180 protein-coding genes, 2 tRNA genes and 60 pseudogenes (2 of these 242 only partly in view) are annotated in these 230,686 nt (G+C 30.6%); 101 read left to right on the top strand and 141 right to left on the bottom strand.

The features are described from left to right. From DK405_RS09625 to DK405_RS09650, 6 genes and pseudogenes are all read right to left on the bottom strand, one after another. Window positions 1-336: pseudogene (locus DK405_RS09625) on the bottom strand (TrbI/VirB10 family protein); its annotated part reaches 60 nt to the left of the window's first position; the annotation flags it as partial. 14 nt (window positions 337-350) lie between these two features. Further along, a complete protein-coding gene (locus DK405_RS09630; protein ID WP_109510700.1) occupies window positions 351-839 on the bottom strand; it encodes a hypothetical protein in 489 nt (162 codons plus the stop codon). Further along, window positions 836-1,389, bottom strand: a pseudogene (locus DK405_RS09635) (TraE/TraK family type IV conjugative transfer system protein). Before DK405_RS09635 ends, DK405_RS09630 begins: the two are co-directional and overlap by 4 nt. Then, the gene (locus tag DK405_RS09640) at window positions 1,389-1,685 is read right to left on the bottom strand and encodes a hypothetical protein (RefSeq protein ID WP_045915450.1); all 297 of its coding nucleotides are present in this window, start codon (window positions 1,683-1,685) and stop codon (window positions 1,389-1,391) included. The pseudogene DK405_RS09635 and the gene DK405_RS09640 overlap by 1 nt, the downstream one beginning before the upstream one ends. A 91-nt stretch (window positions 1,686-1,776) precedes the next feature. Further along, complete coding sequence (locus DK405_RS09645) at window positions 1,777-2,445, bottom strand: tyrosine-type recombinase/integrase (RefSeq protein ID WP_081420617.1); 669 nt, start codon at window positions 2,443-2,445, stop codon at window positions 1,777-1,779. 303 nt (window positions 2,446-2,748) lie between these two features. Continuing rightward, complete coding sequence (locus DK405_RS09650; RefSeq protein WP_064612837.1) at window positions 2,749-3,117, bottom strand: Arm DNA-binding domain-containing protein; 369 nt, start codon at window positions 3,115-3,117, stop codon at window positions 2,749-2,751. A 439-nt stretch (window positions 3,118-3,556) separates the two neighbouring features. Between DK405_RS09650 and DK405_RS09655 the strand changes: the two are divergent. Both DK405_RS09655 and DK405_RS09660 read left to right on the top strand, forming a co-directional pair. Continuing rightward, window positions 3,557-3,768: pseudogene (locus tag DK405_RS09655) on the top strand (DnaB-like helicase C-terminal domain-containing protein); the annotation flags it as partial. A gap of 233 nt (window positions 3,769-4,001) precedes the next feature. Then, window positions 4,002-4,310 (top strand): annotated as a pseudogene (locus DK405_RS09660) (HD domain-containing protein); the annotation flags it as partial. Between the two features lie 888 nt (window positions 4,311-5,198). Here the strand turns inward: DK405_RS09660 and DK405_RS09665 are convergent. The 3 genes and pseudogenes from DK405_RS09665 to trpS all read right to left on the bottom strand — a co-directional run bounded on the left by DK405_RS09665 (window position 5,199) and on the right by trpS (window position 7,543). Next, window positions 5,199-6,022: pseudogene (locus DK405_RS09665) on the bottom strand (IS5 family transposase). A 64-nt stretch (window positions 6,023-6,086) separates the two neighbouring features. Beyond that, a pseudogene (locus tag DK405_RS14530) lies at window positions 6,087-6,533 on the bottom strand (ankyrin repeat domain-containing protein); the annotation flags it as partial. 2 nt (window positions 6,534-6,535) lie between these two features. Continuing rightward, entirely contained in the window at window positions 6,536-7,543 is a 1,008-nt protein-coding gene (gene trpS, locus DK405_RS09675) for a tryptophan--tRNA ligase (RefSeq protein WP_012460882.1), read from the bottom strand. Between the two features lie 533 nt (window positions 7,544-8,076). On the opposite strand from trpS, the gene DK405_RS09680 reads away from it, so the two are divergent. Together DK405_RS09680 and DK405_RS09685 are read left to right on the top strand one after the other, a co-directional pair. Next, window positions 8,077-8,337: a transposase gene (locus DK405_RS09680; protein ID WP_331828137.1), complete on the top strand. Its 261-nt coding sequence runs from the start codon at window positions 8,077-8,079 to the stop codon at window positions 8,335-8,337. A 243-nt stretch (window positions 8,338-8,580) separates the two neighbouring features. Beyond that, window positions 8,581-8,865: a hypothetical protein gene (locus DK405_RS09685; RefSeq protein WP_064612880.1), complete on the top strand. Its 285-nt coding sequence runs from the start codon at window positions 8,581-8,583 to the stop codon at window positions 8,863-8,865. Between the two features lie 374 nt (window positions 8,866-9,239). Here the strand turns inward: DK405_RS09685 and DK405_RS09690 are convergent. Then, a pseudogene (locus DK405_RS09690) lies at window positions 9,240-9,488 on the bottom strand (helix-turn-helix domain-containing protein); the annotation flags it as partial. A 196-nt stretch (window positions 9,489-9,684) separates the two neighbouring features. Next, complete coding sequence (locus DK405_RS09695) at window positions 9,685-12,912, bottom strand: hybrid sensor histidine kinase/response regulator (RefSeq protein WP_045912762.1); 3,228 nt, start codon at window positions 12,910-12,912, stop codon at window positions 9,685-9,687. An 809-nt stretch (window positions 12,913-13,721) separates the two neighbouring features. On the opposite strand from DK405_RS09695, the gene DK405_RS15880 reads away from it, so the two are divergent. After that, window positions 13,722-13,874: a hypothetical protein gene (locus tag DK405_RS15880; RefSeq protein WP_410522043.1), complete on the top strand. Its 153-nt coding sequence runs from the start codon at window positions 13,722-13,724 to the stop codon at window positions 13,872-13,874. Window positions 13,875-13,960: 86 nt separating this feature from the next. Here DK405_RS15880 and DK405_RS09705 read toward each other — a convergent pair whose 3' ends face one another. Both DK405_RS09705 and DK405_RS09710 read right to left on the bottom strand, forming a co-directional pair. Next, window positions 13,961-15,355, bottom strand: coding sequence for a hypothetical protein (locus DK405_RS09705; protein ID WP_045912761.1), 1,395 nt, complete (start codon window positions 15,353-15,355; stop codon window positions 13,961-13,963). 336 nt (window positions 15,356-15,691) lie between these two features. Continuing rightward, a pseudogene (locus DK405_RS09710) lies at window positions 15,692-16,514 on the bottom strand (IS5 family transposase). 212 nt (window positions 16,515-16,726) lie between these two features. On the opposite strand from DK405_RS09710, the gene DK405_RS09715 reads away from it, so the two are divergent. The 4 genes and pseudogenes from DK405_RS09715 to DK405_RS09720 all read left to right on the top strand — a co-directional run bounded on the left by DK405_RS09715 (window position 16,727) and on the right by DK405_RS09720 (window position 20,557). Continuing rightward, on the top strand, window positions 16,727-16,993 hold the full coding sequence (locus DK405_RS09715) for a transposase (protein WP_269459357.1): 267 nt from the start codon (window positions 16,727-16,729) through the stop codon (window positions 16,991-16,993). A 100-nt stretch (window positions 16,994-17,093) separates the two neighbouring features. After that, window positions 17,094-17,162: pseudogene (locus DK405_RS15885) on the top strand (hypothetical protein); the annotation flags it as partial. 84 nt (window positions 17,163-17,246) lie between these two features. Beyond that, window positions 17,247-17,446: pseudogene (locus DK405_RS15890) on the top strand (IS110 family transposase); the annotation flags it as partial. A gap of 279 nt (window positions 17,447-17,725) precedes the next feature. Continuing rightward, the gene (locus DK405_RS09720) at window positions 17,726-20,557 is read left to right on the top strand and encodes an ankyrin repeat domain-containing protein (RefSeq protein WP_045912937.1); all 2,832 of its coding nucleotides are present in this window, start codon (window positions 17,726-17,728) and stop codon (window positions 20,555-20,557) included. 271 nt (window positions 20,558-20,828) lie between these two features. Here DK405_RS09720 and DK405_RS15895 read toward each other — a convergent pair. Beyond that, window positions 20,829-20,969 (bottom strand): annotated as a pseudogene (locus DK405_RS15895) (IS110 family transposase); the annotation flags it as partial. Between the two features lie 239 nt (window positions 20,970-21,208). Here DK405_RS15895 and DK405_RS09725 point away from each other — a divergent pair. After that, window positions 21,209-21,337 (top strand): hypothetical protein, encoded by a 129-nt coding sequence (locus DK405_RS09725; protein WP_162563014.1) that lies wholly within the window; start codon window positions 21,209-21,211, stop codon window positions 21,335-21,337. Here the strand turns inward: DK405_RS09725 and DK405_RS15515 are convergent. Further along, window positions 21,321-21,527 (bottom strand): annotated as a pseudogene (locus DK405_RS15515) (transposase); the annotation flags it as partial. The gene DK405_RS09725 and the pseudogene DK405_RS15515 overlap by 17 nt on opposite strands. 53 nt (window positions 21,528-21,580) lie before the next feature. Here DK405_RS15515 and DK405_RS09735 point away from each other — a divergent pair. Further along, window positions 21,581-22,404 (top strand): IS5 family transposase gene (locus DK405_RS09735; RefSeq protein ID WP_109510701.1). Its coding sequence is split into 2 segments (ribosomal slippage): window positions 21,581-21,968 and window positions 21,968-22,404, totalling 825 coding nucleotides; the frame shifts between segments, so codons are not numbered across the junction. 18 nt (window positions 22,405-22,422) lie between these two features. Here DK405_RS09735 and DK405_RS09740 read toward each other — a convergent pair. The 6 genes and pseudogenes from DK405_RS09740 to DK405_RS09765 form a co-directional block, all read right to left on the bottom strand. Then, a pseudogene (locus DK405_RS09740) lies at window positions 22,423-22,662 on the bottom strand (transposase); the annotation flags it as partial. Beyond that, window positions 22,646-22,897: pseudogene (locus DK405_RS09745) on the bottom strand (transposase); the annotation flags it as partial. The pseudogenes DK405_RS09745 and DK405_RS09740, both read right to left, overlap by 17 nt. Window positions 22,898-22,967: 70 nt before the next feature. Further along, window positions 22,968-23,791, bottom strand: a protein-coding gene (locus DK405_RS09750; protein WP_109510702.1) for an IS5 family transposase whose coding sequence is annotated in 2 segments (ribosomal slippage) — window positions 22,968-23,404 and window positions 23,404-23,791 — 825 coding nt in all. Because the reading frame shifts where the segments join, the coding sequence is not laid out codon by codon here. A 95-nt stretch (window positions 23,792-23,886) separates the two neighbouring features. Continuing rightward, window positions 23,887-24,855 (bottom strand): L-threonylcarbamoyladenylate synthase, encoded by a 969-nt coding sequence (locus DK405_RS09755; protein WP_080946470.1) that lies wholly within the window; start codon window positions 24,853-24,855, stop codon window positions 23,887-23,889. Continuing rightward, window positions 24,833-26,884 carry a glycine--tRNA ligase subunit beta gene (gene glyS, locus DK405_RS09760; protein ID WP_045912666.1) on the bottom strand — a complete coding sequence of 684 codons (2,052 nt, stop codon included), beginning with the start codon at window positions 26,882-26,884 and terminating at the stop codon, window positions 24,833-24,835. The genes DK405_RS09755 and glyS overlap by 23 nt, the downstream gene beginning before the upstream one ends. Then, entirely contained in the window at window positions 26,877-27,755 is an 879-nt protein-coding gene (locus tag DK405_RS09765) for a glycine--tRNA ligase subunit alpha (RefSeq protein ID WP_045912667.1), read from the bottom strand. Before DK405_RS09765 ends, glyS begins: the two co-directional genes overlap by 8 nt. A 548-nt stretch (window positions 27,756-28,303) precedes the next feature. On the opposite strand from DK405_RS09765, the gene tsa56 reads away from it, so the two are divergent. The 7 genes from tsa56 (at window position 28,304) to recF (ending at window position 36,345) form a co-directional block, all read left to right on the top strand. After that, window positions 28,304-29,902 (top strand): type-specific antigen TSA56, encoded by a 1,599-nt coding sequence (tsa56, locus tag DK405_RS09770; protein ID WP_045912668.1) that lies wholly within the window; start codon window positions 28,304-28,306, stop codon window positions 29,900-29,902. Window positions 29,903-30,131: 229 nt separating this feature from the next. After that, a complete protein-coding gene (locus DK405_RS09775; protein ID WP_045912669.1) occupies window positions 30,132-30,860 on the top strand; it encodes an outer membrane protein in 729 nt (242 codons plus the stop codon). A gap of 203 nt (window positions 30,861-31,063) precedes the next feature. Then, the gene (gene murC, locus DK405_RS09780) at window positions 31,064-32,536 is read left to right on the top strand and encodes a UDP-N-acetylmuramate--L-alanine ligase (RefSeq protein ID WP_045912672.1); all 1,473 of its coding nucleotides are present in this window, start codon (window positions 31,064-31,066) and stop codon (window positions 32,534-32,536) included. Next, complete coding sequence (murB, locus tag DK405_RS09785) at window positions 32,505-33,416, top strand: UDP-N-acetylmuramate dehydrogenase (protein WP_045912670.1); 912 nt, start codon at window positions 32,505-32,507, stop codon at window positions 33,414-33,416. The genes murC and murB overlap by 32 nt, the downstream gene beginning before the upstream one ends. Beyond that, entirely contained in the window at window positions 33,394-34,368 is a 975-nt protein-coding gene (locus tag DK405_RS09790; RefSeq protein ID WP_080946471.1) for a D-alanine--D-alanine ligase, read from the top strand. Before murB ends, DK405_RS09790 begins: the two co-directional genes overlap by 23 nt. Further along, window positions 34,361-35,191: a cell division protein FtsQ/DivIB gene (locus tag DK405_RS09795; RefSeq protein WP_231967781.1), complete on the top strand. Its 831-nt coding sequence runs from the start codon at window positions 34,361-34,363 to the stop codon at window positions 35,189-35,191. The genes DK405_RS09790 and DK405_RS09795 overlap by 8 nt, the downstream gene beginning before the upstream one ends. Before the next feature lie 17 nt (window positions 35,192-35,208). Further along, the gene (gene recF / locus DK405_RS09800) at window positions 35,209-36,345 is read left to right on the top strand and encodes a DNA replication/repair protein RecF (protein WP_052691712.1); all 1,137 of its coding nucleotides are present in this window, start codon (window positions 35,209-35,211) and stop codon (window positions 36,343-36,345) included. Window positions 36,346-36,510: 165 nt separating this feature from the next. Here recF and DK405_RS16275 read toward each other — a convergent pair. After that, window positions 36,511-36,614, bottom strand: a pseudogene (locus tag DK405_RS16275) (IS982 family transposase); the annotation flags it as partial. 64 nt (window positions 36,615-36,678) lie between these two features. On the opposite strand from DK405_RS16275, the pseudogene DK405_RS09805 reads away from it, so the two are divergent. Beyond that, window positions 36,679-37,502 (top strand): annotated as a pseudogene (locus DK405_RS09805) (IS5 family transposase). Here DK405_RS09805 and DK405_RS09810 read toward each other — a convergent pair. Continuing rightward, a pseudogene (locus tag DK405_RS09810) lies at window positions 37,462-37,792 on the bottom strand (transposase); the annotation flags it as partial. The pseudogenes DK405_RS09805 and DK405_RS09810 overlap by 41 nt on opposite strands. Window positions 37,793-37,886: 94 nt before the next feature. Between DK405_RS09810 and DK405_RS09815 the strand changes: the two are divergent. The 3 pseudogenes from DK405_RS09815 to DK405_RS09825 form a co-directional block, all read left to right on the top strand. Further along, window positions 37,887-38,449: pseudogene (locus DK405_RS09815) on the top strand (conjugal transfer protein TraH); the annotation flags it as partial. A gap of 64 nt (window positions 38,450-38,513) precedes the next feature. Beyond that, window positions 38,514-39,267 (top strand): annotated as a pseudogene (locus tag DK405_RS09820) (transposase); the annotation flags it as partial. A 425-nt stretch (window positions 39,268-39,692) separates the two neighbouring features. Next, window positions 39,693-39,788, top strand: a pseudogene (locus DK405_RS09825) (IS5/IS1182 family transposase); the annotation flags it as partial. 136 nt (window positions 39,789-39,924) lie between these two features. On the opposite strand, the gene DK405_RS09830 reads toward DK405_RS09825, so the two are convergent. Continuing rightward, on the bottom strand, window positions 39,925-41,592 hold the full coding sequence (locus tag DK405_RS09830) for a hypothetical protein (RefSeq protein WP_064612875.1): 1,668 nt from the start codon (window positions 41,590-41,592) through the stop codon (window positions 39,925-39,927). A gap of 155 nt (window positions 41,593-41,747) precedes the next feature. On the opposite strand from DK405_RS09830, the pseudogene DK405_RS09835 reads away from it, so the two are divergent. From DK405_RS09835 to DK405_RS09865, 8 genes and pseudogenes are all read left to right on the top strand, one after another. After that, window positions 41,748-42,788: pseudogene (locus DK405_RS09835) on the top strand (conjugal transfer protein TraN); the annotation flags it as partial. A gap of 158 nt (window positions 42,789-42,946) precedes the next feature. After that, window positions 42,947-43,750: an ankyrin repeat domain-containing protein gene (locus tag DK405_RS09840; RefSeq protein ID WP_052691757.1), complete on the top strand. Its 804-nt coding sequence runs from the start codon at window positions 42,947-42,949 to the stop codon at window positions 43,748-43,750. A gap of 202 nt (window positions 43,751-43,952) precedes the next feature. Beyond that, window positions 43,953-44,653: pseudogene (locus DK405_RS09845) on the top strand (conjugal transfer protein TraF). After that, entirely contained in the window at window positions 44,650-45,543 is an 894-nt protein-coding gene (locus DK405_RS09850; RefSeq protein WP_331828128.1) for a conjugal transfer protein TraH, read from the top strand. The pseudogene DK405_RS09845 and the gene DK405_RS09850 overlap by 4 nt, the downstream one beginning before the upstream one ends. Continuing rightward, the gene (locus DK405_RS15520) at window positions 45,497-45,952 is read left to right on the top strand and encodes a conjugal transfer protein TraH (protein WP_331828129.1); all 456 of its coding nucleotides are present in this window, start codon (window positions 45,497-45,499) and stop codon (window positions 45,950-45,952) included. Before DK405_RS09850 ends, DK405_RS15520 begins: the two co-directional genes overlap by 47 nt. Beyond that, window positions 45,952-47,847: a conjugal transfer protein TraG N-terminal domain-containing protein gene (locus tag DK405_RS09855; RefSeq protein WP_231967782.1), complete on the top strand. Its 1,896-nt coding sequence runs from the start codon at window positions 45,952-45,954 to the stop codon at window positions 47,845-47,847. The genes DK405_RS15520 and DK405_RS09855 overlap by 1 nt, the downstream gene beginning before the upstream one ends. Further along, window positions 47,834-47,968, top strand: coding sequence for a hypothetical protein (locus DK405_RS15195; RefSeq protein WP_269459330.1), 135 nt, complete (start codon window positions 47,834-47,836; stop codon window positions 47,966-47,968). Before DK405_RS09855 ends, DK405_RS15195 begins: the two co-directional genes overlap by 14 nt. A gap of 5 nt (window positions 47,969-47,973) precedes the next feature. Further along, window positions 47,974-49,729 (top strand): annotated as a pseudogene (locus tag DK405_RS09865) (type IV secretion system DNA-binding domain-containing protein). 9 nt (window positions 49,730-49,738) lie between these two features. Here the strand turns inward: DK405_RS09865 and DK405_RS09870 are convergent. The 4 genes from DK405_RS09870 to DK405_RS09885 form a co-directional block, all read right to left on the bottom strand. Further along, on the bottom strand, window positions 49,739-50,734 hold the full coding sequence (locus DK405_RS09870) for an Rpn family recombination-promoting nuclease/putative transposase (RefSeq protein WP_109510704.1): 996 nt from the start codon (window positions 50,732-50,734) through the stop codon (window positions 49,739-49,741). A 51-nt stretch (window positions 50,735-50,785) separates the two neighbouring features. Then, window positions 50,786-52,168 (bottom strand): toprim domain-containing protein, encoded by a 1,383-nt coding sequence (locus DK405_RS09875; protein WP_458693007.1) that lies wholly within the window; start codon window positions 52,166-52,168, stop codon window positions 50,786-50,788. Continuing rightward, complete coding sequence (locus tag DK405_RS09880; RefSeq protein ID WP_064613365.1) at window positions 52,165-52,935, bottom strand: hypothetical protein; 771 nt, start codon at window positions 52,933-52,935, stop codon at window positions 52,165-52,167. The genes DK405_RS09875 and DK405_RS09880 overlap by 4 nt, the downstream gene beginning before the upstream one ends. Before the next feature lie 266 nt (window positions 52,936-53,201). Further along, window positions 53,202-55,628, bottom strand: a complete 2,427-nt coding sequence (locus tag DK405_RS09885) for an AAA family ATPase (protein WP_109510705.1) — start codon at window positions 55,626-55,628, stop codon at window positions 53,202-53,204. A gap of 296 nt (window positions 55,629-55,924) precedes the next feature. On the opposite strand from DK405_RS09885, the pseudogene DK405_RS09890 reads away from it, so the two are divergent. From DK405_RS09890 to DK405_RS09915, 6 genes and pseudogenes are all read left to right on the top strand, one after another. Then, a pseudogene (locus tag DK405_RS09890) lies at window positions 55,925-56,380 on the top strand (conjugal transfer protein TraD). 418 nt (window positions 56,381-56,798) lie between these two features. Then, entirely contained in the window at window positions 56,799-58,193 is a 1,395-nt protein-coding gene (locus DK405_RS09895; protein ID WP_045913028.1) for a DEAD/DEAH box helicase, read from the top strand. A gap of 49 nt (window positions 58,194-58,242) precedes the next feature. Then, window positions 58,243-58,935: a methyltransferase domain-containing protein gene (locus tag DK405_RS09900; protein WP_045913027.1), complete on the top strand. Its 693-nt coding sequence runs from the start codon at window positions 58,243-58,245 to the stop codon at window positions 58,933-58,935. Window positions 58,936-59,459: 524 nt separating this feature from the next. After that, window positions 59,460-60,755, top strand: coding sequence for an ankyrin repeat domain-containing protein (locus DK405_RS09905; protein ID WP_045913018.1), 1,296 nt, complete (start codon window positions 59,460-59,462; stop codon window positions 60,753-60,755). A gap of 550 nt (window positions 60,756-61,305) precedes the next feature. Next, window positions 61,306-61,929: an imm11 family protein gene (locus tag DK405_RS09910; protein ID WP_045913017.1), complete on the top strand. Its 624-nt coding sequence runs from the start codon at window positions 61,306-61,308 to the stop codon at window positions 61,927-61,929. A 151-nt stretch (window positions 61,930-62,080) separates the two neighbouring features. Next, a complete protein-coding gene (locus DK405_RS09915) occupies window positions 62,081-62,608 on the top strand; it encodes a hypothetical protein (protein WP_064612929.1) in 528 nt (175 codons plus the stop codon). A 5-nt stretch (window positions 62,609-62,613) separates the two neighbouring features. Here the strand turns inward: DK405_RS09915 and DK405_RS09920 are convergent, their stop codons facing one another. The 4 genes from DK405_RS09920 to DK405_RS09935 all read right to left on the bottom strand — a co-directional run bounded on the left by DK405_RS09920 (window position 62,614) and on the right by DK405_RS09935 (window position 65,964). After that, window positions 62,614-63,189 (bottom strand): HD domain-containing protein, encoded by a 576-nt coding sequence (locus DK405_RS09920; RefSeq protein ID WP_064612930.1) that lies wholly within the window; start codon window positions 63,187-63,189, stop codon window positions 62,614-62,616. Window positions 63,190-63,289: 100 nt separating this feature from the next. Then, window positions 63,290-64,147 (bottom strand): sensor histidine kinase, encoded by an 858-nt coding sequence (locus DK405_RS09925; protein ID WP_064612931.1) that lies wholly within the window; start codon window positions 64,145-64,147, stop codon window positions 63,290-63,292. 21 nt (window positions 64,148-64,168) lie between these two features. Next, window positions 64,169-64,897: an ATP-binding protein gene (locus DK405_RS09930; protein WP_109510706.1), complete on the bottom strand. Its 729-nt coding sequence runs from the start codon at window positions 64,895-64,897 to the stop codon at window positions 64,169-64,171. 350 nt (window positions 64,898-65,247) lie between these two features. After that, entirely contained in the window at window positions 65,248-65,964 is a 717-nt protein-coding gene (locus tag DK405_RS09935; protein WP_064612658.1) for a hypothetical protein, read from the bottom strand. 550 nt (window positions 65,965-66,514) lie between these two features. Between DK405_RS09935 and DK405_RS09940 the strand changes: the two are divergent. Continuing rightward, window positions 66,515-66,744, top strand: a pseudogene (locus DK405_RS09940) (DNA adenine methylase); the annotation flags it as partial. 113 nt (window positions 66,745-66,857) lie between these two features. Here DK405_RS09940 and DK405_RS09945 read toward each other — a convergent pair. The 14 genes and pseudogenes from DK405_RS09945 to DK405_RS10000 all read right to left on the bottom strand — a co-directional run bounded on the left by DK405_RS09945 (window position 66,858) and on the right by DK405_RS10000 (window position 76,313). Beyond that, window positions 66,858-67,361, bottom strand: coding sequence for a hypothetical protein (locus tag DK405_RS09945; protein ID WP_109510733.1), 504 nt, complete (start codon window positions 67,359-67,361; stop codon window positions 66,858-66,860). Window positions 67,362-67,407: 46 nt separating this feature from the next. Then, a complete protein-coding gene (locus DK405_RS09950) occupies window positions 67,408-68,037 on the bottom strand; it encodes an ankyrin repeat domain-containing protein (protein WP_109510530.1) in 630 nt (209 codons plus the stop codon). 239 nt (window positions 68,038-68,276) lie between these two features. Further along, the gene (locus tag DK405_RS09955) at window positions 68,277-69,713 is read right to left on the bottom strand and encodes a replicative DNA helicase (protein ID WP_109510659.1); all 1,437 of its coding nucleotides are present in this window, start codon (window positions 69,711-69,713) and stop codon (window positions 68,277-68,279) included. Window positions 69,714-69,721: 8 nt separating this feature from the next. After that, window positions 69,722-71,401 (bottom strand): DnaA N-terminal domain-containing protein, encoded by a 1,680-nt coding sequence (locus DK405_RS09960; RefSeq protein WP_064613105.1) that lies wholly within the window; start codon window positions 71,399-71,401, stop codon window positions 69,722-69,724. 208 nt (window positions 71,402-71,609) lie between these two features. Next, window positions 71,610-71,792 (bottom strand): conjugal transfer protein TraB, encoded by a 183-nt coding sequence (locus DK405_RS14535; protein ID WP_231967784.1) that lies wholly within the window; start codon window positions 71,790-71,792, stop codon window positions 71,610-71,612. 108 nt (window positions 71,793-71,900) lie between these two features. After that, window positions 71,901-72,944 (bottom strand): TraB/VirB10 family protein, encoded by a 1,044-nt coding sequence (locus DK405_RS09970; protein WP_231967786.1) that lies wholly within the window; start codon window positions 72,942-72,944, stop codon window positions 71,901-71,903. A gap of 38 nt (window positions 72,945-72,982) precedes the next feature. After that, window positions 72,983-73,313 (bottom strand): annotated as a pseudogene (locus tag DK405_RS09975) (hypothetical protein). A gap of 232 nt (window positions 73,314-73,545) precedes the next feature. Further along, entirely contained in the window at window positions 73,546-73,932 is a 387-nt protein-coding gene (locus tag DK405_RS09980) for a hypothetical protein (protein ID WP_064613177.1), read from the bottom strand. Next, a pseudogene (locus tag DK405_RS09985) lies at window positions 73,929-74,480 on the bottom strand (TraE/TraK family type IV conjugative transfer system protein). Before DK405_RS09985 ends, DK405_RS09980 begins: the two are co-directional and overlap by 4 nt. Next, on the bottom strand, window positions 74,480-74,815 hold the full coding sequence (locus DK405_RS09990; protein WP_045913081.1) for a hypothetical protein: 336 nt from the start codon (window positions 74,813-74,815) through the stop codon (window positions 74,480-74,482). Before DK405_RS09990 ends, DK405_RS09985 begins: the two are co-directional and overlap by 1 nt. Window positions 74,816-74,848: 33 nt before the next feature. Next, a pseudogene (locus DK405_RS09995) lies at window positions 74,849-74,944 on the bottom strand (IS5/IS1182 family transposase); the annotation flags it as partial. Window positions 74,945-75,086: 142 nt separating this feature from the next. After that, entirely contained in the window at window positions 75,087-75,332 is a 246-nt protein-coding gene (locus DK405_RS14540; protein WP_231967053.1) for a tyrosine-type recombinase/integrase, read from the bottom strand. Continuing rightward, a complete protein-coding gene (locus DK405_RS14545) occupies window positions 75,329-75,511 on the bottom strand; it encodes a hypothetical protein (RefSeq protein WP_231967663.1) in 183 nt (60 codons plus the stop codon). The genes DK405_RS14540 and DK405_RS14545 overlap by 4 nt, the downstream gene beginning before the upstream one ends. After that, window positions 75,477-76,313, bottom strand: coding sequence for a tyrosine-type recombinase/integrase (locus DK405_RS10000; RefSeq protein ID WP_231967788.1), 837 nt, complete (start codon window positions 76,311-76,313; stop codon window positions 75,477-75,479). Before DK405_RS10000 ends, DK405_RS14545 begins: the two co-directional genes overlap by 35 nt. 457 nt (window positions 76,314-76,770) lie before the next feature. On the opposite strand from DK405_RS10000, the gene DK405_RS10010 reads away from it, so the two are divergent. The 5 genes from DK405_RS10010 (at window position 76,771) to DK405_RS10030 (ending at window position 81,027) form a co-directional block, all read left to right on the top strand. Beyond that, entirely contained in the window at window positions 76,771-77,517 is a 747-nt protein-coding gene (locus DK405_RS10010) for a DnaA N-terminal domain-containing protein (RefSeq protein ID WP_231967790.1), read from the top strand. Window positions 77,518-77,525: 8 nt separating this feature from the next. Next, the gene (locus DK405_RS10015; protein ID WP_109510707.1) at window positions 77,526-78,962 is read left to right on the top strand and encodes a replicative DNA helicase; all 1,437 of its coding nucleotides are present in this window, start codon (window positions 77,526-77,528) and stop codon (window positions 78,960-78,962) included. Window positions 78,963-79,197: 235 nt separating this feature from the next. Further along, a complete protein-coding gene (locus DK405_RS10020; protein WP_109510533.1) occupies window positions 79,198-79,773 on the top strand; it encodes an HD domain-containing protein in 576 nt (191 codons plus the stop codon). An 11-nt stretch (window positions 79,774-79,784) separates the two neighbouring features. Then, window positions 79,785-80,429 (top strand): ankyrin repeat domain-containing protein, encoded by a 645-nt coding sequence (locus DK405_RS10025; RefSeq protein WP_109510708.1) that lies wholly within the window; start codon window positions 79,785-79,787, stop codon window positions 80,427-80,429. A gap of 46 nt (window positions 80,430-80,475) precedes the next feature. Further along, window positions 80,476-81,027, top strand: coding sequence for a hypothetical protein (locus DK405_RS10030; RefSeq protein WP_109510754.1), 552 nt, complete (start codon window positions 80,476-80,478; stop codon window positions 81,025-81,027). A 3-nt stretch (window positions 81,028-81,030) separates the two neighbouring features. Here DK405_RS10030 and DK405_RS10035 read toward each other — a convergent pair. Continuing rightward, window positions 81,031-81,845, bottom strand: a pseudogene (locus DK405_RS10035) (DNA adenine methylase). A gap of 629 nt (window positions 81,846-82,474) precedes the next feature. Between DK405_RS10035 and DK405_RS10040 the strand changes: the two are divergent. Further along, entirely contained in the window at window positions 82,475-83,017 is a 543-nt protein-coding gene (locus tag DK405_RS10040; protein ID WP_045912773.1) for a hypothetical protein, read from the top strand. 111 nt (window positions 83,018-83,128) lie between these two features. On the opposite strand, the pseudogene DK405_RS10045 reads toward DK405_RS10040, so the two are convergent. Both DK405_RS10045 and DK405_RS10055 read right to left on the bottom strand, forming a co-directional pair. Continuing rightward, window positions 83,129-83,323: pseudogene (locus tag DK405_RS10045) on the bottom strand (DNA adenine methylase); the annotation flags it as partial. 826 nt (window positions 83,324-84,149) lie between these two features. Next, a pseudogene (locus DK405_RS10055) lies at window positions 84,150-84,347 on the bottom strand (IS5/IS1182 family transposase); the annotation flags it as partial. A 427-nt stretch (window positions 84,348-84,774) separates the two neighbouring features. On the opposite strand from DK405_RS10055, the gene DK405_RS10060 reads away from it, so the two are divergent. After that, complete coding sequence (locus DK405_RS10060; RefSeq protein ID WP_064613001.1) at window positions 84,775-88,212, top strand: hybrid sensor histidine kinase/response regulator; 3,438 nt, start codon at window positions 84,775-84,777, stop codon at window positions 88,210-88,212. A 46-nt stretch (window positions 88,213-88,258) separates the two neighbouring features. On the opposite strand, the pseudogene DK405_RS15900 reads toward DK405_RS10060, so the two are convergent. Then, window positions 88,259-88,424: pseudogene (locus DK405_RS15900) on the bottom strand (IS982 family transposase); the annotation flags it as partial. Between the two features lie 19 nt (window positions 88,425-88,443). Further along, window positions 88,444-88,536 (bottom strand): annotated as a pseudogene (locus DK405_RS10070) (IS5/IS1182 family transposase); the annotation flags it as partial. Between the two features lie 621 nt (window positions 88,537-89,157). Between DK405_RS10070 and DK405_RS14550 the strand changes: the two are divergent. From DK405_RS14550 to DK405_RS10095, 5 genes and pseudogenes are all read left to right on the top strand, one after another. Further along, window positions 89,158-89,886, top strand: coding sequence for a sensor histidine kinase (locus DK405_RS14550; protein ID WP_109510537.1), 729 nt, complete (start codon window positions 89,158-89,160; stop codon window positions 89,884-89,886). Between the two features lie 21 nt (window positions 89,887-89,907). Then, a complete protein-coding gene (locus DK405_RS14555) occupies window positions 89,908-90,204 on the top strand; it encodes a hypothetical protein (protein WP_231967537.1) in 297 nt (98 codons plus the stop codon). Between the two features lie 180 nt (window positions 90,205-90,384). Next, on the top strand, window positions 90,385-90,765 hold the full coding sequence (locus DK405_RS14560; protein ID WP_231967538.1) for an ATP-binding protein: 381 nt from the start codon (window positions 90,385-90,387) through the stop codon (window positions 90,763-90,765). Window positions 90,766-90,865: 100 nt separating this feature from the next. Beyond that, window positions 90,866-91,442: pseudogene (locus DK405_RS10090) on the top strand (HD domain-containing protein). 121 nt (window positions 91,443-91,563) lie between these two features. Next, window positions 91,564-92,490, top strand: coding sequence for an Rpn family recombination-promoting nuclease/putative transposase (locus DK405_RS10095; protein ID WP_064613263.1), 927 nt, complete (start codon window positions 91,564-91,566; stop codon window positions 92,488-92,490). A gap of 67 nt (window positions 92,491-92,557) precedes the next feature. Here DK405_RS10095 and DK405_RS10100 read toward each other — a convergent pair. Continuing rightward, window positions 92,558-92,812 (bottom strand): annotated as a pseudogene (locus DK405_RS10100) (conjugal transfer protein TraD); the annotation flags it as partial. Between the two features lie 364 nt (window positions 92,813-93,176). Between DK405_RS10100 and DK405_RS14565 the strand changes: the two are divergent. Beyond that, window positions 93,177-94,070, top strand: a complete 894-nt coding sequence (locus DK405_RS14565; protein WP_231967637.1) for a hypothetical protein — start codon at window positions 93,177-93,179, stop codon at window positions 94,068-94,070. A gap of 57 nt (window positions 94,071-94,127) precedes the next feature. Here the strand turns inward: DK405_RS14565 and DK405_RS10110 are convergent. Then, window positions 94,128-94,584: pseudogene (locus tag DK405_RS10110) on the bottom strand (conjugal transfer protein TraD). Between the two features lie 297 nt (window positions 94,585-94,881). Here DK405_RS10110 and DK405_RS14570 point away from each other — a divergent pair. The 5 genes and pseudogenes from DK405_RS14570 to DK405_RS10140 all read left to right on the top strand — a co-directional run bounded on the left by DK405_RS14570 (window position 94,882) and on the right by DK405_RS10140 (window position 101,712). Beyond that, window positions 94,882-96,879 (top strand): annotated as a pseudogene (locus tag DK405_RS14570) (AAA family ATPase). A 14-nt stretch (window positions 96,880-96,893) separates the two neighbouring features. After that, the gene (locus tag DK405_RS10125) at window positions 96,894-97,703 is read left to right on the top strand and encodes a toprim domain-containing protein (RefSeq protein WP_081420636.1); all 810 of its coding nucleotides are present in this window, start codon (window positions 96,894-96,896) and stop codon (window positions 97,701-97,703) included. A gap of 268 nt (window positions 97,704-97,971) precedes the next feature. Next, window positions 97,972-100,077: a toprim domain-containing protein gene (locus DK405_RS14575; protein ID WP_064612924.1), complete on the top strand. Its 2,106-nt coding sequence runs from the start codon at window positions 97,972-97,974 to the stop codon at window positions 100,075-100,077. 306 nt (window positions 100,078-100,383) lie between these two features. After that, complete coding sequence (locus tag DK405_RS14580) at window positions 100,384-100,641, top strand: hypothetical protein (protein WP_064612923.1); 258 nt, start codon at window positions 100,384-100,386, stop codon at window positions 100,639-100,641. Window positions 100,642-100,692: 51 nt separating this feature from the next. Further along, a complete protein-coding gene (locus tag DK405_RS10140; RefSeq protein ID WP_109510710.1) occupies window positions 100,693-101,712 on the top strand; it encodes an Rpn family recombination-promoting nuclease/putative transposase in 1,020 nt (339 codons plus the stop codon). Window positions 101,713-101,721: 9 nt separating this feature from the next. On the opposite strand, the pseudogene DK405_RS10145 reads toward DK405_RS10140, so the two are convergent. The 24 genes and pseudogenes from DK405_RS10145 to DK405_RS10255 form a co-directional block, all read right to left on the bottom strand. Continuing rightward, window positions 101,722-103,477: pseudogene (locus DK405_RS10145) on the bottom strand (type IV secretion system DNA-binding domain-containing protein). Between the two features lie 5 nt (window positions 103,478-103,482). After that, entirely contained in the window at window positions 103,483-103,617 is a 135-nt protein-coding gene (locus tag DK405_RS15200; RefSeq protein ID WP_269459330.1) for a hypothetical protein, read from the bottom strand. Then, window positions 103,604-105,499, bottom strand: coding sequence for a conjugal transfer protein TraG N-terminal domain-containing protein (locus tag DK405_RS10155; RefSeq protein WP_231967775.1), 1,896 nt, complete (start codon window positions 105,497-105,499; stop codon window positions 103,604-103,606). Before DK405_RS10155 ends, DK405_RS15200 begins: the two co-directional genes overlap by 14 nt. Further along, entirely contained in the window at window positions 105,499-106,800 is a 1,302-nt protein-coding gene (locus DK405_RS10160) for a conjugal transfer protein TraH (RefSeq protein ID WP_109235003.1), read from the bottom strand. Before DK405_RS10160 ends, DK405_RS10155 begins: the two co-directional genes overlap by 1 nt. Further along, window positions 106,797-107,462: a conjugal transfer protein TraF gene (locus DK405_RS10165; RefSeq protein ID WP_410522050.1), complete on the bottom strand. Its 666-nt coding sequence runs from the start codon at window positions 107,460-107,462 to the stop codon at window positions 106,797-106,799. The genes DK405_RS10160 and DK405_RS10165 overlap by 4 nt, the downstream gene beginning before the upstream one ends. A gap of 62 nt (window positions 107,463-107,524) precedes the next feature. Then, on the bottom strand, window positions 107,525-107,656 hold the full coding sequence (locus DK405_RS15205) for a hypothetical protein (protein WP_269459339.1): 132 nt from the start codon (window positions 107,654-107,656) through the stop codon (window positions 107,525-107,527). Beyond that, window positions 107,640-108,086, bottom strand: coding sequence for a Panacea domain-containing protein (locus DK405_RS10170; RefSeq protein WP_064612739.1), 447 nt, complete (start codon window positions 108,084-108,086; stop codon window positions 107,640-107,642). The genes DK405_RS15205 and DK405_RS10170 overlap by 17 nt, the downstream gene beginning before the upstream one ends. Window positions 108,087-108,189: 103 nt before the next feature. Beyond that, window positions 108,190-109,416 carry a tetratricopeptide repeat protein gene (locus tag DK405_RS10175; protein ID WP_064612740.1) on the bottom strand — a complete coding sequence of 409 codons (1,227 nt, stop codon included), beginning with the start codon at window positions 109,414-109,416 and terminating at the stop codon, window positions 108,190-108,192. A 259-nt stretch (window positions 109,417-109,675) separates the two neighbouring features. Beyond that, window positions 109,676-109,807 (bottom strand): hypothetical protein, encoded by a 132-nt coding sequence (locus DK405_RS15210; protein WP_269459338.1) that lies wholly within the window; start codon window positions 109,805-109,807, stop codon window positions 109,676-109,678. 22 nt (window positions 109,808-109,829) lie between these two features. Further along, a complete protein-coding gene (gene traU / locus DK405_RS10185) occupies window positions 109,830-110,807 on the bottom strand; it encodes a conjugal transfer pilus assembly protein TraU (RefSeq protein WP_174197559.1) in 978 nt (325 codons plus the stop codon). Further along, window positions 110,808-110,981 (bottom strand): hypothetical protein, encoded by a 174-nt coding sequence (locus tag DK405_RS13200; protein WP_174190469.1) that lies wholly within the window; start codon window positions 110,979-110,981, stop codon window positions 110,808-110,810. It lies immediately after the preceding gene. Window positions 110,982-111,071: 90 nt separating this feature from the next. Continuing rightward, window positions 111,072-111,731 (bottom strand): type-F conjugative transfer system protein TraW, encoded by a 660-nt coding sequence (gene traW, locus DK405_RS10190; RefSeq protein WP_109510545.1) that lies wholly within the window; start codon window positions 111,729-111,731, stop codon window positions 111,072-111,074. Continuing rightward, window positions 111,728-114,221: pseudogene (locus tag DK405_RS10195) on the bottom strand (TraC family protein). The gene traW and the pseudogene DK405_RS10195 overlap by 4 nt, the downstream one beginning before the upstream one ends. Beyond that, window positions 114,202-114,531, bottom strand: coding sequence for a hypothetical protein (locus DK405_RS10200; RefSeq protein WP_064612672.1), 330 nt, complete (start codon window positions 114,529-114,531; stop codon window positions 114,202-114,204). The pseudogene DK405_RS10195 and the gene DK405_RS10200 overlap by 20 nt, the downstream one beginning before the upstream one ends. Then, window positions 114,531-115,870: pseudogene (locus DK405_RS16280) on the bottom strand (TraB/VirB10 family protein). The gene DK405_RS10200 and the pseudogene DK405_RS16280 overlap by 1 nt, the downstream one beginning before the upstream one ends. Before the next feature lie 38 nt (window positions 115,871-115,908). Further along, window positions 115,909-116,242 (bottom strand): annotated as a pseudogene (locus DK405_RS10220) (hypothetical protein). Between the two features lie 144 nt (window positions 116,243-116,386). Beyond that, window positions 116,387-116,863: a hypothetical protein gene (locus DK405_RS10225; protein WP_109510711.1), complete on the bottom strand. Its 477-nt coding sequence runs from the start codon at window positions 116,861-116,863 to the stop codon at window positions 116,387-116,389. After that, window positions 116,860-117,411: pseudogene (locus tag DK405_RS10230) on the bottom strand (TraE/TraK family type IV conjugative transfer system protein). The gene DK405_RS10225 and the pseudogene DK405_RS10230 overlap by 4 nt, the downstream one beginning before the upstream one ends. Continuing rightward, entirely contained in the window at window positions 117,411-117,746 is a 336-nt protein-coding gene (locus DK405_RS10235; RefSeq protein WP_045913081.1) for a hypothetical protein, read from the bottom strand. The pseudogene DK405_RS10230 and the gene DK405_RS10235 overlap by 1 nt, the downstream one beginning before the upstream one ends. Window positions 117,747-117,779: 33 nt before the next feature. Continuing rightward, window positions 117,780-117,875 (bottom strand): annotated as a pseudogene (locus tag DK405_RS10240) (IS5/IS1182 family transposase); the annotation flags it as partial. A 142-nt stretch (window positions 117,876-118,017) separates the two neighbouring features. Then, on the bottom strand, window positions 118,018-118,263 hold the full coding sequence (locus DK405_RS14590) for a tyrosine-type recombinase/integrase (protein WP_231967053.1): 246 nt from the start codon (window positions 118,261-118,263) through the stop codon (window positions 118,018-118,020). Further along, window positions 118,260-118,442: a hypothetical protein gene (locus DK405_RS14595; RefSeq protein WP_231967663.1), complete on the bottom strand. Its 183-nt coding sequence runs from the start codon at window positions 118,440-118,442 to the stop codon at window positions 118,260-118,262. The genes DK405_RS14590 and DK405_RS14595 overlap by 4 nt, the downstream gene beginning before the upstream one ends. Next, window positions 118,408-119,256 (bottom strand): tyrosine-type recombinase/integrase, encoded by an 849-nt coding sequence (locus DK405_RS10245; protein WP_231967794.1) that lies wholly within the window; start codon window positions 119,254-119,256, stop codon window positions 118,408-118,410. Before DK405_RS10245 ends, DK405_RS14595 begins: the two co-directional genes overlap by 35 nt. 418 nt (window positions 119,257-119,674) lie before the next feature. After that, window positions 119,675-119,965, bottom strand: a complete 291-nt coding sequence (locus DK405_RS10255) for a hypothetical protein (protein WP_045912390.1) — start codon at window positions 119,963-119,965, stop codon at window positions 119,675-119,677. A 369-nt stretch (window positions 119,966-120,334) separates the two neighbouring features. On the opposite strand from DK405_RS10255, the gene DK405_RS10260 reads away from it, so the two are divergent. Continuing rightward, window positions 120,335-120,820, top strand: coding sequence for an RNA pyrophosphohydrolase (locus DK405_RS10260; protein ID WP_011944565.1), 486 nt, complete (start codon window positions 120,335-120,337; stop codon window positions 120,818-120,820). Between the two features lie 243 nt (window positions 120,821-121,063). Here DK405_RS10260 and DK405_RS10265 read toward each other — a convergent pair. Then, window positions 121,064-121,210, bottom strand: a pseudogene (locus DK405_RS10265) (transposase); the annotation flags it as partial. Between the two features lie 1,007 nt (window positions 121,211-122,217). On the opposite strand from DK405_RS10265, the gene DK405_RS10270 reads away from it, so the two are divergent. Then, window positions 122,218-124,449: an ATP-dependent DNA helicase gene (locus DK405_RS10270; RefSeq protein ID WP_052691664.1), complete on the top strand. Its 2,232-nt coding sequence runs from the start codon at window positions 122,218-122,220 to the stop codon at window positions 124,447-124,449. 491 nt (window positions 124,450-124,940) lie between these two features. On the opposite strand, the gene secA is transcribed toward DK405_RS10270, so the two are convergent. Beyond that, complete coding sequence (gene secA, locus DK405_RS10275) at window positions 124,941-127,580, bottom strand: preprotein translocase subunit SecA (RefSeq protein WP_045912392.1); 2,640 nt, start codon at window positions 127,578-127,580, stop codon at window positions 124,941-124,943. A gap of 248 nt (window positions 127,581-127,828) precedes the next feature. Here secA and DK405_RS10280 point away from each other — a divergent pair, with 248 nt between their 5' ends. Beyond that, window positions 127,829-128,860: a peptidylprolyl isomerase gene (locus tag DK405_RS10280; protein ID WP_045912389.1), complete on the top strand. Its 1,032-nt coding sequence runs from the start codon at window positions 127,829-127,831 to the stop codon at window positions 128,858-128,860. Window positions 128,861-128,948: 88 nt separating this feature from the next. Here DK405_RS10280 and DK405_RS10285 read toward each other — a convergent pair whose 3' ends face one another. Continuing rightward, on the bottom strand, window positions 128,949-130,289 hold the full coding sequence (locus DK405_RS10285; protein ID WP_045912388.1) for a bifunctional folylpolyglutamate synthase/dihydrofolate synthase: 1,341 nt from the start codon (window positions 130,287-130,289) through the stop codon (window positions 128,949-128,951). A 250-nt stretch (window positions 130,290-130,539) separates the two neighbouring features. Between DK405_RS10285 and thrS the strand changes: the two genes are divergently transcribed. The 6 genes from thrS (at window position 130,540) to DK405_RS10315 (ending at window position 136,781) form a co-directional block, all read left to right on the top strand. Continuing rightward, on the top strand, window positions 130,540-132,486 hold the full coding sequence (gene thrS, locus DK405_RS10290; protein WP_045912387.1) for a threonine--tRNA ligase: 1,947 nt from the start codon (window positions 130,540-130,542) through the stop codon (window positions 132,484-132,486). A gap of 52 nt (window positions 132,487-132,538) precedes the next feature. Next, window positions 132,539-133,042 (top strand): translation initiation factor IF-3, encoded by a 504-nt coding sequence (infC, locus tag DK405_RS10295; protein ID WP_012461548.1) that lies wholly within the window; start codon window positions 132,539-132,541, stop codon window positions 133,040-133,042. A gap of 166 nt (window positions 133,043-133,208) precedes the next feature. Beyond that, complete coding sequence (dut, locus tag DK405_RS10300; RefSeq protein ID WP_045912386.1) at window positions 133,209-133,655, top strand: dUTP diphosphatase; 447 nt, start codon at window positions 133,209-133,211, stop codon at window positions 133,653-133,655. 94 nt (window positions 133,656-133,749) lie between these two features. Beyond that, complete coding sequence (gene atpH, locus DK405_RS10305) at window positions 133,750-134,295, top strand: ATP synthase F1 subunit delta (protein WP_045912385.1); 546 nt, start codon at window positions 133,750-133,752, stop codon at window positions 134,293-134,295. 42 nt (window positions 134,296-134,337) lie between these two features. Then, the gene (gene atpA / locus DK405_RS10310) at window positions 134,338-135,876 is read left to right on the top strand and encodes a F0F1 ATP synthase subunit alpha (RefSeq protein WP_045912384.1); all 1,539 of its coding nucleotides are present in this window, start codon (window positions 134,338-134,340) and stop codon (window positions 135,874-135,876) included. A gap of 14 nt (window positions 135,877-135,890) precedes the next feature. Further along, window positions 135,891-136,781 (top strand): F0F1 ATP synthase subunit gamma, encoded by an 891-nt coding sequence (locus DK405_RS10315; RefSeq protein WP_045912383.1) that lies wholly within the window; start codon window positions 135,891-135,893, stop codon window positions 136,779-136,781. 10 nt (window positions 136,782-136,791) lie between these two features. Here the strand turns inward: DK405_RS10315 and DK405_RS10320 are convergent, their stop codons facing one another. Both DK405_RS10320 and DK405_RS10325 read right to left on the bottom strand, forming a co-directional pair. Continuing rightward, the gene (locus tag DK405_RS10320) at window positions 136,792-137,424 is read right to left on the bottom strand and encodes a hypothetical protein (RefSeq protein WP_045912382.1); all 633 of its coding nucleotides are present in this window, start codon (window positions 137,422-137,424) and stop codon (window positions 136,792-136,794) included. Window position 137,425: 1 nt separating this feature from the next. After that, window positions 137,426-139,039 carry a hypothetical protein gene (locus tag DK405_RS10325; protein WP_045912381.1) on the bottom strand — a complete coding sequence of 538 codons (1,614 nt, stop codon included), beginning with the start codon at window positions 139,037-139,039 and terminating at the stop codon, window positions 137,426-137,428. A gap of 132 nt (window positions 139,040-139,171) precedes the next feature. On the opposite strand from DK405_RS10325, the gene alaS reads away from it, so the two are divergent. Both alaS and gltX read left to right on the top strand, forming a co-directional pair. Beyond that, the gene (gene alaS, locus DK405_RS10330) at window positions 139,172-141,838 is read left to right on the top strand and encodes an alanine--tRNA ligase (protein ID WP_045912380.1); all 2,667 of its coding nucleotides are present in this window, start codon (window positions 139,172-139,174) and stop codon (window positions 141,836-141,838) included. Window positions 141,839-142,026: 188 nt separating this feature from the next. After that, the gene (gene gltX, locus DK405_RS10335; protein WP_045912379.1) at window positions 142,027-143,460 is read left to right on the top strand and encodes a glutamate--tRNA ligase; all 1,434 of its coding nucleotides are present in this window, start codon (window positions 142,027-142,029) and stop codon (window positions 143,458-143,460) included. Here gltX and DK405_RS10340 read toward each other — a convergent pair whose 3' ends face one another. Further along, window positions 143,461-143,805 (bottom strand): HesB/IscA family protein, encoded by a 345-nt coding sequence (locus DK405_RS10340; RefSeq protein ID WP_045912378.1) that lies wholly within the window; start codon window positions 143,803-143,805, stop codon window positions 143,461-143,463. Window positions 143,806-143,970: 165 nt separating this feature from the next. Here DK405_RS10340 and argS point away from each other — a divergent pair, with 165 nt between their 5' ends. Together argS and DK405_RS10350 are read left to right on the top strand one after the other, a co-directional pair. Continuing rightward, entirely contained in the window at window positions 143,971-145,743 is a 1,773-nt protein-coding gene (gene argS, locus DK405_RS10345; protein WP_045912377.1) for an arginine--tRNA ligase, read from the top strand. An 11-nt stretch (window positions 145,744-145,754) separates the two neighbouring features. Then, entirely contained in the window at window positions 145,755-146,510 is a 756-nt protein-coding gene (locus DK405_RS10350; RefSeq protein WP_045912376.1) for an SPOR domain-containing protein, read from the top strand. A 169-nt stretch (window positions 146,511-146,679) separates the two neighbouring features. Here the strand turns inward: DK405_RS10350 and DK405_RS16285 are convergent. Next, window positions 146,680-147,496 (bottom strand): annotated as a pseudogene (locus tag DK405_RS16285) (IS982 family transposase). Between the two features lie 36 nt (window positions 147,497-147,532). Here DK405_RS16285 and DK405_RS12905 point away from each other — a divergent pair. After that, window positions 147,533-147,627 (top strand): annotated as a pseudogene (locus DK405_RS12905) (IS5/IS1182 family transposase); the annotation flags it as partial. A 383-nt stretch (window positions 147,628-148,010) separates the two neighbouring features. Here the strand turns inward: DK405_RS12905 and DK405_RS15530 are convergent. From DK405_RS15530 to DK405_RS10390, 8 genes and pseudogenes are all read right to left on the bottom strand, one after another. Next, window positions 148,011-148,370 (bottom strand): annotated as a pseudogene (locus tag DK405_RS15530) (phosphoribosylaminoimidazolesuccinocarboxamide synthase). Then, window positions 148,259-148,627: a phosphoribosylaminoimidazolesuccinocarboxamide synthase gene (locus tag DK405_RS14615; protein WP_231108463.1), complete on the bottom strand. Its 369-nt coding sequence runs from the start codon at window positions 148,625-148,627 to the stop codon at window positions 148,259-148,261. The pseudogene DK405_RS15530 and the gene DK405_RS14615 overlap by 112 nt, the downstream one beginning before the upstream one ends. Then, the gene (locus tag DK405_RS10365; protein WP_045912305.1) at window positions 148,611-149,057 is read right to left on the bottom strand and encodes a type II toxin-antitoxin system RatA family toxin; all 447 of its coding nucleotides are present in this window, start codon (window positions 149,055-149,057) and stop codon (window positions 148,611-148,613) included. The genes DK405_RS14615 and DK405_RS10365 overlap by 17 nt, the downstream gene beginning before the upstream one ends. A 20-nt stretch (window positions 149,058-149,077) precedes the next feature. Beyond that, window positions 149,078-149,986 carry a lipoyl synthase gene (gene lipA, locus DK405_RS10370; RefSeq protein WP_045912306.1) on the bottom strand — a complete coding sequence of 303 codons (909 nt, stop codon included), beginning with the start codon at window positions 149,984-149,986 and terminating at the stop codon, window positions 149,078-149,080. A 10-nt stretch (window positions 149,987-149,996) separates the two neighbouring features. Next, complete coding sequence (sppA, locus tag DK405_RS10375) at window positions 149,997-150,905, bottom strand: signal peptide peptidase SppA (RefSeq protein WP_045912307.1); 909 nt, start codon at window positions 150,903-150,905, stop codon at window positions 149,997-149,999. A gap of 20 nt (window positions 150,906-150,925) precedes the next feature. Continuing rightward, window positions 150,926-151,387: an SsrA-binding protein SmpB gene (smpB, locus tag DK405_RS10380; RefSeq protein WP_012460806.1), complete on the bottom strand. Its 462-nt coding sequence runs from the start codon at window positions 151,385-151,387 to the stop codon at window positions 150,926-150,928. A 2-nt stretch (window positions 151,388-151,389) separates the two neighbouring features. Beyond that, window positions 151,390-152,286: a 4-hydroxy-tetrahydrodipicolinate synthase gene (gene dapA, locus DK405_RS10385; protein WP_045912308.1), complete on the bottom strand. Its 897-nt coding sequence runs from the start codon at window positions 152,284-152,286 to the stop codon at window positions 151,390-151,392. Continuing rightward, entirely contained in the window at window positions 152,267-153,169 is a 903-nt protein-coding gene (locus tag DK405_RS10390) for an aminotransferase class IV (RefSeq protein ID WP_045912309.1), read from the bottom strand. Before DK405_RS10390 ends, dapA begins: the two co-directional genes overlap by 20 nt. A 231-nt stretch (window positions 153,170-153,400) precedes the next feature. Here DK405_RS10390 and DK405_RS10395 point away from each other — a divergent pair. Continuing rightward, a pseudogene (locus DK405_RS10395) lies at window positions 153,401-153,496 on the top strand (IS5/IS1182 family transposase); the annotation flags it as partial. Between the two features lie 294 nt (window positions 153,497-153,790). On the opposite strand, the gene recD2 reads toward DK405_RS10395, so the two are convergent. Genes recD2 through DK405_RS10425 form a run of 6 tightly spaced genes read right to left on the bottom strand, consistent with a single transcriptional unit; the run spans window position 153,791 to window position 161,034 of the window. Then, the gene (gene recD2, locus DK405_RS10400; protein ID WP_045912310.1) at window positions 153,791-155,986 is read right to left on the bottom strand and encodes an SF1B family DNA helicase RecD2; all 2,196 of its coding nucleotides are present in this window, start codon (window positions 155,984-155,986) and stop codon (window positions 153,791-153,793) included. A gap of 26 nt (window positions 155,987-156,012) precedes the next feature. Next, complete coding sequence (gene rplS / locus DK405_RS10405; RefSeq protein WP_012460802.1) at window positions 156,013-156,387, bottom strand: 50S ribosomal protein L19; 375 nt, start codon at window positions 156,385-156,387, stop codon at window positions 156,013-156,015. Continuing rightward, on the bottom strand, window positions 156,384-157,148 hold the full coding sequence (trmD, locus tag DK405_RS10410; protein WP_045912311.1) for a tRNA (guanosine(37)-N1)-methyltransferase TrmD: 765 nt from the start codon (window positions 157,146-157,148) through the stop codon (window positions 156,384-156,386). The genes rplS and trmD overlap by 4 nt, the downstream gene beginning before the upstream one ends. Before the next feature lie 46 nt (window positions 157,149-157,194). Further along, on the bottom strand, window positions 157,195-159,045 hold the full coding sequence (locus DK405_RS10415; RefSeq protein ID WP_045912312.1) for a hypothetical protein: 1,851 nt from the start codon (window positions 159,043-159,045) through the stop codon (window positions 157,195-157,197). Between the two features lies 1 nt (window position 159,046). Continuing rightward, on the bottom strand, window positions 159,047-159,610 hold the full coding sequence (locus tag DK405_RS10420) for a DUF2497 domain-containing protein (RefSeq protein WP_231967798.1): 564 nt from the start codon (window positions 159,608-159,610) through the stop codon (window positions 159,047-159,049). 50 nt (window positions 159,611-159,660) lie between these two features. Next, window positions 159,661-161,034 carry a TolC family protein gene (locus DK405_RS10425; RefSeq protein WP_045912314.1) on the bottom strand — a complete coding sequence of 458 codons (1,374 nt, stop codon included), beginning with the start codon at window positions 161,032-161,034 and terminating at the stop codon, window positions 159,661-159,663. 197 nt (window positions 161,035-161,231) lie between these two features. On the opposite strand from DK405_RS10425, the gene DK405_RS10430 reads away from it, so the two are divergent. From DK405_RS10430 to traF, 3 genes are all read left to right on the top strand, one after another. Further along, window positions 161,232-161,306: transfer RNA gene (locus DK405_RS10430), tRNA-Cys, on the top strand. A 71-nt stretch (window positions 161,307-161,377) separates the two neighbouring features. Beyond that, window positions 161,378-162,307: a site-specific tyrosine recombinase XerD gene (locus tag DK405_RS10435; RefSeq protein ID WP_045912315.1), complete on the top strand. Its 930-nt coding sequence runs from the start codon at window positions 161,378-161,380 to the stop codon at window positions 162,305-162,307. 334 nt (window positions 162,308-162,641) lie between these two features. Next, on the top strand, window positions 162,642-163,118 hold the full coding sequence (gene traF, locus DK405_RS10440; protein ID WP_045912316.1) for a conjugal transfer protein TraF: 477 nt from the start codon (window positions 162,642-162,644) through the stop codon (window positions 163,116-163,118). Here traF and DK405_RS10445 read toward each other — a convergent pair. Next, window positions 163,113-163,835 (bottom strand): SURF1 family protein, encoded by a 723-nt coding sequence (locus tag DK405_RS10445; protein ID WP_045912317.1) that lies wholly within the window; start codon window positions 163,833-163,835, stop codon window positions 163,113-163,115. The genes traF and DK405_RS10445 overlap by 6 nt on opposite strands. 239 nt (window positions 163,836-164,074) lie before the next feature. On the opposite strand from DK405_RS10445, the gene fabZ reads away from it, so the two are divergent. The 3 genes from fabZ to radA are packed head-to-tail and all read left to right on the top strand — an operon-like array spanning window position 164,075 to window position 166,506. Continuing rightward, window positions 164,075-164,560, top strand: coding sequence for a 3-hydroxyacyl-ACP dehydratase FabZ (fabZ, locus tag DK405_RS10450; RefSeq protein ID WP_045912318.1), 486 nt, complete (start codon window positions 164,075-164,077; stop codon window positions 164,558-164,560). A gap of 18 nt (window positions 164,561-164,578) precedes the next feature. Then, window positions 164,579-165,151, top strand: a complete 573-nt coding sequence (locus DK405_RS10455; RefSeq protein ID WP_045912319.1) for an RsmD family RNA methyltransferase — start codon at window positions 164,579-164,581, stop codon at window positions 165,149-165,151. Beyond that, entirely contained in the window at window positions 165,151-166,506 is a 1,356-nt protein-coding gene (gene radA, locus DK405_RS10460) for a DNA repair protein RadA (protein ID WP_045912320.1), read from the top strand. The genes DK405_RS10455 and radA overlap by 1 nt, the downstream gene beginning before the upstream one ends. A gap of 37 nt (window positions 166,507-166,543) precedes the next feature. Here radA and DK405_RS10465 read toward each other — a convergent pair whose 3' ends face one another. Beyond that, window positions 166,544-167,464, bottom strand: coding sequence for a DMT family transporter (locus DK405_RS10465; protein WP_045912321.1), 921 nt, complete (start codon window positions 167,462-167,464; stop codon window positions 166,544-166,546). Window positions 167,465-167,613: 149 nt separating this feature from the next. On the opposite strand from DK405_RS10465, the gene DK405_RS10470 reads away from it, so the two are divergent. Together DK405_RS10470 and DK405_RS10475 are read left to right on the top strand one after the other, a co-directional pair. Further along, the gene (locus tag DK405_RS10470; RefSeq protein WP_045912322.1) at window positions 167,614-169,512 is read left to right on the top strand and encodes a DUF3857 domain-containing protein; all 1,899 of its coding nucleotides are present in this window, start codon (window positions 167,614-167,616) and stop codon (window positions 169,510-169,512) included. A 45-nt stretch (window positions 169,513-169,557) separates the two neighbouring features. Then, entirely contained in the window at window positions 169,558-171,486 is a 1,929-nt protein-coding gene (locus DK405_RS10475; RefSeq protein ID WP_045912323.1) for a DUF3857 domain-containing protein, read from the top strand. 682 nt (window positions 171,487-172,168) lie between these two features. Here DK405_RS10475 and DK405_RS12910 read toward each other — a convergent pair. Both DK405_RS12910 and DK405_RS10480 read right to left on the bottom strand, forming a co-directional pair. Continuing rightward, window positions 172,169-172,324 (bottom strand): hypothetical protein, encoded by a 156-nt coding sequence (locus tag DK405_RS12910; protein ID WP_162563016.1) that lies wholly within the window; start codon window positions 172,322-172,324, stop codon window positions 172,169-172,171. Between the two features lie 184 nt (window positions 172,325-172,508). Beyond that, on the bottom strand, window positions 172,509-172,748 hold the full coding sequence (locus tag DK405_RS10480; protein WP_045912324.1) for a hypothetical protein: 240 nt from the start codon (window positions 172,746-172,748) through the stop codon (window positions 172,509-172,511). A 908-nt stretch (window positions 172,749-173,656) separates the two neighbouring features. Between DK405_RS10480 and DK405_RS14620 the strand changes: the two are divergent. The 4 genes and pseudogenes from DK405_RS14620 to DK405_RS16290 form a co-directional block, all read left to right on the top strand. Then, window positions 173,657-173,752 (top strand): annotated as a pseudogene (locus tag DK405_RS14620) (IS5/IS1182 family transposase); the annotation flags it as partial. 382 nt (window positions 173,753-174,134) lie between these two features. Further along, window positions 174,135-174,398 carry a hypothetical protein gene (locus tag DK405_RS10490; RefSeq protein ID WP_045912325.1) on the top strand — a complete coding sequence of 88 codons (264 nt, stop codon included), beginning with the start codon at window positions 174,135-174,137 and terminating at the stop codon, window positions 174,396-174,398. A 28-nt stretch (window positions 174,399-174,426) separates the two neighbouring features. Next, window positions 174,427-175,170, top strand: a pseudogene (locus DK405_RS10495) (IS5 family transposase); the annotation flags it as partial. A 16-nt stretch (window positions 175,171-175,186) separates the two neighbouring features. After that, window positions 175,187-175,416 (top strand): annotated as a pseudogene (locus DK405_RS16290) (hypothetical protein); the annotation flags it as partial. A gap of 405 nt (window positions 175,417-175,821) precedes the next feature. Here the strand turns inward: DK405_RS16290 and DK405_RS10500 are convergent. After that, complete coding sequence (locus DK405_RS10500; protein WP_231967800.1) at window positions 175,822-176,886, bottom strand: ankyrin repeat domain-containing protein; 1,065 nt, start codon at window positions 176,884-176,886, stop codon at window positions 175,822-175,824. Between the two features lie 729 nt (window positions 176,887-177,615). Further along, window positions 177,616-177,708: pseudogene (locus tag DK405_RS10505) on the bottom strand (IS630 family transposase); the annotation flags it as partial. 540 nt (window positions 177,709-178,248) lie between these two features. Between DK405_RS10505 and DK405_RS10515 the strand changes: the two are divergent. The 3 genes from DK405_RS10515 to DK405_RS10525 all read left to right on the top strand — a co-directional run bounded on the left by DK405_RS10515 (window position 178,249) and on the right by DK405_RS10525 (window position 180,785). After that, a complete protein-coding gene (locus tag DK405_RS10515; RefSeq protein ID WP_064612955.1) occupies window positions 178,249-179,073 on the top strand; it encodes a sensor histidine kinase in 825 nt (274 codons plus the stop codon). A gap of 100 nt (window positions 179,074-179,173) precedes the next feature. After that, on the top strand, window positions 179,174-179,752 hold the full coding sequence (locus DK405_RS10520) for an HD domain-containing protein (protein WP_109510712.1): 579 nt from the start codon (window positions 179,174-179,176) through the stop codon (window positions 179,750-179,752). Window positions 179,753-179,870: 118 nt separating this feature from the next. After that, on the top strand, window positions 179,871-180,785 hold the full coding sequence (locus tag DK405_RS10525) for an Rpn family recombination-promoting nuclease/putative transposase (protein WP_064612954.1): 915 nt from the start codon (window positions 179,871-179,873) through the stop codon (window positions 180,783-180,785). A gap of 78 nt (window positions 180,786-180,863) precedes the next feature. Here the strand turns inward: DK405_RS10525 and DK405_RS10530 are convergent. The 7 genes and pseudogenes from DK405_RS10530 to DK405_RS14635 all read right to left on the bottom strand — a co-directional run. Further along, window positions 180,864-181,118, bottom strand: a pseudogene (locus tag DK405_RS10530) (conjugal transfer protein TraD); the annotation flags it as partial. A 304-nt stretch (window positions 181,119-181,422) separates the two neighbouring features. After that, complete coding sequence (locus tag DK405_RS10535) at window positions 181,423-181,683, bottom strand: tetratricopeptide repeat protein (RefSeq protein ID WP_064612953.1); 261 nt, start codon at window positions 181,681-181,683, stop codon at window positions 181,423-181,425. Window positions 181,684-181,785: 102 nt separating this feature from the next. Continuing rightward, window positions 181,786-182,430 carry an ankyrin repeat domain-containing protein gene (locus tag DK405_RS10540; protein ID WP_064612952.1) on the bottom strand — a complete coding sequence of 215 codons (645 nt, stop codon included), beginning with the start codon at window positions 182,428-182,430 and terminating at the stop codon, window positions 181,786-181,788. A 34-nt stretch (window positions 182,431-182,464) separates the two neighbouring features. Continuing rightward, window positions 182,465-183,040: pseudogene (locus DK405_RS10545) on the bottom strand (HD domain-containing protein). 233 nt (window positions 183,041-183,273) lie between these two features. Then, window positions 183,274-184,722, bottom strand: coding sequence for a replicative DNA helicase (locus DK405_RS10550; RefSeq protein ID WP_064612950.1), 1,449 nt, complete (start codon window positions 184,720-184,722; stop codon window positions 183,274-183,276). Between the two features lie 8 nt (window positions 184,723-184,730). Next, a complete protein-coding gene (locus DK405_RS14630; RefSeq protein ID WP_231967801.1) occupies window positions 184,731-185,471 on the bottom strand; it encodes a DnaA N-terminal domain-containing protein in 741 nt (246 codons plus the stop codon). Between the two features lie 19 nt (window positions 185,472-185,490). After that, complete coding sequence (locus DK405_RS14635; protein ID WP_231967613.1) at window positions 185,491-185,826, bottom strand: hypothetical protein; 336 nt, start codon at window positions 185,824-185,826, stop codon at window positions 185,491-185,493. A gap of 639 nt (window positions 185,827-186,465) precedes the next feature. Between DK405_RS14635 and DK405_RS10560 the strand changes: the two genes are divergently transcribed. After that, a tRNA-Ser gene (locus DK405_RS10560) sits at window positions 186,466-186,558 on the top strand. 747 nt (window positions 186,559-187,305) lie between these two features. After that, entirely contained in the window at window positions 187,306-187,731 is a 426-nt protein-coding gene (gene ndk / locus DK405_RS10565) for a nucleoside-diphosphate kinase (RefSeq protein ID WP_045912914.1), read from the top strand. 269 nt (window positions 187,732-188,000) lie between these two features. On the opposite strand, the gene DK405_RS10570 is transcribed toward ndk, so the two are convergent. The 4 genes from DK405_RS10570 to DK405_RS10585 all read right to left on the bottom strand — a co-directional run bounded on the left by DK405_RS10570 (window position 188,001) and on the right by DK405_RS10585 (window position 194,056). Continuing rightward, the gene (locus DK405_RS10570; protein ID WP_064612949.1) at window positions 188,001-188,936 is read right to left on the bottom strand and encodes an Rpn family recombination-promoting nuclease/putative transposase; all 936 of its coding nucleotides are present in this window, start codon (window positions 188,934-188,936) and stop codon (window positions 188,001-188,003) included. A 152-nt stretch (window positions 188,937-189,088) separates the two neighbouring features. Continuing rightward, window positions 189,089-190,939, bottom strand: coding sequence for a toprim domain-containing protein (locus tag DK405_RS14640; RefSeq protein WP_231967802.1), 1,851 nt, complete (start codon window positions 190,937-190,939; stop codon window positions 189,089-189,091). Between the two features lie 265 nt (window positions 190,940-191,204). Then, window positions 191,205-192,029: a toprim domain-containing protein gene (locus DK405_RS14645; protein ID WP_231967804.1), complete on the bottom strand. Its 825-nt coding sequence runs from the start codon at window positions 192,027-192,029 to the stop codon at window positions 191,205-191,207. A 14-nt stretch (window positions 192,030-192,043) separates the two neighbouring features. Continuing rightward, window positions 192,044-194,056, bottom strand: a complete 2,013-nt coding sequence (locus DK405_RS10585) for an AAA family ATPase (RefSeq protein WP_231967807.1) — start codon at window positions 194,054-194,056, stop codon at window positions 192,044-192,046. 322 nt (window positions 194,057-194,378) lie between these two features. Between DK405_RS10585 and DK405_RS15215 the strand changes: the two genes are divergently transcribed. The 5 genes from DK405_RS15215 (at window position 194,379) to DK405_RS10600 (ending at window position 197,784) form a co-directional block, all read left to right on the top strand. Then, a complete protein-coding gene (locus DK405_RS15215) occupies window positions 194,379-194,504 on the top strand; it encodes a hypothetical protein (RefSeq protein WP_269459331.1) in 126 nt (41 codons plus the stop codon). A 235-nt stretch (window positions 194,505-194,739) separates the two neighbouring features. After that, window positions 194,740-195,975 (top strand): group II intron reverse transcriptase/maturase, encoded by a 1,236-nt coding sequence (ltrA, locus tag DK405_RS10590; RefSeq protein WP_197709764.1) that lies wholly within the window; start codon window positions 194,740-194,742, stop codon window positions 195,973-195,975. Between the two features lie 102 nt (window positions 195,976-196,077). Further along, a complete protein-coding gene (locus DK405_RS13405; RefSeq protein WP_052691740.1) occupies window positions 196,078-196,455 on the top strand; it encodes an HNH endonuclease in 378 nt (125 codons plus the stop codon). A 209-nt stretch (window positions 196,456-196,664) separates the two neighbouring features. Then, a complete protein-coding gene (locus DK405_RS10595; RefSeq protein ID WP_045913063.1) occupies window positions 196,665-197,120 on the top strand; it encodes a conjugal transfer protein TraD in 456 nt (151 codons plus the stop codon). Window positions 197,121-197,217: 97 nt separating this feature from the next. Next, window positions 197,218-197,784 carry a hypothetical protein gene (locus DK405_RS10600; RefSeq protein WP_045913062.1) on the top strand — a complete coding sequence of 189 codons (567 nt, stop codon included), beginning with the start codon at window positions 197,218-197,220 and terminating at the stop codon, window positions 197,782-197,784. 86 nt (window positions 197,785-197,870) lie between these two features. Here the strand turns inward: DK405_RS10600 and DK405_RS14650 are convergent. After that, window positions 197,871-197,960 (bottom strand): annotated as a pseudogene (locus tag DK405_RS14650) (HD domain-containing protein); the annotation flags it as partial. 87 nt (window positions 197,961-198,047) lie between these two features. Beyond that, the gene (locus DK405_RS10610; RefSeq protein WP_045913061.1) at window positions 198,048-198,581 is read right to left on the bottom strand and encodes a hypothetical protein; all 534 of its coding nucleotides are present in this window, start codon (window positions 198,579-198,581) and stop codon (window positions 198,048-198,050) included. Between the two features lie 183 nt (window positions 198,582-198,764). On the opposite strand from DK405_RS10610, the gene DK405_RS10615 reads away from it, so the two are divergent. Beyond that, window positions 198,765-199,588, top strand: a protein-coding gene (locus DK405_RS10615) for an IS5 family transposase (RefSeq protein ID WP_109510713.1) whose coding sequence is annotated in 2 segments (ribosomal slippage) — window positions 198,765-199,152 and window positions 199,152-199,588 — 825 coding nt in all. Because the reading frame shifts where the segments join, the coding sequence is not laid out codon by codon here. Between the two features lie 1,285 nt (window positions 199,589-200,873). Here DK405_RS10615 and rpoD read toward each other — a convergent pair. From rpoD to DK405_RS10655, 5 genes and pseudogenes are all read right to left on the bottom strand, one after another. Then, window positions 200,874-202,718, bottom strand: a complete 1,845-nt coding sequence (gene rpoD, locus DK405_RS10635; RefSeq protein ID WP_045912886.1) for an RNA polymerase sigma factor RpoD — start codon at window positions 202,716-202,718, stop codon at window positions 200,874-200,876. Then, entirely contained in the window at window positions 202,702-204,477 is a 1,776-nt protein-coding gene (dnaG, locus tag DK405_RS10640) for a DNA primase (protein ID WP_045912885.1), read from the bottom strand. The genes rpoD and dnaG overlap by 17 nt, the downstream gene beginning before the upstream one ends. Before the next feature lie 399 nt (window positions 204,478-204,876). Beyond that, window positions 204,877-205,561 (bottom strand): annotated as a pseudogene (locus tag DK405_RS10645) (transposase family protein); the annotation flags it as partial. A 343-nt stretch (window positions 205,562-205,904) separates the two neighbouring features. Further along, entirely contained in the window at window positions 205,905-207,065 is a 1,161-nt protein-coding gene (gene dprA, locus DK405_RS10650; RefSeq protein WP_045913011.1) for a DNA-processing protein DprA, read from the bottom strand. Window positions 207,066-207,105: 40 nt separating this feature from the next. Next, window positions 207,106-207,708, bottom strand: a complete 603-nt coding sequence (locus DK405_RS10655) for a peroxiredoxin (RefSeq protein ID WP_045913012.1) — start codon at window positions 207,706-207,708, stop codon at window positions 207,106-207,108. Between the two features lie 325 nt (window positions 207,709-208,033). Between DK405_RS10655 and DK405_RS10660 the strand changes: the two genes are divergently transcribed. Then, window positions 208,034-209,002, top strand: coding sequence for an IS110-like element ISOt5 family transposase (locus tag DK405_RS10660; RefSeq protein WP_080946488.1), 969 nt, complete (start codon window positions 208,034-208,036; stop codon window positions 209,000-209,002). 194 nt (window positions 209,003-209,196) lie between these two features. Here the strand turns inward: DK405_RS10660 and DK405_RS16295 are convergent. Together DK405_RS16295 and DK405_RS10665 are read right to left on the bottom strand one after the other, a co-directional pair. Continuing rightward, a pseudogene (locus DK405_RS16295) lies at window positions 209,197-209,439 on the bottom strand (hypothetical protein); the annotation flags it as partial. Between the two features lie 80 nt (window positions 209,440-209,519). Beyond that, window positions 209,520-209,615, bottom strand: a pseudogene (locus DK405_RS10665) (IS5/IS1182 family transposase); the annotation flags it as partial. Between the two features lie 727 nt (window positions 209,616-210,342). Between DK405_RS10665 and DK405_RS10675 the strand changes: the two are divergent. Next, window positions 210,343-210,732 (top strand): hypothetical protein, encoded by a 390-nt coding sequence (locus DK405_RS10675; protein ID WP_045912900.1) that lies wholly within the window; start codon window positions 210,343-210,345, stop codon window positions 210,730-210,732. A gap of 1,511 nt (window positions 210,733-212,243) precedes the next feature. Here DK405_RS10675 and DK405_RS10685 read toward each other — a convergent pair. After that, the gene (locus tag DK405_RS10685; protein ID WP_045912901.1) at window positions 212,244-212,429 is read right to left on the bottom strand and encodes a hypothetical protein; all 186 of its coding nucleotides are present in this window, start codon (window positions 212,427-212,429) and stop codon (window positions 212,244-212,246) included. A gap of 463 nt (window positions 212,430-212,892) precedes the next feature. On the opposite strand from DK405_RS10685, the gene DK405_RS10690 reads away from it, so the two are divergent. Then, window positions 212,893-213,351 carry a hypothetical protein gene (locus DK405_RS10690; RefSeq protein ID WP_045912902.1) on the top strand — a complete coding sequence of 153 codons (459 nt, stop codon included), beginning with the start codon at window positions 212,893-212,895 and terminating at the stop codon, window positions 213,349-213,351. Here the strand turns inward: DK405_RS10690 and DK405_RS10695 are convergent. From DK405_RS10695 to DK405_RS14660, 3 genes are read right to left on the bottom strand one after another with little or no spacing between them, the layout of a single operon-like run. Continuing rightward, window positions 213,322-214,695 (bottom strand): replicative DNA helicase, encoded by a 1,374-nt coding sequence (locus DK405_RS10695; protein WP_231967809.1) that lies wholly within the window; start codon window positions 214,693-214,695, stop codon window positions 213,322-213,324. The genes DK405_RS10690 and DK405_RS10695 overlap by 30 nt on opposite strands. A gap of 8 nt (window positions 214,696-214,703) precedes the next feature. After that, entirely contained in the window at window positions 214,704-215,444 is a 741-nt protein-coding gene (locus DK405_RS14655; protein WP_231967532.1) for a DnaA N-terminal domain-containing protein, read from the bottom strand. Between the two features lie 19 nt (window positions 215,445-215,463). After that, the gene (locus DK405_RS14660) at window positions 215,464-216,264 is read right to left on the bottom strand and encodes a hypothetical protein (protein ID WP_231967680.1); all 801 of its coding nucleotides are present in this window, start codon (window positions 216,262-216,264) and stop codon (window positions 215,464-215,466) included. 177 nt (window positions 216,265-216,441) lie between these two features. Here DK405_RS14660 and DK405_RS10705 point away from each other — a divergent pair. Continuing rightward, a pseudogene (locus DK405_RS10705) lies at window positions 216,442-216,865 on the top strand (transposase); the annotation flags it as partial. On the opposite strand, the pseudogene DK405_RS10710 reads toward DK405_RS10705, so the two are convergent. After that, window positions 216,831-217,282, bottom strand: a pseudogene (locus tag DK405_RS10710) (conjugal transfer protein TraD). The pseudogenes DK405_RS10705 and DK405_RS10710 overlap by 35 nt on opposite strands. Before the next feature lie 199 nt (window positions 217,283-217,481). On the opposite strand from DK405_RS10710, the gene DK405_RS16300 reads away from it, so the two are divergent. The 4 genes from DK405_RS16300 (at window position 217,482) to DK405_RS10725 (ending at window position 220,295) form a co-directional block, all read left to right on the top strand. Continuing rightward, complete coding sequence (locus tag DK405_RS16300; RefSeq protein ID WP_012461480.1) at window positions 217,482-217,778, top strand: AAA family ATPase; 297 nt, start codon at window positions 217,482-217,484, stop codon at window positions 217,776-217,778. Window positions 217,779-217,953: 175 nt separating this feature from the next. Further along, the gene (locus tag DK405_RS16305; RefSeq protein WP_045913035.1) at window positions 217,954-218,148 is read left to right on the top strand and encodes a hypothetical protein; all 195 of its coding nucleotides are present in this window, start codon (window positions 217,954-217,956) and stop codon (window positions 218,146-218,148) included. Window positions 218,149-218,213: 65 nt separating this feature from the next. Further along, the gene (locus tag DK405_RS16310; protein ID WP_308810119.1) at window positions 218,214-218,339 is read left to right on the top strand and encodes a hypothetical protein; all 126 of its coding nucleotides are present in this window, start codon (window positions 218,214-218,216) and stop codon (window positions 218,337-218,339) included. Between the two features lie 465 nt (window positions 218,340-218,804). Continuing rightward, window positions 218,805-220,295: a hypothetical protein gene (locus DK405_RS10725; RefSeq protein ID WP_045912303.1), complete on the top strand. Its 1,491-nt coding sequence runs from the start codon at window positions 218,805-218,807 to the stop codon at window positions 220,293-220,295. 439 nt (window positions 220,296-220,734) lie between these two features. Here DK405_RS10725 and DK405_RS10735 read toward each other — a convergent pair whose 3' ends face one another. From DK405_RS10735 to murA, 12 genes are all read right to left on the bottom strand, one after another. Continuing rightward, complete coding sequence (locus tag DK405_RS10735; protein WP_052691651.1) at window positions 220,735-221,118, bottom strand: glutaredoxin domain-containing protein; 384 nt, start codon at window positions 221,116-221,118, stop codon at window positions 220,735-220,737. A 208-nt stretch (window positions 221,119-221,326) separates the two neighbouring features. Continuing rightward, entirely contained in the window at window positions 221,327-221,755 is a 429-nt protein-coding gene (locus tag DK405_RS14670; RefSeq protein ID WP_045912301.1) for a DUF2207 domain-containing protein, read from the bottom strand. Window positions 221,756-221,853: 98 nt separating this feature from the next. Further along, window positions 221,854-222,657 (bottom strand): DUF2163 domain-containing protein, encoded by an 804-nt coding sequence (locus tag DK405_RS10745; RefSeq protein WP_045912300.1) that lies wholly within the window; start codon window positions 222,655-222,657, stop codon window positions 221,854-221,856. Window positions 222,658-222,669: 12 nt separating this feature from the next. Further along, a complete protein-coding gene (locus DK405_RS10750) occupies window positions 222,670-223,272 on the bottom strand; it encodes a DUF2460 domain-containing protein (protein ID WP_045912299.1) in 603 nt (200 codons plus the stop codon). Further along, on the bottom strand, window positions 223,265-223,690 hold the full coding sequence (locus tag DK405_RS10755; RefSeq protein ID WP_045912298.1) for a hypothetical protein: 426 nt from the start codon (window positions 223,688-223,690) through the stop codon (window positions 223,265-223,267). Before DK405_RS10755 ends, DK405_RS10750 begins: the two co-directional genes overlap by 8 nt. Beyond that, window positions 223,690-224,031 carry a phage head completion protein gene (locus DK405_RS10760; protein WP_045912297.1) on the bottom strand — a complete coding sequence of 114 codons (342 nt, stop codon included), beginning with the start codon at window positions 224,029-224,031 and terminating at the stop codon, window positions 223,690-223,692. The genes DK405_RS10755 and DK405_RS10760 overlap by 1 nt, the downstream gene beginning before the upstream one ends. Then, the gene (locus tag DK405_RS10765; RefSeq protein WP_045912296.1) at window positions 224,031-224,576 is read right to left on the bottom strand and encodes a hypothetical protein; all 546 of its coding nucleotides are present in this window, start codon (window positions 224,574-224,576) and stop codon (window positions 224,031-224,033) included. The genes DK405_RS10760 and DK405_RS10765 overlap by 1 nt, the downstream gene beginning before the upstream one ends. Window positions 224,577-224,609: 33 nt before the next feature. Further along, window positions 224,610-225,725 (bottom strand): phage major capsid protein, encoded by a 1,116-nt coding sequence (locus DK405_RS10770; RefSeq protein ID WP_045912295.1) that lies wholly within the window; start codon window positions 225,723-225,725, stop codon window positions 224,610-224,612. 11 nt (window positions 225,726-225,736) lie between these two features. Beyond that, window positions 225,737-226,291, bottom strand: coding sequence for an HK97 family phage prohead protease (locus tag DK405_RS10775; RefSeq protein WP_045912294.1), 555 nt, complete (start codon window positions 226,289-226,291; stop codon window positions 225,737-225,739). Between the two features lie 674 nt (window positions 226,292-226,965). Continuing rightward, entirely contained in the window at window positions 226,966-227,937 is a 972-nt protein-coding gene (locus DK405_RS10780; protein WP_045912293.1) for a hypothetical protein, read from the bottom strand. 83 nt (window positions 227,938-228,020) lie between these two features. Next, a complete protein-coding gene (gene ftsZ, locus DK405_RS10785; protein ID WP_045912292.1) occupies window positions 228,021-229,382 on the bottom strand; it encodes a cell division protein FtsZ in 1,362 nt (453 codons plus the stop codon). A 204-nt stretch (window positions 229,383-229,586) separates the two neighbouring features. After that, window positions 229,587-230,686, bottom strand: partial view of a UDP-N-acetylglucosamine 1-carboxyvinyltransferase gene (gene murA / locus DK405_RS10790; protein ID WP_045912291.1) — the 3' portion only. The gene runs 166 nt beyond the window's last position; only the last 1,100 of its 1,266 coding nucleotides appear in the window; its start codon lies off the right edge, out of view — the gene reads right to left on this strand; the stop codon is at window positions 229,587-229,589.

Raw genomic sequence — 230,686 nt, forward strand, 5'->3', positions numbered from 1 at the left:
TTCATTGTTAGTTGATTGTGAATAAGTTGAATTATGTGGCTTCTTCTTGTGCTCACGTAAGTCAAAACCTTTTTTAAATACAACATCGATGACTCTACCTGAGGCAACAACAATGACTGGGCTCATAGAATCAGCTCGTTTTATAGCAAAATCAGCTAGCTTATCAAAAGCATTGCTAGCTCCAGCGTAAGCTCCAGACTGAAGCGCATCTCCAATCTGAAACTCTTGTTGTTGGCCTCCAGCTACTAGGTTTAAAGTTGGTAGCATATCAGGTTTAATAGCCTTAGATTGCAGAAACTTAGCTATACTGCTAAATACTCCATTTAATGCAGCCATTCTTAACTAACACTTTAAGCCAGTTTTATTTTTTTCTTAGTATTTCTACTTTGTTTTTTAGAAAGTTTTGCTGTTAATTCTTTTGTATTAAGGTCATTACTGAACAAATTATTATTGTTTTGTTTTGAATTATCCTTTTCCTCCATTTTTGTAGCAGCATTAACAAGCATTACAGGGTTTGGAGTTTTTGGAGTAAAAGTTAACATTAAATCTTGAATTGTTTTGTATTCTCCTATTACAGTTAAATAAACTTTGTTTCCTTCTTCTCGTGGAGCAATAAACAAATATCCATACTCATGAACTACAACTTCAGCTGCATTTTGAAGGTACATAAAAATATCATTAATTTTTTCATCTTTAAGATTAATTCTTGTTGGCCCACTATCAGAAATCTCAAGCTTAAGCAGCTCATCAGCTTCTAACTCATATTCTACTGCATATATATTATTAACGTTTACCAAAGCAATAAACCATATGATAAATCTCAAAATTCTAATACTCATTTTTTTATTCCATTCTCTTTAACACCAGTCAATAACAAAAGGTAATTAGGAGTTCGCTTGTAAGTCAAAAGGTAAGTCTTATCGACAGCTATATGTTTACTATCGCTAAACCAATAACGAAGCGTTCCACTAATTAATACTCCATTCATTTATCACTTCAACCTTCTTTAGAAAAAAAGAGTGAAGACACATTTGAGCCTTTAACAAATTGCAAATGATTCTGAAAAAAATTTTTAAAGATTCAGTATTACTGAATACCACTTTCATGTCTGCTATTTGTCTTTCTACCTCATTTGGAGAAGTAGTAAATTAAGAGTTTCATCACATAAATTGCCCATTCCTTTAAATAGGTTTCATGGTAATTTTTTGATGAAAACGTCATTTTACGATCAGGCTCCATTGCTGGAATTAACAACCACTTTTCTTCTTTGGTAATTGCAGCCATTATCGCAATTATATTAGCTGCAGCTAGCAATATAGTTACTGAAAGTAAGCATTTATTATATTTAACCAGCTCTTGTATAGCATTTTGCTTAAAGAGATGATTCATTATTTGCCAACTTTTTTGCCCAGCAATCTTGAATATCCTAATGGAGCTGGCAATAAACCTTTAGCTACTAAAAAACTTTTTAGCAAAAAATTCTCCGATACCTTCTTAAATTTCTTAAAGCAATAACATAGAGCAATTCCTCCAACCATAAATGCTAGGCCTAATTTAGCATGCCTGCTGTTTAGTAGTACAATTCCTGGAGCTACTCCAGCTAATACTACTCCCCATTCATCAATGCTCAAACCCATATACTTCAATGGCCTCGATAATGCCCAACATAATTTTTGATTTTGCATAATTACCTTCAGCCGCAATTAAAGCATGAGATTTTTCATTCTACTACTGTGATTTTCAAAAATTTACAAAATCTATCTAATATATCAAGCCTTATTTCTCAGATAAGCTGTTTATTATCTGTCTTTCTTCTTTGCGACCTAATGATGCTAAGATTTCAGGTATTATCTTGTCTAGTTCAGTATTAGCATTATCACTTGTTAATATATTGTTTACAACTTTATTTGTAGCTGCTTTTACCTTATCTATACTAATTTTAGTATAAATTTTAGCTGTTGTTGAAATACGACTATGCCCTAATATTTCAGCTATTGTCTGTAGTTTTTCTCCATTATTTATCGACCAAGTTGCAAACGTTCTTCTAAGATCATGTATTGTTACATTCGGTATTCTAGCTTTTGTGCGAATTTTATCCCATGCACATTGTATTGCCTCGCTTGACCAGTGTTTGCTATTATCTCTTGGGCTTGGCAATACCCATTCACTATTTGTTTCTTGCTTTAGGTATTTCAATATTGTTATTAATGCATCAGCTAATCCTACATATAGTGTCTTTCCACTTTTACTCTTAGTTTTTGGTATATGCCATATTTTTTCGCTAAGGCTTATCTCGTCCCATCTCATTCCTAATACATTACTTTTACGTGCTGCAGTGAATAAACTTATAAATGTAAAAATTTTTCCTGATCGTTCTGCTCGCTTTTGCGATTCTGTTAATTGACTATTTTCCTTTTCTTTTAGCACGGCCATAAGTCTTCTCATTTCTTCATTTGTTACATATCTAGATCTTGATTCTTGCCTGTGCCTTTTTATTCCATGAACAGGATTTTTATCTATTAATCCCCATTCTATAGCTTTATTAAATATAGGGTTTAATTTCGTAAGAATATCGTTTGCTGTTACATAGTATTTCTTTTCTGTTTTTTCGTCAAAAAGCTTCTGAATATCTTCTACGGTAACTTTAGATATATCTTTATCGTAGAAAGGTACTGTATAACTCTTTACCGTTAAATAGGTTTTCTTCCAACTTTTTGGATGATAAATCCTACTATATTCAGCATATTTTCAATGCACCTGTCCGAATGTTAGTTCGGTTTGTAATCCAAGTCTCTTATTTCTTTTTTCTCTCCTTTCTTTATTTATCTCCCGTCTTTCATCCATTGGATTTATTCCGTTAGCAATATCCTTTTTCAACTTCATTATCTTCTTCCTAGCCTCTTTTACAGTCAGATCTGGTGAAGTTCCTATTTTTATCTTATAATATATGCCACCAATGTTTATTACTAAATAAAATCTTCTAAATCCAGTATATGATATTATCAAAAGTAGGTTTCTTTCTTTTGTATCTCTAAACTGGATTATTTTTTCTTCTTTGGTTGGTACTTGTATTTTATTTAATGCTGATTGTGTAAAGTTAAGTAATATTACTGGCATATTTATCACCCTTCATTAATTTAAAATTGAAGTAATTAAATAATAACTTATTAATTTTTAAAATTAGCTTAAACTTATAACTCGTAGTATGATTTTTATTTAATAGCAAATACTTTTGTAAAAATAAAAAATATTTTTAAGCAACGTTATCAATTGAAGGTTACTTTAAGCTTATCAACTACAAATTCAAGTTGCTTGATTAAAAATCAGCATTCCAATTAGCTAAATATCATACATATATTTTGTTATATTTGTGTAATTACCATCAAGATATTATTATCATATTGACAAGTAATATTAATACATCTACAGTTAAATCCATATATCAATTTAAACGAGAATAAACTACATAGCAGATTTTATAATGCGTATAAAGCTCATAATAACTCTTAATCTAACTTATTTCTTCTTGTTAGTTAAATCATCTTAAACTATACATCTATATAGAGAAGAGTATTATTTATCTAGATCAGAACCAGATCCAGGTACTCCAGAACACATGGAATGGCAAAAAAGCAAGATAGATGCTTTAATACTGCTGAAATAATTGTTGCTAAACACCGTAATGGGCCAGTTGGTACAGTAAACTTACACTATGATAATAGGTATTCTAAATTTGGCAATATTGTTAAAAACTCTCAGCAAGGTTAATAAACACTAGATTATGCATAAATGAAAAAATGCTGGTCCAAAAAAAATTACAGCAAAATTTTACTCATTAACACCAGAGATATACAACTCAAGATTGGTTTTTGGCATCGTGATAACTGAATTCAAAAAATTTATAATTTAATTTGCTTCTTTTCCAGTTTTTATCTGGGATTGGAGTATACAAAAAGTTTGAATTATGGTATAATTTATTAATAACCATTTAGAGGTGGCCAATGATAGATTTTTATAGTGAGAGCTTAATAAATAAGCTGTTTGAAACCAACATAAGATTTAACACCAAAATTGATCTTGATAAAGTTGAAAGAGCAATAAAATATGCTAAAAAATATCATGGTCAGCAAAAGAGAGATACTGGAGAACTCTACTACACACATCCATTAGAAGTAGCGTACATGGTATCAGACTACAGCTTTGAAACAGATACAATTATTACTGCAATACTATATGATACACTTGAAGACACAAAACTAACTAAAGAAAGAATAAGGTACGAATTTGGTGCTAATATTGCAGAACAGGTTTTAGCAGCATAATCTCTAAGAGTAATGCAGTTATCATCTTTGGCATCAATATCAGCACTATAATCAATCAAAAGCTATATTAACGTCTATGCTTTCATCACAACAGCAATATGTAGTAGTGTTTCTCCTTCATTAGACCTCTTTCGAAACTGGTTAACATATCAAAATTATAAATGCCAGAGATCAAATTAAATCTAAGACCGAATCTTTTACGTCTATTTCGATATTTATCAGCAATAATTTTGAACTACCTTAACCAGTTTCGAAAGAGGTCTAGTTTAAAATAGCGGATTAACATTGCAGTCAAAAATTGATACAGTTAGCAGAAATTTATCTACTAGTGCTGCTTAACATTAGTTCTCTTTGACTGATGAATCATAACATCAGTAACATCTCATGCCTTTTGCTACATATCTGTGAGTTCTAATTGTACTATGAACAAAACCTCTCTTATCCATCAAGAAAATAATTTTTTCTTTGTCTTTGTATCGTTTTATCTTATTCTGAAATTTTAATCTCTCTTCTTTTTTGACTTTAGATGTTTTAAAGTTTTTCTTATATGTAATATTTAATCTCTTTAAGCTTTTTGTATACCTAACTTACTTACTCATAGTCGTTCAGCTCTTTCATATTGATATGCGTTACTATCTTGTCTCACGTCTTCTTTTAGTTTATCAATAAAGATTTTTGTTAAAGCTCTGTTTCTGTTTTTTAACGCAATATGTTTTAATGCAATACAAACACTGTATTCTTTCCTATCACAAAACGTTTTGATACTGATTCAAAACTAATTTTCGCTCTTTCCTTATATGTTCAGCACATTTTTTCAGAAAACCTATAGAATATGTCATACTAATTACTTTTTCATTAGACCTATTTCGAAACTGGTTAAAGTAGTTCAAAATTATAAATGCCAGAGATCAAATTAAATCTAAGAGAGAATCTTTTACGTCTATTTCGATATTTGTCAGCAATAATTTTGAAGCGTTTTAGTATACCAATAACGTTTTCATTCACAACTCTTGCTACTGCTAACCTATGATTATTCTTTTTATCATTTTTAGTTAAAGGATTTTTCTTGCTTTTTTTCTTTGGTAATTCAGAATTATTGTGAATTTTTTGTATGCCTTGATATCCTGTATCAGTAATCACTTTTACCTTAGGATGGATAAGAATTTTGGATTTCTTAAATAATCTAAAGTCATGTTTTTTACCGTTAGAAAAATCTGTACATATTACTTGGCGCGTTTTCTTATCTACCACTATTTGAGTTTTTAGTGTATGCCTTTTCTTCTTTCCTGAATAATAGAATTTTTGTTTTTTTTAGGTCTTTCTATAGGACTCTCAGTATCATCAATCAAGACTACTTCATAATTCATATCACTCTTCATTAAAGCTTTACGGCCTGGAAGAGCAAAGTTTTGGTGTTTAACTAGGCTGTCTTCTACCCATTTTACAGCTTTATATGCTGAACTTTCACTAATTCGATAGTTCTGACCTATATGGAAATAAGTACGGTATTCTCTAAGGTATTCTAACACCATCAGCAACTGTTCCTCCAAATTGAGCTTATTTTTACGTCCACCTTTTGATTTCTTAAGACCATCAGCTTTCCTCAAAATATCCACCATCTTTGAAAATGTCCTCTTCCTTACTCCTGTTAATCAACGAAATTTTTCATCCTTTAACTCTTTAATCTGATCTAATTTCATTATTACTTCAAATTAGATTTTTATAACACCATTCTACATCATTCTCTAGTTTCGAAAGAAGTATATTATATTTCTTATTAATACTAATAGAATTATGTTTTAGCATAACTTCGAAAGGTTCTATACATTTTGATCTAACAACATCAAATAAAGTAGTATTACCTTGATTATCTTTAGATATTCATATCAGCATTATATTTTAGCAGTAATACTTTATGATCACTACAATAGGCAGGATATTTTTCGAAAAATTCATAATATACTTGAATTGTGTCAACAACAAAATGTAAAACAGTGTGCCAATCATTATTTTTTGCATTTACGTTAGCTTAATTGCTCAGCAAAATCTTAGCAATAGGTAGATTCTTATATTTCAAAGATACATGTAAAGCGGTGATACCATCTTTATATTTTGAATTTACAAAGTGTGCTATCCTTGCTGTACTTTTTCAATATCGCCATCTTTAATAGCTCGATGTAAAGCATATTTAGTTTTAGATTTAGATATCATATTTATGTTGACAAAATTTGTAGTCCAAATTTTTGTTTTACTTTTGTTATGGTTTTTTCAGCTATTATTTTAGCCTGATTAGCCCCTGTAATTAATACTTGATTAACATAATCTAAATTATTCATATAATTATTATATTCTTTCAAAATAGGGTTAAGACAATCAATAATTAACATTGCTAAGTCTTTTTTAAATTTAGTTAATTCTGCATATTCATATTCTTTTACTATATCATTAGTGGTTTTATTAGATAGTGCAGCAAATATATTAATTAGATTAGAAATCTCTGGTCTGCCTGTAGGATCATATGTGATTTGAGTATAGCAATCAGTTTTTGCTTTTTGCAACTTTCTGAAAATAATATCTTGTGAATCAGTTAGATTAATTCTACTAAAATCAGAGATATCAGACTTACTCATTTTTTTTCTGCCATCTTTTAGACTCATGATTTTTCCTGCTGTATGATCTATAAATAGTTCCGGTAACTTGAAAATGGTATCATCATTAAACTTATGATGGATTATTTTAACTATATCTCTTACTAGTTCTAAATGTTGCTTTTGATCAGCCCCGACTGGTACTAAATCTGCTTGATATAACAGAACATCTGCAGCCATCAGTACAGGATATGCTAACAATCCTAAGTTGATATTATTTGAGCTACATTTGGTAGCTTTGTCTTTAAATTGAGTCATTCGTTTTAATTGACCAAGTGGAGTAACGCAATTTAGTATCCATGCAAGCTCTGAGTGTTCTTTAACATCAGATTGAAGAAAAATTATTGATTGTTTAGGATTTATTCCGCATGCTAGAAGCATGCAAGCTGAACTAAATATCGACTCACTTAGTTTCAATGATTCTTGCGAAGTAGTAATTGAATGTAGATTAGCAAGAAAAAATATGGACTGAAATTTTGATTGCATTTGAACCCATTTCTGTATAGATCCTAAATAATTGCCAAGATGCTGCTTTCCTGTAACCTGTATACCAGATAATATACGTTTGGACATTAATATACCTGACTTTAAATGTTTTAAATGGTGTTTATTATAAACATATTTGAAGTTTTTAGCATTAATAATTTTTTAAATTCTAATTTTGAAGTATTAAAATAAAAAAGTAATTAGTATGACATATTCGATATATTGTGGAAAAAAGTACTGGACATAAAGGGAAGAGAGAAAATTATTTTTGAAAAAGTATCAAAATATTTTGTGATAGGAAAGAATACAGTATTTGTATTTAGTAAAAACATATTGTAGTTAAAAAACAGAAACATAGCTCCAATAAAAGCCTCTATTGATAAACTAAAAGAAGATGTGAGCCAATATAGTGACACATAGAGCTAAAGGACTATGAGTAAGTAAGTCTGGTGTACAAAAAGCATTAAAGAGATTAAATTATTACATATAAAAAAAGCTATAAAATATCAGAAGGCAAAAAAAGAAGAGAGATTAAAATGTTAGAATAGGATAAAAAGGTACAAAGACAAATGAAAAGTTATTGTTTTTACGGATGAGAAAGGTTTGTTCATAGTACAACTATAACTTACGGATATGCAGGCATGAAGTGTTACAGAGTTTATGATTGGCATCCATCAAAAAAAACTAATGTTATAGGAGCATTAGTAAACAAATGTCTGCTAACAGTATCAATTTTTGACTGCGATATTAATACTGCTATTTTTAACTGTTTGATAGAACAGGATTTAATTCAGAAATTACCTAATAATTCTGTAGTTATAGTAGGCAATGCAAGTTTTCATAAACATACTCATTTAAAAATTACAGCTAAATCACTATAAAACAGTTATATAATAGACCTCTTTCGAAACTGGTTGACGTAGTTCAAAATTATAAATGCCAGAGATCAAATTAAATCTAAGACCTAATCTTTAAAGTATTATCCTTTTAAACATGAAATTGCTTGTACGGTTCAATGTTCAAGACTACTTATTATTATAAGGCTTTCAGAGTGTTGAATTTTGAGTATAGCTACTAAATCGCTATATTTACGCAGTATAAAAACGTGTTTTTTTCAGCAAAAAGTGTCTGAACTACCTGCTATATTTGATATTTTTGAGGGCAAAAATGGCGCAAAAATTACTAATAACAACAGTAGCAATAATGCAACAATATTTTATAACTTTATTGGAAATATCATTCCGCCAGAATGGAAAAATCTAACTGAAGATAATGGAAAAGCATTAAGCAAAACATCTAAACAGCTTTTATCATTCATAGTATTTAGACTACAGATCTATTACAACAAAGATATAGATGAATTACAGGAAAGTTATCATCTTTTCGATGATAAGCTAGATGTTGGTTAACATATAGTTAGGAAATTCTTAATAGAATTAAGAGACGCAGTTTTTATTGGAGTTGAAAGTAGAGCAATAATTAAAGACAGTTTTAGGTTACATAATGTCCATTGCATAAAACCTTGTGTTGACAAACCTGCAACTCATTTTCAAAAGAGTAACAACTGTCTTGTAATTCATCTATATCTTTGTTGTAATAGATCTGTAGTCTAAATATTATGAATGACAAAAGCTGCTTAGAGGTTTTACTTAATGCTTTTCCATTATCTCAAGTTAGCTTTATAGTCATTTACAATGAAGTTTGCGTATAAAATATCATGTTGGTAAATCTTATGATGCCATTGTCGCTTTTTCTATGCTCAAACTTCATTGTAAATGACTATATATGCTGAACTTTCACTAATCTCATAGTTCTGGCCTATATGGAAATAAGTACGGTATTCTCTAAGGTATTCTAACACCATCAGCAACTGTTCATCCAAATCGAGCTTATTTTTACTCATGCCTTTTGATTTCTTAAGACCGTCAGCTTTCCTCAAAATATCCACCATCTTTGAAAATGTTCCCTTCCTTACTCTTGTTAATAGACGAAATTTTTCATCCTTTAACTCTTTAATCTGATCGAATTTCATTATTACCTCAAATCAGATCTTTATAACACTATTCTACATCATTCTCTAGTTTCGAAAGAAGTCTAATATGTAACTACATTCCTAAATTAAGTTATATGTAATATTTTTATGGTAACTCTTTTAATTGCTTTATCTTACCATTGACTGTCTTATGTATTATTGCTGTTACTACTTTCTTGAATTAGGGCAATAAGTTCTAGTTTGCGCTACTCTGACGTGTAACATCAGTGATAATGCTAAACAACGCATCTTGAGAATAAGGTTTAGTAATAAATGCAGTGGCTCCTAGACTAAGTAAATATTGCTTTGATTTATCATCGTGTAGATAACCTGACTGAATAACAACAGGAATATTATATTGTTTTAAGATTGGTTGTATTTCTTTTAGAACCATGTCAGCGTTTTTATCTGGTAAAGAAATATCAAGTAAAATAACTTGATACAGTGCTGGATTACTTTTGATTAAATTAATAGCATCTTCACCATTGTTTGCAGTAGTAATTTGATAATTTGTGGTATCGATAAGTAGATGCATAGAATCTAGGATTATTTGATCATCATCTATAATAAGAATTGTTATTTTTTTATTCAACATTGGTAAGCTGATTTTGGGTTTATTAGAATGACTATGCTGTTTATGATATCTGTAAAGTGGTAAAGAAAAACAAAATTCGCTACCACCACCATGACTTTGATTTTCAGCCCAAATATTACCATTATGTTTAGTAATTAATTCTTTACATACATTTAAACCAAGTCCTGTGCTACTAATTCTAAATTTATCGTAGCCGCATTGTTCAAAAGGTTGAAATATAGTATTAAGTTTGTGTTTAGGAATACCATCTCCATTATCTTTAACTGATACATAAATATTTTCGTTATCTTGCTTAACGCTAATTAAGATAAGTCCTGGTTTAGAATATTTAATTGCATTAGATATTAGATTAAGCATTACTTGCGTGATACGCCCTTTGTCACAATCTACTGCTTCAGTTACTTGCTGTGGATAGTTTATATCAATCTTATGTTGTTTGCTCAGTTGTAAAGTATTAAAATCAAATACTATTTCATTTAATAATGTTCGAAGATTACACTGTTGAATGTTAAACGCCATTTTATTAGCTTCTATTTTTGATAAATCTAATAAATTATCAATATGATTACATACCCTTTCAACACTGCTATTAACTCGATTTACTATTCTTAATAATTGTTCGCTGTTACTGTATTCATTACAGTGCTTTATTAGTAAATCAATACAAGATTTAACACCTTGCAATGGAGTTCTAACTTCATGACTTAAGTGATTTAATATTTCTTTTTTTATGTTAAGCCTAATATTCATACTTTTTATCTTGTTTTCAGCTTTGCTTCTCATGTTTTGTTCAAGAATATATTCATCTTGCTTAATTTTTATAAACATTAATAATACGCTGCCAACCATAAGCGTAGTTGGAATAAGTCCAGAATCTGCAGGAGGCATTAAACTAATTTGTGGTTCAAAAATGCTTAAGATTCCTATTGCTATTATAACTCCACTAATAATCATAATTAAAGCAACTTGCCACCTAATTAGAATAGCAACTACAATTAAGTTTACTATAAAACAAATTAACGATACTTTATGAAATTCACTTACAACTAATAGTGCAGTATTAGTTAAAATCAATGCAAAAAATATAAATATAAGCCAAATCAATCCTAAATATTTATTATTGTCTGGTGTTAGTGATAAAAATTGATAAACAGTAAATATTGTTGTAAGGCCAAATGATAAGAGTAATAGGATATTAATAATTTGAGAATTATCCAATGAATTTGAACTAATACTTAAAACTGACATTATTGACAGTGATAAAATGGTAAATATTGATGTGTAAAAACAATAATGCTGATGTCTTAACATATCTGAACTGTATGCTAATATTCTGTTCCATTCAAAGTATTGAGGTAATGCTCTAAGCCAGTTAATAGCATTATTCTCTCTCTTGCAATATGCTTCATGTAATTTTGAAACTATTTTATAGTTTTCCCATCTTCCTGGCTCTTGAAGTCCATAGTGCATTGTCATCATTACTGTAAAGTTGATAATGATAGCCAAAACTATGTGATAGATCTCAGTAACTGACTGGTTATACCAATCCAGTAATAGTAGAGATACTCCTCCTGATATCATACCAGATAATATTACTTTACTAGTACTTCTAAATCCTAGAACAGTAACTAATAATGGTGCTCCTATAATCGGGCTGTAAAAATGTTCTCCAAGAATATGTATATTCCATAATTCTTGATTGGTAAAAGATATCAGTACAGAAGCTATAGTAAATAGTATAACAAATATTCTAACAATTCTTAACTCATTTTTAGGAGAATACTGTTTCAATATCCCTAGTGGATTACATAAGTCATTGAAACAAATAACAGCAGCTATACTAATATGCGAGATAGCTGTTGAGATTGTGATAACTATCATAACAATTATCATTAACTGTGTAAATTCAGGATCTGAACAACGTTTTATTACTTCTGTTAATATGTCGCTAGGATTAGCATTTCTAATATCTATAGGTAGTAATATTGTTGCAAAGATGATCAATAATATAGTAGCTGCAAATATTACAACAGATAATGTATTAAGAACATTAACAACTTGCCGAGAGTTAGTTACTATTAGGTACTTATAAAACATTAATGGTCTAACTATTGGCAAGATATTAAAAGCTAGTACCCACCAATATTGCATAATTAGTGGATTAGTATAGTCAATGAATCCTTTGAAAACGAAAATTTGATTCGTTGTAAGCGTAGTAATTATTGTACTTAAATCAGCAACTTTATTAAAAAAAACAAACAATGCGGCATACAAGAAGATTATAGTAAAGCAATGAAACATGTCAGTAAATACTATTGCTCTAATTCCTATACAGGCTAGATAAATAATGATTGTAATAGCAATAATGAACAAACCATTGTAACTTATATACTGAATAATGTTGTATAATAACTTTATTTCCATTGCACTAATGGTTAAAGAAATAACAATAGATCCAATAGCAGTAATAACTTTAATATGATTACCATATAAGCTGCCCATAACATCTGCTACTGATAATTTTCCTAGAAATTTTTGTATACGCGGTGCTAATATTAAGCTTTGAATTATAAAACTTACAGCAGTTACTAGCATTAATAATTTCAATATTCCTGGCTGCAATGTATACAGCAAAGCATAATGAAAAATGTTGCCACTAAAGTATGTGCCTATAATACTAGTAGCAATAGCTACAGTAGCAAATTTTCTTCTGCCTAAAGCATATTTTTGAATGCTGTTAGTACTACCTCTATAGTAAATACTTACAATAATGTTGAGCATTAAAAATATAATTGCTATAACTGTAGTTGCATTGATATTTAAAAACATTGTGTTCTTTTATATATTATTGAACGAAATGAATAATCAAACTATGATGTGTATATTGGAATTATAGCAGACAATACCATATATTCTACAGACAAAATTTTTAATTTACTGAAAATACAACCTAGTAAAAATCTAGAAAATAATATGGCTGATTTTATTATACTGTAAAAGTATGTATTACTAAAATCAAATTATAGTTAGATTATAATGTACATGCAGCACCTTCAGGAAAACGATGAAAATATGTCAAAGAATGCTATTATTAAGAGATAATAGCTTTAGGTAAAAAATGATGACAAGAAAAAATATTCCTAGTAGAGCTATCTAGCAAAAAAAATTATGCAATTACAAATTTAGCAAGATATGTAGATGAGATAAGTAATGACATAATAAGAAGATATCTAATGAAAGCAAAATTAACTCTAAGATTTAGTGTGTAAGTGGAGTAAATGAGAAATAATTATCACTCTAGATGATAGTATATTGGACAAAGAATACTCAGATAATATATAGCAAAGTTGATGCAAATATAGTTGTATAGTCATCTACAATGAAGTTTGGCATAGAAAAAAAGCGATAAAATAGTTAATAGAATCTGTTGGTTGTAAAGTTATTTTTCTGCTACCTTATTCTCTAGATTTAAATCCGATAGAAAAGTTTTGGGCTAATATGAAAACGTAGATTAGAAATCAAATTACTCAATTTGCTAAATCTTATGAATCTATTATCACTTTTTTCTATGCTCAAACCTCATTGTAAATGGCTATAAATGTCCAAATTACAAGCAAATCATTATATTAGAGACAGATTTGGATACACATTATATTATTCTAAAGTCCAAAGGTGGTAATAATAGAAACTCAAATTTGATGTTGTTACACAGCAACTACAATAAGCAGATACATAATCTGATATTCAACGTTGAAGCTAGCTCTAAAAAACTTATCCTTAAAGAGGCTTGAGCTGTATGACGTGACTATCATGTACTGTTCTTTTGGAGGAAAAGTGCTCTCATACTTACCTAGCAGCTTATTGAACTCTAGCTTTATTAAAGTGTTATTGTAGTATATTGTATATCATTTCCTATTGAAATTGAATCAACATCAAATGTGGTATTGTCATCATAATGACGTTCTAAAGTAACTTCATGTAGTAGTTGTTTCTCAGAATAATAATTGTCTTTTTTCTCATGCGTGGGTACATATCCACTTTGTCTAACTATAACTTCTTGATGATTACTACGCTCACACTTTTGTAACTTATAAGAATTACTTCTAAAGAGAAGCTTTTTAAATAATTTCGCATAGTCATAACTTTCATTATTGATACTACTATCATCATCACAAATATTATCTAGTTTTATAGTTTGTAACTTCTGCAGATCAATTTGTTTACTTGCTTTAACAGAGTCTGCTGCAGCCTTAAGTTCATAAAATTCTTTATGTGGAAGCTTATGCTGCAAAAGGTTGATAGAACTCTCGAATGAAAACATTTCTTGCAAGATGCTACTGTTACAACATTGATAATTAACAAAATCATTTATCTTTAATAATAACATTATCTCAGTAGAGATAATGTTATTATTAAAGACTTTAAGCTTAGTATTATCTCCATTATAAATTTTTAACAATTCTAATGTTGGGACTACCTTGTTACTATTAATAACGATATTTAGTGCATTTACCAATGTCTTATCAGTGTCAAATCTTAACTTACAACGTGTAATAAATGGATCAAAATCAAAGTTAAGAGATGAAAAAACACTGAACATATCATCAAGCATTTTGACCGCATATACATTACTTAAACTATACGTATTTGTAGCTTCCACTATATGCTGTAATGTCCAGCAAACAATTATATTTTCTAATCTTATTATATCATTATGATGATTATTGAAATAAGTAATATACTTAATATGTTCATGACTATTTTGAATGAAAAACTTAAACAATTCAGGATCTTGATTTTTAATTGCATACTTAAGTCCTATATGCATAACTTGCATCTTACGTATAAAATCACTTAAATTATCATTTTTTGTTTGAAATGTAATCAAATGCTGTGCTTCAGCTATTTTATATTTTTTGACAAACTTTATTACTTCATTTCTAATATTTATTAGATCAGTTACATAATCTATAATTTTTATTACCAAATAATTACCATTATTACTCCCAACTATTTCATCAATTAAATCATTAATTTCTTTATCACTTAACTCAAATGTTTTATTTTGCTCATCAATACCAACATTAGTAATTAAATTATTAAGTAGCTTACTACTAGTATTGTACTCACTATCCAATTTTATTTTATTAATATTAAGTATATCAATGATCTGTTGAATATACTGATCTGTAGTTAGAATATTATCATCAAGTATATCAGTATATTTTTCTATGTCCTTTAATTCATCTATTAAAGTGCTTATAACAAGCATATATTTAACCTTCCTATTCACTAAAAAAAATTAACTTAATTATAAACTTAAATCTCCAAAAAGCAACTTTGAGTTGGTTTTGTATATTATGTTAGGAGTATAAAAATATATTTTCAGTTTTTTCAATCAGGTAATAGAAGAGATGTTAGCACTTCTTCCATTCTTAAATATAGAATCAGATGGTTTTGTTATCCAAGTCTCTATAGCGCAATTCATCAAAAGGTAACGTATAGATTTCACATATTATGCTTTCCTGATAACTTCATATTATTGTCTATAGCTTGTGTTTACTATTATTGCTTTCAAAGATCTATAATAGACCTCTTTCGAAACTGGTTAAGGTAGTTCAAAATTATAAATGCCAAAGATCAAATTAAATCTAAGACCGAATCTTTTACGTCTATTTCGATATTTGTCAGCAATAATTTTGAACTGTTTTAGCATACCGATAACGGTTTCATTCACAACTTTTTCTCGTGCTAACCTAAGATTATTCTTTTTATCATTTTTAGTTAAAGGATTTTTCTTGCTTTTTTTCTTTGGTAATTCAGAATTATTGTGAATTTTTTGTATACCTTGATATCCTGTATCAGTAATCGCTTTAACCTTAGGATGGATAAGGATTTTGGATTCCTTAAATAATCTAAAGTCATGTTTTTTACCGTTAGAAAAATCTGTACATATTACTTGGTATGTTTGCTTGTCTAACACTATTTGAGTTTTTAGTGTATGCCTTTTCTTCTTTCCTGAATAATAGAATTTTTGTTTTTTTGGGTCTTTCTATAGGAGTATCAGTAGCATCAATCAAGACCACTTCATAATTCATATCACTCTTCATTATAGCTTTACGACCTGTAAGAGCAAAGTTTAGGTGTTTAACTAGGGTATCTTCTACCCATTTTACAGCTTTATATGCTCAACTTTCACTAATCCCATAGTTCTGACCTATATGGAAATAAGTACGGTATTCTCTAAGGTATTCTAACACCATCAGCAACTGTTCCTCCAAATTGAGCTTATTTTTACGTCCACCTTTTGATTTCTTAAAACCATCAGCTTTCCTCAAAATATCCACCATCTTTGAAAATGTCCTCTTCCTTACTCCTGTTAATCGACGAAATTTTTCATCCTTTAACTCTTTTATCTGATCTAATTTCATTATTACTTCAAATTAGATTTTTATAACACCATTCTACATCATTCTCTAGTTTCGAAAGAAGTCTATTAAATATTACATATAAAAAAAGCTATAAAATATCCGAATGCAAAAAAAGAAGAGAAATTAAAATTTTAGAATAGGATAAAAAGGTACAAATACAAATGAAAAGTTATTGTTTTTACGGATGAGAGAGGTTTGTTCATAGTACAACTATAACTTACGGATATGCAGCAAAAGGCATGAGATGTTACAGAGTTTATAATTGGCATCCATCAAAGAGAACTAATGTTATAGGAGCATTAGTAGACAAATCTCTGCTAACAGTATCAATTTTTGACTGCGATGTTAATACTGCTATTTTTAACTGTTTGATAGAACAGGATTTAATTCAGAAATTACCTAATAATTCTGTAGTTGTAATGGACAATACAAGTTTTCATAAACATCCTCATTTAAAAATTACAGCTAAACCACTATAAAACAGTTATATATTATATACTTTTTGAAAAATATACTTAGGTCATAGTAATAGCCAAACTATTATAACTGTTTTATATAGGCTTGCTATAAAAAGATAGACATATATTAGAGTATTTACCTCCTTATTCTCATGATTTAAATCCTATTGAAAAAATTGTTTCAAGCTAAATCAAGCAGAATGAAATATCACTGTGGCTTAGAGATGCTTTTCAAAAAGTATATAACATAACTGTTTTATAGTGGTTTAGCTACAGTAGAATCTCTAAAATTGGTAATTCAGACCTACGTAAAGCTTTTTATATGCCTGAAATGTCTGCATTAAAACATAATTGTATTATATTAGGCAATTTGCTGATCGTTTATCATCTGATAGTGGCAAACAAACATGTTTATCATTTTTCTTGATTTTTAACATGCTATCTCTAATTTACTATATATTCAACTCATTCTAGCACATAGTGTTTAGCTTTTATTTGATGAAATCCATAGACAAATGGCCAAAAATATAATATACAGTTACTGTATAATCTTTGTTCATTTCATGAAAGTTATAACAGAGCTAATATGTTTAAGAATAATACAATAAATTTTAATAATTACAAGAAATCAGCATTAAAAAAGCAAAGAACTTTAAGATAAACCAATGTTGAATTTTAGCTTTGTCTTAACCTCCATTGCTTTTGAAAGCACTAATACTGAACAAGATTATTTATTTTATATAAAATTGTATCATGAAAATCAAACTTAAGAACGCTGTTGAGCAAGCTCTTGATCATCTATTAAAAAATCAAGGGCAGACAGCAGCCTGTATAATTTATTCAATTAGTAATAATGATTCTGTGGTATTCCAAATACTATTAAAGGAAATGAAAGTTCGGCAATATGATACATTAATGCTACCTCAAAATCAGTGGAAAGCTTTAATTGAGCATTTTGCAATGCAAGATAAGTATCATTGGTCTTTAAGAGCGCTAAGCCGACTTTTTCCATCGCTAATTACAAATCATGCATATGAAGCAGTACATTATGCCGCTTACTTCAAAGCAAACAGAAATCTTAAGCTCCTATTAAATCCTAAATTTAATCTTGATCTCAATGCATTAAGTCCTGGTAATGGCAATACTATCCTTGGTAATGCAATATTAGGTGATAACCTAGAAGGTGTAAAGCTATTATTAAAAATGAATAGTGTAGACTATACAAAACCAAATAGTTGCAACTTTAGACCAATTCATGTTGCAATATGGAAGGATGAGATTGACGTTCAATCTCCACAATGTATATATACAACAACCCTTAGAATACATTATAGACTTAAAGGACAAACTAAACTATTAAATACTCATTGCAAATTCAAAGCTCAATCATTACAAATGCAGTTGTTTTCTCGGCAACTTTGTGAGAATCCATTCCAAATAGAAGATCATAATCAAAATGATTTTCAAACATGTACAATCCTTTTTATCAAAGTATTATCCTGCAAATCTCAAAAATATTTTCTAAAATTATTAGAATCTACTTCCAAAATATTGACATCAAGCAGTTTTGGATTAGATCACAAAGGACATGTTCTAAACTTTCTATCTTTTTCTTCTACATGCTTTGAACTTACAGATAAAGCTCAAACAGCACTAGAGAATCTATTAAATACTGTTATTATTCCACAAAATGAAACCCTTATACAAATAGATAAACTTCATGCTCTATACTGTTATATGATATCTAGGGCTTGTAATGAACTAAATGTGGATAAAGCAAGTTATTACGCAGAATTACTAGTTAATCCAGCAGCAGTAGTTAATCCAGAGGATAAAGCAGAAGCATGTATTAGTTTAGCATTTCTTTATGAATCACTATATATCTCACGTAAAGCTATATTCTACCTTGACAAAGCTATAGAAACTTGCAGAGCTAGTTTATTACCAAAACTAGCTACTAAATGTTTTAGAGCATTGGTTAATAAAATTAATATTTATCAAGCATGTAATAAGGAACAAGACGCAAACGAGTGTATACAGCATGGTAGCTTACCTAAATCTTTGAAAGATTTGTGTTTAATAACTCAGCAATTAAAATTTAAACAATATACTTCTTTCAAAGTTACAGATCTTGTAAAAGAAGTAGCTGAATTAGAAGAATTATCATGTATTAACTTTAATGATGCAGCTAGTATAGTGAAACATAATAAATTAAAAGAAGATCTAGGCTGGAAATATCAATACTTTGTTAATACTTATGTTTTTATATGTACTCATGCGCAAGATTTACAAACTCTCACCCATGCTATTCAAATTGCAGAATCTGGGCTGAATTTATTTCCTGACCCAGCAGTAGCTTTCTCGATAATCAAAAACACGTTATCAATTTATGCTAAAGCAGAGTTATATGATGAAGGAATACAATTTTTACAAAAATACAGCACACAATATCCTACATCACAACCGCATATATTATATCATAAATATGTACTATACAGTAATAGTGCTAATAGTGATAATAGTGATAATAGTGATAATAATGATAATAGTGCTAAACATGCTAAACATGCTAAACATGCTAAACGTAAGTTAGCAAGCAAATTTCTTAAAGAACTTGAGCAAAAGTCACAGAATAGTAAAGTATGTTCAATTTTATACAGTAAAGCAAAAGAACTTGATCAAATTGTTATGCAAAAAAAGATCAAGCATCAATCTGATAATGAAGATGCAATCTTAGCAGCATTACAAGCTTTGTTTCAGCAGGAAGTTAATTCAGAAGAAGAAGTTAACAAGTGTTTGTTGCAAGAAAAAGTCGAGTGTCAATCTGGTGATGAAGATGATATCTTAGAAGCATTACCAAGACTTTTTCAAGTAGAATCACAAAATGAGATAGATATAGTATTAAATACTACACATTGGCATATTGATGATCAAAGAATAATATCCTCTAATAATACTACATACATAGCCAATAGCTCATCTTTTATAAACTCAGATGGATTATTTGCAATTATTGATGAAAAGATATCACGGCAGCTTGACACTGTTACAAAGCAACAATGTCAGGCAGCATTAGAAAAAGGTCTAATACATAGACAAAAAAAATGCAGTGGAATAAAAATTTTAAACCTTAAAGATAATAAGGTAATAGAATTAAAACTTGCTAGCAGGGATTTGCGCCTTATTGCTACTACTGCTTACATAAATTTAGATAATAAAATGCTAATAATATTTAACAAATTAGCTACTCATTCTACTCTTCAAAAAAATATAGTCAAAAGTAAGTATATTACTAAAAACTCTATATGCCATGTCAATTGCAGTGAAGAAGATAAATTTAAAAATAGAACAGAAAAATCGTTCATACAACCAGAGGAAAGCACTGCTACTGCACAATCATGTTCATTAAGCGAACAAATTCATGCAAAAGTTGAAACCAAGTGCATGATTGATGAATTTACAACATTAGATATAACTGATACAAGCGATTTAGCAGAAAGTCATTGTGAAAATAATGAAGACAGAGAAATAGTAGGTAACAGCAAAGATGAAGGCTTTTCGTTATCTGGAAGAAGCTTATTATAACACAAATTTGATATAATAAATAGAGCATAAAGTAGATAGATTAAGCATTACAGCAATGTTAAAATAACTAATTATGTTTAAGTATTCCTTACACAAAAACAATGTTAGGAATATTTAATTCCTGAATTAACACAAATTCTATATAATGAATATGCTATATTATACCCAAGTTCGATATAAGAAGATATGATAGATATAGTTGAAATAAGTGATACAAAAATAGATCAATTAGCTGCTGTAGTTCTTGAATATAAGGTGTTTGTGGATGCTAAACTTTTGGTTTCATTGCCTCAAAAAAGTATGATATTAATGCACTGTCTGCTTTATCTGTTTTTGTACAATTAAGTCTATTCATTGCAAAACCTTTAATACGTGCAGGATTTACTACGCTGACTTTATAGCTATAGCCAAACTACTATAAAACAATTATAATAATAAAATGCAATGAAAAAGTAATTAATATGACATATTCGATATATTTTGGAAAAAAGTGCTAACATAAATGAAGGAGAAAAAATTAGTTTTGAAAAAGTATCAAAACGTTTTGAGATATGAAAGAATACAGTATTTGTATGAAGTAAAAGCATATTGCTGTAAAAAAACAGAAACATAGCTCCAAGAAAAATCTCTATTGAAAAACTAAAAGAAGATGTGAGTCAACATAGTGAGGCATATCAATATGAAAGAGCTGAACTACTAGGAGTAAGTAAGTCTAGTATACAAAAAGCATTAAAGAGATTAAATATTACATATAAAAAAAGCTTTAAAACGTCAATTTAGGATAAGGAATCAGAAGAAGAAGAGATAAAATGGAGTTAAGTTTAGAGATAGAATAACTAGCAAGAGAAGCAATTATATGAACAAAAAAATTAAGAGGAGAACAGTGTCTAGTATGCTCTAAATGCATATGTTTTTTTAGTACATTAAAGACATACTCAATTAAAGAACGTTTATTTAATAGACTTCTTTCGAAACTAGAGAATGATGTAGAATGGTGTTATAAAAATCTAATTTGAAGTAATAATGAAATTAGATCAGATTAAAGAGTTAAAGGATGAAAAATTTCGTCGATTAACAGGAGTAAGGAAGAGGACATTTTCAAAGATGGTGGATATTTTGAGGAAAGCTGATGGTCTTAAGAAATCAAAAGGTGGACGTAAAAATAAGCTCAATTTGGAGGAACAGTTGCTGATGGTGTTAGAATACCTTAGAGAATACCGTACTTATTTCCATATAGGTCAGAACTATGGAATTAGTGAAAGTTCAGCATATAAAGCTGTAAAATGGGTAGAAGACACCCTAGTTAAACACGCAAACTTTGCTCTTCCAGGCCGTAAAGCTTTAATGAAGAGTGATATGAATTATGAAGTAGTCTTGATTGATGATACTGAGAGTCCTATAGAAAGACCTAAAAAAAACAAAAATTCTATTATTCAGGAAAGAAGAAAAGGCATACACTAAAAACTCAAATAGTGGTAGATAAGAAAACGCGCCAAGTAATATGTACAGATTTTTCTAACGGTAAAAAACATGACTTTAGATTATTTAAGAAATCCAAAATTCTTATCCATCCTAAGGTAAAAGTGATTACTGATACAGGATATCAAGGCATACAAAAAATTCACAATAATTCTGAATTACCAAAGAAAAAAAGCAAGAAAAATCCTTTAACTAAAAATGATAAAAAGAATAATCATAGGTTAGCAGGAGCAAGAGTTGTGAATGAAAACGTTATTGGTATGCTAAAACGCTTCAAAATTATTGCTGACAAATATCGAAATAGACGTAAAAGATTCTCTCTTAGATTTAATTTGATCTCTGGCATTTATAATTTTGAACTACCTTAACCAGTTTCGAAAGAGGCCTAATAACTTCTTATCTTGTATGTCCAATAAATATGTTTTCATATCTTTATGAAGATTAGTAAATAAACGTAAACCATTGGTCAACAGTTGATGAAATAACTTTTTAGATATGTAAGCTTTATCACCAAACAATTTACCAGATAGGACTTCAGAAATAACTAAAGCTATAGATAGATCGCTTTTATTGCCTTTAGTAATTTTAACTGACATTATTTCACCTTTATTATTGATTATAAGATGTTCTATGTAATAACTTACGCATAGCGGCAATAAGGATAAGCATTTTGGGTTTACCAGTATCAGACAAACGTTGAGAAAATTGCTTGATAATACAATTATGTCTCAAGGTAGACATAGCAGGCATATAAAAAGACTTACGTAGATCTGAATTACCAGTTCTAGAGATTCTACTAGCCCCCCGCACGGTACTACCAGATTGACGATGCTTAGGATTAAGACCTACAAAAGCTATAACTTATTTAGCAGAACTTGTCTCTTTAGAAATATCAATCACTAAAATTATACTAGACATCTTTCGAAACTGGTTAAGGTAGTTCAAAATTATAAATGCCAGAGATCAAATTAAATCTAAGAGAGAATCTTTTACGTCTATTTCGATATTTGTCAGCAATAATTTTGAAGCGTTTTAGTATACCAATAACGTTTTCATTCACAACTCTTGCTACTGCTAACCTATGATTATTCTTTTTATCATTTTTAGTTAAAGGATTTTTCTTGCTTTTTTTCTTTGGTAATTCAGAATTATTGTGAATTTTTTGTATGCCTTGATATCCTGTATCAGTAATCACTTTTACCTTAGGATGGATAAGAATTTTGGATTTCTTAAATAATCTAAAGTCATGTTTTTTACCGTTAGAAAAATCTGTACATATTACTTGGCGCGTTTTCTTATCTACCACTATTTGAGTTTTTAGTGTATGCCTTTTCTTCTTTCCTGAATAATAGAATTTTTGTTTTTTTTAGGTCTTTCTATAGGACTCTCAGTATCATCAATCAAGACTACTTCATAATTCATATCACTCTTCATTAAAGCTTTACGGCCTGGAAGAGCAAAGTTTTGGTGTTTAACTAGGCTGTCTTCTACCCATTTTACAGCTTTATATGCTGAACTTTCACTAATTCGATAGTTCTGACCTATATGGAAATAAGTACGGTATTCTCTAAGGTATTCTAACACCATCAGCAACTGTTCCTCCAAATTGAGCTTATTTTTACGTCCACCTTTTGATTTCTTAAGACCATCAGCTTTCCTCAAAATATCCACCATCTTTGAAAATGTCCTCTTCCTTACTCCTGTTAATCGACGAAATTTTTCATCCTTTAACTCTTTTATCTGATCTAATTTCATTATTACTTCAAATTAGATTTTTATAACACCATTCTACATCATTCTCTAGTTTCGAAAGAAGTCTATTTTATACTTTCTATTGTCTTATTCTGTGGTTAATATGAGCTTGCGCGATTAAGCTTGTCATTGATAGCAATTCCTATGCCTATATTTGGTATTTGAGCTATGGCGATAGTCTCAACCTCATTGATAGGATTTTGTGCATAGTTGTCAAGTTGATGAAGCATATGATATAAGTTTGCTGCTGCATTCATCAAATTGCTGTTTGGGCTAAGATTTAGGCAGTATTTTCCAGTTAGAGTATTAGGTCCATAATTTAATCCTACTTCTTTTGGAAGAAGCTTTGTTGCATTTAACCTAATTTTAGTAATAGGAGAATAATGCTTTAACATCATTCCTGGAGCTTTTAAAAGCTTATTATGTTTTTCTGCTATAATAGGGTTTTGTCCAGTAATAGTCTTTATTATTTCTGTTGTAATGAATCCATGGCGTAATATTCTTGGTCTGTCAGTAGTAGTATCAATTATGGTAGATTCTAATCCATAAGTTGATTGAGCGCCTTTAAGAATGAATGTGTTTGGAGAATTTTGGAAATGGATATTGGCATGTTGATAGGTAGTAGGGCTGAGATAGCCTGATGGGTTTGCGCTTGGAGCAGCTATAGGTTTTTGTGTTAACTGTAGCAACATGAGAGCTACCTTATGAGATGGAATTCTAATTGCTACAGTATCAAGATTTGCTGTTGCTGTTCTGCTAATTCCTGCTGATTGATTAAGTGGTACAACTAAGCTAATTGGGCCTGGCCATAAGGTTGCTAGTTTAATAGCAAGATTATTAAATATGCCTATAGTTTGGGCAGCTTGTATATTGCTGACATGAATAATTAATGGATTATTCATTGGTCTGTTTTTGATTTTATAAATGCTTTGACAAGCATTGTCATTAGTTGCATCAGCTCCTATGCCATACACTGTTTCAGTAGGGAATATAACTAATTTCCCTTGGTCAATAAATTGTGCAGCAATATTTATATCATTATTATTACTGTTCATATTGGCTAGCATAATGTTCTATTACTTTGTAAAATGGGGCTATATTATTGCAAAACTCCACTACATATTGTAATATAAGCTTGCGATTATAAGTAAGATACTGATCAGTAGTGTTAACAGTAACATTGTTTAAAAATTCTGCAATTGGTGTGCTAAGATTTGATAATTGATCAAGAGCTGAAGTGAAATTTTCAGCTGAAAATTGAGTAGATAATTGTCTAACTTTTGCATCCATAGCTTGCTGATATAGGATGGTTTCTTGTTTAGTTAATAATTTGCAAACATCTATTTTTGCTTGATGAATTTCTTCATCTTTAATGATATTATACGCTCTTTTATATGATTGTATAAAGTTTTGACCTTTAGTGGAGGTTAAAAAATGATCAAGAATATTCATTCTTAATTCTAACTCAGTAAGATCATCATAGTTGTTTTGCTGAAATATAGCTTCGACTAACAAATGATTAAATTTTGCATTAAGTAAATTTTTTGTTTTATCTTTTATGAATAGTAGTACTTCGGTTGCTAGCTCATTAGTATAAATATCATGAAGTTGATAAATGAAAGTTAATAAATCTAATAATTTTACTTGTATTTTATTAGTTAAAATTATTCTAGCGATAGAAAAAGCGCATCTACGTAATGCAAATGGATCTTTTGAGCTAGTAGCGCGCTCTCCTGCTAAATATAGGCTAGTTAAATTATCAAGCTTGTCAGCTAAAGCAAGAATTGCTGCCTTACCATTAGGTACTTCATCTTCAATTCCAGTAGGATAGTAGTGGTTGCCGATTATATTAGCGACTGCAGGGCTCAGTTTGTCATTTAAAGCATAGTATTTTCCCATTATTCCCTGTAGATTAGGGAATTCTTGTACAACTTCTGAGACTAAATCTGATTTACACAGTTCAGCTGCAATGGCTAGTTCTTGATCATCAGGTGCAAGCTTATGGCATATTTTTTTTATTCTCTGAACTTTATCAAATATACTGCCAAGTTTAGTGTGAAAGACTACTTTTTTTAGTTTTTCTAATTTACTAAGCAATGTAAATTGACAATCTTGATTAAAAAAGTATATAGCATCAGAGAGACGAGATGATAAGACTTTTTCATTTCCTTTGATAATATTGCTATAATCTTCAGTATTGATATTGGTAACAAATAAAAAATATGGAGCTAGTTTATTGTTATAATCTTTTGTAGTGAAATATTTTTGATGAGTTTGTACAGAAGTGATGATGATTTCTTCTGGTAATCTAAGAAACTCACTAGGTATTGTACCATATAATACGATAGGGTATTCAACTAAACCAGTAACTTCATCAAGTAATTTATCATTGTAATTTAAGGTAATGCCTAGAGTTTTGCATGTTTTTTCTAAGGAATTAAGTATAATAGCTTGCCGTTCTGATCTATCTAATATGACAAAATTATCTCTTAAATTATTAGTATAATCTTGCCAGGTGCTGACAGTAAAGCTATTTGGACTCATGAATTTATGTCCAAAGCTTTTATTATTTGATGTTAGATGATGCCAGCTGATTTTTAGTTCTTCGTCATTGAACATGCATAAAATGTTTCTAAGTGGTCTAACCCAATTAATCTGATAATTCCCCCATTTCATTGATTTTGGCCAAGTGTATTCTTTAACGGAGTTTAATATGATTTCTGGTAATAGATCTTTAATAGGTTGAGTTGGAGTAACATGAGTATAAACGTAGAACTGCTGATTATTAAATGTTTTTATGGTTAAATCCTTGCTTAGAATAGACTTGGCTTTGCAAAATCCTTCAACAGCTGATTTTTTTGCTCCGACTTTAGGGCCTTTATGTTCAATTGCTTTAGCGGCTAGTTCTTTGCTGCTAAAGGCTGTATATAGAACAACTCTGCATGGGCCTATATATACTTTTAAGTGATTAAAACTAATATTAGCTAATTTGAAATTTTTAGTAAAAATTTCTTGAAATGCTAATTCAGCTTTTTTTTGCATTTTAGCTGGAATTTCCTCAGAGTAGAGTTCTAATATTAAACTGTAACTATGCATTTGATATATTAAGATTTTTTATATATTGATTACATACTGTTTGAGCTAGTGTTCGTATTCTAGCGATATAATTAGTGCGTTGAGTAACTCCGATTACTCCTCTGCTATCAAGTAGATTAAATAAGTGGCTAGCTTTTAAACAGAAATCATATGCTGGTAGAGGAAGATTTTGCTTGACTAAATCTTGGCATTGTTGTTCAGCTTCTTCAAATTGTTTAAACAATATATTTGTGTTGGCGTATTCAAGGTTATAAGCAGAAAATTGCCGTTCATTCTCCATGTTAACCATTTGATATGTTAAAGCTAGTTCTCCTGATTGATTATTCCAATTTAGTAGTTTAATATCATCGACTTCCTGTATGTACATTGCTAATCGTTCAAGTCCATAAGTGATTTCTATAGGTATTGGATTGCATTCTATGCTAGCTATTTGTTGTAAGTAAGTAATCTGAGAAATTTCCATTCCATTACACCATACTTCCCAGCCTAAGCCTGAGGCTCCTAGGGTAGGGGATTGCCAGTCATCTTCTACAAATCTAATATCATTAGTTTGAGTTTTTATGTTGAGATATTCTAAGCTATGTAAGTAAAGAGCTTGAATATTATCTGGAGATGGCTTAATTATGACTTGAAACTGGTAGTATTGCTGTAAACGATTAGGGTGGCTGCCATATCTACTATCTGTTGGTCGCCTGGATGGCTGAACATATGCTGCACGCCATTGGGCTTGCCCTAGCAATTTTATTGCTGTTGCAGGATGAAAAGTTCCTGCGCCAATTTCAACGTCATATGGTTGCAATATAGCACAGCCTTGATTGCTCCAGAATTGCTGCAGGTGCATTATTATTTGTTGAAAAGAAAGCTTGTTCATTTTTTATGTGGGCTAATTTTAGATAATGCAATGTTAGTATAATTATGTGGTTAATTAATGTATCTTGATTTAAGATTTTATATAAATATAATAAGATTTATGTAGGGCTTAATTATTAGCTTAAAAAACTGTTGCTATTTTAGCTAAAAATAAAAGTTTGGGCAAGAAAAATTATTAATAATTGAAGGTAGTTGTTGCGTAAAAAGCTGTGTTATGCTATCTAAGGTTAAATGTAGCAAGGTGCTAATAGATAATTAATGTATTTTCGAACGTGTCTTTAAGCTATATATAAGAGCAGTATTCTATTGAATATTGTCTCTAAGTTATATATAAAAAATAAAAATAGATTTTACAATTGATAAAACGCTTTGAGGCGACATTTTTAACACAGTGTTTTATAGATTGTTTAAATTATTTTACAAGTACTATTAAATATTAGTATACTAAATAATAGTTTTTTGATATAAAACTAAAGTTAGTGTGGCTAAATAATTAGTTTAGAATGGTTACCACTAAAAAATAAATTTAATTCTTTTAAGGAGATTAGAATGAAAAAAATTATGTTAATTGCTAGTGCAATGTCTGCGTTGTCGTTGCCATTTTCAGCTAGTGCAATAGAATTGGGGGAAGAAGGATTAGAGTGTGGTCCTTATGCTAAAGTTGGAGTTGTTGGAGGAATGATTACTGGCGTAGAATCTGCTCGCTTGGATCCAGCTGATGCTGAAGGCAAAAAACACTTGTCATTAACAAATGGGCTGCCATTTGGTGGAACGTTGGCTGCAGGTATGACAATCGCTCCAGGATTTAGAGCAGAGATAGGTGTTATGTACCTTACAAATATAACTGCTCAGGTTGAAGAAGGTAAAGTTAAGGCAGATTCTGTAGGTGAGACAAAGGCAGATTCTGTAGGTGGGAAAGATGCTCCTATACGTAAGCGGTTTAAACTTACACCTCCTCAGCCTACTATAATGCCTATAAGTATAGCTGATCGTGACTTTGGGATTGATATTCCTAACATACCTCAGCAGCAAGCACAAGCGGCGCAGCCTCAGCTTAATGATGAGCAACGTGCTGCAGCTAGGATCGCTTGGTTAAAGAATTGTGCTGGTATTGACTATAGGGTAAAAAACCCTAATGATCCTAATGGGCCTATGGTTATAAATCCGATATTGTTAAATATTCCACAGGGTAACCCTAATCCTGTTGGAAATCCACCGCAGCGAGCAAATCCGCCTGCAGGTTTTGCGATACATAACCATGAGCAATGGAGGCATTTGGTAGTTGGGCTTGCTGCATTATCAAATGCTAATAAACCTAGCGCTTCTCCTGTCAAAGTATTAAGTGATAAAATTACTCAGATATATAGTGATATAAAGCCATTTGCTGATATAGCTGGTATTGATGTTCCTGATACTAGTTTGCCTAATAGTGCATCTGTCGAACAGATACAGAATAAAATGCAAGAATTAAACGATCTATTGGAAGAGCTCAGAGAATCTTTTGATGGGTATCTTGGTGGTAATGCTTTTGCTAATCAGATACAGTTGAATTTTGTCATGCCGCAGCAAGCACAGCAGCAGGGGCAAGGGCAGCAACAGCAAGCTCAAGCTACAGCGCAAGAAGCAGTAGCAGCAGCAGCTGTTAGGCTTTTAAATGGCAATGATCAGATTGCGCAGTTATATAAAGATCTTGTTAAATTGCAGCGTCATGCAGGAATTAAGAAAGCGATGGAAAAATTAGCTGCCCAACAAGAAGAAGATGCAAAGAATCAAGGTGAAGGTGACTGCAAGCAGCAACAAGGAACATCTGAAAAATCTAAAAAAGGAAAAGACAAAGAGGCAGAGTTTGATCTGAGTATGATTGTCGGCCAAGTTAAACTCTATGCTGACGTAATGATAACTGAATCAGTCTCAATATATGCTGGTGTTGGTGCAGGGTTAGCTTATACTTCTGGAAAAATAGATAATAAGGATATTAAAGGGCATACAGGCATGGTTGCATCAGGAGCACTTGGTGTAGCAATTAATGCTGCTGAAGGTGTGTATGTGGACATAGAAGGTAGTTATATGTACTCATTCAGTAAAATAGAAGAGAAGTATTCAATAAATCCTCTTATGGCAAGTGTAAGTGTACGCTATAACTTCTAGTTTTTTCTTTAAAATTATAAAAAAAGCAGCTAAAAGTTCTTTACAGGGTTTTTAGCTGCTTTTTCAGAGTTTTTTTATAATAATAAAAATTAACTTTATTCTTTGCTATTTAATTAGCTTGAAGCTTGCTGGGTTATATATAGAAATATACTCCTAAAATGGTGAAGTTTTTGTAATTAGGAAGCATTTAAATCAATAACAACAGTCATAAAAAAATAAGTAAAAGTTCATGAGTAAAATAAAAAAAGTAATAATAAGTGCTATTACTGCGCTTTCTGCATTATCAAGTTCATCTTTAGTACATGCTAATAATTCATCAGAATATTTAGAATATTTAGAATATAATTATTATGCTAAGGTTAGCGCGATTGGATTAATGCCAACCAATTGGGAATCTCATTTTAAAAATAAAGAGCTTGAGTTTAACAAATTTCCATTTGGAATAGGTGGAAGTTTAGGGGCTTATGTAAATCGATATTTTAGGACAGAAGTTGGTGCTATGTGGCTCTTTGATATTACAACTAAACCAGAGAAAAGTGTAAGTAATTCACAGAAAGAGCAACAACAAGCTGGCGATAATGACTTAGATAATAATAATTCTAATCATAAGTTAGATAGCGGATTGTCTCTTAATTCTGGAGTTGTAGCATTAAGGGGTTATCTTGATTTAATTAAATTAGGTCCAGTTTCAATTTTTGTTGGTGGAGGTGCTGGGGCCTCATATACTGGTGGTACAATAGAGCAGCATAAAATAGATTATAAAGTTGGTTTCTATAAAGAAGCTATAGCTGGTATATCAGCTGAAGTAATTGATGAAGTGCACTTAGATGTTGAATATAAGTATATGTGGATAGGAAGCATTACAGGCGAAGATGTGAAAGATAAGCCATATGGTGACTTTAAGCAGTATGACCTTAATGGGCATTCTTTATCACTTAGTATTAGATTTAGCTTTTAAGTTTTTATAGCATTATAGTAAAAAAAGAAATTATGAAAAGTTATGTTAAAATTTTGATTAATTTCTTTTTCTAATTTTAGCAGCTTACTTGGTTAATATTGAGTTGTAGCTTGTGCTTAAGCAATTCTAATAAATGGAAGAAGGCGGTATATTTTTAAAAAAATAGCATGTCAAAAAGGCATGCTTATATAAGTATTATTTGCATGACATTGTTAGCAAATCGAAGACTTAAAAGTAATTTTGGTATTGTGCACATTATTGGTATCGGTGGTATAGGTATGAGTGGTATCGCAGAAATAATGTACAATCTAGGTTATAAGATTAGAGGATCAGATCTGACTAGTAATGTTAATACTAAAAGATTGAAATTGCTAGGTGTTGAAGTATTACATGAGCATAACGCTAATAATATTAATGGAGCAGGGATTGTAGTTATATCTTCTGCTATAAAACACAATAACCCTGAATATCAAGCTGCAATCTCAGCAAAAATACCAATAATATCTAGAGCAGAGATGTTAGCTGAGCTGATGAGATCAAAAACTGCTATAGCAATTTCAGGATCTCACGGCAAAACTACTACAACAGCATTGATTGCTTGCATGTTTGAAGCATATGGGTTACATCCTACAGTTATTACTGGTGGAATTATGAATAATAAGTCTACAAATGCTTATTTAGGTGATGGTGATTATTTCATTGCTGAAGCTGATGAATCAGATGCAACTTTTATTAAAATTCCTGCAACGATTGCTGTTATTACTAATATTGATGTTGAGCATTTAGATTTTTATAAAAATTTTGATAATTTGATTAGTGCTTTTCGTAAATTTATTATTAATTTACCATATGACGGTTTTGCAGTAGCTTGTATTGATGATATTACAGTACAAAATTTAATAGCTAAAATTACATCTAGAAAGATTATTACTTATGGTATTGATTCTAAGAATGCACATATTCAGGCATTTAATATTAATACTGATAATGGTTATTCAACCTATGATGTTAGAATTAAAGCATATAATTTTCATAATGAAGTCATAATTACGCAAGTTACTTTACCAGCTTTAGGTAAGCATAACATTCTCAATTCACTAGCTGCAATAGCTATTGCTGTAGAGCTAAACTTAGACTTAAATATTATTAAGGATGGATTTAAAAATTTTAAAGGTATTGCGAGGCGCTTTACAAAGATCGGAGAGTATAATAACATTACCGTTATTGATGACTATGCTCACCATCCTGCAGAAATTATAGCAACAATTGATACAGCAAGATGTATTGCAGATAAGCAGCAGGGAAGGGTTATAGCTGTATTTCAACCGCATCGTTACTCTAGACTAAAACAGTTATTTTCAGAGTTTACTCATTGCTTTCAACTTGTAGATCAACTATATATTTCGCAAATATATGATGCTGGAGAACAAGAAACATATAACTTATCTCATATTTCTTTAGTTAATGCTATTAAGAGTTATTATCGTAGCCTATATGTTATGCCTATAAATAATTTAGATGATTTGTCACAAATTATTTATAGGCAAGTTAAACCATATGATATTATTTTACTAATGGGAGCTGGAGATATTACTAAATTTGCAGCAATATTGCTACAGCAATTAAAAGAATTATTAAAGCACGATGTCTACAGTGATATCACTACCAAGAGTTAGTGGTGAATATAGAAAAAATTTCAAACTATCTCAACTGACTTGGTTTAAGGTTGGTGGAATTAGTCAAGTTTTTTATAAACCTAAAGATGAGGAGGATCTGTCTTGCTTTTTAAAAAATTTACAATCTAATATTCAAATTACAGTATTAGGAGCAGGATCAAATTTACTTATCAGAGATAATGGTATTGATGGTGTAACAATTAAATTAGGTAGAAGTTTTAATGAGATTAATTTTGTTAAAAATAATCACTATAATATTATTAGTGTTGGAGCTGGAACTTTAAACTATGATGTTGCAAAATTTTGTCTACAACATAACTTAGGTGGGTTAGAATTTTTAGTAGGAATACCTGGAACAATAGGTGGTGGAATTGCTATGAATGCTGGGGCTTATGGACAAGAATTTAAAGATGTTGTTTATTCTGTTGAGGCTTTAGATAGATCAGGTAATAAGCATATATTTTTATCCAAAGATTTAAACTTTGAATATAGGCAATGCATCGTGAATGGCTTTTTAATCTTTACAAAAACTAATCTCATTTGTTATAATGATAGTAAAACAAGTATTAGTCAAAAGCTACAAAAAATACAAACAGTTCGTAAATTAACGCAGCCAATTAACCAAAAAACTGCTGGTAGCGCTTTTCGTAATACTAACAACTATAAAGCTTGGCAGTTGATAGATAAGGTAGGATTACGTGGGCATAGTATTGGCGGGGCTCAAGTATCAAATCTACATTGCAATTTTTTAATTAATAATGGAAATGCTACCGCTAGCGATATTGAAAATCTAGGGGAGTTGATTCGTAAAAAGGTTTTTGACCATACTGGTATAACATTAGAATGGGAGATTAAAATTGTTGGGAAAAAAAGCCTATAGTTTTCAAAGACGCAATTCTGTTGTTGAAAGCATAACTAGTTCAGGCAAAAAGCATGTAGTAATCTTATATGGTGGCATGTCAGCAGAAAGAGAGGTGTCATTGATGTCTAATGATAATGTACAAGCTGCTCTTATCTCTAATGGATATCAGGTGACTCGTATAGATGTTGGGCAAGATATTGCAGTTAAACTATCTGAAATTACAGGACCATATACAGTATTTAATTGTCTAGTTGGTACATATGGAGAGGATGGATGTATTCCTGGGTTATTAAATATTATGAATATACCTTATACTCATTCTGGTGTAAAAACTTCTGCAGCTGCATTTGATAAGCAAATTGCTAAAACCATATTACAATGCTATAAAATTAAAACTCCTGCCAGTATAACTATCAATAGTAATGATAATGTAATCGATGATCCTATTTTAAGACCATATGTTATAAAGCCACTACAGCAAGGGTCAAGTATAGGTGTAAAAATTGTACATTTAGAAGATAAATTTCTATTTAAGGATTATAAATTTCAATTTGGTAATGAGGTTTTAGTTGAGCAATATATCAAAGGTAGAGAGCTACAGATTGCTTTACTAGATGGTAAAGTAGTTGGAATATTAGAAATTAAAATGCTTAAAGATAAAATCTTTTATGATTATCAAAGTAAATATAGCCCTGGCTTTGCTGAGCACATTATTCCACCTATGCTTCCTGTTAATACTGTCAATCAAATTATGAACATTGCAGAAAAAGTGTATAAAATTTTTGACTGTAGGGGGCCATGTAGATTGGAATGCATATTATCTGATATTGACAATGAAGTTTATGTTATAGAATTAAATACTCATCCTGGCATGACATCCTTATCAAGTTATCCTGAAATTGCACAATATTATGGTATTAGCTTCAATGAATTAGTGGAAAGAATATTAATTACAGCCAAATGTGATTGAATTAAATAAAATGTACAACAAAAGTACTACTACAATAAATCAAACAAAAAAAGTTAAAAGAATTAATATTCCTTTAAGGAGATCTATTATTAACTATTATACTAAAGGTGTATTGGCTGTCAAAATCATAGTAGTAATACTAATATTTATGTTACTATTTACCAATAAACTTAACTTTATAAAAAGTGAGATAGCTAATAAATTGAGTGAAGTAGCTAGTGACTTTGGTTTTAGGCTTGAAAAGGTAATAATTGATGGACAACAAAATGTTACAACAGATAAAGTTATTGCTGCAATTAATGCTGATACTGGTACTCCAATATTTGATATTGATATTCATGCAATTAAGGAACGACTTGAACAAAATACCTGGATACGTAATGTTGTTATAGAAAGAAGACTACCAAATACGATATATGTTGGTATTTTAGAAAGAAAGCCAATAGCAATTTGGCAACTAAATAAGCAGTTATATCTCATTGATAAAGAAGGAATAGTGCTGCATACAGATAAAATTTCAGAATTTTCTTCGCTATTACATTTAGTTGGGCAAGGGGCTAACTTACATGCTAACCAATTAATTCTTACTATTAGTTCAGAGCTTAATTTAGCTTCAAAAATTGTTTCTGCAGTAAGGTATGGTAATAGAAGATGGAATTTGATATTTCAAGAAAATATCGTAGTTAAAATGCCAGAATCTGATTTTAATCAAGCGTGGCAATACTTAGTTAAATTATTTCAATCTGATAAGTTTTTTAATCAAAAATATAAGGTCTTAGATTTACGAGACTCATCAAAATATTACATTGAATATCATAATTAACAGAATTGTACATAATAATGATATTAGGTACGAATTCAATATGTAGAATAACAAAGTTGGTACTACATAATTACCGCAATTTAACTGAATTAACAGTATCTCCCAAATGTGATAAAATATTAATTATTGGTAAAAATGGTAGCGGTAAAACAAATTTGTTAGAATCAATATCATTATTTGCTCCTGGGAGAGGCTTACGTGGAGCTAAATATAGTGATATTTTAAGAAAGGAAGCGAACTTATCAAGTAGTAGTAATTGTCATAATACTTATAGTCAATGGATAGCTGAAATCACATTACAAACGGCTATTAATATTGTAAAAATCTCGACTAATTACTATCAAAATACTACTAAGCGTAATATAAAGCTTAATGATAATACAATTACAAGCAATAAGTTATTGGAGCTTGTAAATATGATCTGTGTTACTCCACAAATGGAAAGCGTTTTTCTTAATGGGGCTACTCAACGCAGAAAATTACTTGATAGAATAGTTTATTTATTTGACTATAAACATGCTGAGCGTGTTAATAAATATGAGTATTACTTGCGAGAAAGAATGATTTTACTAAGAAGTAATTCTAGCCAAACTAGATGGATTAATGTGATAGAAAATTGCTTAGCAAGTATATCAGTAGAAATTGCTTCATGTCGCTATAATGCTATTAAGCAATTGCAACTGTATCTTGATGAAATTGATGCTCCGTTTCCTAAAGTTAAACTCGATATTCAATGCCAGATAGCAGAGCTATATTTGCAGCAATCGCCAAAATTATTAGAGTTGATTAATAGTAGATTTTGTAATTCTCGTACAATCGATGGTAACTCTGGAAAAAGCAACTTTGGAGTTCATCGTAGTGATTTTAAAGTAATTCATAGTGTCAAAAACCAACTAGCTCAATTTTGTTCTACTGGCGAGCAAAAAGCTTTATTAATTTCACTACTGATTGCGCAAATGTTACAATCTAAAAAAAATTATAATCGGTTTCCAATACTACTATTAGATGAATTATTTATTCACTTAGACATAGAAAAAAGGCAATATTTAGCAAAATTTTTAACTCAATTTCCAGTTCAATGTTGGATTTCATCAACAGAGCTAGATGATACAAATCTGTTTAGTAATAATTGCGATATAGTTAATCTTCATTAACCATAGTTTGATATAACTCTAAATTATGATAATAGCAAGTTAGAAAGGTATAATATAATGGAACAAGCTACAAAAGCTTTTGGTTTCTAGGTTATCTTTTTTCTCGCATAGATAGCTAAACTACTATAAAACAGTACTTAAGTTTTCTAGCATCATAACGCTAGATTAGGATAAGTTGAGTGAAGAAAAAGAGGAGGAAACAAGATAGGAATTGAGTTTTGAGATAGAAAAGTTGCAAGAGAAGCAATTATATGAACAAAGAAATTAATATACTTCTTTCGAAACTAGAGAATGATGTAGAATGGTGTTATAAAAATCTAATTTGAAGTAATAATGAAATTAGATCAGATTAAAGAGTTAAAGGATGAAAAATTTCGTTGATTAACAGGAGTAAGGAAGAGGACATTTTCAAAGATGGTGGATATTTTGAGGAAAGCTGATGGTTTTAAGAAATCAAAAGGTGGACGTAAAAATAAGCTCAATTTGGAGGAACAGTTGCTGATGGTGTTAGAATACCTTAGAGAATACCGTACTTATTTCCATATAGGTCAGAACTATGGAATTAGTGAAAGTTCAGCATATAAAGCTGTAAAATGGGTAGAAGACACCCTAGTTAAACACCCAAACTTTGCTCTTCCAGGCCGTAAAGCTTTAATGAAGAGTGATATGAATTATGAAGTAGTCTTGATTGATGATACTGAGAGTCCTATAGAAAGACCTAAAAAAAACAAAAATTCTATTATTCAGGAAAGAAGAAAAGGCATACACTAAAAACTCAAATAGTGGTAGATAAGAAAACGCGCCAAGTAATATGTACAGATTTTTCTAACGGTAAAAAACATGACTTTAGATTATTTAAGAAATCCAAAATTCTTATCCATCCTAAGGTAAAAGTGATTACTGATACAGGATATCAAGGCATACAAAAAATTCACAATAATTCTGAATTACCAAAGAAAAAAAGCAAGAAAAATCCTTTAACTAAAAATGATAAAAAGAATAATCATAGGTTAGCAGTAGCAAGAGTTGTGAATGAAAACGTTATTGGTATGCTAAAACGCTTCAAAATTATTGCTGACAAATATCGAAATAGACGTAAAAGATTCTCTCTTAGATTTAATTTGATCTCTGGCATTTATAATTTTGAACTACTTTAACCAGTTTCGAAAGAGGTCTAATAAGAGAGTAATGTCTAGTATGCTCTAAATGGATATGTTTTTTTTAGTACATAAAAGACATTTTGAATTAAGGAATGTTTATTTAATAAATGCTTGTCATCTATGTCCAATAAATATGTTTTCATATCTTTACGAAGATTAGTAAATAAACGTAGACCATTGGCCAACAGTTGATGAAATAAGTCTTTAGATATGTAAGATTTATCACCAAACAATTTACCAAATAAGCCTTTAGAAATAACTTAAGCTACAGATATGTTGTTTTTATTATTAATTATAACATTATCTATAGGGAACATTTGTCTTCTATGGCAGAGATAGTATCAGTATGAAGATTTATATAGGTTTGGCATAAAAATTTTTTCAACTCGAACAAGCCAAACATCCTTTCAGCTATTTGCTATAACTTCACCATCTTTAAACATGAGCTGTAGCGGTATTGATGCCTATCTTGGTAGCTTCTCTGTTATTTCTGGAGAAGAATTAGTTCAACTAATGAAAAATATTGGTTCTTAAGTAAAGTTTATGCATTTTCATTAGGATTAAAAACCTTTGCTCCTCAAATTGAGAATGCTCTTAAGGACTTACATAATCCAGCAATGGAGATGAATTAATTTGCAAAATGAGATTGCGAATTAACGAAAGCTTTATTTGCTACAGCTTTACCAAGCAACTTGGCAATGAGAGAAGCTATCTGCTGAGATATACAATTACAAAGCTGTTTTGATTATTTTGCGGCTGGTAAAAAATGTCGTAATGATTTAGATCAAAAACAAGCTCTGTGACAAGCATAAAATAAAGATTCAGAGCTAATGCTTGATTATTATAACATCTTCACTAAAGCAGCAGCGAAGGTTGGAATAGCATCAAATATGCGTGATTCAATCATGTCTATGACTGGCACTATCGTAGTTACAAACAATAATAGACTTCTTTCGAAACTAGAGAATGATGTAGAATAGTGTTATAAAGATCTGATTTGAGGTAATAATGAAACTCGAACAGATTAAAGAGTTAAAAGATGAAAAATTTCGTCGATTAACAGGAGTAAGGAAAGGAACATTTTCAAAGATGGTGGATATTTTAAGTAAAGCTGATGGTCTTAGAATACCTTAGAGAATACTGTACTTATTTCTATATAGGTTAGAACTATGGAATTAGTGAAAGTTGAGCATATAAAGCTGTAAAATTGCTAGAAGACGCCCTAGTAAAACACCCAAACTTTGCTTTTCCAGGTCGTAAAGCTATACTGAAGAGTGATATGAATTATGAAGTAGTCTTGATTGATGCTACTGAGAGTCCTATAGAAAGACATAAAAAAAACAAAAATTCTATTATTCAGGAAAGAAGAAAAGGCATACACTAAAAACTCAAATAGTGGTATACAAGAAAACGTACCAAGTAATATGTACGGATTTTTCTAACAGTAAAAAACATGACTGTAGATTATTTAAAAAATCCAAAATTCTTATTCATCCTAAGGTTAAAGCGATTACTGATATAGAATATCAAGGTATACAAAAAATTTACAATAACTCTGAATCACCAAAGAAAAAAAGCAAGAAAAATCTTTTAACTAAAAATGATAAAAAAATAATCGTAGTTAGCAGGAGAAAAAGTTGTATATGAAAACGTTATTGCTATGCTAAAACGGTTCAAAATTATTGCTGACAAATATCGAAATAGACGTAAAAGATTCGGTCTTAGATTTAATTTGATCTCTGGCATTTATAATTTTGATATGTTAACCAGTTTCGAAAGAGGTCTATTATACTTTTTATCTGATAGCAAATTTTTTGTACTAATTTGTTCATTATACATATAACTTGAAAATCGCCTAATTAACCTTAAGTTGTATGTTTTGCTAGATCATTAGTTCAATCTCTAGATTATTAAAAATTGCCTCACAATTTTCTAGTTTTTTTACCTTTGGTTTTATTTTTTTGTTATATTAACAAATATTACAAATATATTTATAGTTAAAATTGAAGATTAGTTACAAAAATTAAAAAAGTTAACATAAGGTAATAGTAAGTTCTATAAAGTGTAGAAGTTAATAAAAAACAACCTTTCTTCTTCCTTATATTTGATATGCCTTTGCAGCTTTATCAGTAGACAATGATTTTATCGAGAACAGCAATAGACCTCTTTCGAAACTGGTTAAGGTAGTTCAAAATTATTGCTGATAAATATCGAAATAGACGTAAAAGATTCGGTCTTAGATTTAATGTGATCTCTTGCATTTATAATTTTGAACTACCTTAACCAGTTTCGAAAGAGGTCTAATATAAAAAAATAAAGCACTATGATTTTATTCTGAGTAGAACTTTGTATTTCACTGCTATTAATCATTACCCTAACTAGCTACAAACTTAACTAATTCAAACGAAAACCCTTGAGCTTAAAAAGCATGCTCTAGAATGGGCTTATAATTTGATTTGATATAGCTATCTTCAAAGCTTGTTAGAGCCTTAATGAATATTTTTTTATTAACATTATCTTCATTTATAACTTCTAATTTACTAAACCATATTTTATCAATAACTTGCTTATATTCGTAATGTTGAAGTATGTATTTTCGTACTTTGAACAATATAGAGTTAGAACCTAGCTCTTTACTAAGCTCTGAAAGGTAATCTTCATCACTTATTTGTTGCTGTAAAACTGTTGTTTTTTGATACTCCGTTGTGCTATTGGTAACTTGTTTTGATTCATCAAATGGTATAACTTGTAACTGCTCAATATCGTTGCTATACACAGCTCGTACCTCCTGTAGTATCTTGAATTTAATATGATCTGACAGTGTAATATTCTTAATCAACTTGATGTAACATTTGTTTTTAACCGCTGCTCCAAAATCACAAGATGTTAAAATTTGATAAGCCATATCTGCTTCAAAGACTCCAGCTATTTTACGCTTCAACTGAGCCTTCATACTACGATCTGTACCAGATTCAATATTTGCTAGATACTGTTCTTTAAATCTTCCTACGTCATTAAATCTAAAATTTCCACTATTAGCCTGATCAGTAGTTAGTAATTCATTTGCTAAGGCTTTTGCCGTATAGCTTAGCACTGCTATCTTATCTGCAAAATGACGGTTTGGATATTTATTTGATAACTTCAACAGTAATTGATTTATGAAGTATATGTTGAAGCTTCTACTAGACATACGTTGTAGTATAATTGCATCTTCTGGTGTTAGTGGATAATAATCTGCTAGTCTTTTTCTTTTGGGACAGCATTCATTCTTTTCAACCTTTGAATCCTTAGTAATAGCTGAAGTTGCTAACTCACTATTTTGCTCATAATTCTTGTTTGATGGCTTTTTATTACTAACATCACTAAGCTCATAGAAATTCAAATTCTGTTGTTGCTGTTGATCTTTTTTTTCATTTCCTACTAACTCAATTTCTATAAAATCATCAGATTCCGTATATTTAAACTTTAAATTTTGCTGTTGATCTTCATTTTTATTTTGATCATTCTCTATTAACTTATCTTCAGTAGATCTAGATCTATTATTATTTTTTTTATTATTATTATATCTATATATGTACCTGAAACTTTTTTCAGGTTCACCTGAAATTTCTTTCAGGTTGGAGCGAAAAATTTTTTGGGTTAGATCAATAATTTTTTCTCCTTTTGTTTCTTTTTCAGTGAAACGCTGAAAATTTTTTAGAAGTTTTATACATGGAACATTACGCAACTTAAAATTGTTTTTAATTATTGTCCTATTTTCAACTTCAATGAAACCGGCTTTTTGTAGTTCAACTAAGCATTGCCTAACCCTGCGTTGACAAACCTGCAACTCCTTTTCAAAAGAGTAATAACTGTCTTGTAATTCATCTATATCATTATTGTAATAGATCTGTAGTTTATATACTATCCATGATAAAAGCTGTTTAGGTGTCTTGCTTAATGCTTTTCCATTATCTCCAATCAGATCTTTCCATTCTGCTGGAACAAAATTTCCAATAAAACTGTAAAAAACAGTTGCATTATTGCTACTGTTATTATTAGTAATTTTGCAATTATTGCTTGCAAAATTACTCAAATCTCGCACCATTTCAACCTCCAAAAATGTCAGGTATAGCAGGTGATTTAGGCAATTTTTGCTATCAAAAACCACATTTTTTTTAGAACAAATGTAGCAATTTTGTAGCCACACTCGAAATTTAACGCTCTGAAAGGCTTATAATAACTTAAGTAGTTTTAAACTATATATCTATACAGCATATTGGTAGAAATTTTTTATTACATGAAAAAAATGAAATATGTATACTTGAATATGACTACAGAGATAAGACTCAAGAACTAAGGGAAGTAGCAGAATATTGGAAAGTTTTAAACCCTGAACTTGAGTAATTAACAGAAAGTAACGAATGCTATGAGGTCAATAGAATCAACTATGATGGTGGTGATAGAGTATTTTTTGACAAGTTTAAAGTCAATCGTCCATATTGGAAACAAAAGATTGTTTTTTCTTGTACTAGCGATCCAAAAGATGGTTGCAAACACCTTAAAATTCAAAATTGCGAATTAAAAAATAGCACTTGCCAAAAATCAGTAGCAAATATTTGTTTACTCTGGCAGCACGATTATAGCTGTTCAACTGAGAAGCAAACAATGCTACACTCATCGTTGCGTAATAACTCGATCTTTTGTTTAGGAGGTAATTGCAACACTCCGACTATTATACCAAACAGGGATATAGCTAAAGTAGCTCATCTAGCGATGCTAAATCAGATGAGCAAAGATATTAAAACAAATCCCGTTTCTGTATTTTCAGGGAAACATCGCAAATGCAAAAAAGATGTATTTAGTTTTTTGAATTGCTGCTCTTCAATGACTGGCTGGGGGCGTGATATAGGCTTATTGCAATGCAAATCTAAGGAACAAGAATTAGCTCTATATAGAAAAAAAGGTTACTGCTACTATATTGGAACCTACTGTTCTTCAAGAATTCCAATATTAGGTATTTGCTTAGCTAGAAAGTCTACTTATTGCTGCTTTCAGTCGAAACTGGCAAGAATTTTTCAGGAAGAAGCAAGAAAACAGCTAAAAATAAACTTTGGAACACCTGAATGTCCAAAGTGTATAGGCCTTACTGTTAAGGAATTACAAAAAGTTGATTTCACTAAAATCAATATGGATGAACTATTTGGTGATATACTCACTAAGGCTCAAAACAGCATGAACAAAGACATTATTGCAGGCATCAAAGATAAAGTTCATAGTATGCAACAAAACCAGCATTATTGAGGTACTTATTGAACTAGTAAATACAATAATAAATAATACAATTAGTAATTATTGTATTATTTATTGCTTTATATTAATATTTTTTTGATGTATAATAATAAAACACATAAACTGTGTATAGTTATTGTATATTAAAATTAAAATATGGTTAAAAATTAATGAATAATAATGATTTATTTCGTGAGTTATGTAACGCTGCTAAAAATGGAAATGTAGAAAGTATAAAGCAGCTTCTAGCACAAGATAATGCTGTTAATGCTATCAATTTAAAAGATAATAATGATCAAACTCCTTTACATTTTGTCACTAAGCATCGCTTTATAAAAATTACTGCTCCTCTTAATTGCAAAGAATACTGGAGTAGTTATGATAATCTTGACAAAGGATTTGTAGATGTAGCAAAGCTTCTATTGAATGCAGGAGCAAATCCAAATAAACAAGATGATAATGGTCAAACTCCTTTACATTTAGCTATTGAATGGCACTATTTACCTGCGAAGTTGGTAATGTCAGCCAGAGATGAAGTAGATATCCCGTGTCGCTCAACAGATTTGATAAATGTATTATGTGAGAGTAATTGTATTAATTTTGGTTTAAAGAATGTAGATGGTCGTACCGCTGTAGATCTAGCATTTCTTAAATCTGATAAGCATTGTGAAAATGATGATGGGATTGCAGAGTACTTACAAGAGAAAAGGCTATTATGGAGGGAAGGGCAAATAAAGGTCGCAAATAACTCGCTGGTAATAATAGCGGAAAATAAGGAGCAGATATTAAAATTAAAACCCGATTCAGCAAAAACCGATGCTGATAAATTTTTGGAAAAGTGGCGTGAGTTACCTATCAACATAACTGAGCAGATATTAGACACATTGGATGATGATGATTTTGGAGCATTTCAACAGCTTAACGAAGAACGTAAAGTACCGTTGGGAGAGGACAGTATTCATGAAATGATTTAAGATTTGACGACATCTATTTTTAGTTGCTTTGTTTTGATTTGTTATGTTCTTAGATTTGTAGTAACTAGTATTATCACAAATAAGATAATAACTATAGTTGAAGCATTTCAGCAATCTTTGATTGTGTCATGCTTCTCTTCTTTGAGTAAACTTCATTTTAGATAGATATAAAAATAATGCAATAATGAATCCATTAGCAATAATGCTAATTATGGGGCTACTTAATTACTTATCGATAGAATTAGCTACTGCTAACTCTTTGCCAACAGGGTTTTTATGGTACAATGATAAACATGGTCATGAGCTTGATGACTCTACTTCTAAATTGATGCGGAGAGCTCATGACCATAGAATCGAGGAATTAAAGGAGCAATTTAATCGAGCTCAGCGTATAGCGCTTGATAATCCAACGCTCGAAAATGTAATTACAGCCCAAAGATTGCAGAAGCAAATCATGGAGAAGGCGCATAAGTTTGCTACTATGTGGCAATTAGCTACTCTACTTGATTATCAACTGATTAATGCTCATGAGCCATCTAATAGCTTACATAGAAAGCTATATCAAGAAAAATCAGAGCAGAAAAACGACTTAAAACTCAAAAACATTGCTAAAAACTGGGGCTTGATTCTGCAAGTTAAAGAAGATTGCTTGCTCTGTAAGGCCTTTATGCCTCTATTGTTCAGGGCTTTGCTAATAAATATGCATTTCAGTTGCTAGCTGTCAGTAAGAATAATGAGTTGCTAAATAAACTAAACCCTAAGCATATTGTACCTGTGTTATATCTAGTAGCTAGCGATGGTAAAAAAATATATTCAGTAGCTAGAAGCATAATCTCTGAGAATAAAATTATCGACAATATTCTAGCAATAGATAGATATTATCATAAATTGGAGACTAGATGAGCATCAGAATTAGAGTTTATGTTATTGCAGCATTATTTTCGCTACAAGCTCCAGTGTCACTGGCTTGGAATATCGAAAACGTATTTCAAGGAATGAGTGTTAATGTTACTAGATCTGGATCATATCAAGATCAAGCGGCTGGATATTATGCAGCTGGCGGATTATCTGCCAGAACAAGCCAAACATCATTTCAGCCATTTGCTATAACTCCACCATCTTTAAACATGAGCTGTAGCGGTATTGACGCCTATCTTGGTAGCTTCTCTGTTATTTCTGGAGAAGAATTAGTTCAACTAATGAAAAACATTGGTTCTCAAGCTAAAGTTTATGCATTTTCATTAGGATTAAAAACATTTGCTCCACAGATCGAAAATGCTCTTAAGGACTTGCGTAATCTAGCAATGGAGATGAATCAATTTGCCAAAGGAGATTGTGAATTAACAAAAGCATTATTTGCTACAGCTTTACCAAAGAACTGGGCTATGAGAGAAGCTGTTTGCCGTGATATACAGTCACAAAGCGGGTTTGATTATTTTGCCGCTGGTAAAAAATGTCGTAATTATTTAGATCAAAAACAAGCTCTACGACAAGCACAAAACAAGGATTCAGAGTTAATGCTTGATGATTATAACATCTTCACTAAAGCAGCAGCAAAGGTTGGAATACCATCAAATATGCATGATTCAATCATGTCTATGACTGGCACTATCGTGGTTACAAACAATAATGTACACTTTTATGACTCATTAGCTCAGGATGAAAAAAGTTGGATTAGTCATTTAAAAGGCGGAGAATCAGCCTCGATTTACAGTTGTGATAATGTTAGTTGCTTGCATTCAGCGCTTGCAACGAAATATCACAATATTACCAGAGCAGTCTTATGCAGGTAAAGCTAAACAACAATTGAAGAATCTAAAAATTAAATTTGATCATAATACTGAATTTAGTGACCCTGAAATAGCCTTTTTATCTTCGATTGGAGATATATTTCCGATTTATGATTATATCATATTAGAATATATTTCTGGAGTCACAATTTTAGATAGCTCATCAGAATTAATAGCTAGCTATACATTAGTTCAGCATTTAAAGGAAGTAATCACCGAAATACGTAGAGCCGTTACTTCACTAGGTGCTAAGCAAGTTTCGAATGAACATTTAGAAAGATATTTGAAGGAATTGAATCGGGTACAACTTTTTGCAAATGAGAAATGGACTAGCCTACAAACAGATGCAAGTCGAATAGATAAAAGGGCTAGATTAATAGAGCAGCATTTAATAGCGAAGGAGAAAAGTTAATGGATTACGTAATATACACATTTGGTGGTGGAGATCTGTTATGGCATGTGTTTAACGGCATAGGCAGAGTCTTTGCTTCAAATAGCGAATACTTCACTCCAGTAGGCCACTTAGCCTTGACTATTGGCGGCATATGGGCTGCTACTAGGGCTATTTTTAGAGGAAATATCGGCATCTTTGCTATGGAATGGTTTTTTCCGTCGATATTTATTTTTACTCTGTTATTTGCTCCCAAATCTACTGTTTGGCTGAAGGATGAGGTATCAATGAGTGCGCCAGTAAAAGTTGATAATATTCCGATAGGTATTGCAATGTTTGCTTCTCTTTCCTCGCAAACGAGTTACTTTGTGTCCAAAATGTTGGAAAATCATCTTTTACCGGCTTATGAAGGACTATCGAGCAGAAAAACTGGTATTATGTTTGGAGCTAAGGCTGTAGCTAAGATTCGAGATGTGCAAATACATGATCCAGTAACTTTAACTAATACTAAGGAATTTCTTAGACAATGCTTTATGAAGCCTTACATCATAGGTAATATTCTAGGCAAAAAAGCAGCTGCTCAACAAACTAATGACATTATAGGATTTATCGAGCAGAATATACCTAATAATTTCGGTATTTATTATCGTGAGCCTAGTAATTTAGGTATTAGTTTCAAGACATGCAGACAAGCTACTCCATTGATTAAAGCAGCAATTCATAAAGAATTAAATGAAGGGCTTCTAACAAAGTTCGCAGCAGCGATTGGAGTTCAATCTGATCAGTCAAGCATGTTAAGTCAAAGACTAAAAGTCATGACTGGCGACACACTAAAATATTTACAGAGAGAGCAACAAGACATTCATGAATGGATGAAGCAAGCTATGCTACTTAATGCTAATCGTGAGTCATATGATGACTGGCGTGAGAAGTTTTCATTATCACGAATTTATCCTAATCTGGTGAGTATGCATGCAATCAGAGGGCTCTTTCAACAATCATTTTCGTATCTAGTCGCTGGGGAAATGGCTGCTCACATGATGCCTATTTTACAATCTGTTTTTTTTGCATTAGTAGTTTCAATGATCTTTATTGTATTTCCAATGGGCTTACTGCCTGGTGGTTACAACATACTCAAAACATGGATTCTATTAATAATATGGGTCAGCAGCTGGCCAGTATTTTTTACAATAATCCATTGTCTAGGAATGATCAGCTTATCCAGTAAATCTGGAGCTTTCGGTAGTGATTATGGTCTGAATATGCTATCGCAAGGAAGCTTTGCAGAGATGATTTTATATAGCTATGCGACGTTTCAAATGCTTGCATCATCAATACCAATGCTTTCTTGGTCAGTGATAAAAGCTTGCGCTCATGCTACAGCTAACTTAGCCAGCCAGTTCTCTCCTATACAAGTTGCTAGCAGCTTAGGAAGTAATATAGTCGACAATAACTTGAGTATGGATAATTACAGCATAGGCAATAGAACTATTTCTCAACAAAACCTAGCTCCTTCATTACATATGGCTGCTATTATCAATGATGGTAGTATAAAAGTCACTACAACGGATGATGGTCGACAAATTATAAATAAAAACGTAGATTTATTATTAGATAACTACCGCTCTTCTGCACTGCTACAATCTGGATATCAAAACCAGTTTGTGCGTTCACAGAGCAATCTTGATTCACTGACAAAAAAAGAGTCCAATCTTATTTCAACAGGAAACTCCATTACCATGGAAATAGCCGACAGGATAACTCATGATGAAGCTCTGTATATAGGTCTAACTGAGAGTGAATACCAAGCTCTGCAGAAGGTTGGTTCTAGTAGCATTGCTACTACTGAGTATACAGGTACTAGCCACAGTAAAAGTAGTAGTACTAGTACTAGTGCTGGAGGTGGGGTGTGGTGATTTAATACTAAATATCATTGCAGAACATGAAACAATGTTAAAAAGGTTAACAGAATTGAAGAATTTTACTGGAGTAAAAGAGTATGAGCAAAAACTACAGATATTGAAAAAATACTCTTGAGATAGATGAATTTTCAAAATCAAGGAAATTTCACCAGGGGCTCGCAGTTATTTGCCCATAAGTTAAGAATGTTTGGGCAAGGTAGTACCAACGTTTTTATAATTGGATTAGGATTATCGATATTCTGGATTATATGTCGATTATATCAAAAAGTTTTTCTGAGCAGCTTGTATTATTTTGCAATTGAAAGATATGTGCAGCTTAAGCTAGCAATTGGTGAGCATTTTTATGATATCGATCAAATAGGCATTAAGTTTTATAGTTTAAGGTTTAAAAAATGGATGCACCTCAATGCTCAAGACTTTTTGCATGAGTTTTATACAGGCAAACATGGATTTAAAATACAGCAATTATGGGAATTCTTAATCAATTCAGCATTGTTAGAAGGATTAATTGTTTTTACTATTGGTGTGATAATCTCAATTGTTTTCTTTACTGCTCAAGGCAAAAACACGATTATTAAGGCCAAAATTAGAGGTGCTGATTTTGTAGAGTGCAAATGCCCTATCTAAAATGCTAAAAAGCGCTAAAAAGGCCTCGAAAATCCGTTTTGGAGGCTTGCCATTAGTAAAGAATAGTGAAAGACTACATATTCTTATTACTGGAACAACAGGTACTGGTAAAACTAATATGCTTAATGAACTGCTGCCACAAATTCGATTACACAAAGATCGAGCAATCATTGTAGACACAACTGGAGCTTTTACTGATAGATTTTTTGATCCTAAATGTGATAAACTGCTTAATCCTTTAGAAAAAAATAGTGAACAATGGTTGCCTTGGAATGATTGTTTTGAAGCAGCTGATTTTCATGATATAGCTAGTAGTTTTAGTAATTATACTCCTAAACTTGATGACTTTTTTGCTAAAAATGCTGAATTAGTCTTGTCTGAAGCGTTGAAGCTATATAAGGATGATAAAGATATCATAAAACTAATTCATACAATCATTTACTCTGATAATAGACAATTTGCAAAAGCTTTTAGAAACACTGCTGTATCAGGTATTATAAGTGAAAGCGCGCTCGAAACTTCTGCAGGAATTCAGTCTACGCTTGGAAAGAATATTACTTCGCTACAATATTTAAAGCCTGGAGGTAGTTTTAGCATAAAAGAATGGTTTAGTAATTCAAATGAAACTAGCTGGCTATTTATCACAGCTAACCCAAATCAAAGAGCTACTTTATGCCCACTTATTTCAGCCTGGATAAGCATAGCTATCAAGGCTTTGATGTGTAGAAATCCTAATCATGATAACAAAAACATGTGGTTTATACTTGATGAACTTCCAGCTCTACAAAAAGTTTCGTCTTTACCAGTTGCTTTAGCTGAAAGTAGAAAGTATGGAGGCTGCTTTGTTGCTGGATTGCAGAACATTCATCAATTAGAAGCAATATATGGGGCTGCTGAATGTGATTCTATGCTGGATTTGTTTAATAGTAAATTTATTTTTCGAGTTAGCGATCAGGTTACAGCCTATAAATCAGCATTAACACTAGGTGAGCAAGAGATAATTGAAACTCAAGAGAACTTGTCATATGGATCAAATACTATGCGAGATGGGGTAAATATGAATAATGTTGAGCGTAAAAAGATTTTAGTTATGCCATCTGAAATTATGAACCTACCAGACCTTACATGTTATGTAAAGCTTGCCGGTAACTTTCCTATCACAAAACTAACTATGCAGCTACAAAACTTAAATACAGCTTTTGTTTGTGAATATAAATTGCTCAAAAAACTTAAGTTAGTAGAGTATTAATTCGAAAAATTAATACTCTATGTTATTTTTTAAATTAATCACTTCTTCTTTTGACAATCCGGTATTTTCAGAAATAAATTCAACTGAAAAGCCAGCTTTTAATAAGTTCCTTGCAAGCTCTTGTTTAGCCTTTACTTCACCAATCTCTATGCCTTCAGCTCTGCCTTCAGCTCTGCCTTCAGCTCTGCCTTTAGCTATGCCTTTAGCTATGCCTTTAGTTTCACCAATCTCTATACCTTCATCAATATATTTTGCAGCAATAGTTCTCATAATATTACTTTTTTCTTCTTCAGATAAATACTTAGCCAGAACCTGCTCTAATTCTGGTTGCTGACTCTCTAGTAATTTAGTATCAGTATACCATAAAAATGATCTTAGGTAAACATAACCTTTTTCTTTATCAAGTATTAAAACATGTTTGAACTTTATTAGAAAGTCTTCCCAAAGCTTTAACATATCTCGTTGATGAATGTGCTTTAGCATATATTCGAGCATTCCGATATGCTTTTTCCTAACAATTTCATCATTCGACATACTTTGCAAATCAACTAATTGATAGTCGGAGGTCATTAATTGCTTAGCTATCATTGAATCGGTAAATAAATCCCACAAATTCCTAGGTGCGTTGTAGACCTCTTTGCCGTTGTAGATCACTAAATTATACACTAATGGTAATTTAGTTTTTTCTTTCTTATGCCTTTCGCACAATAACAATGTGTATCTCCATAACCGCAGAGCTGTCCAATAATCGACGGTTGATTGAGCTTCGATTAATATATAAATAAAAGCATTGCCATGTTTTTTGGTGGCAACTCTATAGACAATATCGCTGTATTTTTTCTTTAACGATTCTTCTATATAACTCTCTTGCTCTACTTTTATTTGTGATAAATCTATTAAACTCTTGAAATCGCTTGGTAAATAATACTCTAGAAATTCTTGTGCAGCAACTGGATCGCTCATGATTGTCTTTGCCAATGAATCATGCTTTAATTGTTTTGTCATATTTTTTCACTCTATAGTTTTTTAAATAAAAAATGCTGTGTCATACTCTGCCTAGTGTTTCGGACATAATCCTGATTGTATATTAGTTTGTATTGATTCAATTTTTTCATTAAGTTTTCTTATTTCAGGGCTGATAATATTTCTAACAGCATATAATCCTTGAGTTTTTAATACATTATTGAAGTCATTTTTGACTGTGCAGACTACTGCTTCCTTATCCTCCAGAACTTTTTCTGCTTTTTCAGTATTTACGTCATTTTTAACTGCTAGAATGATCTTTTCTTTTGGGCCAGGATTATAGTTTTGCAAATTTTCGGCTTCAATTGCACATAAGATTTTTCCTTCAACTCCAGCTTGTTGAATGGTTAACGCTGTTTCAATATCCTTTGTAATGATTGTTACAGGTGAGTATTTTGAATTCTGTTGAGCAATTTCAGCAAATGAGCCACTAATTGTACCAACAGATTTTTCAGCTACATCAGCTTTATTACATGTTTTTGAATTCAGAACTAATATCTTAGCTCCAGTAATTTCGCCTGTTTCATTTTTAACAAAAATAGTGAGTGCAGGCCAGGATTTTTGAGTCTCTTCATCAAAAACCATATTTGCCCTTAAATTAGAATTGTTAAAGATTTTTGCACTATAAATTCCTGTATGGTTTTCTAAAAATTTGTTTGCTACTATTGCTTCCAGTTTAGCTTCCTCTTCTTGTTTAAAGTAGTATAGAGATGAAGATTTATTATACAATTCTTTAACATTCGTAATATCATTTTGTTTTGCTATACTATTATTTTCTGTTTGAGTAAGTTTGGTTGTTTCAACTGCCTTAGTCAGTTTAGTAATTTCAGGTTCTATAATGTCTCTAATTGACTGCTCTCCACAACTTTGCAACAGATTATTAAAGTCACCATTTTCTGGTGGTTTGACTATACAAGTTATCGCTCCCTTCATTTCTAACATTTTTGCGGATTTAATTACAGTATCATTAGTTATAGAATTTTTGCTATCATTATCTGCTGCAATGATGATTTTTTCACCAGGAAATGGTGAATAATTTCTCAAATTCGCAATTCCTGCACTAGCAATGATATTACCTTTAATGCCTGATTGCTGCAAGCTCAATGCTGTTTCAGCGCCTTCTGCTATAATTGTTATATTAGGGTCATTCGCATTTCGCTTTGCGATTGTTATGAACGATCCGCTGATTTTACCAAAAGATCTTCTGTTAATTGAAATATTCGCCTTATCTCCTGCCAAATTTAGATATACGGCCTGTACTCCGGTAATTTCTCCTTTTGCATTTCTTGCAAATGCTGTCAATGCTGGATAATTTTTTCTCGTTTGAGTATCAAATAGTATACTTGCTTTTAAGTCTGAACTTGCAGTGCTTTTGTCAAAAGTAATACCACGATTTTCAAGATACTTTTTTACTATTTCAACTTCTGCGCATTGATAGAGTCTGTCTTAGCTGTGCTAAGCTGCTCTATTAGGTTAGCAACATTTTTTGTAGCTTGCACATTGTAGTACAGCCGTACTTGCTCTGCATTCCCTATCATGCTTATGTTAGAACTTTCTATGCCTACACCATCATTATGAAGAACATATATATCTTTTTTGACAGCTGTTTGTGGGTTACAAACTGTTGTAGCATATCCATGTTTAAAGCTTATTTTATTCAAATCAAAGCTTACCTCGTTTCCTGTATCTGTCTTAGCTACAAACTTATTTTCATCAATTGATACTAGAGTTGCAAATTCACTGTTTTGTATTTGTAAATCCTTATCGTTTGTTTGAAATACAATTCGGTCTCCAGCCATGTAGTTAGCATATTTTTTTGATTCAGCTCCTGAAATTAAAATGCTGTATTCTGTACCTTTCAGAGCACCATTTTCCTTCATGTAGTTTCTGATGTGTTGATTAATATTTTCAGCTTCTTTATGGTCAGCAATTATCAAACGATCCTGCAGCTCAAATTTACTATTCTTCCAATCATTGATTAATTGGTTTATTGATTCTTTCAGAGTGTTATCAGCTCTCAAGCTATTATTATCACTAAGTAGCACTATACCATCAGCAATATCACCATTTATCAACTTTATAGCTACGTTGTGGTTCAAGCTGTTAGCCTTAGGATTTTCTATATCTGTTTTTGAATTATGAATGTTATTGAAATTATTTGAATCATTGATTTTGTCAGTCATATAAAACCTCACCTTCGCATCACTAAATTGTTTTGCGGTATAAATATTTGCTATTTTTACCGTTTGAATTATAATTTTATTGCTAGGTGATTATTGGAATAGTTTTCCTGTTAAATGTAGAGCTTGCAAAAGTTCAAACGCTTTCAGTATTCTCTTAGCGGGGCATAATGCGAATTACAAACATCACTGTGAGCTGTTTATGTATAGCTCATTTTGTAATTTGCTCTGTGAATGAATAGCTTACATTCAATTTCAAATCTTCAGCACTACCGTCTAATTCTAATTTTTGGAGCTATATCAGCTTTTACAATTTGTTCAGGCTCTGTTTTTACGTTCTGAGTATTAATTAACTTCATGATTTCAGGTATCATAAGCTCCTTAACAGCTGTGGCTCCTTTATTTTTTAGCATTTCGTTAAAATCTTCACCTTCTGAAGGAACTACGATGCTAGTGATTGCTCCTTTGCTTTTTAATGCTTTTGCAGCCTCGTTTATAGTACTTGCATACTCTTTATTCTGTTTATAATTATTTGCAGCTATAAGAATCTTTTCTCCTTGAAATGGTTGATAGTACTTCAAATTATTTACATTTGAGCTATATACCATTCTGCTATCAATGCCAGCCTTCTGAAAACTTGATATCGTTTTTCCTTCTGCTGACAGAATGGTTACATCATAATCATATTGTCTTTGTTCTTTGATTTGCATAAACAATGGAGTAGAAATATCTTTGGTGGTGCATTGCTTTATGCTATTCTCTTGCTGGACTTTTTCTACTTTAGCTTCTTGCTCTGGTTTAGCGGTAAAATGATAATATTCTTTATTCACATGAGATCTATCATTGATATCATTGATTATAGACTTAAACCAGTTTTCAACTTTACTAAAAACTTTACTAAAAACAGTTGTCTTTGTCCGTTCTTTCTCCAATATTGAACGCCTATATTCTGTGCCTTGTAGCGTACCATTTGCTTTTAACAAAGATCTAATACTTGAATTAAGAATGTCGACATCTTTATTACGTACTGTAATTACCAATTTTTCATGTAGCTTAAACTTGCTTAGACTCCAATCATAAATCAACTTACTAATTGAATCCTGTAATGTATTATCAAACTTAACACATTTATTTTGCCTCAGTAAGGTTATACCGCTTAAAATATTACTCTCAGCAAACTTTGTTGCTGCTTCTCTGCTCCAGTTTTCACTTTGTCTGCGAATATCTATTAAAACATGTGAACCGAAATTATTACTCAGCATCTCAAACATTCCGCCTCTTTCTATTGAAGCTAGCTGTTTTTCATCTCCAGCAAGTATCAGTTGACAATAATTGTTTCTAACTACTCTAAACAGCTCTGCATAAGCTTTAGTACCTACCATTCCAGCTTCATCTACTACTATTAAGCTGTCTTGCATAAAAATTTTTTTTCGATTATATAAAAATCCTTTTACTGTATAGACCTCTGTATAACCTTTGCTCCTCAGCTCTGATACTGCCTTATGAGTAGGAGCAAGACCAATAACTTTTTGTCCACGATTTGTTGCGAGCTTATGCGCTTTTGCTAAAACATAAGATTTTCCTGTACCAGCTCTTCCTCTCAAGACTCTAACTCCACTAGTGCTAAGCAAAATATGCCTTAGCGCTTGTTTCTGTTCCTCACTAACATTTGCTAGACCTTCGATATCACTTTTAAGATTGTAAATGTTGTTGTAATAAACCTGATCATTGATTTTATTAGCTATTCTGATTATTCTCGTCTCCTCATTTCGAACCTCAATTGTCGTAAAATATTTGCTACTTTCACCATCATCATGATATAACTCTAGTATTCTATTTGAACTAAGCACTTTCTGAACTAACTGTTCTCTTGCTGTTGGATCTGGTATATCTTTTACTGCTTTTTCAACATCCTGCTTAGTAAAAATAGATTTGTAATGTGTTATAGAATCCGTTATTACGTCAGCATCATTAATAATCTTCAAATGAGCCTCTTTACGTAACTCATTTTCATTTAATACTTCATTAATTAAATTCCTAATTCTACGAGGTCCAATATGCTTTCCAGGCACTTCGCTTGTCTCGTCAACTCTATATGGTAAGCCTAATTCAGCGAAATATACATTAGTTTCTTCTTTTGCTATTTCATGAATCATCTTGTGATCTTTAATAATACGCCACTGACCTTTTACTGTTATAAATTTAGCCTCTAAGTCAACAGCTTTATCACCCAATTCTTCACCATTCTCTTTAAATCTTCTTGTAGTAACCAATATATGCGCATGCCAGTTTTTATCTCCTATTTGAGGCTTATGAATGTCTATCTGTACTCCAAGACCATTTTGCCCCCATTCCATTGCATCAACTATTTGATGAGTTAGTTCTATTCTATGCTCTAAATTTAGCTCCTTCTCGTCTGGCAATGCTATTACTATATCCTTCAACAACTGGCTGTTGTCTTTTTTTGCTGTTCGTTCTACCTCATTCATTAATGTTTGAATATTCTTGAATTCTTGTTTTACATAATCCGGTATCAGCACTGTATGATATACGTTATCTTTCTTACGAGAGAAGTTATACTTTATACCTGTCTTCTCGTTTTCAACAATAGTTCTTGCATTATACGCTGCCTTACGACAACTATCACCTCCTTTACTTCTACTTAAAAATTCAATCCTTGTAAACTGTATAGCCATCTCAATACCAATTCTTACCTGAGTTTTAAGTTAGCATGGTTTTTTTGATTTTGCTAGCACAAACTTCTTTTTTTTTAACATTCAATCTGTTAATGAGTACTCATTTTTTAGCAGTAAACTTTCAAGTTTACATATTGCGTATAAGCTTATTCTTTAATGAAGCTTCTAACCTTGAATTCACGTTTTTTTGACTATAATTATTTGATGTTGGTTTGGTAGGCGCGGTTTTTTTTCTTTACTGGAATTGTATTTTGATATATTCTTGCCTGATTTTTTTATCTTTCTGAATTACTAACATGGCAAATCTTATGCAGCAAAAAATTACTCTTCAACAAAAAAAGGCTAGGCTAATCATGGATGAGGTTAACCTTAAAATTAAAGAACGTAAAATGCGTACTCGACGTCTTATCGAAATGGGTGGATTAGTTGCTAAAGCTAAGCTTGATCACTTACCAACAAATACTTTATTTGGTGCAATTGTTTCACTAAAAGAAACTTTAACACAACATCCAAATGTTCAGGATCATTGGACTACAATAGGTAAAGATATTTTTGATAAAGAGCAGCAAAATAAAGCGGCTGTGATTTTAAAATTTGCCTCTGAACCAGACGAAAACACTAAGCGCCACATTCGCCTTCATGGCTTAAAATGAAACAGTTTTCGTCAAGAATGGTGCGGCCATGTTAAGGACATTGAGGCCTTAAAGAATGGCCTTCTCAATGTTCAGTACAAACTAGAGCTTGTATCTTAGATTTTAAAAATATTTAATGATAGGAAGTTATCAGGAAAGCGTAATTTGAGAATCTGTACGTTATGTTTGATTACAATGGAAATGTGTATAAAAAACACAGTGCCTTTGCTTAACTATACCTTTTATAGGAAATAGCTCTAGTACCTACTACTTGTTAATATACAACCAAAAACGAAATAATAGAGTAGTTGACAATATTTTATAAATAGTGTTACGGTTAACTAATAGCAATCAAATTAGGTGATTATTAATGAGTATTGTTAGTTATATAGTAACAAATCTAAAGCAGAATCAATACTAATGAAGCATGCCAAGCCTTTCAATTAGTATTTAGTAGCAATTTTACTTCTTTTGACTGTAACGTTACTATAACTAAATAATACCATCAGTAATTTAGCACTCTAACTAAAGGTATGATATGAATACTGATGATGGAATGTTACCATTAAGTGATGATGAATTCAGTTCGCTGAAGAATATTAATCCTCAAGAGTTAGATAAAGATTTAAGTTTAGATGAGATAATACAAGAAATATTAAATAGTAATTCTGGTAAAATTCATGATTTAGCAACTAGAGGAATTTTAAAAGATAAGTTTAAAAGGGGAGAAGAAGCTTATAACCATGATTCAAAAGTGTGTCCTCAAGGAAAAAAGATTAACTCTTGGAGTGAGAATGATATAAAAAACTGGTCAAAAGAAATAAGAGAATCTAAGTTATTATCTCAAAACTTTTTGGAAGAAGCTATTGCGATAGTAAAAAGAGCAAACATACATCATTGCAATAATATACCAAGGATTACACAAATTTTATCAGTTTTAATATTTGAGTCATTACAAGATACAGGAACATTATTACAAATAGGTACTGGAGAAGGAAAATCTACAACTTGTGCAATGCTAGCAGCTATCAAGGCATTACAAGGAAATAAAGTTGATATAGTTACTACTTCTTCAGTTTTAGCACAAAGAGATGCAAATGAAAAAGAAGGCTTTTTTAATATACTAGGTCTAAGTTGTGGTTCGAATGTTGAAGATCCATTTGATGGACAAGAAAAGATATGCTACTCAAAAGACATAGTCTATGGTCCAATACATGAATTTCAGTTCGATTGGTTAAGGCATGAACATAAGAAATATGGTACACGAGGTGATAGAGAATTTGGAGTAGTAATTGTAGACGAAGTGGATAGCATGCTAATTGACGAACTTGATCAAACAGCTAGATTGGCTCGATCTGTGCCTGGAATGGAGCATATAGCACCTATATTATGCGGAGTAGCAAGTGAATTATCTAATTTAAATAAAAAAATAATACAGCAAGGCGATAAAACAATATATATAAATGGAGAGTTCGAATATAAAGATGGAGAACTAATTTTAGGAAAAGATAGTAGTGAATATTATATCAGTGATCACTATGCTTTTGTTATTGGAATTTTAAAGGATCTGATTCAAGAGATGGTTACTGGAGGTGAACTGCAAGTACCTAATTTCTTAAAAGATTTTATTCTATATCAGTCGGAAGTTATTGCATCTTCAGCATTTCAAGCACAGTTTTTCAAAGAGAATGAAGATTATATAATTGCTAAGAGAGATAATGATAATTTAGATATTATTCCAGTTGATTATGTAAGTACAGGAATAATAAGATCAAATTGCCATTGGACTGATTATTTACATCAGTTTCTACAGATAAAACATGGGTTAAAACTAACATCAGAAAATTTAGTCACAAGTTTTATTTCTAATTTAGGATATTTCAAACATTATGGGCAAAAGTTATATGGTATGAACAGGTACCATTGGGTCTGATTCTGCTCAAGAACTAGTACGTTCTGTATATGGAGTAAATATTGGGTTTATGCCAACTTATAAACCAAAACAATTTGAAGAAATTGATGGAGATATACAAAACAATGAAACAACATGGCATGGTAGAATAACAAGTAGCATACTTGATGAAGTTGAAAAAGGAAGAGCTGTACTTATTATTTGTGCAACAATCAAAGATGCGATAGAGATTCGTGAACGCTTCATTTCAGTTGTTGGCTATGATTCAGATAAAGTAAGATTATATTCTCGAAATGATAATTATGAGTATTTAGCAGTCAAAGATGAAGTGAATTCAGGAGATGTAATAGTTGCTTTTTTGCCTGAAAATTTGAGAGTAGAAGAACAAGCATTTGGTAGAACTGCAAGACAGGGAGCAAAAGGTACAGCACAACTAATAATATCTGAACCGAATGTTGCTCATAAATTCGAGCTAAAATCATATTCATATAATAGCATAAATGAATTTAAAGTATTGAGAAACTGTAAGGAGTATATCAAAACACAAGAGACCAAATTATACGTGGTAGAAAAAATAAAATTACAAGATTTATTATTTGAGGAGTATTTAAAGATTGAGTGCAATGTGCGTAATGCAATACAAAATCGGTGGCAAGTTTCGCAACTAGAAGACATTTGGGGAATAGAGTTAACCAAACTAGGAAATTTAGTATATAAGAATCATAAAGCACAAAAAGGATTACAAAATATAGCACTCAAGTAGGTTATAAAAGACAATAGTAAGTTCATGCAAAACCCTGTCTACTTGGTTAGAGATGCAATAATAAGTAGGTATAAAGACAATGAATATAGCAAATCATTCAAGTTGTTTGATGAAGTATGTAATGTAGAACCACAATATTCATTATCAGCAATCTAACATAAATTATACATAAAGTTAGCTGATGAAGTCATTTTTTGTTGCAAAAATATATTGCAGTTGCGTATACAGAAAATAAGTTTTTAAAACCATTTGCAATAATTATTAATCATGATATATATTTAATTAATAGTTATTAACTTTATCGCCATGTTTTTTCATGTTGCTAGATCTGCTTCTTAATAGAAAGATTTATCAAGAAAGGATTGCAAAAATACGTTTAACAGTAGACACAAGCATAAAAAGTTTGTAATCCTTGCTCTTCCTATAGTTTGATAAATTTCTTATATCAAAGTTAGACTGTTATTTGAAAATTTAAAGATAATTTTAAACTAAAAAATATTAAAATCACTTAACATATTATACACATGAATGTTCAATTATACAATGCTATTAAAAATAATGATTTAGCAGAATTAGAAAATCTGATAGCTGATGGCTGTGATATAAATAATGAGGTATATAATACTGGATTAACTGCTTTACATCTTGCAGTTATTAACGATCACGTGCAAATTATACAGAAACTTTTAGACATAGGCGCAGATATTACTAAAGAAGCTAATGATGGATTCAGTGCTTTACATTTGGCTATTATTAAAGGTAACTTAGATATTGTACAGAAGCTTTTAGATACAGGACAAGATATTACTGGATGTGCTGTTTTACATTTTACTATTAGTAAAGGAGGTAACATACAGATTATACAGAAGCTCATAGATGCAGTCGCGGATATTAATCAGAAAGATAATGATGGGTGGTCTGCTCTGCATATTGCTGTTAATGAAGGTAACATAGATGTTATAAAGAAGCTTCTAGATGCCGGTGCAGATATTAATCAAAAAAACGGTGAATGGTCTGCTTTACATATTGCTATACATGATAATAACCAAAACCTTATACACTATCTTCTAGATGCAGGGGCAGATCCTACTAATTTGCCAGGTAACCCATCCAACGGCAGTCTATTAAGTTATGCTGTTCATGCTAATTATGACCTTAAAATTATAAAACTGCTTTTGGATAAAGGTTATTCAAATGCAGGAAATTTTGATTTAAATGAAGAAGATTTTTGTAAACATATATCTGATGCTCATCTATTAGAAGTATATAAAAAGATTAAACTAGTAAAATTTATACATTCCAAGGGTAAAATTTGTAAAGATAGTAAAGATAGTGATGATAACAGAACATTCTTTGATCTTATTACTAATACTGATATAAAAGATCAGAATCTGCCATATACCTTTGATCAGGCAAGTGTTGATGAAATATGTACTGAGCTTAATAAGCATATTAATGTATCTATCGCTAGTCAGATGATGGATATCATGAATAGGATGGCTGTCAGAAAAATCCTGATTGAAAATATAGAAATAGAACACAATAAATATCAAAATGATGAAAGTTCAGAAAAAAAGAAAATTCAGATATTTGAGATTAATTTTGACTGCATACAACACTTACTAAATAAGCTCAGCAATAAGGATATTTTCAACTTTAATAGATCAGTATGCAAGACATGTGTAGACGAAGTGCAAAATGAAGTGCAAGTTGATCTCAACAATCCTAATATACAAGTAGAATGTGAAAACTATACAAATGAAACACAGACAGAAGAATCTGAGAATAATACATATGTTCATACTATCGGAGAAATCTAGCATACATGATGGTATTATTTAGTGTATAAGATGTAAGCGCTCATAGCGCTTCTTCTGACAAATATGTGGCACAATTCGGTTTTTATATATCATCCCAGTTTTAATCACAAGCCTCATCAAATGTAACATACAGATTTATGCCTTATTACACTTTTCTGGTAATTTCTTATCGTTGTTTTCCTAGAGCTTATTCAAGGGTTATAAATCGAATTTTGTCATCATTAGCTATCTTTCAAAACTAGAATTAAATACTATTTGCAAAAAGTGTAAAGCAATTAAATCCAACTCTTACTCAAAAAGAGGTTGATATTATCGCATGGCGGAAAGTACAACCAAGTCAACATCAAACTCATTCAGGAAGGCATGATAATAGTTATGTTGTTCCAATTGAAAGAAAACTTGATAGATTGTGGAAGAATGTAGAGTTAGGAAAACTGAATAAAGAAGAATGTACAAAAGCAATATATGACTTTATGGATAAATTAAGAGACGATATAAAGAATGGAAGTATTAAACTTAACTAAGAAAAATAATATAAGAATATAAAATAATGAAAAAAACCAAAAAATTACCAAATAAGTTTTATGGAACTAAGCCTTTAATAGCTATGGACAGATCTCTTTATCTTTATGATCATCCTTTTAGAATAGGTAAGTATAGTCTATACCAAGGAATGCCAGGTGAAAGAATGGAAGAAAAAGAATATAATTTTATTTATGGAACAAATGCTTTGCAAGACAGTTTAATAAAATATGACTTTCTAAGTCAGATTGATGGAGGGGCAAGGTTTTTAGTACATAAAAGAGTATTGGATAAGTTACAGGAAATGTGTCCAGATGATTTTCAAGCATTTCCAGCTACAATAAAAAATATAAAGAAAAAGAATCATGATTTTGAAAATCATGACTATTACGTATTACATATAATACCATTGGTAGATGCAATTGATAAAGATAAAACTATGATAAAAGTTATACATGAAGAACGGTGGGAGATAAAAAATTTAATCTTTAAAGAAAAGTGTATGGGAAAACATTTATTAGCCAGAGTTAAGTATAAAGTAGGAATATATATATTTGCACCAGAATTAGCAAGAGAATTTGCTTGCAGTAGAGGTATAGAGTTTTACTCAGATATAGAACATCATAGTTGGAGACTTCATTTCTTCATATAATATTAAAAACTAGATATCAAGAATAATTCAGAAAAGTTGTTTTGGAGGTTCAATTTTTAATTCTTTAGCTAGAATAGATCATTAGCACTTGATAACATAGCTAATATATTTTATAGACAGTATACAATCTAATTTTCTTAAGGGGGTGGTTATGTATAATGATAATTCTGGCCAAGCTACATCTGGCATGGTTAATCAAACTAAAATAATTAAGCCAACTATAGATTTTCTCTTAAAAGAGAATAATAAGACCGTAATCTTAGTTGGATATGATGAAAATATATATTCTGATATTATTAATGGATGTGATAATTATTCAAATATAAAAGCCCATACAGTTAAGAGAGATAACTTATATATTTCAATATTTTACCATCCTTACGACATACAAGAAACACCAAGCAATAGAGTATATGCATTACTGAACTGTAGGAAAGGCTTTATACTTGGTAATAAAGGGGCAACTATTGTATTTAATGCTTTGAATTATGATATTCAAAAAGAATTAGAAGAACTTAAGCATGATGAAAGATTTACTGATAATAACATTAGTATTTTAGATACAGATGGCTTTATAGAGTTTATAAATCATAAACCAAACGATGAAGATTTAGATATATCATGTGCTGGAATGGTTTTTGAAGCAGTAAACTCTATCTCAGCTTGTGTGATTTTGTAGAAAAGCTAGGTAGCATACAGCTTACAGTATTTATTTAGCTCTATAGCAATTTCTTGTAATTTAAGATATTCAGCAAGAGGTATAAATTCTTGCTGAGTTTCTAGTATGATTTCTTGTCTTTTTTCATAAGGTTTTATTGATACAGTCTGAATATTATGGAATCGGTCGAAAAGCTTAATTAATAATAGTTCTGTTTTATTTCGGTTATATAATGTTTGAATCATCTCTCTAGAACTAATTTTTTTATTATCCTTAATCCTGGTGAGATCTGAAACCTGTTCCGCAATTTTTCTACCGAATACCTTAACAATCTTTTCTTTGGTTAGTGTTGTGTCTTCGATAGTATCATGTAGTATTGCTGTAATAATCGTATCTGTTTCAAAGCTGTAGTATGCAACCATATAAGCTACTTCTAATGGATGTGTGTAGTATAGTTCTCCTGTATCTCTCTTTTGCTGACCATGATATTTTTTAGCATAAAATATTGCTTTTTCAACTTTATCAAGATCAATTTTAGTGTCAAATCTTACGTTGGTTTCAAACAGCTTATTTAGTAAGCTTTCGCTATAAAAGTCTATCATTTTTCATCTCTAAATAATCTTTAATAAATTATACAATAAATTAAACTTTTTATATACTTCAATCCCAGATAAAAACTGGGAAAAAAGCGAATTAATTTGATTAAAAAAGTTGTACTGGAATATTGCAAGTAATGGTTGTAAACTTGTCTTTTTCGCTTTCTATTTCCATTTCTCCATTAAGTTGATTAATAAGGTAATTTACAAACCATAATCCTGATTCAAGCATTAGCGGATAGTCTCTTACCAACTCAAAATCAGCTAATTTAGCTTTTATATTCCCTAATTTTTCTTTTGAAATGCCGCTTCCTGTATCGTGTATTCTAAATTGTAGTATGTTATCGCTTTTTATATAATTTTTTATAGTAAACAAATGAACTGTAATTATAACCTGGCAGCTGTGATTAAATCTAATGACGCTTCCTATTAATTGACTTAATATAGCTTGTAAGTGATCACTATTTCCAATCACAATATCCTTCATTTTGTACTGAAAATTGTAATTGATTTTTATATCTTTCTCTTTTGCAATGTCTTCTAGTCTCCTGACGGCATTTTTTACTAGCTTTTGTATGCTAAATTTTTTTAAACATAAATTTTCATTCTCAATTTCGCTTCTAAGCGTGTAAACTACGTCGTTACAGTATTCTTGGAGATTTGCTGATCGATTTAATATTGTTTTCAGCTTATCTTTATTTTCCGAATCATTTAACATGATCTCGCTTGCTAGCCTTACAATTTCACTCGTTGCAATATTAAATCTATATTTAATCTCCTGTATTAAATCTGTACAATATTCTTTCAATGATTCAGCTACCTCGACCTGATACTTCGCTTTTCTTAGCTTTGTTATTATTTCCATATATTCATCGATATTCTCACTCTCTCCATTCACCAACGTAATTGGTATTGGAGGAATTTGTACCATCCATTTGTTAATTGTTTTCTTCTTTTCTTTCATAGCATTCTCCTAAAGAATAATTCAAACTATTGTTGGTACATCAAATGAAAAAGTTACATAATTATTTTGCTCTTTAACTCGTAGATTTCCTTTCATCTGATGTGTAAGATGTTTTATAAATGCTAATCCTTCTCCTAGTTCTTGATACATTACCAAATTCGTATTCTCTAGTTCAGCATTTATTCTTTCTAATTTTTCTTTAGAAGTGCTTAGTCCTATGTTTTGTACTGTAAATTGTAATATTTCTGAATACTGATTGAGGTTAATAGTAATCTTGCTATTTTTGCTGCTATTTATAATAGCACTACCAATTAACTGACTTATTACTGCTTTTATTCGAAAACTATCTCCAATCAGAACCGTCTTTATGTCATTTTGAACATTTAGCTTTATATTCTCATTTTCAAAATGTTCCCTCATTCTGATAACGGTATTATTTATTAGCAATTCTATGTTAAATGTTTCAATCCTTACATTCGTTGATGCTATGTATTGTCTAAATAAAAAAATTATTCCATTTAGAGAAGCTATTATATTTATCTTTTTTTTATCATAGTTATTTACGATTCGCCTAAAATATTGTATCCAATCTATGAAATTTATGCTTACTTGCTCAGATTCCTCTAGCTGGCAGTATAGTTTTTGCATTTCACTATCTATCTGTTTTATTGTTGTGCTATTAATTCCCTCTGTGGATAATTTTTCGGTTAATTTATTGATTTTATTTTGACCTTCGTCTTCAATAGGCATAGAATCCTCCTGCTGTATTAGTTTATATAGCAGCTAGAGATTTAAAAAGTAAATTTTAGGTTTATCGTCTTTAATCTCTAGCAGAATATTATCTAAATCTTGAATCTCAGATAATATCAGGTACACAGTATCATTTAGATTTTTATCAGTACATGACTTTTTGTCATAATTATGAAAAATTTTTCATCTTTTTTAAAGTAGATGCGAAATTGTCGCATTGTTATTTACATCTAAAAAAACAAAATATCCTTCAAAATTAGATATACAATTGATTCTGAGTTATAAAAAAAGACTTTGATAATTTAGTATATTAACTGAAAAAGTTCTGAACTTATCTTATTGCTCTTAATTTAAACATCAGGTTCGAGCACGTCTTTAAAACGACCCATAATATCACAAATATAAAAATCAAGTGCTGTATTAACTAAGTCAAAATCTTTTTTTTCTATCGAATTAAGATCTTCTTTTATTTCAAGCTGCCCTTGAGCCAATAGTAGTTGTTTGATAATTACGTTTCTTTGTTTCGAATTAATACAATGATAATACTTAAGTGTGCGGTATAGTAGTTTTTGTTCAAGATAAATTATATTCTTAAAATGTTCTGGTGTAATAAATTCCTGAAAGGGTTTGATCCCTTTATTTATTAGCATATTGCTAGAACATTTTTTGATTGGTATTTCAAGTGCTATGGAATGCATTCGTATAATTTTATACATACAAAAATCAAGAAAGTTTTGACCTTTCTTATTCCAAATAAAATCATTTTCATTTGTTAATTTTAAAATATATTTTTGTTCCTTTCTGGTTAAGTTATAATTTAGATCAGTTAAATAACCTGTTAAACATTTTTTTTGCTGATCTATTGTTAAATTAGATTTTATCTTTATAAGATGAGTTATTAGAAGTTGTATTAAATTTTTTTGTTCTGTATGACTGTGCAAGTCATTAAAAAAAGCAAACCATTTTTCCTGTGAAACTGAAAAAATTTGTGTTGCTTTATTTTGTTTGCGTAGGTTAAACATTCGATAGAACAAGTGTTTTGCTGCGCTTAAGACTTGTATATGCATACTTTACTCTTTAAAACCCCGCATAATATTTAACAATTATATATTTATTATTAATCTTGAGTTATAAATTGAGATAGCCTAAAATAATTAGGCCATTAGCAAAATGTAAAACGTAGCTATGGAGATATCGTATTTTTAGATTTTTTTTTGTTTATTGTTATTTTTATAACTAATAATCATAGCATTACTTTTGCTATTTGAAGTAGTAATTAAAGTGTAGCTAGAGATTCATTTGTACCTTTACTAACAGATTCTGAAGTTTTAATGAAATAACCTCTAGCTAAATATTATCTAAATCTTGAATCTCAGATAATATCAGGTATACAGTATCATTTAGATTTTTATCAGTACATGACTTTTTGTCATAATTATGAAAAATTTTTTCATCTTTTTTAAAATAGATGCGAAATTATCACATTGTATCTCTAGCTACAAAAATATCATTCAAAAAAGATTTATAAAAAAAGCTCTGTAGCAGTTATTATTACTGGCTTTAAGGCTTGTTTTCTGCTATAATTCATAGCAGAGATTTAATTAATCAAAAATTCTTGTGTCAATAGCAATTTCTAATGAACTAAAGCCTTTTCTCCATTGAGTTGGAGGCAAAAGGAGAATTGTTAATAAATTAATAGAGCATCTTCCTTCAGGGCCACACTATAATTACTATGAACCATTCCTTGGAGGTGGGGCTTTATTTTTTCAAGTTAGGCATCTGTTTAAACAATGTTTTTTTCTGATATTAATCTCGACTTAATTACTAGTTATCACGCTGTAAAAAAGACTTCTTCATTACTCATATTGGATTATATACTCAATCAATGAACAACGCAATCCTGTTAATGAGCTAATCATTACTAACTATTCGAACTAACTACTTGACCTGAGCTTAGCAATTAAAGATGAACCCGCAATCCAAATCGTATATGAATAGGAAGTGGTCTATAGTTAGCCATTGTGCTACATTCAATGTCCAAATATGTATCTCTTGATAAGTTTATTGTTGTACCAACTCCTAAGTCTATACCAGTACCGCTATCACTATTGAAAGCTGATACTAGGCCACCTGTAACAAAAATTGATGCTTTGTTACCTTCAATTATATTGTAATAATAATTTCCTTGAATAAAGTTATCTCTACAGTTGTGATGACACATAAATCCTAATCTTACATCCATTCTGTGCCGATTTAATCTATAACCAATTCCAGCTTCTAATGTATCGTAGTTAGTAACAATACCAGTTGAAAATTTTATATAGAATTGCGAAGTATCAATACCACCTTTAGAGGCATTGAAGTTTACATTATTATTCGCTGTACATATCGATGGTGAAGATAATACAACGAATGCTAATATAACAGCATAACCCGGTTGTAAAAGTAATTTCAAAACATTCATATTAACTTCTCTTTTTAATATTAACATATTAGCTATCTGTTAAAACCTAATACCATGGGACCGATTGTTCCGTTAGAAAGTTGAATACATCTGCATTACCGCTTTTAGCAGCATAATCTATAGTAGTCATGCCGTTATCATCTTTTGCATCAATATCTGCTCCATAATCAATCAAAAGCTGTATAATATCTATGATTTTATTACGAACAGCAATATGTAGTAGCGTTTCTCCTTCATCATATTTTTTATTAATACCAGTAGAATTATGTTTTAGCATAATTGCTAAAGGTTCTACACATTTGCATTCAACAGCATCAGATAAAGGTGTATTACCTTGATTATTCTCGATATTTACATCAGCATTATATTGTAGCAGTAATGCTATATGATCATTGCAATAGGTAGGATATTTTTCGAAAAATTCATAATATACTTGAATTGTATCCACAACAAGATGTAAAGCGGTGTGCCCATCATTATCTTGTGCGTTTATGTTAGCTCCATTGCTTAGTAAAATCTCGGCAATAGGTAGATTCTTATATTTCAAAGCAACAGATAAAGCTGTAGTACCGTCTTTATATTTTGAATTGACAAGTGTACTATCCTTATTAATAAGCTGCTGTACTTTGCTTCTGAACAGCTTATTTATTAAGCTCTCACTATAAAAATCTATCATTGGCCACCTCTAAATGGTTATTAATAAATTATACCATAATTTAAACTTTTTGTATACTCCAATCCCAGATAAAAACTGGAAAAGAAGCAAATTAAATTATAAATTTTTTGAATTCAGTTATCACGATGCCAAAAAAAACTAATCTTGAGTTGCATATCTCTGGTGTTAATGAGTAAAATTTTGCTGTAATTTTTTTTTTGGACCAGCATTTTTTCATCTTATGCATAATCTAGCGTTTATTAACATTGCTGAGAGTTTTTAACAATATTGCCAAATTTAGAATACCTACTATTATAGTGCAACTTCACTGTACCAACTGGCTCATTACGGTGTTTAGCAACAATTATTTCAGCAGTGTTATAACATTTATTTTGTCTAGCTTTCCATTCTGTATATTCTGGAGTACCTCGATCTGGTTCTGATCTAGACAAGTAATATTCGTCACGATATATAAGCATTACAATATCGGCGTCCTGTTCAATTGAGCCTGATTCTCTTAGATCTGAAAGAATAGGCTTTTTATCTGACCTTTGTTCTACAGCTCTAGACAATTGAGATAACGCAATGATTGAAATATTGAGCTCTTTAGCAAGAGCTTTTAAGCTCTGAGTAATTTCAGAAATCTCCTGTACTCGATTATACTGACTTCCTCTGGAATCAATTTTTATTAGCTGTAAATAATCAATAAATAATATTGCTAAATTATGAGTACGTTTAAGTCTACGAGCTCGAGATCTAATTGCAGATATCGAGATTGCTGGAGCATCATCTATAAAAAAATTCCACTTTTGTATTTCGTCTTGTACAGTCTTTAACTTATCAACATCTTGTTCACCTATTTTACCGTTAAATAATGCAGAGCTATTAATTTCTGATTCTATAGAAAGAATTCGAGTAGAGATTTGCTGAGATGACATTTCTAAAGAAAAGAATCCAACTGATGGCACTACATTATCTTTAGTATTTTTTTTAGTAAGAAAATATTTACAAGCATTTATTGCTAAGTTAACTCCTAAAGCAGTTTTACCCATTGATGGCCTGCCAGCTAATATTATTAGGTCAGAATTTTTAAATCCTCCAAGCTTTGAATCAAGGTCAAGTAGTCCACTACTAATACCGTTAATAGAGTTTTTATTTTTAATAGCAGATGAAATTGATGTCCATGATTCTTCAATTGAAGTTTGTAATTTTGTAAATCCTTTACTTAAAGTTCCCCTTGAACCTAGATCATATAATTGAGATTCAGCAGTTTCGATCTGACTTATAGCTAAATCTGCTAAAGTAGAAGAATACGCATTTGTTACTATTTTTTCTCCAATTTCAATTAAATAACACCTCAGCGCAAGATCATATACTATTTTGCCGTACTCATTAACATTAACTATACTTAATGCTAACGTTGTAAGTTTAGCTAGATAATCTACTCCACCTATTTCATCAAATGTGAGTTCATTGCCTAGCATATTTTTGAGCGAAATTACAGTAGCGCTAATTCCTTTACTAATAATGAGATTAATTGACTTGTATATTTTGCCATGTAATGGTTCATAAAAATGTTCTGGCAGTAAAAATTCGTTAATGTTATATAGCGCACGATTGTTAATCAGAATTGCTCCAAGTATCATTTGCTCTGCTTGAATATTATTTGGAGCAATCTTTGCAAGATCTTTTTCCATATCACTCTTTAAATTTTATTAAAATTACTAAACTTAACTAACTCGAAAGAAAATCCCTGAGCTTTAAAAGAGGACTCAAGATCTTTCAGATAGTTCTCTCTGATGTAACTATTTTCAAATTCTGTTTTTGCTTTGATGAATATTTTTTTGTTAACACTATCTTCATTTATAACTTCTAATTTGCTAAACCATGATTTATCGATAGCTTGACCGTAACTTTTAATCAAAGATTCTCGTACTTTGTACCAAGTCGACTTTGAGCCCAGTTGTTTACTGATATTCAAGAGATACTCTTCTTCATTGATTTGTTTCTGTGAAACAGTTTTGAGTTGCTCAAATGGTGTAACTTGTAATTCTTGAATTTCGTATCCATATACATCTTGTACAGCTTGTAATATCTTTGATCTGTCACATTCTGTTAGTGTGATATTTTTAAGCAACTTAACAAAAAACTTAGTTCGAACTGCTGGCCCAAAACTACAAGAAGTCAAAATTTGATAAGCCATATCTGCTTCAAAGACTCCAGCTATTTTACGCTTCAACTGAGCCTTCATACTACGATCTGTACCAGATTCAATATTTGCTAGATACTGTTCTTTAAATCTTCCTACATCATTAAATCCAAAATTTCTACTATTAGCCTGATCAGTAGTTAGTAATTCATTTGCTAAGGCTTTTGCCATATAGTTTAGCACTGCTATCTTATTTACAAAATGACGGTTTGGATATTTATTTGATAACTTCAACAGTAATTGATTTATGAAGTATATGTTGAAGCTTCTACTAGACATACGTTGCAGTATAATTGCATCTTCTGGTGTTAGTGGATAATAATCTGCTAGTCTTTTTCTTTTGGGACAGCATTCATTCTTTTCAACCTCTGAATCCTTAGTAATAGCTGAAGTTGCTAACTCACTATTTTGCTCATAATTCTTGTTTGATGGCTTTTTATTACTAACATCACTAAGCTCATAGAAATTCAAATTCTGTTGTTGCTGTTGATCTTTTTTTTCATTTCCTACTAACTCAATTTCTATAAAATCATCAGATTCCGTATATTTAAACTTCAAATTTTGCTGTTGATCTTCATTTTTATTTTGATCATTCTCTATTAACTTATCTTCAGTAGATCTAGATCTATTATTATTTTTTTTATTATTATTATATCTATATATGTAGCTGCAATTTTTTGCAGGTTCACCTGCAAATTCTTGCAAATTGATGTGAAAATTTTTTTGTTGCAGAAGGACAATTTTTTCTTCTTTTTTTTCTTTTTCAGTGAAACGCTGAAAATTTTTTAGAAGTTTTACACAAAGAACATTACGTAACTTGAGATTGCCTTTAATTATTGTTCTATTTTCAACTTTAATAAAACCTGCATTTCTTAATTCAACCAAGCATTGCCTAACTCTGCGGTAACGAAGGTTTAACTCCTTTTCAAAAAAGTAATAACTTTCCTGTAATTCATCTATATCTTTGTTGTAATAGATTTGTAGTCTATATACCATCAATGATAAAAGCTGTTTAGATGTTTTGCTTAAAGCTTTAGCATTATCTCCAATCAGATCTTTCCATTCTGCTGGAACAAAATTTCCAATAAAACGATAAAAGACAGTTGCATTATTGCTACTGTTATTATTAGCAATTTTGCAATTATTGCTTGCAAAATTACGCAAATTTTGCGCCATTTCTAACCTCCAAAAATGTCAGATATAGCAGGTGGTTCAGGCAATTTTCGCTATCGAAAACCACGTTTTTATACCGCGTAAATATAGCGATTTAGTAGCTATACTCAAAATTTAACACTCTGAAAGGCTTATAACAGCACAGTAGTCTTAAACATTTAAATGTACCTGGTTAGGCTTATACAGCCCAATAGCAATAATAAAAACTTCATTATAAATGCTCCTCTAACCTTTGTGATTGGTCAAATTGATTATGAGAATTAACCTTTTCATAGCTAGTTGATGGTGAATAAGTTAAATTATGTAGCTTCTTCTTGTGCTCGCATAAGTCAACCCCTTTTTTAAATACAACATCGATGACTCTACCTGAGGCAACAACAATGACTTGGCTCATGGAATCAGCTCGCTTTATAGCAAAATCAGCCAGCTTATCAAAAGCATTGCTAGCTCCAGAGTAAGCTCCAAACTGAAACGCATCTCCAACACTTAACTCTGATTGCCACTAACCTGGAGTCATTATATTTAACGTTGAAGCTGTTGTCATATCAGGTTTAATAGCCTTAGCTTGCAGAAACTTAGCAATATTGCTAAATACTCCATTTAATGCAGCCATTCTTACTACTTTAGACGATTTATCTACCACGATTCCTTTAATTCCAGAACGTCCATCTTCACCTATCAACCAGCCTTCCACCTTTTTCTCGATAATATCTCCTTGGTTATTGACTACTGAAAGAGTTTCGATGCGACATTTAGCTCTCTCTGAGGAAATCTCTCCATTACATGATCCAATTAAAATCGCCTTTTTGATTTGATCAGTTTTATATTCATCATAAAGAATAGCTGTATCTAATAGCTGCAGAACAATTGGTTCTGGTGATGAAGAGCTGTTTGTTCCTGTGCCTACAACGACTTCAATAAGCAGGACAGCTCTAGCAGAACTACCGCTAGTAACATAGTTCTCAACATTTTTTTTTTGCTCAGATTCAGCTCTCCTAAGATTTACATAAGGCTTTACTACTACAGGAGCTTGCTCTGTTTTGTTATCATGTGGTGAATTTGAAATATGATGATTAAGATCAGCACTGAACTCATCACTATCATTATTATATAGAAGTTGCTTAGGCTGATTCTCCAATATCTCAAGTTTTTGGTTAAAATTATTAATTTGGGCTGTAGTTTCTAAATATCTGCTTTCTATTACACTTTCAAATCTATCTTTTAATGTTTTGACTTCATTAAGTATTTCTTCTGTCCATTTTGCTCTCAAATCTACAGCTTGTTCTATTCCAGAAATCGCTTCTCTTGACTCACGATTTTCAATAAAAATTATAGATTCTTTCGTTTTACCACTTTCAGATAAAAAATATGAAACAACCATTATTGTGATGCTTATAAAAGTTAAGGCAATTACTGGCTTTCTACGAATGATATTTGTTAATTCTGATAACTTGCTATTAGGCCTAACAGATTCAGCCTTTGGTTTATCATTTAGCTCTAAATCTTCTTCTTTTGTATTATTATTGTCTGAATTGTCCTGTTCCACTATTCCTCCGCTTTTTGAATGTTAATGTTTCTACCTTATCAATTAATTTTCATACCACTGGCAATTCACTAGGTAAAAGCCTAAAATAACACCAATTGCTACCATTACTCCTGCAAGCTTTATATTCCCTCGTGCTACAGCCCAAATCGATGATAAAATAGTTGCGCTTGATATACCTATTGTTTTTAGTTTTCCACTAAAAAGTCCGTCTATTTTATTAAGCTGCCCTTCAAGAGTATCAGCTAATCCTGGCTCAAAAGAAAAAACACAAGCAGTAATTATAATTAACAGTCCTACAACTACATTATTCCACTGTATTCCAAATGTAGGTTTTAGCATATTTAGTCGAGATTTTTGATATATGAACATTGTTATTGCTTATTAGTAAATTTTGCATTATTCTCCTAGTGCTAGTGAATTCCATGATCAATGAAATTTTACTTTGAAGTGGTTTTAATAAGCTTGATTCAGAGCGGGCAAGTCTTTGAAGTAAAAACTAGCACTTTAAGCCAGTTTTATTTTTTTCTTAGTATTTCTACTTTGTTTTTTAGAAAGTTTTGCTGTTAATTCTTTTGTATTAAGGTCATTACTGAACAAATTGTTATTGTTTTGAATTATCCTTTTCCTCTATTTTTGTAGCAGCATTAACAAGCATTACAGGGTTTGGAGTTTTTGGAGTAAAAGTTGACATTAAATCTTGAATTGTTTTATATTTTCCTATTACCATTAAATAAACTTTGTTTTCTTCTGCTCGTGGAGCAATAAACAAACATCCAGACTCATGAACTATACCTTCAACTGTGTTTTGAGGGTACATAAGAATATCATTAATTTTTTCATCTTTAAGATTAATTCTTGTTGGCCCACTATCAGAAATCTCAAGCTTAAGCAGCTCATCATCTTCTAACTCATATTCTACCGCATATATATTATTAACGTTGACTAAAGCAATAAGCCCTATCATAAATCTCAAAACTCTAATACTCATTTTTTTATTCCATTCTCTTTAACACCAGTCAATAACAAAAGGTAATTAGGAGTTCGCTTGTAAGTCAAAAGGTAAGTCTTATCGACAGCTATATGTTTACTATCGCTAAACCAATAACGAAGCGTTCCACTAATTAATACTCCATTCATTTATCACTTCAACATTCTTCGGAAAAAAGACTGAAGATACATTTGAGCCTTTAACAAATTGCAAATGATTCTGAAAAAAATTTTTAAAGATTCAGTATTACTGAATGCCACTTTCATGTCTGCTGTTTGTCTTTCTACCTCATTTGGAGAAGTAGTAAATAAAAATTTCATCACATAAATTGCCCATTCCTTTAAATAGGTTTCATGGTAATTTTTTGATGAAACCATCATTTTACGATCAGGCTCCATTGCTGGAATTAATAACCACTTTTCTTCTTTGGTAATTGCAGCCATTATCGCAATTATATTAGCTGCAGCTAGCAATATAGTTACTGAAAGTAAGCATTTATTATATTTAACCAGCTCTTGTATAGCATTTTGCTTAAAGAGATGATTCATTATTTGCCAACTTTTTTGCCCAGAAGTCTTGAATATCCTAATGGAGCTGGCAATAAACCTTTAGCTACTAAAAAACTTTTTAGCAAAAAATTCTCCGGTACCTTCTTAAATTTCTTAAAGCAATAACATAGAGCAATTCCTCCAACCATAAATGCTAGGCCTAATTTAGCATGCCTGCTGTTTAGTAGTACAATTCCTGGAGCTACTCCAGCTAGCACTACTCCCCATTCGTCAATGCTCAAACCCATATACTTCAACGGCCTCGATAATGCCCAACATAATTTTTGATTTTGCATAATCACCTTTAGCCGCAATTGTAGCATGAGATTTCTCATTCTACTACTATAATAGACCTCTTTCGAAACTGGTTAACGTAGTTCAAAATTATAAATGCCAGAGATCAAATTAAATCTAAAACCGAATCTTTTACGTCTATTTGGATATTTATTAGCAATAATTTTGAACTACGTTAACCAGTTTCGAAAGAGGTCTAATGTTTAAATTAGCTAAACATCTTCAAACACAGATTTTACCTGCAATAATTAGTTTACATACATGCATGTGCGACATGAAGTCGCACTATTCTTACCACGACGTTTATTTTAGTTAGATAGTATTATAAATATTATAACTTCTAGCACATTCACTAATTATTTGTGTAGCCTTAGACATATACTCTCGTACTAACTCCATACAAGGTATATTATAATGCATTGTTGAGTTTGGATTAATATGATTCAATGCTATACCAATTGTCCTCTGACTTGCGCCTGCATCCCCCATACAACTTGCTAACGTCCTTCTTAGATCGTGTATTCTGAAATTTTTTATGCCAGCCTTTTTACAAATTATCTTCCATGCTTCATATGGCTTTCTAAGTGTCCACTTTTGCTACTATCGCTTTGTAGCACCAATTTACTTTTAGATGTTAATTTCCTTGCTTGCAATATTTCCATTGCCTCATCTGTTAATGATATATTTTGCGCCTTTCCGTTCTTAGTTTTTTGGTATATGCCATATTTTTCTTTCAAAATCTATATTGTCACATTCCATCTCTAACGCATTACTTTTTCTAGCTGCAGTATATAACGCTAGTAATGCAAAATCTCTTATCAACGGAGTTGTTTCTCTGCATAATACTTCTAAAAATCTCCCCATTTCATCGTAACTTAGACGTCTCTCTCTTGCTTGCAGTTTATGCTGCTCTATTCCTATAGTAGGATTGTTTTCTATTAATCCCCATTTTTTTGCCTTATTAAACATAGTGCGTAATGTTACTAGAAATAGATTTGCTGTAGCATATTTTTCCTCTTTGCTGATATCATTGAATATTTGTTGAATATCACTCATTCGAATCTGGCTTATCTTTTTTCCATATAATGATTGTGCATAAGTATGTACTCTGTCAGTATACTCTTCCCAGTTTATAGTATATATTTTGGCATACTCTTCAATATACCTATAACACAGCTCTTTGAATGTAATATCGTTAGCTTTTCTTTCTCTTTCTTTTATACGATTCTCATTTTCTTCTATCTGTTGTTGACGTTTTACTGCTCTTGGATCTATTCCGTTCGCCATTAATGTCTTTAATTCTCTTGCTTTTTTTCTAGCTTCTTTAATAGATAAATCTGGAAATACCCCTATCGTCATTTTTATCCCTTCTTTTCTAAATTTTTTTTCAAAAGACCATGTTTTTCTTCCTGACCGTGATATTCTTAGTTGAAGTCCTGGTTCAATTTTATCCTTGATGGTTGATGTTCTTTCAGTCGGAATTTTTATTTTTCTTATTAACTTATCTGTTAACTTTAATGTTAATATTATTGATTCCATAATTACTCCACATATTGAATTGTTATATTAATTTATATTACAATTACCTAAACAAGGTATCTATATTATTCTCTTTATTTGAATAAAATTTTTATACTAATTTATTTATAACATACCTGACTTCCAAACCGCTTTATCAATCTTAGGTTGGTATATATTTTTCATCCATCATCTTAACCTTTAGATTGAAAATTGGCCCCCAATTTCCTGAATTTTTTTTCTACCTATTTTCTACCTTTCGCCTTAATTTTTTTGTTATATTGACAAATATTCCAAATATATTTATAGTTAAAGTTGAAGATTAATTATAAATATTAATAAAAGTTAACATAAGTTAATAGTAGGTTATATAAAGTGTAGAAGTTAATAAAAATTAACACTTTTTCTTCTTTATATTTGATATATCTTTGCAGCTTTATTATTAGGCAATGTTTTTAACATATACTTTATCAACAAATTGCTATTAAAGCTAGCAGATCGATATTCAAATTATCATTTTGACTGTAAGGCATCAGTTCTAAACTATATAGCACAAGCGTTAGCAAATGAATTACGAACTACTGATCAGGCAAATAGTGGCAACCGTAGATTTGATAACGTAGAAAAATCTAATAAGGAAAAATATCTTACTCAAATTGAAACAAGAGCAAATCTTAGTAAGGAAAGTCAGTTGAAGCATAAAATTGCTGGTTCTTTTGAAGCAGCTATGGCTTATCAAATTTTGACTTCTTGTAGTTTTGGGCCAGCGGTTCGAACTAGGTTTTTTGTTAAGTTGCTTAAAAATATCACACTAACAGAATGTGATGAATCAAAGATATTACAAGCTGTACAAGATGTATATGGATACGAAATTCAAGAATTGCAAGTTACACCATTTGAGCAACCTACAACTGTTTCACAGAAACAAATCAATGAAGAAGAGTATCTCTTGAATCTCAGTAAACAACTGGGCTCTAACTCGACTTGGTACAAAGTACGAGAATCTTTAGTTACATGTTATGGTCAAGCTATCGATAAAGAATGGTTTAGTTCATTAAAAGTTGTAAATGAAGATAGTGTTAACAAAAAAATATTCATCAAAGCAAAAACAGAATTTGAAAATAGTTACATCAGAGAGAACTATCTGAAAGATCTTGAGTCCTCTTTTAAAGCTCAAGGATTTTCTTTTGAGTTAGTTAAGTTTAGTAATTTTAATAAAATTTAAAGGGTGATATGGAAAAAGATCTTGCAAAGATTGCTCCAAGTAATATTCAGGCAGAGCAAATGATACTTGGGGCAATTCTGATTAACAATCGTGCGCTATATAACATTAACGAATTTTTACTGCCAGAACATTTTTATGAACCATTACATGGCAAAATATACAAGTCAATTAATCTCATTATTAGTAAAGGAATTAGCGCTACTGTAATTTCGCTCAAAAATATGCTAGGCAATGAACTCACATTTGATGAAATAGGTGGAGTAGATTATCTAGCTAAACTTACAACGTTAGCATTAAGTATAGTTAATGTTAATGAGTACGGCAAAATAGTATATGATCTTGCGCTGAGGTGTTATTTAATTGAAATTGGAGAAAAAATAGTAACAAATGCGTATTCTTCTACTTTAGCAGATTTAGCTATAAGTCAGATCGAAACTGCTGAATCTCAATTATATGATCTAGGTTCAAGGGGAACTTTAAGTAAAGGATTTACAAAATTACAAACTTCAATTGAAGAATCATGGACATCAATTTCATCTGCTATTAAAAATAAAAACTCTATTAACGGTATTAGTAGTGGACTACTTGACCTTGATTCAAAGCTTGGAGGATTTAAAAATTCTGACCTAATAATATTAGCTGGCAGGCCATCAATGGGTAAAACTGCTTTAGGAGTTAACTTAGCAATAAATGCTTGTAAATATTTTCTTACTAAAAAAAATACTAAAGATAATGTAGTGCCATCAGTTGGATTCTTTTCTTTAGAAATGTCATCTCAGCAAATCTCTACTCGAATTCTTTCTATAGAATCAGAAATTAATAGCTCTGCATTATTTAACGGTAAAATAGGTGAACAAGATGTTGATAAGTTAAAGACTGTACAAGACGAAATACAAAAGTGGAATTTTTTTATAGATGATGCTCCAGCAATCTCGATATCTGCAATTAGATCTCGAGCTCGTAGACTTAAACGTACTCATAATTTAGCAATATTATTTATTGATTATTTACAGCTAATAAAAATTGATTCCAGAGGAAGTCAGTATAATCGAGTACAGGAGATTTCTGAAATTACTCAGAGCTTAAAAGCTCTTGCTAAAGAGCTCAATATTTCAATCATTGCGTTATCTCAATTGTCTAGAGCTGTAGAACAAAGGTCAGATAAAAAGCCTATTCTTTCAGATCTAAGAGAATCAGGCTCAATTGAACAGGACGCCGATATTGTAATGCTTATATATCGTGACGAATATTACTTGTCTAGATCAGAACCAGATCGAGGTACTCCAGAATACACAGAATGGAAAGCTAGACAAAATAAATGTTATAACACTGCTGAAATAATTGTTGCTAAACACCGTAATGAGCCAGTTGGTACAGTGAAGTTGCACTATAATATTAGGTATTCTAAATTTGGCAATATTGTTAAAAACTCTCAGCAATGTTAATAAACGCTAGATTATGCATAAGATGAAAAAATGCTTGTCCAAAAAAAAATTACAGCAAAATTTTACTCATTAACACCAGAGATATGCAACTCAAGATTGGTTTTTGGCATCGTGATAACTGAATTCAAAAAAATTATAATTTAATTTGCTTCTTTTCCAGTTTTTATCTGGGATTGGAGTATACAAAAAGTTTAAATTATGGTATAATTTATTAATAACTATTTAGAGGTGGAAAATGATAGATTTTTATAGTGAGAGCTTAATAAATAAGCTGTTCAGAACCAACATAAGATTTAACACCAACATTGATCTTGATAAAGTTGAAAGAGCAATAAAATATGCTAAAAAATATCATGGCCAGCAAAAGAGAGATACTGGAGAACTATACTACACACATCCATTAGAAGTAGCCTACATGGTATCAGACTACAGCTTTGAAACAGATACAATTATTACTGCAATACTACATGATACACTTGAAGACACAAAACTAACTAAAGAAAGAATAAGGTACGAATTTGGTGCTAATATTGCAGAACAGGTTTCAGACCTTACCAGAGTTAGGGATAATAAGAAAATCAGTGCTATGGAAATGATACAAATATTACGCAGCCAAAATAAAACAGAACTATTACTGATCAAGCTTTTTGATAGATTCCATAATATTACAACTATATTCATCAAACATCCTCACAAAAGGCAAGAAATAATATTTGAAACTCAGCAAGAATTTATAGCTCTTGCTGAATACCTTAAACTACCAGAGATTGGAGAACGCTTAAGTGAATATTGTAAACTTCATGCTAGCTAAGGATTAAATATATGATATTAAAATCTAAGACTAAGTATACCTTACATAGCGCTATTCAAGATGGTGATATTAAAAAAGTGAAGCAGCTTATTAATAAGGATAGTACACTTGTCAATTCAAAATATAAAGATGGCACTACTGCTTTATCTGTGGCTTTAAAATATAAGAATCTACCTATTGCCGAGATTTTACTAAGCAATGGAGCTAACGTAAACGCACAAGATAATGATGGGCACACTGCTTTACATCTTGTTGTTGACACAATTCAAGTATATTATGAATTTTTCGAAAAATATCCTATCTATTGCAATGATCATATAGCATTACTGCTAAAATATAATGCTGATGTAAATATCGAAAATAATCAAGGTAATACACCTTTATCTGATGCTGTTGAATGCAGATGTATAGAACCTTTAGCAATTATGCTAAAACATAATTCTACTGGTATTAATAAAAAATATGATGAAGGAGAAACACTACTACATATCGCTGTTCGTAATGAAATCATAGATGTTATACAGCTTTTGATTGATTATGGTGCTGATATTGATGCAAAAGATGATAACGGCATGACTCCTATAGATTACGCTGCTAAAAGCGGTAATGCAGATGTATTCAACTTTCTAACGGAACAATGGGTCCCATGGTATTAGGTTTCAACAGATAGCTAATATGTTAATATTAAAAAGAGAAGTTAATATGAATGTTTTGAAATTACTTTTACAACGGTGTTATGCTGTTATATTAGCATTCGTTGTATTATCTTCACCATCGATATGTACAGCGAATAATAATGTAAACTTCAATGCCTCTAAAGGTGGTATTGATACTTCACAACAATTCTATATAAAATTTTCAACTGGTATTGCTACTAGCTACGATACATTAGAAGCTGGAATTGGTTATAGATTAGATCGGCACAGAATGGATGTAAGATTAGGATTTATGTGTCATCACAACTGTAGAGATAACTTTATTCAAGGAAATTATTATTACAATATAATTGAAGGTAACAAAGCATCAATTTTTGTTACAGGTGGCCTAGTATCAGCTTTCAATAGTGATAGCGGTACTGGTATAGACTTGGGAGTTGGTACAACAATAAACTTATCAAGAGATACATATTTAGACGGAGTTGGAACAGCAATAAACTTATCAAGAGATACATATTTAGACATTGAATGCAGCACAATTGCTAACTATAGACCACTTCCTATTCATATACGATTTGGATTGCGGGTTCACATTTAATAACTAGCAAGTTTTATAGTTAGTAATGATTAGCTCATTAACAGGATTGCGTTGTTCATTGATTGAGTATGTAACTCCAATATGAGTGATGAAGAAGTCTTTATATAAGTCTCTAATGAAGGTAGTGTTATTATTTGAAAGCATAATTTTAACACCTTTATTGTGTGTAGTTCATAAACAAAATCTCGTAGTCTAATTTGCTCTTTTTCATCAAATGGAACTCTAGTGTAGAACCTTTCTCCTGATTGGTGGTAAGGTGGATCAAGATAAACGAAGTCACCTTTTTTAGGCTCTATAAACGAAAAATCCATCGCATAAATTGATACATCAGCCAGAAGGTTACTACATTTATTTATTCTAGAGCAAATATGAAGCTTAAGATATCGCTTATCAGAAAATGTTTGAGCAGATGTACCATCTCTGTTTAGCCTATAAATTCCCCTAAAGGAATATTTATTAAGATATATAAATTTTGCCGTGATATCATTAGGATCATTGCTATAATAATTGTCTCTTATTTTATAGTAGTAATTTTCAGAATGATTTTTGTGATATAGATTTAGTAATCTATTGACCTCATTTGGATTCTTCTTTACAGCGTGATAACTAGTAATTAAGTCGAGATTAATATCAGACAAAAAACATTGTTTAAACAGATGCCTAACTTGAAAAAATAAAGCCCCACCTCCAAGGAATGGTTCATAGTAATTATAGTGTGGCCCTGAAGGAAGATGCTCTATTAATCTATTAACAATTCTCCTTTTGCCTCCAACTCAATGGAGAAAAGGCTTTGGTTCATTAGAAATTGCTATTGACACAAGAATTTTTGATTAATTAAATCTCTACTATGAATTATAGCAGAAAATAAGCCTTAAAGACAGTAATAATAACTGTTACAGAGCTTTCTTTATAAATCTTTTTTGAATGATATTTTTGTAGCTAGAGATACAATGTGATAATTTCGCATCTATTTTAAAAAAGATGAAAAATTTTTCATAATTATAACAAAAAGTCATGTACTCATAAAAATTGAAATGTTACTGTATACCTGATTTTATCTGAGATTTAAGGTATAAATGATATCTAACTAAATGTTATTCCGTTTCAAAGTCATATATCTCTTTTAGAAACTAATCTCTCGCTATTTTTCTTACTACTTTCAACAGAAATAATTAGTTTAGAATAATAAACAAGAATTCAATAGACATCTTTCGAAACTGGTTAATGTAGTTCAAAATTATAAATGCAGAGATCAAATTAAAGCTAAGACAGAATCTTTTACGTCTATTTTGATACTTGTAAGCAATAATTTTGAACTACATTAACCAGTTTCGAAAGATGTCTAATGTACGGAAGATGTTAGACAAAATATTAGTTAAGAATAATTCTTGAAAATATAGATAGCATAAAGTACCATAATATGACATATCTTAAATAAGAGGTGATTATGTATAGAAGATATTTTGAACAGTTATCAGACCTTGGAAAGAAAGCAATCGATTTTTTATTCAAGACAGAAAAAACAAATAAGTCTTTAATTCTTGTTGGAGAAACTGATGTCCAAAATTTTAATATTACTCAGGTGGCTCATTTTTATGAAAATCAAGGTAATGGACAAGTTAATAGTCATAACCTTAGTAGTATACATTCAGTAGAATATGTAAATTATGATCATCCAAAGTCATACAATACATTGTATTTAGTAGACGATCTTCGTGATCATAAGGAGCAGCTTACATCTGAGATGGCTGCACATCAGAATAAATCTATTGGCATGAGTAAAAAGATAGAGTCGGAACGTGCTAAAGTTTTAATTATTGTATCTAATGATTTAGATAAGAATGCTAATGATTTAGATGAGAATGCTAAAAATGAATTACAAGAGTTTGCTGAAGATCAAAAACTAAACAATTATTATGAACAAACTCACATTTTAAATCTTGATCAATTTGAAGAATTTTTATCAGGTGACTTAGGCGTTGGAAGATAATCAATTATAGCACTACATGGAAGTCATGTTTTGACTTCCTACTCTTTTTTTTAAACCTCAGCAAAGCAAAATTATAACAGCGTACAGAGCAATAAAGTATTAGCAATCTTAGTTAAAATCAGACAAAAAACATTTTTTAAACAGATGCTTAACTTGAAAAAATAAAGCACCTCCACCAAGGAATGGTTCATAGTAATTATAGTATGGCCCTGAAGGAAGATGCTCTATTAATTTATTAACAATTCTCCTTTTACCTCCAACCCAATGGAGAAAAGGCTTTGGTTCATTAGAAATTGCTATTGACACAAGAATTTTTGATTAATTAAATCTCTACTATGAATTATAGCAGAAAACAAGCCTTAAAGCCAGTAATAATAACTGCTACAGAGCTTTTTTTATAAATCTTTTTTGAATGATATTTTTGTAGCTAGAGATACAATGTGATAATTTCGCATCTATTTTAAAAAAGATGAAAAAATTTTTCATAATTATGACAAAAAGTCATGTACTGATAAAAATCTAAATGATACTGTATGCCTGATATTATCTGAGATTCAAGATTTAGATAATATTTAGCTAGAGGTTATTTCATTAAAACTTCAGAATCTGTTAGTAAAGGTACAAATGAATCTCTAGCTACACTTTAATTACTACTTCAAATAGCAAAAGTAATGCTATGATTATTAGTTATAAGAATAACAACAAACAAAAAATATCTAAAAATACGATATCTCCATAGCTACGTTTTACATTTTGCTAATGGCCTAATTATTTTAGGCTATCTCAATTTATAACTCAAGATTAATAATAAATATATAATTGTTAAATATTATGCGGTGTTTTAAAGAGTAAAGTATGCATATACAAGTCTTAAGCGCAGCAAAGCACTTGTTCTATCGAATGTTTAATCTACGCAAACAAAATAAAGCAACACAAATTTTTTCAGTTTCACAGGAAAAATGGTTTGCTTTTTTTAATGACTTGCACAGTCATACAGAACAAAAAAATTTAATACAACTTCTAATAACTCATCTTATAAAATACTTCTTTCGAAACTAGAGAATGATATAGAATGGTGTTATAAAAATCTGATTTTAAAGTAATAATGAAATTCGATCAGATAAAAGGGTTAACGGTATTCTCTAAAGTATTCTAAGACCATCAGCAACTGTTCCTCCAAATTGAGCTTATTTTTACGCACACCTTTTGATTACTTAAGACCATCAGCTTTCCTTAAAATATCCACCATCTTTGAAAATGTTTCCTTCCTTACTCCTGTTAATCGACGAAATTTTTCATCACCTAACTCTTTAATATGATCTAATTTCATTATTACTTCAAATCAGATTTTTATAACACCATTCTACATCATTGTCTAGTTTAGAAAGAAATCTAATGTGTAACTGCCTTTCAGAATAAAGCTGCTATACTTGCTAATTAAGTTAAATGAAATATTTTTACGCTTTCTGCAGTCTTTGAATTAGTTGCTTTATTATGTTGCGGACCAGTAAAGCTATCTATACTACTTGTTTATACTAAGATATGGAAGCCTTTCTACTAAAAGTATGATATTGACAATGCAAATACATTATATCACTAATTAAATTAATAAATTAATAAATTATAATAATTAATTAAAGAAGATTTATATAAGATAAGAAAATCATAAAACAACAGTGTCAAGTTGATTATATCTCATAATGTTAGTTATGTTAGTTATGTTAGTTGCAAATGCAATATAGGAAAGGAGGTTTTAAATGCCAGCATTAAATATAGACCTAATTTTAGTAGGATTATTCTTGATATCTAATCTAGCTATAGGGTTATGGTATGGAAAGGAAGTAAAGTCTGTTAGAGATTATGCACTTGGAGGAAGAAATTTTAGTACATCAGCACTTACAGCAACGCTTATAGCTACCTGGATTGGTGGCGGAACTTTTAGTTTTAGGCTATATGAAATATATTCAATTGGAATACTTGCATTATTTTCTATTATAGGGCAAACATTGTATCTACTTCTTTGTGCTTATGTCTTAATTCCAAGAATGCAGGAATTTTTTGGAAAATTATCGTCTGCAGAAGCAATGGGTGATCTTTATGGCAAACATATTAGAATCATTACAGCTATTTGTTCTATAATTAGAGCAGCTACAATCATTGCTATGCAAATTAAAGTTTTTTCTACAATATTTAATCATTTTTTAGGAATAGACAGTGTATATGCTACTCTAATTAGTAGTATGATAGTTATTATATATTCAGCCTTTGGAGGAATTAGGGCTGTAGTATTTACTGATGTTTTTCAATCTTTAGCTTTTGGAGCATTTATTCCAACTTTAGCAATACTTATCTGGGGTATGTTGGGTAGTTGGGAATCTATAGTAAATACTTTAACTATAAATCCTATATTTGATCCTAAAATATTGCTAGACTATCATAATATCAATACACTAAAATATTATGGTGTATTTTTTTATTGCATAATGCCTTGCTTTGATCCAGCTATGTTTCATAGAGTTTTACTTGCTCGTAGTACAGTGCAAGCAGCAAAAGCTTTTAAAATTATGACCTTTATGTATTTATTGTTTTGTGTTTTTTCTGGATTTATAGGATTAACGTTACTGTCATCACACCAGCATATAGAGGCTAGCAATTTAGTACCATATATAATAGATAGCTATGCATATCCTGGATTTAAGGGATTAGTAGTAATTGGGATATCTGCAATGCTTATGTCTACAGCTGATTCATATATTAATTCTGCTTCTATTATCTTTGTTAATGATTTATGTAAGCCTTTAGGTTTATTTCAAAATAATGAAAAATTAGAGTTTAAAGCAGTTAGAATATTCGCTGTATTTATTGGAGTAGTAGGATTATATATGGCACTATTACAAAAAAATTTATTAGACGTATTATTATTTGGAGCAAGTTTTTCGACTGCAATAGTAGGAATACCATTAATGTTTACAATTTTAGGATTTAGAACTACTACTAGAGTAATATTATCAGGTATGATTGCTGGTATTGCGACTGTATTTATTTGGAATAAATACTTTAATGCAGCATTACCAATAGGTGATTTAATGCCAGCAACTATAGCAAATTTTGTTGTAATGATGATAATGCACTACTGTCTTGGGGAGCCAGGAGGATGGGTTGGACCTAGTGATCGCAGGCCGCTAAATGTTCTTAAAGAAAAACGCAAGCAACAGATTAATTCTATTTCAAGCTTCTTTAAGTCTTTATCTCATAGTTTTAGCTGGGATAATATTTGTGCTTACTGCAATAATGAAACATTTCGTGGGAGGCACTATTATATTGAGTACTCCGTTATTACAGCTGTATCGTTAATGGTTATGTCATTATGTGGACAAGTAGAGCATAATGTAGCTTCAGCTTGGTTAGTTACAAAAGTGTCAGTTATACTTTTAGGATTAGTGATGACTACAGCTTTGCTATATAACAATAAATGGAATGCAGATTTTCGAACTAAATATTTAGGGCTGATTTGGCATGTTACGATATTTTATACTTTAGTATTTAGCAATACTTTATTAACTATGATTGGTGGTTCATCTCCAATATTACTAATGTGTTTTATATCTAACTTAGTTGTAGCAGGAATATTATTACAATGGCATACAGCTTTGTTTATGATATTGTTAGGTGTACCAGTTGGGGCAAGAGTATTTAACATATTAGCTAGTTGGCGAGGTTACTTAGCTGATTATAATGAAGTTGATAATAATTTAGGAATGTATGTCATATGGGCATTAGCATTATTGGGCGCTATACTATTGTTCATTAGATTAAGACAAAATCAATTTGTAGATAACACTAGATCTATGCTAGAGCTAAAAAATGATGTTGATGTTCTTAATCTGCGTTTAAATACTAAAAGCCAAAAAATGGAAATACTTCTTAATACTGAAAAACATATACTTAATAATTTAAGTCATGAAATAAAGTCACCATTATCAGTCGTTCGCACTACTATTAATTTACTAAGCAAATTTTTACCAAAGTACTATAAAGATACTGAGATGATTCTCAAAGAAAAAGAAAGAGTATTAACTATGGTGACATTAGCAAATTCTGGTATCGAGAGATTAGTAGCGTACAGCAATAATTTATTTGATTTGTCAAAATTTGCACAAGGGCAGATGATATTTGACATAGAGCTCAATAACTTTCAATTAATGCTAAAAGAAATAATTGCTGAGTGCAACAAAGTAAATGTAGCTGAAAAACATATAATTAGTTTAAACTATGTTCCTCAAGCTGAGACAATGTTTGAATTTGATCATACTAGAATTAAAACTGTGGTGCTGAATCTTATTTCAAATGCGATTCAATATTCTCAGTCTGGCTTGATTCTAATTACAGTAAAGCCATATAGATCTGGAGTAGAAGTGTCAGTTGAAGATGAAGGAGTTGGAATACCAGAAAATGAGCTAGAAGCAATCTTTGTACCATTTGAGGAAAGTAGCAGAACTAAGTCTAAGGCTTGTGGACGTGGGTTAGGGTTAACACTTGCTAGAGAAATTATATTAGCACATCATGGTGAAATTTGGGCAGAAAATCGACCTAATAATAGAGGAAGCAAATTTACTTTTAGATTACCATTACGACAGCCAGAAGGCGGCTTCAATAAAGCTGTTTATAGTAAAAGTGAGGTTTTTGGTAAAATATATAAAGACAGAATAGCTAAATTATTAAAAGGATTTGGTTATGAATGCAACTCCATTAATTCTCTCAAGGAGCTTGAGAATCATATTAGAGTTAATAAAAGCATTTTAATAGTTGATGATGATCAAAATGTTTTGGATGCAATATCTTTAGATATATATGCTGAACAATATACTCCAGAACCAGTTAATAATGCTTTTGAAGCTGTTAAGTTGATTAAGGAAAATCCATTACAGTACTCTTTGGTATTACTTGATATGGTGATGCCTGAAAAAACCGGAGAGCAAGTTGTGCAGGAAATTTATACAGTAACAAAAATGTATGGCATTCCTATTATTATTATTTCAGGTTATAGCCAAACCTATGAAACTAAAAACCTGCTTTATTCCATGGGAGTAGTAGCCTTCATTGAAAAACCTTATACCTATAATCAGCTTCGTAATGTCATCAACAACTACCTCAAGCAAACAATTATTCCACTTCCTTATTCTTATCTCCCTTAGGTTATATCCATCTTTTATGTTAACTATTAGAGTTCACAGTTATAAATTATAGCACTAATGCAAAGTCTAAGTTCTGATAACACAAGTAACATAAGTTGGATATAATTAATAGAACAGAAAAGAAATTAAGAGGAGAGCGATGTTGAGTATGCTCTAAAAGCATATGTTTTTTTAGTACATTAAAAGACAGACTCAATTAATGAACGTTTATTAGATCTCTTTCGAAACTGGTTAAGGTAGTTCAAAATTATAAATGCCAGAGATCAAATTAAATCTAAGAGAGAATCTTTTACGTCTATTTCGATATTTGTCAGCAATAATTTTGATCTACCTTAACCAGTTTCGAAAGAAGTCTAATATAATTTATCTTGAACAAAAACTACTATACCGCACACTTAAGTATTATCATTGTATTAATTCGAAACAAAGAAACGTAATTATCAAACAACTACTATTGGCTCAAGGGCAGCTTGAAATAAAAGAAGATCTTAATTCGATAGAGAAAAAAGATTTTGACTTAGTTAATACAGCACTTGATTTTTATATTTGTGATATTATGGGTCGTTTTAAAGACGTGCTCGAACCTGATGTTTAAATTAAGAGCAATAAGATAAGTTCAGAACTTTTTCAGTTAATATACTAAATTATCAAAGTCTTTTTTTATAACTCAGAATCAATTGTATATCTAATTTTGAAGGATATTTTGTTTTTTTAGATGTAAATAACAATGCGACAATTTCGCATCTACTTTAAAAAAGATGAAAAATTTTTCATAATTATGACAAAAAGTCATGTACTGATAAAAATCTAAATGATACTGTATACCTGATATTATCTGAGATTCAAGATTTAGATAATATTCGGCTAGAGATTAAATACGCTAAACCTGAAATTTACTTTTTAAATCTCTAGCTGCTATATAAACTAATACAGCAGGAGAATTCTATGCCTATTGAAGACGAAGGTCAAAATAAAATCAATAAATTAACCGAAAAATTATCCACAGAGGGAATTAATAGCACAACAATAAAACAGATAGATAGTGAAATGCAAAAACTATACTTTCAGCTAGAGGAATCTGAGCAAGTAAGCATAAATTGCATAGAGTGGATACAATATTTTAGGCTAATAGTAAATAACTACGACAGAAAAAAAGTAAATATAATAGCTTCTCTAAATGGAATGATTTTTTTATTTAGACAATACATAGCATCAACAAATATAAGGATTGAAACATTTAATATAGAACCGCTAATAAATAATACCGTTATCAGAATGAGGAAAAATTTTGAGAATGAGAATATAAATCTAAATGTTCAAAATGACATAAAGCCGATTCTGATTGGAGACAGTTTCAGAATAAAAGCAGTAATAAGCCAGTTAATTGGTAGTGCGGTTATAAATAGTAGCAAGAATAGCAAGATTATTGTCAACGTCAATCAGAATTCAGAAATATTACAATTTATAGTACAAAACATAGAACTAAGCACTTCTAAAGAAAAATTAGAAAAAATAAATGCTGAACTAGAGAATACGAATTTGGTAATGTATCAAGAACTAGGAGAAGGATTGGCATTTATAAAACATCTTACACATCAGATGAAAGGAAATCTACGAGTTAAAGAGCAAAATAATTATGTAACTTTTTCATTTGATGTACCAACAATAGTTTGAATTATTCTTTAGGAGAATGCTATGAAAGAAAAGAAGAAAACAATTAACAAATGGATGGTACAAATTCCTCCAATACCAATTACGTTGGTGAATGGAGAGAGTGAGAATATCGATGAATATATGGAAATAATAACAAAGCTAAGAAAAGCGAAGTATCAGGTCGAGGCAGCTGAATCATTGAAAGAATATTGTACAGATTTAATACAGGAGATTAAATATAGATTTAATATTGCAACGAGTGAAATTGTAAGGCTTGCAAGCGAGATCATGTTAAATGATTCAGAAAATAAAGATAAGCTGAAAACAATATTAAATTGATCAGCAAATCTCCAAGGGTACTGTAATGATGTAGTTTACACGCTTAGAAGCGAAATTGAGAATGAAAATTTATGTTTAAAAAAATTTAGCATACAAAAGCTAGTAAAAAATGCCGTCAGGAGACTAGAAGACATTGCAAAAGAGAAAGATATAAAAATCAATTACAATTTTCAGTACAAAATGAAGGATATTGTGATTGGAAATAGTGATCACTTACAAGCTATATTAAGTCAATTAATAGGAAGCGTCATTAGATTTAATCACAGCTGCCAGGTTATAATTACAGTTCATTTGTTTACTGTAAAAAATTATATAAAAAGCGATAACATACTACAATTTAGAATACACGATACAGGAAGCGGTATTTCAAAAGAAAAATTAGGGAATATAAAAGCTAAATTAGCTGATTTTGAGTTGGTACGAGACTATCCACTAATGCTTGAATCAGGATTATGGTTTGTAAATTACCTTATTAATCAACTTAATGGAGAAATGGAAATAGAAAGCGAAAAAGACAAGTTTACAACCATTACTTGCAATATTCCAGTACAACTTTTTTAATCAAATTAATTCGCTTCTTTCGCAGTTTTTATCTAAGATTGAAGTATATAAAAAGTTTAATTTATTGTATAATTTATTAAAGATTATTTAGAGATGAAAAATGATAAACTTTTATAGCGAGAGCTTACTAAATAAGCTGTTTGAAACCAACGTAAGATTTAATACTGAAATTGATCTTGATAAAGTTGAAAAAGCAATATTTTATGCCCAAAAATATCATGGTCAGCAAAAGAGAGATACAGGAGAACTATACTACACACATCCATTAGAAGTAGCTTATATGGTATCAGACTACAGCTTTGAAACAGATACGATTATTACAGCAATACTACATGATACCATCGAAGACACAACACTAACTAAAGAAAAAATAGGTCAAGAATTTGGTCATAATATTGCAGAACAGGTTTCAGATCTCACCAGGATTAAGGATAATAAAAAAAATCAGTTCTAGAGAAATGATTCAAACATTTTATAGACAAAATAAAACAGAACTATTATTAATTAAGCTTTTCGACCGATTCCATAATATTCAGACTGTATCAATAAAACCTTATGAAAAAAGACAAGAAATCATACTAGAAACGCAGCAAGAATTTATACCTCTTGCTGAATATCTTAAATTACAAGAAATTGCTATAGAGCTAAATAAATACTGTAAGCTGTATGCTACCTAATAAACTAAAGTTTAATAGGTGGTTAATGTAGTGAATTGCAGAAATTAAAATTCAATAAGAGAATGTTCATGTAAGTTATTTTGTTGTATAATTTAAAAAGAATAGAAAAAATGAAAAATATATGCATTTATCAAGATTTTTAGATCCAAAGAATGATGTAGCATTTAAAAAGATATTTGGATCAGAAAAAAACAAGGACATACTAATACATTTTCTGAACGATATATTGTTGTTTGAAGGGAATAGAAAAATAATAGAAGTAGAGTTTTTAGGAACGATATTAGATGCAGACATAGCGTCCAAAAAAGAATCAATAGTAGATGTTTTGTGTAAAGATAAAAACGGTGCGCAATATATAATAGAAATGCAAGTAGATCCTACACAAGGATTTGAAAAAAGAGCACAGTATTATGCAGCAAAGGCATATGGCAGGCAACCAAATAGAGGAAAGGAAGGAAAATACTCAGACCTAAAGGAAGTTATATTTATAGCTATAGCAGATTATAAATTGTTTCCAAACAAAGAAGACTATATATCAAGGCATGTAATACTTGATAAAAAAACATATGAGCATGATCTAAAGGACTTTTCATTTACCTTTATAGAATTACCAAAATTTAAAAAAAATAGAGTGGAAGAGTTAAGTGATATAACAGAGAAGTGGTGCTATTTTTTTAAACATGCAAAAGAAACAACATTAGATGGATATAATAAAATAATAGGTGAAGATTTAATAATAAAAAGAGCGTATGAGGCATTAGATCAGTTTAATTGGAGCGAAGATGAACTAATAACCTATGAACAAGAGTTAAAGCGTATATGGGATAATAAAGCAGTAGAAGATTATAAACTCGAACGCGCTAAAGCTGAAGGTAAAGCTGAAGGTAAAGCCGAAGGTAAAGCCGAAGGTAAAGCCGAAGGTAAAGCTGAAGCAAAAAAAGATTTTGCAATAAAATTATTGAAATCTGAATTATCAGTTGAGACAATTGCTGAATATACGGATTTATCAATACAAGAAGTATTAAATTTAAAAAATAGTGTAAAATAATAATGAATATACAACACGAAATCTTACTTTTGATGTGTTGTATGCTACTTCTATTAGATGCTTTATATTACACTACAAGTTCTATACTATACTGAACATTGAGAAGGCCATTCTTTAAGGACTCAATGTCCTTAACATGGCCGCACCATTCTTGACGAAAACTATTCCATTTTAATCCATGAAGGCGAATGTGGCGCTTAGTGTTTTCATCTAGTTCAGAGGCAAATTTTAAAATCACAGCAGCTTTATTTTGCTGTTCTTTATCAAAAATATCTTTACCGATTGTAGTCCAATGATCCTGAACATTTGGATGTAAAGATAGCTGGTTCAAAAAAAGTAGCATTGTTTTTTGAACTCTAAGATTTAAGACTATATCTCTTAATATTTAGGAATATTTTTTGATATAGTCCATAATCCAGAATAAATCTTATGTTAAATGTTAAAACATTTTTGCTGACACATTCTTAACTTATGAACATGTGATTCTCTGTACCTTGATTCTAATGAAAAAATAGTTGCAAGCTAAATCGACAAGATTGAAATATTACTGTGACTTGGATATGTGAACAGTGTATAACATAACTGTCTTATTTAGTGTTTTAGCTATTACATTGCATAATTATATTGACAACTATTAGTAAATGCATGTTATAATACAAAATATAGAGATTAAGCAAGGTATTATAATGAATCCTTTTTCAATAGCAGCAGCTAAAGCACTATCATTTGCCACTGAATCTATGAGCGATGCAGTTGAATGCGTTAACAAAATTATGTTGAATTCTGTGAGTGCTAACTGTAATGTGACTACATTTAGGAAAATACCTCCAGCTGACGAGTTGTTCGCCAGTACAGACAGTATACTTGCATGTAATAGTAGCAAGATAGATCCATATAGATATCTCGGCAATACTATGGATTCAATTCGTATGTTTGGAATAACATATAATCCTGACCTTCTTCATGAGTGTACAGGTCAGGAAGTATTAACATCGAGTAATGCTATATCGTGTGAAAAAAATGAGTTACTATATGAACATAATGTTCCAAATTATGATGATAGTATCCAGAACACTGTAGTTAGATACTGTATTAGCTCTTGCAAAATAATCAACTGCAACTTGATCAAGCTGAAAGAATTTTGCTCTGGCATGGGGTGTGATAATTATGATAATACTACCTATAGCAGTGTAAATTTTGTTAATGTTACAACTAGTCCTGAAGAGGAAAATTTTTTCACTTCTGCTACAGCAACAGTAGCAGGTGTAATAGTTCCATGGATAGTGCCAACAGTACTAGCAGTTTCTGGAGGTATAGCATTATATGGAATATATCATTTGCGCTCCTCAAAAAATAAAACCAGTTCTTTGCCTGTAAACAGTGTAGACGTAGGTACAAATGCTAATACTAGTGTTAAAAATTTAAATGCAGAAAAAATTTCAACAGATTTCCTAGATAATGATGCACAAGCACATCTTTATGAAGATCTAAAGACATATAAATGTGAAGAAGCAGCATATGATGACACTGCACTGCCAATATCAGGTGGTCAAGATGCAATAAGGGCTGAGGCTGTATAACAATATTCTCTATACCTCTATCATAATCTTTATTATTAATAGATACTTTTTTCTTATTTAAGATATAAGTTCTAAATTATATTGAACATTGAGAAGGCCATTCTTTAAGGCCTCAATGTCCTTAACATGGCCGCACCATTCTTGACGAAAACTGTTCCATTTTAAGCCATGAAGGTGAATGTGGCGCTTAGTGTTTTCGTCTGGTTCAGAGGTGAATTTTAAAATCACAGCAGCTTTATTTTGCTGTTCTTTATCAAAAATATCTTTACCTATTGTAGTCCAATTGATCCTGAACATTTGGATGTTGTGTTAAAGTTTCTTTTAGTGAAACAATTGCACCAAATAAAGTATTTGTTGATAAGTGATCAAGCTTAGCTTTAGCAACTAATCCACCCATTTCGATAAGACGTCGAGTACGCATTTTACGTTCTTTAATTTTAAGGTTAACCTCATCCATGATTAGCTTAGCCTTTTTTTGCTGAAGAGTAATTTTTTGCTGCATAAGATTTGCCATGTTAGTAATTCAGAAAGATAAAAAAATCAGGCAAGAATATATCAAAATAAAATCCCAGTAAAGAAAAAAAACCGCGCCTACCAAACCAACATCAAATAATTATAGTCAAAAAAACGTGAATTCAAGGTTAGAAGCTTCATTGAAAAATAAGCTTACTACGCAATATGCAATCTATAAAGATTGCTGCTAAAAAATGAGTACTCATTAACCGATTGAATGTTAAAAAAAAAGAAGTTTATGCTAGCAAAATCAAAAAAACCATGCTAACTTAAAACTCAGGTGAGAATTGGTATTGAGATGGCGATACAGTTTGCAAGGATTGAATTTTTACGTAGAAGTGAAGGAGGTGATAGTTGTCGTAAGGCAGCGTATAATGCAAGAACTATTGTTGAAAACGAGAAGACAGGTATAAAGTATAACTTCTCTCGTAAGAAAGATAACGTATATCATACAGTGCTGATACCGGATTATGTAAATCAAGACTTCAAGAATATTCAAACATTAATGAATGAGGTAGAACGAACAGAAACAAGAGAAAATAGTAAGTTGTTGAAGGATATAGTAATAGCATTGCCAGACGAGAAGGAGCTAAATTTAGAGCATAGAATAGAACTAACTCATCAAATAGTTGATGAAATGGAATGGGTGCAAAAAGGTATTGGAGTACAGATAGACATTCATAAGCCTCAAACAGGAGATAAAAACTGGCATGTACATATATTGCTTACTATGAGAAGATTTAGAGAAGATGGAACTGGTTTAGGAGATATAGCAGTAGATTTAAACCCAAAAATCATAACAGTTAATGGCAAAAAGGTTGTTATTAAAGATCCCGAGATGATTCATGAAAGAGTAAAAGAAATAATTAATGCATATTTCGCTAAATTAGGCTTACCATATAGAGTTGACGAGATAAGCGAAGTGCCGGGAAAGCATATTGGGAATATTAAATATATTGAAATTAGGAATTTAATTAATGAAGTATTAAATGAAAATGAGTTACGTAAAGAGGCTCATTTGAAGATTATTAATGATGCTGACGTAATAACAGATTCTATAACACATTACAAATCTATTTTTACTAAGCAGGATGTTGAAAAAGCAGTAAAAGATATACCAGATCTAACAGCAAGAGAACAGTTAGTTCAGCAAGTGCTTAGTTCAAATAGAATACTAGAGTTATACCATGATGATGGTGAAAGTAGCAAATATTTTACGACAATTGAGGTTCGAAATGAGGAGACGAGAATAATCAGAATAGCTAATAAAATCAATAATCAGGTTTATTACAACGATATTTACAATCTTAAAAGTGATATCGAAGGTCTAGCAAATGTTAGTGAAGAACAGAAACAAGCTCTAAGGCATATTTTGCTTAGCACTAGTGGAGTTAGAGTCTTGAGAGGAAGAGCTGGTATAGGAAAATCTTATGTTTTAGCAAAAACGTATGAGCTTGCAACAAATCGTAGACAAAAAGTTATTGGCCTTGCTCCCACTCATAAGGCAGTATCAGAGCTGAAGAGCAAAGGTTATACATAGGTCTATACAGTAAAAGGATTTTTATATAATCGAAAAAAAATTTTTATGAAAGGCAGCTTAATAGTAGTAGATGAAGCTGGAATGGTAGGTACTAAAGCTTATGCAGAGCTGTTTAGAGTAGTTAGAAACAATTATTGTCAACTGATACTCGCTGGAGATGAAAAACAGCTAGCTTCAATAGAAAGAGGCGGAATGTTTGAGATGCTGAGTAATAATTTCGGTTCACATGTTTTAATAGATATTCGCAGACAAAGTGAAAACTGGAGCAGAGAAGCAGCAACAAAGTTTGCTGAGAGTAATATTTTAAGCGGTATAACCTTACTGAGACAAAATAAATGTGTTAAGTTTGATAATACATTACAGGATTCAATTAGTAAGTTGATTTATGATTGGAGTCTAAGCAAGTTTAAGCTACATGAAAAATTGGTAATTACAGTACGTAATAAAGATGTCGACATTCTTAATTCAAGTATTAGATCTTTGTTAAAAGCAAATGGTACGCTACAAGGCACAGAATATGAGCGTTCTATTGATGGAAGGAAAGAGTTCTATATGGCAGGAGATAGAATCGTATTTCAAACAAGCTATAAGGATTTACAAATACAAAATAGTGAATTTGCAACTTTAACTTCGGTTAGTAAAAATAAATTTATAGCTAAGACAGACACAGGAAAAGAAGTGAGTTTTGATTCGGTAAAATACAATTTAAACATGGCTATGCAAGTACTGTTTATAAGGTCCAGGGAGCTTCTATAAAAGATATATACGTTTTGCATAATGGAGTAAGTAATATAAGCAGCTCATACGTAGCTATGACAAGGCATATAGAGAACTTAAAGTTATATTGCAATAAGGAAGCAACTAAAAGCATTAACAGCTTAATAAAACAGCTCAGCAGACCAAATGAGAAATCAGCTAGCATAACTCTGAAAACTGCTCATGATTTGGAGAAAGAACAGACAAAGACAACTGTTTTTAGTAAAGTTTTTAGTAAAGTTGAAAACTGCTTTAAGTCTATAATCAATGATATCAATGATAGATCTCATGTGAATGAAGAATATTATTACTTTACCGCTAAACCAGAGGAAGAAGCTAAAGTAGAAAAAGTCCAGCTCAAAGATATTTCTACTCCATTATTTATGCACATCAAAGAACAAAGACAGTATGATTATGATGTAACCATTTTGTCTGCAGAAGGAAAATCGATATCAAGTTTTCAGGAAGCTGGCATTGATAGCAGAATGGTATATAGCTCAAATGTAAATAATTTAAAGTATTATCAGCCATTTCAAGGAGAAAAGATTCTTATAGCTGCAAATAATGATAAACAGAATAAAGAGTATGCAAGTACTATAAACGAGGCTGCAAAAGCATTAAAAAGCAAAGGAGCAATCACTAGCATCGTAGTTCCTTCAGAAGGTGAAGATTTTAACGAAATGCTAAAAAATAAAGGAGCAATAGCTGTTAAGGAGCTTATGATACCTGAAATCATGAAGTTAATTAATACTCAGAACGTAAAAACAGAGTCTGAACAAATTGTAAAAGCTGATATAGCTCCAAAAATTAGAATTAGACGGTAGTGCTGAAGATTTGAAATTGAATGTAAGCTATTCATTCACAGAGCAAATTACAAAATGAGCTATACATGATAGTTGAGATGGACTTTTGTAATTCGCATTATACCTATTCGCTAAGAGAATACTGAAAGTTATGTAACTCTTGCAGAATTTGGATCCTACACGAAAACTATCTCAACAATCACTTAGCAATAAAATTATAATTCAAACGGTAAAAATAGCAAATATTTATACCGCAAAACAATTTAGTGATGCGAAGGTGAGGTTTTATATGACTGACAAAATCAATGATTCAAATAATTTCAATAACATTCATAATTCAAAAACAGATATAGAAAATTCTAAGGCTAACAGCTTGAACCACAACGTGGCTGTAAAGTTGATAAATGGTGATATTGCTGATGGCATAGTGCTACTTAGCGATCATAATAGCTTGAGGGCTGATAATACTCTAAAAGAATCAATAAACCAATTAATCAATGATTGGAAAAATAGTAAATTTGAGCTGCAGGATCGTTTGATAATTGCTGGCCATAAAGAAGCTGAAAATATTAATCAAAACATCAGAAACTACATGAAGGAAAATGGTGATCTAAAAGGTCCAGAATACAGCATTTTAATTTCAGGAGCCGAATCAAAAAAATATGCTAACTACATGGCTGGAGACCGAATTATCTTTCAAACAAACGATAAGGATTTACAAATACAAAACAGTGAATTTGCAACTCTAGTATCAATTGATGAAAATAAGTTTGTAGCTAAGACAGATACAGGAAACGAGGTAAGCTTTGATTTGAATAAAATAAGCTTTAAACATGGATATGCTACAACAGTTTGTAACCCACAAACAGCTGTCAAAAAAGATGTATATGTTCTTCATAATAATGGTGTAGGAATAGAAAGTTCTAACATAAGCATGATAGGGAATGCAGAGCAAGTACGGCTGTACTACAATGTGCAAGCTACAAAAAATGTTGCTAACCTAATAGAGCAGCTTAGCACAGCTAAGACAGACTCTATCAATTCAAAAGAGGAGAATAATGATGTTCAAGCAAATGAAGTAAGGCAATATCAATCTGCTCAAAACTATAGAAAAAACGATTATTATTCAAATAGCGAGGAAGACCTACAAAAATTGAAGGATGCAATAGCTTATAGAGCTGACACTATAGCTCGTGATATTCTTGGAGATCCAAATAAGCGCCTATCTACATACGGAAAATTACGTTGGGGAGACACTGGCAAAATACAAGTAACCACCGAGGGCAAGTACGCTGGAAAATGGTATGACTTTAGTACAGGACAAAAGGGTGATTTATTATCCCTGGCTCAAAGAGAAAGAGGATACAGCTTTTTTGAAGCAAAGGAATATTTGAAAAGTATGGTTGGAATGTCTAATATTAGTCAACGGTATCAGAGACCGCCTAAGACTGACGATTCTCAACAATACACTCAACAATCTGAAAGTGTTAAAATCGCAAAAGTTCAAAACTTGTATGAACGATCAAGCAGAATACATGGTTATGAGATAGATACGAGCCCAAGCGCAGAAGTTGAAATAGTAAAAAAGTATCTTGAAAATCGTGGTATTACTTTTGACAAAAGCACCGCAAGTTCAGACTTAAAAGGAAGTATACTGTTTGATACTCAAACGAGAGAAAATTATCCAGCATTTACAGCATTTGCAAGAAATTCAAAAGGGGAAATTACCGGAGTACAGGCCGTATATCTAAATTCGGCAGGAGATAAGGCGAATATTTTAATTAACAGAAGATCTTTCGGCAAAATCAGCGGATCGTTCATAACAATCGCAAAGCGAAATGCGAATGACCCTAATATAACAATTATAGCAGAAGGCGCTGAAACAGCATTGAGCTTGCAGCAATCAGGCATTAAAGGTAATATCATTGCTAGTGCAGGAATTTCGAATTTGAGAAATTATTCACCATTTCCTGGTGAAAAAATCATCATTGCAGCAGATAATGATAGCAAAAATCCTATAACTAATAATACTGTAATTAAAGCTGCAAAAACGTTAGAAATGAAGGGAGCGATAACTTGTATAGTCAAACCACCAGAAAATGGTGATTTTAATAATCTGTTGCAAAGTTGTGGAGACCAGTCAATTAGAGACATTATAGAACCTGAAATTACTAAACTGACTAAGGCAGTTGAAACAACCAAACTTACTCAAACAGAAAATAATAGTATAGCAAAACAAAATGATATTACGAATGTTAAAGAATTGTATAATAAATCGTCATCTCTATACTACTTTAAACAAGAAGAGGAAGCTAAGGTGGAAGCAATAGTAGTTAATAAATATTCAGAAAACCATACAGAAATTTATAGTTCAAAAATCTTTAATAATTCATAATTTAAGGGCAAATATGGTTTTTGATGAAGAGACTCAAAAATCCTGGCCTGCACTCACTATTTTGTTAAAAATGAAGCAGGTGAAATTACTGGAGCTAAGATATTAGCTCTGAATTCAAAAACATGTAATAAAGCTGATGTAGCTGAAAAATCTGTTGGTACAATTAGTGGGTCATTTGCTGAAATTGCTCAACAAAATTCAAAATATTTACCTGTAACAATTATTACAAAAGATATTGAAACAGCGTTAACCATTAGGCAAGCTGGAGTCGAAGGAAAAATCTTATGTGCAATTGAAGCCGAAAATTTGCAAAACTATAATCCTGGCCCAAAAGAAAAGATCATTCTAGCAGTTAAAAATGACGTAAATACTGAAAAAGCTGAAAAAGTTCTAGAGGATAAGGGAGCAGTAGTCTGCACAGTCAAAAATGACTTCAATAATGTATTAAAAACTCAAGGATTATATGCTGTTAGAAATATTATCAGCCCTGAAATAAGAAAACTTAATGAAAAAATTGAATCAATACAAACTAATATACAACCAGGATTATGTCTGAAACACTAGGCAGAGTATGACACAGCATTTTTTATTTAAAAAACTATAGAGTAAAAAAATATGACAAAAAAATTAAAGCATGATTCATTGGCAAAGACAATCATGAGTGATCCAGTGGCTGCACAAGAATTTCTAGAGTATTATTTACCAATGAATTTCAAGAGTTTAATAGATTTATCACAAATAAAAGTAGAGCAAGAGAGTTATATAGAAGAATCGTTAAAGAAAAAATACAGCGATATCGTCTATAGAGTTGCCACCAAAAAACATGGCAATGCTTTTATTTATATATTAATTGAAGCTCAATCAACCGTCGATTATTGGACAGCTCTGCGGTTATGGAGATACACATTGTTATTGTGCGAAAGGCATAAGAAAGAAAAAACTAAATTACCATTAGTGTATAATTTAGTGATCTACAACGGCAAAGAGGTCTACAAAGCACCTAGGAATTTGTGGGATTTATTTACCGATTCAATGATAGCTAAGCAATTAATGACTTCTGACTATCAATTAGTCGATTTGCAAAGTATGTCGAATGATGAAATTGTTAGGAAAAAGCATATCGGAATGCTCGAATATATGCTAAAGCACATTCATCAACGAGATATGTTAAAGCTTTGGGAAGAGTTTCTAATAAAGTTCAAACATGTTTTAATACTTGACAAAGAAAAAGGCTATATTTACCTACGATCATTTTTATGGTATACTGATACTAAATTACTAGAGAGTCAGCAACCAGAATTAGAGCAGGTTCTGGCTAAGTATTTATCTGAAGAAGAAAAAAGTAATATTATGAGAACTATTGCTGCAAAATATATTGATGAAGGTATAGAGATTGGTGAGATTAAAGGCATAGCTAAAGGCATAGCTAAAGGCAGAGCTGAAGGCATAGCTGAAGGCAGAGCTGAAGGCATAGCTGAAGGCAGAGCTGAAGGCATAGAGATTGGTGAAGTAAAGGCTAAACAAGAGCTTGCAAGGAACTTATTAAAAGCTGGCTTTTCAGTTGAATTTATTTCTGAAAATACCGGATTGTCAAAAGAAGAAGTGATTAATTTAAAAAATAACATAGAGTATTAATTTTTCGAATTAATACTCTACTAACTTAAGTTTTTTGAGCAATTTATATTCACAAACAAAAGCTGTATTTAAGTTTTGTAGCTGCATAGTTAGTTTTGTGATAGGAAAGTTACCGGCAAGCTTTACATAACATGTAAGGTCTGGTAGGTTCATAATTTCAGATGGCATAACTAAAATCTTTTTACGCTCAACATTATTCATATTTACCCCATCTCGCATAGTATTTGATCCATATGACAAGTTCTCTTGAGTTTCAATTATCTCTTGCTCACCTAGTGTTAATGCTGATTTATAGGCTGTAACCTGATCGCTAACTCGAAAAATAAATTTACTATTAAACAAATCCAGCATAGAATCACATTCAGCAGCCCCATATATTGCTTCTAATTGATGAATGTTCTGCAATCCAGCAACAAAGCAGCCTCCATACTTTCTACTTTCAGCTAAAGCAACTGGTAAAGACGAAACTTTTTGTAGAGCTGGAAGTTCATCAAGTATAAACCACATGTTTTTGTTATCATGATTAGGATTTCTACACATCAAAGCCTTGATAGCTATGCTTATCCAGGCTGAAATAAGTGGGCATAAAGTAGCTCTTTGATTTGGGTTAGCTGTGATAAATAGCCAGCTAGTTTCATTTGAATTACTAAACCATTCTTTTATGCTAAAACTACCTCCAGGCTTTAAATATTGTAGCGAAGTAATATTCTTTCCAAGCGTAGACTGAATTCCTGCAGAAGTTTCGAGCGCGCTTTCACTTATAATACCTGATACAGCAGTGTTTCTAAAAGCTTTTGCAAATTGTCTATTATCAGAGTAAATGATTGTATGAATTAGTTTTATGATATCTTTATCATCCTTATATAGCTTCAACGCTTCAGACAAGACTAATTCAGCATTTTTAGCAAAAAAGTCATCAAGTTTAGGAGTATAATTACTAAAACTACTAGCTATATCATGAAAATCAGCTGCTTCAAAACAATCATTCCAAGGCAACCATTGTTCACTATTTTTTTCTAAAGGATTAAGCAGTTTATCACATTTAGGATCAAAAAATCTATCAGTAAAAGCTCCAGTTGTGTCTACAATGATTGCTCGATCTTTGTGTAATCGAATTTGTGGCAGCAGTTCATTAAGCATATTAGTTTTACCAGTACCTGTTGTTCCAGTAATAAGAATATGTAGTCTTTCACTATTCTTTACTAATGGCAAGCCTCCAAAACGGATTTTCGAGGCCTTTTTAGCGCTTTTTAGCATTTTAGATAGGGCATTTGCACTCTACAAAATCAGCACCTCTAATTTTGGCCTTAATAATCGTGTTTTTGCCTTGAGCAGTAAAGAAAACAATTGAGATTATCACACCAATAGTAAAAACAATTAATCCTTCTAACAATGCTGAATTGATTAAGAATTCCCATAATTGCTGTATTTTAAATCCATGTTTGCCTGTATAAAACTCATGCAAAAAGTCTTGAGCATTGAGGTGCATCCATTTTTTAAACCTTAAACTATAAAACTTAATGCCTATTTGATCGATATCATAAAAATGCTCACCAATTGCTAGCTTAAGCTGCACATATCTTTCAATTGCAAAATAATACAAGCTGCTCAGAAAAACTTTTTGATATAATCGACATATAATCCAGAATATCGATAATCCTAATCCAATTATAAAAACGTTGGTACTACCTTGCCCAAACATTCTTAACTTATGGGCAAATAACTGCGAGCCCCTGGTGAAATTTCCTTGATTCTGAAAATTCATCTATCTCAAGAGTATTTTTTCAATATCTGTAGTTTTTGCTCATACTCTTTTACTCCAGTAAAATTCTTCAATTCTGTTAACCTTTTTAACATTGTTTCATGTTCTGCAATGATATTTAGTATTAAATCACCACACCCCACCTCCAGCACTAGTACTAGTACTACTACTTTTACTGTGGCTAGTACCTGTATACTCAGTAGTAGCAATGCTACTAGAACCAACCTTCTGCAGAGCTTGGTATTCACTCTCAGTTAGACCTATATACAGAGCTTCATCATGAGTTATCCTGTCGGCTATTTCCATGGTAATGGAGTTTCCTGTTGAAATAAGATTGGACTCTTTTTTTGTCAGTGAATCAAGATTGCTCTGTGAACGCACAAACTGGTTTTGATATCCAGATTGTAGCAGTGCAGAAGAGCGGTAGTTATCTAATAATAAATCTACGTTTTTATTTATAATTTGTCGACCATCATCCGTTGTAGTGACTTTTATACTACCATCATTGATAATAGCAGCCATATGTAATGAAGGAGCTAGGTTTTGTTGAGAAATAGTTCTATTGCCTATGCTGTAATTATCCATACTCAAGTTATTGTCGACTATATTACTTCCTAAGCTGCTAGCAACTTGTATAGGAGAGAACTGGCTGGCTAAGTTAGCTGTAGCATGAGCGCAAGCTTTTATCACTGACCAAGAAAGCATTGGTATTGATGATGCAAGCATTTGAAACGTCGCATAGCTATATAAAATCATCTCTGCAAAGCTTCCTTGCGATAGCATATTCAGACCATAATCACTACCGAAAGCTCCAGATTTACTGGATAAGCTGATCATTCCTAGACAATGGATTATTGTAAAAAATACTGGCCAGCTGCTGACCCATATTATTAATAGAATCCATGTTTTGAGTATGTTGTAACCACCAGGCAGTAAGCCCATTGGAAATACAATAAAGATCATTGAAACTACTAATGCAAAAAAAACAGATTGTAAAATAGGCATCATGTGAGCAGCCATTTCCCCAGCGACTAGATACGAAAATGATTGTTGAAAGAGCCCTCTGATTGCATGCATACTCACCAGATTAGGATAAATTCGTGATAATGAAAACTTCTCACGCCAGTCATCATATGACTCACGATTAGCATTAAGTAGCATAGCTTGCTTCATCCATTCATGAATGTCTTGTTGCTCTCTCTGTAAATATTTTAGTGTGTCGCCAGTCATGACTTTTAGTCTTTGACTTAACATGCTTGACTGATCAGATTGAACTCCAATCGCTGCTGCGAACTTTGTTAGAAGCCCTTCATTTAATTCTTTATGAATTGCTGCTTTAATCAATGGAGTAGCTTGTCTGCATGTCTTGAAACTAATACCTAAATTACTAGGCTCACGATAATAAATACCGAAATTATTAGGTATATTCTGCTCGATAAATCCTATAATGTCATTAGTTTGTTGAGCAGCTGCTTTTTTGCCTAGAATATTACCTATGATGTAAGGCTTCATAAAGCATTGTCTAAGAAATTCCTTAGTATTAGTTAAAGTTACTGGATCATGTATTTGCACATCTCGAATCTTAGCTACAGCCTTAGCTCCAAACATAATACCAGTTTTTCTGCTTGATAGTCCTTCATAAGCCGGTAAAAGATGATTTTCCAACATTTTGGACACAAAGTAACTCGTTTGCGATGAAAGAGAAGCAAACATTGCAATACCTATCGGAATATTATCAACTTTTACTGGTGCACTCATTGATACCTCATCCTTGAGCCAAACAGTAGCTTTGGGGGCAAATAACAGCGTAAAAATAAATATCGATGGAAAGAACCACTCCATAGCAAAGATGCCGATATTTCCTCTAAAAATAGCCCTAGTAGCAGCCCATATGCCGCCAATAGTCAAGGCTAAGTGGCCTACTGGAGTGAAGTATTCGCTATTTGAAGCAAAGACTCTGCCTATGCCGTTAAACACATGCCATAACAGATCTCCACCACCAAATGTGTATATTACGTAATCCATTAACTTTTCTCCTTCGCTATTAAATGCTGCTCTATTAATCTAGCCCTTTTATCTATTCGACTTGCATCTGTTTGTAGGCTAGTCCATTTCTCATTTGCAAAAAGTTGTACCCGATTCAATTCCTTCAAATATCTTTCTAAATGTTCATTCGAAACTTGCTTAGCACCTAGTGAAGTAACGGCTCTACGTATTTCGGTGATTACTTCCTTCAAATGCTGAACTAATGTATAGCTAGCTATTAATTCTGATGAGCTATCTAAAATTGTGACTCCAGAAATATATTCTAATATGATATAATCATAAATCGGAAATATATCTCCAATCGAAGATAAAAAGGCTATTTCATGGTTACTAAATTCAGTATTATAATCAAACTTATTTTTTAGATTAGTCAATTGTTGTTTAGCTTTACCTGCATAAGACTGCTCTGGTGATATTGTGATATTTCGTCGCAAGCTTGGATGCAAGCAACTAACATTATCACAACTGTAAATCGAGGCTGATTCTCCGCCTTTTAAATGACTAATCCAACTTTTTTCATCCTGAGCTAATGAGTCATAAAAGTGTACATTATTGTTTGTAACCACGATAGTGCCAGTCATAGACATGATTGAATCATGCATATTTGATGGTATTCCAACCTTTGCTGCTGCTTTAGTGAAGATGTTATAATCATCAAGCATTAACTCTGAATCCTTGTTTTGTGCTTGTCGTAGAGCTTGTTTTTGATCTAAATAATTACGACATTTTTTACCAGCGGCAAAATAATCAAACCCGCTTTGTGACTGTATATCACGGCAAACAGCTTCTCTCATAGCCCAGTTCTTTGGTAAAGCTGTAGCAAATAATGCTTTTGTTAATTCACAATCTCCTTTGGCAAATTGATTCATCTCCATTGCTAGATTACGCAAGTCCTTAAGAGCATTTTCGATCTGTGGAGCAAATGTTTTTAATCCTAATGAAAATGCATAAACTTTAGCTTGAGAACCAATGTTTTTCATTAGTTGAACTAATTCTTCTCCAGAAATAACAGAGAAGCTACCAAGATAGGCGTCAATACCGCTACAGCTCATGTTTAAAGATGGTGGAGTTATAGCAAATGGCTGAAATGATGTTTGGCTTGTTCTGGCAGATAATCCGCCAGCTGCATAATATCCAGCCGCTTGATCTTGATATGATCCAGATCTAGTAACATTAACACTCATTCCTTGAAATACGTTTTCGATATTCCAAGCTAGTGATACTGGAGCTTGTAGCGAAAATAATGCTGCAATAACATAAACTCTGATTTTGATGCTCATCTAGTCTCCAACTTATGATAATATCTATCGATTGCTAGAATATTGTCGATAATTTTATCTTCAGAAATTATGGCTCTAGCTACTGAATATATTTTCTTACCATCGCTAGCTACTGAATATAACACAGGTACAACATGCTTAGGATTTAATTTATTCAGCAACTCATTATTCTTGCTGACAGCTAGCAACTGAAATGCATATTTATTAGCAAAGTCCTGAACAATAGGCATAAACGCCTTACAGAGCAAGCAATCTTGTTTAACTTGCAAAATTAATCCCCAGTTTTTAGCAATGTTTTTGAGTTTTAAGTCGTTTTTCTGCTCTGATTTTTCTTGATACAGCTTTCTATGTAAGCTATTAGCTGGCTCATGAGCATTAATCAGTTGATAATCAAGTAGAGTAGCTAGTTGCCACATAGTAGCAAACTTATGCGCCTTCTCCATGATTTTTTTCTGTAGCCTTTGAGCTGTAATCACATTTTCGAGCGTTGGATTATCAAGCGCTATACGCTGAGCTCGATTAAATTGCTCCTTTAATTCCTCGATTCTATGGTCATGAGCTCTCCGCATCAATTTAGAAGTAGAGTCATCAAGCTCATGACCATGTTTATCATTATACCATAAAAACCATGTTGGCAAAGAGTTAGCAGTAGCTAATTCCATCGACAAGTAACCAAATAGCACTATTATTACCGATAAGTGTATTGCATTCATTGATCTCAATCCTAAGGAACTCCACTATCATAGTTCATCCACCATTGATCTTCAGCATTTACTATTTCTGCAGTATCTTTTTTTGAAACAGGTAAAAGATAATCTTCAATATTTTTTATATGATTTTTAAAAAATATTCTCATCTCTTTTTTTAGTAATCGCACGGCTAGGGCGTATAATGGCTTGTTGCCAAATAGAATGCAAATGTGTTAAGTCACGCAAATAAGATGCTGTATGTTCACCATAAGAAGAATATATTTTATAAATTAACTCTTTTTGTTGATTAGTATAAATACTGAAATCTATTTCTCCTGGAGCAGGAATTGCATTAGCTTCAAAGCCGCCAAATACAGAACGTAAATGCCGTACTACAGGTCCATTTTCCCATGCTTCAATATCTTCTTTAAAAAGAGGCTTATCAAATAAAGCTAGATGCACACCTTGTGCAAAATACACTAAATTTTGCAGTTTCAATTGAGTTATTACATCTCCTGCTTCTCTATCAACCAATACTAGAAAATAGCTAGCAACATCAAAACAACTCAATAACTCACCCTTTTGTTGTATAGTCATGATTTTATTATTATATCTTATGACTATTTTATAACAATTTGTATCACAAATAAATCATGATAATGCCTTATAATACCTGCTTATTACAGATATCATTTAAAAATCAAGATTGCTTTTTAATACCTGCAATTTCTTGTTTGAGTATATTTATTAACTTGTATAATGTTCCATTATTAGGATCATATTTAATAGCTAAATCAAAATTTACTATTGCTTCTTGGTGTTGTCCTAATCTATACAAACAAAATCCTTTCATATAATAAGCAAATGAATGATTAGGTTTATACTTAATAGCTAAATTAAAACTTTCTATTGCTTTTTTATATTGTTCTAATTTACTTAAACAAACTCCTTTATTACAATAAGCGTCTACATGATTAGGATTATACTTAATAGCTAAATCAAAACTTTCTATTGCTTCTTTGTATTGTTCTAATTTACTTAAACAAATTCCTTTATTGTAATAAGCATCTTCATGATTAGGATTATACTTAATAGCTAAATTAAAATTTCCCATTGCCTCTTTATATTGTTCTAATTGGCCTAAACAAACTCCTTTATAATAATAAGATTCTGCATGATTAGGATTATATTTAATAGCTAAATCATAATTTTCTATTGCTTCTTTATATTGTTTTAATTTGCCTAAACAAACTCCTTTCATATAATAAGCATCTTCATGATTAGGATTATACTTAATAGCTAAATCATAATTTTCTATCGCTTTTTGAAGCTGTTTTAATTCATTTAAACAAACTCCTTTCATATAATAAGCATCTGCATAATCAGGTTTATACTTAATAGCCAAATTAAAATTTTCTATCGCTTTTTGAAGCTGTTTTAATTCATTTAAACAAACTCCTTTCATATAATAAGCATCTGCATAATCAGGTTTATACTTAATAGCCAAATTAAAATTTTCTATCGCTTTTTGAAGCTGTTTTAATTCATTTAAACAAACTCCTTTATTATAATAAGCTTCTGCATAATCAGGTTTATACTTAATAGCCAAATTAAAATTTTCTATCGCTTTTTGAAGCTGTTTTAATTCATTTAAACAAACTCCTTTATTATAATAAGCTTCTGCATAATCAGGTTTATACTTAATAGCTAAATCGTAGTTTTCTATTTCTTCTTGATGTTGTTCTAATTCACCTAAACAAAATCCTTTATTAACATAAGCTTCTGCATCATTAGGTTTATACTTAATAGCTAAATTAAAATTTTCTATTGCTTCTTGATATTTGTTTAACTTAAGAAATGAAATTCCAACATTAAAATGTTTTTCTGCTAACATTGCTTTATCCTGCATTAATTTCTGATGTAACATGTTGATTGTTGTTTCGTTTTGATGCGATGGTCGTATTTAACAGTATTAATAACACAGCTATTATATATTTTACAAATTTCATATGATTATTAATTACCATTTAAATTTTTGATTAGCTACTAAACACCAAATAATTACTAAATTAGAGGTGTTATAATTAATCCTTCTTTTATATTTTTTTCAGTCTTATTAATAAATATTATCAGAAATTCTATTAATATTCTTTATTTTTTTTATTATTACAACCTGTTATAATAAATTATGTTGCATTAAATACGTGTGATTTTCTATAGGTTGAGACAAAAATAAAAGTTTTTTGCTTGTCCAAAAAAAAAGCATTAGCATTATTAACAAATAATAAAACCATCAACATCATTACTCGTATAACCATATTCCTCTCCAAGCTTTATAAATCAAAGCAAACAGCAATCTCTTTTTCGCCAAATCAAGTAACCGAAATCTTCACCATTAACTGGAAATTCTCTACCAGCTTGCCATATAGCTTCTGTTTGACCTATGCTCTTGCAGGATTTTGTTTCTGGAATTGGATAAGTCATTTGTAGTCGATACTGACTTTTCTTGATAATAGGCATTGGATACTTACCACATAGGCCTTTATAACCATAATATCCCCATAACATCAGTTGCCTATGCATTTTAGCCATAAACTTACTTACCATTAATACAGATGTTCCAACTCCACCATTATGCGCTGCAGCTGTTCCAGTGAAAGGGTAAAGCATTCCTTGACATCCAGCACACCAAAAAGCATAATCGCTTGCTAATAAACCAGCGCTACAACTGATGCAATCAGCTATACATGCTTGATAAGCAGCTACATTTTGAAACAACAACGTTTCTGGATTTAAAATCGCAGATTTTGCATCGTCACTCCATAATGGATCAAACTCTGTTAAATATGCTATATCGACTGCAGCCATTTCCAGACAAATAAAATCAAGCAAAATTTCCAGCCAGTAAATCACGGGATAGACATACCAATGAATGTGGTAAAAAGCACTTCCTTCAGCCTCATCTTTCATGCCTTTTTGAGTAGCAGTTCCAAATGACAAACCTCCAAGACTTACCATACACATTGGTGACTTTGTAACGTCTACAAGGCGTACTGGCTCCCAAAATCCTACCGGAATACCAGGTATAGGCACTGGAATCCCTGGCTTAGGACAAAGACATATAAGTCTACCAGAAGCATTAGTATCAGGCATTGAACTGCTTACTACCTTAAATCCAGCTATAGTAATTGGAAACAAGCACTTCCAACATACATCTGTTATAGGATTTACAAATCTTCCAACACACCCAGCAGCTGCATAACAGTTATTAGCTGTTATAGACATTACTATCGCTAACAAAATTACCAGTTCCTTCACTCACTTTGCTTGCATTGATGAAATTTTACGAAGAAGTTTTGGATATCTATTTCCTGGAATTAAATATAAAGTTTCACCACCTGGATTTACTATCTCTTGTATTTCACCTCGTAGCGTATTATTAACTATTTTAACTAGATCTTGTTCTAATTGCTGTAATTTCCAACTTTTCATATAAAACCTTCTTTTAAGTTGAATCTAATAGTATATTGAGTTATACTGCTTACAGCATATTATGTAACTTCCAACGTGCGTTATATGCTTTTAATAGGTGCTTACTTCGCTAATTTTAAGCACAGTGTTTTCTTGCTCTATTATGGCTGGCACAGCTTGTATTTTAAACTTCATACTCAAAAAACCCAATTGATCGAAGAATACGTGCCGGCCTAATAGATTGCTAAGTTCAATAGGATTTCCATTAACTAACACTATCTTTCCTGGTCTTGATTTTGCCCAAGCGACCTGATCTTCATCATCTCCATCAATTAATATTAGTGGTTCACCCCAATTTATTATCTCTAAAGGATTTATTTTAGTTCCTCTCCTTACTATTATTATACCATTTTTTGTCTTAATGTCATCCTTTTGAACATAGGTAGAATCATATATTCGCGTTTTATTTTCAGTAGCTTTACTCAAATTTTTTACTGGAACTGGTCTCATGATTTTTTGCCTAACTTTTTCCTGAAATTCCAGCTGCATTTGATTCAACAAACCACTTTTTGATGCAGCATTAAGTTTAGCCATAATCACCTCCAGTAATGATTCCTCAATGATTGGAAAAACATGCCCTCTAGTCCCATAATCCTTAATCTCAACACCTATATCAGCATTTAATAAATTGGCTCTTATATCGCTTACTTGATAAGCAACGGCAAATAAAGCAAAGAATGTACCTATACTAATTACTGCTCCGTGCTTCATGGAATTATTTTCCGTTCTCTTATCACATAATTAATTGCCTCACTGACATTCATCCCTTTAGCCATGTGATCTTCTATTGCTTGATAATCTCTAGCATTCGTTGAAGTTAACAGCAGAGTAAACGGATCAATCATTAATCTGCCTATAACACCTGAAACATTAGGGCTATAAATAGCTATTTCACTATAATACGGAGGATTTGAATGTACAGATTGCAGTAAATTCAGCTTCCAATCCTCATCAACAAACCCTGCAAGCTTATGGTTAGCTCTCATTGCCTTAAACGATTCAGAATTTTGCTTCAAAATTATCTTATGCGATGAGTTCTCAAACGCCTTTTCAGACGCAGAACCCTCTTGACGAAAGTAATCCGTGAGTTGCTGAGTTGCTAAAGCAATCGATCCATTATATTTTCGAGCTATTCGACCTGCTTCTTCAATAAACTCTCCTGAACGCTTTCCAGCTAATAGCTTCCAAGCTTCATCTATCATAATTAAAAATGGTCTACTTCTATCTCCCTTAACCATTGTTTGATTAATATGAACAATCATAATCTGTACAATCACAGCTAATAGCTCTGGTACAGAGCGTAGATGATCAGTTTCAATTACCACAATATCAGAGTTTAGAGATAATTGCGCCTTACCGCTAAAAAATCTTCCATGTTGACCATCTTTAGTAAAAGGAAAGAGCATATTTCCAAGCTCTTTAGCATATGATTCTTCTCTATTTGATAACCAGTCTGCAATATCCGTGATTTCAGCTTTAGCTCCCTTTTTTTGCCAGACTGATATCAAAGCCCTCTGTAGCATTGGTTGTTGTAAATCGCTTGTTCCATACTGTGGAGCAGCCATAGTAGCTAAAATGGATGGAAAGTTAGATAAAAAATCCGATCTAGCTTCTATAGACTTTGCGCTGTCATCCTCTGGCACCTCTGAAAATGGATTAATTGATACAGGATTTTTCATGTCGAATTCTATGTATCTACCACCTAGAATCAAGCATGTACGCTTAAACGATCTTCCGTAATCAAGAACAAAAACTTTACCACCAACTCCTAGAACAGATAGCATTAATTCTTGCATGAAAACAGATTTTCCAGAGCCTGGAACTCCAGCTATACAAAGGTTAAAGTTCTCATTTGGAGCTGCTGCATTCTTATTTAATGCAGGTAATAAAGCTCCACCAAAAGGAGACCAGTACATTATTTGACCTCGTCTTCCAGCTAGCAACATACCTGGAGAACTTAAATCACCTTTCCATTCACCGATTATTGGCAATAATACTTTGCTCTCTACAGAAACAGTTTTTATGCCTCTACCTAAGCTAGAAAGAGCTACTCCAACTCCTGATGTTTTATTTTGACCCAATATACCTTTTGGGCCTTGCTCAACTAACTGCATTGGTAGCGCAGCTAGTAACACGGCTACATGATCATATTTGCATGGTACAAAATACCATCCACTGCGTCTTAACATCGAACAAAAGGCCGATGCAGATTGCTTAGCCTTTTTTGTTTTATCAAACATAATAACGTTGAAGTGAATATTAACAACTCTATCACCACTCTGTAGAGCAGCTACTACATCAGCTAAATCAGCAGTTTCTTGTTGTATGTCATGAAAAAAATTTGCCCATTCCTGCATTAATATTTCTTTCTAGTGCCTCTCTTTTGGTTATAGCAGCAGTTCTTTCCATAGCTTGATTTGGTAAAATTTGCAGACCAAAATGAATCAGGAAATTTGATTTTATATATTCATCACGACGCATTTCATTACCTAAAAACAGATCCATAGCAGATAATTTCCACTCTGCAGGCCTATTTCTTGCTTCTAGACTGATAAATATTTGATCATCATTTACATTTACACAATCATCATTCTCAAATAACGAGAAATCTCCACTTAGAATTTGTTCAGACAATATTTCATACTGGTTAATATTTGAATGTTCTTCTTCAGGCCAGCCAAATATTACTCTCAGAAACTTTAATAATTGCTGTGCATTCACATTTTCAGTGCTTAATCCAATTGACCTAAACGTATCTTTTAAAGCATCTCGTCTGCGAATCATATCATCGATATTTGCATTTAAATTAGGTATAGTAACTGAAATCAACAATACTACATCCTTTACAGAGCCTGACTTTTGAGCTTGATCACGTAAAAATTCTGTTCTTTTATTAGCTAACTCAATAAATATCTCTCCTTTACGATATGACTGCCAGTTGCTTAAAAAATTCTCTATATTATTACTACCAATCATCAAGACTTGCAGGCTACTTTCACCAGGTAAATTTTCATCGCTTTTCAGAAATTCAGCAATTTCATTTTGAGCAGAAACACTAGCTCCAACTAATGGCCATGCAAGCAATACAAAACCTATTGAACCACGATTAAAGAATAGCTGAGTCTCATCATCATATGATTCATAGACAAAGTGTTTAGAAAATCTTTCTCGATCAAAATCCTTATGTATGCTTGCGTTCACCTTGACTCTGTTTTAATTTAAATAAATTAATAAGATATTTTTTTGGTTTTTTCGGCGACTTGTTAACAACAGCTACGCTTTGAATAGCTTTAGCTTGCCTGTAGCATAGAATACAACGTCTTTTTGATTTAGTTTTGGATGTTTCAACTTTCTCAAGATTATCAATATCAAAAGCGCCTTGAGCAACCATATTCTTTATTTCGTATAAAGACTTACATTTTAGCCCTTTAGGAATTTTACAATCAAAAGTACTTTCGAAAAAGAAACTGGTTAGGCTCATACAGCACAATAGCAATAATAAAAACTTCATTATAAATAATACTCCTCTAACTTTTGTGATTGATCGAATTTATTATGCAAATTAACTTTTTCATTGTTAGTTGATTGTGAATAAGTTGAATTATGTGGCTTCTTCTTGTGCTCACGTAAGTCAAAACCTTTTTTAAATACAACATCGATGACTCTACCTGAGGCAACAACAATGACTGGGCTCATAGAATCAGCTCGTTTTATAGCAAAATCAGCTAGCTTATCAAAAGCATTGCTAGCTCCAGCGTAAGCTCCAGACTGAAGCGCATCTCCAACACTTAACTCTGATTGCGCCTGACCTGGAGTCATTATATTTAACGTTGGAGCTGTTGTCATATCAGGTTTAATAGCTTTAGCTTGCCGAAACTTAGCCATACTGCTAAATACTCCATTTAATGCAGCCATTTTTACTACTTTAGACGATTTATTCACCACTATTCCTTTAATTCCAAAACGTCCGTCTTCGCCTATCAATCAGCCTTCCACCTTTTTTTTCGATAATATCTCCTTGGTTATTGACTACTGAAAGAGTTTCGATGCGACATTTAGCTCTCTCTGAGGAAATCTCTCCATTACATGATCCAATTAAAATCGCCTTTTTGATTTGATCAGTTTTATATTTATCATAAAGAATTGCTGTATCAAGCAACTGCAGAACAATTGGTTCTGGTGATGAAGAGCTGTTTGTTCCTGTGCCTACAACGACTTCAATAAGTAGGACAGCTCTAGCAGAACTACCGCTAGTAACATAGTTCTCAACATTTTTTTTGCTCAGATTCAGCTCTCCTAAGATTTACATAAGGCTTTACTACTACAGGAGCTTGCTCTGTTTTGTTATCATGTGGTGAATTTAAAATATGATGATTAAGATCAGAACTAAATTCATCACTATCATTATTATATAGACTCTGCTTAGGCTGATTCTCCAATATCTCAAGTTTTTGGTTAAAATTATTAATTTGGGCTGTAATTTCTAAATATCTGCTTTCTGTTACATTTTCAAATCTATCTTTTAATGTTTTGACTTCATTAAGTATTTCCTCTGTCCATTTCGCTCTCAAATCTACAGCTTGTTCTATTCCAGAAATCGCTTCTCTTGACTCACGATTTTCAATAAAAATTATAGATTCTTTCGTTTTACCACTTTCAGATAAAAAAAATGAAACAACCATTATTGTGATGCTTATAAAAGTTAAGGCAATTACTGGCTTTCTACGAATGATATTTGTTAATTCTGATAACTTGCTATTAGACCTAACACCAGATTCAGCCTTTGGTTTATCATTTAGCTCTAAATCTTCTTCTTTTGTATTATTATTGTCTGAATTGTCCTGTTCCACTATTCCTCCGCTTTTTGAATGTTAATGTTTCTACCTTATCAATTAATTTTCATACCACTGGCAATTCACTAGGTAAAAGCCTAAAATAACACCAATTGCTACCATTACTCCTGCAAGCTTTATATTCCCTCGTGCTACAGCCCAAATCGATGATAAAATAGTTGCGCTTGATATACCTATTGTTTTTAGCTTTCCACTAAAAAGTCCGTCTATTTTATTAAGCTGTCCTTCAAGAGTATCAGCTAATGCTGGCTCAAAAGAAAAAACACAAGCAGTAATTATAATAATTAACAGCCCTACAACTACATTATTCCACTGTATTCTAAATGTAGGGTTTAGCATATTTAGTCGAGATTTTTGATATATGAACATTGTTATTGCTTATTAGTAAATTTTGCATTATTCTCCTAGTGCTAGTGAATTCCACATTGAATGAAATTTTACTTTGAAGCGAGTTTCAGATACCCTACCAGAACTTCAAGTCTTTGAAGTAAAAACTAGCATTTTAAGCCAGTTTTATTTTTCCTTAGTATTTCTACTTTGTTTTTTAGAAGGTTTTGCTGTTAATTCTTTTGTATTAAGGTCATTACTGAACAAATTGTTATTGTTTTGTTTTGAATTATCCTTTTCCTCTATTTTTGTAGCAGCATTAACAAGCATTATAGGGCTTGGAGTTTTTGGAGTAAAAGTTAACATTAAATCTTGAATTGTTTTATATTTTCCTATTACCATTAAATAAACTTTGTTTTCTTCTGCTCGTGGAGCAATAAACAAACATCCAGACTCATGAACTATACCTTCAACTGTGTTTTGAGGGTACATAAGAATATCATTAATTTTTTCATCTTTAAGATTAATTCTTGTTGGCCCACTATCAGAAATCTCAAGCTTAAGCAGCTCATCATCTTCTAACTCATATTCTACCGCATATATATTATTAACGTTGACTAAAGCAATAAGCCCTATCATAAATCTCAAAACTCTAATACTCATTTTTTTATTCCATTCTCTTTAACACCAGTCAATAACAAAAGGTAATTAGGAGTTCGCTTGTAAGTCAAAAGGTAAGTCTTATCGACAGCTATATGTTTACTATCGCTAAACCAATAACGAAGCGTTCCACTAATTAATACTCCATTCATTTATCACTTCAACATTCTTCGGAAAAAAGACTGAAGATACATTTGAGCCTTTAACAAATTGCAAATGATTCTGAAAAAAATTTTTAAAGATTCAGTATTACTGAATGCCACTTTCATGTCTGCTGTTTGTCTTTCTACCTCATTTGGAGAAGTAGTAAATAAAAATTTCATCACATAAATTGCCCATTCCTTTAAATAGGTTTCATGGTAATTTTTTGATGAAACCATCATTTTACGATCAGGCTCCATTGCTGGAATTAATAACCACTTTTCTTCTTTGGTAATTGCAGCCATTATCGCAATTATATTAGCTGCAGCTAGCAATATAGTTACTGAAAGTAAGCATTTATTATATTTAACCAGCTCTTGTATAGCATTTTGCTTAAAGAGATGATTCATTATTTGCCAACTTTTTTGCCCAGAAGTCTTGAATATCCTAATGGAGCTGGCAATAAACCTTTAGCTACTAAAAAACTTTTTAGCAAAAAATTCTCCGGTACCTTCTTAAATTTCTTAAAGCAATAACATAGAGCAATTCCTCCAACCATAAATGCTAGGCCTAATTTAGCATGCCTGCTGTTTAGTAGTACAATTCCTGGAGCTACTCCAGCTAGCACTACTCCCCATTCGTCAATGCTCAAACCCATATACTTCAACGGCCTCGATAATGCCCAACATAATTTTTGATTTTGCATAATCACCTTTAGCCGCAATTGTAGCATGAGATTTCTCATTCTACTACTATAATAGACCTCTTTCGAAACTGGTTAACGTAGTTCAAAATTATAAATGCCAGAGATCAAATTAAATCTAAAACCGAATCTTTTACGTCTATTTGGATATTTATTAGCAATAATTTTGAACTACGTTAACCAGTTTCGAAAGAGGTCTAATGTTTAAATTAGCTAAACATCTTCAAACACAGATTTTACCTGCAATAATTAGTTTACATACATGCATGTGCGACATGAAGTCGCACTATTCTTACCACGACGTTTATTTTAGTTAGATAGTATTATAAATATTATAACTTCTAGCACATTCACTAATTATTTGTGTAGCCTTAGACATATACTCTCGTACTAACTCCATACAAGGTATATTATAATGCATTGTTGAGTTTGGATTAATATGATTCAATGCTATACCAATTGTCCTCTGACTTGCGCCTGCATCCCCCATACAACTTGCTAACGTCCTTCTTAGATCGTGTATTCTGAAATTTTTTATGCCAGCCTTTTTACAAATTATCTTCCATGCTTCATATGGCTTTCTAAGTGTCCACTTTTGCTACTATCGCTTTGTAGCACCAATTTACTTTTAGATGTTAATTTCCTTGCTTGCAATATTTCCATTGCCTCATCTGTTAATGATATATTTTGCGCCTTTCCGTTCTTAGTTTTTTGGTATATGCCATATTTTTCTTTCAAAATCTATATTGTCACATTCCATCTCTAACGCATTACTTTTTCTAGCTGCAGTATATAACGCTAGTAATGCAAAATCTCTTATCAACGGAGTTGTTTCTCTGCATAATACTTCTAAAAATCTCCCCATTTCATCGTAACTTAGACGTCTCTCTCTTGCTTGCAGTTTATGCTGCTCTATTCCTATAGTAGGATTGTTTTCTATTAATCCCCATTTTTTTGCCTTATTAAACATAGTGCGTAATGTTACTAGAAATAGATTTGCTGTAGCATATTTTTCCTCTTTGCTGATATCATTGAATATTTGTTGAATATCACTCATTCGAATCTGGCTTATCTTTTTTCCATATAATGATTGTGCATAAGTATGTACTCTGTCAGTATACTCTTCCCAGTTTATAGTATATATTTTGGCATACTCTTCAATATACCTATAACACAGCTCTTTGAATGTAATATCGTTAGCTTTTCTTTCTCTTTCTTTTATACGATTCTCATTTTCTTCTATCTGTTGTTGACGTTTTACTGCTCTTGGATCTATTCCGTTCGCCATTAATGTCTTTAATTCTCTTGCTATTTTTCTAGCTTCTTTAATAGATAAATATGGAAATTCCCCTATCGTTATTTTTAAACTCTGGTTTTTAAATTTTTGTTCTAAAACCCATGTTTTTCTTACTCTTCCTCTACGGACTACCCATGAGATTTTCAGTTTAAGTCCTATTATATCTGGATCGTGGATAATTGATAATTTTTCTCCCTCAGAAATGTTAATTTTATTTAATACCTGCTTTATAAACTTTGATGATATTGAATGCATAATCACCCCACATAATATTAATGTTGATATTATTAATATATATTACGTTTTATTAAACATCCGATATAAATTATGCTTTTTTTGATATCAAATTTTTTATACTAATTTGTTCATAATACATATAACTTGAAAATCGCTTATCAATCCCAGGTTGTATATATTTTTTGATCATTAGATTAACCTCTAGATTGAAAACTGACCACCAATTTCCTAAATTTTCTGTCAACCTTTTGTCAACCTTTTGCTTTAATTTTTTTGTTATATTGACAAATATTGCAAATATGTTTATAGTTAAGGTTGAAGCTTGATTAAAAATATTAATAAAAGTTAACACAAGTTAATAGTAGGTTCTATAAAGTGTAAAAGTTAATAAAAATTAACTTTTCTTCATCCTTATACTTGCTCTGCCTTTGCACCTTTACCTATAGAATATCTTATTATTAATATTATCTTCATTTACAATTTCTAATTCACTAAACCATATTTTATCAATAACTTGCTCATATTTGTAATGTCGAAGTATGTATTTTCGTACTTTGAACAATATAGAGTTAGAACCTAGCTCTTTACTAAGTTCTGAAAGGTAATCTTCATCACTTATTTGTTGCTGTACAACTGTTGTTTTTTGATACTCCGTTGTGCTATTAGTAACTTGTTTTGATTCATCAAATGGTATAACTTGTAACTGCTCAATATCGTTGCTATGCACAGCTCGTACCTCATGTAATATTTTGTAATTTTTTTGTTGTAAGAGTAGTTACTTACATTGACAAAAAATACAAATTTAGCTACAGTTAAGCTTGAAATTACAAATGAGATAATAAACTTTAATAGCAGTATTTATATACTTTACAGGAAAGAAAGTTGTTGCTTTAGTACTTATGCTAACTCATTTTTAGTTATCTTTTTTATTAAGAACTAGCGTTTTTACAGAATTAATTATTTTTTCTTTTATTAGAACTTATGATATCTGTTGTTAACGCGAAGACTTGATTAGTGCAAAATTCAGATCTATGTTTTTCTATTTTCTATATTGAACTGTAGTTAATAATAGTACAAATTAAAGCCTTTATACATCATGGATGATAAAATAAAAAATTACAATAACTTACCATATCGGATAGGTGTAGGTATGGTGATTATTAATCAGAAGAAAGAAATTTTTACAGGTCAAAGAATAGATTCAGCACGTCAATACTGGCAAATGCCACAAGGAGGAATCATTTTGGGAGAAACATATAGTAAAGCTGTATTAAGAGAAATGAAGGAGGAAATTGGTTGCAATAAAGCTATTATAATGGCAGAAAGTAGAAATTGGTACAGCTATCACATTCCAAAATTTCTTGTGCATAAATTGTGGAATAGCAACTTTAAGGGGCAAAAACAAAAGTGGTTTCTGATAAAATTCCTTGGAAAGGATGAAGATATTAATATAAATACAATATACCCAGAATTTAGTCAATGGAAGTGGATGAATAGTAACCAACTGATAAATAATGCGTTGCCATTTAAAAGAAAGCTTTATAAAGCAGTAATCAATGAATTTCACATATTTTTATTATAATTGCTCTTTTTAATATTTTATCAATTGCAACTATAACATAATTTTAGAAGCTGTTAACAAATAGCTAACTTAATATAGCTAAACCTTTATAAAATAGTTATGTTATATACTTTTTGAAAAGTGTATCTACGTTACAGTGATATTTCGCGCTTCTTGATTTAGCTTGAAACAATTTTTTCTTAATAAGATTAAATTAGGATAATAAGTTGGTAGATATAGCAATAACGTAGGAAATAGGTACAATCAGATAAACTTCATTAAGTGTTCTACAGACATGCTAATATCTTTGAATTGAGGAGTAACTTTTCTTATTTCGTTCTTAATCTTAAACCAATAATGTTCTATAGGATTTAAATCTGGACTATATGTAGGTAAGAATAGAATGCCGCACTAGCATGTCTGTAAATGCAAATTTAGAATAAGAAACAGTTAGAAAGAGATAATATACAAGTGTTACAATGGTCAATGTTAAGGTTATTAAGTATAGTATTATGAACTAATACTTGTAGAAATATGAGCAATAAATAAACAGTTATTAATTGAAATTATATTTAAATATATTGCATAATTATAATTGTACATTATTTCTTGTAGACCTTTTACATTATGCTTTTCATGCTTTCCTTTATCCTAATCTGGTGTTATAATTGTTTTATATTAGTTTGGCTACATTCTGTATACCGTGAAACTTGTATTTTTAAAGAAGGCTGCATATTCCTTCTTGCTGCTTTTTCAGCTTTATCACTATAAGATTTTATCTGGAGTATCTGCTTCTGTATCTATGATATTTTCAATACGAAGATTTATTTTGTTTAACAAATTTTAACTTTATCTTGCTCATATTTCCTATTCAGATTAGTACTTAAAAATATTTCTGTTAAAAAAAGTAACATTTGTTAGCTGATTAGTTACAAAAAAAGCAATATAAACTAGCCAAATAAAAAAAAACATGCTAACTTAAAAAAATATATGTTATATTTTTTCTCATAAGCAAGGTAATATATTCTATGCAGTACTAATACCAACTTATACAAATTAAAAGTTCAAAAAACGCACAGGCGTTAATGAATGAAGTTGAAAGGACAGAAAAAAGCAATAGCAAGTTATTGAAGGATATCGTAATAGCTTTGCAGGACGATAAGGAGCTAAATTTAAAGAATATAATAAAAATTATCAATAGTTAAGGTGATGATGGAATGGGTGGAAAATTGTCTTATAGTCCAGATAGAGCTTTATAAGTCTTATAGATGAGAGAAAGTTTGTATGTACATATGTTAGTTACTACTAGAGAATTTGATGAGAATGGCGAAGGATTAGTTGATAAATCAGTAAATTTAAACACTCAAGGAGAGATGTAGCTAGCAAAATTTTTGTTGTTCCAAAATTGGAGATGGTTCATGAAAAAGCTTAAAGAAGTAATTAATTCATATTTTGCTAAGTTAAGCTTATTAAATAGAGTTGATCAGATAAGTAGAGTACAGCAAGCTCAGATTAGGCCACCTATAATTAGAGGTTTAATTAATGAAATAGTAGATAATGAAGTACGTAGAGAGTATTATTTAAAAATTGTTAAAGATGCTGATGTAATAACGGATTCTATAACACATTATCAATCTATTTTTACCAAGCAGCGTGTTGAAAAAGAAGTCAAAGATATACCAAACAAAATAGAAAGAGCAATGTTAGTTCAACAAGTGCTTAGTTCAAGTAGAGTACTAGAATTATATCATGATGATGGTAAGATTAGCAAATATTTTACAACAGTTGAGGTTAGAAATGAGGAAGCAAGAATAATCAGAATGGCTAATAAAATCAATGATCAAGTTTATTACAAAGATATTTACAACCTTAAAAATGATATAGAAAGCCTGACCAATGTCAGTGAAGAGCAAAAACAAGCTCTAAAACATATTCTGCTGAGTACTAGTGGAGTTAGAGTGCTAAGAGGAAGAGCTGGTACAGGTAAGTCTCATGTTTTAGCAGCAGTATACAAGCTTGCTATAAATTGTGGTCAGAATATCATTGGACTTGCTCCTACTCATAAGGCAGTGTCAGAGCTGAAGAGTAAAGGTTACAAGGAGTGCAATACAATAAAAGGATTTTTATATAATCAAAGAAATACAGTTACTAAAGACATCTTAATAGTAGTAGATAAAGCAGGAATGGTAGGTACTAGAGAGTATGCAGAGCTATTTAAGGTAGTTAGAAACAATAATTGTCAACTAATACTTGTTGGAGATGAAAGGCAGCTAGCTTCAGTAGAAAGAGGGGGAATGTTTGAGATACTAGCTAATACCTATGATTCACATGTTTTAACAGATGTTAGAAAGCAAAGTGAAAATTGGAGCAGGGAAGTAGCTGAAAAGTTTGCTGAAGGTAATATTTTAAGCGGCATAACATTACTGAAACAAAACAACTGTATAGAGTTTGCTAATACATTGCAGGACTCAATGAATAAGTTAATATATGACTGGAGTCATGGCAAGTGTAAGCTACAAGAAAAATTAATAATTACAGTACGCAACAAGGACGTTGATAAACTTAATTTGAATATCAGAAGCTTGTTAAAAGCTAATAGTACATTAAAAGGTCATGAATATAGCCGTTCAATTGCTAAAAAACAAGAGTCTTATATGACTGGAGATAGAATTGTATTTCAAACAAGCGATAAAGACTTACAAATTGAAAACAGTGAATTTGCAACTCTAGTATCAGTTAATAAAAATAAGTTTGTAGCTAAGACAGATACAGGAAAAGATGTTAGCTTTGATCCAAGTAAAATCAATTTTAAACATGGTTATGCAAGTACTGTTTATAAGGCGCACGGAGCTTCCATAAAAGATGTATATATTCTTCATAATGGTGTAAGTAACATAAGTAGCTCATATACAGCTATGACAAGGCATGTAGAGAAATTACGTTTATATTGCAATAGGCAAGCTACTGAAAGTTTTAACAGTTTAATATATCAGATCAGCAACCCAAATGATAAATCAGCGAGCATAACCTTGAAAACTGCTGAAGATTTGAAACAAGAGCAGAAACAGAAAAAAACGAATTGTTTTAGTAAAATCTGTAATTGGGTTAAGTCTATAGTAACTGATATCAATGATAGATCTCATGTTAATGAAGAATATTACCAATTTACTCCTAAACCAGAGCAATCAGCTAAAGTAGAAAGAGTACAGCAAGAGAATAGCATAAAACTACAGTCTGACAAAGATATTGCTACTCCATCATTTACGCAAATAAAAGAACAAAGATGGTACGATTACGATGTAACGATTCTATCAGAAGAAGCAGCAATATTAAGTCTGCAGAAGGTAGGCATCGATAGTAGAATGGTATATGTCTCAACTGTAAGTGATTTGAAGTACTATCAACCATTTCAAGGAGAAAAGATTCTTATAGCTGCAAATAATGATAAACAAAATAAAGAATATGTAAGCACTATAAATGAGGTAGCGCAGATATTAGAAAGAAAAGGAGCAATCACTAGTATTGTAATGCCTTTAGAAGATAAAAATTTTAACGAAATGCTGAAAAATAAAGGTATGATAGCTGTTAAGGAGCTTGTGATACCTGAAGTCATTAAATTAGTAAAAGTAGAATATCAAAACATACACTAAACAGTGTAGTAGATGCAAAATGGAGGGGCATTTACGCTACTAGTAGTTAGACTAAACAAGAACTACAAGCAGCTTTTGATCAAAATGCTGAACAATTAAAAACTAAAACTGATAATATCATTGATAATATAGCTAAGCCACTATAAAACAGTTATAATAGTTTAGCTATTACTATGGTCTAGATATGCTTTTCAAGAAATATGCAATATAACCGTTTTATAGTAGCTTAGCTATAGTTTTTAAATGTAGACTTTTATGACAATTTGGATTGTTCATCCTAATTACAGAATTATTATAGTCATTTGCAATGAGGTTTGAGCATAGAAAGAAGCGATAATTGATTCATAAGATTTAGCATAAATAATGAAAGGTCTATTTAATAAATTCTTATCGTATATGTCTAATAAATATTTTTATTTATCTTTTTTTTGAATAATCATTCTTTTTTACTTCTTGTATTCTGGCATATGACTTATTAGATCAAACTTTTATTACTTTAATGCGCCATGGCAATGTTTGAACTTTTTTCCTGAATTGCATGGGCATAATTGATTACGAGATATTTTCCCAAAATATTTATGGGCCATAGAATTTTCAGTAATAATTTTGCCTTTAAGGTTATTATCTGAGGTCTCTAATAAAGAACTAGTACTTTTTGGCGAAGAAGCTAAATCAATATGTAACCGAGCTACTCTTTGAATAAAAAGGTATTTTAAGTGCAATAGCATTTGTTTAAACAAATCAAATGCCTCTCTTTTATATTCGTTAAGAGGATCTTTTTGTCCATATGCTCTTAAAGATATTCCTTGTTTTAAGTGGTCTAATGTGTATAAATGTTCCTTCCAGGTCTGATCTAAAGTTTTAATGAAAATATGTTTAATAGCCTCATTAGCTGATTTAGCTGAATAATCCTGTTCTTGTTGTTTGTATATATCAAGAGCAGTCTTAGTAAGATACTCTATTACTTCTGATGAAGTAGATGTATCTTCAATATGACCTGGTTGAAGCTTAACATTAAATATATGATGGTATTCTTTAAGTAGTCCATGAATATTCCAATCTTCTTTGTAAGATTTTGGTGGAATAAATTTATGTACAGTTTCTACAATTAGTTCTTCAGTTAAATTATGTAGTATTTCATTAACATTATCAGAGCTGATTGCTTCATTTCGTTGTTCGTATATCACTTTTCTCTGATCGTTCATCACATTGTCATATTTTAATAAATTTTTTCTAATTTCGTAATTCTGGGCTTCGATTTTTTGTTGAGCAGTTGCTAAAGATCTATTAATTAAAGGGTGATGAATAGCCTCTCCATCTTTTAATCCTATTGTACGTAAAATGCTTGTTACTCTATCAGAAGCAAAAATTCGCATTAAATCATCTTCTAGAGATAGAAAAAATTTTGTTTGTCCTGGATCGCCTTGGCGTCCACATCTTCCTCGTAACTGATTATCTATTCTTCTACTTTCATGTCTCTCAGTTCCGATCACAAAAAGCCCTCCAGCATTAATGACTTGCTCTTTTTCTTGTTCTATCTGCATCTTAGTTATTTTTAACTTTTCTTGATATTCTTCTTCCGTTAAATTAGACTGATCTACTAGCATTTCAGCATTTCCGCCTAACATTATATCTGTACCACGGCCTGCCATGTTTGTTGCGATGGTGATTGCTTTTATTCTACCTGCTTGAGCAATAATTGAAGCTTCTTTATCGTGATGTTTAGCGTTCAGAACATTATGAGGAATCTTTTTGCTATGTAAAAGCTTAGATAATTCTTCAGATTTTTCAATGCTAACAGTTCCAACAAGTACTGGTTGCCCTTTAGAATAGCATTCTTGAATTAGTTGAATTATAGCACTATATTTGTCTTTCTTAGTGCTATATATTTCATCATCGTAATCTATTCTCTGTACTGGATTATGAGTAGGGACAGTGACGACATCTAAATCATATATTTCTTTTAACTCTGTGGCTTCTGTCATAGCAGTACCAGTCATACCAGATAGTTTTGTATACATTCTAAAGTAGTTTTGAAAGGTAATTGAAGCTAATGTCTGATTCTCATTTTGAATTTCAACTTTTTCTTTAGCTTCTAATGCTTGGTGCAGTCCCTCAGAATATCTTCTACTGTCCATTGTTCTGCCAGTAAATTCATCAATGATAATAACCTTTCCATTCTTAACTAGATAATCAACATTACGGCGAAAAAGTGTATGTGCTTTTAGAGATTGGTTAATATAATGAATTAGGTGCATATTTTCAAAATCGTACAAGCTATTGCTATTAGGAGCTAGTATGTTGATTTCAGCAAGCATTGTTTCTAATTTATTAATTCCTGAATCTGTGAGAGTGACATTACGTAGTTTTTCATCCATTTCATAGTCATCTTTATTAAGTTTTGTTATTAGTTTGTTAATTATTGGATATAATGATGTATTGTCACTTACAGGGCCAGAAATAATTAGAGGAGTTCTAGCTTCATCAATTAAAATTGAGTCTATTTCATCAATAATTGCATAGTTACAACCTCTCTGAACTTTTGATTGATTAGTAAATTGCATATTATCTCGTAAAAAGTCAAATCCTAGCTCATTATTAGTTATGTAGGTAATATCACTATTATAAGCAATTTTTCTTGCGTGCTCATTGGTATTGCTAGTAATACATCCTACTGTTATATCTAAGAACCTGTGAATTGTTCCCATCCAATCACTATCTCTTTGAGCTAAATAGTCATTTACTGTAACAACGTGAACTCCCTTACCAATAAGAGCATTTAAATATGATGGTAGTGTTGCTACTAATGTTTTTCCTTCGCCTGTGCTCATTTCTATAACTTTACCTTGATGCAACAATATTCCTCCAATTAGTTGTTCGTCATAATGTTGTATTCCTATAGTTCTTTTTGCTGCTTCCCTTACTACTGCAAAAGCCTCATATTGTATATTGTCGATAGGCTCATTGTTAGCTAGGCGAGCTTTAAATTCATTAGTTTTGTTTCTTAGCTCGATGTTACTAAGTTTAGCTAAGCTGCTTTCGGCGCTATGGACTTGTTGAATTTTTGATTTAAGATTTGCGATAATTCTATCGCTAGGCGTTTTAAATATACTTTTTATAAATTTTAACATCATTCTTAAATATGTCGATTTAGGATTATTTTACTTTTTAATTATAAGCGATAGAATCGAAAGTAAAGAGTTAGTTGTTATTGGTAGATTATATTAAATCATTGTGCTTATTATTAGATATACATACAACAAAATATGTACTTTTAAAAGTATTCATAATATGATTGCTGTAAATTTAGTTGACTAATATTGCTTTAATCTTTAAAAAAGATATTAATAAAATTTACATTATATAAAGTAAAATAATTATGATTAAAAATCTGGTTACGAAAATTTCAATTGCTACTACATTGCTGTTTGCTATTTCATGTCAAGCTCAAAATAATGATCAAAGTAAGATTTCAGTCGTTAATGGCAACAACAAAATGAACGCATTAAATGGTCATGAGAATAATGTTGTAAAAAATAAGGTTGTTGTAATTTATAACAATAAAGAAGCTACTGCATCGGATGTAGCAGCATATATTAATCAGGATATAAAAAGCTTCTATTCATATTCTTTGCAGCAACAGCAAGATTTAATTGAAGCTTATGTTACTGATAAGTTACTTGAGGAGCAAGTTAAAAAGTTAAATGTTGAAAATGATTTAACTTTTCAAGAAGCATTAAAAGTACTAAAACGTAGTTTGGCAGTACAGGTGCTATTAAAGAACAATGTACCAGCTTTAAAAGAGGATGAGTATCCTTTTTATCAAAAACAGTTTGCTAGTGAAAAAGTTAAGATTAGCCATATTTTACTAAATAGCCAAGAAAAAGCAAAAGAAGTAAAAGATAAGTTAAGCAAAGGTGAATCTTTTGAAAAGCTTGCTAAAGAGGAATCATTGGATAAAGAAACAAAAGAAAATGGTGGTTTAGTTGAACACTGGTTTTTTCAAGGAGATTTACCAGATCATATTTTTGCAATGCAAGAAGGTGGAGTATCTGAGCCTATGCAGTTATCTAAAACAGCATGGCAACTTATAAAATTAAATAGCAAAGTTCCGCATATACCAAGTAAAGAAGAAATTAACGAGTATACGTTTAACATTAGAGTTAAAAAATATGCAAGGGATTTGTATGATGCCGCTAATGTTAAGATAATGACTGATGCTTTAAATGCGCCAGAAGAAAGTAAAAAAAACAAACCAATAGATAGTACTGATAATAAGCAAGTAGTGAGTTTAGATGCAAAAAATGACACTGATTTAGGAAAAGTTGCTAGCACAACTGAACATACTGATATGAAGAAGAAAGGTGATATTAAAAAGCTTCAAGCAAAATCGAACCTGAAGAAGAAGTAAATAGAGCTTTATAAACACTTGTTGCAACTTTGTTTGTATTTAGAGGTTATTTTATATAGAGTATTTATTTTATACTAAATAATCTATATTAGCCTCTAATTAGATTATAAAAATCAGCCATTAAAAATAGTGAGCCAGTAATGATTATGTTACCATTTTGTTGTACAAAAGCTTGATTTGATTTAATAGCTGCAATTATAGCATCTGTTAATGATTCAGTAGGAATAGATATGATCCCAGAACTGTTAGCATATGCTGCTAGCTTTTCAGCATCATAGCTAGCAGGTTCAGATATTACACTCACTGTAAAAATTTGAGTAACAATATCTGTAAAATATGATAAAAAAGGTTTAACTTCTCTGTTGCTTGTCATCCCTAGAATTAAATATATTGGTGGTGTTAGATTTTCTCTAATAAAATTAGATAATGACTGAGCTCCGCCAGTATTATGGGCACCATCGAGCCAAATTTGTGGTATATTATGTGGTACATCAATGTTTCTTTTGCATAAATGCTTCATAATTATGTTAAAAATTTTATCATATTGTAATAGATCAATTTTTTCTAACCTTGCTGGCCAAACAGTATTACTTATACCTTTTTGAATATCATTAGCACTAAAATTAAAATGCTTAGTTATAGCTTTGCATGTTGCGATAGCAGTAGCAGCATTAATAACTTGGTGGTTACCTGGTAAAGATGGCAGAGAAAATTGATAAGTAAAATTATGAGATAAAAATTTGAAACTATCATTTTGTTTTTGAATACCAAAATCATATTCATATACTATAGGGATAGCTTTTACTTGTATAGCATAATCTATTAGAAGATCATATACTTGTTGCGCTTGGCAACTAATAATGCATGGAGCATTAGCTTTAATAATGTCTGCTTTTTCAGTGGCAATAGTAGTTAGGGTAGGGCCCAAGTATTCCATGTGATCATATGAAATTGGGGTAATTATTGTTGCAATAGGATTATCTATTACGTTAGTTGCATCTAGTCTTCCACCCATTCCAGTTTCCAATAGTAAAATATCAGCTTTATTTTCTGCAAATGCTAGAAATGCTGCAGCAGTAGTGCCTTCAAAAAAAGTGGGTGTTATATTTACTTTAGCTGCTGTAGTTCTAGTTTTTTCAATAATGTTAAATAGATATCTATCATCAATATACTCAGATGCAATTGTAATCCTTTCATTAAAATTCAGTAAATGTGGAGAAGTATAACTATGTACTTTATAACCACTAGTCTCAAATATTGCTTTTAAATAAGCTATAGTAGATCCTTTTCCATTAGTTCCAGCAACATGAATGACTGGCGGTACTTTTAGATGTGGATTTTGTAAAGCTGATAGTAATAATTTAATTCTAGTGAGGTCATATTTTATATGATTGCGCCAAGGAATTGGCCAATGCGGCATTTTTACCATGTTAATATTATATTCTTAATAAAAGTAATTTTGAAGAATTTTAGTATTGTAGATTGTATTATACAAATCTTATCAATTTTGATTGTTAGTAAATAGTTTCTTTGACTAGTTGATTTTTTGACTTATAATACCTAAACAAGTGTTTTTATAAGTTATATAACATTTTGAACAAGTAATTATTAACAACTTCCAATATAAAGCATTCTGCCTTCAAAAACAATTAAAAAATTCTAGAGATATTTAGGTATATATGATTGACATTATTCTTCCTGATGGATCAGTTAAACAATATAAGGTAGGAGTTACTGGCCAAGAAATCATACAGTCATTGTCGATTTCTTTATTCAAAAAAACTATTGCTGTTGAAGTAAATAATGAGTTAATGGATCTTTATATACCTATTATTAATACTGCAACAGTAAAAGCTATTACTATAGATAGTGTGCAAGGAATTGAAATTCTTCGTCATGATACTGCTCACATTCTAGCTCAGGCAGTTAAAAAATTGTTTCCAGATACTCAAGTGGTTATTGGGCCTGTGATTAAAGATGGATTTTACTATGATTTTGCTCGCGATAAGCCTTTTACTAGCAAGGATTTAGAAATTATCGAACAAGAAATGCAAGATATTATCACCAAAAATGATTTAATTAAACGAGAAGTATGGTTACGTGCTAAAGCAATAGAGTTTTTTAAGCAGCAAAAAGAGTTTTATAAGGTCAAGCTTATTGAAGAAATTCCTGAATCTGAAGAAATAAGTATATACAGACAAGGAAACTTTGTAGATTTGTGTCGTGGGCCTCATTCACCAAGTACGGGTTACTGCGCGAAGTATTTTAAGCTAACTAAAGTATCAGGAGCATATTGGCGTGGTAATAGTAAAAATGAGTCTTTACAACGAATTTATGGTACAGCCTGGGGAAAGAAATCAGACCTTGAATCTTACTTGCATAGACTATCTGAAGCTCAAAAGCGAGATCATAGAAAGCTTGGCCGTGAACTTGAATTATTTCATTTTCAGGATGAAGCGCAAGGTATGCCATTTTGGCATAGTAAAGGGTGGACTATTTTTAAAATTATTAAAGACTATATTAGTTGTCAAATTCAACGAGCTGGCTATATTGAAGTTAATACTCCTATGGTGCTGAATCAAAAACTATGGGAAAAGTCTGGGCACTGGGAAAAATTTAGAGAAAATATGTTTACTTTAGATACCAACGCTGCTGAGCAAGATCATAATTTAATTAAAGATAGTATAGAAACAAAATGCGCTCTTGCATTAAAGCCAATGAATTGTCCTGGGCACATACAGATTTTTAATTATACGATAAAAAGCTATCGAGATTTACCACTGCGTATGGCTGAGTTTGGATCTTGTCATCGTTATGAACCTTCAGGAGCATTATATGGGTTGATGAGAGTGAGAAGCTTTGTGCAAGATGATGCGCATATTTTTTGTACAGAAGATCAAATTACCGATGAAACAATAAAATTTTGCCATCTATTAAAACAAGTATACCAAGATTTTGGATTTCCAGAAGTAAAGATTAAGTTTTCAGACAGACCTGAAAAACGGGCTGGTACAGATAAAATATGGGATAAAGCTGAGCAAGCTTTAATTCATGCAATTCAAACATTAGGTGAGGAATATACTATTAATCGAGGCGAAGGAGCTTTCTATGGCCCTAAGCTTGAGTTTATATTAACAGATGCAATTGGACGTGAATGGCAATGTGGTACTTTACAGGTAGATTTCGTTTTACCAGAGCGACTTAATGCTAGCTATATTAGTTCTGAAGGAAGTAAAAAGCGTCCAGTAATATTGCATCGAGCAATATTAGGGTCATTTGAAAGATTTATTGGCATATTAATAGAGCACTACTCTGGTAAGTTGCCAATATGGTTAGCTCCAATACAAGTCGCAGTAGTATCAATTACAGACGAAGCGGTCAACTATGCAAAACAGCTACATCAAGAATTAATTGATAACAATATTAGATCTACACTTGACATTTCTAATCAGAAAATTAATTATAAAATACGTAATTTTTTTACAGCTAAGGTTCCTTTAATTGCTATTCTTGGTAAAAAAGAATCAGAGTCCGGGAAAATTGCTATAAGAACACTAGGAAGTCAAGAACAACAGGTTATAAGTAGTAGTGAATTAATTGCTCATATAAGAAAAAACAAAAAATAAGATTAACTAATTGAGGAGAAGTTTTATTTCCACAAATAAAAGTAGCGGCTATTTGAAGGTAAATGGCGAAATTAAGGCTAAGCAAGTTAGGCTAATTGATGAAAGTGGCAATATGATTGGTATAACATCATTGTCAGAAGCTATTAGTAAAGCAGAGATGGCAGGATTAGATTTAGTTGAGTTTTCACAATCAGATTTGCCATTATGTAAAATCTTAGACTATAGTAAGTACAAATACGAAATTAAAAAAAAGGCTCAGCAAGCAAAAAAGAAGCAAACGAAAGTTACTGTAAAAGAAATTAAGTTGCGTCCTAACATTGCTGATGGGGATCTTGCGATTAAGATAAAAAGTATCAAGCAATTTTTAAGCAAAAATAATAAGGTTAACATAAGTGTAATATTTAAGGGCAGAGAAATAGTACATGCTGAATTTGGGAGACAAATACTTGATAATATTATTGATGTATGCCAAGTAGAAGGAAAAATTGACTCTCCACCAAAAATGCAGGGGCAGGTTATTACAATGACTATGTCACCTAATATTATTAAAACCTAGGATTTGATTTAATTAAAAAAAGCGATTGATTCAATCATCTGATTTGCTATTTATATCTAATGTTTTTGCTCTCTATAGTTTGACATATTTTTTATATTGAACTCGTGCTAATTAAGCTTTGATAAAGTTTATTGACTAAAAGATAAGGTAGTGGTATAAAGGAGTAATGAAAGTAAAAATTAAGCAAATTTATCAATTTGAGGGAACATCATCTCTGCCTGCGTATTCTACTAATGGCAGTGCTGGTATGGACTTGTATGCTGCGATAGCTAGTCCTATGATAATTAAGCCTCATGAAACTGCTCTTGTACCTGCTGGTATTGCTATTTCCTTGCCTTATGGATATGAGGCGCAAATACGTTCCAGGTCAGGGCTTGCTAGTAAGTTTGGTGTAATAGTTTTAAACTCTCCAGGTACTATTGATTCAGATTATCGTGGAGAATTGAAAATTATTATGATCAATTTAGGGCAAAAAGATTTTCAACTGACTCCAGCTATGCGTATTGCTCAAATGGTAATAGCTAAATATGAGGTTGTTAGTTGGGAATTAGTAGATGATTTAGATGAAACAGAAAGAGGTGAAAATGGGTTTGGTTCTAGTGGCTTAAAGTAATAAATATTGCTGTTGTATAGCTAATTTGCTTAAAGTTTTTTCAATGGCAATATTAATTTATTAGAGGTTAGTAGTTTATCTAGGTGATTATAAAATGCATAAACTAAATAATGTTGCTGTACTTTATGCAAAAATTTTATTTAAACAGGCAATAAAGCTTAATATTGTTAGTAAAGTAAAGCAAGACTTAAAAGCATTAAAACAATTCTGTAAATTTTTAGCGAAACAAAATATGTCATTGCAGTTTATTGCTTTGATGAAAAATAAAATAAACTTGATGGACTACCTATCAAGTACATATGGACTGAATCATTTAACTTATAATTTTCTAAAGCTTCTCCAAAAAAATAATAGGCTTACTTATTTATCACATATAATTATAGCATTTGATGCACAAGTTAGGAATTATCAAGGTGTCACTTTGGGATATCTTGTTACTACTATTAAATGGTCAAAGGCCGCGATCAAGGATATTAAGGCTATATTTGAACGCAAGCTTAATAGAAAGTTAATTATATCTAATATAGTAGATAAATCTATTGTAGGTGGAATAATATTGAGATATGACGATTACGAGTATGATCTTTCTATGCTAGGAGCTATCAATAGGTTTAAATCTCGTATTAAGTTAAATTATTAGATTAGTACAAAAAAAGTTATTTTAATAAAGAATAGGTATTAAATGCAACTAAAAGCCTCAGAGGTTTACGAAGCGTTAAAAAAACAGTTAGAAGATTTTGATGAATTATCAGAATTATCTGAAGTAGGATATGTAATATCTATTGGTGATGGAATAGCTAAAGTTTATGGTCTTAGTAATGCTTACTCAGGGGAGATTTTACAGTTTTCTACAGGAACCAAAGGTATAGTTTTTAGTTTAAAGGATAATTTGATAGAAGCAGTAGTTATTGGTAGTGATGATCAGATTAAGCAAGGAAGTCAAGTAAAACGCACTCAAACATCTTTAAAAGTACCTACTGGAAAAGAGTTACTAGGAAGAGTAGTTGATGCTGTTGGTAATCCTATAGATGGTAAAGGAGAATTTATTAATCCTACATATTTAGATGTTGAAGTCAAAGCTCCAAGTGTTATGTGTAGAGATAGTGTTAATGAGCCTATGTATACTGGTATTAAAGCTATTGATGCTTTAATACCTATTGGTAAAGGACAAAGGGAATTAATTATTGGAGATAGGCAGACAGGCAAAACTGCTATAGCTATCGATATCATTCTTAACCAAAAAAGATTTCATCTTTCAGATCAGGAAAGAGAAAAGGTTTATTGTATATATGTAGCAATTGGGCAAAAACGTTCAACTGTTGCTCAGTTAGTTAAAAAATTACAAGAAACAGGTGCAATGGCTTACACTACAGTTGTATTATCTAGTGCATCCGATGCTGCTTCATTACAATATTTAGCTCCTTATACTGGTTGTGCTATTGGAGAATATTTTAGGGATAACGGTATGCATGCTTTAGTTATTTATGATGATTTAAGTAAGCATGCTATAGCTTATCGACAAATATCGTTGTTATTAAGAAGGCCTCCAGCTCGGGAAGCTTACCCTGGTGATGTATTTTATCTTCATTCAAGACTGTTAGAAAGAGCAGCAAAATTGAATAAAGCTAAGGGGGAGGGGTCATTGACTGCATTACCTATTGTTGAAACCCAAAATAGTGATGTGTCTGCTTATATTCCTACTAATATTATTTCTATTACTGATGGACAAATTTTCTTAGAGAGTGAATTATTTTATAAAGGTACAAAACCAGCATTAAATGTTGGTATCTCTGTTAGCAGAGTTGGAGCTGCAGCTCAAATTAAGGCTATGAAGGATATAGCTGGTACTGTTAAGCTAGAACTTGCGCAATATCATGAAATGGAAGCTTTTTCTCAGTTTGGTGCAGATCTTGATTCTAGTAGTATGCAATTAATAAATAGGGGACGAAGGTTAAGTGAATTACTAAAGCAGTCGCAATATTGTCCATTTCCTGTCGAAGAACAAATTATTGTATTGTTTGCAGGAATCAATGGCTATTTGGATAAGGTAGCAGTAAGTAAAGTGAAAGAATTTGAGAGTAATATGTTGGAATATTTTAGAATACACAATCCAGATATTATGAATGAAATTATCAGCACAAAAAAAATTACTGAAATTATTAGTAGCAAATTACACCAAATTTTGCAAGAATTTGTAAAATCTATTGAACAGTATAGTTAGGAGCAAAAGCTTGCATGACAGTTCTTAAGCAATTGAGGGATAGAATTAAAGCTGTTCGATCTACTCAAAAAGTTACTAAAGCAATGCAGTTAATTGCTAGCTCGAGATTTAGAAAGCTTGGAAGTATTATGCTTGAAGCCGAAAATTATCTACAGATAATTACAGAAATGTTAGCTGGTGGATTAAGTGGTGGTGATTATAGCAGTCTAGGCGCTAGGGAACAGCTTATGCTTGGCATTGCTAAACAAGATTCTCAAGTCGAGAATAAAACAGCAATAATTTTGTTAATAGTACTATCTTCTGAGCAAGGATTATGCGGCAGTTTTAATAGCAATATATTAAAAGAGTTAAGGCATGATGTTCACAATATACAGCTTCAAGGATATGATTTTAGACTGATTATATTTGGAAAAAGAGCTTATGATAATTTACTACCTGACTTTGGTAGTAAAATTATTAGTTGTAATAGTTTGCACCATGTTGAAATTTCTACTGTAGTAAATTTTCAACAAGAAATTCGAAAATTTACTGTTGATAATGCTAATATTATAATGTGTAAAGTATACTATAATAAATTTATTAATACAGTAAATCAAAAGCTAGATATACTTACTCTATTTCCGATTAAAGATTTGAATTTTAAAAAAGCTAAATTTTCTTATGAATTAGAGGGACGAAACATTATTAGCCAGATAATAGACTGGTACCTAATAGCAAAGTTATTTCACATTATTACTTTACACAAAGCTAGTGAAGAAAGATCTCGTATAGTTGCTATGGAGGCTGCAACAACTAATGCAGATGATGTTATTGCAAAATTAACTATACAACTTAATCGATCAAGACAAGCTGCTGTTACTAAAGAATTGATAGAAGTTATATCTAGCGCTGAAGCTATAACTTAGCATATTCTATTTAAGGTTTGGATTGTATATCAAATTTTTTTACCTGCGATAGGTTGAGTTTCATTTTTACAAATATATGTAATTTATCAGTACATATATCATGTACATTGTTTAAGCACATTGGAGTATGGTAAAGTGCTTGCAATTTTTCTATTGTTGTATATTGAGGAGTAAGATTATAAATATCTGTAATTAATGGCATCAAATCAGAAAATTCTGGAATGTAGAAGCTTAAGAAAACATCTCTGTTTTCGATAGATATTTTTCTATTATAATAATTATTTGGTTGCAATTGATATGGTGATGAAACACTAACATTAAAATTATATAATTTCCATTTTTTACTAATATTAGTATAATGCTCAATTAACTTATTTCTATCATAAGGTTGTGATAGCTTTTGCTGAAGTATTGGCTTTATTTTTTTTTGTAAAGCTGAATTATTTAGTAATTCTATAGCTGAATTATATTTGTTTTGTAAAATTTCCAGATGCTTCTTATTTTTCTGAATTTTTGTATTTAGTATTTCAAAATGGGCGTATAAATATGAACCATAAATATGGCATAATAATATTATTATGCCATATAGCACTATCTTGAAACATATTAGGTTTTTGAGATAAAGAATGCGTTGGTTTATCATATTAATTAACTATCCTACTAATAGACATGGTTAGCAATTTTCTTGATACATTAGAATGGCTACATATTTCTTGTCCTAAAGATGTTAAATTAACTTCATAATTTTTAAATGTCTCGATAATATTAGCATTATATTTTTCTAATTGAATTAAACAATCTTCTCGGTTTACAGTAGTATTATTTAAATAATAGAATTTGACTTCAATAGACATGAGTAACTCGTTTCTAGGTAGTTGCTCATTAAGTGTGTATGTTATTTTCTGTATTTCTATATTTGGATCATGCAATAATAACTTTAATGCATCTAAAGCTATAGTATAATGCTTAGAATTAATGTGCTTATCAAGGTAATAACTTTCAATAATATCTGATGATATATTATAAGAAGCTGCTAACTCAAGTTCAGCTTTATGTTGATTTGCACTAATTGTATTAATTTGTTCATAAAAATTAGCTAGAGCTTTTTTTTGAACGAATACTTTATACCAGGTTCTAATTAGGCTAGAGCATAATATTATTACTGCTATCAATACAAATCGTAAAAATACTGAATTAAATTTTCTTAACTTATTGAATTCATCTAGATATTTGTTATAAGCGCAGCGTATAGAACAGTAATTAAATAACTGAGATATTAATTGATCAGAATAAGTATTTGGAATAGTTGTAATGATAGTATCAGTGTAACTATTAGAATCGTTTTCTATAAATTTTTGAATTTGTTCATCAACTAAGTAGTGAATTATTACTTTTTTATTTAATTCTAGAATATATAACTTAAATGATGATAATATCTCATTAGATTCATACTTTAGTATACCATATATATACTCAGGGCTTTTAGTAGCGCAATATGGTATTGTGTTACTAAAAATAATATTCTGCTGATTGAATAAACAAAATGTAATACCATTTGCTTTAGTAATACATACTATCAGAATTATATTATTTTCATAAGCTTTTTTGAACAGCTTTGTTTTAGTAGTAAGATAATTAGTTTGTTGAAGGGATATATATTGTGTTTTTGTTATTTGAAACACTGTGGAGTTAGCTATATGTTGCATAATATTACATATAGTTTTAATATTTGACTTTAATAATGTATGTATAATTTTAGGAATTTCTAAAGGACACAAAAATAATCCAGAAAATGTTATTTCTGAACGTACAATAATTTCATCAACAAATGTTTTGATAATGTGATTTAATTCTATTGAAGCAATTTGTGCTTGCCATAGTTCACTGCCATTATAAGTAATATTAAGTATATAATAGCCAATTATACTGTTTGAGCCAAAATGTTGCTTAATATAGTTATCAACTGGATTTTTTTTTATTCCAGTTTCTATAGCAATCAAAAATTCTTGCTGTAACTTTATTTCTGGCAAATCAATTAGTATAGATACACTATAACCAGCGTATCTGTTAAGTAATTCTTGAAACTTATTGAATTTATGTACTCCATCAGTATCATATGTTAAAAACATGTCTTCAATGATGCTATTGTTAGATATTACTACAATAGAAGCTCCAATCTTTCCTAAATATATTATTATAGAGGATTTAAATATAACGCGAGATATCAATTGTTTAAATTTTAGTAGCAATATATTCATTAATCGCAACTATAAAAATGTAGCATAAGCTATTAGAACAGTATATATTGTACATTATACTATGTTTTTCGAACTTATAGCAACTAGCCTAAAAAATAATAACAAGGCGCGTGTATCATCTTAAAATTGCAAATGACAACATTTTTAAATATTAATCAAATTCGTACAACCTTTATAGAATTTTTCAAGAAATATGGTCATCATCATGCTAGTTCGAGTTCTTTAGTTCCAGGTAATGATCCAAGTTTATTTTTTGTGAATGCTGGTATTGTACAATTTAAAGACTATGTTAGAGCACCTGAAACAAGCAAGTATAGTAGAGTAGTAACTTGTCAAAAATGTGTAAGAGCTGGTGGTAAGCATAATGATTTAGAAAGTGTTGGCTATACAGCACGCCATCATACTTTTTTTGAAATGCTAGGCAATTTTTCATTTGGGGAAGATAATGCTAAAGCAGATTTTATGCAGCTTATATGGAATTTTTTAACTAAAGAATTGTTTATTGATGAAGATCGTCTTATTGTTACAGTGTACCATACTGATCATGAAACTGCAAAACTATGGCGGTCAATTGCAGGATTAGATGATAGTAGAATTATTCGTATAAAAACAGATGATAATTTTTGGTCGATGGGGCCTGTTGGTCCATGTGGACCATGTACAGAAATTTTTTATGATCATGGAGACAAGATACAAGGTGGCCTACCTGGAACCAAAGATGAAAATGGTGGACGTTATGTTGAAATATGGAACATAGTTTTCATGCAGTATGAACAACTTAACGAATCAACTAGAGTTGAACTAGCAAAGCGTTGTATAGATACTGGAGCTGGATTAGAACGGATAGCAACAGTATTGCAAGGAGTATATGATAATTACGATATTGATTTGTTCAAAAATTTGATTGCAAATATTGAACATTTAACAAAAATTAAGTCAGTTGGAGAAGCTAATTTTTCTCATCGAATAATTGCTGATCATTTAAGAGCTAGCGCTTTTTTAATTGCAGATGGAGTAATGCCTTCTAATGATGGCAGAGGATATGTTTTAAGAAGAATAATGAGAAGAGCTATGAATCAGATTCATCAACTGGGCTGTAAAGAACCTGTTATGCATCAGCTAGTTCAAGGTTTAATTAATGAAATGGGTGATTTTTATAAGGAATTAAGAGTTAGGCAAGAACTCATTACTTACTTGTTAAAAAATGAAGAGGAAAAATTTAAGACTACTTTATCCAAGGGATTAAAGTTACTTGAAGAAGAAAGTAAGAATCTAACATCTGGAAGTCAGCTTTCTGGGCACATTGCATTCAAGCTTTATGATACATATGGGTTTCCTTTTGACTTAACTCAAGATATTCTAAAAAAGAGAAGCATTTCAATTAATAAAACAGAATTTGACCAAAACATGCTTGAACAACAAAATCGGGCAAGGCAATTGTGGAAAGGGCAGGGTAGTAATAAAGAGCAGATATTATGGGAAAAATTAAAAGAAGAATTTAGAGCTACAGAATTTGTAGGCTATAGTCTTTGTCAAGCTGAAGGAATTGTAGTATCTCTCATTCAAGATAATCAATACGTAGAATATATTGATATAAATCAAGTTGATGACAACAATAAAGAATTTTGGCTTATAACTAATCAGACTCCATTTTATGGTCAGTCTGGCGGACAAATGGGAGATATAGGAATAATTAAAAATAATGAATGTACAATTCATGTAACTGATACTATAAAGCTTTTTGGTTGTACTCATGTGCATATTTGTAAAATAGTATCAGGTAAAATTAATCTTAATGCTGTAGTACATATGGCAATTGACAAGCAATATCGTACTCAATTGCAAATTCATCATTCAGCAACACATATTTTGCATGCAGCTTTAAGAGAAATTTTAGGTAATCATATCATTCAAAAAGGATCATTAGTAGCTTACGACTATCTACGTTTTGATGTTTCGCATCCAACATCTATTAGTAAAGAGCTTTTAACTAAAATTGAGAATAGAGTTAATGAAATAATTCTTAACAATACTGCAGTTAAATTTATGATGATGCCATTGGATCAAGCTATAGCTCATGGAGCAGTTGCTTTGTTTGAAGAAAAATATGGGGATGAAGTTAGAGCAATATCTATAGGGGAAACATCTGATGCTAGATATTACTCCTTTGAATTATGTGGTGGAACTCATGTGAAATACACTGGAGATATTGGAGCATTTAGAATTTTGTCAGAAAGCGCGATTGCTGCTGGAGTTAGAAGAATAGAGGCTATTGCTGGCAAGCATGTCATTAAACAAGCTAGGCAGAATAGTGAACTACTTGATCTAATTGCAGAAAAATTTAGTGTTACTAAGCAAACCATAATGTCTAAAATTGATGGCATTATAGAAGAGAATAATTTATTAAAAAAACAGTTGCATCAATTAAAATATAATCAACTTATTTTGTGTGAAAAAGATATACAAAATATTGCTGATAATATTGGAAAAATAAAATTAGTTTACAAAAATATTGAAGATTATGATCTTCAAATTGTTAGAAAAGCTGTAAGTAATACAACGAAAAATATTCAGAACTTAGTTATGGTTGTTATAAGTAATAATGATAAAAAAAGCACAATTATAATTGGAGTGAGTGATAATATTACGAATAAGATACAGGCTAATAACTTAGTAAAGGAAATTATAAATTATATAGGTGGTAGTGGAGGAGGAAGCTCTACTCTTGCTCAAATAGGTTGCCAGTATACCTCCCAACTTCTAGATTTAAAGAATATAATTTGTAAGTTGTTAACCTAACAATAGAATATAATTAGTCTATTATAACACGAGTATAATATAAGTTATTGATTCTAACTCTTATTTTATAAAAGATTATTTTTCTCAGATATTTTTTATTATATCTTACATTTTGCAGAATGGATATTATATCGAACTTGTGTTACAGATAACATTAAATCTTAGTGTATCTAACTTATAGTAATATTATGACAAATATAGTAACAAGATTTGCTCCTTCGCCAACTGGGTTTTTACATATTGGAGGAGCTCGTACTGCTCTTTTTAATTATTTATTTGCTAGACACCATAAAGGCAGGTTTTTGCTTCGTATTGAGGATACTGATGCTGCTAGATCAACTGAAGAATATAAACTCGGTATTATAGATAGCTTAAAATGGTTAAAAATAAATTGGGATAATGATATTTTTTATCAGTCTGCAAATCTACAAAGGCATGTAAATATAGCTTTAGAACTAGTAAAGAGTGGTAAAGCTTACTATTGTTTTACTTCTCAAGAAGAAATTGATCTCCAAAGACAATTAGCTATTGCTCAGAAGCAAAGTTTTATCTTTAGGAGTCCATGGCGCAATAACATTCCTTCTTCATTATCATTAAAGAATAATAATAAAGCATATGTGATTCGTTTTAAAGCTCCAGATTATGGTACTACTATAATTAATGACCACGTACAAGGTGAGGTAGTATTTCAAAATCAACAGATTGATGATATGATTTTAGTACGCAGTGATGGTACACCAACTTACATGTTAGCAGTAGTAGTAGATGATCATGATATGGGTATTACACATATTATCCGTGGAGATGATCATCTTACGAACGCAGCTAAACAAATAGCATTATATGACGCTTTAGGTTGGAAAGCACCAGCTATGGTTCATATACCATTGATTTATGGACCTGATGGAACCAAATTATCTAAAAGGCATGGCGCTATTGGTGTTGATGCATATCAAAAAATGGGCTATTTACCTGAAGCTTTATGCAATTATCTATTAAGATTAGGGTGGAGCTACCAAGATGAAGAGATAATATCTCATGAGCGTGCTATAAAGCTGTTTGACATGGATGGATTAGGTAAGTCTGCAGCAAGATTAGATTTTGATAAAATGTTGTATTTAAACGGCTATTATATTCGTAGCACTGATAATTCTATACTAGCAAAACTAGTAATTGAGATACTATCTAAGCAATATATCCTTAGTAATGAAAGTTGCAATTTGATTCAAAAAGGAATGTCGGGCTTAAAAAGCAGAGCTAATTTACTGACAGATCTTGCTGAAAATGCAAAAATATATGTTTTGGAAAATAAGTTAACTTTTGTTAATGAAGCTTTAAATATTATTCAAAAAACTCCTTCTATGTTAATTACAGAAGTTATTGATATTATTAACAATTTGCAGGAATTGAACTGCGAATCTGTCAAACAAGCTCTTACAGAATTTGCTAAAACCAAACAGATGAAATTGGGGCAGTTAATGGATCCAATTCGAGCATTATTAACTGGCAATACTAAATCACCTAGTATATTTGAAGTTATTCCAATATTAGGTAAAATACATACGATTAAACGTTTAGCTGATATTAATGCTATAAAATCAAATAATCAAACTTTAGTGTAATTATAGTGCAAAAGAGTTACCGCAGCCACATTTAGCTTGAGCTGCTGGATTAGTAATTTTAAAATATGAACGTCCTAACTCTTCTATATACTCAATAATGGCACCATTAATAAAACTTTGTGATAATGAATCAATTACTACTATAGCATTATCTTTCTTAGCTATAAAATCACCTGGTTCATAGTCCATAACAAGATCATACTCATAAATAAAACCTGAACATCCACCCGCATCAACTCTAATTCTTAACATCAGAGGCTGTTGTTCATTTGCTTCTTCATTTAATTCATGAATTCTCTTATATACTGTATCACTTATTGTGATATTAAATTTTGAGTTACTCATTTTTTCTATTGTTTTATGTTGGCAATTATTATAGTTAATTTTGTATTGATATAAAGATTAATAATGTTATTTTTTAGTAATAGTTGCAGCTTTGTTTATATATAACTTTCCAATTATTCAGAGTAAAGTTTATTTACAGTCCAAAATGAATTAAATAATATTATAATGAACATTTATAAAAGACTTAAGCAAGATATTGATGTAGTAGCTACAAGTATTATTAACAAACTTAAATCTACTAGCGATAGTAAAAAATTTGATAGCTTAAATGATACAATACCAATTGTACTAGAATCCTCCAAAGATGTAAATAGCTATGACATTTCAACTAACATTGCAATGCTTATTGCTAAAAAGATGAATCAGGATTCAATTACACTAGCTAATTTATTTAAAAAAAAACTTAGTCATTATCCATATATTGCTAATATTACAATAGCTGGCCCTGGATTCATTAATTTTGTTATTTTGCAAGAAGAATGGACAAACTATTTAGCTATAATATTAGATGGTAGTTACAGAAAAGAATATAGTAGCATCGGTAATAATAAAAAAGTAAATATAGAGTATGTTTCTGCTAATCCAACTGGACTACTACATATTGGACATGCTAGAGCAGCTGTATATGGAGATGTTTTAGCGACATTATTACAATGTACAGGATACCAAGTTACTAGAGAGTATTATGTTAATGATACTGGAGTACAAATTGATAATTTAGCTAAGTCAGTATATTTAAGGTATAAACAAGCAATAACTGGTCAAGCAGCTGATATACCAAAGGGACTCTATCCAGGTGAGTATTTAATTTCAGTTGGAACAAAGCTAGCTAACGAATATGGAGACAAGTTATTAACTCTTAGTGAACCAGAATATTTAAATATTATTAAAGATGTTGCTGTTAATAACCTGCTTCAATCAATTAAAGCTGATTTAGCTTTAATTGGAGTTCGGCATGATATTTTTTTTTCAGAAAAGAATCTACATGATAGTAATGTAATAAGTAAGGTAATTGATCTATTATCAGTCAAGAAATTAGTTTATACCGGTGAATTATCACAACCTAAAGGGCAAAGTAGTGATAATTGGCAACCAAGAAGGCAGCTATTATTTAAGTCTAGTATTTTTGGTGATGATCAAGATAGGCCATTACAGAAAGAAGATGGTAGTTGGACTTATTTTGCCAGTGATATTGCTTATGCTGACAATAAAATAAAACGTGGATTTGATTATGTGATTTTTATTCTTGGAGCTGACCATATTGGTTATGTTAGTCGTATTAAAGCTATTATACAGGCACTTGATTCTAATCAAGATGTAACCTTAGATATCAAAATCTGTCAGCTTGTAAAACTGATTGAAGACGGTGTAGCGGTAAAAATGTCTAAGAGATCTGGCAGTTTTACTACTATAAGAGATGTATATGAAACTGTAGGAAAAGATGTAATAAGATTCTTTATGTTAACTAGAAAAAATAATGCTGTGCTGGATTTTGATTTGGTAAAATTACAAGAACAATCACGTGATAATCCTGTATTTTATGTACAATATGCTTATGTTAGAGCAGGTTCAATCCTTAGAAAGGCTAAAGATAATGCAAATATAGCATATGAAATTTTTTCTACTAATAAATCAGATTTTAGTCTGCTCTCAACAAAAGAAGAACTTAATTTGATCAAAATTTTAGCAGTTTGGTCTCACATGCTAGATGGAGCAGTAAAAAACTTTGAACCTCACCGTATAGCTATTTATTTACAAAAGTTGGCAGCAGAATTTCATGCTTTATGGAATTTTAAAAGTCATGACTTAGATTACAGATTTATAGTTTTAAATGATAATAATTTAACTGCCGCTCGTCTTGCATTAGCTACAGCAGTTAGAGAGATTATTAGAGAAGGATTAAAGATTATTGGAATTACTTGTGTTGAAGTAATGTAAGAATCAAAACTATGCTTATAAAACGTTTTATATCTTATTTAGCCATAAATAATAAAGTTACTTATGGTCAATATTTTGCATATGTTATTTTAATGCTACTAATACTTCTTATAGAACTTTTATGTTTATACTATGTCGTTTTTTATTATCTATCTGTAGATATTCCAATAATAGAAAATGATAACCTTCCACATAAAATTAAGCCAAAGGTTGTTGGTGGAATCAAGATACTAAACTCTGATAAAACTATATATGATAAAATAAAAAATGATGGTACTAGTACAAATAATCAGGTTAAAATTTTGCCTTTACCAGAGCAACCTTTAAAAATTAGAAGAAATGATGATAGCATCGTAAAAAAAGAGTCGCAAAGTCCTGCAAATATAACAGTGGAACCAAATAGCATAACCGATTCTTGCGCATACTCACAGCAAGATTTAGAAATTATAGCATTAGAGCAGTTTGATAATAGATTAAAATATTTGCTTTTACATTCTCCAGCAAAAAAACGTACAATACAGAAATATAGGCTATATCTTGATTCTAGTTATAATGCTGATCTTGCAGAAGCGATGTGGCAACAAATTTTTGAAAGTAATAGTAAGATATTAAAAGGCTATAATTGTATCATAGATGCAATGGTTGTTGATAATGATAAAGTGATATACAATATTTTGGCTGGCGAATTCTCTAATTTTAGTAGTGCATTTGCATTATGTAAAAAATTAATTTCTAACCAGCAAAATTGTTTAGTGGTACAATATTGAATTATTTTTTATTATCTTATAGTGCTATTGCATGGTTAACATAGTAAAAAGTATAATAACCTTACTTGTATGGATCTATTGTCTACAGCTATCTGAGTTAACTTTTCTTCTTTCATGTATAATAAAACTTTTGTTTTTTTAAGCGCTTCTTATAGTTATTAACGTCAATTTAGGATAAGGAGTCAGGAGAAGAAGAAGAGATAAGATGGGGATTAAGTTTAGAGATAGAATAACTAGCAAGAGAAGCAATTATATGAACAAAAAAATTAAGAGGAGAACGGTGTCTAGTATCTCTAAAAGCATATGTTTTTTAGTACATTAAAGACAAACTCAATTAAAGAACGTTTATTTAATAACAGATTATCTTGTATGTCCAATAAATATGTTTTCATATCTTTACGAAGATTAGTAAATAAACGTAGATCCATTGGTCAGCAGTTGATGAAATAACTCTTTAGATATGTAAGCTTTATCACCAAACAATTTACCAGATAAGCCTTTAGAAAAAACTGAAGCTACATATAGGTTGCTTTTATTGCTTTTAGTAATTTTAACTGACATTATTTCGCCTTTATTATTGATTATAAGATGAAGCTTAAAGCCTAAGAACAAGCCATAACTACTTTTACCAATTTTAGAAATTTTGTTAAAAACTCTATTGCTGTGGGTACGTTTATTATGACAAAGTAATATATACCAGTCTCTTCTCATTTCAGATAATGCATTAATACGACTAATGGTAGCAACATTCTAGGCTACAGTTGTATTATTCTACTATAGCTTGGTAAGCAAAAGTATCCTTTATACTTATAACTCAAGTAATATAGATAATAATTTTTAAATTCCTTGCATGGAGATAAACAAAAATATATCGCTATTGTTAATAACTCAGCTAAGGACAACTTCCCATCTCTGTTCGTTTGATTACTACTTGGTATTAATCTCTTTCTTTCACACTCTTGATATATCTTGCAAAAATTGTCTATTAAATAGTAGACCTCTTTCGAAACTGGTTAAGGTAGTTCAAAATCATTGCTGATAAATATCGAAATAACGTAAAAGATTCGGTCTTAGAGTTAATTTGATCTCTGGTATTTATAATTTTGAACTACCTTAACCAGTTTCGAAAGAGGTCTAGTATACTGTTATAATACATTTTTTCATGTTGTGTTATTCCTTATTTATTTAAATTTTTTTTACAACTCAACATTCTCGCTTTGTATACCTTTTATTCTCTACATTTCATATTTCCACTTATCCTAATCTGGCGTTTAAAGTAATTGGTGAAAATGATAGAATAAATCTAAGGTGCAATTTAAAGATAGTATTATTGGAGATAGTTTTCGAATAATAATATATCCTGATACTTACCTAAATTGTTCATTCTATACTATATTCATCTAAATTAAATCTTTTAATTATTTCTTTATAAAGCATAATTGCGTTATCTGGTTCAGAACATTCACGCTCGTAGCCTAATTTACAATTACTTTGCAGATCTCATAACTTACAAGTATCAGGAGTAATTTCATCCGCTAGTAAAATGATATCTCCACTTAAATTATTAATTCGCCCAAACTCTAATTGACACTCTACCAATCTAATATTAATGCTAGCAAACATTCCAACTAAAAAAGTGTATAATTTTAATGCTAACGTTTTTATATTTTTTAATTCATAATAATCTACTCAGTTAAATTTTATCATTTGATCTTCATTAATAATGGGATAATTATTAGCTCCATGTTTTACCATAAAACCAATAATAGGAGTATCAAATACGTAACCATCTTCAATGCTAAATTGACTAACATATCTACCAGAAGCAATATTAGTGATGCATACTTTAACTGGAATAATATTAAGAGAGCGTAAATAAGCTGCTCTCTCATATTTATTTTCTGTATTAAATGGTGATTAATACCTACCATACTAACTCTTTTGAAAATATAATTAGATATTACATTATTCAAAACTCCTTTACCAGATACTTGAATTACTTTTTCTGCATTAATTCTCATATCATCTTTAAAAAACTGTATTAAAGTATACTCATCAATTCTATAAATAATTTTACTATTTCCTTCGAAAATTTTTTCCTTAGAAAGTCTTACCATATATTTGCTTTGCCCTATTTTCAAAAGCTGTCATTGTTTTACATGCAACATCATCAGCTACTAGCTTTAAGATTTTTTCCAAAATTATAGACTTAAGAGTAAACTTCAAGTCTAAAGTTACTAAAGTATTTTGCTTATGAGATTGAAATTTCCATATATTACTCAAATATAATATTGGTCCTTCAGTAGACTTAACTATAATACTGTAATCTTTGCCATTGCATTGCGGCATTACTAGAGAGCGATATTTATCATAACATAACCCGAATTTTACTGTCAAATCAGCAACAATTAACTCATGATTTTTTTTTACTATTTCTGCTGCTGAACAATAAGGTATAAATTGAGGATAAGATTCAATATCAAGCACAAGTTGGTAAAGGTGTTTTGCACTATAAGGTAAAAGCTTAGCTTTATTAAAAAACAGCATTATTTGTAATATAAAAATTTTTATATTATATTTTGTAGCCTCATTTGTTTTAATTTTTCGAAATGTTCTCCAGCATGATATGAAGACCGAGTTAGAGGGCTTGCAGAAACCATTAAAAACCCCTTAGACTTAGCAACTCTGGCATAATAATCAAACTCATCAGGTGTAACATATCGGTCTACATCTATATGTCGAGCACTAGGACGTAAATATTGACCAATAGTTAAAAAATCTACTTCGGCAGCTCTTAAATCATCCATTACTTGTAGTACTTCATGTTTAGTTTCTCCTAAACCAACCATAATACCAGATTTAGTAAAAATACTACTATCAAATATCTTAACCTGATGTAGCAAATTTAATGAGTTATAATAACGAGCTCCAGGTCTGACTTTTAAATATAATGATGGCACAGTTTCAATATTATGATTATATACATCTGGTCGTGCTTTTGCAACTATCTTCCAAGCGTCATGTTTACGTAAAAAATCTGGCGTTAGTACCTCTATTGAAGTACTAGGAGATCTTTCCCTAATATAAGTTATACACTTAGCAAAGTGACTAGCTCCTCCATCACTAAGATCGTCCCTATCTACAGAAGTAATTACTACATGCTTAAGGCCTAATTTCATTACTGCTTCAGATAGCCTATATGGCTCATATTCATCTACTTGTTCTGGTTTTCCTGTACTAACATTACAAAATGCGCAAGCTCTAGTACAAATGGAACCAAGAATCATAACCGTTGCATGCTTTTTAGACCAGCATTCACCAATATTAGGACATGCTGCCTCCTTACATACAGTATTTAACTTTAAGCTCTTGATAAGCTCATTAGTACTTTGATACTCATCAGAAAAAGGAGCTTTAACTCTTAACCAGCTAGGCCTTACTAAGGCTGTAGCTGTAATATTCTTATCGCTACACATAATTAATAACTTAACAATACAATGCCATTACACCATTTATTTTACTACCAAAAAACAATTTACGTATGTTATTTTGAAATAACTCAATATAGCTGTCTAGCTTAGTTTGCGTATGTAATTCTATTACTCTAAGATCAAGAGAAAGCTTTTTTTCCTGTTGCAGCCAGGTTAAAGCATCCTCTGTAGTACCTAATGCGTCAATTAAGTTCAAAGATAAAGCTTGACGACCAGTATATGCTTTGCCATCAGCAACTTTTAATACTTGTTCTGGACTCATTTGTCTACGCTCTGCTACTAGTTCAACAAAAAAATCATACATATCATTTATTAGCGTCATAGTGGCCTCATGAACTGCTGGTGTAACTTTTTCAGTTAAACTAGGTGCTGCTTTTAACTCACCAGACTTAAAGGTATGAAATTTTATTCCAATTTTTTCTCCAAATTCAGTAATTTCAGGAGAAAAATGCACAATACCTATAGAGCCAGTTACTGTAGATTTTTGCGCAATAATATAATCTGCTGCTAATGCAACCAGATATCCACCTGAGGCTGCGACAGTTCCTAATACTGCAACTACAGGCTTGCTATTACTAATCGCTCTTAATATACCATATATTTTTTCTGAGCCTGCTACTGTACCACCTGGTGAATCTATATGTAATATTAAAGCTTTAGCTTTGTCATCATTTTTAATTTGATGTAATAAATTGGTTAGTTTTATATCATCATATATAAGATCATCAATTTGAATATTGGCAATATAATCACCTGTAGCTAATGATGGACTATATCCTACTCGATTTCGAAAAATAAACAGCACTACTATAGCAGTAATTAACAACAAAGTAAGAATTTTCCACTTTTTTAATTGGCTTTTATAATACTTTCTTTCAATTAAGTAATCAGGATCAATTATCATTTAAAACTTTTTTTCATCCACTAAAACTTATTTCTCATTATTCTTGCTTGTTGTTTTTTCCATTCTTGTTCTTTAATAGCATAACGCTTATCATATTGTTTTTTCCCCTTAGCTAATCCAAGCTCAACTTTTACCTTGTTTTTGCTATTAAAGTAAATGGATAGTGCCACTAATGTACATCCTTGAACACTAAGTTTGCCAATAATCTTTTGTATTTCTTTTCTATGAAGCAACAGCTTCCTTACTCTACGAGGAACATGATTAAATCTATTCGCCTGTTTATATTCTCCTATATAAGAATTGTAGAGAAATATTTCATTGCTACTCTCAGCAGCATAACTATCTTCAATACTTACTTTCCCGCTTCTTATAGATTTTAATTCACTGCCCTGTAAAACTATTCCTGCTTCCATTTTATCTTCAATAAAGTAATTAAACTTAGCTTTTCTATTTTGAGCAACTATTTTACAATAATTCTCCATAACTACCTTATTACAACTTCACTAAAAACTTCGTTTACTAATTTGATGCTAGATGGCATTAACTGGCATAATGGCAATCTTACTTCAGGAGTACACAATTTACGTAATGACGCTGCATATTTTACTGGAACTGGATTAGTTTCAATAGATATAGCGCTATAAATAGGCATTAGCTTCATGTGTAACTGAAAAGCTTCTTCAGTTTTACCATGATTCCATAATAACTGTATTTCTTTACTCTCAAAAGGAGCAACATTTGCAGTTACCGATACTAAGCCACTTCCACCTTGTGCATTAAACCCTAATGCTAGTGAATCAACTCCACATAGAAAAGCAAATTCCTTGTCGATATCTAACTTAGACCTTATTCTTAATGGTGCTTCTAGATTGCCAGTAGCGTCTTTGATTGCTACTATCCTATCAAATTTTGCTAACTTTATTACTGTTTCATCATTCAAATCAACTCCAGTTCTACTTGGAACTGTGTAAAGCATAATTGGCAAATTACATGCATCATGAATAGTTTTAAAGTATTGACGTAACCCTTCTTGGCTAGGCCTGCTATAAAATGGTGTCACGCACATTATTCCTTGTACTGCTAATCTTTCACATTCTTTAACCATCATTACAGCTTTATCAATATCAGAAGCGCAACATCCAGCAATCACTAATGTTCTACCATTAACATACTTGATTGTAAAACTTATTAAACTGATATATTCCTCATAACTTAATGATAAACTTTCTCCAGTAGAACCAGCAACTAAAATTCCATCGACTTGAGCTTTAATTTGTAAATCTAATAATTTCTCTAATGCATCAAAATCAATCTGCTTTGCAGCATCTTTAAAAGGAGTAACTAAAGCAGTAATTAGTCCATTAAATATCTTCTTCGCCATTAACTAACTTATTATAATAGTTTTTTATAACACTAGTAACTGAATTATCAAGATCATAAATCTTTTCAACTTGCAGATTATGATTTTTAAGTGCAGTAAAATTAATTACATTTACTTCTCTAATTTCAATAGATGTACTAACTAAAAAACATGCCTGATAATCTATTAAACATTCAGGCTTAATATATTGTTCCTCAGCTATTATACCTAACTTTTTAGCAATCGCAAATACTGTTTGCCTAGTAATACCATTCAAACAAGCGTCTGCTATTGGTGTAATAATTTTATCATGAGCAACAAAAAAAATATTAGATGTAGTAGCTTCAGAAATATAACCACGCCAATCTAATAAAATAGCATCATCAAATCCCTGATTCTCACTTTCTGTTTTGCTAATTATCATTGTAGTATAACGTCCTCCAGACTTACACTGAATTGGAATAGTTTGTGGAGGAATATTAATCCAGTTACTAAAACATAAATTCATGGGTTGCTGTATCCGCTTAGGTATTTCCCAACCTGCCAGCATAACATTAGTAGATAACAATGGAGATATTAATCTTGATGATTCTGCTCCTTTCCATATTAGTGGCCTAATATAAGCATTAGTAAGATTATTTTTCTCTATTAATGCTTTACATGCTATAATAATATCAGATTTACTATACTTTACTGGTATCATTAATTGTTGAGCCGAATCAAATAGACGATCAATATGTTCTTCTAGTTTAAAAGCTTTGCCATTATATGTTCTAATACCTTCAAATACTGAACTAGCGTAGTGTAAACTATGTGTCATTAAATGCACGTTAGCTGTTTTCCACTCTACAAATTCATTATTTATCCATAAAAAATTAGCATTATTAAAATAAGAGTTTAACATTACATTCGCTCATAAAGTTAATATATTATAGAATGTAGTATAGTCATTTACAATGAAGTAGTTTGAGCATAGAAAAAGCGACAATAGCATCATAAGATTTACCGACATGATATTTTATATGTAAACTTCATTGTAAATGACTATATATTAATACCAGTGAGATACTCCACTATTTTTTTATAGCGAATGGAAATGTATATATTAGACCTCTTTCGAAACTAGTTAAGGTAGTTCAAAATTATTGCTGACAAATATCGAAATAGACGTAAAAGATTCGGTCTTAGATTTAATTTGATCTCTGGCATTTATAATTTTGAACTACCTTAACTAGTTTCGAAAGAGGTCTATTCTAAGCTTAAATCATTTGTAATCAGATATAATATTCTAATATATTCTAGTTTGTAAAACTTTATATTAAGCAGAGTTGAATATAATCAGGAGATCAGAGCTGAGGTAAAGAAAGTGGAAGATAATTCAAACTTGAAAAAGAAACAGAAGCTAGGTAAATAATAATAGTTTTACTTGTTTTTTATGTTCATTTTTATTTTTTATAGTGTTCAATTACAAAAGTTGTAATACTTGCTCTTTTTACAGTTTAGAATGCTCATTTGAACTTGTATTTTAAGTTATATCCATTAATTTTTTCTTGAGCATAGAATACCTTAGTTCTGCTATGTTTTTTTTAATAGCGATATTTAATGCTTTTTTTTGACCAACAACAATAACTAACTTTTTTGCTCTGGTAATAGCAGTATAAATTAACTTTCGTTGTAGCATAGGGTAATGTTGCATCATTAATGGAATAATTACAGTGTGATATTCTCCACCTTGTGACTTATGAATAGTAATAGCATAAGCAAGTACTATTTCATCAAGCTCATCAAAGTCATAGCTTATTTTATTACCATCAAAATTTATTACTATATTTTGGTTTTCATGATCAATTGTATTAATAATTCCTATGTCACCGTTATATATATCTTTATCATAATTATTAACTATTTGCATAACCTTATCACCAATTTTAAAAATATTGCCCCAAATAAGTAATTCATCATTTGCTGAGGTACTTGGTAATAGTACTTTTTGTAATACTGAATTGAGATTCTTTGTTCCTACAATTCCTCTGGTTATTGGAGATAATATTTGTATATCTGTAAATGGAGAAATAGAAAATTTTTTTGGTAAGCGTACCTGAACTAATTCAGTTATTTTATCAATAGCATCCTCTGGTGTATCGCTATTAATAAAATAAAAATCATTATTTGAGTTTTGGCTAGATTGTAAAATTGGAAAAAATCCGTTATTAATTCTATGGGCATTGCTAATAATGCTACTTTGATTATTTTGCCTAAAAATTTCTGTTAATGTTACTATAGGAAATTTTTGAGACTTAATTAAATCACTAAAAACCTGACCTGGTCCTACTGATGGCAGTTGATCAATATCTCCGACTAAAAAGAGAGAAGCAGTGCTTGGCAGTGCGCTTATTGCTGCATACATTGTTGTAACATCAACCATTGACATTTCATCTAATATTAATAACTGACATTTAAGTTTTGTGATTGTTCGTACATCTTGTCCTGGACGACTATATACTAAACGATGAATAGTATGAGCTGGATGTTGAGTAGCCTCGCTTAACCTCTTTGCTGCTCTGCCAGTTGGAGCAGCAAGCAATATTACAACTCCTTCACTTTTTAGAATATTAATTATGGAATTAATTAAAGTAGTTTTACCAACTCCAGGACCTCCAGTAATAATCATTACTTTAGACTTCAAAGCTTGATGAAGAGCATCTTGCTGACTAGGTGATAGTTTGATATTTGCCTTACTTATGTATTCTGTTATTTTATTGCTGCTGATTGGATTCCATGCTAGTTTACCTTTACTAATATGGACTAATAATTCCGCTATTTTAAGCTCTGCATAAGCTAATCCCTTAAGGAATATACATTCTTCACCATTTATGTTTTCAACAGCAACATTTCGTTCATTGATTTCAAAGGATAGTGCATCAATTATAATGCTAACATCAATATTTAACAACTCATGACATAGATTAATTAGCTTATCAGTTGGCATGCCACAACTGCCGTTACCCATAGCTGTAACTAAGGCATAATTTAGCCCAGCTCGCGCTCTTATCATTGAATTTTCTGGAATGCCAATAGCTTTTGCAATGTTATCTGCACTTTTAAACCCTATGCCTTTAATATCCGATACTAATTGATAGGGATTAGATTTAATAATATTTATTGCTTCTGCTCCATAAGCCTTATATATTTTAACAGCTTTACTAGCACCAATATTATAGTTATGAATAAACAGCATTATATCACTTATAATTTTCTGGCTATTCCAACTTTCCCAAATTTTTTTTGCACGAATTGGACCTATTCCTGGCACCTTTTTTAATGCTGGATCCTGATTTTCAATTACTGTAAGAACATCTAAGCCAAATGTTTGGACTAATTTTTTAGCATATATCGGACCAATGCCTTTAATCAATCCAGATGCTAAATATTTTTCTATACCATCTATACTAGTTGGTACTGAAACTTTTAATGTATGAGCTTTAAACTGCAGTCCATATTCTTTATCATTAACCCATATGCCGCTAGCTTCAATATGCTGTCCTGCTGAAATGGTTGCACTGTTGCCAATTACTGTTATTAAGTCTTTCTTATGATTGACTTTAACTTTAATGATGCAAAATCCATTGTCAGTATTATGAAAAGTTACTCTTTCTACTAATCCTGCTAAACTTTGATTATTGATAGGCGAGGCTTTTGTAGAATAAGACAATACACTCATGTTAGCATCATAAGGCTAATAATTCTTTATTGGTTATCTTTTGAAAAGATTTTTTCTCTAATTTTAGCTTTTCTGCCTTGTAGATTTCTTAAATAATATAGCTTAGCTCGTCTTACTACTCCTTGCTTGATTAACTCTATGCTGCTAATTAGTGGAGAGTAAAGCATAAACTTTCTTTCTATACCTTGGCCATGACTAATTTTTCTAACTGTAAATGATGAAGATATTGAACGATTAGCACGAGCAATAACAACTCCTTGATAAGCTTGAATTCTTTCATTCGCTCCTTCAATAATTCTTAAGTTGACTTTTACAGTATCTCCAGGTCTAAAATTAGGAATGCTTTTACCTTGAGTTAGTTTTTTTATTTGTTCTTGTTCAAATTGCTTAATTAAATTCATTTTGTGCTCCTTGAATTTTTGTTATCATATGTATTATCAATAATAAAATGAGGGCGTCTTTGTTTTGTAATTTTAATAGATTGATTTAATCGCCATTCCTTTATTTTCTTATGATCACCAGAAAGTAAGACTTCTGGCACTCTAAGATTACACCACACTGCTGGTCTAGTATATAGTGGATATTCAAGCAAAGTTACATTACCTTCATTAATTGTATTAAATGATTCCTCTAGTAATGTATTTTGATTTGCTATAACGCCAGGAAGTAGCCTTATACAACTATCAAGTAAAGCTAATGCTGCTATTTCTCCTCCAGATAAAACAAAATTTCCCAAACTAATTTCTGACACATTATACTTTTCTATTACTCTCTCGTCAATTCCCTCAAATCTTCCACAGATAATAATTATATTTTTTTGCTTAATAATTTCCTTAATCAAATTTTGATTTATAATGTCTCCTCTGGGAGACATATAATAAAGATAAGGCTTAGTATTTAAGTTAGTAAAAGTATTTAATGCATAATCAATTGCTTTTGCAAGAACATCAGCTCTCATAACTAGACCAGAACCTCCACCATAAGGTTCATCATCAACTTTTTTGTGTTTTGTGATACCAAAATCTTTAATATTAATAGCTTTATATGACCATATATTTTTCTTTAATGCTTTTCCAGCTAATGAATATTGCAAAGGTCCAGGAAACATTTCTGGAAATAAAGAAAGTATATTAGCATGAAAAAAGCTGCTGGTATTAAGCATTATTTGTAATTTATTTTTTATATAAAAGTGACAAGATATATCATTATCACTTATAGCATTTAGATATATAGGTATCTTTTTGAGTTAAATCTTGCATTTTTTTGGTTTTCATACGATGGTACTGAATTATATTGTTAACTGCTTGCCTTTTGCTTGCTTCTTTTCTGTAATTTATTTCCTTTTCGATTAGCTTAATATACTTCCAATCATCTATTAACTTTAATTTAGCTTTGTCAGTAAGTTGTCCTAACTCAATATCATCATTTTCTGCTGTTAATATTATTAATTCACGATCAAGAAACATACTTAACTCAACACTATCTCTAGGTTTAATATCAATTTTAGTTTTCGTAGTATCTATTTCTGATTCAGCGTTAGCGTTACTTGTCGTATCATAATCATTGTGCTGAGTAGAATTATCTGTATTGGATTGATTAGAATCTGTAGTTTGTATTGATGTTGACGATGGTTCAGCTTGTTTCTCTGAACTTTCATTTTGTGAGTTGTTATTGGTATCATGGTTGGTATTTATAGTGAATTCATTAACATCAGATGTATTTATATTTGTTTCATGATTTTCTAATTCAGAAATCATGGAAGTTTCGATATCTTGATTGTTATTTTGAATATCTAAGTTAATGTTATTGATGTCAGCATCATCTGTTTTTAATATAGTAGAAATATTATCAGTATTAGCAGTGCTAGAGTTATCGTTAGTTAGTAATTGAATAGCATCACTGTTAGTGTTAGAATCTAAGATAGAAGTAGACGTAGTATCATCATCAGTATCATCATCAGTATCATCAGTATCATTGTTAGTAGAACTAGTATCATTACTTAATGCTTGATTAGCATAATTATCAACAAGTGGAATAGAATTTTTATCAGGATTATGAGTTAAATCAATATCAGTAACATCTGAATTAGGTTCTGTATTGCTAGAATTATTATTATCAGCATTATTTTCATTTAATGTTGTTGTTAATGGTAGGTCAGGTTGCTGTTTTAAAGTTGTTTCACTGTTAATAGTTTCTTGTTGATTGCTTATCAATGATAAAGAGTTTGAGGTATCAATATTTTTTTCTTTGTATTCTTCAAAATTAAGGCTTAATGAAACTTTACTATCTTGATTAGTAGTTTGGGTTTGCTGCTCTAACTCACTTTGAGTATTTTCTAGTTGATTAAGATTATTAATAACTTCGTATTTGTTTGAAAAATCTTGAGTAGTGGATTGCATATTATGATGTTGCTCTCTTAACGATTGAGTAGGTACAGGCAACTTTAGTAAAGCGGTCAGATTAGTATTGTTAATTTTAGGTTTATGAGATTTAATGATTTGAGTTTGGTAACCTTGACTTGATGAGGTATAATCTTGCTTTTGAGAATCATCTCTATTAATTTGAGAGTATAGTTCTTGTGTTTGATTAATATTTAATTTTGTTTGCATATTATTATTATCTTGCATTTGAGTGGCTTTGAGTATGTCTGGTAACTCTGCAAGTTCGATATCAGTATTATCATCATCGTGTAATCTAGGTAAGCTATTGTTATCAAGTGTAATAAAATTATGCGATTTTGTATTCAATTGATTGCTTTCTAGTTTTTCGTTATTGCTTTGCAAATCATTATTAAAACTATTTTCAATATTCTGTACATTATTAGCTTCTAATTTATTTTGCTCACTTTCAACATTAAAACCAAAAAAAGATTTTATTTTATTCCACCAGCTATTATTCATGCTATTACTTAAGTCTGGATTATTGGTATCACTAGGCAAAGATATTGCTGGAAGGGCAGGGAGAGTAGTGACTGAGTTAGATGCAGTAGCGCTACTTGCAGCTATTAAATTTAATAATAAAATAGTAATTAAACATATTAATTTGCTTTTAACTAACATTTTAATTTCTTTGCTTGTTTGATTGATTAGTCTTAGATAATTGCTGCCTTACTTCTTTTGCAACAATAGGTTCAACAATAGATTTTACTAAATCAGATAGGTGATTATCAAGCCATTCAGATAGTTTTGGCTTTAGTAATTCTATTACTATATCTTCTATAGTTTGATTGCTACAGATAGAAGTATTTTGATTCTGCTTATTAATATTGTTATGTATTTTCTTTGGTGATTTTTGTTCTTTTGATTCAATTTTAGTAGAAGTAGATTCAGGAATTAAATTAACTACATCTGCAGTGATATTAGGTAGGTGGTTTTTAACTATATTACTACTACTAAGTTGAGATGTATTAATATTAACTTGCTTATTTTGATTAGGTATACTGATTATCTCAGTTAATACCAAAACATCATCATCTTCATTATTATCTATTGCATTGTTGTTGTTTAAAGAATCGGTATTAACTATATCATGATTAATTGTATTTTTAATAGAGTTTAAAATTTCTTCAATTGACTGATTAGTATGTTCATTATAATCTTCATTTTCTTTATGGAGTTTAGTCATAAACATTCTCCTCTTGCTACTTTAGAATTTTATTAAACTTAAAGAGTAGTTTAAAGTGTTTTTTTAAATTTCTGCTTTTGCTCTGGAATAAAGTAATTCACCTTTAAATTTAATGATTTAGCAGTTAATTTATTAGTTAACTGTTTTATTTTATACATGTGCTTTAAAAGAGCAACATTAACTTTAATATTTTCAATTTTAGAATCATAGAAATTATTTTGGGCTTTTAATAAATCTGTAATACGTATATTGCCTAACTCATATTCATGTTGAGTTGCGGATAAAGCAATAGTAGCAAATTTAACATAGTCGTCGGAGTATTCAATTTGTTGTTTTATGGAATTGTATTGTTTCCATTCCGAAGCTACAGACATCTTAATTTGTTCTAATTTATCTTTATACTGACTTATCAGCATATTAAGAGCTCTTATTTCAGTTCTAGAATCCAAAAATGCTGTATTATGATTGAATATCGGTATTCTCATTTCAACGGCAAAAGTTGCAGTACTACGTTCTGGCTGAAAAGGCAAAGGGCTAATTACTGAAAATTGTGCATTTATTTTAGGTAAGACAGCTGCTCTGCAAAACTTGACTTTTAATTGCTGTTCTAATATTTGATTTTTATAGTAGTTAAGCACAAAACTGTTATTTAGAGCTGAGTTCATTAATGCAGTTTCACTGTTTTCTAAATCATTAGATATCCTTGGTAACTCTATATTACTAGGTAGTATACCAAAAAAATTGTAGAATTTTTTTTCCAGGTTTTGTACTGCAGTAATGCTTGCTATGTGTTCAGATAAAGCTTTTGATAATTGAACTTGTGCATTAGCTACACTAACACTTGTACTTTCTCCTAAGTCTAGCTTTTGTTTTTCTATTTCAAGCATTTTTTGAAAATAATGCACCTTTGCTTCATATAGTTTAGATGTTTCAAGAAAAGAATAATAGTTTAGGTAGGTTTCAATACCTTCATATATTAATTCTTGTTCATCATTATAAAATTTCTCCTTTGCAGCATAGGATTTTTGCTTAATAGTTTTAAGCTTGATTATGTCCTGTCCGCCATTAAATAAATTATGTGAAATTGTTAGTTCAGCTTTAGGAGTAAACACGTTAGGTGATTGCAAACGATGTAAATTATTAGTTGCAGGAAACCAGTCATTGCTAAAAAAACGATTGCTTGGGTTATGATATCTTTCACCAGATACTACTGATGCATGTACTTCAGGTATGAAGCTTGTATAAATTTTTTGGTACTGATTTGCTTGTTGTAGAAATTCATCTTGCAATAGTTTAAATTTAACGGAATTTTTATAAGCATTGGTTAATGCTGTATTAATATCAATAGCGCTACATGAGAAACTACAAGTTAGCAATATACTGCATAATATTGCTACACTATATTTTTTTAATAAAGTTAACATTTATTGTTAGATTTTTTATATTACTATGAATTTTTATTAATGCTTATTTTATTATAAATACTACAATTACTAAACTTATTTATGAGTAATTGTCTAAATAAAAAGTGTATTATATAACTATTTTATCATAAAATCTATTGAGAAAAATATTGTTTTTATTGCTAATATTCTTTATAAATATTGCTAGTAGAATTTATGGCTAGGTAGCAAAGTGGTTAATGCCGTGGACTGCAAATCCTCTACCGCCGGTTCGATTCCGGCCCTGGCCTCCATTGCTTGCTTGTGACTAGTCTATCTGATAATATTAATAGACAGATTAATCAAGTTAAGTATAAAGAAAATTATGGACTTCTTAGAACAATTCCTTGAGACTGTTTTAGCTGAGAAAAATGTTTCAGCTAATTCTTTATTAGCATATAAGCGCGATCTGAAAGATTTTAGTGATTTTCTTAAAAGTATACAGCTACAAAGCTCGCTAGCTGTTACTACAAAGGATATTGATTCTTTTATTCAGCATCTTCTCAGTAAAAATCTTAGTTTTAGATCTATTGCACGTAAAATATCTACTCTAAGGCAATACTATTTGTTTTTGTTGACAGAAAATGTAGTTCAAGCTGACTTAGTGACTAATATTGAAGTGCCGCGTTATAGCACAAAATTGCCAAAAATATTATCTATTAAAGAAATCAAAGTGCTAATTGATTATTGTTTCAAAGATACTACTGCTGAGGGTATACGTACATTAGCGATGATTTGCTTGCTATATTCTACTGGTCTTAGAGTATCAGAATTAGTTAGTGTGAAAATTACTGACTTAAAATTTGATCATAATACAGGTAAAATCAAGAATCATTTTGTAATTTTAGGAAAAGGGAATAAGGAGAGATTAGTTATTATGAATGATCTTACTGGCGATGTAATATCTAAATATTTACCTTATCGAGATTTTTTTTCTCCATTCAAAAATGCTAAGAATAGTGTTTATCTTTTTCCATCAAAGGCTAAGCAAGGATATATGACTCGGCAAAATTTTGCTATACTACTTAAAAGCGCTGCTATCAATGCTGGTCTTTCGCCTGATAATGTTTCTCCTCATATATTGCGGCATAGCTTTGCAAGTCATTTGCTTGAAGGTGGAGCAGATTTAAAGGTTATTCAAGAGCTGCTAGGTCATGTTGATATTAGTTCTACTCAGATTTATACTCATGTACAGCCAGAAAGGTTGAAGCATGTAATAGAGAAATATCATCCAGCCAGCTTAAAAAAGTATTAAATAACATATTTAATTAATACTTTAGTTCGTTAATGATATGAAGTTATCAGGAAAGCGTAATACTGGTAATCCTTACGTTACATTTGATTTGGAGTGTGATGGAAACATGAATAATAAAACTACCGCGCCATCACCATCAACACTACCTTCGTGTGGAAATTGCTTTCGTACTTACCTATCAGCTACATCAATTATTATTGCAAATTAACAAATTGTGTATTTAACTTAACACTTGACAATCAGAAGCATTATATCAATGATATTAAAAAACTAAGATATCATTAATCCAATACCATTAATTTATCAGAAATTCACAAATAAAACTAGATTAATTATGAAAAGACTATCATTAATATTACTATTTCCGGTATTTTGCGTTCTTTTTACAGATATATGCTGTGCTAATTCTTGCAATATTACAGACGATACAACCTCTAGAGCTACTGTTAATGCTAATAATAATATCTCAGCAGAGCAAAAAATCAGCAACCTAGCACAACGTTATTCTTTAATTCTTGTTACAGACCCTAGATGCAGGTATTGTCAAAGTTTTAAGCCTACATTTTATCAATTTGTTGAAAAATATAAATTTAAGAATGATGTAATTCAAATAAGTATGTCAAATATTACTCAAACTTACAGAAGATTAATAAATAAAATAAAAGCTGTACCTACAGTAATATTACTTGATCAATCTGGTGATCAAAGTACTATATTTAGTCAAGGCAATGTATCATTACAATATTTAGAGCAAGTAGCTATTCAAGCATGTGAAAAAATATCACAAAAAATCAACTCTGAAGATCTATAAATCATCATATATATTAGCATGAAAGCGAATATAATACATTACTGAAACTATAATTGCTAAACAAAACCATACGAGTGCATATTGTAAATGGTTATTTTGAACTTTATCTATTACGTTTGTTTGCAATGGAATTATTGTACTGTCAACTTGAGAAGCATTAGTTTGTAACAGATAAAAATTGCTAATCTTATTGGCATATTGTTGGCCAATATGTTTTATAACATCATCCTTATCTAGTGTTAACCAAATATTGCTTTTCAAATTATTACTAGGGAGTAATGCACCTTGTTTTTCAAGTTCAAGCACAATTCCCTCAATTTCTACAGATGGTTGTTTATCTTGATTTGTTGAGGCATTTTTTAAAAAATAGTCTTTATTTTTCTCAGCAATAGCTCCACGAACTACCATTATTATATTCCCTTCATTGGTTAATAATGGTGATGCTAAAGTATATTTCTCTTTATATCTGCCATATAAAAATAAATTCTTACCTGCTAAAAATTGACCCTTTATAACAGCCCTAGAAAATAATAAATGTCTTGAAGATAAGTTAAATACTTTATTTAAATTAATAGGAATAGAATCTTTATTGTTAACAACTTTACTTAGCAACTCTTTTTTTACATTTAAGCGATATATTTGCCAAACACCAAGAGCGCAAAAACTTACTACTACTATTGCTGTAAAAATAGCTGGTATCAACCTTTTTATAACCATTTATAATCTCTAAATAATATTTATGTAATAATTTGCAGGATAATATATAATACCTAGTAAAAGAGCAACTAAATATAAATCAAAGCAGTTATAAAACAGTAAAAACTATCATAAAAGAAACAGCCAGAACTAAAACTTTTCATATTATTATAAAGACTCAAATTATTAAAGCCATTATTATTCTAGTAATATAGAGTTATTAAACAATCTTAAAAAAATAATGTAGCAAAGATAAGATAATGTCTCAACAAAAACAACTATCAGAAAATAACTGTGTATTGAGCACACAAGACATCATTAGGATTATACCACATAGATATCCTTTCTTAATGATAGATAAAGTTATCAAACTAGAACCTGGTCAAGAAATCATAGGAATTAAGAACGTTACAGCTAATGAGCCACAGTTCGCAGGTCATTTCCCTAACAATCCAGTTATGCCAGGAGTTCTAACTATTGAATCAATGGCTCAGTTATCTGCTATTTTAGTAGCAAAAACTATTAAGTTTGATACTAAAAGCAAAATTTTCTACTTAATAACCATTGAAAACGTAAAATTCAGAAAAATAATTACTAGTGGAGATACCATGGTTATTACATCTAAAATTTCTCAAGCTTATAATAAGCATATATGGAAATTTAACGCAGAAGTTAAAATTGATGGTACAAATAACCTAGCTGCTGAAGGGACATTTACTGCAACTTTAAAAGATTTATTAAACTAATTCTAAAAAAATTAACTTATGATTCAAGTAATTTCGGGAAAATTTAAAGGACAAAAAATTCCAGTTATTAAAAATAATAATTATCGCCCATCCACAGCTAAATTAAAAGAATCTATGTTTAATATATTAGCTTCTCAGGCTTTTAAAACATCAGATAAAATTGTATTGTCTGAAGTACGAATGTTAGACCTATTTACAGGTACAGGTAATATAGCATTTGAAGCTTTGTCAAGAGGTGTTCAGCATGTGACTTTAATTGATATTAATGTTAATTGTTTAGTAGCAATTCAAAACCATGCTTGCAAAATAAACATATATAATAAAATGACTTTACTAAGGTTAGATGCTACTAATCTGCCACAAGCGCATCATAATTATAATGTAGTTTTCATGGATCCTCCGTTTTACAAAGGATTAATTAATAAAACTTTATTATCGTTAGATAACAAATCTTGGCTTGATAACAATACGATATTATTTATTGAATCAGAGTTAAATCATAAGTTAGTATTGCCAGTTAATTTTCATTTTCAGACAGAAAAAATTTATGGTAAAAGTAAGTTAACAATTTTACTTTATAAAAACAATTAATGAAAACGAAGAAACAATATACTTGCACTAATTGTGGTAGTATAAGCTATAAGTGGTATGGCAGATGCTCTGAATGTAATGAGTGGAATAGTATTATAGAAGATGTTATATCTAATAACTCTTACAATAGTAGCGCAAGTGTTACTGGCAATAATTTAACTATTAGTTCTCTTGATAAAGATATTGATGAACCATGTAGAATTGTCAGTTCAATTAATGAACTAAATAGAGTACTTGGCGGAGGATTAATTCCAGAATCAGCAATTCTTATAGGTGGTGATCCAGGCATTGGCAAATCGACCTTATTACTTCAGTTATGTGCTCAATTATCTACTTCATCTACTTCTTGTTTTTATATTTCTGGCGAAGAATCAGTTAATCAGATCAAGCTTAGAGCTCAAAGATTAGGTTTGGTAAACACGCAAATTAAACTTGTTTCTGCTACTAATATTCATGATATCATAGCTACCATTAAAGCAAATAGGCAAGAAATTCATCTAGTTGTTATTGATTCTATACAAACAATTTATAATCCTGAAATTACATCCATAGCTGGTACAACATCGCAAGTTCGGGCGGCAGCACAAATGTTAATATCTTTAACTAAATTAATTGGTATAGCACTAATTATGGTAGGTCATATCACTAAAGATGGACAGCTAGCTGGGCCTAAAATTCTTGAGCATATGGTCGACACTGTTTTGTATCTTGAGGGTAGTTCAAATTATCAATATAGACTTTTACGATCGATAAAAAATCGATTTGGTAAAACAAATGAAATAGGTGTATTCACTATGGAACAATCTGGATTAATAGAAGTATCAAATCCATCTGAAATGTTTATACTCAATACTGAAACAAATTATAGCGGCACTAGTGTTTTTGCAAGTATGGAAGGATCACGTCCTATTCTAGTAGAGATTCAAGCTTTAATATCACCTTCACATATTCCAACTCCAAGGCGTTCTGTAGTTGGATGGGATAGTAACAGATTATCAATGATACTAGCAGTATTAGCTGTACGATACGGATTAACTCTTACATCTTATGAAGTATATTTAAGCGTAGCAGGCGGATTAAAAATTACAGAACCAGCTGTTGATCTGGCTGTTGCTGCTTCCTTGATTTCTGCAGCATCAAACCAACCATTACCACTACACAGTATTTTTTTTGGAGAAATTAGCTTATCTGGAGAAATTAGAAAATCTACTCAATCGGACCTTAGAGTTAATGAAGCTGTAAAGCTTGGTTTTAAAAATATTTTTTGTGCTGATTATAGTAATAATTCATCAACTAATTCAGATTATAACATATATAACATCAAACATATTAAGCAGCTAAAAAATATCTTATGACCAGCTAACATAGAATACTAATATTATAACAGCTATCTCATAAATCTTTAGCTTTAGAATTATTTGGTGCCACGTTAATTAAATAAGCAGAGAATATAATTATTATGCTGCCTATTGCTGTTGATATAGTTAATTGTTCTTTAAACACTATTACTTCAATCAATGCAGCAAATAATATTCTGATATATTGAAATGGAGCAATAAGTACAGGTGTGGAATATTTAATAGCAGTAGTACTGCATAATTGAGAACTGATTCCTAGTATGGCAATACCGAATAAGATTGCTATATCTTGTGTACTTAATAAAGCAAATGTTGATAAATTATCAACATTTAATATCAATAGACAAAAAGAAACAATAGAAGTACCTAAATAACCATATAATAGAATGGTTATTGTGGAGTCATGCTTAGACAAAATTTTTGTAATAATTGTACAATTCGCTGCCAGTATATTTGCTAACAAAGCAGCAACTATAGCTAATTTGGAAGTACTATCAATTGACTCAGATAATATTGGTGATTTTATTATTACTAATGTAACTCCTAAATATCCTATAAGTATTAATCCCCATTTTAAAGGTCCAATAGTTTCTTTTAAAATAATTTTGGAAAAAATAGTAATAAATAACGCTTCTGTCATTCCAATAGATGTAGCTAGCACTACAGATAAGTTACGGTATGCATAATAAGTAGCAAACATTGCGCCAATTAACAAAATAATTCTTAAAAAATGAATATAACCTTTATTAGTACTTAATGATCGTGTTTTATGCTTTGCTAAAAATGGTATGAATAAAATCAAACCACAACAACTCTTAACAAACACTATAAGTAATGTTGAAATATCAGAGGGAAGATTTTTAGCTAACATCATTGTAATACTTAACAACAAAGCACTCAATGTTGCTAAAATAATAGAGATGATTTTGATATTACATTTGATAGTAAAATCCATTATTGACAGTTCAGAAAAATAAATTACAATTAAGCATTCTGTAAACTAGCTATAGTATAAATCTTAATAGAATTCAAGGAAAGTTATTATAACTAGAAAAGTGTTCTTTAGTTTACACAAGTACATTTATATTTATTTTAGAGTTAAATATGTTATATAGGGTATTATTACTACAATTAATGTTTTTAATTGTAACAATCAATTCAATACATGCAAGATGGAAGTGTTATAATGACAGTAATTTAGAAATAATACACTTCGAACAAAATATTATAGTTAATAGTGATGGTTCCAGTGAAGAGATAATAGAGCAGCAGGTAAAAATCCTCAATGAGGCTGGTCGTGAATTTTTTACTAATTATATGCTAGAATATGATAGTGTACATTCTCAAATAGATATAATAATTGCTAAAACAATCTTCGAAGGAAAAGAATATAATGTAGATCTTAAATCAATTAAGAGCATGCCTTTAGCTAGTAGCAGGTATGGTTTTAAGCAACAGCAGCAGATTTTAATAAATTTTGCTAAAGTTGAAATTGGAGCAGAAATACATTTAACATATACGAGAAAAAATAAGACATTTGCTGAAAATTATTATAGTGACTTATTTGAATTTGGTACTAATGGCTGGCAACAAAAAGCACATATAAAAATTAATTCTGTATTACCTTTATATATTAAAATTAATGATCCACATAATGCCTTGAAAGTAAAAACAAGCTCCAAAGATAAGTTTCATTCAGCTGAAATAACTTTAATTAAGCCATTAACCACTGAGTTAACAAATGAACCTGAAAACTCATTATTAAGCAATCAGCTTAAAACGTGGGTATCTGTTGCATCTACTAACACATGGGAAGATGTAGCAAGCAAATTTACTGATGATTATTATAAAATACTAAATCAAAAATTACCGAAGTTATTTAAAACTATTGCTAATAAAGCACAAAAATATACAAAATCTGAAGATCAAATTAATTCTGTTACTTCAGATTTAATTCATGCAGTTCAATATCATGGAGATTATAGATCTATTAGATATGGTAGATTTGTACCATGGAACTTAGAACAAACAGCTAATGCTCAATTAGGCGATTGTAAAGATTTCTCAATTAGTACAGCAGCAATTTTACAAAACATAGGTTACAAAGTACAGCCAGCTTTTGTTAATAGAGGAGTACTGGCTTTTGAAACTAAATTATGGCTTCCTTCTGTAGAGCATTATAATCATGCAATACTTAGAGCAATAGATAAAGATGGCAAGTTATATTGGATTGATCCTACGAATTTTGTGAGTATGGCTGATGGGACTTTTCCTGATATCGCTAATAGAATGTCACTAGTATTAGATCCAGAAACTCCTAGCTATGATCAAATACCAAATATTAATCCAAATCATTCTCAGATGATAATAGAAGAGTCGATCTCAATGGCTAAAAACAATTCAGCTTACTGGAAAGGGAAATTAATACTTCTAGGAGAGCAAGCATATTCAATAACTGGAGCAGAATTGAGATTTTCGCAACAGCAGATAAAAGATTTGATTTTTAAATGGGCAAGTGGTTCTTTTTTAGAAGATGGCGATAAGATCAAAATTATCTTACCAGATCTGACATCAAGAACAGTGAAAGATTTAACTTTTGAGTATGAATATAACAAGCCTAATTCCCTATTTAAATCTAACATGGGTTCAGTATTAGTACCACGGAATTATTTATCTCATATTTCTAATGCAGAGCCAGAGCAGATTGGTGATCTTTTTTTAGGTTCTCCATGCACTTTTATTCATCGAACTGTAATAAAAGATGTTAAAATAGAAAATATTAATGTCTTTAATTTTGAAATTGATACTCCATGGGTTTACATTCAAAGATCCTGTCAATATCAAGGCGATGATACAGAGATTACAGTTAAAATGATACTTCATAAATCTTTAGTATCAAATAAAGATCTAAAAAGTGATATATACAAAAAATTAAAAGACACTATTAAACAAAACTTTGAATCAACAGCAATAGTTTTTGATGATTCTAAAATGATGAAATAAAGATACAGCATACCCTATTAAATAAAGCAGCTATTAAGGTAACTTATGATATATAAAATCTTTAGAACTTTACTACAATTAGTATTATTAGTAATATTTATTAATCCCTCAAATGCAGAGTGGCAAAATTTAGACGATAGTGCAATAGAAATCAAAGCATACAATCTAGATATAGCCATCGATAAAGATGGATTAGAGGAATATTCTGTTTATATGCATGCCAAAATTCTTAAAGAGCAAGGTCGTATGTTTTTTGCTAGCTATCGGTTACCATATTTATATAGAGAAAATATTGATACAATAAAAATATTAAAAGCTCAAACAATCTTGAATGGTAAAAAATATAATGTTTCTGCTGATTCTATAGAAGATAAACCATTAGCTGCTACAGGTCTTGATAATGATATCTATAGACAGATATCAGTAACTTTTCCTAAACTAGAAATTGGAACAGAAATATTTCTAAAGTATAAGGTTACTTCTAAGTCTCCACTTGAAGGAGACTATAGTGATATTCTAGGATTATTACCATATGGCTATCATAAAAAAATGCAAATCAATATTAATTCGAAATTACCATTGGATACTAAAATTAATGATCCATATTGCAACCTACGTGTTAATACCAGTACTACAAAAATTAATAATGATGAACATACCAGTTCTGTTAAAATAACATTACTGAAGCCATTAACTAACATGTTAAAAAATGAACCAAAAGATTCTGTTCTAAATGAACAATATAATACTTGGGTTTCTGTCTCTACTATTAACAAATGGGAAAAATTGGGAGATAAATTAAGTAAGGATTACTTTAAAGTTATTAATCAACCGTTGCCAAAACTATTTGCTGCTATTGCTGAAGATGCAAAGCAGTATTCAAGTTATACAGAACAAATTAACTTTGTTACTTCAATATTTAATGAAAAAATACAATATATTCCAGGATGGCGTTCAACTAATGGTAAATTTATTCCTCGAGACTTAATTAAAGTTATAAACTCTGAAAAAGGAGATTGTAGAGACTTTATCGTTAGCATAGCTGCTATACTAAAAAATATAGGATATAAGGTGTATCCAGCTTTAATACGTGCAGGAGAAATCTTTACTGCGCCAGTATTGCATCTTCCTAATTTTTATAGTTTTGATTATGTAATACTTAAAGTGATTGATAAAGATGATAAGATATACTGGATTGATCCTTGCAATAGTTTAAGCATGGCTAATGGAATGTTTCCTAAGATTGCTAATAGAATGGCATTAGTACTTGATCCAGAAAGATCAAGTTATGAACAAGTATCAAGTATTGATCCAAAACATTCACAAATAATCCATGACAGTACTCTAGAAATAGAAGGTAATATAACTAATTGGAAAGGTGCAATAAGTTATATGGGAGAAAACTCAGCTATTTCACTGCACAATAAATTGCTTTATATGTCTCAGCAACAAATCAAAGAATCATTTTTTAATGATATAAGTGGCATTTATTTAGAAGAGCATAATAAGAAAAATATAACTTTACCAAGTGTTAATTTGAAGCTGCCAAGAATAGTTAAGGATGGGACCATTGAGTATGAATATAATACTGATTGCCAAATAAAAAAAACTAATGCAGGACCTGTTTTATTTGCTTCTATAGGATATAACTCAGTTTTTAACAATATAATCAGTGTCGCTCCAAAACAAATAGGAGATCTTTTTCTAGGTGCTCCTCATACAAATTATAACAAACTTGTAATCAAGAATCTAAAACTTAAAAATATTGATCATCTTAACTACACAATTGATACTCCATGGATTTATGTTGAAAGATCATGCAAGCATCAAGGTAATGATACAGAAATCATATCTAAGATAGTTATACGACAGTCTTTAATACAAAATAATGATTTAAAAAGTGATGTATATAAAAAGCTGAAGGATGATATTGAACAACACTTTAGTAAAACTGCAATAGTTTTAGTTGAGTGAGATATCAAAAAAGCTTATTATAATGCATAATAATTAATAGTTCAATTTTATTACATTTAAAGTAAGAAAAATTGAATAAATTAATTGACATTAAGTGTGCAATATAGTATAACTTTTTGAAGTTATACTATACTTTGAAACTTAGCATAACTTAGGCTTATAGCTGTTATATTTATTAGGTAACATGCCTAACTTAAAAGGTTAACTGTTTAGTATAATTGATTGTTAGTTGAATTTTTAGCTTTACTGGTCAACATATAGGTTAGTTTCCATCTTCAGACCTTCCTGTTACAGACCATATGTTGACCAGTAAAGCTAAAAAAATTAACTTCACTCTAAACTACTGTATTAAAGACCATGTATTTTTTATAGTATGACACATTCATTACAATTAAACAACCACTAATTCACGATTTTTAAAATTATTTATTTTAATTTTAGCTTGCATAACAAACACTGTCAACTATTAAGAAAGATATAAGAAACAGCACGCTAAGAATACATGGTAAATAAAACTATTACAGCTTTTTCTATGTATAGCTTAATTCATAAATATGGTTACACTTTGTAAAGTGCAAAAAACATCAGCAAAAAAAGTACTTAAATTAAGTAAACTACTTTAAGTATACTAACCCAGTATAAAACAGTTATGTTATATACTTTTTGAAAAAGGTATTTAAAGTCACAGTGATATTTCATTCTGTTTGATTTTGCTTAAAGCAATTTTTTTCTCAGTAAGATTAAAATCAATAGAATAAGTCGATAAATACTCTAATATATATTCCCATCTTTTTCTATCATATGCTCCTGTAACATTAGTTCTTTTTGATAAATACAAATCATAAACGGCAATAACATCTCATGCCTTTTGCTGCATATAGTCATTTACAATGAAGTTTGCGTATAAAATATCATGTTGGTAAATCTTATGATGCTATTGTCGCTTTTTCTATGCTCAAACTTCATTATAAATAACTATATCAGTGAGTTCTACGGTATACTATGAACAAAAAACCGCTCTCTCATCTATTGGCTTTGCACCTTTTTATCTTATCATGAAATTTTAATCTCTTTGATTTGCCACAATAGCAAGTAAATCCAAGAAAATTATAACTTGCGATCTTCTTGCTTTGTTTGGCTAAATTTGCAGCATGGTCTCTACCAGATTTTATCATTTGTGATTTAGCTTCATCGATATTTAGCCCATACTTATTTAACATTTTATGCAAAACATCATAAAACTTTTTTACATCTATTTTCATTTTCAAAGACAAATACCATATCGCCGCAATAACTCATCATTCCTGTTTGTCGAATTAAGTTCTCTTTGCTGATTTTGGGAAACAAGCTATCTATAACATAATGCAGAGAGATATTAGCTAAGATTGGTGAAACAATTGAGCCTTGACGGCAACCTTCTTTGTTAGTAATATAGTACCATTTTCTATAATTAGCGTTTCAATAGGTATCCTTAACAGCAATACTACCAAACGTTATCAAGAATACTATCAATCATTGCCTTAGTAGACTCAGTTATTGTGTATATCTACCTTATTTTATATGTTATTATTTTAACATATAAAAATTTAACCTATAACGATACCATCGTCAGTATATCTCAATATTCCAGTTATTACTACTTCTTTCGTTAACCATTCACGCTAAAAAGTAATAGATATAAAATGGCTCATAGCGTAGTCTATGTAATTTGCGTTACGCTAAGAGAATACTGAAAGCATTTGAACTTTTGTAAGCTCTATATTTAACAGAAAAACTATCTCAATCTCAATCATTACTTAGTAGTAAAATTATAATTCAAACGGTAAAAATAGCAAATATTTATATCGCAAAATAATTTAGTAACGCGAAGGTGAGGTTTTATATGACTGATAAAATCAATGATTCAAACAATTTCAATAACATTTAATAAAATGAGTTAGCATCTTTTGCCAATATATTTTAAGTATTTCTTAACAAAAATTTATTCATATACTAAGTATTTCTGATATTGCTACCAGAAACACTTAAAATGCATGATTAGAATAAGGTAGTATATGAAAAGAAGATATAATGTAATAAAAAATCCCAAGTTCAATATAAGAAGATATGTTAGAGTATATTTGGAATAAGGATTATAAGAATAGACCTCTTTTGAAACTGGTTAAGGTAGTTCAAAATTATTGCTGATAAATATCGAAATATACGTAAAAGATTCAATCTTAGATTTAATTTGATCTCTGGCATTGATAATTTTGAACTACCTTAACCAGTTTCGAAAGAGGTCTAATAAATTAACCGGAATATATGATATAGTCATTTGCAATGAGGTGTGAGCATAGAAAAAAGCTACAATAGCATCATAAGATTTACCAAATTGAGTAATTTGATTTCTAATCCCTCTCTTAATATTAGCCTAAAACTTTTCTATCTGATTTAAATCTGGAATGTAGTAGAAAAATAACTTTACAACCAACAGACTCTATTAACTCTTTAGTTTTTTGATTTATGAAACGCTGCATTATCCATTGCTATCAATTTAGCAGGCTTTAACTCCTTAATTAATATCTCTTTGCACTCAAGCTTCAAATAATTTTGTATTACATACATACACCATTGTTACTTTTTTCTATGCTCAAACCTCATTACAAATGACTATATATGTATATGTTCTTCATAATAATGGTGTAGGCACAGAAAGTTCTAACATAAGTGTGAAACGGAATGCAGAGCAAGACTGTTGTACTACAACATGTAGCTACAAAAAAAATGTTACTAACTTAATAGAGCAGCTTAGCCTAGCTAAAAACATACTCTATGCATTCACAATTATAGCAGAAGGTGCTGAAATAGCATTGAGCTTGCAACAGGCATGCATTAGACTTCTTTCGAAACTAGAGAATGATGTAGAATAGTGTTATAAAGATCTGATTTGAGGTAATAATGAAATTCGATCAGATTAAAGAGTAAAAGGATGAAAAATTTAGTCGATTAACAGGAGTAAGGAAGGAAACTTTTCAAAGATGGTGGATATTTTGAGGAAAGCTGATGGCCTTAGAATACCTTAGAGGATACCGTACTTATTTCCATATAGGTCAGAACTATGGGATTAGTGAAAGTTCAGCATATAAAGCTGTAAAATGGGTAGAAGACACCCTAGTTAAACACCAAAACTTTGCTCTTCCAGGTCATAAAGCTCTAATGAAGAGTGATATGAATTCTTGATTGATGCTACTGAGAGTCCTATAGAAAGACCTAAAAAAACAAAAATTCTATTATTCAGGGAAGAAGAAAAGGCATACACTAAAAACTCAAATAGTGGTAGATAAGAAAACGCGCCAAGTAATATGTACAGATTTTTCTAACGGTAAAAAACATGACTTTAGATTATTTAAGAAATCCAAAATTCTTATCCATCCTAAGATGAAAGTGATTACTGATACAGGATATCAAGGCATACAAAAAATTCACAATAATTCTGAATCACCAAAGAAAAAAAGCAAGAAAAATCCTTTAACTAAAAATGATAAAAAGAATAATCGTAGGTTAGCAGCAGCAAGAGTTGTTAATGAAAACGTTATTGGTATGCTAAAACGGTTCAAAATTATTGCTGATAAATATCGAAATAGACGTAAAAGATTAGGTCTTAGATTTAATTTGATCTCTGGCATTTATAATTTTGAACTACGTCAACCAGTTTCGAAAGAGGTCTATTATTACTTCAAATCAGATTTTTATAACACCATTCTACAATGCACTAAAAAAACATATGCTTTTAGAGCATACTTGATACCGTTATCCTTTTAATTTCTTTGTTCATATAATTTCTTCTCTTGCTAGTTATTTTATTCTATCTCCAAACTTTATCCATATCTTATTTCTTCTTCTATCTCCTTATCCTATTCTAGCGTTTATAGAGTTTATAAATCATAAACCAGAAGATGAAAATTTAGATATATTATCATGCGCTGGAATTGTCTTTGAAGAAGTAAACTCTATCTCCGCTTGTATGATTGTGTAGAAAAGTTAGCTAGCTATTATACACCATTGTTGCTTTTTTCTATGCTCAAACCTCATTGCAAATGACTATATATTGTGATACATCTTCTGTTAGTTGATCAATAGAGATTTTGTTTAAGCTCTGTTTCTGTTTTTTACGGCAATATATTTTTACTCCATACATATACTGTATTTTTTCCTACACCAAAACTTTTTGATTTTGATACTGTTTCAAAATTGATTTTCTATCTTACCTTTGTAGCCAGTATTTTTTCTGAACAATCTATAGAATATGTCATACTAATTATTATAACTGTTTTATAGTAGCTTGGCTATATATCAACTTATATCTAACTCAGATTCACTTTGAGTTGATATACCTCCGCAAGCTCCATGTAATTCTAAATTACCATCTTGTAGCAAAGATTCTTCTATATTACTCATATTTTTTAATATCTGATCGTTAGCTTCAACATGCAGTAGTTGATCTGACAACTGTAGCTTATGTCTCTCTAATTGCACTAATTCTATATAGAAGCAAAGTAAGTTTTTGTTTAATCGAAATTCATAAGCTAGTTGTGATAACAAAGTTTTAGAATTCACATTCTTAATCAGTTTATTAAAATCATCAAAGGTTCTATGTCTGTTTTGAATAAAATGACTTATAGCCATAGAGTCATTTAGCCGTTTATCTGACAAAACTTTGTTTTCAATAAAATATCCAGTATTTTTCAAAAAGTTAGCTGTGTTTAATAAAGCGTTTACTTTTTGAACAGTTATTTTATTCTGCATTGCAGTTACTATAGCTACTGAATAATCAGTAGCTCCATTTTGCACTAATAGTTTAGTAATTTCATAGTTATCCTGCTCAATCGCTACATCTAATGGTGTACCTAACTTTCCATCTCCTGGAGATGTATTGTAATAATTTACATACATTTGATGTTTTAATAATACTTTTATGGATTCCATGTAGTTTTGTTCAATACACTGATGCAGTAAAGTCTTAAATGTTGAGCCTAAGTCCAAAGTATGGATTTTTCTTCCTGCTTTAGTTAGAAGATAATCTGTCATTTTAGCAAATGTTTGATCACTAACTATTAATTCCTGTGTTATAGAATTAACTTCAGTTAATTCGTTGATTAGATATGATAAAAGTCTTACACAGAAAGTTAATGTAGATATTTCTATTTTTTTAAATTTATCTTCTTCATTTCGAAATTTATAACATATATTACACTCTACTTCATATTCCAATAAAAATTTTGTATGCTCTAAATGTCCTTTTACTACTTCTTGCTTTGCCATTTTCCATATACAGCGACCGGCTATAATCGCTTTTGCTTTTTCAACTTTACCATTGTCAAAAAGCTTGAAAATTAATTTTATGTGACTATCAGGCATTTTAAAAATAGGGCTACAGTACAACTCCTGACTACTAACATGCTTTTGAAAAAACTTAAATAATTTCCATTCCTCTTTTGTGACTTCAGCTTTAACACGTTGTTTTACTTGTTTGATATTATTGCTCTCTTTGTAGCATAGCATGCTATTGTATGCTAAAGCAAATTGGTTAAATTTTATAGCATCAACTATGTATTTTACTACCTCATCTTCATTCATCTTTCAGATCTAAATTGTTATCTGCAGTAATATAACAATCTGTGCTAAATTATGTCAATATGAACTGATAAATATCTTTAGTTACTGAGTAATTAGTTGAATAATGTAATATTCTTATCAAGAAATTACATTTTTGAGTTGATTATATAGAGCATGGGAATATGAAGTTATATATAGCATAATCCAAAAGGAAGTTAAATTATGAGAGAAAAGAGGTATAGAAAAGAAAAAATAAGAAGAGATAGGAAATATGTGATCAGAATATCCATATGATTTAAGAAAGATAGTAATTCATAGAAGAAGGAGAAACAATAGCAAAAGCAAGAAGAGTATTTAATATAGTGCGATGTGAAGTTATGTATATGATTGTTTAAATGCGAGAGCTGATTAAACCTTTTGTTGTACCAACAGAAGCCTACTGGTACATGCAATGGAGTGATCCTATGTATGAAGCTATCATGACAATACATTCATGGTTCAAGAAAAATTAACTAACTAGAAAAATAAGTTATTGAATATTTTACATGCTTTAACAATTGATAGTCCCTCATCTACCGCTTTGAATATCTTCATTCTTAAATCATAACTGTATCTTCTTGCCATTATTTATCTATTATTTTTTATACTCTTTTCATATTAGCATATTATGTACCTATTCCCTACGTTCGTGCTATATAACTAAACTACTATAAAACAGTTATAATAGTTTGGCTATCACTATCACCTAGATACGCCTTTCGAAAAGTATAAACGAATTATTCCTCATACAGATCAATCAATTTATAAACAGCTGCAATAAGTTGATGTGCTTGCTATGTACTTATCGGTGGTAGAGTTTTCATGCAATAAACATAAATTGTTAATATGGTTAGTACCATCACATCTTATATAGCTAAACCGCACTGCTATAAAACAGATAGACGCTGAATTGCAAAAACTATACTGTCAGCTAGAGGAATCTTGGCAAGTAAGCATAAAACTCATAGATTGGATACAATATTTTAGGCGAATCGTAAATAACTATGATAAAAAAAAGATAAATATAATAGCCTCTCTGAATGGAATAATTTTTTTATTTAGACAATATATAGAATCAACAAATGTAAGAATTGAAAAATTTAATATAGAACCGCTAACCAATGGATGGTACAAATTCCTCCAATACCAATTACGTTGGTGAATGGAGAGAGTGAGAATATCGATGAATATATGGAAATAATAACAAAGCTAAGAAAAGCGAAGTATCATGTCGAGGCAGCTGAATCATTGAAAGAATATTGTACAGATTTAATACAGGAGATTAAATATAGATTTAATATTGCAACGAGTGAAATTGTAAGGCTTGCAAGCGAGATCATGTTAAATGATTCGGAAAATAAAGATAAGCTGAAAACAATATTAAATCGATCAGCAAATCTCCAAGAGTACTGTAATGATGTAGTTTACACGCTTAGAAGCGAAATTGAGCATGAAAATTTATGTTTAAAAAAATTTAGCATACAAAAGCTAGTAAAGGATGCCGTCAGGAGACTAGAAGACATTGCAAAAGAGAAAGATATAAAAATCAATTACAATTTTCAGTACAAAATGAAGGATATTGTGACTGGAAATAGTGATCACTTACAAGCTATATTAAGTCAATTAATAGGAAGCGTCATTAGATTTAATCACAGATGCCAGGTTATAATTACGGTTCATTTGTTTACTGTAAAAAATTATATAAAAAGCGATAACATACTACAATTTAGAATACACGATACAGGAAGTGGTATTTCAAAAGAAAAATTAGGGAATATAAAAGCTAAATTAGCTGATTTTGAGTTGGTACGAGACTATCCGCTAATGCTTGAATCAGGATTATGGTTTGTAAATTACCTTATTAATCAACTTAATGGAGAAATGGAAATAGAAAGCGAAAAAGACAAGTTTACAACCATTACTTGCAATATTCCAGTACAACTTTTTTAATCAAATTAATTCGCTTCTTTTTCAGTTTTTGTCTGAGATTGGAGTACATAAAAAGTTTAATTTATTGTATAATTTATTAAAGATTATTTAGAGATGAAAAATGATAGACTTTTATAGCGAAAGCTTACTAAATAAGCTGTTTGAAACCAACGTAAGATTTAATACTGAAATTGATCTTGATAAAGTTGAAAAAGCAATATTTTATGCCCAAAAATATCATGGTCAGCAAAAGAGAGATACAGGAGAACTATACTACACACATCCATTAGAAGTAGCTTATATGGTAGCAGACTACAGCTTTGAAACAGATACAATTATTACTGCAATACTACATGATACACTAGAAGATACAACATTAACTAAAGAAAAGATTGTTAAGGTATTCGGTAGAAAATTGCAGAACAGGTTTCAGATCTTACCAAGATTAAGGATAATAAAAAAAATCAGTTCTAGAGAGATGATTCAAACATTATATAACCGAAATAAAACAGAACTATTATTAATTAAGCTTTTCGACCGATTCCATAATATTCAGACTGTATCAATAAAACCTTATGAAAAAAGACAAGAAATCATACTAGAAACTCAGCAAGAATTTATACCTCTTGCTGAATATCTTAAATTACCAGAAATTGCTATAGAGCTAAATAAATACTGTGAGCTTTATACTACCAAATAAGCTAAAGTTTAATAGGTGGTTAATGTAGTGAATTGCAGAAATTAAAATTCAATAAGAGAATGTTCATGTAAGTTATTTTGTTGTATAATTTAAAAAGAATAGAAAATATGAAAAATATATGCACTTATCAAGATTTTTAGATCCAAAGAATGATGTAGCATTTAAAAAGATATTTGGATCAGAAAAAAACAAGGACATACTAATACATTTTCTGAACGATATATTGTTGTTTGAAGGGAATAGAAAAATAATAGAAGTAGAGTTTTTAGGAACGATATTAGATGCAGACATAGCGTCCAAAAAAGAATCAATAGTAGATGTTTTGTGTAAAGATAAAAACGGTGCGCAATATATAATAGAAATGCAAGTAGATCCTACACAAGGATTTGAAAAAAGAGCGCAGTATTATGCCGCAAAAGCATATGGCAGGCAACCAAATAGAGGAAAGGAAGGAAAATACTCAGACCTAAAGGAAGTTATATTTATAGCTATAGCAGATTATAAATTGTTTCCAAACAAAGAAGACTATATATCAAGGCATGTAATATTGGATAAAAAGACATATGAGCATGATCTAAAGGACTTTTCATTTACCTTTATAGAATTACCAAAATTTAAAAAAAATAGAGTGGAAGAGTTAAGTGATATAACAGAGAAGTGGTGCTATTTTTTTAAACATGCAAAAGAAACAACATTAGATGGATATAATAAAATAATAGGTGAAGATTTAATAATAAAAAGAGCGTATGAGGCATTAGATCAGTTTAATTGGAGTGAAGATGAACTAATAACCTATGAACAAGAGTTAAAGCGTATATGGGATAATAAAGCAGTAGAAGATTATAAACTCGAACGCGCTAAAGCTGAAGGTAAAGCTGAAGGTAAAGCTGAAGGCATAAAGCTCGGTGAAGCTAAAGCAAAAAAAGATTTGGCAATAAAATTATTGAAATCTGAATTATCAGTTGAGACAATTGCTGAATATACGGATTTATCAATACAAGAAGTATTAAATTTAAAAAATAGCATAAAATAATAAGAAATATACAACATACAAAATTTTACCTTTAATGTGTTGTATGCTATTTCTATTAAATCATATAGATGCCTTATATCACACTACAAGTTTTATACTATACTGAACATTGAGAAGGCCATTCTTTAAGGCCTCAATGTCCTTAACATGGCCGCACCATTCTTGACGAAAACTATTCCATTTTAAGCAATGAAGGCGAATGTGGCGCTTAGTGTTTTCGTCTGGTTCAGAGGCAAATTTTAAAATCACAGCAGCTTTATTTTGCTGTTCTTTATCAAAAATATCTTTACCTATTGTAGTCCAATGATTCTGAACATTTGGATGTAAAGATAGCTGGTTCAAAAAAAAGTAGCATTATTTTTTGAACTCTAAGATTTTTGATATATAGTCATTTACAATGAAGTTTGCGTATAAAATATCCTGTTAGTAAATCTTATGATGCTATTGTCGCTTTTTTTATGCTCAAACCTCATTGTAAATGACTATAGTCTATAATCTAGAATAATAAAACATTCTTAACTTATGAACATGTGACTCTGTACCTTGATTCTAAAAATTAATCAGTTATGATGCGGAGATTGCTTTTTTTAATTTTTTGTGCAAGTTCATTTGCTAACTGGTATGCGTACACATTTTTCTATTGCATTTCTAGCTTTTTTAAAACCTTGCTAATATAAGGTGCTATTAAACCTGGATTATACTTAATAGCTAAATTAAACTTCTTTATTGCTTCTTGATGTTGTCCTAATTTCCTCAAAGCAACTCCTTTATTCATATAAGCTTCTGCCAGATCTGGTTTATGCTTAATAGCTATATCATAATTATCTATTGCTTCTTGATATTGACCTAATTCGTATAAAGCAATTCCTTGTACATATCGATGGTGAAGATAATACAACGAATGCTAATATAACAGCATAACATGGTTGTAAAATTGATTTCAAAACATTCATATTAACTTCTCTTTATTAGCATTAACATATTAGCTATCTGTTGAAACCTAATACCATGGGACCGATTGTTCCGTTAGAAAGTTGAATACATCTGCATTACCGCTTTTAGCAGCATAATCTATAGTAGTCATGCCGTTATCATCTTTTGCATCAATATCTGCTCCATAATCAATCAAAAGCTGTATAATATCTATGATTTTATTACGAATAGCAATATGTAGTAGCGTTTCTCCTTCATCATATTTTTTATTAATACCAGTAGAATTATGTTTTAGCATAATTGCTAAAGGTTCTACACATTTGCATTCAACAGCATCAGATAAAGGTGTATTACCTTGATTATTCTCGATATTTACATCAGCATTATATTTTAGCAGTAATGCTATATGATCATTGCAATAGGTAGGATATTTTTCGAAAAATTCATAATATACTTGAATTGTTTCAACAACAAGATGTAAAGCAGTGTGCCCATCATTATCTTGTGCGTTTACGTTAGCTTCATTGTTCAACAAAATCTTAGCAATAGGTAGATTCTTATATTTCAAAGCAACAGATAAAGCAGTAGTGCCATCTTTATATTTTGAATTGACAAGTGTAATATCCTTATTAATAAGCTGCTTCACTTTTTTAATATCACCATCTTGAATAGCGCTATGTAAGGTATACTTAGTCTTAGATTTTAATATCATATATTTAATCCTTTCATTCTCAATTATTTACTCATTAGCTAGCATGAAGTTTACAATATTCGCTTAAGCGTTCTCCAATCTCTGGTAGTTTAAGGTATTCAGCAAGAGCTATAAATTCTTGCTGCGTTTCAAATATTATTTCTTGCCTTTTGTGAGGAGGTTTGATGAATATAGTTGTAATATTATGGAATCTATCAAAAAGCTTGATCAGTAATAGTTCTGTTTTATTTTGGCTGCGTAATATTTGTATCATTTCCATAGCACTGATTTTCTTATTATTCCTAACCCTTGTGAGATCTGAAACTTGTTCTGCAATATTACTACCAAATTCGTAACTTATTCTTTCTTTAGTTAGTTTTGTGTCTTCAAGTGTATCATGTAGTATTGCAGTAATAATTGTATCTGTTTCAAAGCTGTAGTCTGATACCATGTAGGCTACTTTCAATGGATGTGTGTAGTAGAGTTCTCAAGTATCTCTCTTTTGCTGGCAATGATATTTTTTAGCGTAAAGTATTGCTTTTTCAACTCTATCAAGATCAATTTTGGTGTTAAATCTTATGTTGGTTCTGAACAGCTTATTTATTAAGCTCTCACTATAAAAATCTATCATTGCACACCTCTAAATGGTTATTAATAAATTATACCATAATTCAAACTTTTTGTATACTCCAATCCCAGATAAAAACTGGAAAAGAAGCAAATTAAATTATAAATTTTTTGAATTCAGTTATCACGATGCTAAAACTAACCTTGAGTTGCATATCTCTGGTGTTAATGAGTAAAATTTTGCTGTAATTTTTTTTTGGACCAGCATTTTTTCATTTATGCATAATCTAGTGTTTATTAACCTTGCTGAGAGTTTTTAACAATATTGCCAAATTTAGAATACCTACTATTATAGTGCAACTTCACTGTACCAACTGGCCCATTACGGTGTTTAGCAACAATTATTTCAGCAGTGTTATAACATTTATTTTGTCTAGCTTTCCATTCTGTGTATTCTGGAGTACCTGGATCTTGTTCTGATCTAGACAAGTAATATTCGTCCCGATATATAAGCATTACAATATCTGCATCTTGTTCAATGGAGCCTGATTCTCGTAGATCTGAAAGAATAGGCTTTTTATCTGACCTTTGTTCTACAGCTCTAGACAATTGAGATAACGCAATGATTGAAATATTGAGCTCTTTAGCAAGAGCTTTTAAGCTCTGAGTAATTTCAGAAATCTCCTGTACTCGATTATACTGACTTCCTCTGTTATCAATTTTTATTAGCTGTAAATAATCAACAAATAATATTGCTAAATTATGTGTACGTTTAAGTCTACGAGCTCGAGATCTAATTGCAGATATCGAGATTGCTGGAGCATCATCTATAAAAAAATTCCACTTTTGTATTTCGTCTTGTACAGTCTTTAACTTATCAATATCTTGTTCACCTATTTTACCGTTAAATAATGCAGAGCTATTAATTTCTGATTCTATAGAAAGAATTCGAGTAGAGATTTGCTGAGATGACATTTCTAAAGAAAAGAATCCAACTGATGGTTTTATATTAGAAACTTTGCTATTTTGTTGAGTAGATGATGATAAAAAATATTTACAAGCATTTACAGCTAAGTTAACTCCTAAAGCAGTTTTACCCATTGATGGCCTGCCAGCTAATATTATTAGATCAGAATTTTTAAATCCTCCAAGCTTTGAATCAAGGTCAAGTATTCCACTACTGATACCATTAATAGAGTTTTTATTTTTAATAGCAGCTGAAATTGATGTCCATGATTCTTCAATTGAAGTTTGCAATTTTGTAAATCCTTTACTTAAAGTTCCTCTTGAACCTAGATCATATAATTGAGATTCAGCAGTTTCGATCTGAGTTATAGCTAAATCTGCTAAAGTAGAAGAATATGCATTTGTAACTATTTTTTCACCAATTTCAATTAAATAACGCTGCAGCGCAAGGTCATATACTATTTTGCCGTACTCATTAACATTAACTATACTTAATGCTAAAGTTGTAAGTTTAGCTAGATAATCTACTCCACCTATTTCCTCAAATGCGAGTTCATTGCCTAGCATATTTTTGAGCGAAATTACAGTAGCGCTAATTCCTTTACTAATAATGAGATTAATTGACTTATATATTTTACCATGTAATGGTTCATAAAAATGTTCCGGCAGTAAAAATTCGTTAATGTTATATAGCGCACGATTGTTAATCAGAATTGCTCCAAGTATCATTTGCTCTGCCTGAATATTACTTGTAGCAATCTTTGCAAGATCTTTTTCCATATCACCCTTTAAATTTTATTAAAATTACTAAACTTAACTAACTCAAAAGAAAATCCCTGAGCTTTAAAAGCGTGCGCAAGATTTTCCATATGGTTGCTTGTGATGTAACTATCAGCAAATCCTGTTTTAGCTTTAATGAATATTTTTTTACTAACATTATCTTCATTTATAATGTTCAATTCGCTAAAGTATTTTTTATCAATAGTTTGACCATAACTTTTAATCAAAGATTCTCGTACTTTGTACCAAGTTGAGTTAGAGCCCAGTTGTTTACTGAGATTCAAGAGATACTCTTCTTCATTGATTTGTTTCTGTGAAACAGTTGTAGGTTGCTCAAATGGTGTAACTTGCAATTCTTGAATTTCGTATCCATATACATCTTGTACAGCTTGTAATATCTTTGATTCATCACATTCTGTTAGTGTGATATTTTTAAGCAACTTAACAAAAAACCTAGTTCGAACCGCTGGCCCAAAACTACAAGAAGTCAAAATTTGATAAGCCATAGCTGCTTCAAAAGAACCAGCAATTTTATGCTTCAACTGACTTTCCTTACTAAGATTTGCGCTTGTTTCAATTTGAGTAAGATATTTTTCCTTATTAAATTCGTTATCAAATCCACAGTTGTCTCTATTTGCCTGATCAGTAGTTCGTAATTCATTCGCTAACACTTTTGCTATATAGTTTAGAACTGATGCTTTACAGCCAAAATGATAATTCGAATATCGACCTGCTAGCTTTAATAGCAATTTGTTGATAAAGTATATGTTAAAAACCTTTATCAGACTTGTGTTGCAGTGCAACTGCATCTTCTGGTGTTAGTGGGTAAAACTCTTTTAGCCTGTACTTTTTGAACCATTCTTTTTTACCATTCGAAGACTTGAGAATCTTTGTTATTAGTGATTTAATGTCTTGATTACAATTTTTAGTTGAAGTTCGTATATCATTTTCAAAATCATCAACATTTTGAAAATTTTGTTCTTCATTTTCATTTTTTTTATTCTCTACTAACTCACCTTCAGTAGATCTAGATATTTTAGATTTTTTTATATATCTATATATGTCCCTGAAAAAAGTTTCAGGTTGACCTGAAATTTCTTTCATGTTGGGACGAAATTTTTTTTCTGGTAAGGCTATATTTTCTTCTTTCCCTTTTTCACTATAGTGCTGAAAATTTTTCAGAATTTTTATGCAAGGGACATTACGTAACTTAACATTGTCTTTAATTATTGTCCTATTTTCAACTTCAATAAAACCTGCATCTCTTAATTCTACTAAGCATTGCCTAACTCTTCTTTGACCAACATTCAGCTTATCTTCATAAAGCTGATAACTTTCCTGTAATTCATCTATATCTTTGTTGTAATAGATATGTAGTCTAAATACTATGAATGATAAAAGCTGTTTAGATGTTTTACTTAATGCTTTTCCATTATCTCCAGTTAGCTTCCTCCATTCTGGCGGAATGATATTTCCAATAAAGTTATAAAATATTGTGTCATTATTGTTACTGTTATTATTAGCAATTTTTGCGCAATTTCTAACCTCTGAAAATCAGATATAGCAGGTGATTTAGGCGATTTTCGCTATCAAACTCATTTTATTTTTTTTGATTTATGATATATATTTTTATTACAATTTTACATATTCAATACACAATGTTTAGTTGTTAGCAATAAAAATAAAACTAGAAATCTTAACTAAACAATGCTATAAGATTAAAGTTAGTTTTAAAAATCAAATGGAGAGGTGGCCGAGAGGCTTAAGGCGGCGGTTTGCTAAACCGTTATACGGTTTAATATCGTATCAAGGGTTCGAATCCCTTTCTCTCCACCAGATCTAAAGAATAATTTATTAATACTTTAATATACCTGTTCAACTTAAAGAGTTGAATAAAAATCAATATTTGAATACAAGAGTTTAGATATATAGTCTAAGTGATTGCATTAGATGACGTCTTACTTTCTTCTCTACCAAATCCATTATAGTCATTTACAACGATGTTTGAGCATAGAAAGAAGCGATAAAAATTAATAGAATATGTTGGTTTTATAAAGTTACTTTTTTGCTACCTTATTCTCCAGATTTAAATCTGATAAAAAAGTTTTACGCTGAGCTGATATGAAGCTGTGAATTAGAAATCAAATTACTCAATTTAGTAAATTTCATGAATCTATTATGGCTTTTTTCTATGCTCAAACATCATTGTAAATGACTATATTACCATATCAAATGGTTGCGATATAAACTTGCGAAATATTTCTTTTAGTCTTTTTAGCAGATAAGTTCGTGCTCTTATTCCAGGCTTTTTCTAAATTTCAGTTTTACATTGCTTAGTTTTCACTAGCATAAAATCAAAATCCAGAAAGCTAAATGTTTCACCATTCTTTAAATCAACTGTTTTTATCTTTTCTTCGTTTAGTCCAACATTTATTCTCAACAGTATAACATAACTGTTTTATTGTAGTTTAGCTATATTATAACATAAGATGTTATTTAAATAAATAATTACTAGAAATTAAACACTCAAAAATATATACTACTAACACTCTTACTATTATTATATTAGTTAAATTAAAGTTTATGAACATGGAATACACTCTTTCAATTTTAAAACCAGATGTGATTAAAAGAAACATCATTGGAAAAGTTAATACCTACATAGAAAATTCTGGACTAAAAATTATAGCTCAAAAAACTCTTTTGCTTACTAAAGTACAAGCAGAAAATTTTTACATAATACATAAGAATAGAGCATATTATCAAAGTTTAGTGCAAAATATGACGTCTGGTCCAGTAGTAGTACAAGTATTATATGGCCTAAATGCTGTAAAAAAATACAGAGAAATCATAGGGGCTACTAATCCATGCGATGCTAAAAAAGGAACAATCAGAGGAGACATGGCAAAAAGTATCGATGAAAATACAGTTCATGGGTCTGATAGCTTAGAAAATGCTGATATAGAAATAAAATTTTTCTTTGCCTTGATTGAATATGCATATCTTTAAAATTAAATGCTTTTGTTATTGTTATGTTGATAATTAATATAGTAGTTTAGCCTAAGTTAAACGTAAAAATGTGATATGGCTAAATAAAAAAATATCAATAAGGGCATATAAACACTAGATTAAAATAAGGATATGACATGTATATAATATGTCTATAGGTAAAGGTGCAAAGACATATTAAATATAAGGAAGAAGAAAAGTTAATTTTTATTAATATTTATAATCAATCTTTAACTTTAACTATAAATATTATTTGCAATATTTAAAAGTTAATAATCCATGTTATTTTTTACATTAACCACTTCTTCTTTTGATAACCCAGTAGTTTCAGAAATAAATTCAACTGAAAAGCCAGCTTTTAATAAGTTCCTTGCAAGCCCTTGCGCGGCTTCAGCTCTGCCTTTAGCTATGCCTTTAGTTTCACCAATCTCTATACCTTCATCAATATATTTTGCAGCAATAGTTCTCATAATATTACTTTTTTCTTCTTCAGATAAATACTTAGCCAGAACCTGCTCTAATTCTGGTTGCTGACTCTCTAGTAATTTAGTATCAGTATACCATAAAAATGATCGTAGGTAAATATAGCCTTTTTCTTTGTCAAGTATTAAAACATGTTTGAACTTTATTAGAAACTCTTCCCAAAGCTTTAACATATCTCGTTGATGAATGTGCTTTAGCATATATTCGAGCATTCCGATATGCTTTTTCCTAACAATTTCATCATTCGACATACTTTGCAAATCGACTAATTGATAGTCAGAAGTCATTAATTGCTTAGCTATCATTGAATCGGTAAATAAATCCCACAAATTCCTAGGTGCGTTGTAGACTTCTTTGCCGTTGTAGATCACTAAATTATACACTAATGGTAATTTAGTTTTTTCTTTCTTATGCCTTTCGCACAATAACAATGTGTATCTCCATAACCGCAGAGCTGTCCAATAATCGACGGTTGATTGAGCTTCAATTAATATATAAATAAAAGCATTGCCATGTTTTTTGGTGGCAACTCTATAGACGATATCGCTGTATTTTTTCTTTAACGATTCTTCTATATAACTCTCTTGCTCTACTTTTATTTGTGATAAATCTATTAAACTCTTGAAATCCGTTGGTAAATAATACTCTAGAAATTCTTGTGCAGCCACTGGATCACTCATGATTGTCTTTGCTAATGAATCATGCTTTAATTTTTTTGTCATTAGTATAGAGATGACGATTTATTATACAATTCTTTAACATTTGTAATATCATTTTGTTTTTCTATACTATTATTTTCTGTTTGAGTAAGTTTGGTTGTTTCAACTGCCTTAGTCAGTTTAGTAATTTCAGGTTCTATAATGTCTCTAATTGACTAGTCTCCACAACTTTGCAACAGATTATTAAAATCCCCATTTTCTGGTGGTTTGACTATACAAGTTATCGCTCCCTTCATTTCTAACGTTTTTGCAGCTTTAATTACAGTATTATTAGTTATAGGATTTTTGCTATCATTATCTGCTGCAATGATGATTTTTTCACCAGGAAATGGTGAATAATTTCTCAAATTCGAAATTCCTGCACTAGCAATGATATTACCTTTAATGCCTGATTGCTGCAAGCTCAATGCTGTTTCAGCGCCTTCTGCTATAATTGTTATATTAGGGTCATTCGCATTTCGCTTTGCGATTGTTATGAACGATCCTCTGATTTTACCGAAAGATCTTCTGTTAATTGAAATATTCGCCTTATCTCCTGCCGAATTTAGATATACGGCCTGTACTCCGGTAATTTCTCCTTTTGAATTTCTTGCAAATGCTGTAAATGCTGGATAATTTTCTCTCGTTTGAGTATCAAACAGTATACTTGCTTTTAAGTCTGAACTTGCAGTGCTTTTGTCAAAAGTAATACCACGATTTTCAAGATACTTTTTTACTATTTCAACTTCTGCGCTTGGGCTTGTATCTATCTCATAACCATGTATTCTGCTTGATCGTTCATACAAGTTTTGAACTTTTTCGATTTTAACACTTTCAGATTGTTGAGTGTATTGTTGAGAATCGTCAGTCTTAGGCGGTCTCTGATACTGTTGTCTAACGTTAGGCATTCCAAGTATAGTTTTCAAATATTCCTTTGCCTCAAAAAAGCTGCATACTCTTTCTCTTTGAACCAGGGATAATAAATCACCCTTTTGTCCTGTACTAAAGTCATACCATTTTCCAGCGTACTTGCCCTCGGTGGTTACTTGTATTTTGCCAGTGTCTCCCAAACGTAATCTTCCGTGTCTAGATAGGCGCTTATTTGGATCTCCAAGAAGATCACAAGCTATAGTGTCAGCTCTATAAGCTATTGCATCCTTCAATTTTTGTAGGTCTTCCTCGCTATTTGAATAATAATCGTTTTTTCTATAGTTTTGAGCAGATTGATATTGCCTTACTTCATTTGCTTGAACATCATTATTCTCCTCTTTTGAATTGATAGAGTCTGTCTTAGCTGTGCTAAGCTGCTCTATTAGGTTAGCAACATTTTTTGTAGCTTGCACATTGTAGTACAGCCGTACTTGCTCTGCATTCCCTATCATGCTTATGTTAGAACTTTCTATGCCTACACCATCATTATGAAGAACATATACATCTTTTTTGACAGCTGTTTGTGGGTTACAAACTGTTGTAGCATATCCATGTTTAAAGCTTATTTTATTCAAATCAAAGCTTACCTCGTTTCCTGTATCTGTCTTAGCTACAAACTTATTTTCATCAATTGATACTAGAGTTGCAAATTCACTGTTTTGTATTTGTAAATCCTTATCGTTTGTTTGAAATACAATTCGGTCTCCAGCCATGTAGTTAGCATATTTTTTTGATTCAGCTCCTGAAATTAAAATGCTGTATTCTGTACCTTTCAGAGCACCATTTTCCTTCATGTAGTTTCTGATGTGTTGATTAATATTTTCAGCTTCTTTATGGCCAGCAATTATCAAACGATCCTGCAGCTCAAATTTACTATTCTTCCAATCATTGATTAATTGGTTTATTGATTCTTTTAGAGTATTATCAGCTCTCAAGCTATTATTATCACTAAGTAGCACTATACCATCAGCAATATCATCATTTATCAACTTTACAGCCACATTGTGGTTGCAGCTGTTAGCTTTAGAATTTTCTATATCTGTTTTTGAATTATGAATATTATTGAAATTATTTGAATCATTGATTTTGTCAGTCATATAAAACCTCACCTTCGCGTCACTAAATTGTTTTGCGGTATAAATATTTGCTATTTTTACCGTTTGAATTATAATTTTATTGCTAAGTGATTATTGGAATAGTTTTTTGTTATACTAATCTTTCCAAAGTTCCATCTTTTTCAGTATTTTCTTAGTGGATAGGCATAATGCGAATTGCAAACATCACTGTGAGCTGTTATGTATAGCTCATTTTGTAATTCGCCATGTGAATGAATAGCTTACATTCAATTTTCGATCGTAAGAACTATCTCCTAAGTCCAATTTTTTGAGCTATGTCAGTTTTCACCACTTGTTCAGACTCTGTTTTTACGTTCTGAGTATTAATTAACTTCATGATTTCAGGTATCATAAGCTCCTTAACAGCTATGGCTCCTTTATTTTTTAGCATTTCGTTAAAATCTTCACCTTCTGAATGAATTACGATGCTAGTAATTGCTCCTTTGCTTGTCAGTACTTTTGCAGCCTCGTTTATAGTGCTTACATATTCTTTATTTTGTTTATCATTATTTGCAGCTATAAGAATCTTTTCTCCTTGAAATGGTTGATAGTACTTCAAATTATTTACATTTGAGCTATATACCATTCTGCTATCAATGCCAGCTTCCTGAAAACTTGATATCGTTTTTCCTTCTGCTGACAGAATGGTTACATCATAATCATATTGTCTTTGTTCTTTGATGTGCATAAATAATGGAGTAGAAATATCTTTGGTTGTGCATTGCTTTATGCTATTCTCTTGCTGGACTTTTTCTACTTTAGCTTCTTGCTCTGGTTTAGCGGTAAAATGATAATATTCTTCATTCACATGAGATCTATCATTGATATCATTGATTATAGACTTAAACCAGTTTTCGATTTTACTAAAAACAGTTGTTTTTGTCCGTGCTTTTTCCAAATCATGAGCAGTTTTTAGAGTTATGCTAGCTGATTTCTCATTTGGTCTGCTGAGCTGATTTATTAAGCTGTTAATGCTTTTAGTTGCTTCATTATTGCAATATAACTTTAAGCTCTTTATATGCCTTGTCATAGCTACGTATGAGCTGCTTATATTACTTACTCCATTATGCAAAACGTATACATCTTTTATAGAAGCTCCCTGGACCTTATAAACAGTACTTGCATAGCCATGTTTAAATTGTATTTTACCGAATCAAAACTCACTTCTTTTCCTGTGTCTGTCTTAGCTATAAATTTATTTTTACTAACCGAAGTTAAAGTTGCAAATTCACTATTTTGTATTTGTAAATCCTTATAGCTTTTTTGAAATACGATTCTATCTCCTGCCATATATGACTTTTTCCTTCCATCAATAGAACGCTCATATTCTGTGCCTTTTAGCGTACCATTTGCTTTTAACAAAGACCTAATACTTGAATTAAGAATGTCGACATCTTTATTACGTACTGTAATTACCAATTTTTCATGTGGTTTAAATTTGCTTAGACTCCAGTTGTATATTAATTTACTCATTGAGTCCTGCAACGTATTATCAAACCTAACGCTGTTATTTTGCCTCAGTAAGGTTATACCGCTTAAAATATTACTCTCAGCAAACTCCATTGCTGCTTCTCTGCTCCAGTTTTCACTTTGTCTGCGAATATCTATTAAAACATGTGAACCGAAATTATTACTCAGCATCTCAAACATTCCGCCTCTTTCTATTGAAGCTAGCTGTTTTTCATCTCCAGCGAGTATCAGTTGACAATAATTGTTTCTAACTACTCTAAACAGCTCTGCATAAGCTTTAGTACCTACCATTCCAGCTTCATCTACTACTATTAAGCTGTCTTGCATAAAAATTTTTTTTCGATTATATAAAAATCCTTTTACTGTATAGACCTCTGTATAACCTTTGCTCCTCAGCTCTGATACTGCCTTATGAGTAGGAGCAAGGCCAATAACTTTTTGTCCACGATTTGTTGCGAGCTCATGCGCTTTTATTAAAACATAAGATTTTCCTGTACCAGCTCTTCCTCTTAAGACTCTAACTCCACTAGTGCTAAGCAAAATATGCCTTAGAGCTTGTTTCTGTTCTTCACTAACATTTGCTAGACCTTCGATATCACTTTTAAGATTGTAAATATCGTTGTAATAAACCTGATTATTGATTTTATTAGCTATTCTGATTATTCTCGTCTCCTCATTTCGAACCTCAATTGTCGTAAAATATTTGCTACTTTCACCATCATCATGATATAACTCTAGTATTCTATTTGAACTAAGCACTTGCTGAACTAACAGTTCCCTTTCTGCTTTCGCTGAATATAGTATATCTTGAACAGCTTTTTCAACATCCTGCTTAGTAAAAATAGATTTGTAATGTGTTATAGAATCTGTTATTACGTCAGCATCATTAATAATCTTCAAATGAGCCTCTTTACGTAACTCATTTTCATTTACTACTTCATTAATTAAATTCCTAATTCTACGAGGTCCAATATGCTTTCCAGGTACTTCGCTTGTCTCGTCAACTCTATATGGTAAGCCTAATTCAGCGAAATATGCATTAGTTTCTTCTTTTGCTATTTCATGAATCATCTTGTGATCTTTAATAATACGCCACTGACCTTTTACTGTTATAAATTCAGCCTCTAAGTCAACAGCTTTATCACCCAATTCTTCACCATTCTCTTTAAATCTTCTTGTAGTAACCAATATATGTGCATGCCAGTTTTTATCTCCTGTTTGAGGCTTATGAATGTCTATCTGTACTCCAAGACCATTTTGCACCCATTCCATTGCATCAACTATTCGATGAGTTAGTTCTATTCTATGCTCTAAATTTAGCTCCTTCGCGTCTGGCAATGCTATTACTATATCCTTCAACAACTTACTATTTTCTCTTGTTTCTGTTCGTTCTACCTCATTCATTAATGTTTGAATATTCTTGAAGTCTTGATTTACATAATCCGGTATCAGCACTGTATGATATACGTTATCTTTCTTATGAGAGAAGTTATACCTTATACCTGTCTGCTTATTTTTAACAATAGTTCTTGCATTATACGCTGCCTTACGACAACTATCACCTCCTGTACTTCTACTTAAAAATTCAACCCTTGTAAACTGTATAGCCATCTCAATACCAATTCTCACCTGAGTTTTAAGTTAGCATGGTTTTTTTGATTTTGCTAGCATAAACTTCTTTTTTTTTTAACATTCAATCGGTTAATGAGTACTCATTTTTTAGCAGCAATCTTTATAGATTGCATATTGCGTAGTGCGACATGAGGTCGCTCAAACAGAGACTACAGAAATGTAGCAAGGTTGCATTTAAACCTTAGTTACCGCTATTGCGGTGCGAGATTGGTAACGGTCTTGTACTAAGCGCGATAGAAAGCCTAACTAAAGTACTAATCTGGATGGGAAATAGGGGCAAGGTAAAGTTAAAATTGGTTAAACGAAAGTGAATCTTCGTATGGAAAATATCGTCAATGCAGAAGCAGATACTCCAGATAAATTCTGTTATAAGGATAAAGCTGAAAAGCTTAGCTGTAAGAAGGAATACGCAGCCTTCTTTAAAAATGCCAGCTCCTCGGTATAAAGAAGATAACCAACTTAACGTCTCTCTGATGAGTGAAACATGGTAAGCCTATTATTAGGCAACTGATAGTAGGTAAGAGAGGTCTTAGAAAGCAAATGACACTAAGTCGAAAGACTACAGAAATTAATAACTGAGTGTATAGGCATTTATATGCTAATCAGAAATGATGCTAACTTAAGACTGGTGATTTACCCTAAATAGGTAAACAAGATTATGAATTAATTGGAAAAGTTGGATGCTAAACGCAAATGTAACAATTGAGACTAAAGATAATTTCAAGAAAATCTATTGGCATTCAATAGACTGGAAAGAAATTATACAAAAGGTTAATAATCTTCGTAGACGTATTTATAGGGCATCTGCAAATGGTAATATGAAGTTAGTACGTAACTTACAAAGATTGATGTTAAAATCAAGAGCAAATAGGTTACTTGCTATAAGACGTGTTACTCAAATCAACAAAGGACGAAAAAGTCCTGGAATTGATAAAATAGTTGTTAAGACAGATAAAGAAAGGAGTCTGTTGATGGAAAAGTTAGCAGATAATAATCTATCATCTGTAAAACCGATTAAGCGTGTATACATACCAAAAAGTAATGGCGAATCTAGACCTTTAGGCTTGCCAACTATTGTGGATAGGTGTAGACAGGCTGTTGTAAAATCAGCACTTGAACCATATTGGGAAGCTAAGTTTGAAGGTTGCAGCTATGGCTTTAGACCTGGACGTAGCGCTCACGATGCAATACAGAGAATATCTGGTATTATTCGACATGGAACCAATAGAAATTGGATATTAGATGCTGATATTAAAGGAGCATTTGATAATATTGATCATAATTTTCTTTTGAAAATTATAGGAAATTTCCCTGCTCGTAATTGGATTCAAGCATGGCTTAAATCTGGTGTAATGCAGGATTATCAAATTATCAAAACAACAGCTGGTACTCCACAAGGTGGATTAATTTCTCCATTACTTTTAAACATAACTCTTCATGGAATGAGTGATATACTTAATATTATCTATAATAAGTATGATCACCTATATTCTAAATCCGAATATGCTTTAGTGAGATACGCTGATGATTTTGTCGTTTGCGCTAAGTCAGAAAGCTCATGTATCAGAGCCAAAAGTATTATTAATGATTGGTTAAGTATTAGAGGCTTAGAATTGTCAAAGGAAAAAACCAGGATACTTCATATTAATGAAGGTTTTGATTTCCTTGGATTTAATATTCGACAATATAAAACCAATAGTACAAGAAGAGGTGTAGCTCTACTAGTTAAACCGTCTAAAGACTCTATAAAGTCGTTTAAAAAACGAATGTCAATAGAATGGAAAAAAAGTTTCTCATGGAATATTGATAGAATAATTGATAATCTAAATTCTAAAATATTTGGATGGTGCAGTTATTTCAACAAAGTTGTGTCCAAGAAAATTTTTTCCAATTTAGACTGTTGGATGTGGATTTAGCAAGCAAGATTCGTATGTAGAAAACATCCTAAAAAATCTTGGAAATGGCTTAAGAAAAAGTATTGGGGTCGCATTAAAGGCAGAAATGATAATTGGGTCTTTATGAATAAAGATCTATATCTATGGAAATTACAATGGACAACGATTAAACGACATATTCTTGTTAAAGGTAAATCTTCTCCTGATAATTCAAAACTTAGAGAATATTGGCATAAACGTCAGGCTGATAGCCCTAAGTATTTGTTTAAATCTAGGCAGATTCTTTGGCGTAGACAAAAGGGTAAATGTCTTGTTTGTTTTGATTTAATAGATAATGGTGAAAGTGTTCATGTACATCATATAACACCTATAAGATGTGGTGGCACTGACCATATTAACAATTTGTGCTTATTGCATGAAAACTGCCATCGACAAGTACACAGTAATCGCGGACAACTTATTGCAGCTGTTTGTAAATTGCTTGAGCCGTATGCGGAGTAATTCGCTTGTACGGTTCTTTGGGAGGAAAAGCGCTTTCGCGCTTACCTACCCGCTTAAGCTTATTTTTCAATGAAGCTTCTAACCTTGAATTCACGTTTTTTTGACTATAATTATTTGATGTTGGTTTGGTAGGCGCGGTTTTTTTTCTTTACTGGGATTTTATTTTGATATATTCTTGCCTGATTTTTTTATCTTTCTGAATTACTAACATGGCAAATCTTATGCAGCAAAAAATTACTCTTCAACAAAAAAAGGCTAGGCTAATCATGGATGAGGTTAACCTTAAAATTAAAGAACGTAAAATGCGTACTCGACGTCTTATCGAAATGGGTGGATTAGTTGCTAAAGCTAAGCTTGATCACTTACCAACAAATACTTTATTTGGTGCAATTGTTTCACTAAAAGAAACTTTAACACAACATCCAAATGTTCAGGATCATTGGACTACAATAGGTAAAGATATTTTTGATAAAGAACAGCAAAATAAAGCTGCCGTGATTTTAAAATTTGCCTCTGAACCAGACGAAAACACTAAGCGCCACATTCGCCTTCATGGCTTAAAATGGAATAGCTTTCGTCAAGAATGGTGCGGTCATGTTAAGGACATTGAGGCCTTAAAGAATGGCCTTCTCAATGTTCAGTATAAACTAGAGCTTATATCTTAGTTTTTAAATTCTTATACAACAAACGCAGCTTGATAATTTAGCTAATGTAATTTATAAATCATGAGTGTAATACAATTTTCTTAATAATAGTGTGATTATGAAAATCAGTGATACTAGTGATTCTATCCAAATCTTACCTAACAGCAATAATTTAGCTGAGCTAACAAACTTAGTTCACAATTGTATATTTAACCATAAAGGTTATAATATTTTGTTCTTGCTTGGATGGGATAACAGCACATATCGAGGCATTCAAGATAAAATTGTGCAGCTTCGTAATACTGAAACAGAAGCAATTAGGCTTATACGTACTCAAGATGATCTCCCAATATGCTTAGAATATTATTGTATAGAGCAAGGCAAACGAAATGTATTATATACACAAGTAAATTTTGCTTTTAATACACTAAGATTGATACTAGAGAAGCATTATGATTTATCTATATGGTGCCAACGTTACAAATCTAACCTAACTATTGTATACAATACTCACAATGAAAATTTACAAAAACAATTAGATGACTTTTTTACTCAACAATGTATGAATCACAATGAAAGCAGCAAATGCATCCATCACAATGAAAGTAGCATTAGTGTTTTAGATATTGATCAATTTAGAGATTTTATAGGTGATATATTATTAATTGATGATCCAGAACGATAATATATCTATGCTAAGCAGCTATGCTTCATTCTGTAAAGCGAAATATATGTTAATGCTATGTTTGTTAGTTAGAAAAAGTTTGCATTCTAACTAGCATAAAGCTTATAGTATTTATTTAGCTCTATGGCAATTTCTGGTAATTTAAGATATTCAGCAAGAGGTATAAATTCTTGCTGAATACCTAAATCTGCCAGAGATTGAAAAACGCTTAAGCGAATATTGTAAACTAAATACTAGCTAGAATATAGTTTAACTAGTAAATATTATTCGGATGCACAACTTAATATGTCGCCTATACAATCTTTAAATTGATTAGGTGTATAAATATGAATATTATCTTCATAGTAAGCAATTCTGTTGTCGTTAGTAAATGTATCTAATTCTGATGGTCTATCTATCAAATCATTATATACAATAGCTAACTCTTTATCAGTTAATAATTTTTTGCTGCTATTTAGAATAGATTCATTATCATATTTTACTACTATAGGTATGAGATGGTTATGATTGAGCTCTTCTACTGCATATAATGTGTTATATGTTTTTTTAGAATATTCATAGTGCTCAACTACTGTATACCGTTTTATATCTGAAAAAATATAACTAATTGCCTCTTTTTCTCTGTTACAATCAGATTTAGCTTTTTTAATAATATCATTGTATTGGCTATTATCCCACCCAATCAAAAGTAAAGAATTATTACTTTCTTTTTTAAATATAAAATTAGTAGCTAACTGTACTATTTCTGTGGAAGTATGATTATTAGCTGAACACTGGTACAAATTGTTTCTATACATAATCACCCTATTGTTAAGTAAGTTTATATTATAAGTTTATAAATTATACTAGCTAATTAGCAATAACTTTTTTGTCGCTTAAATATTTTCAATTCAGAATATCAGTTCTAGATTATATTAGACTTCTTTCGAAACTAGAGAATGATGTAGAATGGTGTTATAAAAATCTAATTTGAAGTAATAATGAAATTAGATCAGATTAAAGAGTTAAAGGATGAAAAATTTCGTCGATTAACAGGAGTAAGGAAGAGGACATTTTCAAAGATGGTGGATATTTTGAGGAAAGCTGATGGTCTTAAGAAATCAAAAGGTGGACGTAAAAATAAGCTCAATTTGGAGGAACAGTTGCTGATGGTGTTAGAATACCTTAGAGAATACCGTACTTATTTCCATATAGGTCAGAACTATGGAATTAGTGAAAGTTCAGCATATAAAGCTGTAAAATGGGTAGAAGACACCCTAGTTAAACACGCAAACTTTGCTCTTCCAGGCCGTAAAGCTTTAATGAAGAGTGATATGAATTATGAAGTAGTCTTGATTGATGATACTGAGAGTCCTATAGAAAGACCTAAAAAAAACAAAAATTCTATTATTCAGGAAAGAAGAAAAGGCATACACTAAAAACTCAAATAGTGGTAGATAAGAAAACGCGCCAAGTAATATGTACAGATTTTTCTAACGGTAAAAAACATGACTTTAGATTATTTAAGAAATCCAAAATTCTTATCCGTCCTAAGGTAAAAGTGATTACTGATACAGGATATCAAGGCATACAAAAAATTCACAATAATTCTGAATTACCAAAGAAAAAAAGCAAGAAAAATCCTTTAACTAAAAATGATAAAAAGAATAATCATAGGTTAGCAGTAGCAAGAGTTGTGAATGAAAACATTATTGGTATGCTAAAACGCTTCAAAATTATTGCTGACAAATATCGAAATAGACGTAAAAGATTCTCTCTTAGATTTAATTTGATCTCTGGCATTTATAATTTTGAACTACCTTAACCAGTTTCGAAAGAGGCCTATTTTTGTTCTAAAACCCATGTTTTTCTTACTCTTCATCTACGGACTATCCATGAGATTTTCAGTTTAAGTCCTATTGTATCTGGATCGTGAATAATTAATAATTTTTCTCCCTCAGGAATGTTAATTTTATTTAATAACTGCTTTCTAAACTTTGATGATGATGATATTGAAGGCATAATTACACCACATAATATTAATGTTTGTTATTAAAATATTACGTTTAATTAAACAGATGATCTATATTATACTTTTTATTTGATAACAAATTTTTATACTAATTTGTTCATAATACATATAACTTAAAAATCACTTTTTAATCTCAGGCTGTATATATTTTTCGATCATTAGATTAACCTCTAGATTGAAAACTGGCTCCAAATTCCCTAAAATTTTTTTCAACCTATTTTCAACCTTTTGCTTTAATTTTTTTGTTATATTGACAAATATTGCAAATATATTTATAGTTAAAGTTGAAGATTGATTATAAATATTAATAAAAGTTAACACAAGTTAATAATAGGTTCTATAAAGTGTAGAAGTTAATAAAAATTAACATTTTTTCTTCTTTGTATTTGATATGTCTTTGTAGCTTTATTATTAGGTAATGTTTAATACAAGGCACATTACCTAACTTAACATTGTCTTTAATTATTGTCCTATTTTCAACTTCAATAAAACCTGTGTTTCTTAATTCTACTAAGCATTGCCTAACTCTTCTTTGACCAACATTTAGCTTATCCTCATAAAGCTGATAACTTTCCTGTGATTCATCTATATCTTTGTTGTAATAGATATGTAGTCTAAATACTATAAACGATAAAAGCTGTTTAGATGTTTTGCTTAATGCTTTTCCATTATCTCAAGTTAGCTTTCTCCATTCAGCTGGTATAAAATTTCCAATAAAACGATAAAATATTGTGTCATTATTGCTACTGTTATTTTTAATAATATTACAACTATTAGTTAAAAAAATCGAATACTACAGGACACATTTTTCATCTCCAAAAATACAGGTATAGTAGGTGTTTTAGAAAAAAACTTTTTTACAAATTACCCTAAAATTTTTATGCAAAAGGTCGAAAATAGGTTGAAAAATTTTTTATGCCAAACCTACTATATAAATCTTCATACTGATACTATCTGCCTTAGAGGACCAATGTTACATATTGTCTTTCTTACTTTCATTTACCACTTCTATAATTATGAGAGCAGCATAACATATTTCTTTTTTTATAGCTATTCCTGAACAAAAAAGTAGAATACATTAATCATTCTCGTTATTACTTAAAGTTTTATTTTTACTACTTAAAAAACTCTTTAATTTTTTTGATCTAACAGGGTGTTTAAGTTTTCTTAGAGCCTTAGCTTCAATTTGCCTAACTCTTTCTCTTGTTACTTTAAATTCGCCACCAACTTCTTCAAGTGTATAATCAGTAGGTAACCCAATGCCAAATCTTAGCCTTAATACTCTTTCTTCTCTAGCTGTAAGAGTTGATAGAGCGCGCGTAGTAGTCTCACGTAAACTAAATTTGATAGCTTCTTCTATTGGTAATACAGCGTTTTTATCCTCAATGAAGTCTGATAAGCAACTTCCATCTTCTTCACCGATAGGGTTTTCTAAACTAACTGGCTCTTTAGCAATTCTCATTACTTTTTTAACCTTGTCTATTGGCATTGACAACTTCTCAGCAATTTCAGAGGCAGTAGGTTCATAACCTAATTCGTTATGCATTTGCTTGCTAACTCTAACAATCTTGCTGATGGTATCAGCCATGTGAACTGGTATACGAATAGTTCGAGCTTGATCTGCAACAGCGCGGCTAATTGATTGCCTAACCCACCAAGTAGCACAAGTGGAAAATTTATATCCAAGAAGATAATTGTATTTATCTACAGCCTTCATAAGCCCGATGTTACCTTCCTGAATTAAGTCTAAAAATGGTAATCCGCGATTAACATATGGTTTAGCAACATGTACTACCAAACGTGTATTAGATTCAACCATTTTCTTTTTTGCAACTCTAACTTTCCGTTCACCATTTTGAATAGCTTGAATAATTTCTTTAAACCTTTTTAAAGGTAATAACATTGCTTGTTCAATTTCGCTGAAATAATCAATGGTAGACTTAATAAGGTCTTTTTCCTTGCTTAAAAATTTATTCCACTCATCTTGATGTAATAACTTTACTTTCTGTAACCAATTACTACCGCTATTATATTGAAATAAGAAATCATGGCGACTTATTTTATATTTTTCCGCAGCTTTAAGCAAATTAATTTCTTTACTAATTATATCTTTATTAACGCTATATAATTTGTTTAAAATATTTTTAATGGACTGCTTGTTAAAGTGAATATTACTAACTGCTGCAATTAGTTCTTTTGATAACTCAGTAAATTTTTTACTTTCCTGATAATTACAGCTAGATTTATGCAATTTAAAATCATGAGCTGCAACTTCAAAAAGCTGAGTTGCTAAGTCAGAAACAACTTGCATCTTATCAAGAATTTTAGGCAAAATTTCTGATTCTACCTTGGTTAAAGGTTCATTTTGCAATTCTTCACAATCACCATCAGAATCATAATCCTGTTGGTTATCATCTTCAGGCTGATCATAAATGTTACTTTCTAGCTCAATAAGATTCCTTACTAATATTCTACTATGAACTAAGTCTTCATACCACTGTATTAAGAGTTTCATAACATATGGAAGATGGCAAATGAAGTGTATCACTGTTTTTTTTCCTTCTTCCATTTGCTTAGCAAGTTCAATTTCTCCTTCTCTCGAAAGTAAAGTGGTATTGCTCATGTCTTTTAGATATGCTCTAACAATATCAGTAGAGTATATATTATCATCTAAATCTTCTTCAAATTCTCCTTCAGTAGCATTAGAAGCTAATGCTACTTCTTCTTCGATTTTATCAGGACATACACCCAATTTAGTATAATCAAAATCTTTATCTAAGTTAATGTCAGAATCCGAAATTTTAGATGATAATTTTTCTGACTCATCAACGAAATTGCTAGCTAACTCTTCTACATTTGTATTTTTTTTAGTTTTTTTATTGCAGATAATAATTTTATTATTTTTATTACGCAGACTTGCCATGTTCTTCTTGTTCTAAGTGTAAAGCTTCATTTAAAAGGTCAATTTCATGTTCAATTTTAAAAATTTCTTGCTGATACATACTTGCATTGTCAACACTATTTTGACAATCTATGGTTAAACTATTAACATATTCTTCTTTTATAAGTAGAACTTGATACTTTTTATAAAATAAACTCCATAATAACTTTGCGCCGTATTTTTTATTTATTGTTAGCGACATACGACACACTGTTTCAGGTAATTTAAGTATAGATTCAGTAATGTCAGTTTTTATCGAATCCAGTAGACTGAAGTTATTACCTGATATGCTATCTATCAACCATTTTCTAGCATTATATGCTTCTTTATTACAAAATTCAAGATTAACAAAATTTTCTGCAATTACATCATCTTTTAGCAACTCTGGAAAGTGTGCTATTAGTGATAATAACAGGTACTCTAGGTATTCTTTGCTAGTTGGAATGTTCAGATTTAATTTTTGTTTGTCAAAATATGAGTTATTGTTATTAAACCTATTTAATTGCCAATATTTTTGTTTAAAATATGTTTGATAGTTTTTTATTAATATCCAATCTTTGATTTCTTTAATATAATTATTAATTTTTTTCTCTAACTGAGCTTTAGATTCTGCTGTAGAAAATACTTTACCATTTGTTTCTAAACGCCATAAAGTTTCTGAAACTGCTAGCCTTGTATCTATAAGTTTTTGAAACTGCGTAATTCCATGCTGTTTTAATAGTTGATCTGGATCTAATCCATCTGGTAACATGATAAAACTCATACTTTGAGAACAACTAATATGTGGTAAAACTTTTATAACAGCCCTCTGCATAGCTCTGTTGCCAGCTTGATCTCCATCAAAGCATAAAATTATTTCATCGCAAATTTGCCATAATCTGTGTAAATGTTTTTCAGTTAGAGCTGTTCCTAAAGTCGCTACTGTTTCATAAATACCTTGAGATTGCAAAGCAATTAAGTCCATATATCCTTCTACAACTATTGCTCTATTTTTAGAGTAAATATGACTAGTTGCAATATCTTCACCATATAATGCTTCATTTTTCTTAAATACAGCAGTTTCTGGAGAGTTAAGGTATTTTGGTTGGCTATTATTATTTATAACTCGGCCTCCAAATCCTATTGTTTTATTGGCTGCATTGATAATGGGAAACATAATACGATCCCTAAAAACTTCATAGCTTTGCCCATTATCATTTTTGGCTATTAAGCCAGACTTTACGATGAATGCTAAAGGAATTCCTCTCATTTCTAAAAATTCTTGTAATAAGTTTTTACCTGGAGCATAACCTATTTTATATTTTTCGATTTGGAGATCAGATAAGCCTCTGTCATATAAATATGACCTAATATCATTAGAAAGAGAAGCAATGAAAAAATTCTGCGCAAGCTCAAGTGTATTATGAATTATATCTATTTCTTCATATAATTTTTCTTGCTCTTTTGAAAATACTGGTATATCAATACCATTTTCTTGAGCTAGCCTTAGCGCTGATTCTCTATAAGATAGACCAGAAGTATCTGCCACAAATTTTATTACATCACCATGAGCAGAGCAGCCAAAACAATGATAAAATTTCTTGCGGTCGTTAACAGTAAATGATGGTGTTTTCTCAGAATGAAATGGACAAATTCCTACATATTCTCCTCCTCTTTTAATAAGAGTAACTTTTTGCTTAACAATCGTAGAAACGTTGAGTATAGTTCTAATATTTTCATAAAAGAAATTAGTAGATCTCATTAGTATAACCAATTAAAGTGATTGTTGTTAACTTTGCATAACAAACTATCATATTTTCTATTGCCTTATAAAACAAGTGCAATTTTTTAGGTATTGTTGAATTAATAGTAACAAATCTGATATTAAAAGTTGCAATTAAGTTTAGTAATAAACTGTAATTATAGTATATCTTAACAGCAGTAAAATTTCAAAACCTAATCTTCAATTAGAGCATTGTAATAACTCGAGTTTGATATAGGAAATATGTTGGACTATATGAAGAATAAGCATGACAACTATTTTTATATAGAGTAAAACACTTGCTGTATTGCTTGCTAAACAAGGTTTAGAGCTAATCACAAAAATTAGATCTAAACTAGACCTCTTTCGAAACTGGTTAAGGTAGATCAAAATTAGACCTCTTTCTCCTGCTAACCTACGACTATTCTTTTTATCATTTTTAGTTAAAGGATTTTTCTTGCTTTTTTTTTGGTAATTCAGAATTATTGTGAATTTTTTGTATACCTTGATATCCTGTATCAGTAATCACTTTAACCTTAGGATTGATAAGAATTTTGGACTTCTTAAATAATCTAAAGTCATGTTTTTTACCGTTAGAAAAATCTGTACATATTACTTGGTGGGTTTTCTTGTCTGCCACTATTTGAGTTTTTAGTGTATACCTTTTCTTCTTTCCTGAATAATAGAATTTTTGTTTTTTTAGGTCTTTCTATAGGACTCTCAGTAGCATCAATCAAGACTACTAATTCATATTACTATTCATTAGAGCTTTACGACCTGGAAGAGCAAAGTTTGAGTGTTTAACTAGGGTGTCTTCTACCCCAATACATCTTTATATGCTGAACTTTCACTAATTCCATAGTTCTGGCTTATATGGAAATTAAGTAGGGTATTCTCTAAGGTATTCTAAGACCATCAGCAACTGTTCCTCCAAATTGAGCTTATTTTTACACTCACCTTTTGATTTCTTAAGACCGTCAGCTTTCCTTAAAATATCCAACATCTTTGAGAATGTTTACTTCCTTACTTATGTTAATCAACGAAATTTTTCATCCTTTAACTCTTTAATCTGATCACATTTCATTATTACCTCAAATCAGATCTTTATAACACTATTCTACATCATTCTCTAGTTTCGAAAGAAGTTTAATGAAAGAAACAGTACTATGAAATCTCTACTTCTTATTCTTAACAAAAGGCATATTATAGAAACCATTAATTGTCAGTTGAAATATCTTTTCCATATTGATCACACTCGCTGTTGGGTTATTCCTTTTTTATTTAAATTTTTCTTTTTAACTCAACATTCTTTCTTTGTATACCCTTTTTATATACCTTTCATTATCATATTCTAGCGTTGTTAAACTACATATATAGATATAGGCAAAAAATATAACACTTATTTTTATTAGGTTTTGCAATATTTCTTATATCAAACTCTGATTGTATAAAATAACAATTTTGTTACCTAAACAACGAGCAACTATGCCAGCTAATTCAAGTTCTAAGATGATGACATTAACTATATTCATTGGTAATTTAGTTTGGTTAACAATAACTTCTATGTCTAGTGGTACTGAAGATAATATATTTTTTACAATTGTTCGTTGATCATCAGTGATAGTAGTAGACTGATAGCTGCCATGGTCTTTATATTGTGTAAAATTTTCTTGATCGTAACAATTATTACTAGTATCAAGATTATATGTTGGAAGTTGTTCAATGATATCCTCAACTTGTTCTACTAAATAAGCTCCATTTTTAATCAACTGATTAGTGCCTTGATATCTTGGATCATATGGAAAACCTGGAACTGCAAATAGTTCTCTATTATATTCAAGTGTTAAACGAGCAGTGATAAGTGATCCAGATTTTAAATTTGCTTCTACAACTAAGGTTCCATATGATATTCCAGCAATAATTCTGTTACGTTGAGGAAAATGTTTACTGATAGGAGGGCAATAAATTGGCAACTCAGCTAAAATAAGTCCTTCATTAGCAATTTTATGATATAAATTAATATTTTCTTGAGGGTAAATATGATCAACTCCACCAGCTATTACAGCAATAGTACTAGGTAATGCTGATTGATGTGCTGCAGTATCTATTCCTCTAGCTAAGCCAGATACTATAACCATTTTGTTATCAACTAATTTTTTAACAATGTTTTTAGTAAAAGTTACTCCATTTAAAGAAGCGTTTCTAGATCCAACTACAGCAAGAATTTTATGATTGAGTAACTTAATATCTCCTTTATAGGTAATGACTGGAGGAGGATCTGGAATATGTAATAATAGTTTTGAGTATTCAGAATGATGATGAGTAAGAAGAAAAGCATTGAATTTTCTCAACGCTTCTATTTCTTGTAATGCTTCTGAGTTAGTGTAGATTTTTATTGGCTTTCGCTTTCCTCCTTTAAGAGAAAAATCTTCAACATTCTGTAAAGCTATTTTAGCGCTACCAAATAATCTAATTAGCTCAAAAAAAGTTTTAGGACCAACATTCTCACTTCTAGCTAAACGCAGGGTATAAATTGTTTCATCATCATACTCAGTAGAACTATTATCACTAACTGGCACTTTTAGCATACAGTCTGTAGCAATTTATAAACTGCAAAGGAACTTAAAATTACAACTTCTCAGCATTTGATGTTAGGTAGTGACATACACCATCTGATGTTGCTTCCATTCCTTCAGTTCCTGGAGTCCAACCAGCTGGGCATACATCACCGTACTTTTTATGAAAATCTATTGCATCAATTATTCTTAAACTTTCTTCAACATTTCGTCCTATACTTAAATCATTAATAGTAACATGGCGTAGTACAAACTCTTGATCAATAATAAATGTTGCTCGAACAGCTACTCCATCCTGGTTGAGCACATTATACGTCTTGGAAATATCTTTATTTATGTCTGACACTAATGGAAATTGTATGTCACCTATTCCTCCCTTATTATAAGGAGTAAGTTTCCAAGCCTTATGGCAAAAATGTGAGTCTACACTAATTCCAATCACTTCGGTATTTCTTTTTAAGAACTCACCATATCTATTATTAAAAGCAATAATTTCCGTTGGACAAACAAAAGTAAAGTTTAAAGGATAAAAAAATAAAACTGCCTTTCTACCGTTCAGTTCATGTTTTAAGTTAAATTTTTCATTAATATTGTTCTTTGGCAAAACTGCTGGAGCTGTAAAATCACAAGCTGACTTACCTACAAAAATTTCCATAGCTACTACTCTCTAACTAAATAAATTATTTGAATAAATTATACTAATAAAATATATCCATGTACCCATAATATTCTAAATTAAAAATACTGCAACTAGAATCTAACAGCAATATACCTTGTATGATAAAAATAAGTGAAATTGCAATAAAATAAAAGATTATAGCAATAGCACAAAAGAAAGCTAGTATACAGTAGCGTTCCTAAGGCTAATAGCCTGTTCTATAGATAAGTAACTAGCTTTTTTAATTAAAAACCGGACGGTATTCTTAGGCAAAAAGCCTGTATTTACAAGGTTGGTTTTGAGATATTTAACATAAAATTTGGTGATTATGAATAGTATAATTGTAGGAATTGATATTTCTAAAGAGACATTTGATGCAGCTGTGTTAATTAATAATAAAGTGCAAACAAGAAAATTTAATAATAGTTCTGAAGGGTTTAACAAATTAGTAACATGGTTAAAAAGCAGAGGAACTGGACATATTTGTATGGAAGCAACAGGTATCTACTGGAAAAATTTAGCTAAATATCTGTACGATTATGGTTATAAAGTAAGCGTAGTAAATCCTGCCCGTATTAAAGGTTTTGCAATGAGTAAACTTAGTCGTACAAAAACAGATAAAGCAGACAGTGTATTAATAGCAGATTTTTGCAAAGCAATGAAACCGGAAGCATGGTATCCACAGCCTCTTTATATTCAAGAACTACAGCAGCTAGTTAATCGCCTGAATGTTTTAATTAAGCATAAAACACAAGAAACAAATAGATTAGAAGGAGCTTCTAAAGCAATTGCTAATAATATTCAAATGCATATTGAATTTCTTGAAACACAAATTAAAGAAATTGAACAACTAATCAATGACCATATTAAAAATAACACAGATCTTCACAATAAGGCTATGTTACTTGAGTCAATACCAGGCATAGGAGCAAAAACACAGGCTGTAGTTCTTGCTTTTTTAGCAGATATTGAGAAATTTAGTTCTGCTAAACAAGTTGTAGCTTTTGTAGGTCTTAATCCTAAGCATCGTCAATCTGGCAGTTCCGTGCGGGGTGCTAGTAGAATCTCTAGAACTGGTAATTCAGATCTACGTAAGTCTTTTTATATGCCTGCTATGTCTGCCTTAAGACATAATTGTATTATCAAGCAATTTTCTCAACGTTTGTCTGATACTGGCAAACCCAAAATGCTTATCCTTATTGCCGCTATGCGTAAGTTATTACATATCATTTATGGTGTTTTAAAGCATAATTCTCCTTTTAATCCTAATGTTTTAATCAATCAGAAATAATAATCTTATAAAAACTTACATCTTTTTTATAAAATTATTATTTCTTTTCTTGATTCTTATCACGGTATCTATTAAATTTGTCCAAGAAAAAAGAAATTGTAATAAGCTAAACTTAAGATATTAGTAAAAAAGTGATAAATTATTTTAAGATACCTAAACATGCGCCACTTACCATATAAGCAATATAGCATAAGTCAAAAAATATTTACATTAGAAAGGATATTAGTTTGAAAACGCAAAAATAGAATAAAATTGGAAGGCAAAGAATAGAAGATAAAATTGGAATTAAGTTTAGAGATAGAATAACTTGAAGAAGAAGCAATTATATTAACTAAGAAATTAATAGGAGCACGGTGTTTAGTATGCTCTAAATGTAGATGGTTTTTTTAATACACTAATACAGATTCAATTAAGGAAGGTCTATTTAATAAACCAGAGTTTGATATTTCGATATAAGGAGATAGATTAGAGTATATTTGGAATAAGGATTACAATAATAGATCTCTTTCGAAACTGGTTAAGGCAGTTCAAAATTATAAATGCCAGAGATCAAATTAAATCTAAGACCGAATCTTTTACGTCTATTTCGATATTTATCAGCAATAATTTTGAACTACCTTAACCAGTTTCGAAAGAGGTCTAATAAATTAACAGAAGTATATGATAAAAGTAATATAAACAAAGAGAATTGTAAAAAAGATGTGAGGGAGTATAAAGATCTCAAGAAAAAAGGAGAACTGAATATGATCACTCTAGTAGAGAGTTTCTGCATAGTATATGATTTTTGCAAGTATTTTGAAGAAGGAATAAAAAAATATAACCACATACATAAATATGAAAAGCGCTGTAGTACTTATTTAGCCTGTAATACAGCATGTTTTTTGCGCATCGAACTTGGATTATGCATAGCAAAAATACTACTTTTCAAACAGTACTTTGTGACACTTGGCATACTATAGTCATTTACAATGAAGTTTGCGTATAAAATATCATATTGGTAAATCTTATGATGCTATTGTCGCTTTTTCTATATGCAAACTTCACTGTAAATGACTATATACACCAAATTATACAATATTATTGACTTCTTAGGCAAATATTATTATGCCTATAATTAAAGCTAATAAAAACGTTATGCTCAGTACTTTATATGTATTATGTCACCATGTATTTCATATATACTTCATAATTTATGTCTAATTTATTTTTTTTTATAACTTCGAGCTTAGAAAATCAGTTTCAAAATAAGTATAATAAGTTACTCAGTAACAATTCAAGCTATACAGTAATTAGTTTATTTGCTATACTTATAAAGTTTTAACGTTTCAGGATAAATAACAATGCATAAGTTTTTAACTGGATTAATATCTGCTAGTAGTTTATTAACTTTATCAGTATCATCTCTAGCAAGCACTATACCACAAAGTAAGACTGATGACTCTAATCCTCAAACAACAGTTCATGAGCAAAATGATACCATTAATTTGGCCAATCAAACAATAGAAGAATATAAAATATATATTCGCACTGTACCAGAAAGTGTTCGTACTGAAATTAGTGATTATCGTATCAAACTACATAAAATTAACCAAGAAAAGCAGAATCTTTATAATAAACTTTCATTTGAAGCTCAAGATTATCTAAAACAAGTACAAGTATTTAAGAAAAAGCTAAAAAACATTATTAATGATGATAGTAAACAGAAGCTAAATAATGAATCAGAATATTAGACATTGTTGTGCGATGTGAGTTATTTATATAATTGTTTAACGTGCGTTGGCTCAAAGAAAGGCTATAGAGATGTAGCAGGATAGCATTTAGACCTAAGTTACAGCTCCTCTATTAAGGCGTAGGATTAGCAATGATTTTGTAGTAAGCGTTATAGAAGGCTAATATAGTACTGATATGGATTGGAAATAGTGGCAAGGTAAAGTTAAAATTGGTTAAACAAAAGTGAATCTTCATATGGAAAATATGGTAACTCCAGAAGCGATACTCTAGATAAATTCTGTTATGAGATAAAGCTGAAAAATTTAGCTGTAAGAATGAATTTCTCACCTTCTTTAAAAAATGCCGGTTTCAAAGTATATAGATAGAAGGTAATCAACTTAACATATCTCTGATAAGTAAAACATTGTAATCCTATTATTTGTGATAGTAAGTAAGATAGGCCTTAGAAAGCTAATGATACTGAGTCGAAAGACTACATGAATTAATAACTGGGTGTATAAGCATTTATATGATATGGTAACAAAGAAATGTTACCATATCTCCATCACATAAGGTCTAGTCAAGTAAGGGCGTGATAGTTTTTAGTTATCTCGATTTCGATTACACACTATATCAAACGTAATATACAGATATCAAGTACTACGCCTTTCCGATAACTTCATATCATTGTCTATAGCCTATCGTAAGTTATTGCTTTCAAAGATCTATAATATTGAATTTGGTAATCATTATTATAATTACATCTTCTCATATAATTCTCTTTTACTTCAACTTTTCCAGCTGAAACCTTTCAATTACTTTTTTAGCTTTAGCTTTGCTATATATAGCTAAACCAGTATAAAACAGTTATGTTATATACTTTTGGAATAGAGTTAAGTTACAGTAGTATTTTATTCTTCTTGATTTAGCTTGAAAACATTTTTTTAATAAGATTTAAATCATGCAAATAAGGATGTAAATACTCTAAGTATATATCCATCTTTTTCTATCATAGTTTCTAAATAAGGATGTTTATGAAAACTTGCATTGTTTATTACAACTACAGAATTATTAGGTAATTTCAGAATTAAATCCTGTTCTATCCAACAGTTAAAAATATCAGTATTACCATTACAGTCAAAAATTGATACTGTTAAGCAGAGATTTATCTACTAATCCTCCTATAACATTAGTTCTCTTTGACTGATGCCAATTATATAGATAAACTACTATAAAACAGTTGTGTTATATTGAAAAAATGGTTTCAAGCAAAATCAAGAAGAATAAAATATCACTGTGACGTAAACGCGCTTTTTGAAAAATATATAATATGGCTGTTTTATAGTAGTTTAGATACAAATGACGTAACATCTCATGTCTTTTGCTTGCATATCCATGAGTTCTAGGAGGCTATAAAAAAAACTATCGCATCGTAAAAACAATAACTTTCCCGTTGTCTTTGCACATTTTATCTTATCATGAAATTTTAATCTCTCTTCTTTTTTAGCCTTAGGATATTTTAAAGCTTTTTTTATATGTAATATTTAATTTCTTGAATATTCTTTGTATAATGCTTACTTACTCCTAGTCGTTCAGCTCTTTCATATTGATATGCAGCACTATATTGACTCACATCTTCTTTTAGTTTATCAATGGAGACTTTTATTGGAGCTCTGTTTCTATATTTTTTAACTGTAATATTTTTTACTCTATGCAAATACTGTACTCCTTCCTATTTCAAAACGTTTTAATACTGATTCAAAACTAATTTTCTCTCTCTTTCCTTTATGTCTAGTACTTTGCTCCAAAGCTCTATAGAATATGCCATACTAATTACTTTTTTATTACGTCTTATTATTATAATTGTTTTATAGTAGTTTGGCTATATTTTTCTTCTCAAGTCTTGTAATTCTATAGACATTTTTTTATCATTCATCATTATTACTTCACTTGTTATTGAAATAATGTTATTAGTATGGCGCCTTTGCTCAACATACATTTACTCTAAAACATTATCTATAGGTAACATTAGTCTTCTAAGGCAGATAGTATAAGTATGAAAATTTATATAAGTTTGGCATAAAAATTATTTTCAACCTTTTGCATAAAAATTTGATGGTAATTTGTAAAAAAATTATTTTCTAAAACACCTACTATAGCTGTATTTTTGGAGGTGAAAAATGCGTCCTGTAGTATTCGATTTTTTAACTAATAGTTGTAATATTGTTAGTGACAATAATAACACAATATTTTATAACTTTATTGGAAATATCATTCCGCCAGAATGGAGAAAGCTAACTGGAGATAATGGAAAAGCATTAAGCAAGACATCTAAACAGCTTTTATCATTTATAGTATTTAGACTATATATCTATTATAACAAAGATATAGATGAATTACAGGAAAGTTATCAGCTTTATGAGGATAAGCTAAATGTTGGTCAGAGAAGAGTTAGGCAATGCTTAGCAGAATTAAGAAATGCAGGTTTTATTGAAGTTGAAAATAGGACAATAATTAAAGACAATGTGAAGTTACGTAATGTCCCTTGCATAAAAATTCTGAAAAATTTTCAGCACTATAGTAAAAAAGGAAAAGAAGAAAATATAGCCTTACCAGAAAAAAATTTCGTCCCAACATGAAAGAAATTTCAGGTCAACCTGAAACTTTTTTTCAGGGACATATAGATATATAAAAATATCTAAAAGATCTTGTTCTGATCTAGACAAGTAATATTCGTCCCGATATATAAGCATTACAATATCTGCATCTTGTTCAATGGAGCCTGATTCTCGTAGATCTGAAAGAATAGGCTTTTTATCTGACCTTTGTTCTACAGCTCTAGACAATTGAGATAACGCAATGATTGAAATATTGAGCTCTTTAGCAAGAGCTTTTAAGCTCTGAGTAATTTCAGAAATCTCCTGTACTCGATTATACTGACTTCCTCTGTTATCAATTTTTATTAGCTGTAAATAATCAACAAATAATATTGCTAAATTATGTGTACGTTTAAGTCTACGAGCTCGAGATCTAATTGCAGATATCGAGATTGCTGGAGCATCATCTATAAAAAAATTCCACTTTTGTATTTCGTCTTGTACAGTCTTTAACTTATCAATATCTTGTTCACCTATTTTACCGTTAAATAATGCAGAGCTATTAATTTCTGATTCTATAGAAAGAATTCGAGTAGAGATTTGCTGAGATGACATTTCTAAAGAAAAGAATCCAACTGATGGTTTTATATTAGAAACTTTGCTATTTTGTTGAGTAGATGATGATAAAAAATATTTACAAGCATTTACAGCTAAGTTAACTCCTAAAGCAGTTTTACCCATTGATGGCCTGCCAGCTAATATTATTAGATCAGAATTTTTAAATCCTCCAAGCTTTGAATCAAGGTCAAGTATTCCACTACTGATACCATTAATAGAGTTTTTATTTTTAATAGCAGCTGAAATTGATGTCCATGATTCTTCAATTGAAGTTTGCAATTTTGTAAATCCTTTACTTAAAGTTCCTCTTGAACCTAGATCATATAATTGAGATTCAGCAGTTTCGATCTGAGTTATAGCTAAATCTGCTAAAGTAGAAGAATATGCATTTGTAACTATTTTTTCACCAATTTCAATTAAATAACGCTGCAGCGCAAGGTCATATACTATTTTGCCGTACTCATTAACATTAACTATACTTAATGCTAAAGTTGTAAGTTTAGCTAGATAATCTACTCCACCTATTTCCTCAAATGCGAGTTCATTGCCTAGCATATTTTTGAGCGAAATTACAGTAGCGCTAATTCCTTTACTAATAATGAGATTAATTGACTTATATATTTTACCATGTAATGGTTCATAAAAATGTTCCGGCAGTAAAAATTCGTTAATGTTATATAGCGCACGATTGTTAATCAGAATTGCTCCAAGTATCATTTGCTCTGCCTGAATATTACTTGTAGCAATCTTTGCAAGATCTTTTTCCATATCACCCTTTAAATTTTATTAAAATTACTAAACTTAACTAACTCAAAAGAAAACCCTTGAGCTTTAAAAGCGTGCGCAAGATTTTCCATATGGTTGCTTGTGATGTAACTATCAGCAAATTCTGTTTTAGCTTTAATGAATATTTTTTTACTAACATTATCTTCATTTATAATGTTCAATTCGCTAAAGTATTTTTTATCAATAGTTTGACCATAACTTTTAATCAAAGATTCTCGTACTTTGTACCAAGTTGAGTTAGAACCCAATTGTTTACTCAGATTCAAGAGATACTCTTCTTCATTGATTTGTTTCTGTGAAACAGTTTTGAGTTGCTCAAATGGTTTAACTTGCAATTCTTGAATTTCGTATCCATATACATCTTGTACAGCTTGTAATATCTTTGATCTATCACATTCTGTTAGTGTGATATTTTTAAGCAACTTAACAAAAAACCTAGTTCGAACCGCTGGCCCAAAACTACAAGAAGTCAAAATTTGATAAGCCATAGCTGCTTCAAAAGAACCAGCAATTTTATGCTTCAACTGACTTTCCTTACTAAGATTTGCGCTTGTTTCAATTTGAGTAAGATATTTTTCCTTATTAAATTCGTTATCAAATTTACAGTTGTCTCTATTTGCCTGATCAGTAGTTCGTAATTCATTCGCTAACACTTTTGCTATATAGTTTAGAACTGATGCTTTACAGCCAAAATGATAATTCGAATATCGACCTGCTAGCTTTAATAGCAATTTGTTGATAAAGTATATGTTAAAAACCTTTATCAGACTTGTGTTGCAGTGCAACTGCATCTTCTGGTGTTAGTGGGTAAAACTCTTTTAGCCTGTACTTTTTGAACCATTCTTTTTTACCATTCGAAGACTTGAGAATCTTTGTTATTAGTGATTTAATGTCTTGATTACAATTTTTAGTTGAAGTTCGTATATCATTTTCAAAATCATCAACATTTTGAAAATTTTGTTCTTCATTTTCATTTTTTTTATTCTCTACTAACTCACCTTCAGTAGATCTAGATATTTTAGATTTTTTTATATATCTATATATGTCCCTGAAAAAAGTTTCAGGTTGACCTGAAATTTCTTTCATGTTGGGACGAAATTTTTTTTCTGGTAAGGCTATATTTTCTTCTTTCCCTTTTTCACTATAGTGCTGAAAATTTTTCAGAATTTTTATGCAAGGGACATTACGTAACTTCACATTGTCTTTAATGATTGTCCTATTTTCAATTTCAATAAAACCTGCATCTCTTAATTCTACTAAGCATTGCCTAACTCTTCTTTGACCAACATTCAGCTTATCTTCATAAAGCTGATAACTTTCCTGTAATTCATCTATATCTTTGTTGTAATAGATATGTAGTCTAAATACTATGAATGATAAAAGCTGTTTAGATGTTTTACTTAATGCTTTTCCATTATCTCCAGTTAGCTTTCTCCATTCTGGTGGAATGATATTTCCAATAAAGTTATAAAATATTGTGTCATTATTGTTACTATTTTTTTTAATAATATTACAACTATTAGTTAAAAAATCGAATACTACAGGTCGCATTTTTCATCTCCAAAAATACAGCTATAGTAGGTGTTTTAGAAAATAATTTTTTTACAAATTATCCTCAAATTTTTATACAAAAGGTTGACAAAAGGTTGACAAAAATTTTTATACCAAACCTAAATAAATCTTCATACTTATACTATCTGCCTTAGAAGACCAATTTTGCTTATAGAATATCTTATAATTAATAATAAATGTGAAATAATGGCAGCTAAAATTACTAAAGGTAATAAAAGCAATCTATCTGTAGCTTTAATTATTTCTAAAGAGTTTTTTGCTAAATTGTTTTGGTGATAAAGCTTACATATCTAAAGCATTTTTTCATCAACTCTTCTTCAATGGTCTACGTTTATTTACTAATCTTCGTAAAGATATGCAAACATATTTATTAGACATAGATGATAAGCTTTTATTAAATAAAGGTTCCTTAATTGAATCTGTCTTTAATGTACTAAAAAAACATATCCATTTAGACCATACTAGACACTGTACTCCTTTTAATTTCTTTGTTCATATAATTTCTTCTCTTGCTGCTTATTCTATCTCTAAACTTAATCCCTATCTTATCTCTTCTTCTTCTCCTGACTCCTTATCCTAAATTGACGTTTTAAGGCTGCGATGTCCTTAACACAGCTGTACAATTTTTGTCGAAAGCTATTCCATTTTAAGCTATGAAGGTGAATGTAGTGTTTAGTGTTTTCGATTGGTTCAGAGAAAAATTTTAAAATCACGCTGCTTTATTTTGCTGTTCTTTATCAAAAATATCTTTACCAATTGTAGTCCAATTATCTTGAACATTTGGATGTTATGTTAAAGTTTCTTTTAGTGAAACAATCGTATCAAATAAAGTATTTGTTGGTAAGTGATCAAGCTTAGCCTTAGCAACTATTCCACCCATTTCGATAAGACGTCGAGTATGCATTTTACGTTCTTTAATTTTGAGGTTAATCTCATTCATAATTAGCTTAGCATTTTTTTGTTGGAGAGTAATTTTTTGGTGCACAAGATTTGCCATGTTAGTAATTTAGAAAGATAAAAAAATTAGGCGAAGATATATCAAAATAAAATTCCAGTAAAGAAAAAAACACACCTACCAAACCAACATCAAATAATTATAGTCAAAAAAGCGTAAATCCAAGGTTAGAAACTTCATTGAAAAGTAAGTTTATACAACGATATTTACAATCTTATTAATAGCAGTAGGTGAAGCTGAAATGATAGGTACTAAGGCTTATACAGAGCTATTTAGAGTAGTCAGGAAGAATAATTATCAACTGATGCTCGCTGGGGATGAAAAACAGCTAGCTTCAATAGAAAGAGGTGGAATATTTGAGATGCTGAGTAATATTTTCGATTTACATGTTTTAACAGATATTAGAAGACAAAGTGAAAACTTGATTCGAGAAGTAGCAATGAAGTTTGCTGATAGCAATATTTTAAGCGGCATAACCTTACTGAAACAAAATAACTGCGTTAACTTTGATAATACATTACTTGGACTCAATGAGTAAGTTAGTATATAACTAGAGTCTAAGCAAGTTTGAGCTACACGAAAAATTGGTAATTACTATACATAATAAAGATGTCAACATCCTTAATTCAAGTATTAGGTCTTTGTTAAAAGAAAATTGCATGCTATAAGGCACAGAATGTAGGTGTTCAATTGCTGGAAAAAAAGAATCATATATGGCAGGAGATAGAATCATATTTCAAAAAAGCAATAAAGATTTACAAATACAAAACAGTGAATTTGAAACTTTAACTTCGGTTAATAAAAATGAATTTGTAGCTAAGACAGATACAGGGAAAGATGTGAGTTTTGATCAAAGTAAAATACAATTTAAACATGGCTATGCTACAACAGTTTGTAACAATCTATAAATAGCTAAAAAGATGTATATGTTCTTCATAATAATAGTATAGGCATAGAAAGTTCTAACATAAGCATGATAGGAAATGCAAAGCAAGTACTGTTGTACTATAACATTCAATCTACAAAAAAAAATGTTGCTAACCTGATAGAGCAGCTTAGCACAGCTAAGACAGATTCTATGAATTCCAAAGTTATATAGGAGAATAACAATATTTAAGCAAATGAAGTAAGGCAATATCAATCGGCTCAAAACTATAAACAAAATGTTGCGAGGTGAAGTTATGTATAGTCATTTACAATGATGTTTGAGCATAGAAAGAAGCGATAACATATTCATAAGATTTAGCAAATTGAGTAATTTGATTTCTAATCCACATCTTCATATTGGCCTAAAACTTTTCTATTAGATTTAGAGAATAAGGTAGCAAAAAATAACTTTATAACTAACGGATTCTATTAATTTTTATTGCCTCTTTCTATGCTCAAACAATCATATATATAACTTCACATCACGCACACTTTACAATGTTTCTTATATCACACTTGTGATTTATATAAATCGCAGTACTCATTAACTAAGTATTGCAAAACGATTTATTTTGTGCTTAATTGATAGGAAGTATATTTTTATTAATTAAACTGAAATAATTTTTAAGAAAAAAACATGATTACTAAACAAATATCGCAAAAAAGATACTTCGGAAAATTAATTACTAAGCAAGCTATGAAAGTAGAATCACAAGAAAATTTGCAAGCTGCAACATTATTATCAAAAATGGATGTATGCATAGAAAAAGTTGCCCAAGAATTATCTAGGGCAGAGCAAATAATAAAAAAGCAAGATATAAGGTTGCAAAAACTAAAATTAATACACAAGACATTAGATAATCTTGAGTATGATGAGTTAAGTAAATTAATTAATGTGAAAGGAAAAAAAATCGAATGGCAGAAAACTTGGCAAACATTATTATCAAAAATTGATGCCTGCATAGAAAAAATTGATCAAGAATTATCTAATGCAGAGCAAATAATAAAAGAGCAAGGTATAAGGTTACACCAACTAAAATCAATACACAAGACATTAGATAATCTTGAGCATAATTACAACCAAAAAATATACCTAAAAGATGCTAATGCTTTTATTTCTGAACAGAAAGAAAATTATTTTGTACATTTAATATTAAAAAAATTAGAAACACATAGATCAACTCTTGATACTGCTTTACAGATTTTGACAAGCAGCAAACTAAGCGCAGAAAATCGAGATATAAAAATTAGAGATTTACTTGATACTACATATAAAGCAGAAAATGTAAATAACTTAGAGGTAATACTTTGTGATACATTTAATATTATACATAAGGTAAAAAAGTTAATAGACAACACTAGTAAAACCAAAGATGGTGATGCTATTTTAGCACAACATGTACTTGAGATATTTGAGAAAATTGTTGCTAATCTGCAAAGTAATCAAATTATTTTAGATTATGCAAAACAAAATCTAGGAAAGAGTTATTTAAAGTTATTTTCTGAAGATAAACAAGTAGATTTAAATTGTAGTTTAGAAAGCCTGAAAGATCATAACACAGAAGATGTTCCTATCTTAAATAGCAAAACTGAAAAACTTGTTAATAAAGATGAAGAGATAGAAAATAATGAGATAATACATAAAAATTCCTCAACATATCTGCAAATATATAATTCAGACTTGAAAGAGATAAAAAGTATAATGCGTGATATAAAAGAGATAGCAGAAACAGAATATTCAAATGATGAGTGTAATAATGCTATTAAAAGAGCAGCAATAGAACAAATTGATACTTGCATTAGTAAATGTGACACTATTTGCAATCCTGAAAAGGAAAATCAAAATTCTGATGGCGAAATTACGCTCGAAGAGTGGAAAAAAATGACAGAATGTACAAAAGAGAATAGCAAAACCGAGCAAAATAATCTTAATGAACACACAACTTTCTTTGATAAGGCTAAAGAAGCAGTTGTAACAGTTGCTTCTTCGTTTTTTAAACTATTTTTACCTATAGAAGTAAACAATAAAAATTCTGTTCATGAAACACAAGATCTAGATATTTCAAGTAGTTTTGAATTATTAGATATAAATGAAAACGATACAGAAGCTATAGGAGAAGTTCTATAGCTTCGTCCGTTTTTTATAAAAAAAGTTATAATAGTTTGGCTATCATTATGACCTAGCTATGCTTTTTGAAAAGTATATAATATAACTGTTTTATAGTAGCTTAGCTATAGTGCAGAATAGCTGAAGTTATTTTTCGACAAATCTATGTTTTCAATATTTATTGGTTAGGCTGATTATTCCTAAGTAATGAATTATTGTAAAAAATACCGGTCAGCTGCTCCCCATATTATTAATAAAATTTAGATTTTTAATATGTTGTAGCTGCAAGGTAGCAAACATAAAGATCATTGAAACTACTAAAGCAAAAAATACAGATTGTAAAATTGGAATCATACAAGCAGATATTTCACATGCTACTAAGTATGAAAATGACAGTTGCAATAGCGATCTGATTGGACGCATACTCACTAGATTAGTATGAACACGTGATATAGAAAATTTATTTCTGTGCTAATAACTCATCTAATTTGTCAGTATTATCAAGATCTTGTAATTGCATATATCCGCCAATAAATTGGCCATATATAAATATATATGGTACAGTAGTTTGAGAAGTAGCCTGCTGCAATTTTTCGTGTAACTGTTGATTATTGCTAATATCTATTTCTTTAAATGATACTGACTTTTGATTTAAAAGTGATTTTGCATTTAAGCAATATGGACATGTCGGTTTAGTGTAAATATAAATATTATCATCATCATAAATCATAAAATCCTCATCCTGTAACTCTGATTTTTTCATGTACTCTAGTATACCAGTTTTTTTTATAATAAAATATGATAAAATGATAGGTAGTATTACAATGATAAGAATTCTTTTCATTTAATTAAAAATTTAAGTGAATTTATTTTAAACCTATGCTTTAAAATAAATAATACAAGGAAGTTAAAAACTATGTCAAGACAAATGATTCTAATTATATTTGATAGCAACCCTATAGTTGTTTATTCATATTTAGCTAAGTAGCTATACTATATTATGAATCAATTTATATGGTTGTATGATTTATGTCATGGCTTTATTATTGTCTTTAGCTATTATGAAAGTCATATTTTTTCGAATTATAAAGCTTATCATATATTAATCCCAAGTTTGTAAGCTTTTGCATTTTATAAATATTAATTAAATATCCTATCAACATTATTACTAAAGAACTTAAGATAAAAATATAGAGCTTATTTACTGATTGAATATTTATTAAATAAAATGATGTCAAAAAAATAATAGTTAATGACAAAACTAAAAATATTAAATTTATTTTCTTAAATAAGCTGATAATTATATTTTGAGTATCATTTAACACCTGTTGATGTTTTTTCTTATTTTCGATTGATTCACTGAATGCAGTGCGGTTTTGATACTGTATTTTATGGTTATATTCATTATTGCTATTTTTTGAATAACCTTTGTTTAACGTATTATTATCATAAAAAAAATAACTGTGCTTTACTTGAGCCATATTAACTATTTCTTATAAATTTCTAAAACAAAATTATATTTTGAGAATCAATTTATTGTATATAACTAGACTAAAAAAGTACATAATTAACTATTATTTTATTTAAAAGTTTTAAGAGTATCAATAAAAGGTTCTCCGCGGAAATTGATTGCATTGTTGAATTTTTGAATACAGTTGTTAAAAGTTTTATCGCATCCTATAGTTAATTTAATTTCTGAAGTATTATGTAAAAATTCAGGAATAGTAATACTGGTTTCAATAATACTATTATTATTCATTAATGGAGTGTTATAATGCTTAACAATGTTAAATTTATGTTGAGGAGAAAATACAGCCTTGCCATAAGCATAGTTTATAGCTTGTGGACAACAGTCAATAACTATAATATCGTTAGCTTGAATATTCTGAACTTTATAAGATTTTGTATACTGGTCGGTATTAATTTTACAATATTTATCTCCTAAATTTGCTCTGCAACTTTTGCTATATGTTTTTAATATAGTTTGATATAGCTTAATACCAATTGATGATAAAGAAAGGCAAAATTTAACTGTATCATGATTAACCTCAATACAATAGAAAGTAAAAAAATCATTATAAGATGTTTGATCAACAGTAATTAATATTTCAATTTTCAAATTATGAAGAATATGGTTATACGTTATACCTTGTTTTTCAAAAATTCCTTCAATTTCCGCTATAGCCTCTCCTGAATCATTTAGGTTAATGCTATTTATTACTAACCCTGAGTTAGGTAAATATAGATTCTTACCAAGCAAAATTGATGTAGGAGATGAAGTTAAATATAATTTCTCTCCAGAGAATAAAGTAATTTTATAACAAAAGTCAATATTATTTGAATTATTAATCTTATTAGCAAATTCATCAGAAAAAATACGCATAATTACCAACTTTTATATGACTTCAATTAATTCAAGATTACTTATTATAATGGTTTGATCTGAATTAACACTATAGACTAAGGAGTCATTATTGAAGCGCACTTGTACGTCGAATTGATAGGTAATATATAAGCTTTGAGTTAAATGGAGTGATTGATTATTTCTAAAATATATAATTCCAGTATTATAATCAGCTTCAAATTCTACGATTGCATTATTTTCACTCTCTATTTTAACAGATCCTTTAACTGGTTTTGTAATTTTACGGTAAGCAATTTCATAATCATCTTTATAAATTTTTGTTAATTGAAGCATATTGTTATCAATGAGCACGTGACTAATTGCTTGTTTACTAACAGTAAAATCAGCATAATCTTTTAACCGAAAGGAGAAAGCCTTGCCTTTTCTAGCTCGAAAAAAACTGTTAAGCAGATAAAGCTGCTCATTACTTAAATAACAATTTTTAATAGTATATTTTTGTAGTGGATAGTGCCAGTTAATATATCTGTGCTCACGTCCTGATGCAGTTGAGATATGATATGTATTAAATACCGGTCCTCCATGAGCATGCATTGCTATAAAATCAGGTATTTTAACATCATGAAAATTAGTCATTATATCTTTCGCAATATTGTAAAATTGATTTATAATTTATATTAAACCTATCTGTAATAAAGAGTTTGTCAGTATGCCATGATACACTTTGGAATCTAAGATTTATTACTGAATATCTGTTTTGTTGTTTTTCAAGGCGAAATGCAGTAATAACATTTAAAATTTGCTCTCCAAGTGCTATAATTCTATTAGTAGCTAGATCATTAGTAAAAAGAGCTATGTTAAAGCTCAATTCATAAGTTATTAAGCCCATGCTGGTTAAATTATTAGCTGTTAAAAATTCTACTGCTATAAATGGTGTAGGGCTATTTTTGTGAAAACCAAGGTAAATATTATTAACTTCTTTCCTTAGAATTGAATCAGCATTAAGTAAATTATATATGTCTGTTTGAAATTGCTGTAATACTAATAAATGCATTATGCTGGCTCTTTATTATGATGAAGCTCAAAAGCAAAAATTTCTAGGTTATGATTTTGCTCAAGTGGATTGATTATCCTGTGTATCTCAAATCTTCTTTGAGCAAATTTAATGCGCATATTAATACAGATGGCTGAGCTAAATCTTATGGTAAATAAATAGTAATCCTCTGTAGTTAAATTACCAAAAGTAAGATTTTGAGTGATTATTGGTTTATAACGATATAAAGCTTTTATTTCAGCAAAACATGATAAAACTTCAATCCATCTACTAGTATTACTTTCTTTTGCAAAAAAAGTGATATTATGCTTTAGCCTACTACTAAAATTAATTATACTCATTATATTAATACTTTTTTATAGCTTTGATATATTTGGTTTATACTGGCAAATACCTTAGGTTCTATAATTCTTCGATCATATAACTCACTTATATGTAGTAATATCCCAGGTTTAATCGCATTAATAATTGAAGGATCTGTAGTTAAAACAGTGTATTCAATTTTAAAGGACTGATTAATAAAGTCATTGCTTGAAAATTGAATATTAGTGCTATTGCAACTTAACTGATAAAATTGTTGATCAATAATAGAATTATTACTACGATTTTTAACAGAAATAATTTTTTTTGCTGGCACAATTGGTAACAAAATCTTAAGACTTTTAACCTTTACAATTATATAGCAAACATTTTTTTCAATTAAATTAATGCGCAGGAATTTTTCTGCATAGCTAATAGCAGCTATAGTTATTATATTCAAGATTGTGTTTTCCATCTCATTATGAAAGTTGCTACTATTTATACGTAGGTAAGTTTTAATTTCTGCTATAGATAACATTTGTTGCTCATGTATCTTAGTAATATTGTAGTAACAATTTTCATTCATAATGATTCAACTTTTTTGCCTAACGCTATTTTATTACTGTTTAGTTTTAGTACTAAATTGCAAAATTTTTATTGCCTTAGAAACAACAATATCGCCTCCAACTCGCTTTACCGCATAAAATTTAACAAAAGGTTTTTCAGTATATGGATCCCGTGTCATCTTAATATTGGCAGCGTGATCAACAATTTTATATGCTAGTTTAAAATCAGCTAATATAATAGGATAACATGGTATAGAGTCATTGGTTAGCTGAGTGGTTGGCATATCGCTTGCACATATTACTGGTATTCCTAGGATTGTTTGTGGAAAATTTTGTGATAATTTAGGTTGCCAGATAAATCGACCTGATGAGTCTTGAATAGTCTGAATTTTTGCTAGAGTAGTACGATGCATTAACAATGTTGAATTAGCGTGATAATAATCATCAAGTGAATTGATTAACGATAACAATGCTTCAAGATCTATTTTATGGCATGGTATAATTTCAATACCATATTCTTCAGGATTATATAATATACCATGTGGCTGACTAATACCATTTCCTAAGATGAAACTCTTATTTTCAGCATTAGCAAAACTATCTTCTAATCGTTCAATTAGCCAGTTTTCAATATTGATATTAGAATCATCTAAAAGCTTTTGAGTAGCTTTAGGTTGAGCGTAGAGTTCATGTACTGCAATCTTACGGCGCAATAGAGTAGGAGACTTTGTTTCTGCCCTCTCATCTTGCTCTGCGACCCAGCCAGTTATGAATTCATTATCTTCGATTACTGTATCTAATGCACTGCTGGATATTAATTCGAGACTAGCAAGCTGACGCATAGGAGATTTATGTTTAATTCCACCAACAATTTTTTGATGTAAAGTTGGTTGTACTAAGTAACAGCCTTCTTTTTCACTGCCAGCACTCAGTTGACTTGATTTAGTAGTAAGTTCTCCAAATCTGATGAATTCATTTAATCCATTATGACTATCATTGGAGTTAATTTGGTTGTTAGTTAAAATATCTTGCCTAGCTATTATGGTTTCTAGGTTATGTATTTTAGTTTCCAGGTTATGGATCATGTTTTTAGATACTAATTCATTTTTATATTTACACCAATCATTGGATAATTCCAAAATTTTGTTATTAATTTGTTCGATTTGCATGATATTGATTATTATTGAGTTATGTTGTTTAGCGACTTTTGCGCTTCAATTAATGAATTTAATATGGTAACAAGCTGATTAGAGCTAATAACATCGTATTGGGATGCATGTTTACAGTTTCGTATTTTAGCATGTTTATTTGCAGGAAAAGTAACCAAACTTACTTCCCATAATAATGCAGATTTTATTATTCTATTTCCCTTTCTGTTATAACTAGAATCTTCAATAGTAAAACCAATGCTAAAATTGTTAATTACTCCCTGTTGAATTAATGCTATAGCTTCTTTGCCTTTTTGAATATGTTGGTTAATACTTGCATCAACTCTAACTCCGTATTCATCTTCTTCTATATTAGTAATTAAGCCAATAGGAGAAGCAATATTATGTTGCCATAGTAATTTAATATCAGATAGATATCGATGATGAATATTTTTAAATGCTCCTTTAAGAATATAGTCTCCAGAACTGTCGACAAGATTAAAAACAGTAGCATATCCGCTAATAATGACATTATCGTGATTAACTGCTTTGATAATTAAATTAGTCTTATAATTGTTGCTATCCACTATTACTTATCTCCATAATGGTTATTAAGTAGTTGGTACTATACTCAATAATATGGTATGCACTAATAGCTAATATATAAAATTCGTATTTTGATTTACTAATTAAACCTGAAGAATTTTTTAGAAAGTATTTTTAAGCATGAAAAGCAATGTTATAAAATCTGCAAAAAGGAGTATGAGTTAAAATTATGCTTGCTGCGAAATAAAAAATTAGTTAATATGATCAAAATTGATATAGCTATAATTATTTTTATTATTTTGCGGAAGATCTAATGATATTTATGTACAACTTTTTCTTATAGAAAATAATGCATATCTAATTTCAGACTAATTTTATTACATGCAATACTCTATAACTTCTGAGATCATATCTATATCTCATTAATTTACAATATAGCTAAGCTACTATAAAACAGTTATATTATATACTTTTTGAAAAGCCTATCTAGATCATAGAGATAGCTGAACTATTATCACTGTTTTATAATAGTTTGGCTATATACATAAATTTATAACAGACTACTTTGCTCACTGTTTTTAAGTTATGCTTGCTCACATAGTTATGGATCATAGTAACATTTAGGAAAGTTGAAGAATTGAATAATGCATTGCAATATTCTTGCTACTATCAAGTTATTATTTTGCAATTCACACAAACAATATAATTTACTCTGTTACTGAAAATCATGAAAGCTGCTTTTAGAATTTTTACTACTACTATTAATATTAGCAGCAGTTCTATTTGAGCGTCTATTTGATGTTGATTCTGATGCTGCTTGACCGTTATCTAATGCTAACGCAGAAGTTAGCTTTTGAGGAATATGCTTTGCTTCTATCTCATCTTTCATAGATGATTCAACCAAATTATGTGTATTACTAAGATCACTTATACGTTCAGATAGCATACTAACTTCTGTTGTTAATTTCGCAAGAATATTTTCAAGAGTATGCTTAGCTAGTGTAAAATCTTCTGTACTATTTAGCGATAGATTATTTAAGCTACTAATTTCTTCTTCTAATCCATTCAAGTTCATTAAGCTTTCATTTGCAAATTTAGTGCAATTTTCCGATAAACCATGCAAAATATCACTACTTAATGATGCACTATCATGCGCTGTTACATCCATTTCTGTATATTTTTGTGCTAAATCAGATAGTTTAGGGTATTTTTCCATCTTATTTGAATCAGGAGAGCATTGTTTAATATCTCGCTTTGTATTTGCTAAATCTGTTTTTTCTGGCGATTGCTTTTTTATGACCTTATCTAAAGCATATATCAGCAATGTTGATCCCAAGATTACTGGAGCAATAATTTCACCTACTACAGGTATAGCAATTGCAATCAGCGCTGCTTCCCCTTTACGTGCTAACAAAAACTTTTGCACACATTTAATTTGCTCAAGCAACATCTTTAAAACTTCTTTAAGGACCTCCTTGACAGCTTCAAAACCATGAAACTCATCTCCGTAAATAACATTTTTTATTTTTTCACAACCTTCTTTTGTTTCTTTAGAAAAGCTACAATAAAACTCTGATGTATCATCCTTAACACCTTGGGCATAATCTTTAATCTCTGATAATACTGTACCTGCTGTCCATTCTAAAAAAGACGCAGTACTTTGAAGCGTATCAGTTAAAGTAATCATAAAAAGTAGTTCCTTAAATTTTTATGTTAGATATTGAATAACTATGTATAAAATAATTAGCAGATCAATCTAAATATTGATCCTCATTTCTTATTTTTTCTTAAAAAAGTTGGTATTTCATAAATATTTCCATCAGATGCTACTTGGGAATCATTATCTTCGCTTGCTTTAGCAGTTGGATAATCAGATTTTATGCTACGCCACATTCTAGCAAAAATTGACATCTTAGGCTTTGTTTGAGGTTCTTCTAGTTGTCTTATAGATGATGAGTGTAATAATGATAAGCTATCATCTTTTTGTGGCTTATTGTTGATGATACCGCTATTTTTAGTAACATTAGCATTGAATGAGTCATGCGACATATTGCAATTTAATTCACTTGCATTTAATTTATCAGTTTCATCAGTTTTAATACATTCCATGTTACTATCATCTACTAAGTCAGTATTTTCTGCATTTTCTGCTGATTTCTTTTCTTCTGATAATTGATTGCAAATAGATGATGCAATTACTGATATCTTGATCTTGCCTTGTAAATCTGGATTGAAAGTTGCGCCGAATATAATTCTAGACTCGTCATCATCTATTTCTTTACGAATACGATTTACTGCTTCATCAACTTCCATTAAAGTGAGATCATTTCCGCCAATAATATGAATCAATACTCCCTCAGCTTTTCTGATGGAGGAATTATCAAGCAAAGGATTAGATATAGCAATTTCTGCAGCCTTAATAGCTCTATCCTCGCCGCTAGCTTCTCCTGTTCCCATCATTGACCTTCCTCCTTTTTTGATAATAGTAACAACATCAGCAAAATCTAAATTAATTAGTCCAGGCAAATTAATTAAACTAGTCATATTAGTTACTGCATCGGTTAACACAGTATCAGCCATCTTAAATGCTTCAATAAAAGTAGTAATATGATTACTAACTCTAAATAAATATTGATTTGGAATTATTATTACAGTATCAACATTCTTTTGCAATTCTTCAATTCCAGCTTCAGCGATTTTCATTCTTTGCCCACCTTCAAGAGTAAAAGGTTTTGTTACAACTGCAACAGTGAGAATTCCAAGCTCTTTAGCAATTCTTGCAACTACTGGAGCTGCGCCGGTGCCAGTTCCTCCACCCATTCCAGCGGCAATGAATATCATATTACTATTTTCGATATGACGTTTAATTTCATCTGCTGACTCTTCTGCTGCTGCGGCCCCAACATTAGGATCAGCTCCAGCTCCCATGGTACTTTTTCCAAGCTGAATCTTATTTTCTGCTAAAGACATGTTTAATGCCTGAGCATCAGTATTTGCGACAATAAAAGTTACTCCTTGCAAATTGGATGTAATCATATTATCTACAGCGTTACTTCCTCCTCCCCCTACTCCAAATACAGTAATCACTGGAGCTCCCGTTAATTTTTCTGGAGTTTGTAAATCTGCACTCATAAAAAAATCTGCCCTTAATTAATCTTAACTAATCATAAATTGTTTATATCGAATACATACAGTTGCTTATATTATTTTACATAGTATGTAAGTACTATTTAATTTTTTATACTATAATAATGGTAATTACTGCTCTTAAACTTAACATATAGCCTATTTATAATAGCATATCAAGCTCAATTATAAAATACAAATTTCTAAATACTAATCAGGAATTCTTTGGACTCTTGCATTACAGTTCTGTAATTTCTCAACTAAAGACTCATATCCGCGGTCTAAGTGATGCATGCGTTTAACTCTAGTAATCCCTGCAGCTGATAATCCAGCTAAAACCAAAGATACTGAAGCTCTAAGGTCTGTTGCTATTACATCAGCCCCATGTAATTTCTTAACTCCTGTAACTACTGCTTCTCTGGATTGAATGACAATATTTGCTCCCATTTTAATTAGCTCAAATACATGCATGTAGCGATTTTCATATATATTCTCAGTAATAATTGATACTCCATCTGCAATAGACATTAGGCTCATAAATTGAGCTTGAAGGTCAGTTGGAAAATTTGGATATGGATTAGTTTGTATATTAAGAGGCTTAATAATATTAGCTCCTTCGATAATTAAACTATTTTCATTCTGATATTGTATTATTGCGCCTGATAACCGCAGTTTTGCAATTGCTGATTTAAGATGTTTAAATATAACATTATTAAGCTTAATTTTTCCTTGTGTTATAGCTGCTGCTACCATATAAGTACCAGCTTCAATACGGTCAGGAATAATACTGTAATTAGCCCCATTAAGCTCTTTAACTCCTATGATACTAATATTAGCAGTACCAATGCCTGTAATGTTTGCTCCCATTTTTCTTAAACAATAACATAAATCAGCAATTTCAGGTTCTTGAGCACAATTAGCAAGTTTAGTACTACCATTAGCTAGCACTGCACACATAATAGCAGTAATAGTTGCTCCTACTGAAACCTTATCAAACTTGAAACTTATACCGTGCATTCTACTACTACAATTCGCACTAATATAGTCTTCCTCTAATTGAATATTAGCACCAAATGCCTTTAATGCAGCTAAATGTAGGTCAATACGTCTCTGCCCAATTGCACATCCACCTGGCAATGCTATTCTAACTTGCCCAAGCCGTAATAATAAAGGAGCTAATATCCAAATAGAAGCCCTCATTTTTTTAACTATATTACATGGAGGAGAAAAATGACCACTAATGTTATTAGCTGTTAATGCAATAGTTCCGCTTTCAACAATTTCTACATGAACACCACAACTTTTCAATA

It is taken from the genome of Orientia tsutsugamushi, assembly GCF_900327275.1.
Taxonomy (GTDB): domain Bacteria; phylum Pseudomonadota; class Alphaproteobacteria; order Rickettsiales; family Rickettsiaceae; genus Orientia; species Orientia tsutsugamushi.

Coding starts and splice junctions, on each gene's coding strand:
- DK405_RS09855 (WP_231967782.1), top strand. CDS start 45,952: ATGGATTACGTAATATACACATTTGGTGGTGGAGATCTGTTATGGCAT.
- DK405_RS10095 (WP_064613263.1), top strand. CDS start 91,564: ATGCATTTATCAAGATTTTTAGATCCAAAGAATGATGTAGCATTTAAA.
- DK405_RS14660 (WP_231967680.1), bottom strand. CDS start 216,264: ATGCGACCTGTAGTATTCGATTTTTTAACTAATAGTTGTAATATTATT.
- DK405_RS09915 (WP_064612929.1), top strand. CDS start 62,081: ATGTATAATGATAATTCTGGCCAAGCTACATCTGGCATGGTTAATCAA.
- rplS (WP_012460802.1), bottom strand. CDS start 156,387: ATGAATTTAATTAAGCAATTTGAACAAGAACAAATAAAAAAACTAACT.
- DK405_RS09650 (WP_064612837.1), bottom strand. CDS start 3,117: ATGCCAGTAATATTACTTAACTTTACACAATCAGCATTAAATAAAATA.
- DK405_RS10170 (WP_064612739.1), bottom strand. CDS start 108,086: ATGACTATACAACAAAAGGGTGAGTTATTGAGTTGTTTTGATGTTGCT.
- DK405_RS10600 (WP_045913062.1), top strand. CDS start 197,218: ATGAAAATCAGTGATACTAGTGATTCTATCCAAATCTTACCTAACAGC.
- DK405_RS10420 (WP_231967798.1), bottom strand. CDS start 159,610: ATGACTAAACTCCATAAAGAAAATGAAGATTATAATGAACATACTAAT.
- DK405_RS10315 (WP_045912383.1), top strand. CDS start 135,891: ATGACAGTTCTTAAGCAATTGAGGGATAGAATTAAAGCTGTTCGATCT.
- murB (WP_045912670.1), top strand. CDS start 32,505: ATGTCTACAGTGATATCACTACCAAGAGTTAGTGGTGAATATAGAAAA.
- DK405_RS09630 (WP_109510700.1), bottom strand. CDS start 839: ATGAGTATTAGAATTTTGAGATTTATCATATGGTTTATTGCTTTGGTA.
- DK405_RS10515 (WP_064612955.1), top strand. CDS start 178,249: ATGGTACAAATTCCTCCAATACCAATTACGTTGGTGAATGGAGAGAGT.
- DK405_RS14550 (WP_109510537.1), top strand. CDS start 89,158: ATGCCTATTGAAGACGAAGGTCAAAATAAAATCAATAAATTAACCGAA.
- DK405_RS10365 (WP_045912305.1), bottom strand. CDS start 149,057: ATGCTGTTTTTTAATAAAGCTAAGCTTTTACCTTATAGTGCAAAACAC.
- murC (WP_045912672.1), top strand. CDS start 31,064: ATGACATTGTTAGCAAATCGAAGACTTAAAAGTAATTTTGGTATTGTG.
- ndk (WP_045912914.1), top strand. CDS start 187,306: ATGAACATGGAATACACTCTTTCAATTTTAAAACCAGATGTGATTAAA.
- DK405_RS10765 (WP_045912296.1), bottom strand. CDS start 224,576: ATGAATGAAAATTGTTACTACAATATTACTAAGATACATGAGCAACAA.
- DK405_RS10350 (WP_045912376.1), top strand. CDS start 145,755: ATGCTTATAAAACGTTTTATATCTTATTTAGCCATAAATAATAAAGTT.
- lipA (WP_045912306.1), bottom strand. CDS start 149,986: ATGTGTAGCGATAAGAATATTACAGCTACAGCCTTAGTAAGGCCTAGC.
- DK405_RS10610 (WP_045913061.1), bottom strand. CDS start 198,581: ATGTATAGAAACAATTTGTACCAGTGTTCAGCTAATAATCATACTTCC.
- DK405_RS10550 (WP_064612950.1), bottom strand. CDS start 184,722: ATGGAAAAAGATCTTGCAAAGATTGCTACAAGTAATATTCAGGCAGAG.
- DK405_RS10490 (WP_045912325.1), top strand. CDS start 174,135: ATGACTATATATGTATATGTTCTTCATAATAATGGTGTAGGCACAGAA.
- DK405_RS10340 (WP_045912378.1), bottom strand. CDS start 143,805: ATGAGTAACTCAAAATTTAATATCACAATAAGTGATACAGTATATAAG.
- DK405_RS16310 (WP_308810119.1), top strand. CDS start 218,214: ATGATAGGAAATGCAAAGCAAGTACTGTTGTACTATAACATTCAATCT.
- DK405_RS10260 (WP_011944565.1), top strand. CDS start 120,335: ATGGATGATAAAATAAAAAATTACAATAACTTACCATATCGGATAGGT.
- DK405_RS10755 (WP_045912298.1), bottom strand. CDS start 223,690: ATGCATTTATTAGTATTACAGCAATTTCAAACAGACATATATAATTTA.
- DK405_RS09950 (WP_109510530.1), bottom strand. CDS start 68,037: ATGATAGATTTTTATAGTGAGAGCTTAATAAATAAGCTGTTCAGAAGC.
- DK405_RS16300 (WP_012461480.1), top strand. CDS start 217,482: ATGATAGGTACTAAGGCTTATACAGAGCTATTTAGAGTAGTCAGGAAG.
- DK405_RS10465 (WP_045912321.1), bottom strand. CDS start 167,464: ATGGATTTTACTATCAAATGTAATATCAAAATCATCTCTATTATTTTA.
- DK405_RS09990 (WP_045913081.1), bottom strand. CDS start 74,815: ATGAGAAATCTCATGCTACAATTGCGGCTAAAGGTGATTATGCAAAAT.
- DK405_RS10415 (WP_045912312.1), bottom strand. CDS start 159,045: ATGTTAGTTAAAAGCAAATTAATATGTTTAATTACTATTTTATTATTA.
- DK405_RS09695 (WP_045912762.1), bottom strand. CDS start 12,912: ATGTTTTTAAATATCAATGCAACTACAGTTATAGCAATTATATTTTTA.
- DK405_RS09895 (WP_045913028.1), top strand. CDS start 56,799: ATGAATACTGATGATGGAATGTTACCATTAAGTGATGATGAATTCAGT.
- DK405_RS10690 (WP_045912902.1), top strand. CDS start 212,893: ATGCGTCCTGTAGTATTCGATTTTTTAACTAATAGTTGTAATATTGTT.
- DK405_RS10760 (WP_045912297.1), bottom strand. CDS start 224,031: ATGAGTATAATTAATTTTAGTAGTAGGCTAAAGCATAATATCACTTTT.
- DK405_RS14670 (WP_045912301.1), bottom strand. CDS start 221,755: ATGGCTCAAGTAAAGCACAGTTATTTTTTTTATGATAATAATACGTTA.
- glyS (WP_045912666.1), bottom strand. CDS start 26,884: ATGCATAGTTACAGTTTAATATTAGAACTCTACTCTGAGGAAATTCCA.
- dprA (WP_045913011.1), bottom strand. CDS start 207,065: ATGCTAAAAGTGCCAGTTAGTGATAATAGTTCTACTGAGTATGATGAT.
- DK405_RS10595 (WP_045913063.1), top strand. CDS start 196,665: ATGGCAAATCTTATGCAGCAAAAAATTACTCTTCAACAAAAAAAGGCT.
- DK405_RS09980 (WP_064613177.1), bottom strand. CDS start 73,932: ATGAGTATTAGAGTTTTGAGATTTATGATAGGGCTTATTGCTTTAGTC.
- DK405_RS10525 (WP_064612954.1), top strand. CDS start 179,871: ATGCACTTATCAAGATTTTTAGATCCAAAGAATGATGTAGCATTTAAA.
- DK405_RS10225 (WP_109510711.1), bottom strand. CDS start 116,863: ATGAGTATTAGAGTTTTGAGATTTATGATAGGGCTTATTGCTTTAGTC.
- DK405_RS10235 (WP_045913081.1), bottom strand. CDS start 117,746: ATGAGAAATCTCATGCTACAATTGCGGCTAAAGGTGATTATGCAAAAT.
- smpB (WP_012460806.1), bottom strand. CDS start 151,387: ATGGAGAATTATTGTAAAATAGTTGCTCAAAATAGAAAAGCTAAGTTT.
- dapA (WP_045912308.1), bottom strand. CDS start 152,286: ATGGCGAAGAAGATATTTAATGGACTAATTACTGCTTTAGTTACTCCT.
- DK405_RS10695 (WP_231967809.1), bottom strand. CDS start 214,695: ATGGAAAAAGATCTTGCAAAGATTGCTACAAGTAATATTCAGGCAGAG.
- DK405_RS14555 (WP_231967537.1), top strand. CDS start 89,908: ATGAAAGAAAAGAAGAAAACAATTAACAAATGGATGGTACAAATTCCT.
- tsa56 (WP_045912668.1), top strand. CDS start 28,304: ATGAAAAAAATTATGTTAATTGCTAGTGCAATGTCTGCGTTGTCGTTG.
- ltrA (WP_197709764.1), top strand. CDS start 194,740: ATGCTAAACGCAAATGTAACAATTGAGACTAAAGATAATTTCAAGAAA.
- traW (WP_109510545.1), bottom strand. CDS start 111,731: ATGAAGCACGGAGCAGTAATTAGTATAGGTACATTCTTTGCTTTATTT.
- trmD (WP_045912311.1), bottom strand. CDS start 157,148: ATGCTTAATACCAGCAGCTTTTTTCATGCTAATATACTTTCTTTATTT.
- DK405_RS10025 (WP_109510708.1), top strand. CDS start 79,785: ATGATATTAAAATCTAAGACTAAGTATACCTTACATAGCGCTATTCAA.
- DK405_RS14615 (WP_231108463.1), bottom strand. CDS start 148,627: ATGGTAAGACTTTCTAAGGAAAAAATTTTCGAAGGAAATAGTAAAATT.
- DK405_RS16305 (WP_045913035.1), top strand. CDS start 217,954: ATGGCAGGAGATAGAATCATATTTCAAAAAAGCAATAAAGATTTACAA.
- DK405_RS10155 (WP_231967775.1), bottom strand. CDS start 105,499: ATGGATTACGTAATATACACATTTGGTGGTGGAGATCTGTTATGGCAT.
- DK405_RS10270 (WP_052691664.1), top strand. CDS start 122,218: ATGAAAAAGCTTAAAGAAGTAATTAATTCATATTTTGCTAAGTTAAGC.
- DK405_RS14575 (WP_064612924.1), top strand. CDS start 97,972: ATGACTGACAAAATCAATGATTCAAATAATTTCAATAACATTCATAAT.
- DK405_RS14560 (WP_231967538.1), top strand. CDS start 90,385: ATGAAGGATATTGTGATTGGAAATAGTGATCACTTACAAGCTATATTA.
- thrS (WP_045912387.1), top strand. CDS start 130,540: ATGATTGACATTATTCTTCCTGATGGATCAGTTAAACAATATAAGGTA.
- DK405_RS09880 (WP_064613365.1), bottom strand. CDS start 52,935: ATGACTGACAAAATCAATGATTCAAATAATTTCAATAACATTCATAAT.
- DK405_RS09935 (WP_064612658.1), bottom strand. CDS start 65,964: ATGCATATACAAGTCTTAAGCGCAGCAAAACACTTGTTCTATCGAATG.
- DK405_RS14640 (WP_231967802.1), bottom strand. CDS start 190,939: ATGACTGACAAAATCAATGATTCAAATAATTTCAATAATATTCATAAT.
- DK405_RS09960 (WP_064613105.1), bottom strand. CDS start 71,401: ATGGCGCAAAATTTGCGTAATTTTGCAAGCAATAATTGCAAAATTGCT.
- DK405_RS10245 (WP_231967794.1), bottom strand. CDS start 119,256: ATGCATTCAATATCATCAAAGTTTATAAAGCAGGTATTAAATAAAATT.
- DK405_RS10320 (WP_045912382.1), bottom strand. CDS start 137,424: ATGATAAACCAACGCATTCTTTATCTCAAAAACCTAATATGTTTCAAG.
- DK405_RS09765 (WP_045912667.1), bottom strand. CDS start 27,755: ATGAACAAGCTTTCTTTTCAACAAATAATAATGCACCTGCAGCAATTC.
- DK405_RS10725 (WP_045912303.1), top strand. CDS start 218,805: ATGATTACTAAACAAATATCGCAAAAAAGATACTTCGGAAAATTAATT.
- DK405_RS10500 (WP_231967800.1), bottom strand. CDS start 176,886: ATGCCTGATAGTCACATAAAATTAATTTTCAAGCTTTTTGACAATGGT.
- DK405_RS10520 (WP_109510712.1), top strand. CDS start 179,174: ATGATAGACTTTTATAGCGAAAGCTTACTAAATAAGCTGTTTGAAACC.
- DK405_RS13200 (WP_174190469.1), bottom strand. CDS start 110,981: ATGAAAAGTTGGAAATTACAGCAATTAGAACAAGATCTAGTTAAAATA.
- DK405_RS10475 (WP_045912323.1), top strand. CDS start 169,558: ATGATATATAAAATCTTTAGAACTTTACTACAATTAGTATTATTAGTA.
- trpS (WP_012460882.1), bottom strand. CDS start 7,543: ATGTCCAAACGTATATTATCTGGTATACAGGTTACAGGAAAGCAGCAT.
- DK405_RS10735 (WP_052691651.1), bottom strand. CDS start 221,118: ATGAAAAGAATTCTTATCATTGTAATACTACCTATCATTTTATCATAT.
- DK405_RS09705 (WP_045912761.1), bottom strand. CDS start 15,355: ATGCTTGTTATAAGCACTTTAATAGATGAATTAAAGGACATAGAAAAA.
- DK405_RS10390 (WP_045912309.1), bottom strand. CDS start 153,169: ATGTTAAACTCTTATTTTAATAATGCTAATTTTTTATGGATAAATAAT.
- DK405_RS10325 (WP_045912381.1), bottom strand. CDS start 139,039: ATGAATATATTGCTACTAAAATTTAAACAATTGATATCTCGCGTTATA.
- DK405_RS09645 (WP_081420617.1), bottom strand. CDS start 2,445: ATGAGAAGACTTATGGCCGTGCTAAAAGAAAAGGAAAATAGTCAATTA.
- DK405_RS15210 (WP_269459338.1), bottom strand. CDS start 109,807: ATGGTTATACGAGTAATGATGTTGATGGTTTTATTATTTGTTAATAAT.
- DK405_RS09640 (WP_045915450.1), bottom strand. CDS start 1,685: ATGCAAAATCAAAAATTATGTTGGGCATTATCGAGGCCATTGAAGTAT.
- DK405_RS14635 (WP_231967613.1), bottom strand. CDS start 185,826: ATGAAAGAAATTTCAGGTCAACCTGAAACTTTTTTCAGGGACATATAT.
- DK405_RS10165 (WP_410522050.1), bottom strand. CDS start 107,462: ATGGAATTAGCTACTGCTAACTCTTTGCCAACATGGTTTTTATGGTAT.
- DK405_RS10435 (WP_045912315.1), top strand. CDS start 161,378: ATGGACTTCTTAGAACAATTCCTTGAGACTGTTTTAGCTGAGAAAAAT.
- DK405_RS10745 (WP_045912300.1), bottom strand. CDS start 222,657: ATGCGTATTTTTTCTGATGAATTTGCTAATAAGATTAATAATTCAAAT.
- DK405_RS09905 (WP_045913018.1), top strand. CDS start 59,460: ATGAATGTTCAATTATACAATGCTATTAAAAATAATGATTTAGCAGAA.
- DK405_RS10480 (WP_045912324.1), bottom strand. CDS start 172,748: ATGAAAATAGATGTAAAAAAGTTTTATGATGTTTTGCATAAAATGTTA.
- DK405_RS10015 (WP_109510707.1), top strand. CDS start 77,526: ATGGAAAAAGATCTTGCAAAGATTGCTCCAAGTAATATTCAGGCAGAG.
- DK405_RS10570 (WP_064612949.1), bottom strand. CDS start 188,936: ATGACAAAAAAATTAAAGCATGATTCATTAGCAAAGACAATCATGAGT.
- DK405_RS10280 (WP_045912389.1), top strand. CDS start 127,829: ATGATTAAAAATCTGGTTACGAAAATTTCAATTGCTACTACATTGCTG.
- DK405_RS10750 (WP_045912299.1), bottom strand. CDS start 223,272: ATGACTAATTTTCATGATGTTAAAATACCTGATTTTATAGCAATGCAT.
- DK405_RS10655 (WP_045913012.1), bottom strand. CDS start 207,708: ATGGAAATTTTTGTAGGTAAGTCAGCTTGTGATTTTACAGCTCCAGCA.
- DK405_RS09775 (WP_045912669.1), top strand. CDS start 30,132: ATGAGTAAAATAAAAAAAGTAATAATAAGTGCTATTACTGCGCTTTCT.
- DK405_RS10200 (WP_064612672.1), bottom strand. CDS start 114,531: ATGAAGTTTTTATTATTGCTATTGTGCTGTATGAGCCTAACCAGTTTC.
- DK405_RS10040 (WP_045912773.1), top strand. CDS start 82,475: ATGTATAGAAGATATTTTGAACAGTTATCAGACCTTGGAAAGAAAGCA.
- DK405_RS14535 (WP_231967784.1), bottom strand. CDS start 71,792: ATGAGCCAAGTCATTGTTGTTGCCTCAGGTAGAGTCATCGATGTTGTA.
- ftsZ (WP_045912292.1), bottom strand. CDS start 229,382: ATGAGTGCAGATTTACAAACTCCAGAAAAATTAACGGGAGCTCCAGTG.
- rpoD (WP_045912886.1), bottom strand. CDS start 202,718: ATGGCAAGTCTGCGTAATAAAAATAATAAAATTATTATCTGCAATAAA.
- argS (WP_045912377.1), top strand. CDS start 143,971: ATGAACATTTATAAAAGACTTAAGCAAGATATTGATGTAGTAGCTACA.
- DK405_RS09840 (WP_052691757.1), top strand. CDS start 42,947: ATGAATAATAATGATTTATTTCGTGAGTTATGTAACGCTGCTAAAAAT.
- DK405_RS10140 (WP_109510710.1), top strand. CDS start 100,693: ATGACAAAAAAATTAAAGCATGATTCATTGGCAAAGACAATCATGAGT.
- atpH (WP_045912385.1), top strand. CDS start 133,750: ATGCATAAACTAAATAATGTTGCTGTACTTTATGCAAAAATTTTATTT.
- radA (WP_045912320.1), top strand. CDS start 165,151: ATGAAAACGAAGAAACAATATACTTGCACTAATTGTGGTAGTATAAGC.
- DK405_RS09955 (WP_109510659.1), bottom strand. CDS start 69,713: ATGGAAAAAGATCTTGCAAAGATTGCTCCAAATAATATTCAAGCAGAG.
- recF (WP_052691712.1), top strand. CDS start 35,209: ATGATATTAGGTACGAATTCAATATGTAGAATAACAAAGTTGGTACTA.
- traF (WP_045912316.1), top strand. CDS start 162,642: ATGAAAAGACTATCATTAATATTACTATTTCCGGTATTTTGCGTTCTT.
- DK405_RS10455 (WP_045912319.1), top strand. CDS start 164,579: ATGATTCAAGTAATTTCGGGAAAATTTAAAGGACAAAAAATTCCAGTT.
- dut (WP_045912386.1), top strand. CDS start 133,209: ATGAAAGTAAAAATTAAGCAAATTTATCAATTTGAGGGAACATCATCT.
- DK405_RS09885 (WP_109510705.1), bottom strand. CDS start 55,628: ATGGCTATACAGTTTACAAGGATTGAATTTTTAAGTAGAAGTAAAGGA.
- DK405_RS10175 (WP_064612740.1), bottom strand. CDS start 109,416: ATGTTACATCAGAAATTAATGCAGGATAAAGCAATGTTAGCAGAAAAA.
- DK405_RS10285 (WP_045912388.1), bottom strand. CDS start 130,289: ATGGTAAAAATGCCGCATTGGCCAATTCCTTGGCGCAATCATATAAAA.
- secA (WP_045912392.1), bottom strand. CDS start 127,580: ATGTTAAAATTTATAAAAAGTATATTTAAAACGCCTAGCGATAGAATT.
- DK405_RS09910 (WP_045913017.1), top strand. CDS start 61,306: ATGAAAAAAACCAAAAAATTACCAAATAAGTTTTATGGAACTAAGCCT.
- DK405_RS10445 (WP_045912317.1), bottom strand. CDS start 163,835: ATGGTTATAAAAAGGTTGATACCAGCTATTTTTACAGCAATAGTAGTA.
- DK405_RS15215 (WP_269459331.1), top strand. CDS start 194,379: ATGGAAAATATCGTCAATGCAGAAGCAGATACTCCAGATAAATTCTGT.
- DK405_RS10030 (WP_109510754.1), top strand. CDS start 80,476: ATGAATGTTTTGAAATTACTTTTACAACGGTGTTATGCTGTTATATTA.
- DK405_RS09850 (WP_331828128.1), top strand. CDS start 44,650: ATGAGCATCAGAATTAGAGTTTATGTTATTGCAGCATTATTTTCGCTA.
- DK405_RS10000 (WP_231967788.1), bottom strand. CDS start 76,313: ATGGAATCAATAATATTAACATTAAAGTTAACAGATAAGTTAATAAGA.
- DK405_RS09925 (WP_064612931.1), bottom strand. CDS start 64,147: ATGAAAGAAAAGAAGAAAACAATTAACAAATGGATGGTACAAATTCCT.
- atpA (WP_045912384.1), top strand. CDS start 134,338: ATGCAACTAAAAGCCTCAGAGGTTTACGAAGCGTTAAAAAAACAGTTA.
- DK405_RS09900 (WP_045913027.1), top strand. CDS start 58,243: ATGCCAACTTATAAACCAAAACAATTTGAAGAAATTGATGGAGATATA.
- sppA (WP_045912307.1), bottom strand. CDS start 150,905: ATGATAATTGATCCTGATTACTTAATTGAAAGAAAGTATTATAAAAGC.
- DK405_RS09720 (WP_045912937.1), top strand. CDS start 17,726: ATGAAAATCAAACTTAAGAACGCTGTTGAGCAAGCTCTTGATCATCTA.
- DK405_RS10470 (WP_045912322.1), top strand. CDS start 167,614: ATGTTATATAGGGTATTATTACTACAATTAATGTTTTTAATTGTAACA.
- gltX (WP_045912379.1), top strand. CDS start 142,027: ATGACAAATATAGTAACAAGATTTGCTCCTTCGCCAACTGGGTTTTTA.
- fabZ (WP_045912318.1), top strand. CDS start 164,075: ATGTCTCAACAAAAACAACTATCAGAAAATAACTGTGTATTGAGCACA.
- DK405_RS15205 (WP_269459339.1), bottom strand. CDS start 107,656: ATGAGAATATTTTTTAAAAATCATATAAAAAATATTGAAGATTATCTT.
- DK405_RS13405 (WP_052691740.1), top strand. CDS start 196,078: ATGAATAAAGATCTATATCTATGGAAATTACAATGGACAACGATTAAA.
- alaS (WP_045912380.1), top strand. CDS start 139,172: ATGACAACATTTTTAAATATTAATCAAATTCGTACAACCTTTATAGAA.
- DK405_RS14565 (WP_231967637.1), top strand. CDS start 93,177: ATGAATCCTTTTTCAATAGCAGCAGCTAAAGCACTATCATTTGCCACT.
- DK405_RS10160 (WP_109235003.1), bottom strand. CDS start 106,800: ATGAGCATCAAAATCAGAGTTTATGTTATTGCAGCATTATTTTCGCTA.
- DK405_RS10425 (WP_045912314.1), bottom strand. CDS start 161,034: ATGTTAACTTTATTAAAAAAATATAGTGTAGCAATATTATGCAGTATA.
- DK405_RS10020 (WP_109510533.1), top strand. CDS start 79,198: ATGATAGATTTTTATAGTGAGAGCTTAATAAATAAGCTGTTCAGAACC.
- DK405_RS10675 (WP_045912900.1), top strand. CDS start 210,343: ATGCATAAGTTTTTAACTGGATTAATATCTGCTAGTAGTTTATTAACT.
- DK405_RS10540 (WP_064612952.1), bottom strand. CDS start 182,430: ATGATATTAAAATCTAAGACTAAGTATACCTTACATAGCGCTATTCAA.
- dnaG (WP_045912885.1), bottom strand. CDS start 204,477: ATGAGATCTACTAATTTCTTTTATGAAAATATTAGAACTATACTCAAC.
- DK405_RS09920 (WP_064612930.1), bottom strand. CDS start 63,189: ATGATAGACTTTTATAGCGAAAGCTTACTAAATAAGCTGTTTGAAACC.
- DK405_RS10060 (WP_064613001.1), top strand. CDS start 84,775: ATGCCAGCATTAAATATAGACCTAATTTTAGTAGGATTATTCTTGATA.
- DK405_RS09870 (WP_109510704.1), bottom strand. CDS start 50,734: ATGACAAAACAATTAAAGCATGATTCATTGGCAAAGACAATCATGAGC.
- recD2 (WP_045912310.1), bottom strand. CDS start 155,986: ATGAGTGTATTGTCTTATTCTACAAAAGCCTCGCCTATCAATAATCAA.
- DK405_RS10770 (WP_045912295.1), bottom strand. CDS start 225,725: ATGCAAATCGAACAAATTAATAACAAAATTTTGGAATTATCCAATGAT.
- DK405_RS09755 (WP_080946470.1), bottom strand. CDS start 24,855: ATGCTAGCCAATATGAACAGTAATAATAATGATATAAATATTGCTGCA.
- DK405_RS09930 (WP_109510706.1), bottom strand. CDS start 64,897: ATGCCTATTGAAGACGAAGGTCAAAATAAAATCAATAAATTAACCGAA.
- DK405_RS09830 (WP_064612875.1), bottom strand. CDS start 41,592: ATGGTGCGAGATTTGAGTAATTTTGCAAGCAATAATTGCAAAATTACT.
- DK405_RS10780 (WP_045912293.1), bottom strand. CDS start 227,937: ATGATTACTTTAACTGATACGCTTCAAAGTACTGCGTCTTTTTTAGAA.
- DK405_RS09945 (WP_109510733.1), bottom strand. CDS start 67,361: ATGAATGTTTTGAAATTACTTTTACAACCGGGTTATGCTGTTATATTA.